Genomic DNA, 196552 nt, shown 5'->3' on the forward strand with positions numbered 1-196552 from the left:
GTCCTCCCCCTGGACACCCTGACCCCCTCAGACCTCCTGGAACGCCCCACCACCGCCACCCAAGAACACCCCGGCACCCCCATCCACCTGACCGGCTCCGAAATCGCCACATACCTGACCGGGCCGGCAACCACCGCCACGGACCAGCCCGAACTCGGGGCTACGACAGAGCACGCTCAGCCCGTCTACAGCCGCTACTGGCTTCACAACAAGGGCCCCGCCCCGCTGGGCTACCTGCCGATCTCCATCGCCGTAACCCCCGGCCTGATCGCCTCCCCACAGGGCCCCTTCGATCTGGAGGTCGTGGTCTCCTCCCACCTCACGGACACCCCTCACGAAGGCGTCGTGGACGTCAAAGTCCCGGAAGGCTGGACGGCCTCCCCTTCCCAACGGGCCTTCCGTGTCCCCCCAGGCGGCCACCTCCGCTTCCCTGTCACCGTGACCCCCGCTCCAGACGCCCCCGGCACCGCCCTCCATTTCGTCGCGGCCCGCACCCACGCCGGGGGCCAGCTCATCGAAGACGTCACCACCGTGGCCCTCGGCGACACCCCCGAACTCCCCATCCCCGGCCCTCCTCCAGAGCTGGGCATCGCCACCCGCGGCACCACATCCCCCGAAGGTCGCCCCACGGGTCTGTCGGTCTCCGCGCTCACCGACACGCTCACCCTCCGCCCCGGCACCAGCACCGCCCTGGTGCTGAGACTCACCAACACCACAGCGGACGAGATCCGCGGCGAAACCCAGCTGGCCTCCCCCTGGGGCACCTGGCACCTCCTCCCGGAGAGCATCCAGGGCTTCACCGTGGCGGCGAACGAATCGGTGGAAGTGTCGTTCCCCGTGGAGGTGCCCGAGGACGCCTCAGACGGCCATTGGTGGGCGCTGGCCAAGGTCATGTGGTTCGGCCGCTGCCAGTACGCCCCGGCCGTCCGCCTGGAGGTGAGCCGATGACTCCCCCGCCCTCAAGCCCGTCCACCGTCATCGGCTGGGTCGACGACCGCCCGATCCCACGCACCCACCTCGACCAGCGCCTTTCCGACCTACGCAACGGCCCCCTCCGCACCACCCTGCCCACCCCGGGCAGCTCGGAGGACCGCCAGCTCGCCCGCTGGCTGACGCAGGTCATCCTCACGGAGGCCGCCTGCGAATCAGCGGCCACCGAACTCGCCCGATCCACACCCTCACCGAGGGAACCAGCGCTGGACCGCATCGCAGCCGTCGAACTGGGCTCCATCAACGCCGCCGCCTACAACAACAGCCCCCATGTCCGGGCCATGTTCCACCACGTCACCACCGACGTGACGATCCCCTCGGAATGGCAACACCCACGCCCATCTCCTCACCCTTCACACCACCTCGTCCACCACCGCCTCTTCACCGACCCCACCCGCGCCCGCAAAGCGACCCCAGCCGACCTCGAACCCCTCGGCCCGATCACACTCGACTCACTGCCTACCGCGATCGCCGAAGCCCTCAGCCAACACCCCCACGGCACCCTCGTCGGCCCAGTGGAGGACACCCTCGGCTGGCACGTCGCCACAGCAGTCCCGGCACCGACCACGAACGGCCGGCAACCACCACCCGAGAAGGCCCCTGATCAGCACCTTCTGGCGGCAGCACGGCGAAGAGCCTTCGCCCGCTGGCTCGACGACCTACGCGCCCAGAAGATAAGACTCGTCCCCGGCCTTGAGCACCCTGGCGATCCCCGCCAGCCCGACAACCACCACAAACACTGATGACCTGCGTACTTGCCATTGACATCGGAGGAACCAAGCTCGCCGCCGCCCTGGTGGACGAGTCCGGTTCCGCCCTGCGCTCCGCCACCCGTCCGACACCGCGCACGGACGTCATGTCCGCCCTGGCGGCTCTCATCGCGGAGGTGACGAACGGCGGCCCGCCCCCCGCGGCCGTCGGCATCGGCTGCGCGGGCCCGCTCGACCTGGCGACCGGCACCGTGAGCCCGGTGAACATGCCAAGCTGGCGCGGCTTCCCCCTGCGCGACGAGGTCCGCGAGCTCACCGGTCTGCCCACCATGCTCGCCGGCGACGCGCAGTGCTTCGCCCTCGGGGAGCATTGGCTGGGAGCGGGCCGGGGCAGCGAGTCGCTGCTCGGGATCGTCGTGTCCACCGGCATCGGCGGCGGCCTGGTGACAAACGGCGCCCCGTTCCTGGGCCTGACCGGCAACGCCGGACACGTGGGGCACATGAGCATCGACCCCAACGGCGAACGTTGCGAATGCGGCGGCCGAGGCTGCGTCGAACGCTACTCCAGCGGCCCGAACCTGGTCCGCTGGGCCCTGGAGAACGGCTGGTCACCCGGATCCGCCCAAGCGGACGCACGGATACTCGCCCAGGACGCCGCAGCAGGAGACCTGATTGCGGTGGCAGCGTTCGAACGCGGCGCCAGAGCCCTGGCCGGCATGATCGCCTCCACCGCGGCCATCGTCGAGCTCACGACGGTGGTCGTCGGAGGCGGCGTGTCAGCCGCCGGCAAGCTCCTCTTCGACCCCTTGGAACACGCCCTCGACGACGTGGCCGGCCTCCCCTTCGTCAGGAGGGTCCAGGTCCGCCAGAGCACCCTCGGCGTCCGAGCCAGCCTCGCGGGCGCAGCCAACCTGGCCTGGCGACAACCCACGCCCACCACCTGACGACACCCGGACGGAGGGACAACGCGGGCACTCCGCCGCGCCCCTCCGGGCCACGCTGACGCGGCTCGAAGTTGGAGCTCCAGAGGGCTTCTAAACTCAGGGGTCACGTCATGTCTCGCCGATCGCGCAGGATTTCGACGCCGTCGCCGTCAAGTTCATCGCAGTACGCCGAGCGCCCGGTCGTTGCCATCACCAGTGCCAGGGTGGCGCCGGACACCAGCGGCCCTGAGCCAGTGGTGAAGGGGCCGTCGTCGGCGACGAGTCGCAGGCCGGCGATCCGTCTCTTGGCGGCGACGACGAGGTCCGACCCCTGGTAGTACTCGGCCACCCGGGTGAGGGTCTCGATCGGGTAGTCGCGGCGAATGCCCAGCGGTCGCCGGATGTCCTCGGCATGCACGATCGTTTCGCCCAGCATCGCCATGACCGGGAGAGGTGGTTTGGTGGTGCTGGTGATGACGCGGCGGAACCTGTCATGAGTCTCGGCTGCCGTCGCGCCCAGTTGTTCGGCCAGCCGCATGGCGACCTGCTTGTCGAAGTCGAACCGGCAGCGGATCACACCCGCCAGCCACCGCACGCCGTTGAGGCTCGCCCCCGAGGTGAGGTGCGCCAGCACCTCGCGCACGGTCAACCCGGTGCACAACGACGGCGTGGCCCACTGCTCGTCGGTCAGATCCGCCAGGTCGGCCGCCAGGGCCGCGCGCTCGGCGTGCACCAGCGGCCAGAGGCCGGCCGAGCGACCGCCCCTCGGTTCCGGATCGGTCATGTCGGACGGCCTTTTGTCGTAAGTCACAGGAGCCCTCGCATCAGATCGTTAAGGATGGTCGAATGTGAAGACTTCCACCACGGGATGAAATCGTCGCTCATGAACAATGTTTCTGGGACAGCGCTGCTCATGTGAAGGCGGTGACGCCCTCGTATGCGCCTTGGCGGGCTTGGCCGGTCACCTCGTACTCCAGGAGCAGCAGGCCGTTCGGCGTGGCCTCGTGGTGGAGCAGGCGGAGGCCGGACGGGGTGCCTGTGCCGGTCAGTAGTCGTCGGCCGGTCCGGATGACGGCGGGGGCGACCACGAGGCGGAGCGTGTCGATCAGGCCCGCCGACAGCAGCGAGTCGCCGAGGCGGGCGCTGCCGTGGATCTGGAGTTCCCGGCCTGGCTGTGCCTTGAGTTCGGTGACCGCGTGGACCGGGTCGCCCTTGAGGACGATCGTGGGGTTCCAGGTTCCTTCGGCGAGGGTGTTCGTCACGACGTACTTCGGCAGGGTGTTCATCCGTTCGGTGAACGGGTCGGCCGGGTCGGTGATCTTCGGCCAATCGCGTGCGAACGCCTCGTAGGTTCGCCGTCCGAGCAGCAGGCCGTCGGCGAGGTCGAGCCAGTCGGAGGCGCGCTGGACGAACGTCCCGTCCATGTAGGGGACGAGCCAGCCGCCACGGGTGAACCCGTCGCTGGTGTCCTCATCCGGCGAGCCCGGTCCCTGGCTGACCCCGTCGAGCGTGAGGAACTCGGTGAGAGTGATCTTCATCGAATGCCCTCGGCGAATGCGGCCAGCTGGGCGACGACCGTCCCCCAGCCCTCGGTGAAACCGAGCTTCTCGTGATGAGCGCGGGCCTCCGGGTCGCCGTGCCGGACGACGATCCGGTAGTCGGTGCCGTCCGGATGATCGTTCAGCGTGATCGTGGCGGTCATAGCGACCGGGGCGGGGCTCGCGGGACGCCACGCGCTGTCGATCGCGTTGGTGAACACGATCCGCTCAAGCTCGTCCACGGCGAGAAAGCACGCGTCCAGGTGCGGGACGAACTCGGCCCCGTCGTCGCTCATCCGCGTCACGAACGCCCCGCCGGGCCGCAAGTCCAGGCTGTCCACCCGGCAGCGGAACGGAGCTGGGATCCACCACTGCTCAAGCCGGGACGGGTCCGTCCAGGCCCTCCACACGGTCGCGCGCGGGGCGCGGATGAGCCGCTCCAGACCAAGGTCGAGATCGGGATTCACTGTCTGTTCTCCTCTGTGCCGGTGACGAACTGTTCGAGGCGGTCGGTGCGTTCCGTCCAGATCTGTCGCTGCTCGGCGAGCCAGTCGTCGACCAAGGCGAGCCGCTCGCGGTTGAGCACGCAGGTGCGCACCCGGCCGGACTTGACCGTGCGGATGAGCCCGTTCGATTCGAGCGTCCGCACATGCTTCATGAACGAGGGGAGGGTCATCGGGAACTCGCGGGCGAGGTCGCCGACGCTCGTGGGCCCATGGCCGAGGCGCCGGACGACGGCGCGCCGGGTCGGGTCGGCGAGGGCGATGAACACCCCGTCGAGCTGCGCCGGATACTGTGCCATGCGGTTAAGTATGGTGGCCTCGCAATAGTTAGCGCAAGGGCTAAGTAACAAGGTCAGGCGGCTGCGCGGATCGGCGACGTTCTCCAGGTGATAGGCGCACATCGATCGGGGATGATGGCCCGCGAACGGGTAGCCGGGACACCGTCCGCCCGCCGAGTTCCGGGGTGGGTGGTCAGACGAGGCCCACGAGTGTGTTGCTCCCGCCGTAGCCGAACACGACTGCCCCGGCCGCAGGCAGCAACAGCATCGGACCGCGCCCCTCGCTCTCTGGGGCGTTCAGGTCGAACGAGATGTTCGTGGCGCTGGTCGTGCCCCAGCGGGCGACGTGTGTCGTCACGGTCACAGCGGTGCGGGTGGTCGCCGACACCTCCGCCGCGACCACACCGTCCTTCAGCACGATGTAACTCGCCGGCGGCGTGTAGTCGTCAAGGCTGCCCGCCGCCATGGAGGCGGCTTTCGGCTCGCTGCCGTCGTACGGCTGCCACTGGTACTCCCCACGCCCCCCGTCGTACGCCGGCCGGTTCAGATAACCCTCGGTGGTGAAGTGCGGCACCAGGAAGCTGCGTCGGCGTTCGTCGGACAGGACCTTCCCCGACCCCTGCTCGAGAATCACGTCTTTCTCCACCGTCTTGCCGGAGAACGCCCCTGACTCGGTGGGGCCGACAAGCAGCTTCATGGCGCTGCGATCGTTCGATGCGGTGGCGTGGATCGAGGACGAACGGTCGGCCATTTTGTACTCATATCTCCACTTCTCGGCGCCGCTCGCGGAGTTCAGGCCGATCACGACGACGACGCCCGAGCAGCGAGCCACGACGGCGATCACGTCGCGCAGCGCCACGGACGATGAGTTGATCAGCTCGAAGGCGGGGCGGCAGCCTTTGGGCATGGTGTACTCCCATGCGGGCTCGCCGGCGCCTGACAGGTCCCAGCTCTTCAGCCTCCCGGCGTCGTCGCTCGTCGCGTAGCCGGACGACGTCAAAACGGTGCGCTCGTCCCTCCAGCGGTTCTCCCCGATGTACCTCCAGCCTCGCTCCCCGGCGTACTCGAAGCGAACCCGGCCGGTATACGCGTCCAGCACCGCCATCCGGCTCGTGCTCTCCTGCGCCCCTTTGCGCACGACCAGCGTCAGAACCACCGTGGCGCGATCAGGAGTGACCTGCAAGTGCGCCTCTGCCCCCGGCCTGCGGTAATGCCAGCGTTCCCGACCCGTCCGGGGGTCCAGCGCCGCGACTCCGTCCCCGATCACCGTGATCACATGTCCGCCCGCGACGGCCGTCCCTCCGGTGGGGGCGCCGTCCGGCCTCTTCCACTGCCAGGCCACCTTGCTCACCGTCGCGGGCACCGCCACCTCGGCGGGCCTGGCGGCGGTGACGGCCTCGACCGGCAGGATCTCGACAGCCAGGGAACCCGCCAGCAGCGGCGCCAGCGCAACGGCCACTCCCGCGCCTATGTCCCTGAACGACGGCCTGGCGAGGTCGTTCTCGATCTTCGCCAGCAGGACGAGCCCGGCCGTCATAAGCGTCATGCCCACGCCGAACAGGACCTCACCGAGCTCGGGCAGCCCTCCGGCAAACGTCCGGAACACGCGCACCAGGCCGTACAAGGCGAACACACCCGTGACCACCGCGCCCATGCCAGCCCACGCGCGAACCGACCCCTGCGGGTGAAACGCCCAGCCCACGCTCCACTCGGAACCGTCCGATTCGCGGGGCAGCTTCACCAGCCTGACCACGAGCAGGACCAGCAGGCCGAGCGTCAGCAGCAGCCCGATGCCCGCGGGTTCCCACGGCTCGTCGAACACCGACCAGCGCAGCGCGTAGCCCAACCCGGCCGCCGACAAACCAGCCAGAAGCAATCCCGAACCGAACCATCCCCAACGCATGATCCCCTCAACGTCGAGCTCCAACAGAGAAGTTCCACCGAAAGACCACGCACCCGTGACGCTCCAACACCGCCCACTGCGCTGACGCCAGATCCCCGTTTCGGCCCGTCAGCCCCAGGGAATTCCGGGAGCGGCCGACCCCTGCCCGGTGCTGACCTGATCGTCGATGAAGGGCAGGAAGAGCCCCAAGATCCTGCCGCGCGGGCACGTCGCGCGCCGATCGCCTTGCCGTAGTACTTGGTGGTTCAGAAACACGCGGAACTCCGAACCTGTTGCTCGTTTCGGACGTCTTTAGTGAAACGGGCTCTCGATATCGGAGTGAAGGGCGGGGCAGACGTGATCGGTCCGGACACGGCGCTGGCGGGCCGCTATCGCCTGCTGTCACGGCTGGGAGCCGGGGGCCACGGCGAGGTCTGGCGCGCCCAGGACACGCTGCTCGACCGCGTCGTCGCGGTGAAGACGGTACGGTCGGCGCTGAGCGGCGACCCTGAGTTCGCGGCCCGGTTCCATGCCGAGGCCCGCTCGATGGCCACCATCGACCACCCCGGTGTGGTGGCCGTGTTCGACTACGGGATCGACGAGATGCCCGGTCGGCGTACGCCATACCTGGTGATGCAGTACCTCGACGGCGAGCCTCTCCACCTGTTGCTGTCCCGCCGGGGACGGGTCCCTGCCGGGGCGACGATGGACCTCGTAGCGCAGGCCGCCGAGGCGCTCCAGGCCGCGCATGAGGCCGCGGTGGTGCACCGGGACGTCAAACCCGGCAACCTCATGATCCGGCCGGACGGAACGGTCGTGCTGACCGATTTCGGCATCGCCAGAACGACCGAGGGGCACCGGCTGACCGCCACGGGCATCGTGCTGGGCACCGCCATCTACTGCGCCCCCGAACAGGCCGAGGGCGCCCCGCCCACCCCGGCGATGGACGTGTACGCGCTGGGGGTGGTCGCGTACGAATGCCTGGCGGGGCGGGCGCCTTTCGACGGCGAGAGCGCGATCGCGATCGCGCTCAAGCACATGCACGAGATGCCGCCGCCGCTGCCCAAGGACGTCCCTGCCGCCGTTGGCGAGCTCGTCATGCGGGCGCTGGCCAAGGACCCGGCGAATCGCTGGCCGAGCGCCGCTGCCCTGGCCTTGGCCGCCCGCGCACTCGTGGACGGACTGGATGCGGGAACTCCTCTGGCAGACTCGCAGGTGGTGTCCCATGATGTCCCGAACGGCTCCTCGGCCGCCGGCACGAGCGCCGAGCTCACCGAAGGAGAGTCCACGGTCGCCGGCGAGGAGACCGCCTCCGCCGGCGGCAGCACTGCACCATCGGACGAGAGCGGCAGAGCTGGTGGCAGGGTGGCCATCGGAGCCGGTGGGAGTTCGGGTACCGCTGCGAGCCGGGATCCCGCGGGAGAACCCATCCGGAGCTCGGGCACCGGGGCGAAGAGTGCGCCTCGGGCCAGGCGCCGGGCGCTGACTGTGGGAGGCGGGCTCGCCGCGGTGGCGGTCGTGGCGACAATGTCCTGGAGCCTGGTGCCGGACGATCCGCCGCGCTCGTCGGCGAGTCAGCCGCAAAACGGCGTAACCGAGCCATCCGCCGTGGCGGAAACGTTGCCGGAGCCCCTGCCGCACAGGAAGGACGGCGACCCCTCCGACACGCCCGCGACCCCCGACACGTCCAAGCGCCCTGAGGCCTCCGAGGGTCCTGAGGCATCCCCGGATCCCGAGACGTCCTCGGATTCCGGCGACCGGGCCTCGGCTGCGGGGCTGCTCGTCGGCGGCATCATCCTGCTCGGCGGCCCCTCTCCTGGGCTGTCGGCCGCGGACGGATACCAGCCCGGCCTGATCGAGGTCTTCACCAGCAAGGACCGGCGGGTGGCCGAACGGCGCTCGGATAAGCGTGGGTTCCGATTCTCGTTGCCCCCGGGTGGTTACCGGCTCCAGGTCCGCTTAGGCGATGGGAAATGCTCGACGACCGCTGTGGTCAAACCGAGCGTGACCACGCGCGCGGACGTGAAGTGTCCCATTCCACAGCCCCCGCCGCAGCCTGCTTTCCAGAGCGCCGCCATCAAGGACCAGGCCGGGGACGCCAAGGGCGGGCCGAACGCGGGCAAGCCGTTGCCGTACGCCGATCTCTTAGGCGTGGCGATGAAGGGCGGCCAGACCGGCGTCACCATCGAGTTCGCCACCGCCGGTGCCATACCGTCGGCCGCACCCTCAGAGGGGAACAGCCGCAGCCGCTGGGCCGTCGCCGTCGAGCAGGGCGGCAAGACGGCGTTCCTGTCGCTCACCGGGCTGAAGGGCGCCTGGACCGTCCAGTGGGCGGCGAAAAGTGTCAAGACCGGCCTGGCGGACGAGACCGACCAGGTGTCGGCGGTGGCCAAGCCCGTGATCTCCGGGGAGCGGATCTCCGTCGCCTTGGGGCAGCACGCGTCGCTGAAAACGGCCCCAATCGACTTCAAGAAGCCGTACAGGATCGTCAGTGCCGAGTTGAACGTGGTCCACGTCTTCCACGGCTGGACGGACTCTGCTCCCTGACCCCGGAAAGAGACTATGAGACGAGCACCAGGGCACGGGCCCCCGAAGAGTGCTCTCACGCGACAGCTGCTACGGGACCACGCTGACCACGACAAATAGCGATCCCGAAATCACGCCATCAAGCGCCCCAGGCGGCAGGCTCACCTGCTCGTCCGTAGCTGGAGTCCTATTCGTGAGGAAGCAGATAACGCCACGAGAGCGCGATGCGGTTCCCGGTTGAGGTGCGATAGACGTGCCGGGATCCGTCTCGTGGTATCAGCCGGGCGATCGCGTGTGCCTTGTTGCCCTTGTAGTCCTTGCTCCCCGAGTGCGATTGTCTCTCGGGTGGCAGGGGAACACCCTCCGGCAAGGGCTTGGCGCTCGTCGCAGGGGCCGTGACCTGCTCTGTGGACAGCCGTACGCGGTCGGTGGAGTAGTTCCAGCCCTGTGCGGCGACTCGGTCGGCCAGGTGGGCGAGGCGGTCGCGGGCGGTGACGAGCGCGGCGTCGTAGCGGGCTGCGCTGTGATCCAGAGACGGCACGTGCACCTCGCGCATCCCGCTGCCGCCGGCGACGCCGAGGACGGTGGTGGGCACGTCATAGATCCTCGGCGACCCCGGCTTGGGCGAGGCGGTGGCGGGTTGCCCGGCCAGATCCTGCTTCAGGGCCTCGACCAGGACCTTGACCTCGGCGGATGGAAGACGCAGCTCGTGCGCGGCATCGGCGATGACCCGGCCATCGGCGTAGACCACCAGCACCGGAGGGCGAACGGCTACCAAGCCGGGGGCCACCAAACCACCCACACGTAGCCATTCAGCGACAGGATGCCGCGCAGGTCCGGCTGAGACCGGCTCAGGGACTGGCCGACCAGTCTGCTCCGGACTCGGCATGCTCTCACCGGCATTGTGAACTCCTGTGCCGCTACACGCCGCGAGCACCAACACCAGAGCGACGACCCAACTCCCTCTCATACCCCTAAGACGATCACCTTCAGCGCACGGTTCACGCATGGTGCCACGACGCCCTGCAGACAAAGCCCTGGACGGCACGATCACTTCCACAGCGGCCATCTTCCAGCTCACGACGATGGTCATCGGGGCGGCGTGTCAGCCGCCGGGGAGCTGCTCTTCGAACGAGTCCTCGACGACGCCCTTCGTCAGAGCAGTCCAGGCCCGCCAGAGCACCCTCGGCGTCCGAGTCGACCTCGCAGAAGCAACCGACCTAACCTGGCGACAAACCACGCCAAACCGCCTGACGACACCCGAATCGATGAACAATGCGAATAGTTCCGCCACGCCCTCCGCAACGTGACGCCCCTCGCCACCGCTCCTATCCGCGAGCCGTCAAACGCTCTCGCAGGAGCAGCTGCCGTGAGCGACGCCCCTCCAACAAAGGCATCCGGCACGCGGGTCCACCGACCGTCACGCTCTTGCCCACACCATCGGCCGCAGCAAAGACCATGATCAATTGCCATCCAAACGGCATTGGCCTCTGCCATTTTCTTGCTGAACGGCGACAGCCAGGTTCTCACGGCCACCCACCTGACTCGCCATCTGAACGCCGGCCTTGGCGGCGCCGGTATTCCGGTTTCGACGATCATCGTGAGTGCATAATCGCCACGCAGCGGCGACAGCTCAAGGAGAACCCGATACTCCTGTGCCCTGTCCAATAGCTGTTCTTAGCGGTCGGCAACGAGTCACGCTCACCATCTGGACGACCGCCGGTGTGAGGTGTATGCCTAAGTAACAGGGCTGGCGGCTCCACCGTCGAGTTGGCGAGTCGATCCGACAGCTTTCTGCAGCCGAGGGCAAGTAAAGGCGTAGCGCACAACCGAGGTGGCCGCTATGTTTACCGAAATTCTTGAAATAGTTAAAAGCATACGGGATTTCCTGGCCCAACTGGCGAAGGGCATCAAGGAGAGCCCTAAATGGGTGAGGACTCTACTTTCCCTCGTTCTCGCGTGCGCTCTCTTCGGGGGCGGAATTTACTGGGGGTTCAAACTTGCCAACAGCCCGAAGCGCATCGGAGGAGTGGATATTTCCGCGTTCTGCAATTTCTACAAGTATGGAACGGTGGAGCAAGAGACCTGCTCTTCCCTGATAGACCTAACAGCGGCCTGCAACTGGCAATACAAGAACAAGAACAGCGATCTTAGCTACAGGTTCAACTCTTCCAACCCTCGCAGCGTAACCTGCTACAACGCCAGCCAAACTCCCGTCGGCGGAATTTTCGACATGAAGGGATATTGCGAGTCACAATATAATTCTCCCTCCGTTATCGCCCTAGCTGAGGGGAATGTCTGGATATGCCGGATAAAGATCGACATGCAGCTCGCATGCAAACTAACGCACCAGCGCTCCGATGTGGAAGCCCGCAAGGAGGGCAGCGAGTGGTCTTGCTATGCCTAACGGCTCGGCACAGAGGAAGCCACCAGATTGTGCTGACCTCAGCTTACGACGACCACCCCAGGCATAACCTCCCCATGAACTCGCTGAAGGTATTCCACAGCGTGTTCCGTGGCCGGGTCGTGGTTCAGCCGTTCCCGATAGAAATGGAGCCGATCCTCACAGTCATCGATGATCTCACTCCACGTCCGGGCCCAGACTCGAACTCCTCCCGCCCATTCCGCGATACAGCCGGGTGGCCGGTTCGGTGCGTTCGCATCACGTCTGACGATTTCCGTCATTTCTGTGGAGACAACCCAGAAGTCCCAGGAAACGCGGGCGTCGAGGAATTGAGGATCGCTGACGATCGCCTCCGCGTAACTCTTGATCTGGGCAACCTCCGCCTGACCGATCTTGACGTTGGGGGCCTTGAGCTCGACCACAAGGTGCTCCCGCCCGGAACTCCCTCGGTGAGCGCGCCCCAGTAGGAGGTCGACGATGCCCGTCCGCCCGTCCTCGCGACGGACGGGATTCAGTTGACCATTCTCAGCTTCTCGGCCCAACTCCTTGAGGTGGCGAATGAGCACGGCGTCCAGGCTCTGGTCGCTGACCATCAGCGCGTAGGCGTCCCCGAAGATCCACGTTTCGCGCTCCAGGATCTTGTGAAGCTCGCTCCGTTCTCTGACGGTCCGGCTGATCTCCGGCTCGAAGACGAGTTTCTTCAATGCGGCCAGGAAGTCGAGTCGGTCGCTGACCTGCCCGGTAGCCTTGATCACGTCGGAGAGGCTGGTGCGCTGGAGGATGCGTTTGAGCTCCTCCTGCTCCGATTGGGGCAGCCGGAACAGCTCGTCGAGCACCGGATAGAGCCCGCTCGGGTCACGAGAAATGACCTCACGGAGGAGCCGCAAGGTGGTCTTCTTGCTCTGCGTAACGCCAGGCAGACGACGGGAGATCCTGGTGGCTACCTCGTCGAACATCTCACGCTCGACGGCCTGCGCAGGCTCGGCAGGCTCTGCAGAGTACGGATAGACCCCCTCGGTCTTCCACTCCTGGATAAGCCTGGCCCGGCGCTCCTGGTCGCGCCTCTTGACGTGCGCGCGGAGTGTCTCCCGCGCGAGCTCGTCAGGGGCCTGCTGCGTTAGGTCGGGAGATCCCATGAAGACCCGTCAGGCTCCCCCAGCCACACCCATTGCCTCTCAGGCATCACCGTTAGCCCGAAATCGGACTTGTGGGGGCTGCCGGCTTCCCGCCATGTCTCGATGGCCCTCTCAACCTCGTCCCACAGATTGACCCGCCCGTGCTGACGCACGCTCCATCCCCCTGCGGGAACTGGTTGGACCTCAGCCCGCGAGCCTGTACCGGCGTCGACCAGGCCACGGTTCCTGTCGCGTCTTCGGCCATGATTCCGTCTACCTGCGTCACCCATGACTCGTTGGTGTAGGCCAAGGCAAGCCATTCGCTCTCGGTGGTGTCGACGCGCCGGACAGGTGTCCACAGGTCGCCGCGCGCCTCGTCGGGCCGGTATACGGCATCTCCCAGGAACCGCTCGCGCGGCACCGTCTCCAGCGCCTTCCTCTAGCCAGGCAGATCCTACTTTGTCCACCAATTCGAGGCGGAGTGTCAGGGCCATGTCGCTCATGATCACCACCCTTTTGCGGTACTAGTCCACCACCTGATGGTATTGGAGTTCATAGTAGTGCCCACCCTTGATAATTGCGGACACTTCGACCGGCCTTTTCTCATGAGAGAGAACTACTCTGAATTGCCTAATGATTGGTACACCTTCAGGCAGGGCCAGGCCCTCAACCTCTTCAGTCGTCGGAGCCCGCGTGGATACGCGATCCGTGAACTCTCGCCCTGGGTAGCCCAAGTCGGCCAGCACGCGGGGAGCACCCCCAGGGATCTTCGCGCGCCCTGCCAGCGGGGTGCCGTCGGCTATGCTCAACGGATAATACGACCACGTGAGCTCGACGGGATCGCCATCGCGTAGCGTCAAGCGGCGGCGAAGGATTGCCCTCTCCTCGCCGAGGATCTCGGCAACCTCCGCAGGAACGTTTACTTCGGCAACTTCCAGCAGACGGTAACTGTAGCCCTGCGGCGAAGGAGCCAAATAGGCGCCCACTTCGACAACAAAGGTCTGCCGGTCACGTACATAGACGCCTTTTCCTGGCCTGCCATAAAGAAAGCCCTCGTCTTTGAGCACGGATAGGGCACGTTGCACCGTAGCATTCGCCGTCGAATATCGCTCAACCAATTGTTGAGTAGACGGAAGCTGTGCCCCAGGCGCAAGAACACCAGCCATGATCTGCGCTCGCAGATCGGCTGCGATCTGCAGATGCCTGGGCCGCGTATCAGCATCCCTATCCAAGGTCACTCCTTCGGTCCTAGATGGAGAGTTCGTAGCGCAAATGACGACCTCGCGCAACCATAGTCATGGTGCTGTATTCGAATGGGGTACCGTCGCGAGACATGGACAGCCGAGCAAGAACGAGCACCCATTCGTGTGGGTCGAGCTGCAGAATTTGGCGCTCCTCTTCGGTCGCCGGTCTCGCGTGGACATCTTCTTGAATGCGATGCGACTCATACCCCATCCCAGAAAGCAGCGTGACAGCGCCGCCTCGAATCTTTCGGGCTTCGGCCAATGGGGTCCCTCGGGCGATGGCGGCCGGATAGTAGGAGTCCGCCAATTCCACAGGGAGCTCATCGAGCAGCACGAGCCTGCGCCGCACGATGACAGTCTCACCAGAGGGGATGCCGAGCGCGTCCGCAACCTCAGCCGCTGGGCGGACTTCTGCTACTTCGCGGAGCTGCTGCGCACCGACATGCCCACGCCGAGCGGCTTCCTCCGCCCATGCGTCTGAGCGGCCAGGGCGGGGCCGAACGTACGGAGCCGAGATGTCGGTCCAGCTGTTCCCATCACTCATGTGACCCGCCTCTTTACTGGAGCGTCGCCGGAGAGGAACTCCATACCACCTTAGCGAGCAGGTGGTATGCCCGTCCGCACCCGTCGCATCATTGCCGCCTTATCGAGAAGGCAGTATAGTTCGGACACGGGAGGTCCGACCATGAGCAGCTCAACCACAGACCTACGATTCACGCCCCTGCTGGCAGCCGAGGTCCAGGCCGTACTGGAGAAGCACGGCTACCGCCTGCCGTCCGATGGCGAACACGTCCGCGCGCTGGTTCTGGCTCGCGTCGACGTCGTACTCAGGAGCCTCGTCGAGATCTTCGAGGGAAGGACCCGATGACCGAGCGCGGCGAGACCCCCGACTTCCACGGCCTGCACCCCCAACCGCTCAAGCCCCAGCCCATCAGGCTCGGCTGGTACGAGCCGGCGCACCGGGTACAGAGCATCCGCGTCATCTTGCACACCTGCGAATGCCGTCACACCGTGTACGAGTTGTGCTCCGCTGCCGGCCAGGGGTTCATCCGCCGTACGGACCGCGAGAACGGGACCGTCCACGAAACCGCGTGGGCGTTGACCTCCGTTGCCAGGGACACCTTCAGCCGGATCCTCCTGGGTGAGGCCTGGTGAAATCGTCGCTCAGGAAGACTCCTGATCCCGCATGGCCGGATCGGGCTTCTGAGACGGTCCTAGTCGCGCTCGGCCAGGCGGGCTTCGCGGCGTTCGATGATGCGGCGGGTGAACGGGATCACCTCGACGACGCGGCTTCCGAGGTAGGCGCCGATGAGGGCGAGCACCAACAGGACGACGGGGTTGGTGGCGAGGCCGTTGAGGGTGATGAAGGCCTGCAGGATCGGTTCGAGCAAGACGTACTCCAAGCGAGCGGGGGAGCCATCAGGGTAACCGCAGAGCGCGGGTGCTCACCGCTAAACGCCCAAAGGGCGACATGATTGGTCATGTCGCCCTTTGGGGAACGATCAGTGGAAGAAGTGGCGGGTGCCGGTGAAGTAGAGGGTGATGCCGGCCTTTTCTGCGGCCTCGATGACGAGTTCGTCCCGGATGGAGCCGCCCGGCTCGACGATGAACCGCACCCCGGCGTCGATCAGTACCTGAGCCCCGTCGGGGAACGGGAAGTACGCGTCCGAGGCCGCGACCGCGCCCGGCGCCCGCTCGCCGGCCCTGGTGACCGCCAGGCGGCACGAGTCGACCCGGTTGACCTGGCCCATGCCCACGCCCACCGTGGCGCCGTCGCTGGCCAGGAGGATGGCGTTCGACTTCACCGAACGGCAGGCGCGCCAGGCGAACTCCAGGTCCGCCAGCTGCTCGGGCGAGGCGGGCTGACCGGTCTTGAGCTCCCACTGCGCGGCCGAGTCGCCGGGCGCGTCCACCCGGTCGACGGTCTGCTTGAGGAGGCCGCCGTCGATCTCCCGCTGCTCCGTCCGACGCGACGGGCCCTCGGGGCAGCGCAGCAGCCGCAGGTTCTTCTTGGCCCGCAGCACCTCAAGCGCCTCCGCCTCGTAGTCGGGGGCGATGACGACCTCGGTGAACACGTCGGCGATCTGCCTGGCCAGCTCCGCCGTGACCGTACGGTTGACGGCGATCACGCCGCCGAACGCCGACACCGGGTCGCACGCGTGCGCCTTGCGGTGCGCCTCGGCCACGTCGGCGCCGATGGCGATGCCGCACGGGTTCTGATGCTTGATGATGGCCACGCAGGGCTCGCTGAAGTCCCAGGCGGCACGCCAGGCGGCGTCGGAGTCGAGGTAGTTGTTGTAGGACATCTCCTTGCCGTGCAACTGCTCGGCGTTGGCCAGCCCGCCGGTGCCGCCGGTGTAGAGGGCGGCGCGCTGGTGCGGGTTCTCGCCGTAGCGCAGCGTCGCCTTGCGCTGGTAGGCGGCCCCCGCGAACTCGGGGAACTCCTCGCCGTTCCCGAACGTCCCCGCGAACCAGTTCGCCACGGCCACGTCGTACGAGGCCGTGTGCGCGTAGGCGATGCCCGCGAGCTCCCTGCGCTCGGTCAGCGTGAACCCGCCCTCGGCCAGCGCGTTGCGCACGTCGCCGTAGAAGCGCGGGTCGACCACGACGGCGCAGGTGTTGTGGTTCTTGGCGGCGCCGCGGATCATGGCGGGCCCGCCGATGTCGATCTGCTCGACGCACTCCTCGTCGGACGCCCCCGAGGCCACCGTCTCCTGGAACGGGTAGAGGTTGACCACGACGAGCTGGAACGGGTCGATCTCCAGCTCGTCGAGCTGGGCCACGTGGTGCGGCTTGGTGACGTCGGCGAGCAGCCCGGCGTGCACGCGCGGGTGCAGCGTCTTGACCCGCCCGTCGAGACACTCGGGGAACCCGGTCAGCTGCTCGACCTTCGTCACCGGGATCCCGAACGACGAGATCGCCGCGGCCGTACCACCGGTCGAGACGATCTCCACCCCCGCGCCGTCAAGAGCCCTGGCCAACTCCTCAAGCCCGGACTTGTCGTAAACAGCGATCAGCGCGCGCCGGATGGCGATGCGAGTCACGTGGATTCCCCTCCTGTTTGGTTGCCGATTCGGACGGTACGTCCGCTGACCGTCCAGCCCTCGCGGACCATCCGGCCGACGATGTCGACGAGCAGGCGGCGCTCCACGGTCTTGATGCGCTCGTGCAGCACCGCCTCGTCGTCTCCTGGAAGTACGGGCACCGCTTCCTGGGCGATGATCGGCCCGCTGTCGACCCCCGCGTCGGCCAGGATCACCGTGCAGCCGGTCACCTTGACCCCGTGGGCCAGCGCGTCGCGAACGCCGTGGGCGCCGGGGAACGACGGCAGCAGGGCCGGGTGGGTGTTCAGCACGGGGAAGGCGTCGAGCGTGGGCGCGCCCAAAATTTTCATGAAGCCGGCCGACACGACCAGGTCGGGCTCGTACGCTGCGATCTTGGCCGCGATGGCGTCATCCCACTCCGCCCGCGTCGCATAATCGCCCAATTTTTCAACAAATGTCGGGATTTGTACCCGCGCAGCCCTGACCAGCCCCTCGATACCATCCCTGTCCGCGCCGACCGCTACCACACGAGCCCCGTATGAAGGGTCGGCAGAAGCGTCCAGCAGGGCCTGTAGGTTGGTTCCAGAGCCGGAGACGAGGACGACAAGCCGCCCAGCCTTAGACACGCGCACTCTCCAAAGAGGAAACAGGGTGGGGGTGACAAGGGTATCCGTTCCTTGCCCGGCGACGCAGAGGAGGTCAGGTGTCGACACCGGTGCAGGCACCGGCAGGCCAGCAACCCGCCGATTCGGCGGGCCGCCGAGCGATCTGGTTGTCGATCGCAGCGCTGGCCATGACGTTCATGTTGCCGCTCGCCGGCCTGGTCATGGCGCTGTTCGCGCTCGTGGCGGGCATCCGGGCGCTGCCACAGCTCAAAAGTGCGAGCAAGCCCACGGGTGTGGCCGTGGGCGGGATCGTCGTCTCCTCGGTCGCGCTGCTGCTGTCCGGGATGGCCACGGCCATGCAGCTTTACCTGATGGACGAGTATTCGGCCTATCAGGAGTGCATGAAGGGGGCCGGTACGGTTTCGTCGCAGGGTGAGTGTTTCACCCAGTTCAGGAACTTGGCGGAACGCAAGCTGCCCGCCGACGTGCTCGAAATGCTCGGAACCATGCAGCCCTAGCCCATTCACCGGCCGCGCCGCACCCCGTCGAGGTCGGTGCCAGGCGCCCTCAGTCCCGATCCCAGGCGTACGGGTCGACGTAGATGACGTGGCCGCCGCGGTCGTCGGATTCGTCCACGATGTCCTTACGCGGCGGTCGCGCCGCCGGCTCCGGCGGACGCGGACGGGCCTGCGCCAGCGTCTCCGCCTCGGCCGAGGCGTGCTCGTCCTGCCAGTCGTCCCTGATGACCGGGATCTCCTGGGTGTCGGCCTCGGTGGCGTCCATCCAGTGGCCGGGCAGCGGGCGCGGGTCGGACTCGGCCAGCCCCACCCTGCTCGCCGCCTTGGCGATCGCCGCGCCCGCCTTGCGTACCGGGGCGGCAGCCTTGTCCAGGGGCACTCGGGCGCGCTTGTTGAGCAGCAGCAGGTTGGTCACGCCCGCGGAGATGCCCGCGGCCACACCGACCTCGAGCGCGACCGACAGCGCCACCTCCCAGGGCGACGGCCCGATCGCGGCCAGCCGCCCGCCGCCGATGGGCCCACCGGACAGCGCCGCCAGCACCCCCGCCACGAGCCCGGTGGACACCCCGGTCAGGAACCCCCACAGCGGCGCCGCCTCATACGACGGCGACGGCGAGATCCTGGCCACCATCACGCCCGCCACGGCCCCCGCCGCGAACGGCAGCGCGATCACCGCCATCATCCACACCGGGACCGGCCCGCTCTCCGGCAGCGCCCCCAGCAGCGGCAGGCTGGGCACCGTGCCGAGTTGCACGCCCGTGGGCGCGACCAGAGTGTCGGCGCCGATCGCGAACCCGGGGCCCGCGATGTAGGAGGAGGCCCAGATGACGACGTTCAGCAGATAGAGCAGTTGCAGTAGCAACAGCAGCACGCCGCCCACGAACCCGGGCGACAGTACGCCGGACAGCTCCCTGACCTGCTCGAAGTTCAGCGCGACGGCTACCAGCACCAGCACCAGCCCGGCCACGAGCAGCACCGCGGTGCCGACGGCCGTGCCGACGGTGAGGGCGCGCACGCGTTCGGGCAGCAGCCGCAGCATCACCCGCCACGGCCCGATCATCCGCGCCGTGGCCAGCGCACCCGCCAGGAACGCCAGCACGAAGTGACTGAGCAGCGCCTCACCGATGAACGGCTGGGTGATCTCGTTGCGCGCGACGAGCGCGATCAGCCCGGCGAGCAGCGCATACGGGGCCGCCAGCGACACCCCGGCCTGCGCCACCAGGACGAGCTGCGCGCGCCGGCGGGCCTGGGCCTTCTCACGCGGACTGTTCTTGGGCAGCCGCTCGGGCAGCCGGAGCCGCAGGTCGGCGTCGCGGGCCATCCACCGCCCGGCCCGATAGAGCAGCATCGCGGGCAGGATCGTGAGACCGAGGGGCAGCAGCCCGACCCGGCCGCCGGGCATCGCGAACCCGGCGTGGTGCGCGGCCAGCCAGAGCTGCGCCGCCGTACGGAACACACCCGGCAACCCGCTTCCCAGCGTGCCGCGCGGCGCGGCGATCCAGCCGACCAGCGTGAGCGTGGTGAGTGCGGCGAGCCCGACGCCGAGCGTGGCGGCGGCGGCCAGCATCCCCGACACGGGCAGCGGCCGCCTGGTCTCGTCGTCGTCGCTCGAAGCCCCGGGGAGCTTGCCGAGCACGGACCTGGGGGCAGTGCGCAACTGGTCGAGGATCGCCGTCACGGTAGCGATTTTCTCAAGCTTTCCCAACCCGCGCTTGGTTGACGCGCCGCGCGGCCCGACTCTTTTCGCGGCGCCGTCTTTCTTTTCATCCTGTACGGCTCCGCCGTAGTTGCCCCAAACGCCGACCTGGGCCGGCCTCTGTCCAGGGAGACGCTTTCTGACCCGGTCAGTGGCGCGCCGCCGTTACGACGTCCTGTTGGCCACGTCCGTGGTCAAAACCGTTGACCCGCCCCAGCCCCATGTGGTCGGAAGGGACCACATGGGGCTTTTCAGGGATGGCTGGTCAGCGGGACTGCATGATCTCGCGCATCAGGCGGGCCGTTTCCGAAGGCGTCTTGCCCACGCGGACCCCCACCTTCTCCAGGGCTTCCTTCTTGGCCTGGGCGGTGCCGGCCGAGCCGGACACGATGGCGCCCGCGTGCCCCATCGTCTTGCCCTCAGGCGCGGTGAACCCGGCCACGTAGGCCACGACCGGCTTGGTGACGTGCTGCTCGATGTAGGCGGCGGCCCGCTCTTCCGCGTCGCCGCCGATCTCGCCGATCATGACGATCGCGTCGGTGCCCGGGTCCTCCTGGAAGGCCTGGAGCGCGTCGATGTGCGTGGTGCCGATGACAGGGTCGCCGCCGATGCCGACCGCGGTCGAGAAGCCGAAGTCGCGCAGCTCATACATGAGCTGGTAGGTGAGCGTGCCCGACTTCGAGACCAGGCCGATGCGGCCGGCGGTGGTGATGTCGGCGGGGATGATGCCCGCGTTGGAGGCGCCGGGGGAGGCGATGCCGGGGCAGTTGGGGCCGATGATGCGGGTCTTGTTGCCCTTGGCCACCGCATACGCCCAGAACTCCGTGGAGTCGTGCACCGGCACGCCCTCGGTGATGACCACGACGAGCGGCATCTCGGCGTCGATGGCCTCCTTGACGGCGTCCTTGGTGAACGCCGGCGGCACGAACACGACCGACACGTCGGCCCCGGTCTGCGCCATGGCCTCCTTGACCGTCCCGAACACGGGCAGGCCCTCGTGCGTCGTGCCGGCCTTGCGGGCGTTGACGCCGCCGACCACGCGGGCGCCGGAGGCGAGCATGCGGCGGGTGTGCTTGGTGCCCTCGCCGCCCGTCATGCCCTGGACGATGATCTTGCTGTTCTCAGTCAACCAGATGGCCATGTCACGCACCTACCGCAGCGAGCTCGGCGGCGCGCTTGGCCGCTTCGTCCATCGTGTCTACCAGCTCGACGCGCGGGAGCGCGGCGTCGGCCAGGATCTGTCGCCCGAGCTGGGCGTTGTTGCCGTCGAGGCGGACCACCAGCGGGTGGGTGACGGCCTCGCCGCGGCTCTCCAGCAGCTTGAACGCCGAGACGATGCCGTTGGCGACGGCGTCGCAGGCGGTGATGCCGCCGAAGACGTTCACGAAGATCGACTTGACGCTGGGGTCGGAGAGGATGATCTCCAGGCCCGCGGCCATGACCTCGGCGGAGGCGCCGCCGCCGATGTCGAGGAAGTTGGCGGGCGACGGCTTGGCGGGGAATGCCTCACCGGCGTAGGCGACCACGTCGAGCGTGGACATGACCAGGCCGGCGCCGTTGCCGATGATGCCGACGTCGCCGTCGAGCTTGACGTAGTTGAGGTCCTTCTCCTTGGCCTTGGCCTCGAGCGGGTCCTCGGCCGCCTTGTCGGCGAGCGCCTCGTGGTCGGCCTGGCGGAAGGCGGCGTTGTCGTCGAGCGTGACCTTGCCGTCGAGGGCCTTCACCTGGCCGTCGGCCGACAGGATCATCGGGTTGACCTCGACGAGCGTGGCGTCCTCGTCGACGAAGCAGCACCAGAGCTTCTCGATGAGCTCGGCGGCGCCGTCGAGCGCCTTCTCGGGCAGACCGCCGGCCAGCGCGATCTCGCGGGCCGTGGCGCGGTCGATGCCGTCCAGTGCCGAGACCGGCACCTTGGCGACCTTCTCGGGAGAGGTGTGGGCGACCTCTTCGATGTCCATGCCGCCCGCGGCGGAGCAGATGGCGAGGAAAGTACGGTTCGCGCGGTCGAGCAGGAAGGAGAAGTAGTACTCCTCCGCGATCGCGCTGGCCTCCTCCACGAGCACCTTGTGGACCGTGTGGCCCTTGATGTCCATGCCCAGGATGGCTTCGGCCTTGGTGACGGCGTCGGCGGCGTCGTCGGCCACCTTCACGCCGCCGGCCTTGCCCCGGCCACCGGTCTTGACCTGGGCCTTGACGACGACGCGGCCGGTCAGCTCATCGGCGGCCGACCGCACCTCCTCCACGGTGTGGGCGACGATGCCGCGTGGCACCGGGATGCCGTAGTCAGCGAAGAGTTCCTTCGCCTGATGTTCGAACAGGTCCACGAGGGTCCGTCCTTGCTTATCCGACTGATGTTCGACGGCCCGGGCAACTGCGCTGACGGTCGCGTCCGCTCACCGCTCGTTGGCATCGTGCCTCGCTCTCTCACGGCGAGCTCCTACGCTCAGGCGTGCGTGCCGGGCGTTTCCGCCAGTGAAGCCTAGCCCCAAGCTTGACCTGCCCAGGTCATCGGGTCATGGTTCTCCCGCTATGTGACGGTCATCTCACTTCTCCACGACTGCCTCTGCACAACAATTGCACGGTTTCGGCGACGTACGTCCGGATCTCCGATATATGGTCGTGATCTTCTATTGGCAGGCTTCTGCTCCCCTCCTTTTGGAATCGAAGGAATCGTATGAAGCGAATTCTCGCGGGACTGGCGTTAACCACGGCGGCTGCGCTCGTGACCGCCGCACCCGCTCAGGCCGCGCCCGCTCAGGCAGCGCCGGTGAATCCGGTGAAGGCGCTGAAGAAGCAGTTCGTCTCGGGGCACGGGGTGAAGATCTCCGAGACGAGCAGCATGTCGTCGAACGGCAAGAGCCTCGGCACCTCCAAGTCGAGCGCGATCATCGAGTTCGGCAAGTCGGGGGTCGTCGCCTCGGACGTCCGCAGCAAGGCGTCCTCCAAGAGCATGGAGTCGCTGCTCTCCCCGCAGCGCGCCATCACGGTCGGCGGCTACAGCTACGTCCAGGGCGGGCTGTACACCGAGGACCTGCCCGAGGGCAAGAAGTGGGTGCGCTACCGCGGAACGGCGAGCGGCGCCACCTACAACCAGGTCATCGACATCACCCGGCCGAAGGTGCTCCAGACGCTGATCTCGCGCGCCAAGGGCGCCAAGGGCGGCGTCTACAAGGGCTCGCTGACCTACAGCGACCTGGCCAAGGCCTACGGCCAGAAGCTCACCGGCACGCTCGGCAAGATCAAGATTGACTACGCCCTCGCCGTGAACTCCAAGGGCCTGGTCACCACCCTCAAGTCCGACTGGGGCCTCGACTTCGGCGTTCTGGGCAAGGCCCAGTCCAGCACGACAACCCGGTTCAGCGGCTGGGGCGCCAAGGTCAAGATCAAGGCTCCGGCGAAGAGCCTCTGGGCCGACGTCGACAGCGTCCCTGAGGACAGCGAAATTCCGCAGGAGCTCCCGAACAGCGCCCTCGACTCGCTCTCATCGGGCAACTAGAACCAGGCACCGCGGTTCGGGCACGGTAGCCGGGCGACGGGGGTCGCACGTGGAAGGCTGACCGCGAGCAGCCGCCCACGAACCGCTTCCACCCGGCTGACCTGCCGACACGAAACGCCCTGCCGGCATCGGAACCTGCCCGGACATCCGCTCGGACGGAAATCCGCGAGCGCGGAGTTCCGGGCAGGGAGACCTGCCGAACCGGGCGACCACCTATTGGCAGCCCTCTCCTCCCTCTTTGGGGAGAGGGCTCTCTCCATGTCTCAAAAGGATGCACATGAAGCGACTTCTGGCAGCCGCAGCAGCGGCCGCGGCTCTCGTCAGCGCCTCGCCCGCGCAGGCGGCGCCCACCCCCACCCCGACGGCGTCGCCCGTTGCGGCCCAGGCCAAGCCGGTGGCCGCTCCCGACCCGGTCAAGGCCCTGAAGAGCCAGTTCGTCGCCGGGCGCGGCGTGAAGGTGTCCGACAACCTGCGGACTGGGATCAAGGGCAAGAAGTTCAGCTCCAGCCAGCTCAACAGCGTCTTCGAGTTCGGCGCGTCGGGGATCGTGGCCGCGGACGTGACCCAGCAGATCCGTACCGGCGAGGGCAAGAAGATGGCCAGCACCCGCGTCATCATCGTCGGTAAGGCTGCCTACATCCAGAGCAACATGCTGACGACGCAGGACCTGCCCGAAGGCAAGAAGTGGGTGCGCCTCGATCAGCCTGGCAAGCTTTACGCGTCCAATCACCCCGTTGACGTCTTCCAGCCCGCCGGGCTGAAGAGCTTGATCACCAAGGCCAAGTCCGTCAAGAACGGCGTCTACCAGGGCACCATCACCCGCAAGCAGTCGAAGAAGACACCCAGTACCTCCGCGTTCGACTACCGGCTGAGCCTCGACTCCGCGGGGCTGCCCAGCGGGTTCCGCACCGATCAGGAGATCAAGCTCGGCAAGCGCGACTTGCTGCAGAGGACTGCTGACAGCCGGTACAGCGCGTGGGGCTTCAAGGTGACGATCAAGGCTCCTGCCGAGGAGCAGGTGATCGACATCAAGGACCTCGGCCCCGCGTTGCAGGAGGAGATCCAGGAACTCCCGAACGAGGCTCTCGCCTCGCTGCGCCACTAGGCGCGCCTTTTGAGATGGCGCTGTCCCTGGACAGCGCCATCTCCCCCAGTCAGGGCCGAGCTCTTTCAGCTTTCGCCGAGCCTGCTCCCTCGCACGTCGGCCCACTCCAGCGAGTGCCTGATGCCTTCCTCGATCGAGTAACGGGCCCGCCAGCCCAGCAGCCGCTCGGCCCGATCGCTGCGCGTGAAGGCGCCGGCCACGTCGCCGGGGCGCGGAGGGGCCTCGACGACCTCGATCGGACGGTCGACGACGCGGTTGAACGCATCTGCCAGTTCCCGAACGGTAGTGCCCGCCCCGGTGCCCAGGTTGATCACGCCGGCGTCCAGGTCGTCGAACCGTCGCAGGGCGGCCACGTGGGCGGTCGCCAGGTCCCAGACGTGCACGTAGTCGCGGATGCCCGTGCCGTCGCGGGTCGGGTAGTGGGTGCCGGTGATGCGGAAGGGGACGCGGTCCTCGTGCGCCTCGATCATCTTGCCCAGGGCGTGGCTGGGACGGCGCAACTGCAGGCCGGTGCGCATCTGAGGGTCGGCGCCGATCGGGTTGAAATAGCGCAGTGAGAGGATCTTGACGGGGCTGCCCGCGGCGATGTCGGCGAACATGGCCTCGCAGACCGCCTTGGTGCGCGCGTACGGGCTCTGGGGGTCGAGCGGAGATTCCTCGTCCACCGTGTGGTCCTCGCCCGCCTGGTAGATCGACGCGGAGGAGCTGAAGATCATCCGGGTGCATCCGTTGCGGATCAGGTGATCGACGAACTCGAGGCTCTTGGCGACGTTCGCACGGTAGTAACCGATGGGGTCGGCGACGGAATCGGGCACGACGATGAGCGCCGCGCAGTGAACGACAGCCTCGATATCCGGATTTTCCGCAAATATCTTGTCTATCAGCGCCCCATCGCTGATATCCCCCTCATAGAAGACCCGCCCCTGGGCGAACTCCCGCCGCCCGGTGACGAGACTGTCGAGAATCACGGGCGAGATCCCCGCATCCAGGCACGCCGAGGCGACCGTGCTCCCGATGTACCCCGCCCCACCAGTGATCAGTACGCGCATCCCAGCAGCCTAACTTCGCGATCTGTGGCTGGGGTTGTGGATGACTGTGGATGTTCCCATCCGGTTAGGAAACCCCCATCCTGTACGGCTCCGCCGTGGCCGGCCGCCACCCGCCGCACGTTGGCTGAGGACCTTCCAGGAACACGCTTGCTGAGCCCTTCAGTGGCTTACCACCGTTACGGCACGCATTGTGAACCCATTCCGTGGTCATCACTACCCACAACGTAACAATTCTTCAATCCCCCTCCTTTCATCCCGTCTCCTCTCTCCCATCCCCAAGCCCCGGCCCTCCCGGAGACCGTGAAACCGCAACCCGCAAAAGCCACCAAGCCGCATACCGGCATCTCCCCCGGGCTGGTGCAAGTCGGGTTGGCGTGCGACATTTCCTGATATGGGCAGGGACGTGCCAGTCGTTGTCTTCAGCCGGGAAGACCGCCGCAAATACCGGGAGAAGGTGCGACGATGCCCCATGAGCCGTCGCATCCTGATTTTCGCGTTGGTCATGTTCGTCAGCGCCTGCGGCCTGACCGGGCCGCGTTCCATGGACAACGAAGGAGCCGACTCGTTCGAGGAGGACGTGCGGACGGCTCGTTCACTGTCGGAGGAGTTCTGGAAGCAGCAGTTCAGCCAGCTCGGCCGCGTCTATCGGCCGATCAACGACTTCATCCCCTACTCGGGCGGCTCCGGCCCCAACTGCGGCGGTGAGCCCGCGGCGCCCAACAACGCCTTCTACTGTTCGGCCGGGCATTTCATCGCCTACGACCGGACCTGGATGGAGTCGTTGTGGAGTGAGATGGGGGACGGATCCGTCTATGTGATCATTCCGCATGAGTTCGGGCACGCCGTGCAGGCCCAGCTCCAGGCCAGTTTCCAGCTCAACGTGCAAGCCGAACTCCAGGCCGACTGCTACGCGGGCGGCACCCTGGCGGCCCTGGTCCGCTCGGGCGCGCTCACCGCAGAACCCGGCGACGAGAACGAGCTCATCACCAGCCTCGAGGCCGCTGGAGACCCCACCGACGACTGGCTGAACCCATCCGCCCACGGCACCGCCGAGCAGCGTCAGCAGTCCTTCCTCCTGGGATACTCCAGAGGCGTGACGGCCTGCTGAGGGCGAGGGGGCCCAGCAGATGTATTCCCATGTCAACCCTGAGGATGATGTGTCTGATCATGACTACGCCCTACCTTGGGTCCATGCCACTGGAGGAGATCGGCTGGCTGCGCCGGGGGGCGTGCAGATCCAGCGACCCTGACCTCTTCTTCCCACTCGCCCCCTCCCCGTTGCAGGAGGCGCGGGCCAAGGCGGTCTGCGCCGGCTGCCAGGTCATCGACGAGTGCCGCGCGTACGCTTTACGAGCGGGCGAGTCGGAGGGCATCTGGGGCGGCCTCACCCCGGAAGAACGCCGCCGCACCCGCTTCCCCCAAGGCTGGCGCCGCCCCGCCGCCTCATAACGCCTCACGCACCCCACCGCCCGGCCCGGCTCGGGCGGCGCGGTGGAGGACGGCGACGTAACCTGCAAGGGTGTTGCTCCGCTCGATCGCCATCCTCGCCGCCGCCAACATCATGAACAACAAGATCGCCCCCCGCCTGGGCCCAGTGACTTCGACCGTTGCGACGGCCGCACTGGTGGCGATGGCGCGGAAGTCGGGACTTTCGTGGAAGGACCTCGGGTTCGAGGACGGCCGCCGGGGCGCGCTGGCGGGTGGCGCATTAGCGGCTGCGGTGGCGGCGGTCTACACGATCGGCGTCGCGACCCCGCGTACCCGCCCGCTCTTCCACGACGAGCGCGCCCTGTCGCTTTCGCGCGCCCGCGTCCTGGAGGAGGCCCTCGTCCAGGTCCCGCTGGGCACGGTGCTGCTGGAGGAGGTGGGTTTCCGTGGTGCCCTGTATGCCATGCTGCGCCGCAGACACGGCACCGTCGCAGCCACGGCGGTCTCCTCGACCCTGTTCGGCCTCTGGCACATCCTGCCCGCCATCGACATGGCCCGCGCCAACCCCGCTCTCGGCGCTCTGACTGCCGGTGAGTCCCCCAACCACCTGGACACGGCGCGGGTGGTGGCGAGCAGCGTGGTGTCCACGACGGCGGCCGGGGTGCTGTTCTGCGAGCTACGCCGCCACAGGGGCCTGCTCACCCCGGTCATGCTGCACCTGGCCACCAACTCCTTCGGCTACCTCTTCGCCCGAATAGCCGCCAACGTCGACAAGATGGGCAAGGTTCCCGAGGTCCCCAAGGTCCCCGGTGGTCGGTAAGTCGCCAACGTTGGCAAGAGAGAGCACATGACCGGTGATCACCCCACTCCCTGCGGCACCCCAACACCTGATCCAACAGCAGTGATCAGCTCACGTAGCAGGGTTCTCATCCTGGCGGATGAGTTTTTTCCCCCGTCCCGGTAACCGTTTCGGGCATCACTAATGTCCATGCCTTACCTTCCTCCCGAACACGTTCTCCAAGGCGCGCAGTCTCGGAGAGCGCGTAGATCAAGATCAGGGTTCGGATATCCGGTGGAGGTACGGAGGTGGTGTTGCATGCGGACGGTAATCGACGTCGACAAGGAACTCATCGAAGCGGCTCAGCTCAAGCTCGGGGCGGCGACGTTGACGGAAACGGTTCACGCCGCTCTGCAGGCGGTCGTCGACAGGGACGCGGAAAGGTTGAGCGCCATCGGAGCGTTCGAGTTCTGGCGCACGGAGGGGAGCCCGGATCTGCTCGACCCGGAGACCATGAAACCTGCGTGGCGACCACAGGACTGATGTATCTCCTGGACAAGAGCGTGCTCGCGCGCATCCGCACCAGCGACGTGGTCGCCAAGGCGCTTTACCCGCTCTATGCGGCGCGGGCGGTGGCGACGTGCAGCGTCATCGACCTCGAAGTGTTCTACAGCGCCCGTGATTTCGCCCATTACGGGAGAATCCTGCGTGCCCAGCGACAGTGCATCCTGTTGCCGGTGGACCAGGAGGTCCAGACCCGGGCCATGGAGGTGCAGCGTCAGCTCATCGAGATCTCGCAACACCGCGGCATCGGCACGAACGACCTGCTCACAGCCGCCTGCGCCGAGGTGAACGGCGCGACGATCCTGCACTACGACCGCGACTTCGACATCATCTCCGAAGTCACCGGGCAGCCGTCCCTCTGGGTGGTGCCGCCCGGTTCGGTCCCATAAAGGCCCCAAGGGTTCCGATAAAGGACTCAGGAGCTCGGTTCCGTCAAGGTCTCAGAGGTTTGGTCCCGTCGGGGGATCAGTCCCGTATGAGGACGTCGGAGTTCCGTCCCGTACAGGCGTCAGTCGGTTGGGACGACCTGGAAGGCCTCCGCGTAGCGGCCCTCGCCGAGTCCGGCTTCCTCCGCCCAGGCGGCGAAGCGGCTCTTGACGAAGTCGGCGAATCCCTCCACATGGGACACCTGGCTCACATGTGACTGCAAGGCCGCGAGCTTGCGGTCCATGGCCTCGGTGACGTCCACCCAGTGGTTGGGGTTCATGCCGCCGTTCAGCCACACCTCACGCACCGTCCACGCCTCCAGCCCCTCCTCCCGCAGCAGTTCGGGGAAGGCGTAGGGGTTGCGGGCGTCGGGGTAGACCGCGTCGAGCGCGGCGCCGCCGACCGCGCGGTGGTCGGGGTGGCTGGGGGCGACGAAACGGTAGTTGCGGTCGGGGTGGTGTGTGATGACCAGATCAGGACGTACCTGACGGATGACTCTGGCGATGGCGCGTCTGAGCTCCAGTGAGGGCACCACCTGTCCGTCGGCGTAGCCGAGGAAGCGCACGTCGGTGACGCCCACCGCCTTGGCGGCGGCCCGCTGCTCGGCTCTGCGGAGGTCGGCCATGCCGGAGTTGTCGAGTGTGCGTTCGTTACCGCCCGCGTCACCGTCCGTGACCAGCAGGTAGGTGACTTCCACACCCTTGTCGACGAAGAGCGCCACGCTCCCGGCCGCGCCGAAATCGGCGTCGTCGGGATGGGCGGTCACGACCAGCACCCTGTTGATCTCGGTTTCCGGCAGCATGACTCCCCTTTCTGGATGTTCCATGGAGGACAACCGGCACCCCGCCGAAGGCATTCCGGGCGCCGAATGTCGGCCGGGAGTCATAACCTAGGGGCGTGCCGACCCAAGTCTCTGTTGACCACCCTTTGCTCGACGGCCTCAACCCGCAGCAGCGCGAGGCGGTGATCCATCATGGCAGTCCGCTGCTCATCGTGGCCGGGGCCGGGTCCGGCAAGACGCGGGTGCTGACCCACCGCATCGCCTATCTGCTGGCCGAACGGAAGGTGCATCCGGGCGAGATCCTGGCCATCACCTTCACCAACAAGGCCGCCCGCGAGATGAAGGAGCGCATCGACAAGCTGGTCGGGGCGCGCTCCAAGGCGATGTGGGTGATGACGTTCCACAGCGCCTGCATGCGCATCCTGCGGCGCGAGGCCAAGCGGCTCGGGTTCCCCTCCAGCTTCTCGATCTACGACCAGGCCGACTCCCAGCGGCTCATGGCCATGGTCTGCAGGGAGATGGAGCTCGATCCGAAGCGCTACCCGCCGCGTTCGTTCTCGGCGCAGGTCAGCAACTTCAAGAACGAGCTGGTCGACTACGAGACGGCGATCGAGCGGGCGGGCTCGCACCTGGAGAAGACGCTCGCGCAGGCATACAAGGCCTATCAGCTCAAGCTGACCGAGGCCGGCGCGATGGACTTCGACGACATCATCATGAACACGGTGACGTTGTTCCAGCTCTTCCCCGAGGTGACCGAGCACTACCGGATGCGGTTCAGGCACGTACTGGTCGACGAGTACCAGGACACCAACCACGCCCAGTACATCCTGATCCGCGAGCTGGTCGGCCATCCCGAGCTGCGCACGACCGACGGCGATCTCGTCCGGTCCGGGGCCGACCAGTCCGAGTTGTGCGTGGTCGGCGACGCCGACCAGTCCATCTACGCCTTCCGCGGCGCGACGATCCGCAACATCCTGGAGTTCGAGCGCGACTATCCCGACGCGCGCACCATCCTGCTGGAGCAGAACTACCGCTCCACCCAGAACATCCTGGCCGCCGCCAACGCGGTCATCTCGCGCAACGAGTCGCGCAAGCCCAAGAACCTCTGGTCCGACCAGGGCGACGGGCCCAAGATCGTCGGGTATGTCGCCGACAACGAGCACGACGAGGCCATGTTCGTGGCCCAGGAGGTCGACCGGCTCAGCGACGAGGAGGACGTCAAGCCGAGCGAGGTCGCCGTCTTCTACCGCACCAACGCCGCCTCCCGCGTGTTCGAGGAGATCTTCATCCGCACCGGGCTGCCCTACAAGGTCGTCGGCGGCGTGCGCTTCTACGAGCGCAAAGAGGTCAAGGACCTGCTGGCCTACCTGCGCGTGCTCGCCAACCCGGCCGATGTGGTGTCGTTGCGGCGCATCCTGAACGTCCCCAAGCGCGGCATCGGCGACCGCGCCGAGGCCATGATCGAGGCGCTGTCGTCACGCGAGCGCATCTCCTTCTGGGACGCGCTGCGCAGGGCCGAGGAGGCCTACGGGATGGCCACGCGCTCGCTCAACGCCGTGCGCGAGTTCGTCGCCCTGGTCGAGGAGCTGATCGCCAAGGCCGAGGGCGTGCCGCCGTCGGCGCTGGCCGAGGAGGTGCTGGTGGCCACCGGCTACCGGGCCGAGCTGGAAGCCTCGGAAGATCCGCAGGACGAGTCCCGCCTGGAGAACCTCAACGAGCTCATCTCCGTGGCCTCCGAGTTCGAGGAGGCCAACCCGGAGGGGACGCTGGTGGAGTTCCTGGAGCAGGTCTCGCTCGTGGCCGACGCCGACCAGATCCCCGACGCCGAGGGCGGGCAGGGGGTGGTCACGCTCATGACCCTGCACACGGCCAAGGGGCTGGAGTTCCCCGTCGTCTTCCTGACGGCCATGGAGGACGGCGTCTTCCCGCACGTCCGGTCACTGGGCGAGCCCAAGGAGCTGGAGGAGGAGCGGCGGCTGGCCTACGTGGGCATCACGCGGGCCCAGAAGCGGCTGTATATCACTCGGGCGGCCGTGCGCAGCTCGTGGGGGGCGCCGTCGTTCAACCCGGCCTCACGGTTCGTGAGCGAGGTGCCGGCGCAGCTCATCGACTGGCGTACCGATCCGGAGAAGTCGGCGTGGAGCGCGGCCACCAAGCCCGCCGCCCGTCCGGCGCCCGCCAAGAGCGGGGGCGGGCGGAAGGTGCCCTCGCTGACGCCTGGTGACCGGGTGTCGCACGACGCGTTCGGGCTCGGGACGGTGGTGTCGGTGGACGGTGTGGCGGAGAAGACCAAGGTCAAGATCGACTTCGGTAGCGGCGGTGAGAAGACGCTCCTGCTGGCCTACGCCCCCCTCGAAAAGCTCTGAGCGCCCCACAGAAGGCCGAGGCCCCGGCCAAGCCCGCCCCAAGGCGTGGCCATGGCCGAGGCCCGCACGCTCCGCTGCCACCGGCTTTGCGACCGTGATCAGGACGCCGCTTCAGCGGACCGTGCCGTCCCAGTCCAGCCCTGCGGCGTGGTGCGACCAGTCGCGCCCGGCTCCCTCGTCAAGGATCTTGGTGGACGCGCCGGCCGCTTCTGTCACGAGGTCGGGCCAGGAGACCTTCATGCCGCGGGTGTTCTGAAGTGCTCGATGATGCGGGCGTAGCTGTCCAGGGCGTGGCCGTTCGCGATCGCCTCGTCGAGCAGCGTCTTGGTGTACTCGTGCATGGTGGCGTCGATGCCCCGGATGCGGCTTTCGTGGAGAAGGTGCAGAAGCGGGGGAAGTTGTGTCTCCAAGGTGGCGTCGGAGGCCGCGTAGTCGCCCGCGTCGATCTGGTTGGCGTAGGTCGTCAGGAACGACGCCACACCGGTGAGCCAGTCTTTGGCGAACGGCAGGAAATCGGTCGCCGCGATCTTCTCGGTGTTCAGCAGCGCCGCGGCGTGCATGAACCCGTTGAACGTCGACCACATGATGCCGAGCAGCGCGACGTCGTACAACGAGGGGATGCCGACGTCGTCGCTCAGCAGGAGCGTCCCGCCGCCCAGCACGGCGAGGATCTTCTCGTGCGTTTCGTACAACTGGGGCGATCCTCCGTAGAGGATGACCGTCTCCGGTGCGCCGATGCCCGGCGGCGTCATCATGATGGCCCCGTCCAGGTAGCCGGCTCCGCGTTCGGCCGCCCACCCGGCCATCGCGCGGGCCTCGTCCGAGGCTCCCGAGGTGAGATTGACCAGGACCTTGCCGGACAGGTGCGCTTCGGCCGGCGCCAGCGACTCGCGGACGGCGTCGTAGTCGCGCACGCAGACGATCACGAGCGGGGCGGCCTCGACGGCGTCGGCGACCGTCGGCGCCTGGCTCGCGCCCATCTCGACCAGTCGCTCGGCCTTCCCCGGCGTGCGGTTCCAGACGGTCGTCGGGTACGCGGCGTTGACGAATGCGGCGGCCAGCGCCTGGCCCATCATTCCCAGACCGATGACCGCGACGGCGGTGTTTGTCATATCGACTTCCCTGCGTGATGGCTGTTCGGAACGACCACGATGGCAGCGGCCGACCGCCCATCAACAGCGGCAGGAATGCCGACATTCACCAAATTGCCGCCATACGATGGGCGGGTGAGTGCCGGATCCGTCGCCCTCGTCGTGATCGATGACGCCATCCCCATGTGGGACCTGTATGAGCTGGGGATCGCCGCGGCGGTCTTCGGCGTGGCCCACACCGATCTCGCCGACCCCTGGTACGACCTGCGCCTGTGCGGTCCGAGCCAGGGTGTCGCCCCGTCGCGGCCGGGGTTCGTGCTGAACGCGCCGTACGGGCTGGACGAGCTGGTGAAAGCCGACACCGTGATCGTCCCCGGCGTGCCGGAGGAGTGCGTTCATGGCGAGCGAGAGATCCCCGTCGAGTTGATCGACGCCCTGCGCCGGGCCGCCGAGGGCGGGACGCGCATGGTCTCCCTGTGCAACGGCGCGTTCGCCCTCGCCGCCGCGGGCCTGCTCGACGGCCGGCCCGCCACCGCCCACTGGGCGCACACCCGCGCGCTGGCCGAGCGGTATCCAAGGGTGCGGGTCGACGCATCCGTGTTGTATGTCGACGACGGCGACGTGCTCACCAGCGCGGGCCTCAGCGGCGGGCTCGACCTGTGCCTGCATCTGGTCCGCCGCGATCTCGGCGCGCATGTGGCCAACCAGCTCGCCCGCCGCCTGGTGGTTCCCGCGCATCGACCGGGCGGCCAGGCCCAGTTCGTGGAGCAGTCCCTGCCCGTGACCGACGACGGGATCGCCCCTGTGCTGCAGTGGGCGGTGGAGAACCTCCACCACCCGCTCACCGTCGACGACCTGGCCGCGCGGGCCGGAATGAGCGCGCGCAGCTTCCATCGGCACCTTCGGGCCGCGACGGGCGCCAGCCCCATGAGATGGCTGCTCCGCCAGCGCCTGGCCCGCGCGCAGGAGCTTCTTGAGCGCACCGACCTGCCCATCGACCAGGTCAGCGAGCGCAGCGGGCTGGGAAGCGCCAACAACCTGCGCCACCACTTCGCCCAGCACGTCGGGGTCTCGCCCACCGAATATCGCCGGACCTTTCCCTCCAATGGAAAGGACCCGGCGTGATCCCCGGCCAGGACGTCATACAGCGACACGACGCCCGCCCAGCAGGGCCTCAGGCCGGACCGGCCGGTCACAAGAGTGACCGGGGGCGGGTTACAGGGCGCTGCCCTTCTTCCACTGGGTCCAGTTGAGCTGCCAGTAGCTCCACCCGTTACGCCAGTCCAGCTTCCGCTTCGTGCCGGTGATCTTCACGACGTCCCCGCGCTGCGCGATCGTGTAGAACCACTTGGCACCGGCCGGGGTGGCCCGGACGCAGCCGTGGCTCTGGTTGGATCGGCCGAGGTACTGGTAGTAGCCGGCGCTCTGGTGGACGTACTCGCCGCTGTCGGAGATGCGGACCGCCCACGGGATCTCCTCCTTGTAGTAGCGAGGGTCCTTCGGGTCCGTCACGCCCAACCAGCCGGACGTCATGGTCTCCACGGCCTTCTTGCCCATGGTGAGGTGCACGCCGCTGGTGGTGAGGTAGACGTCCACGCCGTTCTTCATCAGCCCGCCCTTGCCGGCGCTGATCGGGATCTTCTTGGCGATCTTGCCGTCGCGGTAGACCTTCATCTGGTGCTTGCGGGTGTCGACCACGGAGATGTTCGACGTGCCCACGGCGAAGCGGCGGGAGACGTCCTTGGCGGCGGTGTTGCCGGGGAGTTGTGACAGGCGGGCGGTGAACAGGACCTTCTGGTGCGGCTTCCAGTACGTCTTCGTCCGGTAGATGACCTTGCGCTCCGACACCCAGCGCCAGGCGCCCTCGACCTGCCTTTCGGCCTTGACCTCCAGCAGTGCCTCCACGGCCGCCCGGTCTTTGACGTCGCGGTCGAACGTGACGATGATCGGGAAGCCGACGCCGACCTTCTCGGTCTTCTCCCCCATGGGGGTGATGTCGGCGATGCCGAGCTTGGGCTTCTTCGCCGTCGCCGACGGGGTCTGCGTCGGCTGCGGGGTCTCCGTGGCCGAGATCTTCACGGCGGCCGCTTTGACCACGGGGGCCGCAGCCTGGGGAACGGGGACGCTTTCCGCCGCACATGCCGTCGCGGTGACCAACGCGACGAGGGCAGGCAGCATCCGAGGGACGCGATTCAAGGGGGTTACTCCTGGACTATGTGTTTATCTCCTCTAAGTGAGACAACTGGGACGCCAGATTCGTGGACGAATCTGGATAACTATCATGTAACACTCCAAAACGGAAGTCAGGCCCCTGGCAGTCGGGGCGGACCAGGCCGATGCGGCCGGCCGACAGCGGGTCCTCGTCGTCGCGTCAGCCACGCACGCGTACCGCGACCGCCACCGCCACGGTAGCCGCGGCGGCCACGCCCACCCCCAAGTGGAGATCGCCCAACGCGCTGAGCACGGGGATGCCTACCGTGATGCCGATCTGCTGGGCCATCGCGCTCAGCCCGGTGGCCAATCCCTGCTCGTGGTTGGGCAGGCCGGAGGTCGCGGTCACGGCGGCGGCCACAAGGGCGATCATGTTGCCGAAGTAGCAGACGGCCAGCGCGGCGGTCACGTACCAGGCGTCGCCGGTCACCAGCAGCGCGGCGGTCGACAGGCCCTGCACGGCCAGGCCCAGCGCGAGGACTGCCGGCGCGCCCAGGGAAGCGATGAGCCGCGGCGCGACCGCCCCGCCCGCCATGGCCAGCGCGCCCGGCACCCCGAACGCCAGCCCGGTGACCACCGGCGACAGGTGCAGGGTCTCCTGCAGGTGGACGGTCATGAGGAAGGTGACTCCGGTGGCCATCGCGGCGGTGGTGAGCCCGCCCAGGTTGCCCAGGCCGACGGTGGGCCGTCGCAGCACGTGCAGGGGGGCCAGCGGGTGAGGGCTGCGGAGTTCGGCGTACCAGAAGGCGGCGAGCAGGGTGACGGCGGGCAGCAGCACCCAGCGTGCGGCGCCCGGCGTGGTGATGCCCCAGACCAGGGCGAGCAGGCCGAGGGTCACGGTGATCGCGCCCGGCAGGTCCAGCCGGGTCCGGCGATCGCCGGCGTCGGCCGGGATCAGGCTCGGCGCCAATGCGAGGATGATCACGGCGACGGGGACGTTGACCAGGAAGGCCCAGCGCCAGCCCAGCAGTTCGGTGAGCACCCCGCCGAGCAGCGCGCCGGTGGTGAAGCCGGCCGCGGTGATCGCGCCGTTCAGGCCGAGTGCGCGCTCGCGCAGCGGGCCCTCGCGGAACGTCGTGGTGATCAGCGCCAGGGCGGCCGGCATGCTGATAGCGGTGGCCAGGCCCTGCGCCGCGCGGGCGGCCAGCAGCATGGCGGGGGCGATGGCCAGCCCGCCGAAGAGGGAGGCGGCGGCCAGCAGGACGAGCCCTATGAGGAACATGCGGCGGCGGCCCGCCAGGTCGGCGATCCGGCCGAACAGCAGGGTGAAGCCGGCCGCGGGCAGCGCGTAGGCGGTGGCCACCCACTGGAGGGAGTCCAGTCCGACGCCCTTGCCGATGGCGGGCAGGGCGACGTTGAAGATGGAGAAGTCGACGGTCAGCATGAACTGCGTTCCGAGCAGGAGCGCGAGTACCACTTTGTGATGGGCCGTCATCCTTGTGTCGGTACGCATGGCATCGCAGCCTGGTGGGTGCGGGCTTCCGTACCCAGACACAGGCTTTTCCTACGCCTGGCAGGGTCAGGCTGCGCACCTGCCGAGACGGCATAGTGGGATATATGGATACAAGCGCTGAGCTGGGGAGCTTCCTGCGTACGCGCCGTGACAGGCTCACGCCGGAGGAGGCCGGCCTGGACCAGTACGGCTCGCGGCGCCGCGTACCGGGCCTGCGCCGCGAGGAGCTGGCCCAGCTCGCCGGGGTCAGCGTCGCCTACTACACGCGGCTGGAGCAGGGCCAGAGCCTCAACGCCTCCGACGCCGTGCTCGCCGCGATCGGCCGCGCGCTGCGCCTCGACGAGGACGAGCGGACGCACCTGCGCGGCCTGGCCCGCCCCCCGCGCAAGGGCCGGCGCAGGCCTCGCCAGGAACGCGTGCGCCCGGCCACCATGACGATCCTGAACACGATGGGTTACAACCCGGCCTTGGTGCTCGGCGGGCGCGCGGACGTCCTGGCCTGGAACCGCCCCGCGCACGCCCTGCTGGCCGCCCACCTCGACTACGACGACCGTCCCAACATGGCCCGCTTGGTCTTCCTGGAGCCGCACACCCGCGACCTGTACGCCGACTGGCCCGCCAAGGCCCGCGCCACGGTCGCCTACCTGCGCCAGGCCGCCGGTCGCTGGCCGGACGACCCTGATCTGGCCGCGCTGGTCGGGGAGCTGACGATGAACAGCACCGAGTTCGCCGCGCTGTGGGCCCGGCACCCGGTGCGCCAGTGCCGCTCGGAGACCGTGACGTTCCGGCATCCGCTGGTCGGGGAGCTGACGCTGGCCGAAGAGGTGTTCCAGGTGCAGGAGGACGCGGGGCAGCGGCTGGCGGTGTTCGCGGCCGAGCCGGGCTCACCCGCCGAATCGGCCCTGCGCCTGCTGCGCGTGAGCGCCTGGCCGAAGCCTTGAGCCGCCTGGTTTCACGCCGTTCTCCACTCCCGCCGCACTTCGGCGGAGGTGTCTTGGGGAGGAGAGCGGGTGTGATGCCGGTAGCCGAAGCGGGGGCTGACCTGCTACGGAGCAGCAGGTACGGAATATGGGCCTAGACCAGGCGACGGGCGGTGGCCCAGCGTGACAGTTCGTGGCGGTTGGAGAGCTGGAGCTTGCGCAGCACTGAGGACACGTGCGTCTCGACCGTCTTGACCGAGATGAACAGCTCCTTGGCGATCTCCTTGTAGGCGTACCCGCGCGCGATCAGCCGCAGCACCTCCCGCTCGCGCTGCGTCAGGGAGTCGAGCTCCGGGTCGATCGAGGGCGCCTCTGAGGAGGCGAACGCGTCCAGCACGAACCCCGCCAGCCGAGGCGAGAACACCGCGTCGCCCTCGGACACCCGCCGGATGGCGTCGGTGAGTTCCTTGCCGCTGATGTTCTTGGTGACGTATCCGCGGGCCCCGCCCCTGATCACGCCGATGACGTCCTCGGCGGCGTCGGAGACCGACAGGGCGAGGAAGCGCACCTGCGCGCCGGAGCCGAGGACGCGGCGCAGCACCTCCTGGCCCCCGCCGCCTGGCATGTGCACATCCAGCAGGACCACGTCGGGCTGGTGCTCGGCGATCGCCTGGACGGCCGACTCGACGTCCTCGGCCTCCCCCACCACCTCGATCGAGTCGCCCAGCTCCGCGCGCACGCCGGAGCGGAACAGGCGATGATCATCGACGATCAGTACGCGCGTCATGCCTTCTCCACCTTCATCGTCAACATCACTTCCGTGCCCTCGCCGACCGAGGTCCGAATCCTGGCCGTGCCTCCATGGCGTTCCATTCTGCCGATGATGGACTCCCTGATCCCCATCCGGTCGAGCGGTATCGCCTCAAGGTCGAACCCCTTGCCACGATCCTTCACGAAAATCGTGACCTCTTCACCCTCTACCTCCGCATAGACGGAAATAGAGGCACTCTCAGAGTATTTGGCGGCGTTGACCATCGCCTGCCGGGACGCCTTGAGCATCGCCCCGAGCCGGCCGCCCGAGTCGAGGTCGATGTCCCCCACGCAGACGATCTCGATGGGCACGCCGTGCGAATCCTCCTCCTCGGCCGCGATCCTGCGTACGGCGGCCGCGAGCGTGGCATCGGCGTCCTGGGCCGGCTGGTAGAGCCAGTTGCGCAGCTCGCGCTCCTGGGAGCGGGCCAACCGGGTGACCTCGCGCGGATCGCCCGCGACGCGCTGGATGAGCGTGAGCGTGTGCAGCACCGAATCGTGCACCATGGCCGCCACCTCGGCCCGTTCCTCCTGCCTGATGCGCTCACGCCGTTCGAGCTGCAGTTCCTTCCACAGGCCCGCCAGCCAGGGCGCGGCGATGACGGCCAGCCCGCCGACCACCACGACCGTGAACAGCAGCCCCCGCCGGGCCTGCTCCAGCTCCCCCTCGGCGACCAGGAAGCCGATCGCGCCGACGACGACCAGCACCACGCCGAGCAGCGTGCGCACCCGGTTCTTCCTGATGCTGAGCGTGGCGCCGCTGACCCAGCTCCTGCGGCGTTCCGGGTCGGCCTGCTGCCAGAGGATGAGGCCGCCGATCCCGCCCAGCGCGAACGGCAGCATGGCGATGCCGCCCTTGGAGGCCCCGGTGAGCCAGCCGAACGTGGCCAGCGCCAGCCCGATCGCGCTGAACGCGGCGAGCTGGCTCCAGTCCCGCTGCGGTGGCTGCCCCTGGTACGGTTGCCGCGGCGTGATCATCCACAGCACGCCGTAGACGACGATGCCGACGCCCTCCACGACGCTGAGCAGCACGAACACCAGCCTGACCACCACCGGGTCAAGCGAGAGCTGCCCCGCCAGCCCTTGGGCCACGCCGCCGAGCAGGCGGCCCTCCATGGGTCGCATCATCCGGCGATAGGGGGCATCGCCGCTGGGCTCGGCAAGAGTCTTCTGGTCAGCCATAACATGGCCATATTCACACGTCGGGGGCACGTCAGGCATCAGGGAACAACCCCCGGGTCGGCTCAGGGGTCTCCCGGATGCGGTCACACCGCCCACAGGTCCACCATGGTTGCATGACAGAAGCTCCGCCCAGGGAACCGGCCGCACCGCCCCGCGTGCTGCGACGCAGCGGCGAGGGGCGCATCCTCATGGGTGTGTGCGCCGGGCTCGGGCGGTGCACCGGGATCGATCCGGTGGTGTTCCGCGCGGGGTTCGCGGTGCTTCTGTTCGGCTCCGGCGTCGGCCTGTTCCTCTACCTCGCGGCATTCCTGCTGATGAAGGAGCCGAGCGGCAAGCCGGGGATCATCGAGCAGTGGACCCGGCGCGACTTCGACGCCGAGACCGTGATGGCGCTGCTGACGGCGGTGCTGGGGGCCGGGCTGGCGATCAACCTGGCCACGGTGTGGCTGGGCACGGGCACCCTCGTGGTGGGTCTCCTCCTGGTCGTCTCGCTGCTCGCCGCCCACTCCAACGGGGTGGACCTGCTCGGGCTGGCCCGGTCGATGCCCGAGCGGCTGAGCAAGAGGCGCAGCAGGGAGACCCCCGCGCCTTCCTACACGAGCCACGAGCCCACCCCTCCGGTACGCCCGACACCTCCGGTTCCTCCCACCCCGCCGGTACACCCGGCGTCCGAGCCGAGCCCGGCGGTGTCCGAGCACGAGCCCCAAACGCCCCCGGCGGCGGCTCAAGCGGCCGAAGCGCCCCCAGCCCAAGAGACGCAGGCAGCGCACGCGGCGGAGACGATGGCAGCCGCGGCGGAAGAGGCCCCCACGGCGCCGAAGCAGCCGATCGAGACGGCCCCGCAGGAACGCGAAACCGCTCACCAGCCCGTCGCCGAGGACACCAAGGTGACCGCCGAGCACGCCGTCCCGACGCAGCCGCGTCCCCAGGCGTATCGCCCCCAGCCCAAGACCACCGTCGAACACATCCCGTATGGCGCGCCCTTCGCCCCGAAAGGCCCGTACCAGCCGCTCGACCCGGCCAGGAGGCACGGCGGCTACCCGCCCTACGGCCCCGGCCCGTACGCCGGCCCGATCCCGAGGCCGGAGCGCAGGCGGCGCCCGAGGTCGTTCATCGGGCTGATCACGTTCATGCTCGCACTCTTCATTGGAGGGATCGTCGTGGCGGTCCAAGCCAGATCGGCCGCCGGAGTGAGCCCGACGATCGTCGGCGGCGCCATGCTCATCACGATCGGCGCGGGCCTGCTGGTGGCCACCTGGTGGGGCCGAGGGGCAGGGCTGGTGGCCGCGGGCACCACCGTCGCGGTGATCGTGACCCTGGGCCTGATGCTGGGCGGTGTCCCGAGGAACTTCGGCACCGTCGAATGGACCCCGACCACCGTGACGGAGGCGGCGGGCAGACTGTACGACGCGGGCGTCGGCGAGGGCCGGCTGGACCTGTCGGAGCTGAAGCTGACACCGGGGTCGAGGGTGACCCTCGACGCGGCGGTACAGCTCGGGGAGCTGTCGGTGATCGTGCCGCCCACGGTCAAGGTCGAGGTGCACGCCAGGAACGTCATCGGCGACATCACGCTGGAGCGTTCGCTCAGGGGCGGCGTGGACGTGCGGTGGAACAAGGTGCTGGAGCCCGAACTGCCCCCCAAGGGCGAGGTCTCGACGATCGTGCTCAATCTCAAGGGTGGCCTGAGCGACATGGAGGTGCGGCGTGCCGCGTGAGGTGGACCGGCCGCGGCGCGTGCACAGGACGGACTGGATGGCCCTGCTCAGCGGCGTGCTCTTCGTCGTTCTGGGTATTTTGATCGTGACACGGACGATCCGTGATCCGCTGGTGCTGATCGGGGTCACGGTGTTGGGATTGGCGTTCGCGGGGCTGGTGGCGATCATCGCGAGGGTGGTCCGGGGTAAGTAACCCTTGACCGGAAAAGACACCGGCGTAGGTTGGCGTGTGTCCGCCTTTCCCCTGCTCCTGAGGGAGGACGTATGCCCCGAATCGCTATCACGGTCGACGGGATCAAGTACGAGGAGGACGTCGAGCCGCGGCTCCTGCTCGTCCATCTGCTACGAGAACGGCTGGGCAAGACCGGCACACCGATCGGCTGCGACACCAGCAACTGCGGCGCCTGCACGGTCATGCTCGACGGCAAGAGCGTCAAGAGCTGCTCGGTGCTGGCGGTCCAGGCCGACGGCTGCGACGTCGTCACCATCGAGGGCCTGGGCGTCAACGGGTCGATGCACCCGATGCAGAAGGCCTTTCACGAAGAGCACGCGCTGCAGTGCGGCTACTGCACGCCAGGCATGATCATGGCCTCCATAGACCTGCTCCGGGAGGATCCTGAGCCGTCGGAGGAGACGATCAGGCAGGGCCTGGAGGGCAACCTCTGCCGCTGCACCGGCTACTGCAACATCGTCCGCGCCGTGCGCAGGGGCGCGCAGGAGATGGGTCAGGCGGTGAGCTCCCCGTGACCGTTCAGGAGGTCGGCCGGCCCAGGAAACGGAAAGAGGACGCCAGGCTGCTGACGGGGCGCACCCAGTGGACCGACAACCTCTCGCGTCCGGGGATGCTGCACGTGATGTTCCTGCGCAGCCCGATGGCGCACGCGAGGATCTCCAGGGTCGACGTGTCGGGGGCGCGTGACCTGCCGGGGGTCGTGGCGGCGTTCAGCGGCCAGGATTTCGCCGCCGAGCAGGGCAGTCTGCCGTGCGCGTGGCCGGTGAGCGAGGACATCGTCATCCCCGACCACCCGCCGATGGCGGTGTCGGAGGTGCGTTACGTCGGCGAGGCCGTGGCCTGCGTGATCGCGACCGACCGCTACCGGGCGGCCGACGCGCTGGAGGCCATCGACATCGAGTACGAGCCGCTGCCTGCCGTGCTCGACATGAGGCAGGCCCTCACCGCGGACAGCCCGAAGGTGCACGAGCCGGGCAACCAGGCGTTCAGCGTCAAGACCACCTCCGGTGACATCGAGGCCGCCTTCAGGGACGCCCCGGTCGTCATCGACAGGACCTACGTCCAGCAGCGGCTCATCCCGAGCGCGATGGAGCCGCGGGCGGTTCTGGCCGACACCGACGGCGAGGCGTTCACGCTCTGGTCGGCCACGCAGATCCCGCACGTGCTGCGGGTCATGCTGGCCGTGGTGACCGGCATCCCCGAGCACCGGCTGCGGGTGATCGCCCCCGACGTGGGCGGCGGGTTCGGCTCGAAGCTGCAGGTCACCGCGGAAGAGGTGCTCTGCCTGCTGCTCACCCGCAAGCTCGGCAGGCCGGTCAAGTGGAGCGAGTCACGCTCCGAGGGCAACCTGACGGTGCACCACGGCCGCGACCAGATCCAGCACCTCAGGCTGGCCGCCGACGCCGACGGGCGCATCCGCGGGCTCCAGGTCGATCTGCTGGCCGACATGGGCGCGTACCTGATGCTGGTCACGCCGGGCGTGCCGATGCTGGGCGCGTCCATGTTCAACGCGATCTACAAGATGGACGCCTACGAGTTCGGCTGCAGGGGCGTGTTCACCACCAAGATGCCCACCGACGCCTACCGGGGCGCGGGCCGGCCCGAGGCGACGTTCGGCATCGAGCGCATGATGGACGAACTGGCCGCCGTACTGGGCATGGACCCGGTCGAGGTGCGCAGGCGCAACTGGATCAGGCACGAGGAGTTCCCCTACACGACGATCTCGGGGCTGACCTACGACTCGGGCAACTACGAGGCGGCCACGGATCGGGCGCTGGCCATGTTCGGCTACGACAAGCTGCGGGCCGAGCAGGCCGACCGGCGTGACAGGGGCGATCCCGTGCAGCTCGGGATCGGCGTCAGCACCTACACGGAGATGTGCGGGCTGGCCCCGTCCAGACTGCTCGGCGCGGCCAACTACGGCGCCGGCGGCTGGGAGCACGGCTCGGTGCGCATGCTGCCCACCGGCAAGGTCGAGGTCATCACCGGCACCTCGCCGCACGGGCAGGGCCATGTGACGTCGTGGAGCCAGATCGTGTGCGACGCGCTCGGCGTGCCGTTCGACGACGTCACGGTGCTGCACGGCGACACGGCGATCGCCCACAAGGGCATGGACACCTACGGCTCGCGTTCGCTGGTGGTCGGCGGCATGGCCGTGCTCAAGGCGTGCGACAAGGTCAGGGACAAGGCCCGCAAGCTGGCCTCTCACCTGCTCGAATGCTCGCCCGACGACCTGGAGTTCGAGGCGGGGGCGTTCAGGGTGCGGGGCACCGACTCGCAGAAGACCATCCAGGAGCTGGCCTACGCCGCGTTCACGGCCCACGACCTGCCCGACGGGGTCGAGGCGCGGCTCGACTCCGAGGCCACGTTCGACCCGGAGAACTACTCCTTCCCGCACGGCACCCACCTGTGCGCGGTGGAGGTGGACACCGAGACGGGCATGGTGAAGATCCGCTCGTACGTGGCGGTCGACGACGTCGGCAAGGTGGTGAACCCGCTGATCGTCGAGGGCCAGTTGCACGGCGGCATCGCGCAGGGCATCGCCCAGGCGTTGTTCGAGGAGGCCGTGTACGACGCCGAGGGCAACCTGCTGACCACCACGATGGCCGACTACCTGCTGCCGTCGGCGGCCGACCTGCCGGCGATGACGCTCGATCGGACCGAGTCGCCGGCGACCAGCAACCCCTTGGGCGTCAAGGGCGCCGGCGAGGCGGGCACGATCGCCTCGACCCCGGCCGTCGTGAACGCCGTCGTGGACGCCCTGCGCCCGCGCGGCATCGACGACGTCCAGATGCCGTGCACGCCGGAACGCGTGTGGCGGGCCCTGGAAGGAGGACGGCCATGATCCCCGCACAGTTCGACTACGTGCGCCCCGACTCGCTGAGCGCGGCCTGCCAGGCGCTGGCCTCCGACGAGGACGCCAAGGTGCTGGCGGGCGGGCAGTCGCTGCTGCCGCTGCTGCGGTTGCGGCTGACGTACCCGTCGACGCTGGTCGACGTCGGACGGCTGCCGGAGCTGAAGGGCGCGCACGACCGCGGCGACCATGTCTTCATCGGCGCGATGACCACGCACGACGAGGTCCTGCGCTCCGGTGTGGTCAAGGACGGCTGCCCGCTGGTGGCGATCGCCGCCGCCACGGTGGCCGACCCGGCGATCCGGCACCGGGGCACCTTCGGCGGCTCGCTGGCCCACGCCGACCCGGCGGGCGATCTGCCGGCCGTGGTGCTGGCGCTCGACGGCGTGTTCGTGGCCAGGTCGGAGGAGGGTGAGCGGGAGATCCCCGCCGCCGAGTTCTTCGTCGACTACCTGGAGTCGTCGCTGCGTGCTGGCGAGATCCTGGTCGGGGTGAAGATCCCGAAGCTGGGCGCGGGCTGGGGCTTCCACTACGAGAAGTTCCACAGGACCGCGCAGGCGTGGGCGATCGTGGGCGTGGCGGCGGCCGTCAAGCGCTCCGACGGCTCGATCGCCGAGGCCAGGATCGGGCTGACGAACATGGGCCCGACGCCGCTGCGCGCCCGCGCGAGCGAGGAGGCCCTGCGGGGCGTGGAGCTGGGCGATCAGGTGCGCCAGGCGTGCGAGGCGGCGGCGGCCGATACCGCGCCGGCGGCCGACCTGCACGCGCAACCGGACTACCGCAGGCACCTGGCCAAGGTCCTGACCCACCGCGCGGTACGCACGGCGGCCGGAGCATCATGACGGATCCATCCGGAGGCGCCCGTTTGGGGCGCCCCCGGATGGGCAGGCGAGTCGGGAAGGAGCGGATCGATGGCGATGCGGTTCGAGCACGAGTTCACTGTTCCGGTTCCGATCGAGCAGGCCTGGGCGGTCCTGCTCGATGTCGAGCGGGTGGCGCCGTGCCTGCCCGGCGCGACGCTGGACACCTTCGAGGGCGATGCGTTCACCGGCAGGATGAAGGTCAAGGTCGGCCCGATCATGGTGACCTACAAGGGCACGGCCAGATTCGAGGACGTGGACAAAGACTCCTATGCGCTGGCCATTCAGGCGTCCGGCAAGGAGGCCAGGGGCTCCGGCACGGCCTCGGCGACCGTCAGGGCGCGCATGACGCCGGCCGGCGAGTCCACGAAGGTGTCGGTGGAGACGTCGTTCAACGTCACCGGGCGGCCCGCCCAGTTCGGCCGGGGCGTGATGGCCGAGGTCGGCGGGAAGCTCATCGAGAAGTTCGCCGGCAATCTGGCGGAGCTGCTGTCCGAGCCCACCGTGGAGCCGGTGCGGGAGGAGGAGCCGCGGGTGAGCGCGGCGCCGTCCGAGCAGGACGTCCATCCTGCGGGCACGATGCGTACCTCGCTCACGCCCGACGAGGAGGCGCTCGACCTGCTGGAGGTCGCCGGGCAGCCGCTACTCAAGCGGCTGGCGCCGATCGCGGGCGCGGTCGCGGTGCTGCTGATCATGATTTGGGTGATCCGTCGGCTTAGGCGCTGATTTTCCGGCAAATACTCAATCAAGTCCGGACGCATCCCTTCACCTGCGGGAATCCCATTCCCACGGACTAGTGGGGGATGTGTGGGATGCCGGACTGCACCGTTGTCGTGATCACCTACAACGACGCGGCCCGCCTGCCCAGGGCCGTGCGTTCGGTGCTGCGTCAGTCGCTACGCGACATCGAAGTGATCATCTCCGACGACGCGAGCACCGACGAGACGCCGCAGGTGGCGGCCCGGCTCATGTGGAGCGATCCGCGGGTCCGCTACCTGCGCAGGCGCTCCAACAGCGGCGGCTGCGGGGCCCCGCGCAACGACGGGATCGACGCCGCGACCGCCCCCTACCTCATGTTCCTCGACAGCGACGACGAACTGCCCAGGCACGCCTGCAAGAGCCTGCTCACCGAGATCGAACGCACCGGGGCCGACTTCGTCTCGGGCCAGATCACCCGGGTTTTCGAGTCGAACGGGCGGCTGAACCCGTACTACCCCTCGCTTTTCGCCAGGCGGCGGGTGGTCGAGGACATCCGCGAGGACCCCGACCTGTTCCTCGACTCCTTCAGCACCAACAAGCTCTACGACGTGCGCCTGCTGCGGAACAGGGCGCTGCGCTTCCCCGAGGACATCCACTACGAGGACCACGTGTTCGCGACCGAACTGTACGCGCTCTCGCGCAGGTTCGCGGTCGTGCCCTGGGTGGTCTACCTCTGGCACCGCGCGCCGACCAACGAGTCGATCTCGCTGAGCTTCGACGACCTGGACAACGTGCGGCAGCGCGTCATCGCCGCCCGGCGCAGCGACGACATCCTGCGGGCGTACGGGGCCGAGGACCTGGTGCCGCACCGCCAGCGCCGGTTCCTGCGGCAGGACCTGCGGGTCTACCTCAACCCGCTGCCTGCGCGGGACCTGGTGTGGGTCAAGGAGTTCATCTCGATCGTGCGCCCGTACCTGGCGGAGATCCCCGCCGACGTCCTGGCGGGCATGGAGCCGCTGGACCGGGTCTGCTGCCGGCTCATCCTCGACGACCGGGCCGAGGACCTGCTGGTCGCCGCAGCCTCGCTCACTGGGGCCAAGGCCGCGCCGAGGGCGGCGGTGCAGCTCGGCGGGCGGACGTACTGGGGCACCTCGGCCTCCCCCGACATGGACATCACGAAGTTGCGCCTGGCCGAGCTGCCCTACACGGCCTCGCGGCTGCGGCACGAGGTGTCGGCCCTGTCCTCCGGCGGCAGACGGGTGCGGATGACCGTGCGCACCTACGACCCGTTCGGGGTGCTGCCGCCGGACTGGACGGCGTTCCTGCAGGCCGGGGCGGAGCGCGTCCCCATCGAGCCGAAGCCGTCCGAGGCGGGCGGGTACGTCTGCGAGGTCGTCTTCACCCCCACCGGCAGGTGCGATCCGCACATCGGCTTCACCCGGACCTGCGACGGCCACACCACGACCGACCGGCTCCTCCTCGACCCGCGCACCGAGCCGATCGAGCTGCCCGGGTGCACGGTGCGGGCCGAGGGCTGCGCGGCGTACCTGTGCGTGCGGCCCGACCCGGGGGTGCGGTCGGTGGCGCGCAGGGCCAAGCGGGTGCTGATGAGGCGCTTCAACACGCCGCGGACCAAGCTGCGGGCCTACAAGGTGCTGATCAGGGTGCTGCCCCGGCGGCGGAACCTGGCGCTGTTCGAGTCCGACGTCGGCAAGGGTTACAGCGGCAGCCCTCGGGCGATCTACGAGGAGCTGCGCCGGCGCGCGCTGCCGGTCGAGGCGGTCTGGTCGGTGGCCAGGGGCCGCAGGAACTTCCCCTCCGACGTGCGGCTCGTCCGCCGGGGAAGCTGGCGCTACATCTGGACGATGGCCCGCGCCGGGATCTGGGTGGACAGCCACGGCTTCCCGCTGGACTACCCGAAGCCGCCGGGCACCCGCTACCTGCAGACCTGGCACGGGCAGGGCATCAAGTCGATCGGGTTCGACGCGCCCGACCTGCGGGGCGACTTCGACGGGCCGAGGGCGCGGTGGCGGGCGGCCGTCGCGCGCTGGGACGCGCTGGTGTCGCCGAGCGCGGAGTTCTCGCGGGTGTTCCTGCCGTCGAACGGTTACACGGGCAAGGTCTACCGGTACGGGACGCCTCGGTGCGACGCGCTGGTCAGAGCCGAGACGTCGGGGGACGTCGTGAGTCTGCTGGAAATCCCACCCGGGCGAAAGATCCTCCTTTATGCGCCGACGTACAGAGATCGGGGGAAAGGCAGTGGCCAGTCCGTACGCGTGAACCTGGAGCTCATGGCCGAAGAACTGGCCGGGGACTGGGTGGTGCTCCTGCGGACGCATCCGGTCGAGCGTTACAGCCCGCCCGAGCATCTGCGCCACTTCGTCCGGGCCGCCTGCTCCTACCCCGACGTCAACGATCTGATGCTGGCCTCGGACGCGCTGCTGACCGACTACTCCTCGGTGATGTGCGACTACGCGCTGACCGGCAAGCCGATGGTGTTCTTCATCGACGACTGGGACGACTACCGCCTCACCGAACGCGGCGTGTACCACGACCTGCCCGCCATCGCGCCTGGCCCGTGCCTGACGACGACCGAGGACCTGGTGGGCGCGCTCAGGGACCTGGAGGCCGTGGGCGAGTTCTTCGCCGAGCGCTACGCGGCCTTCCGCGACCTGTGGTGCGCCGACGAACGCGGCGACGCGGCGGCCAGGATCGTGACCGACTTCTTCGAGGGGGCGCGGTGAGCGTGGTCTTCGCCTGCGTGGACGCCGACACGCTCGGCGGCGTCCAGCAGGTGACCCACACCCTGGCCCAGGGCCTGGCCGAGCGCGGGCACGAGGTGCACGTGATCGGGCTGCACCGGGCGGCGGCGCCGTTCCGATACGTGGAGCGCCCGCGCTACCACCACCACGTCGTCAGCCGCCGGACCCTGGCCGAGCCCGGCCACGTCCTGGCGCGCAGGCGGGCCGACCGCCGGCTCAAGGAGCTGCTGCGGCGGATCAGGCCGGGCTACGCGGTGATGACCTCGCCGTCGGTGGTGGCCAGGATGTCGCGGCTGCTGCCCTCGGCGTTCCGGCCGATCGGGCAGTACCACGGCTCCTACGACCATGCCAGCGCCTGCTGGCACCTCGGCTCGATCAAGAAGCACTACCCCGCGCTCGACCAGGCGGTCTTCCTCAGCGAGGACGACGCGTGGCGTTTCGCCGAGCACGCGCTGCTGCCCAACGCCCGCGCGCTGCCGAACCCCCTGCCGGTGTGGCCCGAGGAGGTGTCGGCGCTGCAGGCGCCCCGGGTGCTGGGCGTGGGCCGGCTGGAGGGCGTCAAGCGGTTCGACCGGCTGATCAGCGCGTTCGCCCGCTCGGACGTCCCACGGCCGTGGGAGCTGCACCTGATCGGCGACGGCGCCGAGCGCGAACGGCTGCGCGCGCACGCGGCCGGGGAGGGTGTCGGCGACCGCGTGGTCTTCAGGGGGCTGCTGCCCGCCGCGTGCCTGGCGCGGGAGTACCTCGACGCCTCGATCGTCTGCCTGACCAGCGAGCATGAGGGGCTGCCCATCGTGCTGCTTGAGTCGGCCGCGCACGGGGTGCCGTCGGTGGCGTTCGACGTGTCGGGAGGCGTGCGCCAGGCGGGCTCGGTGCTGGTGCCGCCGGGCGACGTGGACGCGTTCGCGGCCGAACTGGCCCGGCTGGCCGCCTCGGCGGCCGAGCGGCGGCGGCTGGGTGCCGATGCCCGGGCACGGGCCGAGGCCTTCCGCCTCGACCACGTGCTGGACCGGTGGGAGTCGATGTTCGCCCACATCGACCGCTAGACCGACTCGGTGACCTCCAACCGCTGCTGCGGGAGGCCGGCCAGCGCCCGCTGCCTGGAGGTGAGCATCGCGGCTATGGGGCTCGGCTCGCGCAGCCGGTTGAGCCGGTCGCGCATGTGCTTGCGCATGCGGCTGGCCCGCCGTCGCTGCATCGTCTTCTGGCAGGCGATCACGTGCTCCTTGGCCGGCTTCGGAGCGCCCGACAGCTCGTAGCCCATGGACTCCAGGCGGTCGCCGAGCATGTGCTCGCCCAGGGCGATCTCCCACTCGTCCAGCCGGTTGGCCCAGCTTCCCACGCGGGTGCGGATGACCTCGCCGTGCGTGTTGCTGTGCCAGACCTTGTGCTGCGGCACGGCCACGCTGGCGGCCTCGCGCGGCGAGATCATCGACGGCGAGAAGTCCTCGTCCAGGAAGTGGCAGAGCTTCTTCAGCTCGGTCGTCGGGTCGTCGGTCAGGTCCTCGTAGCGCAGTTCGTAGTAGGTGTCCTCGGGCAGCGTGCGCTTGAGCCTGCCGCCCGCGTCGATGGCCTCGGCCCAGGTGGAGATGGCGTGGAAGGAGTCGAGCGTGTACCAGGGCATCTCCTTCAGCGAGGCCACGCAGTCGCGGCCGTCCCTGATGAGGTGGACGAACTGGGCGTCGGGGAAGAGCCTGAGCAGCAGGTCGACCTGCTTGACGTAGCTGGGCCGCTTGTCGCCCCAGCGGGCCTTGTCGAAGCGGTCGGCGTACATGCGGAAGGCGGTGCCGAAGACCGAGCCGAGCGAGCCGGGCCCGTCCATCACCTGCGTGACGAACTCGTCCTTGTCGATCTTGAGCTCGCGGAACTTCGTGCTGCGGTCGGTGGCGATCCACTGCGCCAGGGCGCGGCGGCGCTGGTCGATCCGCAGGTCGCCCCACGTGCGGCGCCGGTAATAAGCGGGAACGAGGAAGCGCGTCTCTGGCGGCACCGCGATGCGCGGGTGCGAGTGCAGCATGAGCTGGAGCATCGTGGTGCCGGACCGTGGGCATCCGATGACGAAGACTGGCCGGTCTGACATTTCGTACTAACCCCCGAAAAATTAGACGAGAATGCGCTCTCGACTCTCCTGAGAGGGAGCCACGCTGTGCCTGCGAGTGAAGAGCCACATTCGGTACACAAGGAAGACCTCGTTGGCGAGAAGGAGCACCCCCGCCCCCGCGGCGAGCGGGATCAGCGCCCACGCCCCCGCGAGGGGCGCGACCACGAACACCGCCGCGTGGAACTCGATGCCGCTGATCAGGTGCGAGCGCACCCGCCGACGGGCCAGGAACCTGTTGAGCCGCTTGGGCAGGCTGCGCCCCCGCGGCAGCCGTCCCTCCTCCGGCTCGGGCAGGCCCCGTGCCTCTCTGACGGTCTCGCGCACCCGCTTCATCTGCGGCGCGTTGACGTACCTGAACAGGTCCAGCACGGCCACCGCCGCGCCGAGGACGACGTAGCGGACATCCCCGGTCAGCGAGTACTGCCCGTATGCCAGCCCCCCGGCACACAGGACCACCCTGATCCGGTCCCCCACGTAGTCCAGCCAGAGCCCGAACGGCGTGCCCGTGCCCTTGAGCCGGGCTATTTTGCCGTCCACGCAGTCGATCATGAAGCTCAGATAGAAGACACAGGCGCCCGCTACGAGCTGGTTCGCCGCGAAAAGAGCGGCCGACACCATGCCGAGGACCAGCGAGAACGTTGTGAGCCCGTTGGGCGTCAGGTGGGTGCGGTTGGCGACGGGAAGGGCGACCCGGCAGGCGACCGGGTCCACGAAATACACGGTCCACCAGGAATCTCTCCGCTTGCGTGTCTCGTAGACGTCATCGAGCGAATAGGTCCTCATGAAGACCAGCATGAACACGCCCCGCGCCCGAGCGATTACTGTCTGGAACTACTGGGGCATGTCCATGCCGCTTCTTGACCAACCCGGCACGGAGAACCGCCACGCCGCGTTGGCCTCGCCGTCCCTGAACCAGCTCTTGAGCACCAGGCCGCGCGTCTCGGTGCGGGCCTGCAGCCGCCAGCTCGGCCCGCCGCCCGCCAGCCGCTCGGGGTCGATGGAGGCGACCACGCCGTAGCGGCCGGAACGCCGCGCCTCCAGGGGGACCTTGCGGCGGCCGTCGCTGAGCACCAGATCGATCTTGCCGATCTTGCGGTCGACCCGGTGGATCGCCACCTGCCCGCGCAGGCGGTACTCCGCGCCGGTCCACTCGCACCGCTCGACCCTGGCGACCAGTTTGAGCTCGTCCCTGGCGTCGAAGACGTCGTCGGGGATGCGCAGCCGCCTGTCGCGGAAGAAGGGGTAGTCGCCGTACCAGTTGGTGACGCGCCAGCCGCGTGGCACGATGCGGGTGCCCTCCTCGCGGGCCCGGCGGAAGTCGCGCACCTGGCACAGCTCCCGCACCAGGCCCCGGCTGAGCAGGTGCAGCTCCAGGCGGCGCAGCGAGGGCGCGGTCGCCAGCACCCTCGGGCTCAGCTCGGACAGCCACGCGTCGGCCAGTTCAAGCAGCGGCCCGCTGTCCTCCTCGCTCTCCAGCGCCTGGAACAGGAAGATGATGTCCTTCTCCAGCACCAGCGAGTCGAAGCCGTCGATCAGCTCGGGCGCCCGCTCGTCGAGGAAGGCGCGTACCGAGCGGATGGCGACCAGGCGCTCGCGCAGGTTGGACAGCTCGGAGCGGTGCTGCGTGATCGACGCCTCGCGCCTGCGCCAGTGGTAGACCACCTCGCCCAGCATGTCCACGCTGGTGGCCAGCACGTGGGCCTGCATGGCGACGGGCACGTCCTCGTAGATGCCCGCGGGGAAGGACAGGCCGGCCCGCTCCCAGAAGTCGCGCCGGTAGACCTTGTTCCACACCGTGCGGTCCCTGACCAGCACCTGCTTGTCGGTGATGTGGGTGCAGAGCTCCGGCCGTCTGAAGACCTTCTCGTGCAGCGTCGACTCCTCCAGCTCGCCGTCCACCAGCCGCCCCACCGCGCCGCACGCGAGGTCGGAGCCGGTCTCGGCCAGCGTGCCGACGAGCCGTTCGTAGGCCTGCGGCGGCACCACGTCGTCGCTGTCGGCGAAGGCCAGATACGTGCCGCGGGCCTGCCGCATTCCCGCGTTGCGCGCGGGCCCCGGCCCCTGGTTCCGCTGCCCGATCAGGACGAAGCGGGGATCTCGGGCGACGAAGTCGTCGGCCGTGCGCCTGCTGCCGTCGGCGGAGCCGTCGTCGACCAGGATGACCTCGATGTCCTCCAGGGTCTGGGCGGCCAGCGAGGTCAGGCACTGGTCGATGTAGGGCTCCACGTCGTGGAACGGGACGATGACACTGAGCAGGGGGATCATGCCGGATTACTCCTTGACTCGCGGGTTCTTGGGTCTCGGGGCAGCATGCCGTGGAGGGCGCATCCGATGTCCGTCCCCTGATGAGCTCTTTACCGGACGCGCGATCCGCTACCTTGTGCAATGGATCGATCACGAATAGTAGGGGGAGCGGTGCTGAGAGGCGTCCGGGACGATGATCTGCCGGTTATGCGCCAGTGGCGCAACCACCCGCGCGTACGCGCCGCCAGCTTCGCCACGCACGAGATCACGAAGGAGGAGCACGCCCGCTGGTGGGCGGCCACCCGCGCCGACGCGAGCAGGCTCGTGCTGATCTACGACCACGACGGCGTCTCCGCGGGCGTGGTGTCCTACACGGGCCTTTCGTCCGAGAGCGCCACCTGGGGGTTCTACCTCGACCTCGACGGGCTTGAGGAGTCGAGAACGCTGCTGCGGGCCTGGATGGGCCTGGAGCGGGCGGCCATCGACCACGCCTTCGGCCCGCTCGGGGTGCGCGTGCTGCGCGGGGAGGTGCTGGCCGACAACGAGCCGGTCAGGCTGCTGCACAAGCGGTTCGGGTTCGCGGAGGTGGGGTCGTACCAGCGGGATGTGGACGGGGTGCCGCGCGACGTCGTGGCCATCCAGCTCAGAAGGGAAAGCGCATGATCTCCATCGCGGGCCGGCCGATCGGGCCCGAGCATCCGCCGTTCGTCGTCGCCGAACTGTCGGGCAACCACAACGGGAGCCTGGAGCGGGCGCTGGCCATCGTGGACGCGGTGGCCGACAGCGGGGCGCACGCGCTGAAGCTGCAGACCTACCGGGCCGACACGCTGACCGTCGACGCCGACGGGCCCGCCTTCCGGCTGGGCGACGACCACGCGCTGTGGGGCGGCGAGCGCCTCTACCAGCTCTACGAGCGCGCCCACACCCCGTGGGAGTGGCACGGGCCGATCTTCGACCGGGCGCGCGAGCGCGGGCTCGTCGCCTTCTCCGCGCCCTTCGACCCCACGGCCGTCGAGCTGCTGGAGAAGCTGGACGTGCCCGCGTACAAGATCGCCTCATCGGAGATCGTGGACCTGCCGCTGATCAGGCTCGTGGCGGCCACGGGCAAGCCGCTGATCATCTCCACCGGCATGGCCTCGGTCGGCGAGATCCACGCCGCGGTGGCCGCCGCCCGCGAGGCCGGGTGCGTCCAGCTGGCCGTCCTGTCGTGCACGGCCTCCTACCCCGCCGAGCCCTCGGAGAGCAACCTGCGGGCGCTGCCGCTGTTGTCGGCGCTGACGGGACACCTCGCCGGGCTGTCCGACCACACGCCGGGGCTGGGGGCCGCGCTGGCCGCCGTCGCGCTGGGGGCCTGCCTGATCGAGAAGCACGTCACCCTGTCGCGGGCCGACGGCGGCGTGGACGCGGCCTTCTCGCTGGAGCCCGCCGAACTGGCGGCGCTGGTGGTGGAGAGCGAGCGCGCCTGGCGCTCGCTGGGCAGCGCCACCATCGGGCCCCGGCCCTCCGAGCGCGAGGGGCTGCGGTTCCGCCGGTCGCTGTACGTGGTGCGCGACGTGCGCGCGGGCGACCCCGTGACCCCCGGCAACGTACGCTCGATCAGGCCGGCGGGCGGCCTGCCCCCCGAGGCGGCCGACGCGGTGATGGGCCGGCGTTTCACCCGCGACACGCCCCTCGGCACCCCGCTGAGCTGGGACCTGATCTAGCGCAGCGCCAGCAGCGCGTCGGCGACGCGTTCCCTGCCCTTGCCGTCGACCAGGCCGCGGCCTCGCCTGCCGAGCGCCTCGCGGGCGGCGGGGTCGGCGAGCAGGCGGGCCAGCACGCCGACGGCCTGCTCGTCGGGCACCGGGCCGAGCGCCGCCGCGACGCCCCGGCCGACCAGCTCACGGTAGCCGATGAGCTGGTTGTCGGCCACCCAGCTCAGCGCCGTCGGCACGCCGAGGTGGAGCAGTTCCCAGATGGCCGAGCCGGCCGCGGTGACCACGAGGTCGGACCCGGCCATGAGCTCGGGCAGCCGGCTGGTGGGCTCAATGATCTTGATGGATCCGAGCGTGGCGAACGGCGTCGGGCTGACGACCGTGCCCTCGAAGGCGACCCCGGTCTCCCGCAGCGCCCGCGTCCAGGCCGGGACGACGCCCGCGCTGTCGGTGCCGCCGAAGAAGCAGAGCACGCGCGGCAGCGGCCACCGCCTCGGCGTCCTGGCCAGCCCCCGCACGCTGTCGCGCAGCAGCACGTAGTCGGCCCCCGCCAGCCAGTCGCCCGGCCTGTCGAGCCTTTCCGCGCCGAGGTTCTGGTCGACGTAGAGGTCGGCCTCCTGCCCCAGCGGGTCGCCGTCGACGATGGCCAGCACCGCCAGGCCCGCCTCCCTCAGCGCCGCGCCGCTCTCCTGCGGCAGGTCGTAGGAGTCGAGCACGACGGCGTCCAGCCGGAGCTCGCCGGCCAGCGCCGCCAGCCGGGCCGGCTCCTCGGGCGGGGTGACCCGTCTGTAGCGGCGCTCCTTGAGCTGGGCCAGCGCGAACGGCGAGTCGCGCACCTCGCCGAGGAAGACCACCTCGACGCCCCTGGCGCACAGTTCCTCGGCCAGCGCCACGCAGCGCACCAGATGGCCGACGCCGCTGGCGGGCGCGGCGTCGCAGCGCAGGCCGACCCGTGTCACCTTGCTCATGCCTCCTGCAGCTCCTTCTGACGGACGTGGGCGTTGAGACCGCACACCTCGGGTCGCAGCCGCAGCCAGCTCACCAGTGTCCTGAACGGCAGGCAGCGGTCTCCGCCGAGTTCGTCCACGACCCGGGAGATGAGCCGCCAGTCGTCCTCGGTGTCGAGCGTGACCCGCAGGTCGCCGGCGACCGGCCGGTAGGCGAGCCCGAGCAGCCGCGTGTCGCCGGGGTGCTCGTAGACGTAGGAGGTCACGTGGGTGCGGTGGAACCCGGTGGCCTCGGCGTCGGCCCGCTCCAGCGCGGCCCTGCCGACGATCTCCACGTCGAGGCCGCGCGGCAGCGTGCGCTCCAGGCCCGTGCTCAGGTAGCCGAGCCAGGGGATCGCGCGGAACACCAGCGCCGCCTCCCTGATCAGGGCGGGGTCGAGCAGCGGGCAGTCGGCCGTGAACCTCATCACGGCCTCCTCATGGCGGCCCCGCATGACCTGCGCGAACCGGGTCAGCACGTCGTCGACCGGTCCTCGGTGCCAGGCCACGCCGAGCCTGCGGCATTCGGCGACGACGGCGTCGTCGGCGCTCTCCGTCGTGGTGGCGACCACGAGATCGTCGAGCGCGCCCGCCTCGCGCGCGGCGCGCACCACCCAGCCCAGCACGGAACGGCCGCCCAGCTCGCGCAGCACCTTCCCGGGCAGTCGGGTCGAGCCCATCCGGGCCTGAACAATTCCGACAATGCGCACAGAAGCCCCCGCTTCACCGTGTGACAATATGTCATCGATCGACCGCGCTATGCTACCGCCCGGAGTGACGACTACAGCGCGTAAGCGCGACTCAGGGGGCCACATGAGCATTCTCAGTGGATCGTCCATTCTGATCACCGGGGGAACGGGGTCCTTCGGCAAGGCGTTCATCCGTCACGCGCTCGACTCCCTCGGGGTCCGGCGCCTGGTGGTCTTCTCCCGCGACGAGCTCAAGCAGTACGAGATCAGGCAGCTCTTCGGCGACGACGAGCGGCTGCGCTGGTTCATCGGCGACGTCAGAGACCGCGACCGCCTGACCAGGGCCATGCACGGCGTCGACCACGTGGTCCACGCCGCCGCGCTCAAGCAGGTCGACACCGCCGAGTACAACCCGTTCGAGTACGTCCGCACCAACGTCGCCGGCTCGCAGAACGTCGTCGAGGCCGCCATCGACTGCGGCGTGCGCAAGGTGGTGGCGCTGTCCACCGACAAGGCGTCCAGCCCGATCAACCTGTACGGCGCCACCAAGCTCGTCGCCGACAAACTCTTCGTCTCGGCCAACCACTACGCCGCCGCCCACGAGACCCGCTTCGCCGTGGTCCGCTACGGCAACGTCGTCGGCAGCCGGGGCTCGGTCGTGCCGCTCTTCCAGCGCCTGGCCGAGCAGGGCGGCAGCCTGCCGATCACGGACAAGCGCATGACCAGGTTCTGGATCACGCTCGACCAGGCGGTCAGGTTCGTCGTCGACTCCTTCGACCAGATGCGCGGCGGCGAGCTGTACGTGCCGCGCATCCCCAGCATGCGCATCACCGACCTGGCCGAGGCGCTGGCGCCGGACAGCCCGATCTACGAGATCGGCATCCGGCCCGGCGAGAAGCTGCACGAGGAGATGATCGGCCCCGACGACGGCCGCAGGACCCTGCGGCTGGCCGACCGCTACGTGGTCCAGCCCACGATCGCGACCTGGGGCTACGCGCCGCCGACCACCGGCGAGCCGCTGCGGGAGGGCTTCGCCTACCGCTCCGACGCCAACGACCAGTGGTTGTCGGTCGACGACCTGCGCGCCATGGTGGCCGGCTGATGCTGCCCTACGGACGGCATTCGATCGCGGATTCCGACGTCGAGGCGGTCGCCGAGGTGCTGCGCGGCGACTGGCTCACCACCGGGCCCGCGGTCGCCCTGTTCGAGGCCGAGCTGGCCCGCTGGACGGGCGGCGTTCCCTGCGTGTCGGTCACCTCCGGCACGGCCGCGCTGCACGTCGCCTACGCGGCGGCCGGGGTGCGGGCGGGCGCGGAGGTGGTCACCTCGCCGCTGACGTTCGTGGCCACGGCCGCCACGGCCGCGCTGCTGGGCGCGCGGGTGCTCTTCGCCGACGTGCAGCCCGACACGGGCAACCTCGACCCCGACGCCGCCGAGGCGCTGGTGACGCCGCGCACGCGGGTCCTCACCGCGGTCGACTACGCCGGTCATCCCGCCGACTACGACGAGCTGCGCGCGGTCGCCGACCGGGCCGGGGCGACGCTGATGGGCGACGCGGCCCACTCGATCGGCTCGGTGTACAAGGACAGGCCGGTCGGAGCGCTGGCCGACCTGACGACGTTCTCGTTCTTCCCGACCAAGACCGTGACCACGGCCGAGGGCGGCGCGGTCGCGGCGGCCGACCCCGGCCAGTACGAGAAGGCCGCCCGCTTCAGGAACCACGGCCTGGTCAGGCAGCCCGCCGAGCAGCGCGACCCCGGCGAGGGCGGCTGGCATCAGGAGGTGCACGCCTTCGGGCTCAACTACCGGCTGCCCGACGTGCTGTGCGCGCTGGGCGTCAGCCAGCTCCGGCGGCTGGAGGGCTTCCGCGAGCGCAGGGCGGAGCTGGTCGCGCGGTACAACACGCTGCTGCGCGACGTGCCGGGGCTGACGCTGCCGGCCCAGCGCGCCTACGTGCGGCCGAGTTGGCACCTCTACCCCGTCAGGGTGCGCGACGGACGCCGGCGCGAGGTCTACGAACGCATGCGGGCCGCCGGCATCGGCGTCCAGGTCAACTACCTGCCCGCCTACCGCCACCCGGTGTTCGAGGATCTCGGTTACCGGCGGGGGCTCTGCCCGCGTGCCGAGGCCTACTACGCCGAGCAGCTCTCGCTGCCGCTGTTCCCCGGCCTGTCCGACGCCCAGCAGGACCGCGTGGTCGAGGCCCTGGCCGGCATTCTGACCTGATCAGCGCTCGGCGAGCAGCAGGCAGCCGTCCTCGCCCCGATCGATCAGGAAGCGCCGGTCGGCGACGGTGGCCACGGGGCGCTCGCGGGTCCGCACGAGCGCTCTGATGGGCCGCCCCTGGTCGATGACGACCTCCCACCACGACTCGCGGCCCACGCTCTCGTCGATGTCGGCCAGCGGCACGCGCGCGTGGAAGTCCGTGCCCGCCAGCGTGATCGGGAAGTACATCTCCTCGCCGTCGCTCCTGCGGCGCAGCCGCAGCACCGGCTCGCCGTCGCCGAGGTCGGACAGCACGCCGGAGAACACCAGGTCGCCGCCGTCCACCCGGCACTCGCCGATGACGGCGGGCGCCAGGCGCAGCCGCAGGCCCCACGCGCCCTTGGCGTTGCGCACCGGCACCAGCCACACGCCCGACCTGCGCCGCGGCGCGGGGATCAGCGGCGGACGCCAGCGCGGCCCCGCCACCCTGCCCTCCAGCTTCAGCCCGTGGCCCCTGAGCTGCACGCGCAGGTCCCAGTAGCCGCGGCGGGCCAGCTGCGCGGGCGACAACACGGCGGGGTCGAAGGCGAAGGCGAAGTCGAAGGCGTGCTCGGGGAGCGCGCCGCCGTCCTCCTGCACGACGTTCTCCCAGGTCGGCGGGTTCACCTGGTCGCACAGCGGCACGGTCTGGCCTGTCTTGCGCTCCTGCATCCAGACCCGCACCCGGGTCCTGCGCAGCTCGCCGAGCTCGAACCTGCCCACGCCCACCCGGCCGACGCCGGTGAGCAGGCCGTCGCGCCAGTCGAGGCTGACGAGCCTGGCCGTCAGCTTCAGCTCGCCGGTGACCCCCGCCAGGTGTCGCGGCATCGACGGATGCCTGCCGTACCATCGCCTGCGCAGCAGCCCGCCGGCGCTCATGCGGGGCTGGAGCAGGCCAGAGCGGTCCTGGCAGAAGACCTGGGCCAGCTCGTCGAGGCGGCGCCGGTGCATCAGGTGCACCTGCAGGCGGTGCGTGAACGGCACGCTGTGCCAGGCCTCGTTGGACACGCCGTCCAGGTAGCGCACGATCAGGTCGAGCAGCTCCTGGTCGGCGGCCGACCCCATGGCCGCCATGGCTTCGACCGCGACGGCCATGTCGATGTCCAGAGTGTCGCTGTCGAAGTCGGGTTTCAGCTTGGGCGCGCCGCGGGCGAGCAGGTCGGCGGTCTGCAGCACCGACAGGAGCCTGTCGCGCAGGTTGCCCGGCTCCAGGCGGCGCTGGGTGATCGAGGTGCCGGGCTCGTCGCGGTGTCGCCAGTGGTAGACGATCCTGGCCAGCACGTCCACCGAACGCGCCCCGACGTGGGCCGCCATGGCGACGGGCTGGTCCTCGTACATGCGCTCGGGGAAGCTCAGGCCGAGCCGCTCCCAGAAGGAGCGGCGGTAGACCTTGTTCCACAACATGCGATCGCGCAGCAGCAGCGGATGGCGGGTGATGTGCGTGCGCTGCATGGGCCTGGCGAAGGCGTCCCGGTGCGCCCACGAGGGGACGAGCAGGTTGTTGTACAGCCGCATGACGTTGCCGCAGGCCAGGTCGGAGCCGGTGGATTCGAGCGAGGAGACCAGGCGGGCGAACGCGTCGGGCGGCACGGTGTCGTCGCCGTCCACGAACGCCAGGTAACGGCCCGTGGCCTGGGCGACGCCGACGTTGCGGGCGCGGCCCACGCCCTGGTTGCGCTGCCTGATGAGGCTGATCCGGGCGTCGGCCGCCTGCCGGTCCTCGACGACAGCAGGACCGTCGTCGCCGCTGCCGTCGTCCACGCAGATCACCTCCATGTCCGCCAGCGTCTGGGCGGCGATGGAGTCGAGGCAGGGTCCGATGTACTTCTCGACGTTGTGGAACGGGACGATCACCGAAAGAACCGGCACACGCACTCCTCTTTCTCAACCGGACAGAAGGCGGATGACCTTGCGGGCGACTTTCCTGGGGCGGGCGAGACGGCGGGAGAGCCGGTAACCGAGGGTTCTGCGGTAGGCGGTGGCCTTGCGCTGGGACCTTCTCAGCTTCGCCTTGGCCCTGACCAGCTCGCGTTCGCGATAGGAGAGCTTGGTCTCCAGGCGCGAGATCCTGGCCAGCGCCAGGGTGAGCTGGTCGGCCAGGCGGTCGCGGGCGCCGAGCAGGTCGCGGTAGGTCGGAGCCTGCTCGGCCAGCTCGGCCGGGTGGCCCAGCTCGGCGTCCAGCTTGCGGGCCAGGTCGAGGTCTCCGGGGTCGCAGGGGCGCCCGGCCATGCCGCACAGGGTCAGCGTGAGCTGGTCGGCCTCCAGCGGCCACGGCCACGGGTGGTGGTGGCCCGCCGCCAGCAGCCGCACCGCGAAGCGCCACAGGATGCGGCAGAGCGCGATGCGCGGGTCGGGAGGCGTGGACGGGCGCGGGCCCGGGCCGAGGGCGGCGAAGCGCTCGCCGTCGTAGACCAGGCCGTCGGTCGCGGCGGACGGCTCGCCGCCCGCCTCCACCCAGGCGGCCAGCCCGGTGAGCAGCTCGCGCACCATGCGGACGTCCTCGCGAGCGCACGCCTCGACCAGGATCTCCTCCACCACCCGGCCGGCCGGGATCGGCCTCTCCTCGCCGTCGGGCAGCCGCCGCAGGCCCGCGTGGGTGAACTCGTGCACCGCCGAGTCGTCCTCGACGAGCCCGAGCGGCAGCTCCACCATCCGGGCCGTCCACGGCGGGCGGGTGGCCACCACCAGCCACTGCGGGGCCAGCTCCTCCCCCAGCCGGTGGCGGAAGACCAGCCGCGTCAGCCGCAGCGGGTCGGCCACCAGCATCCTGTCACCGCCCCTGGCGCTCAGCGTGAACGTCAGCGCGTCCGGCAGGTCGAAGGCCAGCGCCTCGCGGGCGAGCAGCGCCCGCGGCGCCTGCCTGCCCGGATAGGCCGCGTAGCAGCGCTGCACGGTCAGGCCCGCCGCCTCCAGCGCGCTGTCGAGCACTCCTGGGCCGCTGGGGTAGCTGGGGTCGAAGCCGTGCGGCGCCCACTGGTCGTCGCCGCCGTCCCTGTCGGCGGGCCTGGCCTCCATGAAGCGGTCGACGCCCAGGTCGTTGCGGACGCCGAGGACCAGCCGGCCGCCGGGCGCGACCAGGTCGGCCAGCGCGCCGAGCGACTCGTTCCACGCCGCCGCGGGCGCTTCGGCGGAGTGTGTGCGCAGCAGCCCGTCGAGGGCCAGCACCAGCTCGTAGGGCTCCGCGGCGGCGAACGCCTCCAGCCGCCCGCAGAAGACCTCCAGCTCTGGGTGCCGCTCGGCGAGCGCGCAGGCGTCCGGGTAGGAGCGCAGCAGCACGGCCGCGGAAGGGGCCCGCTCCACCACGTCGTCCACGAGGGCCTGCGGATGCGGCCCGACCAGCAGCACCCTGCCACTGTCTGGGCCGCTGTCGGGGACCATGCGCCCGATGAGCTCCGATGCCGTGCCCCGCCAGTCCGTGATGCCGGCCATGTTGGACATGTCAGACCACAGGAGCATTTCTCCGCCGATCAACCGGACGTTCTCCGGTGCCTCGTTCATGACCTCACTCCACGAGACCCGCCCAGCCCGGCCGCCGCCTTCACCGGCCTGCGCGCTCCCCCGCCGGGCGGTGGGGCCCCCTCTCGCAGCCGCTTCCATCCGAACATTCGCCGTAGTTCCTCCGGTGTCGCCTGATAATCGAAGCCCAGCTCGCGCCGCGCCGTCTCCGCCGCCAGTTCGGGGTCGACCCGGGTGCCGTGCAGCTCCGGCCACAGCCGCATGCGGCGCGCCGTGCCGCCGTACTCGGGGCGTTCGTCCTCGAACTGCATCGGATCTCCGTACACGGCCACGTCGCAGCCCACCGAGGCGCCGTAGAACAGCGCGCTGCCGAGCCGGTTGGAGGCCACCCTGCGATGGCGCCGCAACTGGACCAGTTGCCTGCGCAGGAAGTCGCGCCCCTTCACCTCCCAGCGGGAGCCGCGCTCGCCATGACAGATGACCCGGAATCCCCTCGATTCATACGCCCGCCGGATGTCCGGGTTCGCGTATTCCAGCCAATAAAGGCAAACCGTGACTGGATCAGTCTCGACATTTCGGATTTCGTCGGCGAGCCTGGCGTGGTCGCCGATCACGGAATATTTTTCCCATCCATGAAAGGGATACCAGATCGTGCCGTTGCGTTCGGGCACCACGCCCAGCTCAGGCTCCATGTGAAGGAGGTAGATCCAGGGCGCGCCGATCAGGTAGTGACCCCGGCGGCCCATCGACCAGCCACGGCGACGAAGCACGTCAGACCAGATGAAACGCGGATAACCCGGGCTGCACCAGTGGTCGTTGGGCGGAAATCCATGCAGATAGTTCCAGCCATGCTGGAGGAATCCCTGGATACGTTTGGGCGCCTCGTCCGGCAGCCCGCAGTATCTGCCGAGGATGCGGGAGTGCCCGTACCAGTGATTGGATTCGTCCATTATTCCCCCCGTACGGTGGATCGTGTCCCGTCCGACATTCCCAGCACTCAAGGGGCCTCACGCGTCGTTATACAGTTCCATTACCCGGGACGGGGTCTTGGTTTCTCATGACTCGAAATAGTCGCTACACTACGTCTCGGCTCGAAGACAGAGAGTGAGTGATCATGAGTCATCTCGATCGCCTGCGGGCCGTCTTCCGCATGGCGCTCAACCTGCCGCCCGAAGCCGACGTCGACGGTCTCGAATACCGTGCCATCCCGCAGTGGGACTCCCTGGCCCACATGGCGTTGATCGCCGCGATGGAGGACGAGTTCTCCATCATGATCGACACCGACGAGATGATCGACATGAGCTCGTTCGCCAAGGCGCATGAACTGCTGGAGAAGCATGGCGCTGCCGCCGGCTGAGGCCAGGGTCGCCCTGGTCACGGGCTCCACGACGGGCATCGGCAGGTCCGTCGCCGCCACGCTGGCCGCGACGGGCCACACGGTCGTGCTCCACGGCCGCGACGAGGAGCGCGCCGCCAAGGCCGCCGCCGAGGTCGCCGCAGAGACCGGGGGCCCTGCCGACTCGGTCCACGGCGACGTCGCCGACCCCGGGCTCGTCTCGGCCATGATGCGGCAGATCTACCAGCGCCACGGCCGGCTCGACGCCCTCGTGGTCAACGCCGGCATCCACTCCGCCGGGCTGCTCGGCATGGTCGGCCCCGACACGATCGGCCGGCTCTTCGAGGTCAACGCCGTCGGGGCCACCCACACCCTGCAGGCCGCGCTCAGGCTGCTGCGCAGGGGCGCGGGCCCCGCCGTGGTGCTCATCTCCTCGATCATGGGCCGCGCGGGCCACCCCGGCCAGGCCGTCTACTCCGCCACCAAGGCGGCGGTCATCGGGCTCACCCTGGCCGCGGCCAAAGAGCTCGGCCCCTCGGGCATCAGGGTCAACGCCGTGGCCCCCGGCTACATCCGCACGGACATGCTCTCCACGCTCGACGACCGGGCCCGCGCGGCCACGGTCGCGGCGACCCCGCTCGGCCGCCTCGGCGAGCCCGGCGAGGTCGCCCGCGCCGTGGCGTTCCTGCTCTCGTCCGAGGCGTGTTTCATCACCGGCCAGGTCCTTGGTGTGGATGGCGGGCTGGTGCTGTGACGTTCCCACACCCACAAGCCCGGCTCGTCGCCGCGGGAGAGCCAAAGGGGGGACTCTCCGGCGACGAGCTGGTCCATCACATCGCGCGCACCGCCGACGTGCTGGCCAGGCTGCGGCCAGGCCCGCTGCTGTGCGGCATGCGCAACAACCTCGCCTCGGTGCTGCGCTACCTGGCGGCCTGGCGGGCGGGCAGGGCGATCGCGCTGCTCGATCCCGACCTGCCCGCGGGTGCGCTGGCCGACCTGAGCCGGCGGTTCAGGCCGGCGGCGCTGCTCGGGTTCACGCACGCGGTCGACGGCTCGCCACCGGCGCGGCACGAGGCGCCGCCGCCACATCCCGACCTGGCGGTCCTGCTGGCCACCTCGGGCTCGACCGGCAGCCCCAAGCTCGTCCGCCTGTCGCGTCAGGCCGTGCTGGCCAACGCCCACGCCATCGTCGAGGCCCTGTCCATCACGCCGGGCGAGATCGCGCCCACGAGCCTGCCACTCCACTACAGCTACGGCCTGTCGGTGCTCAACAGCCACCTCGCGGCCGGCGCGACCGTGGTGCTGACCGAGGCGGGGCTGCTGGAGCGCTCCTTCTGGGCCCACCTCGACGAGCATCGCTGCACCTCGCTGGCCGCCGTCCCCTACCAGTACGAGATGCTGCGCAGGCTCCGCTTCGACCGCGCCGAGCACCCGTCGCTGACCACGCTCACGCAGGCGGGCGGGCGGCTCAGCCCCGAGCTGGTCACCCGGTTCTCGGCCCAGGCCGACCGGTTCTTCGTCATGTACGGCCAGACGGAGGCCACGGCCCGCATCGCCGTCCTGCCGCCCGACCGGCTGGCCGACAGGCCGGGGTCGGCGGGGCGGGCCGTGCCCGGCGGGCGGCTGAGCGTCGTCGACGACGAGGTCGTCTACCACGGGCCCAACGTCATGATGGGCTACGCCGACGACGCGGCCGACCTGGCGCTCGGCGACCAACTCGGCGGCGTGCTGCGCACCGGCGACCTCGGGCGGCTCGACTCCGACGGGTTCCTTTACCTGACCGGGCGGCTGAAGCGGATCGCCAAGATCTTCGGCATCCGGGTGAACCTCGACGACGTCGAGCGGCTGCTGCGCGACTCGGTCCCGATCGCGGCCACGAGCGGCGACGACCGGGTGACGGTGTGGGCCGAAGGGCTCGACGCGGCCGGGTGCGCCGGGCTGGCGCGGCGGCTGGGGGCCGAGCTCCGGGTCCACTGGAGCGGGTTCGACGTGCGAAGGGTCGAGCGGCTGCCGCTGCTGGCCACCGGCAAGGTCGACTATCGGGCGCTGGAGTCACGCACATGAGCGGGGTCTTCACCCTGGCCTCGGCCGAGCGGGAGCCGGTGCTGGCCGCCGAGCTGGCGGCGCTGACCGAGCGCCACCGCCAGGCGTGCCCGCCCTACCGCCGCATCCTCGACGCCGTCGGCGCGGCGCCGCCCTACGAACGGGTGGCCGACCTGCCGTGGTTGCCCGTGCGGCTGTTCAAGACCCATGAGCTGAGCAGCGTACCCCCGGAGCAGGTGTTCCGGGTGCTGACCTCCAGCGGCACGACCGGGCAGCGGCCGAGCCGCGTCTACCTCGACCGCGAGGCCGCCGCCGCCCAGACCCGCATGCTGGCCGCCACGGTCAAGGAGGTGCTGGGCGAGCGGCGGCTGCCGATGCTGGTCGTCGACAGCAGGTCCGTGGTGCGCGACCCGACGCTGAGCGCGCGCGGCGCGGGTGTGCTCGGGATGATGAACTTCGGCAGAGACCACACCTTCGTCCTCGACGAGCACGGCCGGGTGGACGCCGAGGCGGTCAAGGGCTTCCTGGCGCGTCACGGCGCGCAGCGTTTCCTGATCTTCGGGTTCACCTTCATGGCCTGGCTCTACCTGCGCGATCTGGAAGCTGACCTGTCCCACGGCGTGCTCATCCACTCCGGCGGGTGGAAGCGGCTGGCCGAGCAGGCGATCGGCAACGCCGAGTTCCGCCGGCGGCTGGTCGCCGAGTGCGGGCTGCGCGAGGTGCACAACTTCTACGGGATGGTGGAGCAGATCGGCACGGTCTTTCTGGAAGGGCCGGACGGCGACGGGCTCTACTGCCCCGACTTCGCCGACGTGGTGATCCGTGACCCGGAGACCTGGCAGGAGGCGCCGCCCGGCGTGCCGGGGCTGATCGAGGTGGTCAGCACGCTGCCGACGTCCTACCCGGGCCACGTGCTGCTGACCGAGGACATGGGCGTGGTCCGCGGCGTCGACGACGGATTCTGGCCGGGCAAGCGGTTCGAGGTGCTCGGCAGGCTGCCGAGGGCCGAGGCGCGCGGCTGCAGCGACACCTTTGGGCAGGGCTGATGCTGGACGACCCGGAGCTCGACCGGGAGGCGCTCGACGAGCCCTCGCTGGTTCGGGTGCGGTTTCCCGCAGGGGCGGCCGTGTCCGTGGCGGCGCTGCTGGGGCAGGTGGGCCCGGCGCTGGAGGTGGGCGACGAGCGGGTGCGCACGTTCCTGACGGCCTTCGGCAAACGGCTGCTGCGCCCCGCGCTGGCACGCCGCCATCCCGAACTCGGCTCGCTCGGCTTCTTCCTGCGCCCCAGCGAGCTGGCCCGCACCCTGGAGGGGCTGCCCACCGAGCACGTGCGCGTGCCCCGCGGCCTGGTCTTCCACATCCCGCCCGCGAACGTCGACACCGTCTTCGTCTACTCCTGGGCCCTGTCGGCCCTGATGGGCAACCGCAACGTCGTGCGCCTGTCGCCGCGCTCCGGCGCGGTGGCCGAGGTCGTCCTTGAGACGCTGCACGAGGCGCTGGCCGACGCCGATCCCGTGGTGGCCGCCACCCAGCGGATCGTCTCCTACGAGCGCGACGACGCCGTCACCGCCGCGCTGTCGGCCGCCTGCGACCTGCGGGTGGTGTGGGGCGGCGACCGCAGCGTGCTGGAGCTGCGCCGCCACGCCCTCCCGCCGCACGGCCGCGACCTGGTCTTCCCCGACCGGTCGTCGTTCGCCGTGGTGCGGGCGGCGTCGTGGTTGTGCGCGCCGAGAGCCGCGCGGGTCACGGTCGCCGAGGGGTTCGTCAACGACACCTACTGGTTCGACCAGGCCGCCTGCTCCTCGCCACGCACCGTTTACTGGGTGGGCGCGCAGGGCGACTACGACGCGGCGCGGGCCGACTTCGGCGACCACGTGGCGCGGGTGGTCGCGGTGCGCGGGTGGGGGGTCGACGCGGCGATGGCCGTCGAGAAGCGGGTCTCCACCTACGGGCTGGCCGCCGACGGGGTCGCCGAGAGCGTCGAGTTCCGCGGCAACGCGCTGGCCAACGTGACGCTGGCCGCCTCGGCCGCCGCGCCGCGACACTGGCTCGGCGCCGGCACGTTCGCGCACGCCAGGCTGGAGTCGCTGGCGGAGCTGGCCGCGCTGGTCGAGCGGCGCGACCAGACGATGACGCACTTCGGGTTCGGCCAGGGCGAGCTGGAGGAGCTGGCCAGAGGGCTGGCCGGGCGCGGGGTCGACCGCATGGTGCCCGTGGGCAGCGCGCTGACCTTCCACCGGGTGTGGGACGGCGTCGACCTGCCGGCCGAGTTCACCCGTCTGGTCACCGTGATCAGGTGAGATGACGCTCAGGCCGGCCGGGTGGGCGCCCGCCGTCGTGGTGTGCGCCGGCGCGGTGGCCGCGTTCCTGTGGTGCGGGGTCTCCGCGCGCGACCTGGGTGTCTTCTGCGCCTATCTGGGGCTCGGGGTGGCGCTGCCGGGGACACTGCTGTGGCGGGCGCTGGCCGGGGGCGGCAGGTCGATCGCCGAGGATGTCGCGGCCGGGCTGGCGTTCGGGTACGCGGTCGAGGTGCTGGCCTATCTGCCGGCCAGGGCGGTGGGGGCGCCGCTGCTCGTGCTGGTTCCGTCCGCGGGCGTCGTCTGCGCGTTCGTGTGCGTGCCGCGGCTGCGGCGGCACTGGCGGGGGGCGCCGGTCAAGGAGCGCCTGCCCGCGTGGTGCGCGTGGGCGCTGGCCGGGGTGGTCGCCTACCTGATCGTGTGGAGCACGCTGTTCCTGTATCGCGTGCCGGTCGAGAGCGCCTACGTGGACATGCCGTACCACCTGGCGCTGGTCGGCGAGGTGAAACACCATCTGCCGCCCGCGCTGCCGACCGTGGTGGGCGAGCGGCTGTCCTACCACTGGTTCGTCTACGCCGAGATGGCCGCCACGAGCTGGGTCACCGGCGTCGAGCCGGCCACGCTGGTCTACCGGCTGTCCACGCTGCCGATGACGGCGGCGATGGTCGTGCTGGTCGCGCTGCTCGGGCGGCGGCTGGGCGGGCGTTGGGGGGCGGGGGCGGCGGCGGTCGGGGTGACGTACTTCTTGTTCGGCCCGGCGCTGCAGGAGAACGTGGTCTTCTCGACGCGGTCGATGTTCACCGCGTGGGCGAGCCCCACGCAGACGTTCGGGGCGTTGCTGTTCGCTCCCGTCGTGCTGCTGCTGGCCGAGCGGCGGCGGGCGTGGGCGGCGACGGGGGTGCTGCTGCTGGCGCTCACCGGGGCGAAGGCCACGTTCCTGCCGTTGCTGCTTGCCGGTCTGGCGGTCGTGGCGGCAGTGCGCGGGACGGTGGAGCGGCGGGTGCGGGCCGAGTGGGTCGTGCCCGCCGGGATGGCGCTGGTGTGCTTACTGGTGGCGCAGGTCGTGCTGTTCGGACGGGGCGCGCAGGGAACGGCGGTCGAGCCGCTCGCGCTGCTGCGCAAGCTGCCGGTCGCCGACGACGCGGTGCCGCTGCTCGCCGTCGTGTACCTGTTCTGCCTGGCCTGCGTGTGGGGCGGGGTGGCGGGGCTGGGGCGGCGGGCGCTGGAGCCGCCGATGCTGCTGGTGCTCGGGATCGGGGCGGCGGGGGTCGGCGCGGCGTTCGTGCTCGGGCATCCGGCGGACTCCCAGCTCTACTTCCTGGAGAGCGCGCGGCCCTACCTGTCGATCGCCGCCGTGTGCGGGGTGTCGGCGCTGCCGTGGCCGGTGGTGCTCATGGGCGCGGCGGCGGCTCTGGCGGCCTCCTTCGTCGTGGTGCCCGGGGACGCGCTGGCGGGGCTGGTGCTGCCGTACCTGGTGCTCGGGGTCGGGGCGGCGCTGGTGTGGCGGCGCGGGATCGTGCTCGTGGTCGCGCTGCTGGCGGGGTACGCGGTGCCGACGTCCGTCCGTGAGGTGGCCGGCCACGTCCTGCCCATCGAGGAGGGGCCGGGGCCGCTGATCCCGGCGGGCGCCCTGGAGGCGGGGCGGTGGTTGCGCGACCACTCCGCGCCCGGCGATGTGGTGGCCACCGACCTGCACTGCCGTCCGGTCGCCGGGTACGCGTGCGACAGCAGGCATTTCTGGGTGTCGGCGTTCAGCGAACGGCGGGTGCTGGTCGAGGGCTGGGCGTACGCCGAGAGCACGCTGTCGCGGGCCGTGGGCTCCTACCTGCAGGTGCCGTTCGCGAACCAGGCCCGGCTGAAAGCCAACGACGCGCTGTTCGCCAGGCCCTCCGCAGGAAAGGCCCGCCGCCTGGCCAGGCGGCACGGCGTCAGGTGGCTTTTCACCGGAATCAATCCGGAGCTGGGGAAAGTCGCCAGGTTGCGTTTTCAGAACGCGACCACTTCGGTTTATGAACTCGTCACGGAGTAAAAATTGTGCCCGTCCATGGAATGGCCAGGAAAAAGCGCACGCGCCCCGCTGGACGCCCCTTGCACGATCCCTGTGTACGTAACGCCACAGGGACAGGACCCCATCTATGGACACGCGTGCCGAGCCCCGCACCCTCGACACCGCGACCCGGCTGGCCAGCGTCGACATCGTCATCCCCGTGCTCAACGAGGAGCGTGCCCTGCCGGGCTGTGTGAGCACGCTGGCCGATTTCCTGCGCGCCGGTTTCCCGCTGCCGTGGCGCATCACGATCGTGGACAACGGCAGCACCGACGCCACCTGGCCCGTCGCGAACGCGCTGGCGGCGGAGTTCGAGCGGGTGCACGCCCGCAGGATCGACGTCCGCGGACGGGGCGCGGCGCTGCGCGCGGCCTGGCGGGAGAGCCCGGCCGAGGTGGTGGCGTACATGGACGTCGATCTGTCCACCGACCTCGACGCCCTGTTCCCGCTGGTCGCCTCGGTGGCCAGCGGCCACTCCGAGATCGCCGTCGGCACCCGTCTCGCGCACAGCGCGCGCATCCGCAGGTCGCTGCGGCGCGAGGTGGTCTCGCGCGGCTACAACGCCCTGCTCAGGTACGGGTTCGGCGCCGGGTTCAGCGACGCCCAGTGCGGCTTCAAGGCGGCCAGGACCGACGTGGTCAGGCCGCTCATGGACAAGATCGAGGACGACGGCTGGTTCTTCGACACCGAGCTGCTCCTGCTGGCCGAGCACAACGGGCTGCGCGTGCACGAGGTGCCTGTCGACTGGATCGAGGACGTCGACTCCCGCGTGCGCATCGTCAGGACCGCCGTCGACGACCTGAAGGGGCTGGCCAGGGTCGCCTGGTCGATGTCCTTGGGCCGGGCGGGGGTCGGGGTGCGGCGCTCGGAGCCGACGCCCACGCACCCGGACGCGATGGTGGCGGGGCGGCGGCCGGCCAGGCTCGGCCCGTTCGCCGTCATCGGCCTGTCCACGGTCGTGTACGCGCTGCTGTTCCTGCTGCTGCGCGATCTGTGGCCGCCGGCGGTGACGAACCTGTGCGCGCTCGCGCTGACCGGGTTCGTCACCGGCGAGGCCGGCCGGCGCGCGGCGCCGGCGTTCCTGGCGAACTACGCCCTCACCACCATGGCCGTGCTCGCGGTGCCCCCGGGTCCCCTGCCGGAGGTGTGCGCAGTCACCGCAACATACTGTCTGCTCGGGTTTGCCCGTTTCGTCGCATTGGAAGACATGATCAATGGACCACACTGAGATCAGCCGCCTGATCGCCCTTGAGGACACCCACTGGTGGTACCGCGAACGCCGGGCCATCCTGCGCAGGGAACTGCGCGGGATGGGCCGCCCCGGGCGGGCGCTTGACGTCGGCGCCGCGGGCGGCGGGAACACCAGGGTGCTGGTCGAGGCGGGCTGGGACGCGACGGCGGCCGACCAGAGCGAGACGGCGGTGGAGATGGCCAGGGAGCGCGGGCTCAAGGCCGTCATGGCCGACGCGCGGGCGCTGCCGTTCGAGCCGGGCAGCCTCGACCTGGTGACCGCGTTCGACGTGCTGGAGCACGTCCACGAGGACCACCAGGTCGCCGCGGAGATCGCCAGGGTGCTGGCGCCCGGCGGGCACGCGTTGATCGCGGTGCCGTGCGACATGGCGCTGTGGTCGGCCCACGACGACGCCGTCGGCCACGTGCGGCGCTACGGCCGCGAGTCGCTGACGGTCGTGGTGGAGCGGGCCGGGCTGAAGGTCGACCGGGTCTGGAGCTGGAACGTGCTACTGCGCCCGCTCGTGGCCCGGTACCGGCGCCGCTCGCAGGGCAGCGACCTGCGGCGGATGCCCCTGCTGGTGAACGCCGGCCTGTCGGCGGTCATCCGCGCGGAACGGTACCTGCCGGTCAAGTCACTCAAGGGTGTGACCCTGTTTCTGAAGGCGCGACTCGGGAACTGATCCGCTCGTGTTCGGAACGAGACAAGACAGGTCACACAGGTGAACGGCAATGGCCCTAGGCTGTCCCCTGTGGTGCTTCACGCCTTCCTCGCAGCCTCTCTCGCTCTGACCTCTCTGCCCGCTTCGGCTTCGACGGCGGTCGACTGCGCCCGGGTGAAATGCCTGGCGCTGACGTTCGACGACGGTCCTGGCCCGGGCACGTCCGCGCTGCTCGACACGTTGCGGAAGGAGGGCGCCAAAGCCACCTTCTTCCTGGTGGGCAAGCGGGTCGAAGAGCGGCCCAAGGTGGCCAGGAAGGCGCTGGCGCAGGGGCACGCGATCGGCAACCACACCTACTCCCACGCCTCGCTGCCGTCGCGGCTCGACAACGAGGTCCTCGACGAGCTCAAGGTGACGCAGGAGTTGATCGGCAAGGCCACGGGGCAGCGCCCGCGAATGTTCCGGCCTCCTTACGGGCACACCGACGACCGGATCCTGGGGCTGGCCCACCAGACAGACCTCGCCCAGGTGTTATGGACGGGCACGACGCTCGACTGGAATCTCCGTGACGCCAAGAAGATCGAGGCGGCGGTGTTGCGGCTGGCCAAGCCCAACGGCGTCATCCTCCTGCACGACACGGTCCCGGCGACCGTGAAGGCCATGCCGAAGGTGCTCAAGGAGCTCAAGAAGCGCGGCTACACGCTCGTCACCGTGCCGACGATGCTGCGCGGCAAGGGCCCGGCGTCCGGGGTCAGCTACTTCAAGTAACCGTTGGAATCATGGGGAGCGACACCACCCTCGAAAGACCCAGGCCGTGGATCGCGCTCACCACCTTCCTGATCATCCAGGCGGTGCTCGGATGCTGGTGGGCGGCCTTCTACCCCGGCCTGTTCAGCCGCGACTCGGTCCTGTATCTCAGCCACACCCTGGCCGGGCCATGGGTGAGCGACCATTCGGTGGCCTACGACGCGCTGATGTGGCTGAGCTACACCAAAACCGGTGACCTGGGAGCCGTCTCGTTCGCGCAGACGACCGCCATGGCCGGGGCGCTGACGTTCCTGGCGCAGTCGCTCAAGTCGGCCGGCGCGCCGCGCAAGCTGACCACCGCGGTGGTCGTGCTGATGCCGCTGGCGCCGCCCGTGGGCGCGTTCTCGGTGACGTTGTGGAAGGACGTGCCGTTCACGATCTGCGCGGTCGCGATCGCGGGGGTGTGCGCGCGGATGGCGGCCAGGCGCACGGTCACCGGGCCCGCGCTGGCCGGGCTCGCGCTGCTCGTGGTCGCGCTCGGGCTCTTCCGCGCCAACGGCTTCCTCGTGGTGGGCGTCGCCGTCGTCGCGCTGCTGCTGATCGTCAAGACCAGGCGCGCGTGGCTGCTGCTCATCGGCACGCCGGCCGCGGCGCTGCCGCTCATGCTGACCAACATGGTGTTCCCGACGTTCGGGATCGTGCCCCCGGCCAAGACGTACGTCTACCACACCGCCTTCGCCGACATCGCGGTGGCGTTCAAGGACCGTCCAGAGCGGTTCAGCGAGCAGGACAAGGCGCTGATGGCGTCCGTGGCGCCGCTGGAGCGGTGGTGGTGGGGCGGGGTCTGCTACACCGTCAACCCGCTGATCTGGCGGGAGGACTTCAACTGGCAGCAGGCCGACGCGCACGCCACCGAACTGCTCGACCTGTGGCGGCGGCTGCTGGTGAGCGAGCCGCGCCTGATCATTGAGACGCGGCTGTGCCGGGGGGCGATCGCGTGGCGGCCCACGCAGGACCCCCTCGACGTCGGCGGGATGACGTACCGGTTCTCACGGCGGCCCAACGCCGACACCTACGTGGGGCCCGGCAAGGTGCCGGACTTTCCCGGGCGGTGGGTGTTCTCGCTGCGGCCGCTGTCGTGGGAGCTGAACCGGGTGGCCGACCCGTGGCTCACCTCGGCGCTGGCGCCCGAGTACGACTGGGTGTTGTGGCGGGGAGCCGTGTGGTCGTACGTGTGCTACCTGGCCGCGGCGCTGGCGGCCTGGGCGCTGCGTAACCGGTACGTGCTTGCCGTGGTGGCGGTGGTCGCCGGGCAGCAGCTCACGGTCCTGGCCAACATCTCGGCGCAGGACTTCCGCTACATGGCCACGCCCATTTTCGTGGGCGTGCTGCTGGTGCCGCTGCTTCTGGGGAGCGGGTGGCGGCTGCTGCGCGCGGCGGCGGTCCGGCTCGTCCGCCGTACTCCTAGGAAATCTCCTGAGTCCCGGGAACCCGGACCTGGCCGGGAAGCCTGACCACCGTGACGAAGAACTCGTCGATCTGGCGGATGACGGCCAGAAAACGTTCCAAGTCGACGGGCTTGCTCACGAAGGCGTTGGCGAAGAGCTGGTAGCTGCGCAGGACGTCCTCCTCGGCCGAGGAGGTCGTCAGGACCACGACGGGGATCGCCCGCAGCTCTGGGTCGCCCTTGATCTTCTCCAGCACCTGGCGGCCGTCGTACTTGGGCAGGTTCAGGTCGAGCAGGATGAGGTCGGGGCGGGGCGCGTCGGCGTGCTCGCCGCGCTGGTAGACGAAGTCCAGCGCCTCCAGGCCGTCCCTGACGACGTGCAGGTTGTTGTCGATCTTGTTGTCCTCGAACGCCTCGCGCGTGATGAGCTCATCACCCGGGTCGTCCTCGACGAGAAGCACTTCAATGGGGTGGGGTGTCGTCATGAACCGCTTCCTTCGTCGTGGTGGGCCGGGCCTGGCAGAGTGAAGAGGATACGGGCGCCTCCTGTGAATGTGGTGTCAAGCCAGATCCGGCCGCCGTGGTTCTCGACGATCTTCCTGCACATCGCCAGGCCGATGCCGGTGCCCGTGTAGGTCTCGCGGCTGTGCAGGCGCTGGAAGATGACGAAGATCTTCTCGGCGAAGTCCGCTTCGATGCCGATGCCGTTGTCCGCGACCGCGAACAGCCAGCCGCCCTCGTCGGCGGGCTCGCACGTGATCGTGATCCGGGGCGGGCGCTCGGGGTCGCGGAATTTGACGGCGTTGCCGATGAGGTTCTGCCAGAGCAGGCTCAGCATCGTGGCGTCGCCGACGACGCTCGGCAGCCGCTCCGGCCGCTCGAACGCGGCGCCGGCCTCCTCGACGGCGGTGGACAGGTCGTCGATCGCCTTGTCCAGCGCCTCCTCCAGCTCGACCGGCTTGCGGTCGTCGTACAAACGGCCCACACGCGAGAAACTCAGCAGGTCGTTGATCAGGACCTGCATCCGGGTGGCGCCGTCGACCGCGAAGTGGATGTACTGCGCCCCGCGTTCGTCCAGCACGTGGCCGTAGCGCTTCTCCAGGAGCTGGCAGAACGTGGCGATCTTCCGCAGCGGCTCCTGAAGGTCGTGCGAGGCCACGTACGCGAACTGCTCCAGCTCGCCGTTCGAGCGCCGCAGCTCCATGGCCTGCTCGCGCAGCAGGACCTCCTGCGCGTGCGACTCCTCCAGCGCGCGCACGATCTTGTTGCGCATCTGGTCCACGTCGCGGGAGACCTCGCGGATGTCGGCGGGGCCGCTGGCGGGGATGGGGTGGTCGAAGTCGCCGGAGGCGATGTGGCGGGAGGCGATGCGCAGGTCGTCGAGCGGACGCCCGACCGCGCGGCGCAGCAGGACGGCCATCGCCACCCCGGCCAGCAGGAACGCCCCCAGCATGGCGACGAAAGCCCAGTCGCGCACGCTCTGCACCTGCTCCAGCTCCGTCTGGGTCCGCGACCTGACCTGCTCAAGCCGCTCACCCAGCCGGTCAAGCCGCGCCCTGACCTCGTCGAACGACCGTTTGCCTCCCTCGGTCGCCGAGCCCTGGACGGCGGTGCCCGCCTGCCTGCCGGCCGTGGCGGGCTCGGCGTACTGCCTGCGCCAGCCGTCGGCCGCGGTGCGGATCGCGTTCAGGTCCGTGACGACCTCGGACCGGCCCTCGACCAGGCTCGCGATACGGGCGATGCTGCGCCGCTCGGCGGTCAGGCCGTCGGTGTACGGGCGCAGGAACTCGCGGTTGCCGGTCAGCAGGTAGCCGCGTACGCCGGTTTCCTGGTCGAGCAGGGCGTTGCGCAGTTGGGCCGCCTCGACCCTGGCGGGCGAGAGGCGTTCGGTGAGCTTCTCGGACAGGCTGGCCGTGCGGCCGAGCATGATCGTGGCCACGACGGCGCAGATCACGACGAGGACCGTGATGGCACCGAGCACCACGACGAACCAGCCGTGCACCGTCAGCCGCCGCCACCGGCCACCCTGTTCCTGAGCGGTCACGTTCATGCCTTCCACCGCAGGTGGACGACGGCCAGATCGTCGGCGGCGGTTTCGGGGGCGGCGGCCTCGACGTCGGCGATCAGCGCGTCCAGGAAGCGTTCGCCGTCCAGCCCCGCCCGCCCTCGGGCCAGCTCCAGCAGCCCCTCCTCGCCCAGCCACCGGGGCGTCTCCCCGGGCAGCCGCCGCTCGAACAGGCCGTCGGTGAACAGCGTGAGCCCCGCGCCGGCGGGCAGCTCCATGACGTGCTGGCGCCACTCCGCCTCAAGGGGCAGGCCGAGCGCGGGGCCCTGCTCCGGCTCCAGCAACCTCACGCCGTCCGCCGTGTGCACCAGCATCCCGGGGTGACCGGCCAGCCACACGCGGACCGTGCGCTGGTCAGGCTCCAGCATCAGCGTGGACATCGTCACGAAAACCTCCGCACCGGCCCGTTCGGCCTTCAGGATGTGTTCGAGCCGGCGCAGCAGGGCGGCGCCCGTCACGCCGCTGAGCACCAGCGCCCGCCAGGCGATGCGCAGGCAGACGCCCAGCGCCGCCTCGTCGGGGCCGTGGCCGCACACGTCGCCGATCACCGCGTGCACGACCTTGTCGTCGGACTCGACCACGTCGAAGAAGTCGCCGCCCAGCGTCGCGGAACCCCTGCTGGCCCGGTAGCGGGAGGCGACCTCGATGCGCGAGCTCTGCAGCAGCGGCGAGGGCAGCAGGCCGCGTTCCAGGCGGGCGTTCTCCTTGGCGCGGATGCGTTCGGCCTGCAGCGCCACCGCCGCCCGTTCGCCCTGTTTGCGGTGCATGGCGTAACGCAGGGCCCGGCCCAGCCACTCGCCCTCGACCCGGCCCTTGACCAGGTAGTCCTGGGCGCCCGCCGCGACGGCCGCCAGGCCCGCCTGCTCCTCCGCCAGGCCCGTCAGCACCACGACGGCCGCGTCGCCGGCCTCATCGAGCACCGCCGACAGCGCCGAGAACTCGTAGGCGTCCGGCAGGCCGAGGTCCAGCAGCACGCACTGCGGGCGCAACCGCGGCAACATCCGGCGCGCCTCGTTCACCGACCGCGCCCACTCCAGGCGCACGGCCAGGCCGCTCTCCTCCAATAACTCCTGGACGATCACCGCGTCCTGCGGGTCGTCCTCGACCAACAGCACCAGCGGTGGCCCGCCGGGCTCGTGTGCATGGGCCATGCAGGCACGTCACCCCTCTTGACCGCGCCGAGCCCTTTTGCAGTCGGCACTCCAGATGTCCCATGGCCACCAGTTGACCCGGGGGACCCACTTTTCCCATGGATAACGCGTGTATGCGTACTTTGGCCCTCGATAGTAGCCGAACGAGCTCCCGTGACCCCGTCGATCGCCGCGCTCAGACGTCGGCGGTCTGGCGTCGTAGCGCTCCCCGCTCAGACGTCGGCGGTCTGGCGGGCGTCGTAGCGCTCCCGGGAGGCGGCCACGCACGCGCTGTGCTTACGCGACCAGTTCGTGAGCGTCAGCATGGCCTCGTACAGCTCCAGCGCCATCGGCGTGGCCTGGTACTCGACCTTGGGCGGCACCGTGGGGTGAACCGTGCGCTCAAGCAGGCCGTCGCGCTCCAGGTTGCGCAGGGTGAGGGTGAGCATGCGGCGGCTGATGCCCTCGATGAGCCGCTCCAGCTCCGTGAACCGCATCGGCCCGTGCGCGGTCGAGACGACGATCTGGATCGCCCACTTGCCCGCGATCCTGTCGAGGATCTCGCGCGGAGGGATCGGGCAGAAGCCCTGCTCGATCATCAGTTGGGCATCGTCCAGCGTCTTGAGCTGCGGTGGTACAGCGGTGTTCCTCTGGGACATGAAAGTGCCTTCTTCCGTCTGTCCTCGATGGTCACACATCATGGCCACTGTTACAAAACGTTCCCTTAGGAAGTTCTGGCCATGAAGAACAAATGGGCCGCATTCTCACTGCTGGCCACCACTCAGTTCGTGTTGATCCTCGACTCCACGATCGTGGGCATCGCGATGCCGCCCATGGGTCGCGACCTGAACATGACCGCCCAGGACCTGTCATGGACGACGACGGCGTACGCGCTGGTGTTCGGCGGACTGCTGCTGCTGGGCGGGCGATTGTCCGACTACGTGGGCAAGCGCCGGATGTTCATCGCCGGGATGGCGCTCTTCGGAGCAGTGTCCCTGATCGGCGGGCTGGCCTCGTCGGGCGGGGTGCTGATCGCCGTACGGGCGGCGCAGGGCCTGGCCGGGGCGCTGGTCGCGCCCGCCGGGATGTCGCTGGTGATGACGATCTTCAAGGACGACCCCGCGCTCAACAAGGCGATGGGCCTCTGGGGCGCCGTCGGCGCCATGGGCGCCTCCGCCGGCACGGTGCTGGGCGGGCTGCTCACCGACTGGTTCGGCTGGCGGGCGGTGTTCCTCGTGAACACACCCATCGGCCTGGCCGTCGGCGCGCTCGCCCTCGTCCTGCTGCCCTCCGTGCGCTCCGCCGCGCGCACCAAGGGCTTCGACGTGCTGGGCGCGATCACCTCGACCGCCGGCCTGGCCCTGCTCATCTACGCCCTCGTGGACGCGTCCGAGACGTCCCTCGGCGTCGGCGCCCTGGCCATCGTCCTCATCGTCGCCTTCCTCCTCATCGAACGCCGCTCGGCCAACCCCCTCGTCCCCCTGAACGTCTTCCGCCGCAGGACGCTACGGGCGGGCAACGTCGTGATGTTCCTGACGGTCGCGGCGATGCAGCCGGTGGGCTTCCTGCTCCCCCTCTACACCCAGTTCGTCCTCGGCTACAGCCCCACCCAGTCAGGGCTGTCGATGGTGGCCATCCCCCTGACGATCGCCCTGACCGCCTCGCTCCTGGGGGGCCGGATGCTGACCCGGTACGGGCTGCGCACCACAACCGCAACCGGCATGGCCTCCATCGCCGCCGGTGCCGTCCTCTACCTGCGCATCGACGTCACCAGCGACTACCTGACCCACCTACTCCCCTCCGAACTGCTCAGCGGCTTCGGCTTCGGCCTGCTCATCGGCGCCGTCACCATCGCCGCCACCTCCCAGGCCGCCCCCGAAGAGTCGGGGATGGTGTCCGGCCTGTTCAACGTGACCCAGCAGGTGGGCATCTCCATCGGGATCGCCGCCCTGGTCGCGATCGCCACCACCGTCACGGGCGACTCGACCGCACCCCAAGCACTCGTCTCGGGATACCGGATGGCCTTCCTGGGCTCGACCGTGCTGGCGGCACTCGGACTGGTCGCCGCCCTGGCCCTGCTCCCTCGCCTCAAGACGCCGGCGAAGGACACCGTGACGGTATCCGCATAACCTGGCGGCCTCCTCCCCCAGGTCAGAGCGATATGGTCTTTCCCGGCAATCAGGGCACGTTGACCAGCCCTCAAGGCACGTTGCGGTGAATCAAGTGTCCAGGCGTTTGGATCGGAGCACGACGATCACGTGACTCGGGGTCGGGAAGGAAAGACCTGTGGAGCTGCGTGACATTGAGATCTTTCTGACTCTTGCCGAGGAGCTGCACTTCGGCCGCACGGCAGAGCGGCTGCACGTCTCCGTGGCGGCCGTCAGCAAGGCGATCAAGAAGCAGGAACGGGCCATCGGCGTCGAACTCTTCGCCCGGGACAGCCGCAATGTACAGCTCACGCCGGTGGGCGAGCAGCTCCGCGACGACCTGCGCCAGCTGCATCAGGGGTTGTCGCAGAGCCTGGAGCGGGCCCGGCTGGCGGCCCGGGGCAAGACCGGCACGCTCCGGGTCAGCCTGTTTCCCGCCAATCTCCAGGAGCTGCGCCGGTATTGGGAGACCTTCCGCTCCCGGCACCCGCAGTGGGAGCTGCGCCTGCGGATGTCGGGCTATGCGGATCCGTTCGCCCAGTTACGCAACGGGGAGGCCGACATCCTGGTCACCTGGCTACCCGTGGAGGAGCCTGACCTGACCGTGGGTCCCCTGCTCTTCGCAGAGCCGAGGGTGCTGGCCGTAGCTGCCGGCCACGCCCTCGCCAAGTGGGCCACGATCTCTCTGGAGGCGGTCGGCGACTATCGGCACGTGGGCGTCGAGCAGGTGCCTGGTGAATGGTTCGACCACTACGTTCCGGAGTTCACTCCGAAGGGCCGGTCGATCGACCGCACGGACCTCGTGGACAACATCGAGGACATCTTCATGCACACGGCCTTGGGGGATTCGGTCTCCCTCTTCCCGGTCCACGTGAGCCGCTACTACCCGCGCCCCGACATGGTCTACCTGCCCGTCCCTGACATGGAGGCGTTGCCGTACGGGCTGGTGTGGCGCAGCGATGCGGAGAACGACATGATCCGCGCCCTCGCCCGCGTGGTGCGTGAGCTGGGGCCGCTGCCCGGCTAAGACCGTCAACCGCGGGTTAACGACCGTTGCGATAGTCGCCGTTGATCCGCAGCGTTGCCCGGCGTGATGCTTGATCCATCCAAAAGCACGCCTGTCGGGAGGTAGATCGGGACATGTCATTCTCTGGTGCTGCGGCGTGAACATCGTCTCTTCCTCGGTATCCCTGACCGTCGCCGACCCCGCCGCTTCCAGTCGCTTCTTCACCAGTCATCTCGGCTTCCGCGAAATCCTGGCCGGCGAGGATTTCATCGCACTGGGCCGGGACGACGGAGCCGTCGACCTGGTCCTGGTGGAGCGGGACCTCGCGCGGTGGCAACCGGGTCAGGGACTGGCAGACGTGATCGTGGTGTTCGCGGTCACCGACCTCGCCGCCGAGTACGAGCGGCTGCGCGGTGAAGGCGCCACCATCACCATCCCGCTCCGGCGGGAGCCGTGGGGTGAGCTGCTGATGCAGCTCACCGACCCCAACGGCGTGGCGATCCAGCTCATCGAGTGGATTTCCCCGATCACGGACTGACTCCGGGCCGGCCGACCTGAGCAATCCAGATACCTCGGGTACCAACAGGACCGCATTCCATCATCGGTCCGTTCAAGTGAATTTTCTCATCGGTTTCAAGGAGCATGCAATCATGTCCGTCACTCTTTCGGAGCAGGACAATCTGACCCTGCGGACCGCCGCGTGGGGCGCCGTCTCGTTGATGTCCGCCGCTGGTGCCGCCGGCTCGGCTCACAAGGCCGCCACCGAGGGCTCCATCGCCTTGACGTCTGCGACCGGCCTGGTCGGGCACGTGCTCGCCAAGGCGCCCAAGGGCGTGAAGTACGGCAAGTCGGTAGCCGAACTCGCCGACCAGGTGCTGCCGGCCCTGACGGAAGCCATGAGCCTGCTCCAGCAGCAGGTTCCGGCCGAGGCCGACAACTTCCGCCGCACCGTCCTCGTCGCCATCGAGGCGGCCACGCGTCCCCAGCATGGCGCGCCCAGCCCCACCATGGCGGAGATGGCCCGCAAGATCATCGAAGCCCTCGACGCCGCTTCGACCACGTCCGGGCCGGCCGCCTCGGACAGCGGTGTGGCCGTGCCACCGGGCGCAGCCAGGCAGGATCGTCCGGAGCTGCAGAAGGTCATCCAGGAGATCGTCGATTCCGGTCTCGTCGGGGTGACGCTGCGCGTGCGCGATGAGCTGGGCGAGTGGGTCGGCAGCGCCGGGGTGGGCGAGCTCGGCGGGACCGAGGAGCCGCCGACGGACGGGCACTTCCGTATCGGCAGCAACACCAAGACCTTCACCGCGACCGTGGTGTTGCAACTGGTGGCCGAGGGCAGGATCGGGCTGGACGACGCGGTGGCCGGCTACCTGCCCGAGTTCGGGCTGGACGAGCGGATCACGGTGCGGATGCTGCTGCAGCACACCAGCGGGGTGTTCAACTTCACCGGCGATTTCTACCCCGAGTACGTGCCGGGGGTCGTCTATCAGGGCCGGGAGTGGGTGGAGGGACGGTTCCGCACCTACCGGCCCGAAGAGCTGGTCCGGCTGGCGCTGTCCAAGCCGGCGAGGTTCGAGCCGGGCACCGACTGGAGCTATGCCAACACCAACTACGTGCTGGCCCGGCTGCTGATCGAGAAGGTCACCGGCCGCTCGCTCGGCGAGGAGATGCAGCGGCTGATCCTGAGCCCGCTCAGCCTGACGGGCACCGTGGTGCCGGACACCTCCCCGGACATTCCCGCGCCGCACGCCCACGCCTACTACCGGTATGAGGAGGACGGCCAGGAGAAGGTGGCCGACGTCACCCGCCAGAACCCGTCCTGGATCTCCACCGGCGGTGACATGATCTCCACCACCCGCGACCTGGCCACGTTCATCTCCGCGTTGGTCGGCGGCAGGCTGCTGCCGGCCGAGTTGCTGGCCGAGATGTGCACACCGGAGTCGAAGGTGGGCTATGGCCTGGGAGTGTTCGTGCAGGACGTACCAGGCGGCGGCAAGGTCATCACCCACAACGGCGGCATCGCGGGCCACGCGGGGCTGATGTACAGCACGCCCGACGGCGGCAAGACCCTGACCGCCTCGCTGAACTACGTGGACGACACCGACCTGTCCATGAGCGGGCCGTTCCAGAAGGCGACGCAGCGGCTCGTCCAGGAGGTGTTCGGCGGCGGGCAGACCGGACCGGCCGAGCCGACGCAGTAGACGGCCGAGCACTGCGGACCCACCATGACGGGGCGGTACTCGGACTGGTCGCCGCCCTGACCCTGCTCCCCCGCCTCAAGACGCCGGCGCAGGACGCCGTGACGGTATCCGCGTAACGGATCGCGAATCATCCCTGCGGGACGCGGACAATGCATCAGTCACTGCGCTGCCGGCGCTTTCACAGAACACGTCGGCATCTCAGCCGGCAGTTCGAGGTCGATCAGGTAATCCGCAGCGATCTTGTCGACACACGGGTTCGCCCCGGAGGCGACGATCGTGTGCCCCTCGCCCTTCACGGTCAGCAGGGCGCTGCCCAGGGTGTCGGCGAGGCTGATGGCGCCTTTGTGCGGAGTGGTGGGGTCTCCAGTGATCGAGACGACGAGAGTGTTCGGAAGGCCCTCGACGTCCTGCGCATAGGGGATCCCGAGAGTCGGGTCGGCCGGCCAGAACTCGCACCCGTCGCGCGCTCCCTCGGTGACATCCCCACCGGGATTCATGAACGGCGCTACCTTGTTGGTCATCGTGCGCAGCCGCGCGACGTCCTGCGGCGTGAGGCGTTTCTCGTCCATGCAGTTGATCGCGAACAGGGCCTCGGAGAGATTCCCGTTCACCTGCGCATCGGGGTCACCGCCTTCGAGGTCGTACACGAGCTGCAGGAGTTGGTCGCCGCGACCTTTCTTCTGCACCTCCGCGATGCCACTGATGACGGTCGGCCATGCATCCGGGCTGTACAGGCCTGCCATCACACCGCCGAGCGCCTCGTCGAAGTCGAGTTCCTGATCGAGCGCCGGCACGGGCTGCTCACCAAGCGGCTGGACGATGGACTGGAACGTCGACGTCCACGCCTTCCGGTCCGTCCCCAGCGGACACTCGGCCTTGGCGGCGCACGTGGCCGCCATCGCTTCGAAGGCCGCCTGGAACCCCGCGTACGCCGAGAGCCGACGCTCGATCGTTCCCAGCTGAGGGTCGAACGCGCCGTCGAGGATCATTGCCCTCACCCGCTCCGGGAACTGCTCCGCGTACACCGCTCCCAGCCGGGTGCCGTAGCTCTGGCCCAGCATCGTCAGTTTCTCGTCGCCGAGCGCAGCCCGGAGCACATCCATGTCACGGGCGGTCGTGCGCGTACCCATCTGCGCGAGCGCCGCCTTGCCCCCGGATCCCTTGGCGCAGCGTTCGAGCACTGCGCGCGTGTCCTCCTCTGTCAGAGCGGCGTTCATGGCGAGCAGCGGGAACACGGCGTCGCCGCGGGTCTTGCCGTCCTTGGAGTAGCAGTCTGCCGCGGGGTCGGTGGCTCCGACGCCCCGCGGGTCGAAGCCGACCACGTCGAATCGTTCGGTGATGCGGCTCTTTCCCATCGCCGACGCCGCGGCCACAGCGCCCAAGGTGCCGGAGCCACCAGGACCGCCCGGGTTGAAGACCAGCGAACCCTGCGACTCGCCACGAGCGGCGACACGCAAGACTGCGACAGCAGCGGTGTCGCCCTTGGGATCCTCGTAGTCGAGCGGCACCCTCAGCCACGCGCATTCGGCTGCGGCCTTCCCGAGGATTTCCGCCTCACGCGCGTTTGTGGCGAAGTCGGCGCAATCCTCCCACTTCAGTTCCTGGGCGTAGTACCGCTGCAGTGCGGCATCGGGCGCAGTCTTGCTGGGAGCGGATCTCTCTACCATTCCGGGAGTGCATGCAACGCTCAGAAGAACCGTGGCCATCAAGCCGAGGCTCGCGGCACCGAATCGTCGACGGATTGGGCGACCCGCAAGTCCTCTCCTGCTGGGGAGTGACGCATTGCTCCTGGTTCCGCTCACGTGGCGGCCTCCTTCATGTCGGTGCCGCCAAATCAACATCGTGTTCCCAGCACAGGGTCAACAATCGATGCGTGTTCGTCCCGGGGGACACAGCATGACCAGCGGTGCCAAGGAGTACGATCGTGGGATGGGTGGTTCCCGGAGTACTGTCATGGGCCGGCCCAGGGAATTCGACATCGACGAGGCGCTGGAGCGCGCCATGCGGGTGTTCTGGGAGCGGGGATACGAGGGGGCGACCCTCTCCGATCTGACCGGGGCCATGGGGATCACCAAGACGAGCATGTACGCGGCCTTCGGCAACAAGGAGCAGCTGTTCCGCAGGGCGTTGGAACGCTACACCGAGGGGCCGGCCTCCTACGCGACGCGCGCCCTGGAGGAGCCGACCGCACGAGGGGTGGCCGAGGCGCTCCTCCATGGAGCGGCTCGGACCACGACCCTTCCAGAAGGCCATCCTGGATGCCTGACAGTGCAGGGCGCGCTGGCGGCAAGCGACGCAGGCCGGCCCGCGCACGATCTGCTCGTCGGCTGGCGCAACGATGCGGGCCTGCGCCTTGAGGAACGCTTCCAGCGCGCCGTCGACGAGGGCGACCTCCCGCGCGACGCCGACGCAGGGCGACTCGCCCGATACATCATGACGGTGGCATTCGGCATCGCCGTCCAGGCCGCCGGCGGCCTCGGCCACGACGACCTCCAGGACATCGCCGACATGGCACTGCGCAACCTGGGCTCACGCCCGTAGGGCCACTCGCGAGCACGGGGTCGTGCGCGTTCGGCGTCGGCTTCAGGTATGTACAGGGCGACCCGTAGCACTTCGGTACCGAGCAGCACCGAAGTGCTACGGTCTTTCTTCGCACCTGCGTTGACGAGATCGCGGCGACGTATCTGCTGGACCTGATATCCGGCGGGCGAGATGACAATGCACTCTGTGAGCGCAGGAAGGAGACGACGTGGCCTGGAGCACACGCGAACTCGCGGAACTCGCCGGCACCACGGTGAACACCATTCGGCACTATCACCGGCTCGGCCTGCTCGACGAGCCCGAGCGCAGGTACAACGGATACAAACAGTACGGGGTGCAGGATCTCGTGCGCCTTCTGCGCATCCGACGGCTCGCCGAGCTCGGCGTGCCGCTCTCGCAGATCGGAGAAGTCGGCGCGGGCGGGGACAGCACCCCGGATGCGCTGCGTCAGCTCGACGCCGAACTCGCGGCACGCATCGAGCGTCTGCAGAGAGCCCGGTTCGACATCGCGGCCATCCTGCGCGACAGCGTGCCGGCCGACGCGCCGGCGGGGTTCGAGTCCGTCGCCTCACGCCTGTCCGAGGCCGACAGCTCGATCATCCACATCTACACGCAGCTCTACGACGAGGACGCGATGGCGGACCTGCGGCTCATGGCGGAGGCCGACACCGACTCCATCAGCAGCGAGATCGACGACTTGCCGCCTGACGCCGACGAGGCGACCCGGCAGCGCCTCGCCGAGAAGCTCGCGCCGATCCTCACACAGAACCTCATCGACTACCCCTGGCTGAGCGATCCGGTGACGCATCTGTCGAAGAGTGCGCATGTCACGCAGCAGACGTTCATCGAAGCGGTGAATGAGCTGTACAACGCCGCTCAGATCGATGTCCTTCACCGCGCCAGCATCCTCGCGCACGAGCAACCGCGCATCACGCGCGAGGCGAACGGCGACGGCTGACCGTCGCCTTCCACGGGATTTGACCATGTTCCAAGAACGCGGTCTCTACTGGGGCTGAATCAAACCAGATCGCGACATCCGCGAGACGCAGCCTGAGGAGCTCCCGTGAATCCCATCGAGGCCCTTGTCCGTAACTTCCAAGATCTCGTGGCTCAGGTCCCCGACATCGTCCAGCCCCTCATCGTCATGCTTGCCGGAGCGATCCCGTTCATCGAGGGCGAAGGAGCGTCGCCGATCGGCGTCCTGGGTGGGATCCATCCCGTCGTCGCCGGCATCGCCGCGGCTTCGGGGAACTTCCTCTGCGTTCTCGCGGTCGTGCTGTTCAGCTCGCGGGTCCGCACCACCGCGGTGGCTCGTCGCGCGCGCCGGATCGAGACGCCCGCGGAACCCAAGCCCGAGTCGAAGGGACGTCAGCGCTTCCGGCGATACCTGGTCCGATTCGGCGTGCCCGGCGCGAGCCTCCTCGGGCCCCTGGCAATTCCGACCCAGTTCACCTCCGCCATGCTCGTCGCTTCCGGCACGCCGCGAAGGTGGGTCCTGCTGTGGCAGGCGATAGCGATCGTTGCCTGGACGACCGTGACCACGACCCTGTCCTGGGGCATGCTCACGGCCCTGCTGGCCTGAACGGCTTTCATCGTGGCGTCAGCGCCATCCCGATCGACGACAGAACCGGTCCACGACAGAAAGGAATGACTGATGAATCAGCACCCTGACGAGCCGTTCGTCGGCGGCGAGACCGAGACGCCCGGCGAGGCGCAACGGCCCGGAGCTCCGACCCTGGCGGAGGATCTCCTGCTCCTGCTGTTCCAGCCGGGCGCCGGGACCATCGCAGGAGAGAACACGCTCTTCTACACCCTCGCGGGAGCGGTGCTCGCAGATCTCGCCCTTGGCGATCACGTCCGAACCGACACCGGCTGGGGCGGGACGACACGGGTGGAAGCCATCGAGAACCGCCCGCCGTCGGATGACATCCTCCGCTCCACATGGGACTACGTCTCCCAGAAGCCCCGAGGCGTCCAGACGGTTCTCGCGGCGATCGGGCCGACACTGCGCAGCCCGCTGCTGGACAGGCTCATCAAACGCGGCGACATCCGCCGGGGAACCCGCAAGGCACTCGGCCTGTTCAACACGACCGTCCTTGAGGACGGCGGAAGTGGGCGCCGAGGTCGCCTCCTCGAAGACGTCCGCGACGTGCTCGTCGAGGGCGCGGAACCACAGCCCCGTGTCGCCGCGCTCGCGGCACTGCTCTCGGGAAGCGGGACGCTTCCCCAGTTCCACCACGAGATCCCCTGGACCTCCCCCGTGATCACCCGCGCCAAGGAGCTCGAGCAAGGCAACTGGGGAGCCGGAGCCGCCGCCGAAGCGGTTGCGCGCACCGTCACCGCGACCATCGTCAACAACGTCATCATCGCGGCGACCGTGCTTCCCCGGAACTGAGCCTCGAGGTGGCGTCCATGAGCCGAACCTTCGCCGGCTCGCGGGTCCGATCCCGGCTGGCGATCACCAGTGCGCTGTCGGCCTGCGAAAGCGCCGACTTCCTCTACCTCCAGCGCGTTACCGGCCTGTCCAAAGGCAACCTGTCCAGCCATCTGGCCAAGCTGGAGAAGGGCGGAATCGTCAAAATCGACAAGACCACCGGACGCCGTCCCCGAACCGTCGTCAGCCTCACCGAGCCCGGCCGCACCACCGTTGCCGAACACTGGGACCAGCTGATACGCCTGCACGAGGCCGCCCGCACCTGGGTCCCCTCCGAGACCTGACGGCGTAGCTGGCCGGGTGGGATGCGAGTGCCGCTGCCCGCCTGGCTTGGGGCCTGGCGAGCAGCGGGGAATGTTCGGCGTCGTTGTGGTGGGGCGCGGGTATTGGGTGGTGCGGTCACATGATTCCGATGACGAGGTTCTCGCGGGCGGCTTCGACGACTTCTTTGGTGACGGTGGTCATCTGGTTAATGTCCAGGACGCGTTCGATCTGGTCGACGAGGCGGGTGGTGAGGCGGAAGTTGCCGCTGGTGATGCGGGTGATGGCGGCGATGGCTTCGGTCGTGGCGAAGTCGTCGGTGTTGCCGAGGCCGAGGTGGGGCCAGTGGCGGGCGAGGACGAAGGCCTGTTCGTCGACGGACAGGGGTTTGTAGTGGTGGACGAATCCGACGCGGGAGTAGAGCTGGGGGGTAGCGGGCGAGGCGTTTTTCGATGCCGGGCATGCCGATGAGGATGAGTCCGATGCCGGTGCGGTCGTGGTGGTCGCGGAGCTGTTCCAGCGCTGCGGTCTTCAGCCGGTCCGCTTCGTCCACTATGAGAAGTTCGGCACCGCTGGGGCCCGGGCTGCTCGGGCCGGGTGGGCGGTTGCCCGTGCCGCGGCCGGTCTGGAGCATGAGTTCGACGGTCCAGCCGAGCCTGTCGCACAGGTAGGAGATCTCTTTGTCAAGGTTCTGGGGGGCGCTGTGGACCTTGGGGGTGTACATGACGGCGCGGGCGGCCAGGACCTCCTGGATATCGGTGTCGGTGTCCTGGGAGCCGGTGCCTTGGGTACCGGCCAGGTGCGGGGCGAGCTGGTCCCATCGGGTGTAGCTGCGGGCGGATTCGGTCTTGCCGACGCCGGGGGCGCCGAAGCACAGGCCGACGTAGCGTTTGCGGCGGACGGCGTCGGCGAACTCCAGGAACCGGCGGTGTTCTTTGGTCGCCATGATCGGTGTGGCGGCGGGCGGGCCGCTGTCGGTGGTGTTGGCGGCCGCGGTGTGGTCGGGCGGGGCTGGTCGATCACTGGCGTACGTCAGGCCGCCGGCGGGCGTCGGCTTTCGGGTGGAGTGCGGGTCGGGGAAGTCTGCCGGGTCGGGGGCGCGGTCTGGTTCGGCCTGGTTGCCATCTGGGTCCGAGGGCTGTTCCACGCCTGGGTGTCTATCCGGGCGGAGAACGCCTCACTCATTCCAGTAGCGTTTGAGTCGCGGAGTGTTACCTGGGGTAGGAGTGGTGGCGTCCTGGTCAGGGGCTTGGGGGAAGGACGACTCGGGGCTCAGGCCGGTTGTGCGGCCGGGGTCGGTCGCGGTGGATTCGTCGGTAGTGGTCCAGGAGCGCAGTGTAGGAGCTGGGTAGGCGACGGGCAGGGGTTCGCTGTGGGCAGCCAGGAGGGCATCGACGACCGCGGTCCGGGTGGTGAGCTGGCCACGCAGGTGTTTGCGGCGGGCGTTGCGGGCGGCGGTGATCTCTTTGAGGCTGACCGTCTCTCCGGCCAGGTCGGGGCAGATGGCCCGGCACAGGAACTTCTCCTCGTCCAGGGTGCGCAGGTAGACGCGGATCTCGGTGATGTCGCGGGGGTCGTAGCGGATGGTGACGTCCTCGCGGACGTAGTCGGCCAGGACCGGGTCGATGAACCGCAGCGCCAGGAAATGGATGCCGTCGGTGTGGACCTTGCGGGGTTTGGCGACCGTCGATAGCAGCAGGTCGAGTTGTTCGAGCGAGTCGGGCATGCGCGGGATGAACGCGCCCTCCTCCCAGCGTGTCTGGGGCGGTGTCCTGGTTTCGGAGTGCGGCCGCTGGTTGTACACCTCGCGGATGAACCGGCCGATCGCGGCGTCGAGCTCGGGCAGGGTCAGGGTGGCCTGGCCGGCCCGGTCGGGGGTGCCGATGGGTGCGTAGCCGGGCAGGTGCGCCAGGCACATCTGGTTGAAGGTCTCCAGGACCCGTTCGATCTTGCCGTGGCCGTGCGGCTGTCCCTTCTTGGTGAACACCGGACGGACTTTCAGGTCGGCCATCACCTGCTCCAGGTGTGCGGAGGTGAAGTCCGAGCCGTGGTCGAGATGGAACACCTCGGGGATGCCGCACACGTGCCAGCCGGGTTCGCTCTTGCGCCAGATCGCGTGCCGGAACGCCAGCGCGGTCGTGAGTGCCGAGGGCGCGTCCAGGTTGAGCGCGTATCCGGCGATCGCGCGGGAGTGGTCGTCCTCGATCAACGTCAGCCACGGCCGCGCCGGCTTGGCGGAGGCGTCGATCACCCAGATGTCCAGCTCGGTGTGGTCGGCCTGCCAGATCTGGTTCGGCTTGGACGCTTCACGGCGATGCACCAGGTCATACACCTCCCGGTATCTTTTCGTACCCTCCAGCGCGAGGGTCACCAACGCGGGGTCGACGTTCCTGATGACCTCGTAGACCGTGGTGTATCCCGGGACCGGCCAGCCGCTGGCGGCGGCGACGCTGGCGGCCTGCCGGTGGATCGCCGCCACGCTCGGCTTCGGCGGGCGCAGCGCGAGGCCTTCGATGAAGACGACCAGCTCGTCGGGGATCTTGCGGCGGCCACGGTCGGAACGCCGGGCACGAGCCAGACCGGCCAGGCCGTCGGCCTGGTAAACCGCCCGCCAGCGCCGCAGCGTCCGCTCGGGGACGCCACAGCGAGTCGCGAGCGTTGCCAGCGGCACGCCGTCCTCCACATGCGGGCGGAGAAGCCGCCACCGCTCCATCGCCTGCTGGCGGCGAAGCTCCGTCAGGCCGCTCAGCGGACCCCCACGACCGTCCTGCCCGCCGGGTTCCCCGACCGGGCCGGCTGGACCGCCCGTCTCATCTGCCGCCACGAAACCCAGAATCCCCCCGCCAGCGATCGTCCGCCACCGCTCGCCCCCTATTTCGTGCCTCGGGACGCGCTGGTCGAGAGGCTGTGCGGCACACTCACATCTGGCCAGCGCTTCTCGCAGGCCGTCCTGTTCGGATGATCCTCCCAGGCGACATAGCCGTCAGGGCGCACCTGCTGCCGTTCCAGGTCGGGGACACGGAGATCTTCTACGGTCGTGAGCAGGCCACGGCAGCGCTGGCGAACCGGCTGTGAGCCAGGTCGGGTAATCGACTTGGCCGATTACGTGTCGGAGCGCACGCGCCCGATCGGTGTGTGCGTTCAGCTGATGTTGATCACGACCTTGCCGCGACTATGCCCGCTCCCGACGTCGCGCTGTGCCTCCGCGGCGTGGTCGAGGGTGTATTCCGCTCTGATGTGCACGGAGATTTGGCCCTTCTCGTGGTAGGAGAGCATCTCGGTGAGACCTTCGGCGCTGCGGACACCGGTCCAATCGCGGATGCCGAGGGCGGCGATCTCGTCGGAGAAGACCATGGTCACCACGCGTTCCGGGTCGTGGGCGATTTCGAGTGCCGCGCGGAGTCCGTCGACCTCGAAGCCAAGAGCGGCGTCGACGCCGTTCGGGGCGATGGCGCGAAGCCGTTCCACGAGCCCGGGCCCGTAGGCGACCGGGACCGCCCCAAGGGATCGCAGGTAGTCATGGTTGGCCTCGCTGGCGGTGCCGATCACGGTGCTCGCCCCCATCGCCTTCGCGAGTTGGACCGCCATCGTCCCTAGCCCGCCGGACGCGCCGTTGATCAGGACGACGTCGCCGGTGGCCACGCGCATCTGATTGAGGGCGTTGCGGGCACCCTGGGTGGCTCCAGAGAACCCGCCGGCGATCGTCCACGGCATGTCGGCCGGCTTCGGCGCGACCTGGTCGTACGGTACCGTGACCCATTCCGCGTAGCCGCCGAGCGTGCTGAACCCGAGGACGGCGTCGCCGACCGAGAATCCCGTGACGCCCGCACCGATCTGGTCGATCGTTCCGGCGAACTCGTTTCCCGGCACGATCGGGAAGTCGCCCACGAGCGCGCGGGGGAAGCGTCCCTCGCGGACGCCGCAGTCAAAGGGTTGGACCCCGGCGACCTTGACCTGGACACGCACGTGCCCTGCTTGCGCGTGGGGCTCGTCCAGTTCGACGGTGCGGAGCACCTCTGGGGGTCCGAACGAGGACAAGGCGGCGGCTTTCACTGGTGTCTCCTTCTGTCGAACCTTCACTCGGGGGGCTGGGCGCCGTCTGCTGGAGGCGCCCATCTCATGGCGAACAGCTCGTATCCAGGGGGCTGGCCGGGCACCGGCCCCGCGGGAACGGCTCTGAGGCCGTCGAGCGCGATGGCGATGACGCGTTCTCTCGCGTTCCGGGCGGCGTCCCCCATTTCGGTCCGTCCTTGCCGCTGCAGCTGTTCCTCGAGCGGGGACTTGGAGAGTTGTTCGATGAGTAGCTCGAGATCAACCGGGGTCAGCCCGGCGCGGAGCACCTTGGCCTGGTGTGCGCGCTCGACGAGCCGGGCCACCGCGCGGTCGCCCTGCCCGGCCAGTTCGGTCATCTCGTCGGTGGGCTCGAAGGTGCCGGCTACGGGCGCCAGCGAACCGGGGCCCGACCGGATCGACGCCATCGCGTAGTGCATCAGGCCCTCCCACGGATCGTCCATGGCCAGGCCCTCCGTCGCCGCGTCGAGGTATTCCCGCAGCGCGATCAGGCACAGCCGCTGGAACAGCTCCTGCTTCGTGCGATAGCGCCGATACAGCGACCCGACCCCGACTCCGGCTCGGGCCGCGATCGACGCCACCGACGCGTGCGCGCCGTCCACCGCCAGCACCTCGCGGGCCGCTCGCAGCAACGCCCGGTCGTTTCGGGCGACCTCCTCGCTGCGCCATGAACGCGAACTCGTCATGGCGGCAGTCTACATAGTTGCGGAGCGATCCGCTCCGCAACTATGGTGCGATGCGGAGCGAATCACTCCGCAATGAAGGAGGCGGCATGGCCACCGGCACATCAGACATCGGCGACACCGATCCGGCACCCGGGCGCGCCCGGCTCCCCCGGCCGCTCCGGCCGTTCTGGGCGGGCCAGTACCGGCTGCTGGCGACCGCGCTCGGTTTGAGCCTGGCCGGGAGTGGCATGTGGGCGGTCGCGGTGGTGTGGCAAGTGATCGCGATCGACGCGGGTCCGTCCGAACTCTCCCTGATCGCCACTGCGGGCGGCGTCGGATTGGTCGCGACCGCCCTGCTGGGAGGCGTCGTCGCCGACCGTGCGTCCCGGCGGCGCATCATCGTACTCACCCAGTCCGCCAAGGCGGTGGCCGCCGGCTCGGTGGCGGTCACCGCCGCCATGGACCTGCTCACTCCCGGACAGCTCATCGTGATCGCCGTGGTGCTCGGGATCGCGGATGGGTTCTTCTATCCCGCCTACTCCGCGCTCGTCCCCTCTGTCGTCCCGCAAGACGATCTGCTCGCGGCCAATGGGATCGAAGGCGTGCTGCGGCCGACGCTGATGCAGGCGGCCGGGCCGGGCGCCGCCAGCGCACTGATCAGCGTCTTCGCGCCGAGCATGGCGTTCGCCGGTATCGCCGGCGTGCATCTCCTGGCCGCGACATGCACCGCTATCATGCGCGAGCCCGAGACGCGCGGCCGTACGGCGCGGCCGGGCAGCCCCGTCCGGTCGGCGGTGAGCGACCTGCGGGCCGGGTTCGCCTACCTACTCACGACGCCGTGGCTGATTGGCACGCTGACGTTCGCCGTCACGCTCGTCCTGGTCACCGTCGGGCCGATCCAGGTCTTGCTGCCGTTCGCGATCCGCGACCAGGGGGCGGGCGGGCCGCAGGCGTTCGCGCTGGCCCTCGCCTGCTACGGCCTCGGCGGGGTGAGCGGCTCGCTCACGATGTCCGCGCTGCCCCTTCCCCGGCGCTACCTGTCCGTGATGCTACTGGCCTGGGGTGGAGGCTGTCTTCCGCTCGCCGCCCTTGGGGCGGCCGACCAACTGTGGGGCATGATCGCCGCGCTCTTTCTCTGTGGCGCCCTCACGTCCGGCGCAGGCGTCATCTGGGGAACACTGCTGCAACGTCGCGTCCCGCCCGCCATGCTCGGCCGGGTCTCCAGCCTCGACTTTTTCGTCTCGCTCAGCGCCGCCCCCCTGTCCATGGCGCTGGTCGGGCCGGCGGCGGCCGCCTGGGGAAGCCGGCCGGTCTTCCTCGTGGCAGCCGTCGCCCCGCTGACGGTCGCCGTACTGGCCATCGCGCTTGCCCGCCTCCGGCGTGACGAGATCGACCACCCTCTCACCCGCGCGCGATGAGCAGGTCACGCCGCCGTCAGGCTCAGAGGCGGGGTCATGTGCGGGCATCAAGGCCGGGCGGGCGTGGTGCCGTCGCGCAGCGCCTTCAGCGCACCGCCCCATGCGACGACCTCATCCAGCATGGCGGAGACCGCGCGCTCTTGGTGAGCGGCTGGTTTGAGGGCGCTGAAGTTCTCGAAGTCGGTGGCCAGGGACAGGGCGACCTGGGAGCTCACGCCGGCTACCTTGAGCTCGCCCATGATCAGGCGCAGATGCTCCACCGCCCGAGCGCCGCCCAGACTGCCGTAGCCGACGAACCCGGCCGCCTTGTTGTGCCATTCGGCGTAGAGGAAGTCGATGGCGTTCTTCAACGCGCCGGAGGTCGAGTGGTTGTACTCGGGCGTGACGAACACGTAGGCGTCGAAGGAGGAGATCTTGTCGGCCCATTTCCTGGTGTGGGGAAGATCGTAGCGCCCCATCGCGGGCGGCATCGCCTCATCCAGGTGCGGCAGGCCAAAGTCTTTGAGGTCGACGAGTTCGAACCGGGCATCATCGCGCGTCGCCGCGAGATCGTGAACCCAGCGGGCAACCGCCTCCCCGTTGCGCCCCGGACGTGTGCTCCCGATGATGATCGCGACATTGATCACGGGTCGTTGCCCCTTCGATCGTGATTGTTCGGAAACGGGTGCGCGCCGAGGTCGGCGACTCCACCGCACTCTCAGCTCTCCCGCTCCTCGGTCGAGGCAGCCCTCACCGGTGCGGAGCGAAATGCTCCGCAATTTGGACTCTATAGCGGAGTGACCCGCTCCGCAACTACGCCAGGATCGGCGACGCAACCCACCGCAGGTGTGCTGCAGCCCCTCGGCAAGCCGAGGCCTATCAGGCGTCGGCCACGATCAGGATGTCCCCATCCTCCGAGCGCCACTGGCCGGCCTCCAGCGGCCGCTGAGCCGCCTCGCGCAACCGGGCGGCGGTGACCGCGGTGGCTTCGTCTTCGGGGCCCAGGCGGATCGCATCCAGCATCGCGGTCCAAGAAGTACGACCGCTCTCCAGCGCCGCGACAAACGAGTACGGCCAGGGGATGACCTGCGAGGTGCCCTTGGCGTGTGCGTACACGTGCCAGAACAGCCGCTCGACGCTGGTCTGGGCATCCGGGCACAGCCAGTCCTTCGGTCACGGGGACACGGCGCGCGAGGCCCTGGAGAAGGTTGTCGCCGAAAAGATGCGTGACGGGTACGCCCTGCTTCGCGACGTCGCTGCGACCGAACCGGGCGACGTCGTCGTCCAGTGCGCGACGCGGGCGACAAATGGCGTCGTGGCGATCGCGAATCATTCCCGTGGGATGCGGACAATGCATCAGCCGGTCATTGAAAGCAAACTTTCAAGCTGGTTGGGACGGTCCAGAAGGTCATCGACGATGGCCATCGCCTCGCGAGCATCCCGGGCCACGTGGACATCGGGCTTGCCTGCCGTAACCCGCCCCCACTGAGTACAGTCGACCACCGACTTCATCAAGATCACCGGCCGACCGTGTTCCACGGCCTTACGTGCATGGATACGAGTTCCGCTTCGCTCGCCGGCCTCGACAATGATCGTCGCCAAGCTGTAGCCCGACATCGTGCCGTTGCGCAACGGAAACGTCGTCCTGTCTGGCCCTCTGCCCGGCCAGAACTGAGAGAACACAGCACCTTGCTCGGCAACCTCCCGATGGAGATCACGATTCTCTGGAGGGAAATGCCTGCAGATCCCCGTGCCGATGACGGCCACCGTCCGACCACCGGCTCTCAACGCGGCCCGGTGAGCTGTGGTTTCCACACCAGCGGCCAGTCCCGAGACGACCGAAAGACCGCGCTCCACCAGCCGCGTGGCCAACTCAGCCGCCATAGACCAGCCTTCCGACGAGACTGCCCGCGAACCGACCACCGCGACCCCATCGTCCTCATCGAGGACCGTCCCACGGGCGAACAACAGCGGAGGTCGGTCGAACACGTCTTGCAGCCGCTGCGGGTAGCGATCTTCCCCCAGGGTGATGACTTGGATGCCGTCCTGCTCCCAGGCGGCGATCTCCCCCATAACCTGGGCTATCGCTTCGTCAGCTGGAGCGGAGAACAGATCGACGGGAGCCAGGCGCTGGCTCAAGAGCGCGACTGCCGAAGCTTCTTCGGTGAGTTGTTGAACCAGCTCACGCTCGCTCCTCTCCGTCGTGATACGACGAAGCAGCGCCACCATCGCAGCGCGTTCCCTGTCATCCCACCGGCCCGGAAAGTCGCCCAACCAGTCCTCCGTCACCCTTGACATCGAACGTCATGTCCCAAACGCCATCGCTCAGCACAACGACGGCATCACGGTCCCTGCCGGCATTGTCCTGACCCTGCTCCAGGTTCTGGAAACCAAGAATCCCTGGTTGTTCGTCGCTGTGGCCGTGGCCTGCGTGGGACCCACAGTAGCCCTTCTAAACACACGGCCGCCTGGGTCGCGTCAACCGCTTCACCCTTCGAAATGCACTCACAGGGCGCTCGCCCAGCAGCCAGTGCGTGATCGTCCCGGTCACGTGTAGATCGAGGTGCTGCGATAGCGTCATCGCATCAGTGCCGCCCCCACCTGGGAGATTATGTGGTCCGCAAAGCTGTGATTCCGGTCGCCGGTCTGGGCAGCCGTCTGCTGCCCCTGACTCGGGCGCTCCCCAAGGAGATGCTGCCGATCGGTGACAAACCCGTCATCGAACACACCATCAGGGAGCTCGTGGAATCGGGCATCGAGGAGATCACCATCGTCACCTCGGGCCGCAAACATCTCATTCAGCAGCACTTCGCGCCAGATGCCGATCTTGAGCATCAGCTCCGTGAGGCCGGCAAGCCCGAACTCGCTGACGCGGTTCGAGAGCTGTCGTCGCTGGCCCACATCACCTACCTGTACCAGAGCGGGCCCTATGGCAACGGCACCCCTGTCCTGAACGCGGCCCGGATCATCGGAGACGAACCGTTCATGGTCTTGTGGGCTGATGACGTCTTCGTGGCCGAGGTTCCACGAGCCAAGCAGCTCAAGGCGGCCTACGAAGCCACGCAAGCCCCCGTCTTGGCCCTGATGCCGATGGCGATCGAGGACGCGCCTCGCTACGGCGTCCCCATCGTCAAAGAGGACTTTGGACAAGGGCGCCTGCTGATTTCCGGCCTCGTGGAGAAGCCGGCCCCGGAACGGGCGCCCTCGCGTTACGCCGCGATCGGCGGGTACGTCATCACGCCTGGCGTCATCGACGAACTGGAAGCCCAGACGCGTCGATGGCAGCAAAACCCCGACGGCGAGATCTATCTCACGGACGCGTTGCATGACTACGCGCTCACGCACGAGGTATACGGGCAGGTCATCGACGGCACCTGGTGGGACACCGGGTCGCCACTCAACTATCTCAAGGCCCAGTTCGCCGCAGCCCTCGCACATCCCGCCTTTGGCCCCGAACTGCGCAAACTTGCTCGCGACAGCGAAGGCACCCGCACTGAGCCGTAGGCGTTCTACCGTACGTCGGGGATCTCGATGCGGACGGGATCGGCGATCGTGGGCGGCTTGCCCGGGAAGACGCCGGTGAGCATCGCGGCGACCGTGTACAGGTTCCACGCCAGGGCGGGCTGCTTCACGATGGTTTCGGCGAACATGACACGTAATTCGTCGCCGCGTACCAGGCCGGCGAGCGCGTCGGCGCGTTCGAGCACGAACTCCCCGAGAAGGGCGGACAGGCGAGGCCCCGGGCTCGTCCGCCAGTTCCAGGCACCGCCACGCTTCTGAGCGACCTGAGTGGGGCTCGCGGCGGGCGGTCTCCGCCACCACCGTCCGGGCGGCGGCGCCTCCGCGCGGAAGCGCCAGGGTTTGCCTTCGACCTCGATCTTCTGCAGCCCGGGCGCCAGCCGGCCGATCAGCTCGTACACGACCTCTTCAGAATGGCGCCACCGCTGGTCGAGAGAGAGCGCCTCGACCACCACGCGATTGTCGAGGAAAGGCTGGATCGGATCCCCGCGGCGCAACGAGCCCACTCTTGCCGCGGCGTGCCAGCGGCCCACGCGGTAGGTGACGTACAGGTGGTCGAGCACTTCCCACGGGTTGTCGTCCACGCGCCGCAGCCACGGCTCGGCGAGCCCGCGGGCGTGCTCGTTGGCCTCGTCGGTGAACAACGACGCGTTCTTGAGAAAGAAGTCGCCGACTCTGCGGCGCATCGCCTTGTCGGTGGTCTGCCCCTGACTGTAGAGGAAACCGCCGCGAAGGATCTCGCCGCTCTGCCCGGACATGGTCGGCGTCGTCGAGTACGGCCGGTAGTCCACGATGCTCTCGTATGCCGAGGTCATGCCCTCGCACGCGCGGAGGACCTCGTGCGTGCGCACGATCGGATGCGGGACGAGCACCGCGTCCATCGCCTCGGTACGGGCCGGTGGGATGACCGTGTGCCCGATCCGCAGCCGGGCGGCGACCGCCCTGGCGATGACCACGTCCGGATGGTCGTCGAGCCCGTTGGTCGTCGCGCGGAAGGGAATGCGGCTCGCGTGCAGCAGCGCCGCCATCAGCCGGCTGTCGCGCCCACCCGTCAGTGCGAGGTTCACCGGCTCGGGGAGGGTCCGCAGCGGCTCGACAGCGGCGACCAGGGCGTCGCCCAGCTCTCCGATCGCCTTGCGTTTGGCCCTGCCCGAAGCTGGGGCCGGTCGCGCCACCGGTAACGGGTGGCCGGTGATGCTCCTGCGGCCGTCCCTGATCGTGATCAAGCAGGACGGCCCGAGCGCCGTCACTCCTTGGTACGGGGTCTCGTCGGAGAGGAAGTAGCCCTGCCGAATCATGGTCTGCAGGGCCGGCTCGTCCCAGGCGACCTTTCCGCGGTTGGCGATGAGGTGAACGTGCAGAGCGCGTGTTCCGACCACGTGGAGGTCGTCGTTCTCGGCGTAGAAGACGGAAAGGGCGCGCGTGCTCGCGGTGGCGGCCTGGAGCTCTCCTTCCGCCACGCGGATGGCGGAGAAACAGCCGGAGAGTTCCGCCATGACGTCGATCAGCGCGGACGCCGGCGCCTCGGCGAGGCACCGCACGTCCGAGGACGCCGGCAGGGTGCCGCTCAGGCCCAGGCCGCCGCGCTTTCCCCGCGCGATCAGCGGTGGTCGCGCGGCGGCGCCCCCTTCGTTGGACCAGGCGAGCAGTACGGCGTCCTGACCCGTCCACTCGGCAGCGTCGATCGTCTCCGCCGGTACGGGAAAGACGTCGTCGAGGACGGAGCGGGCCAAGGCGGCGGGCTGATCGAGGTTCGCGCCTGGGCGCTTCGCGACCATGCCGAGGAATACGCGCATGAGCTTCTTCCTGTGAACGGGCAGGACAGGTACGGCACCGTTTCCGCCGCCTGGCGGCGTCTCAGCTACCGGGCGGATACGTCCCGAGGTTCGTTTTCGGGGCGGGCAGTGCTTACCAGGACGGGTCGGCGATCACCTTGCAGGGCTGGACCGGGCCGGTGACAAGGTACCCGGAGAACTGCCACAGCGCCCTGGACTTCTCCGATCCCGAGGTCTGCGAAAGTGTTATGAAGCGCCGACGGCGACGAGTGTCTGAGCGCATCCGTGCCTCGTTGCATCCGGGGGCTGCCTTGGCGCCCGACGCCCGTCCATACCTTGTGGATATGTCGCCCGACTATTTCGGACTTTGCTTGGCGAACCGCCGGAGATCGATCATCGTCAGTGACCGGTGATCGTGTCCGCGCCGGTCGGGGATTCCCGTTTTCGAGGTCCTGATCAGGATCGTGCGGTGCGGGCGAGCCCATACCGGCTCTCAAGGAGACGGTGACTCAGGTCCGGGCATCGCCTTCACCAAGGGGGACAACACATGCGGGTGTGCCGACTCGCCGCCGGCGTCGTCGTGACCTTGCTCACCGCCACGGGTTGTTCGGCCGGTTCGCCGTCCGCGGCTCCCGACGAGCCGGCGAGCTCCCCTACGGCCAGTCCGCCGCCGCCCACCGTGCCGGCGGACAGCTCATCGGCCGACCGGCCGGCCGTCCGGATCGGTGATCTCTGGTTCGACGCCACCGAGGTCACCGTCGGCAAGATGCGGAGGTTCGCCACCGAAACGTCGCTGCGGACCGCGGCCGAGCGGGAGGGTGGCGGTTTCGAGTTCGTGTCTGGCTGGACTCGCCGCCCGGGGTGGACTTATCTGCAACCGCACGGCACACCGGTCGGTGACTCCCAGCCTGCGGTGCACCTGAGCTGGGCGGAGGCACGCGACTACTGTCAGTGGGCCGGTGGCCGGCTGCCCACGGCCGCGGAATGGCGGGCGGCGGCGTATACCGAGAGCCGCGCGACGCCCACGGCGCCGTTCACCTCCGGCGACCGCTACGAATATCCGACCGGAACGGGATCGGCGGGCGCGAACCTTCGTGGAGACACGGACGGGTTCGCCGTCGCCGCGCCGGTCGGAAGCTTCCCTGCCGGCGTCAACGGGCTCTACGACATGAGCGCGAACGTCTGGGAGTGGCTGGCCGACGCCCAGGGCGAAGACCGGCTCACCGCCGGTGGCTCGTGGTGGTACGGGCCGGAGCAGACGACGGCCGAGGCGTTTCAGTACAAGGCTGCGGCGTTCTACGCTCTCTACGTCGGTTTCCGCTGTGTCTACGACTCGGCGCCGCAGACCTGACGCCGCCCATCTTCATCTCCTCGCCTCAGGTGAGGCTCGCAGCGGCGTTCGACGCGCGACTGTCCGGCCCGCGTCTCGGGCCGGGTCCAATCCGCGAATGTGGATTCATCCGCATTCACGCAGGTAGAAAGCCGTCCCGCTACTCTCTGGACGCTGCCAGGTGAACCCTCTCGTACGCTCCCCCGTACCTCTCGAAGATCGGACTTTCCTGAGATCGGAAGGAGTGACCGCATGCGGATTCCATCGGGGGGAAGACGATTCAGGCCATGGCTTGGAGCGGTTTCCCTGGGCGGAAGCGTCGCCCTCGCCCTGTCAGGTTCCCCGCTGTCCGCTCAGGCCGGCACCATCACACTCGACTTCCGCTCGGCAGAGGAACAGACCATCGTCTGTCCCGGCGTCGCGGACCAACTCCCCGAAATCCCCGCCACAGCCCAAGCCGAAGTAGACCGCAACCTCGCCCAACTCGACAAACAACTCCAAGAAGCCAACAACCGACTCACCACCTCCACCGGCCAAGGAGGCCCCAACTTCATCCAAAACGCCATCCTCGGCCCCCTCACCGACAAACGAGAAGCCACCCTCAACCGCATCGCCACCGCCATCGGCCGAACCGCAGAACGCCCCACCGGCCTCAACTCCCTGGCCACCTGCACACTGAGCGACTCGGAGCAACCACCCGTAATCAGCTCACCAGGCCCGGGTAACGGCACCGGTTCCCCCTCGCCGGACGCGAGCAACGGCACCGGTTCGCCCGCCCCCGATCCAAGCAACAGCGCCAATCCCCCACCCACAGCCGGCCCCACCGCCGACGATTTCATCGACATCAAGGAGGTCCCAGCCGTAAAGCAGCCGAGGGCAGATGACGACGCCTCAACCGGCACGTTCATCTCTCAATGCGGCACGACAAACGAGAACCACACCAACACCGACAACACCATCACCGCTCCCGGGGTCCCCGAGGCCGCCCAGGCCCAGTACGACTACGTGGGCAACATGTCCACCGACGCCCTGTCCACCAATGAGAGCCTCGCCGAGGCGACCACCACATGCCGCAACCGAGCCGATCAGTCCACCTACTTCTGGCCAACCCTCCGCGTACGCGACTCCAACACCGACACGCCGAGCACCGCCACGACGAACGGCCCGGCAAAGGCGGACAGCACACCGAAGGCGGACAGCACGGCGGGGGCAGACACCCCAACGCAAACGGGCGGCCCCACAGGGACGAACACCCCGGCGGCAAAGGCGACCAGCACCGCTGACGCGAACAAGGCCGACGACGCCGCCCAGGCCAGCGCGACCCCCACCACCGACAACACGGCCAAGCCAGACAACACAGCCGACGCGTACGGCTCAACCGACGCCTATGGCGCAAACGACACCAACAGCACAACCGGCACGGACAGCACAACCGGCACGCACGGTTCGACCGGAACCGACGGTACGCCCAAGCCTGACGTTTCAAACGGGCCTGACGCTACGACCGGGGCCGATAGTGCGACCGGGGCCGATGGCGCAACCGGCGCGGACGGGGCCAAGGGCTCGGACAACGCAACGGGGTCGAACGGCTCAGCGGCCGAGACGGGCAACAACATCGGCACACCAGTACAACCGTCATCGGTCCGCCTGGAGTACCGAGGCAACCCCGCCTCCCAGATCACCGCGGCCCCGCAGTTCCTGCGGCTCCTGTCCGGCGACGCCAGAGCGGTCACCAACGACGCGGCCGACGCCCGTCCCACATGGACCTGCACCGGCTTCACCGACCGCCTGACCGACAAGTACCCGATCTGCCCTTCCGGCAGCGAGTTGGTCCGCGTCTTCGACATGCCCAGCTGCTGGGACGGCCAGAACCTGGACAGCGCCGACCACCGCACGCACCTCACCTTCCCGGACGAGAGCGGCGCCTGCCCGAGCGGCACGGAGGCAGTGCCACAACTCCGCCTGACCCTGACCTACGACGACGTGCCCAACACCACGCCGCGCGGCACGGATGTCCCCTTCGCGGTGGACAGCTTCGCCAGCCAGCGAAACAGCCCCAACACCGACCACGCGGGCTCCATCATCGTGATGTCGAAACAGCTCATGAACAAGGTCGTCCAATGCCTCAACAACGGCAGGAAGTGCTGACTCCATAACCCCACCCCATGCCCGGCCGGACCGCCTCCGTGGTGTGTCCGGCCGTCATGGTGCGCGAACCTGCCAGAACCATCCCTGCCAGGAGCCGAACATTCCCCATGGCGACCAAAGCCACCGAGGATCGGCCGCACTTCCGTGGACGACGTTTCACCACCCGGACGGTAGAGCATGCGCCGTAACGGTGGCCCGCCCCATGCGGGTCAGCAGGCGTCCCCCTGGAGGCCCTCAACCACGTGCGGTGGTTGGCGTGCCGTTGGCTCCGCCGTACAAGATGGCCCTTTTCCCACGAACGGACCCGCACGCATCATCAAGCCCGGCGGAGAGATTCACTCCCACTCGATCGTGCCCGGGGGCTTGCTGGTGACGTCGACGACCACGCGGTTGATCTCGCGGACCTCGTTGGTGATCCGGGTGGAGATGCGGGACAGCACGTCGTACGGCACCCGCGCCCAATCGGCCGTCATGGCGTCCTCGGACGTCACCGGCCGCAACACCACCGGATGCCCATAGGTGCGCCCGTCTCCCTGCACCCCCACCGACCGCACGTCGGCCAGCAGCACCACCGGGCACTGCCAGATCTGCCGGTCGAGCCCCGCGCGGGAGAGTTCTTCGCGGGCGATCGCGTCGGCCTCGCGCAGGATGGACAGCCGCTCGCGGGTCACCTCGCCGATGATGCGGATGGCCAGGCCGGGGCCGGGGAACGGCTGGCGCCAGACCATGGCGGCGGGCAGGCCGAGTTCTTCGCCCGCGCGGCGCACCTCGTCCTTGAACAGGGATCGGAGCGGCTCGACGAGTGTGAACTGCAGGTCTTCAGGCAGGCCGCCGACGTTGTGGTGGGACTTGATGTTGGCGGTGCCGGTGCCCCCGCCGGACTCGACGACGTCGGGGTAGAGGGTGCCCTGGACCAGGAACTCGACGGGGCCGTCGGCCATGATGGCGCGCTGTTCGTCCTCGAAGACGCGGATGAACTCGCGGCCGATGATCTTGCGCTTCTCCTCCGGGTCGGTGACCCCCTCCAGCGCCTTCAGGAAGCGGTCGGAGGCGTCGACGACGCGGAGCTTGACGCCGGTGGAGGCCACGAAGTCGCGCTCGACCTGTTCGGCCTCGCCCTTGCGCAGCAGGCCGTGGTCGACGAAGACGCAGGTCAGCCGGTCGCCGATGGCGCGCTGGACGATCGCGCCGGCCACCGCGGAGTCGACGCCGCCCGACAGGGCGCAGATGGCCTGGCCGTCGCCGACCTGGCGGCGCACGGTCTCGACGGAGTCTTCGACGATGTTGAGCATGGTCCACGTGGGACGACAGCCGGCCGCGTCGAGGAAGTGCCTGAGCACCGCCTGACCGTGCTCGGAGTGGAGCACCTCGGGGTGGAACTGCACGCCGTACAGGCCGCGTTCGACGTGTTCGAAGGCGGCGACCGGGGTCTCGCGGGTCGAGGCGGTCACGGTGAAGCCCTCGGGGGCGGCCGCGACGCTGTCGCCGTGGGACATCCAGACCGTCTGGGCGGCGGGCAGGCCCGCGAAGATCACACCCTCGTCGAGCACGTCGAGCGCGGTGCCGCCGTACTCGGCGACGCCCGTGCGGGCCACCTCGCCGCCGAGCGCCTGCGCCATGGCCTGGAAGCCGTAGCAGATGCCGAACGTGGGCACGCCCGTGGCGAACAGCCCGCCCGGCACCGGCGGCGCGCCCTCCGCGTAGACCGAGGAGGGGCCGCCGGACAGGATGATCGCCTTGGGGTTCTTGGCCATCATCTCCTCGACGGGCATCGTCGAGGGGACGATCTCGGAGAAGACATGGCACTCGCGTACGCGCCTGGCGATGAGCTGCGCGTACTGTGCGCCGAAGTCGACCACCAGCACTGTGTCGAATTCAGACACCGTGAGAACCCCCCAAAGGCGAAATGCGGTACTCGTAGTCTATCGGGCTTGCGCATTACACCTGGCCTGCCACCGGCACTCGTGCTAACACAGAACAATGGATCTTGTCTGGCCGGCGACGGCGTGGGCCCTGTGGGCCGCCACGCTGCTCTCCGCCTTCAAGGTGTCCAGCCGGGACGACTCGGTGGAGGCGGTCGAAGCGCCCGCGCCCGTGGTGGAGCACTTACGTGGCCTGCGCGCGCAGGACGTCTTCCATACGGCGCTTTTCGAGCTGGGGGCGCACGATTGGGTGACGATCGAGGGCGATCGCGTCACACCGGCGCCGCCCCAGCCGGATCCGCTCCTGCCGTATGAGCGGTGGGTGCTGGAGCGGGTGACCGCCCGCATCGCGGACGCGCCCTCCGCGCCGATGATCGCCCTCATGCCGGACGGCGCCGATCTCGAACGCGAGTTCGTCCCCCTGGTCAGAGAGTGCGCCATAGAGCTCGGCCTGGCCCGCCGGCGCTGGCCGACCATGATCGTGCCGGTGCTCCTGGCCTGCGCCCTGGTCGTCCCCTGGTACATCACCGTGTCCTATGCCGGTCTGTCGTGGCCGGGGATGATCGCGACGATGGTGTCGTTCGTGGCGGGGGTGGGGCTGCTGATGGGCGGGCGGGGGTTCCTGCTGACGTCGGCGGGGCGCGAGGTGGCCGCGCCGGGCATCGCCCCGGCGAACCCGCAGCAGGAGTGGATCTTCACGGGCAGCGGCTGGCAGGGTGTGGAGGTGGAGCCCGCCGGGCCCTCAGCCGAGGGCCCCAGCCGCCGGGAGGTGGCCGGTCACGTCGTCAAGCGCTGGGCGGAGGCGGAATCCGACTCCTGCCACTACTACATCGCCCTGCACGACGGCAGCTCGGAGAAGGCCACCGCGTTCATGGTCGATCAGGGCCTGTATGAGGACGTACTGCCAGGCGACTCCGTACGCCTGCTGGTCAGGCCGCGCAGCGGCACCGTCGTGCGACTGCTGGCCCACGACCGTCACTGGTAGGAGGGCAGATCGCCGGTGAGCAGGGTCTCGGTCTGGCGGCGCAGCCGTTCGGCGTACTTGGGGTCGGTCAGCACCAGGAAGCGCTCCTCGCGGATGGCCGTCACGACCAGGCCGGCGACCTCGGACGGCTCGATGCCGCGCTCCGCGGCCCTGCCGACGGACTCCCGCGCGGCCACCTCGTCCTGTGTGGGCGGGCTGACCAGGCCGGCCGGGCGGACGCGGTCGGAGTCAAGGATGCGGGTCCTGACCGCGCCGGGGCACAGGGCGGTCACGCGGAGCTTGGCCCCCGCGGTCGCCAGGTCCTGAGCAAGCGCTTGGGACGCGGCCAGCGCGGCGTACTTGGTCACCGCGTACGCGCCGGCTCCCGGCGTCGCGAACAGCCCGGCCACCGACACCGTGTTGACGATGTGCCCCTCGGTGTCCTGTTCGATCATCCTGGGCACGAACTCGTGGATGCCGTGCAGCACGCCCCACAGGTTCACGCCGAGTAACCAGGCGAAGTCCTCCTCCTCGCGCGTCCACATGTGGCCGCCCTGGAAGACCCCGGCGTTGTTGCAGAGCACGTGGACGGCGCCGAGCTCGCCGAAGCAGCGGTTGGCCAGGTGACGTACGGCGGTCGCGTCGGAGACGTCGGTGACCTGTGTCAGCACCCTGGCCTTCGCGCCCGGCCCCGCGTCCTGCGCCAGCGCCGCCGTCCGGGCCAGATCGCCCGGATCGACGTCGGCCAGCATCAACGTCATGCCCTCCGCCGCGAACCTGAGGGCCAGCGCCCGCCCGATGCCGCTGGCCGCGCCCGTCACCACGGCGATCTTGCCCGACAGCTCCCGCACCGAACGTCCCTCCCTTAGAGGATCCCGTCCATGAGACCCAGGGGCGGAGCGCCGAGGTCGAGCAGGGCCTTGTGGAAGCGTTGCGGGCTGTAGCCCGCGCCCCACTCCTGACGCGCCCGTTCCCGCAGGTCGAGGATGAGTAGTTTGCCCCAGGTGTAACGCCCGTACGTCGGGTCGAACGACGCCCGCCGAGCCTCGGACAGCGCCGCGGGGCCGACGAGATGGGTGTCGGACTCGAAGCGCCTGGCGCCCTCCTCGACCGTCATCCGCCCGGTGTGCACGCCGATCGCGCAGGCCAGCCGCGTGACCCGGACCAGCGCCTCCACCCAGACCCCGATCTCGAAGCGCGGGTCGCCGGCCTCGAACCCCTCCTCGACGCAGAGCTCCTCGGCGTAGTGGGCCCACCCCTCGATGAACGCCACCGATTGCAACAGCCGCCGCACGTCCGACGGCGCCCGCCGCAGCGCGCGGCTGTGGGAGAAGTGCCCGGGGGCCACCTCGTGGACGTTGATCGCCGGCAGCGTCGTGTGGCTGAAGACCTCCAGCCACTCCTCCCGCTCCCGCTCGGGCCAGGAGGGGTCGGGCGGCGTGATGTGGTACCAGGACGGGCCCTCGGGCTCGCCGGGAGAGTTCCAGGACATCATCGCCATCGCCCAGCTGCGCGACTCGGGGGCGGGCCCGACCAGGCATTCGCCGTCGTGGTAGGGGACGAGGTCCTTCTCGCGGGTGAACGCGATGGCCTTCTCGGTGCCGATCCTGGCCGCCTCGATCACGTCGTCGGCGTCGGGGTGGTCCTTGACCAGTTCGCGTACGACGTCGAGCGGCGCCCGCTCCTTCTCCCCCAGCTTGACGCAGGACTCGGCGAGCAGCGCCATGAGCCGGTCGCGCTCGGCGTCGGCCCGCTCGGCCAGCCGCCCCAGGTCCACCGGCAGGCCCTCGGCGGTGCCCATCAACCCGGCCAGGGCCTGGCCGCCGAGCGCCGCGTCGGGGTCGCCCTCGGCGGCGGCGCGTTCGAGGTGGGCGACGAGCCTGCCGTGCGCCCGCAGCGCAGCCTCGTCCGTGACGCCGGCCGACAGGCCCTTGACCGCGCCGATCAGGGACGTCGCGACGGGCGCGGGAACCTGGTCGAGCGAGTCGATCGCCTGACCGATGGCCTCGGGCCAGAGCGCGAGGTGGGCCGCCTTGGCCGCCGCGCGCTCCTCCTGCGGGGCGTAGTCGCGGTCGTAGCAGGCCAGGTCGAGGTTGGACAGGTGGAACAGCGGGTTCTTGCGGTGCAGCTCCAGCTCGCCGAACTGGTAACGCAGGCTCTCCTCGAACACCCGCAGGTGCTCGGCGTCATGCGGGTCGGCGGGCGCGGGGCCTTCGCCGAGCCGGGCGAGCCCTGTACGGACGCCTTCGGGTGACAGGTCCTGGATCCGGCCGTCGTACTCGTGTCTGCCGCCCGCCTCGCGCGCCTCGGCGACCGTCAGGTCGGTGATGGCTCGCAGCCTGGCGTCAAGGTCCGTCATGCCGCCGACGCTAGCGCACCGCGCGCGGAAAAATAACACGCAGCGACACATACTGAAATGTCAAGATAAATCCCATGCCCCTCAAGATCACGACGCTCGCGGAGCGCCCCGAGTTCGCGCCGGGAATATGGGACATGGACCACACCTGGCACCCGTTCATGCTCGAGGATCCGATCGCCGACCTGTTCTACCCGCTCGCCACCACGACCCTCTCCGAGTACGTCCTGGTCGCCGACGACGAGGCCGAACCCGGGCGGCTGGTGGCGCGGGCGTCCATGACCCCGTTCCGCTCTGACGGCTCCGAACTGCCCGACGACGGATGGGACGGCGTGATCCGGTCAGGATGGCTGGCCCGCGCACGCGGCGAGACCCCCGACGCCATCTCGGCACTGGAGATCACCATCCGCCGCGACCTGCTGGGCACGGGGTTGTCGTCGGTGATGCTGGGGGCGATGCGCGAGCACGCCGCCCGGCTGGGCTACCGCGAACTCGTGGCGCCGGTCAGACCCACCATGAAACACCTCGAACCGCACACCCTGATGAGCGAGTACGCCTTCAGGAACCGCGCCGACGGCCTGCCCCACGACGCGTGGCTGCGGGTGCACGTGCGGGCGGGCGGGAAGATCGTCAAAGTGGCGCCGAGGTCGATGGTGGTGGCCGGCACACCGGCGGAGTGGCGGAAGTGGACCGGACTGCCGTTCGACCGCACGGGGACGGTGGAGGTGCCGGGAGCGCTCAGCCCCGTGCACTGCGACGTGGAGCACGACCACGTCGTCTACGTCGAGCCGAACGTCTGGGTCAGCCACCCGCTCACTTGAGCCCGAACCTGCGCATGGTCTTGAGCGTGGCGGCCAGCGTGTCGGCCCACTTCTCGTACGGCAGCCCGAACGGCGGCTCGAACCCCAGCCAGCCCGCCTGCGAGGCCACGGTCTTGGACTCTGTGTAGCGCAGCAGCCCTTCCGCGCCGTGCCTGCGGCCGAGCCCGGACGCCTTCATGCCGCCCATGGGGGCGTCGTAGGAGGCGTAGGCGGAGGCGTACCCCTCGTTGATGTTGACGGTGCCGGCCCGCACCCTGGCGGCCACGCGCCGGCCACGCCCAAGGTCCGCGGTCCAGACGGAGGCGTTGAGGCCGTAAACGGTGTCGTTGGCCAGTTCGACGGCCTCATCGTCGGAGGAGAACGGGTAGAGCGCCACCACCGGCCCGAACGTCTCCTCGCGGCACAGCGCCATGTCCTCGCCGACGCCCGTCAGCACGGTCGGCTCGTAGAACAGCGGGCCGAGGTCGGGCCTGGCCCGGCCGCCGGTCAGGAGCGTGGCGCCCTTGGCAACCGCGTCGTCGACGTGCGCGCGGACCGCGTCGAGCTGGCGGCGGGAGGTGAGCGAGCCCATCTGCACCGACCAGTCGTGGCCGGCGCCCAGCTTGAGGTTCTGGACCTGCTTGACGAGGCGGGCGGCGAAGTCGTCGAAGACGGACGCGTGCACGTACAGGCGCTCGACCGACAGGCAGAGCTGGCCGGCGTTGGTGAAGCAGGCGCGGATGGCGCCCTGGACTGCCACGTCCAGGTCGGCGTCGTCGAGCACCAGCATCGGGTTCTTGCCGCCGAGCTCCAGCGAGCAGCCGATGAGCCGCTTGGCCGCCTCCTCCGCGATCTTCCTGCCTCCGCGCGTGGACCCCGTGAACCCGACATAGTCGGCGTGGTCGAGCAGCGCGTCGCCGATGTCGGCGGGCTCGCCCAGCACGACCTGCCAGATCTCGCGCGGCATGCCGAGCTCGGCGAGCAGGTCGATGGTCCACAGCGTGGACAGGGCGGTCTGGGTGTCGGGCTTGTGGACGATGGCGTTGCCGGCCAGCAGCGCGGGCACGGCGTCGGTGACACCGAGCGCGAGCGGGTAGTTCCACGGGGAGATCAGCGCGACCACGCCCTTGGGCCGGCGCAGTTCGGTCACGTGGGTGGCCACGGGGAAGATGCCCTTGCGCCTGGCGGGGGCGAGCAGGCCGGGGGCGCGGCGGGCGTAGTAGAGGCTGCAGCCGGCGACGTCGAGGACCTCCTCGAAGGCGTGCTTGCGGGCCTTGCCCGTCTCGTTCTGGACGATGTCGAGGATTTCGGCCCTGCGGTCGAGGATCGCGTCGTGCAGGAGCAGGAAGGGTCTGGCCCGCGCGGCGGCGGGTCTGCCCGCCCACTCGATCTGCGCGGCTCTCGCCTTCTCGTAGGCCCGCCGGACGTCACCGGCGTCCGATATGGGCAGCTCAGTAAGGGTTTCCCCGGTGAAGGGGGCGATGATGGGCCGTGTCCTACCGCTGGACGTCACCTGCATGTCAGCAGGATATTCCGCGTTCCTACCCACGGGTAGTTTTTGCGGATTCGCGGCATAGGGCCAGAATCCCTTCATGGCAACCTTCGCTCCGCTCCGACCCGGAGACCCCCAAAGGCTGGGGGGCCTGGGTCTCATCGGCAGGCTCGGCGAGGGCGGTCAGGGCGTCGTCTACCTCGCCGCGGACAACAACGACAACCGCGTGGCGGTCAAGTGGCTGCGCCCCGACCTGTCGGGCGACCAGGTGAGCGTGGAGCGCTTCCTGCGCGAGGTTCAGGTGGCCCAGCAGGTGGCGCCGTTCTGCACCGCCGCCGTCCTGGGCACCGGGATCGAACAGGACCGGCCGTTCATCGTCAGCGAGTTCATCGAGGGGCCGTCGCTCCAGCGGGTCGTGCAGGAGGAGGGTCCGCGCACGGGGACCGCCCTGCACCGGCTGGCCATCGGCACCGCCACCGCGCTGGCCGCCATCCACCAGGCCGGGATCGTGCACCGCGACTTCAAGCCGGCCAACGTGATCATCGGCGCCGACGGGCCCCGGGTGATCGACTTCGGCATCGCGCGGGCGTTGAACGCCACCTCGACGATCAGCAGCGCGGTCGTGGGGACCCCGTCGTACATGCCGCCCGAGCAGATCATGGGCCACACGGTCGGGCCCGCGGCCGACATGTTCTCGTGGGGCAGCGCCATGGTGTTCGCCGCCTCGGGCAAGGCGCCGTTCGGCAGCGACACGATGCCCGCGGTGATCAACCGGGTGCTCAGCCAGCAGCCCGACCTGAGCGTGCTGGACGGGCCGATGCGCGACATCGTGACCGCCTGCCTGTCCAAGGATCCCGCGCAGCGGCCCACGGCCGAACAGGTGATCATGCGCCTGCTGCAGCACCCTGCGCCCGGCAACTCCGGCATGCTGGCCCAGGGCGCCGCCGAGGCGGCTCATCGACAGCAGCCCTACCCACCGCCACCCGGCCCATCCCAAGGCCCGTACGGCCCTCCCTCAGGCCCTCTCCCGCACCAAGGCCCATACGGCCCTGCCTCGAACCCGGCTCCACATCAAGGCCCATACGGCCCTGCCTCGAACCCGCATCACTCGGGCCCTGCCGGTCATTCGGGGCCCATGGGCCCGCCCTCGCAGGCGCACAGACCGCCCGGCCCCTACGGCCCGCCCACCTACCAAGGGGGCATGACCACCCAGACGCGACAGAAGAGCAGGGTCCCGCTGATCGCCGGCATCGCGGTGACGGTCGCGTTACTGCTGCTCTCGGGCGTCGTCGTGATCATCCAGCTCGACAAGGCGTCGGTGGCCGAGCCGACCGACTCACCGACGCGCCGCACGAGGCCGTCCGCGACCAAGGCCGCCGTACCCCAGACGGGCACCAGGAGGACCCTGCCGGGTGGCGCGATCACGCACTACGAGAACCGGGCGGACGCGATCGTGCTGACCTCGTACGAGGTCTACGACAAGAGCCAGGAGGACTGGGTCGATTATGCCAGAGGATCGCTGCGCGGCACGTTCTCGAAGTACGCCGCCAACTGGGAGACGATCATCTCGCCCGACGGCAACCTCGTGGCGAGCAGGGGCCGCAAGTACAGCTCCGACGACTTCGACTTCATCGTCATCACCGACAGGCGCACCGACGAGCGTTCGACGATCAAGACCGTCAAGGAGCCGCTGATCAGCAGCATCAGGGCCTGGTCGAAGGACGGCTCCAGGATCCTGCTCAACATCGAGAAGAAGAACCGCGGCGACTGGGACTATCTCGGGTTCGTCATCGTCGACGTGGCCAAGAAGACGGCCAAACAGGTCGACGTCTCCGACAGCTCCGTCCGCCAGACGGCCTTCGGCTTCGACGAGGACGAAAGGGGCGTGGTCAACGCCTACGGCGACGAGCGGAACAGGGGCCTGCGCTTCTACGACGACAGGGGCCAGGCCAGGCGTTCGCTGGCCGGCATCGGCACACTGTCGGCCGGCACGCAGGACATCTTCTCTCCCTCGGGCAAGACGTTCGTCACGAACTGCCCCAACGGCGGCGACAACGACCACTGCATCTGGGACGCCGACTCGGGCGACCGGCTGCGCAAGTTCTCCTCCGACTGCGACAAGGTCCTCGGCTTCTACGACGAGAACCATCTGTTCTGCTGGGAACAGGACAACAACACCAAGGACGAGGTCCAGGTCGTCGACTTCGACGGCCGGTTGCTGCGCAAACTGCTTGAGGTGCCCAGGGGCCTGCGCTTCACGCCCACCTTCAGCGTCAACAGGAACCGGGGCTCGTCAGCTTCTCCGTCGTAAACGACCGAGCTTGCAGCTCCTCACCGTCGATGGCTTCGACGGTCCGGTCCGCGTCAGGCAGCGTGACTCACTGCCCAGCCCGCCACACCACGCGCGGCGATGTTGCGGGCTGCGTTGACGTCGGCGTGCTCAGCGAAGCCGCACGACGTACACCGGAAGGTTTCCTGGCCGGGCCGGTTGGCCCGGTCGGTATGCCCGCAAGCCGAGCATTCCTGGCTAGTGTGGGCGGGATCGACGTAGATGACAGCGATCCCGGCCCGCCGGGCCTTGTAGGAGATGAAGCTTCCGAGCTGGTGGAAGCTCCAGGAGTGCAGGGTGACCCGCTGGGGCTTGCGAAGTCGGGTAGCCGGGATGCATTGCTGCGTCCCGGCCCCCTCAGAACCGTGCGTGCGACTTTCACCGCACACGGCTCAAGCAAGCCTCTAGGGCTTCACGAGCTCCTGCTCAGGGTGCCGAGCCCCATCGCTGGCGTGATGCTGCCGATGGCACTCGGCGTGTACGAGTCGGAGGTTCGACTTATGGTCCGGGCCGCCATCGCGTCGGTAGACGAAGTGGTGCTTGTTCAGCGTCCTCTTCGATGCCTCGAACCATTCAATCCACGCTCGTGGGTTGTCTGGTTCGTACTCGGCTCCGCCGATCAGAGCCTGCCTGCAGAGAGGGCAAATCCCCTTCTGAACCCACGCCAGGGACAGACTCGTCTTGTCCATCGGTGGTGGCGTTCTCTTGCCGCGACGTTTTGCCCAGTACTCGATCAGGTCGGGGTCGTCCGGGGATGCCCCTCCTCTGACCTGCACATGTCGAACGATGTTGATCCACCGGAACTTGAGAAGATAGGCGCCGGACTGCTTATTGCCCATCACCCAGTTGTCTCTCTTGGTCCGGTTCAGCCTGCCGTAGTAGCGGGCGTAGATCCATTTCTCCGACTTCAGCGGGTGCATGCGCTTTGCCCACTTGCGGGTGAGCTTCCACATGTAGTCGTCCAGGTCGTAGAACTCCTTGGACGACACCGCTATCCGGTAGTACGCCCCCCAACCGCGAACAATGGGGTTCATCTTTCGGAGAAGGGCCTCGACGTTGGACCCATGAAGGGCTTTTACCTCTTCCCTCATCCGCGCCCGGATCTTCTTGGTGGCCTCCCGACTGGGGGAGATGATGGTCTTGTTCCTTGACCTCCTGATGTTGAACCCCAGGAAGTCGAAGCCCTCGTCCATGTGAACCACCCGGGTTTTCTCCTCATTGAAACGGAGCCCTCGTGGTTCCAACCACACCGCCAGTCGAGCCTTCACCTCTTCCGCTTGCTCCTTCGTGTCGCAGAGCGCCACGAAGTCATCCGCGTATCGGATCAGGATGGGTGTCCCAGCGACGGCCGGGGTGGACTGGTAGTCCTCCTTCTTGTTCCCCCTTTTATACCGGCACCCTGTGGCCTCCTCCATGCCATGGAGAGCGACGTTCAGCAACAGCGGACTGATCACACCTCCCTGTGGAGTTCCCTCCACGGTCGGCGCGAATCGCCCTTTGTCCATGACCCCCGCTTTGAGCCATCCTCGGATCATTTCCCGTGCTGGGAATTCGCCGATCGCACTTATCAGGTGTTCATGACTGATTCGGTCGAACGCTGCTGCCAGGTCAGCGTCCAGCACCCACAGCCGCGATGCTCCCTTGCGGGCGGTCGCACTGAAGATCCCTTCCACCGCGTCATGGCAGCCACGTCCGGGACGGAAGCCATACGACCTTCGTTCGAATCGGGCTTCCCACTCGGGCTCCAGAGCATTCTTGACCCGGGCCTGGTTGGCCCGGTCTCGGATGACCGGGATCCCGAGCGGCCGCTGCTTTCCATCGGCCTTGGGGATGTACACGCGCTTGACGGCTGCGGCTTCCCAGGTTTGGTCGCCGTGTATCTGGCTCGCCAACTCCCACCTCTTGGCCGGGGTGAGCGCTGTCTCGCCATCAATACCTGCCGTCTTGCGACCCTTGCTCTGCTGTGTCACCCGTTTCACGCTCACCAGCGTGTTGCTGTGGCTCCTCAGCATGAGCTTCTGCAGGTTGCGGACCTTCTTCAGGTCGCCTTCTCGTGTCGCCTTGAAGATGCGGCGCCTCAGTCGTCGTACTTCCTCCTCGGCCCTCTCCCATTGGATCGAGTGCCAGCCCGAGGGGTTGTCTTCTGGTCCGTTCGCGTGTTCGCGTCCAACTTGCCCGTCGGTGCCGATTTCCTTGTGCCTCCCTTCAATGGCTCACCAGGCTCACGTCTGCTCCCTTTCGGGCCGGGATCTCACCCGTATCCGGCGGGTTATACCTTGCGGCTTTCCCCTGATCTTTCGATCCGCCGGCCTTTGCTTCTTGAGCCTTCCTGTTCCCGCAGCGGGGTTGGGCCTTCCTTGCGGTTGGCTTACCGGTCTCCCGGACCACTACGGGGTTTCCACGTTCCGCACATCCAAGATTCGACTGGGGTGGGTGTCTCCTTTACCCCGGAGTCGGTGGTGTCCTATTCCCGACTACGGCTTGCCGGGAACCACCTGCTGCCCTTCCGCAGCGGACCCTGTGACCGCGTGTTGCTGCCACCATTTCGCGGTCCGACAGTCACGAGGCATAGCCAGAGATTCACTCGCGTTCACCCGTCCAGTCTTCCCCTCGCCTGTGGCTTTCCAGTGGCCGGTTTACCCTTGGGCTTGACTGTCCAGCTTCACACCCCGCCGTTGCCAGCGACGCATGTGGACATGGGGACGGGTCTGGACACTGACCCGGAGCATCACCTTTCTTTCGTTAATGCTCACTTGCAATGTGCGACTTCGTGTCGCACGCCGTACCCGGTCGCGGATGCCCTGGAGGTCTTCCAGGGCGATCCCTTGGCCGGTGCGTGTCGCCTCGGTCACGATCTGCTTGGCGATGGAGTGATTGGCATCGGCCGCGAACCGCGCCTCCTTGCGGCGGCGTTTCTTCAGCAGCCGTCTGGCGCTCTTGGTCCGTTTGGCCTGCAACCGGCGGCGCAGTTCGCGGTTGCGGTGCCGGACCGCGTTCAGGGCCTTGCCGCTGTACCGGGTACCGCCGCCGCTGCCAGCGTTGCCGGCGGTGGTGGCGATGTTGGCGATGCCCAGATCGACGCCGAGGAACCCGTCCGGTTCGGTCACCGGAACGTCGAGGATCTCGCAGGTCGCATACAGGTACCAGCCGCCGTCGCGGCAGACCAGATCCGACTCGCCCCTGCGATGGGCGGCCAGGGTTGTGAGCTGCTGCGGTGAGCCGGTGAACGCGACGTTCTTCAACCGGCCGCGGGTGGTCCAGATCGACACCGTCCGCTCCTGCATCTGCCAGGACAGGCACCGGTCGTCATACGGCTGGGCCGCGCCGGGCCGGAAGGTAATCGGCTTGCTCTCGGCTCTGGTCCTGCGCTTGGTCCCGGGCGCGCCCAGGTTTCCGGCCTTGAGGTTGGCGTGGAGGGTGTGGTAGGCGTCGGCGACCTTTTTGATCACGTGCTGGGCGGCCTGCGCGGCCAGCACGTTCTCGGTCTTGATCCGATGGTAGGTGTGTTTGCGCAGGTCGTAGGTGCGGAAGCAGCGCTGGTCAAAGGCGACCGCAGAAACCAGGTTGGCGGCCGTGTTGACAGCGTGCAGGGTCGCTTCCAGCGCCGCCGCCTGCTCAGGCGTCGGCAGGAGTTTCAGCTGCACCACCAGTTTCACCGTCGAACATATTATCGTCAGGTCCCTGCCGCCGGGGTGGGAAACCGAAGCCCGATGTCCGAAGAAGCCGAACCGTCGTCTGCAGCCTCCACACAGCCTTCACGCCCATGTGGTTTCATGCCAGGTACCGCTGCGACGTGTTCACCGACGAGATTCCGCGCCGCTGTGAAGACGTCATGCTCGAGGTATGCGACACCTTCGGCGCCATCCTGGTCGACTTCAACGGCGAGCACGACCACGTCCACCCGCTGGTCCGCCACCCGTCCGAAGTCGCCCTGTCGGTGCTGGTCAACTCCCTCAAAGGCGTCTCGTCCCGGCTCCTGCGCAAAGAGTTCGGCCCGCACGTCCGCCGATATCTGCGGGGCGGGCACTTCTGGCCGACCTCTTACCTCGCCGCGTCCTGCGGCGGCGCCCCGCTGTCGATCATCGAGGAGTACATCGAGAACCAGAAACGACCAGGGTGAGCAGCTCACGTGCACCAACCGTCCCGGCACCACCCGGGCCTGGAGCCCCTCCCGGGCTGCCGTTTCCTCCTGGGCATAAACGCCCGGGGCTCCACGCCAGATCACGCTGAACCATCCGGCGCGGGCAGCCGTCAATGAGGTCATGAACACGCTGATCCGTGCGGCGGCGACCGCGGCGGCCCTGGCGACGATGACGGCCGCCTGCACCTCTTCAAGCCGGACCCCGCCCCAGAAGGTGAGCCTCGGGTCCGTCCGCCTGGTCTCCTACAGCAGTTGTGACGACCTGCTGTCGGGTCTGCGCGAGCGGGCCGCCCGCAATGTCACCGCGTACGGCTTCGGCGGGGTCATGCCCTTCGCCGCCATGGAGGACAGCTCCCGCTCCTTCACCCCGAACGCCAAGGCGAACACCCCCGAGCACTCCACGACCAACGTCCACGAGGCCGGCGTGGACGAGCCCGACATGGTCAAGACCGACGGCAACCGGGTGATCACGGTCACCGACGGCACGCTGCGCGTCATCGACGCGGCCACCAGGAAGATCACCGCCTCGGTCAAGCTGACGGACAACGACGGACCGGGCGCCTCCGCCGACCTGCTGGTCTCCGGCGACCGCGCGCTGGTGCTCATGCGTGGCGGGGACATCATGTACAAGACCGCCTTCGCCCCGCCGAGCGACACCAGGTACATCCTGGTCGATCTCGCGGACAAGCCGAAGGTGCTGAGCACGATCCGGCCGCAGGGCTCGTACGTGGACGCCAGGATGGTCGGCTCCACGGTCAGGCTCGTCACCCGCAGCCAGCCTGACCTCACCTTCCCGCAGCCCGAGGAGGGTATGTCGGAGGAGCGGCTGCGCGCGGCCAACGAGGCGGCGGTGCGGCGCGCTCCGGCGGAGACCTGGCTGCCCAAGATCGAGATCACGGACGCGTCGGGGGCCGTCAAGAAGAGCACGGTCCCGTGCGAGCGCGTCAGCCACCCCGCCGACTACACCGGCACCTCGATGCTGACCGTGCACACGCTCGACCTGACGCAGGGCGTCACCTCGGCAGGCACCGACCCGATCAGCCTGGCGGCCGACGGCGACATCGTGTACGGCACGGGCGAGAGCCTCTACGTGGCCAGCAACCCGCGCTGGTGGATGCCGTCGCCCAGGCCCGTGGACGACACCCCCGCGGCGCCGGCGGAAGAGCCCACCCCGGAGGAGCCGGCCGTGACGGAGTCGGCCCAGCCGACGGCGCCGCCGGAGGAGACCGAGATCCACCGGTTCGGCATCGACAAACCGGGCGCGCCCTCCTACATCGCTTCCGGCAAGGTCAAGGGCAGGCTGCTGAACCAGTACTCGCTGTCGGAGTACGAAGGGCACCTGCGCGTGGCCACCACCCTCACCTCCGAGGACGGCCGGTCCAGCTCCAGCACCGTCCACGTGCTCAAGGCCGACACCCTGGCCAAGACGGGCGAGGTGGGCGGTCTGGGCCAGGGCGAGCGCATCTACTCGGTCAGGTTCATCGGCTCGGTCGGCTACTGCGTCACCTTCAAGCAGGTCGACCCGCTCTACACGCTCGACCTGCGCGACCCGGCGGCCCCCAAAGTGACGGGCGAACTCAAGATCACCGGCTACTCGGCCTACCTGCACCCCGGGAGCGAGGGCCGGCTGATCGGCATCGGCCAGGAGGCCAGCGAGAAGGGCAGGACGCTCGGCACGCAGATCTCGCTGTTCGACGTCAGCGACCCGGCGAGTCCGCGGCGGCTGTCGCAGTTCTTCCAGAAGGAGTCGGGCTCGACGGCGGAGTGGGACTCGCACGCATTCCTGTACTGGCCGAAAACCGGCCTTTCCGTCATCCCTCTCTTCCAGAACGAGACGTCGGGCGCGCTCGTCCTGAAGATCGAGGACGCGGGCGTGTCGAAGCTGGGAATGATCAAGCATCCGGCGCCGAAGGGCCAGTACCAGCCGGGAATCCAGCGATCGATGATCATCGGGGACGGCATCTGGACGATCTCGTACGAGGGCGTCCAGGTCAACGACGCCACCTCATTGAGCGAACAGGCCTGGATTCCATTCCGCTAATCACTATGAGTATGGACACAACCCCACAAATATTGAAAAATCCACTGACAAACTAATGTCGGGCCCGGGCGGTGTGTCATGCCTTTCGTCGGACGAGAGCGCGAACTCCGTCATCTGGCCGACGCCCTCGCCCGCCCTCCGATCGTCGTCCTGATCGAGGGCGAGGCAGGCGTCGGCAAGACCCGCCTCCTTCACGAGCTGGCCGGTCAGCCCCTGCTCGTCGGCGGCTGTCACCCGATGCGCTTCCCGTACGGCCCGCTCGTCGAGGCCCTGCGCCAGTCGCACCCGCCGGCAAGGCTCAACCCGGTTACCGGCGCATTACGGCCGCTCCTGCCGGAGTTCGCCCACCGGCTGCCGCCCGCCCCGCCCGCGCTCGGCAACGCCCAGGTCGAACGGCACCGCCTGTTCAGGGCCGTGCTGTCACTCCTCGACGCGCTGAGCCCCGTCACGCTGGTCGTGGAGGACGTGCACTGGATCGACCAGGAGACCAGGGAACTGCTGGCCTTCCTCGTCCGCTGCCTGCCCGGCACCGTCAACCTGGTGCTCACCTACCGCGCCGAGGACCTGCGCCACCCGGCGTCCGAACTGCTCGCCCACCTGCCGCCGCACATCGGCCACACCGAACTGACCCTTTCACCGCTCGACGCGGAGGCGACCGCGCTGCTGGCCAAGCACCTGCTGCCGGGCTCGGCCGACCTCTGGCCGCTCACCGGGGGCGTGCCGCTGGCCGTCGAGGAACTGGCCCGCATGCTGGCCGACGGCAGGGAGCCGAGCACGCCGCCGGCGCTGCGCGACGCCGTCCGGGTCAAACTGGACGCGCTGCGTCCCACGGCGCGCAGGATCGTGCAGGCCGCGGCCATGCTGGAGGAGCCGGCACCCACACTGACGCTGGCCGCCGCCGCGGGCCTGCCGCCCGAGCAGGGCGAGCGCGGGCTGGCCGAGGCGGTGCGGCGCGGCCTGCTGCGCGAATGGACGCCCGGCGCGTACGGCCTGCGCCAGCCGCTGACCAGGCAGGCCGTCCGCGAGTCCATCACCCCGAACCTCAGACGCCGGATCAGCCGCAGGATCGAGGCGCCCGCCGAACCCCAGGGCGCCCTGTCCCCCAGGGAGAAGCAGGTGATCGGCCTGGCCGCGGACGGCATGACGAACAAGGCGATCGCCGAGAGCCTGTTCCTGTCGCCGCGCACGGTCGAAGTGCACGTCGCGAACGGTCTGCGCAAGCTCGGGCTCACCTCGCGCCGACAGCTAAGTAGTCGCAATACGTAGTCACTACGTATGGCCGGGAGCTTGATTCTGGCTGATGTTTTTCAGTGGTTCCCGTCCAACATCCAAGGAAGGGCTCACGCTGCCATGCGACCACGCACCCCCCTGCTCGCATTAATCGTCAGCGCGCTGGCACTCCTGGCCACGCCGCTCGCAGCGCCTGCGACGGCCACCGCCGAACCACAGGAAACCTACATCGTGCAGCTCGACCCGCAGCTGCGCAGCGCCCCGCGCAGCGCCGCCCAGGACCAGGTGGCGAACGTCGGCGGCACGCTCGTCGGCGTCTACGAACACGCCTTCAAGGGCTACACCGCCAAGATGACCGCGACCGCCGCCGACCGGCTCAGGCAGAGCCCGAACGTGCTCACCGTCGAGCGCGACGCCGTCGTCACCGCGTTCCCGCAGACCGTGGGCACCGGCGTGCGGCGGATCTTCGGTCCCTCCAACCCGAACCTCGACATCGACGGCACCGACGACGTCCGCATCGACGTGGACGTGGCCGTCGTCGACACCGGCGTCGACAACACCCACCCCGACCTGAACGTGGTCGCGCGCGCCAACTGCGTGACCGGCGTCTGCGTGAACAACTCGGGCATCGACGACAACGGCCACGGCTCGCACGTGGCGGGCATCGTCGGCGCGCTGGACAACACGGTCGGCGCGGTCGGCGTCGCGCCAGGCGCCCGCATCCACGGCGTGAAGGTGCTCAACTCCGCCGGGTCCGGCACGCTGTCCGCCATCGCCGCCGGACTCAACTGGGTGGTGGCCCGCGCCTCGACCATCGAGGTCATCAACCTGAGCCTGGGCTGCAACGGCTGCACCAGCAGCGCCATCAGCACGGCCATCACGAACGCGGTCAACGCCGGGATCGTGGTCGTCGTGGCGGCCGGCAACAGCAGCGCGAACGCCTCCTCGTTCTTCCCCGCCAACCACCCCGACGTGGTCACCGTCTCGGCCCTGACCGACAACGACGGCCTGCCGGGCGGCTTGGGCGGCAGCACGCTGTCGTGCCGCAGCGAGACCGACGCGGACGACTCCCTGGCCTTCTACTCCAACTTCGGCACCACCATCGAGATCACCGCGCCCGGCACCTGCATCTACTCGACCTACATGAACGGCGGCTACGCCACGCTCAGCGGCACCTCGATGGCCAGCCCGCACGTGGCGGGCGCGGCCGGCATCCTCACCTCGGGTGCCAGAAAGCCGACGAACAGGACGGGCTCCCTGGCCGTGCGCAGCACGCTCATCTCCACGGGCAACTCCAACTGGACCGACAACGCCAGTGACGGCGTCAAGGAGCCGCTGCTCGACGTGCACGACTCCACGCGCTACTGAAACAGCCGACGCCATGTTTGGGACCGGCTCTGCTGGAAAGGCGATCAGTAGACGTCGATGACCATTCTGGAACGGGCGGTCCACGGATCCCGCAGCGCCGTGGGCCGCCCCTCCTTCTTGCGAAGCTATTGAGGATCCGGCATGACGACGGGGACGATTTCCGGCGCGCCGAGCCTGATCGCGTCGGCCCCCTGGTCGGAGTCCTGCTCCTGGGAGCGGCGTTCGGCCTCCACCCGCTTGGTGTAGTACTCCACTTCCCTTTTCACCTGCTCGCCGTCCCAGCCCAGCGGCTCGGCCATCAGCTCCGCCGCCTCCTGCGCCACGGCCAGACCGCGGTGGAAGGTCTCGATGGAGATGCGGGTACGCCGGGTCAGCACGTCGTTCAGGTGCCGGGCGCCCTCGTGGGTGGCGGCGTAGACGATCTCGGCGCGCAGGTAGTCGTCGGCCCCCGACAGTGGCCTGCCCAGCGACGGGTCGCCTTCGATCAGTTCGAGCACCTCGTCGATCAGCGCGCCGTAACGCTGGAGCAGATGCTCGATCCTGGCCACGTGCAACCCCGAGGAGTGGGCGATGCGGTGCCTGGAGTTCCACAGCGCCTGGTAGCCCTCGGCGCCGACGAGCGGGATGCGGTCGGTGCACGAACGCGGCACCCGCTGGTCGAGCCCGTGCGCGACGGCGTCCACGGCGTCCTGGGCCATCACCCGGTACGTCGTGTACTTCCCGCCCGCGATCATCACCAGGCCCGGCACCGGATGGGCCACCACGTGTTCCCTGGACAACTTCGACGTCTCGTCGGACTCGCCCGACAGCAGCGGCCGCAACCCCGCGTAGACGCCTTCGACGTCGTCGCGGGTCAGGGGCACCGACAGGACGGCGTTGACGTGGTCGAGCAGGTAGTCGATGTCCAGCCGGGAGGCGGCGGGGTGGGACTTGTCGAGCGTCCACTCGGTGTCGGTGGTGCCCACGATCCAGTGGCGGCCCCAGGGGATCACGAACAGCACCGACTTCTCGGTACGCAGGATGATCCCGGTCAGCGAGTGGATCCTGTCACGCGGCACGACCAGATGGATGCCCTTGGAGGCCCGGACGTGGATCTGGCCCCGGCCTCCCACCAGCTCCTGGATGTCGTCGGTCCACACGCCGGTGGCGTTGACCACCTGCCGGGCGCGTACCTCCGCCTCCTCGCCGCTCTCCAGATCGCGCACGCGCACGCCGGTGACCCGCTCGCCCTCCCGCAGAAACCCCACGACCTGCGCCCTCGGGGCGATGCGGGCGCCGTAGGTGGCGGCCGTGCGCAGCATGGTCATCACGTAGCGGGCGTCGTCGACCTGCGCGTCCCAGTACTGGATCGCACCCGTGAACGCGCTCTTCTTCAACGCCGGGGCCAGCCGCAACGCCCTTGCCCTCGACAGGTGCCGGTGCCCCGGCACGCCCCTGGTGAGCCCCGACGCGAAGCCGAGCGTGTCGTAGAGCATCACGCCCGCGCCCACGTAGGGACGCTCCCACCCGTAGTGGGTCAGCGGGAACAGGAACGGCACCGGCCTGACCAGGTGCGGGGCGATCCGCTGCAGCAGCAGCGCGCGCTCGCGCAGCGCCTCGCGTACCAGCTCGAAGTTGAGCTGCTCCAGGTAGCGCAGGCCGCCGTGGATGAGCTTGGACGAACGCGAGGACGTACCGGAGGCGAAGTCCCTGGCCTCGACCAACCCGACGTCGAGCCCTCTGGTCGCGGCGTCGAGCGCGATCCCCGCCCCCACGACCCCGCCGCCGACCACGATCACGTCGAGTTCCTGGGCGGTCATGCGCTCCAACGCCTCGGCCCGCTCGGCGGGCCCGAGCCGGGCCGCATTCCTTCCCGACGCCATAACTCCCCCTGCGTACGGCTTTGTCACCTGCGCCCTGTACCTACCCTCCCCGCCCGCGCCCCTCCCTCTCCGAAGGAGAGAAGAGACGACAGAGGGTCAGGCGCGGACGACCTTGACCCCCGCTTCCGTGAGCTCTCCCGCGAGCTCATCCGGCAACTGAGCATCGGTCACCAACGCGTCCACCTGCCCGATCGGGCAGATCCGCGAGAACGCCCGCTTCCCGATCTTCGAGGAGTCGGCCACCACGACCACCTGGGCGGCCCGGCTGATCAGCAGGTTGTTGACGCTGGCCTCCCCCTCGTGGTGCGCGGAGGCCCCCAGCCCGACGTCGAGCGCGTCCACCCCCAGGAAGGCCACGTCCAGCGTCACCTGCTCCAGCACCCCGGTGGCCAGCGGCCCGATGAGCTCGTAGGACTGCTGCCTGGCCACCCCACCCGTCACCACGATCTTGACGTGCTGCCGCACCGTCAGCTCCGAGGCGATGTTGAGGGCGTTCGTGACGATCGTGAACCCGCTCTCCAGCCTCGTCAGCGTGGCGAGCGTGCGCGCCAGCTCGGAGGTCGTGGTGCCGCCGTTGAGCCCGACCACCGCGCCGGGCGTGACAAGCTCGGCCGCCGCGCCCGCGATGCGGTGTTTCTCGTCGGCGTGCCTGGCCGTCTTGTAGCGCAGCGGCAGGTCGTAGCTGACGCTCTGGGCGACCGCTCCGCCCCGGGTGCGCATGAGCATCTGCTGCTGGGCGAGCTGGTCGAAGTCCCGCCGGATCGTCGCGGTGGAGACGTCGAGCGCCTGGGCGGCCTCCTCCACCGAGAGCCTGCCCTCCTGGGCCAGCAGCTCAAGGATGGCGTTCCAGCGGTCGTAGCGGGACACGAAGCCTCCCTAGAGGACGAGGTCAGGAGCAAGCGTGGCACAAGCGGGCAGGCCACAGCCACCAGTGTCCATTACTGCTCTTTCCTGGTATAAAAATGGCAGAAACAATCAATCATCGGGGAGGCAAGTGGTGACCACCCACACCGAGGCCGAGATCGCGTCACAGCCGTCCTGCTGGCGCCGCGCCGTCGCGAGCGTTCCCGCCGACGCGCTGCCGCGCCGGGGCGAGCGGGTCGCCGTCGTCGGCTGCGGCACGTCGTGGTTCATCGCGATGGCCTACGCCACGCTGCGCGAGCAGGCCGGGCACGGCGAGACCGACGCCTTCGCCGCCTCCGAGGCGCCGATCGGCCGCCCGTACGACCGTGTGCTCGCGCTGACGCGTTCCGGCACCACGACCGAGGTGCTCGAACTGCTGTCCAGGACGACCACGAAGACCACGGCCATCACCGCCGACCCCAACACGCCGATCATGACCAGCGCCGACGAGGTCGTCGTGCTCGACTACGCCGACGAGCGTTCGGTGGTGCAGACCAGGTTCGCCACGACGCAACTCGCGCTGCTGCGCGCCAGCCTCGGCGAGGACCTCACGCAGGCCATCGCCGACGCGGAGGAGGCCGTGGCCGCGCCGCTGCCCGATGAGCTGGTCGCCGCCGAGCAGTTCAGCTTCCTGGGCGCCGGCTGGTCGGTGGGCCTGGCGCAGGAGGCCGCGCTGAAGATGCGTGAAGCGTCCCGTTCGTGGACGGAGGCGTACCCGGCGATGGAGTACCGGCACGGCCCGATCAGCATCGCCGCCCCCGGCCGCGTCACCTGGATGCTCGGCACGGCGCCCGACGGCCTGCGCGCGCAGGTCGAGCGGACCGGCGGCACGTTCGTCGAGAGCGCGCTCGACCCGATGGCCGAGCTGATCCGCGCCCAGCGGGTGGCCGTGGCCAGGGCCTTCGCCCGAGGGCTGAACCCCGACGAGCCCATGCACCTCACGCGATCTGTGATCCTTTCTTCATGAGCCTTACTCTTGCCGACGCCAGGATCGTGACCCCAGAGGGAGTTCACGAGGGGTGGCTGACCATCGAAGACGGCCGCATCACGCACGTCGGGCGCGGATCCGCCCCCGGCCAGGGCCTGAGCATGGGCGGGCGGCACGTCGTGCCCGGATTCGTGGACATCCACAACCACGGTGGCGCCGGGGGCTCGTTCCCGACCGGCGAGCCGGACCAAGCCCGTGAGGCCGTGGCCTTTCACCGCCGCCACGGCACCACCACGACGATGGCCAGCCTGGTCACCGACTCGATCGCGGGGTTGACCAGGGCGGCGGCGGCGCTGGCCGAGTTGTGCGACGAAGGATTGCTGGCCGGGATCCACTTCGAGGGCCCCTACATCGCCAAGGCGCGCTGCGGCGCGCACGACCCGACGCTGCTGCGCGAGCCGTCGTCGCAGGAGTTCGCGGGGCTGGTCAAGGCCGGGCGCGGGCACGTACGCATGGTGACCATCGCGGCCGAGCTCCCCGGGGCGCTCGACATGATCCGCCTGGCCGTCGCGGAAGGCGTCATCGCCGCGCTGGGCCACAGCGACGCCGACTACGAGCGGACGATCGAGGGCATCGAGGCCGGCGCGAGCGTGGCCACGCACCTGTACAACGCGATGCCGCCGCTCGGGCACCGCGCCCCCGGGCCTGTGGCCGCGCTGCTCGACGACGAGCGGGTGACGGTCGAGCTGATCAACGACGGGGTGCACGCGCATCCGGCCATGTTGCGGCTGGCCTACGAGGTCGCGGGGCCCGGACGGACGGCGCTGATCACCGACGCGATGTCGGCCACCGGGCTGGGCGACGGCGACTACGTTCTCGGGCCCATGCGAGTACGCGTGCAGGACGGCGTGGCCAGGCTCGTCGAGGGCGGCTCCATCGCGGGCTCCACGCTCACCATGGACGTCGCGTTCCGGCGCGGCGTCCAGGAACTCGGCATGTCGCTGCCCGACGCGGTCCAGGTGGCCTCGCTGACACCCGCGCGGGTACTGGGCCTGGCCGACAGGATCGGCTCGATCGCGGTCGGCAAGGCGGCCGACCTGGTGGTGCTCTCCGACTCACTGAAGGTCGACGGCGTGCTGAAGGACGGCGTCTGGATCACGGAGCCCTGATGATCCTCACGGTGACGCTCAACGCCGCCCTCGACGTGACCTACCAGGCGCCCGGCATCGACTGGAACGGGGTCAACCGGGTCAGCGCGGTGCACCGGCGAGCCGGCGGCAAGGGCGTCAACGTGGCCCGCGTGCTGGCCGCGCTCGGCCAGGAGGTGCTGGTCACCGGGCTGGCCGGCGGGCCGACCGGGCGGGCGATCGAGGCCGACCTGCGGGCCGCGGGCCTGCCCACCGCGCTCTGCCCGATCGCCGCCGACTCCCGCACCACACTGGCGATCTGCGAAACCACCACCCCGGTGACTCCTGACGTCGCCACCCCCGAGGCGACTCCGGGCGTCGCCGGGGGTGGGCGTACGGCGTTGTTCAATGAGCCTGGTCCCGAGGTCACCCCGGACGAGGTCCAAAATTTCCTGACAACGTATGAAACCCTGCTGACGTCGGCGCACGTCGTCGTCATCTCCGGCAGCCACCCCCGCGGCATCCCCGCCGACTTCTACGCCACCCTGGCGGCCGTCGCCGCCGGCAAGGGCGTCCCCGCCATCGTGGACGCCGACGGCGACCCGCTCCGCCACGCGCCCAAGGGCCGCCCCCGCGTGCTCAAGCCCAACGCCGACGAGCTGGCCAGGGCCGTACCGGGCGGCGGCACCCCGGCCGAGGGCGCGCGGGCGCTGCGCGGCCGGGGCGCGCAGGCGGTGGTGGTGTCCATGGGCGCGGAAGGACTGCTCGCGGTCACGGAGGAAGGCACGTTCACGGCGCGCATGCCGTACGCCGTCCAAGGCAATCCGACCGGCGCGGGCGACGCGCTGGTCGCGGGGCTGGCGCTGGGCCTGCTGGAGTCGTCGCCGTGGCCCGACACGCTCAGACGGGCCGCGGCGCTCGGCGCGGCGGCCGTGGCCGCGCCGGTGGCCGGCGACTTCGACCGCGACGTGTACGCCGCCATCCACCCCCACATCGTCATCACGTAAGGAGCCCGCCATGCCCCTCGCCGCCATCGGCGACATCATCAGCCGGTCACCCGCGGGGGTGGGCGCGTTCAACGTGATCCAGCTCGAACACGCCACTGCCATCGTGGCCGGCGCCGAGGCCCTCGGGCTGCCCGTCGTGCTGCAGATCAGCGAGAACTGCGTGCGTTACCACGGCGCCCTGGAGCCGGTCGCGCTGGCCGCGCTGGCGGTCGCCAGGCGGGCGGAGGTGCCGGTCGCGGTCCACCTCGACCACGCCACCGACCGGACGCTCGTCGAGGAGGCGGTGGCGCTGGGGGTCGGTTCGGTGATGTACGACGCCTCGGCCCTGCCCGACGACGCTAACGTGGCCACCACCGCCGAGGTCGCCGCCTGGTGCCACGAACGCGGCGTGTGGGTGGAGGCCGAGCTGGGCGAGGTCGGGGGCAAGGACGGCGTGCACGCCCCCGGCGCCCGCACCAAGCCGCACGAGGCGGCCGAGTACGTCGCCGGCACCGGCGTGGACGCGCTGGCCGTGGCCGTGGGCACCTCGCACGCCATGACCACCAAGGACGCGGTGCTCGACCTGGAGCTCATCGCCGACCTGCGGGCCGCCGTACCGGTGCCGCTGGTGCTGCACGGCTCGTCGGGGGTGCCCGACGACGTGCTGCGCGAGGCCGTACGGCACGGCATGAAGAAGATCAACATCGCGACCCACCTGAACAAGGCGTTCACCGGCGCCGTACGCGACTACCTGGCCCACGACGACCGGGTCGTCGACTCCCGCAAGTACCTCAAGGCCGGTCGCGACGCCGTGGCCAGGGAGGTCACACACCTGCTCGGGGTCCTGGCGGGCTGAGCCTCACGCCCCCAGGATGGCCAGCACGCGCTCGGTCTGCCGCTCGAACGTGCCGGGCGGGTTGCGCGGGCCCTCGTGCGACAGCAGGAAGAACCAGATGAACGCCTGAGCCTTGCGGCACTCGCGCATCCGCCGCTCCTCCTGCGGGCTCAGCTCGAACCGGCCCGCGATCTCGACCTCGCCGTCCACCCACATCGACACGTGCTCGGCCAACTCGGCCAGCTCGTACACCAGGTCGCTGCGCCCGGAGTCCTCGAAGTCGACGATGCGGACGCGTTCGCCGTCCCAAAGGAAGTTGGCCAGGTTGCCGTCACCGGCCCCGAACACCGGCGTGATCCCCGACTCACGCGCCCCGTCGCAATCGAACCCGCCGACCCCATCGCGATCGAACCCGCCAGCCTCATCGCGGCCAAGCCCACCAGCCCCATCGCGGCCAAGCCCACCGACCTCAGCACGGCCGAGCCCGCCGCCGACCCCATCGCGGCCGAATCCGCCGCCTGGTGCCGCCCAACCGTCGAGCCACCTCAGCCCCTCCTCCACGACCCGGTCGGCCGCCGGGTTGCGCGGCTGCCACTGTGCGCAGCGCAGCCGCAGCCAGTCGACCACCGCCTCGCGCTGCCACGGGCGTACCGGGAGGGTGCGCAGGACCTGGTGCGGGACGGCGGTGTGCAACTCGACGAGGGCCTCGGCCATGGCGGCCAGGTGCTCGGCACGCCTCGGGAGCCCGCGCAACGGCACGCCGTCGATCCTGGTCATGGTGATAGCGCCGTCCTCGCGCGAGACCGGCTCGGGCGCCAGCCCCGGGGCGTGCTCGGCCAGCAGGTTGAGCGCCCGCCACTCCCGCTCGCAGGCCCCGGGCCTGTCCGCCACGTAACGCTTGGTGACGAGGTCGCCGTCGTAGACCAGCTCGTGAATGTGCTGAAGATCGGCCATGAGCGGAATGTTACTGATCAGCGGGCAGCAGCCTCTCGACGGCGGTGGTCACGAGCGTGTGGATCTCCTCCTCGCCGAACACTCCGGGTAGCGTGAGCCGTTCGACGATCAGCCAGTTCATCGCCAGGTAGAGCAGCACCACGGTCGTCTCGTCGCCGGGGAGGCCGGAGGCGAGGTGGTGGCCCACGTTCGCGTCGACGTCGGCGCGGATGCGCTCGGTCAGCACGGCCCGCAGGTCGGACCGCCTGGTCGCCTCCAGCCGCAGCTCCAGCAGCGCCAGATAGCCCGACCTGAAGGCCGAGACCCGATCGACGAGCTCGTGCATGAGCTCGCTCACCCGCTCCCTGTCGCGCGGCCCCGACAGGCTGGCGGCGATCGTGGCGGGGTCGGGCCGCAGCCGCTCATAGATCCGCCCGCCCACCTGCGTGAACAGGTCGTCGCGACTGGAGAAGTAGTTGGAGGCCGTGCCCGTGGGCACCTCGGCCTGCGCGTCCACGGCCCTGAACGTCAGCCCCCGGGCCCCCTCCCTGGCCAGCACCTCGATCGCGGCATCGACCAGCGCCGCCCGCCTGGCGACGTTCTGCCTGACCATTTGACACCACTCCATCTGTAGTACTACGGTCAAACCACTTCACTCATAGTACTTCACTTGGAGCAGTTTTGCGGAAGCTCGTCTACTACGTCGGCACCTCGATCGACGGCTACATCGCCGGCCCGAACGGCGAGGTCGACTTCTACCCGCTGGCCGACGACATGGCGGCCGACATCACCTCCCAGGTCCCCGAGACCGTCCCCACCCACATACGGGCGCAGATCGGCCTCGACACGCCCAACCAGCGCTTCGACACCGTGATCATGGGCCGAGGCACCTACGAGCTCGGCCTGGCCGTCGGCGTGACCAGCCCGTACGCGCACATGAGGCAGTACGTCGTCTCCAGCACGATCAAGAGCGTCGACGACCCGGCCGTGGAGCTGATCCCCGGCGACCCCGCCGGGCTCGTCCGCCGGCTGAAGCAGGAGCCGGGCATGGACGTCTGGCTCTGCGGCGGCGGCAACCTCGCCGCCCAGCTCCTGCCGGAGATCGACGAGCTGATCATCAAGTGCTACCCGGTGGTCGCCGGGGCCGGCATCCCGGCCTTCCACGGCGCGTTCGGCCCCCAGGTGTTCACCCTGACCGGCACGCGGACGTTCAGCAACGGGGCGGTGGTGATGACCTACACGCGTGCAAGCTAGGACTCCAGCGCGATCCTGCGCTGCATGGCCTCGACCGTGTTCTTGGCGACGAGCAGGGAGGCTCCCGTCGTCTGCCGGTAGATCTTGATGGCCTGGATCGTTTTGCCCTTCTGAAGGGCCTGGTAGAAGTCCGGTGGCAGGGCGGGACCGCCGGGCACGGCGTCGATCAGCGAGGGATCGACGCCGAGATGCCGCTGGAGGTAAGCGACCTGCCGCTCAAGCCGGGCGATCCTCTCCTCAAGGGATTCCATGGCCAGAACATTACCTACCGCGCGATCGGCGCCACCACGACCTCGACCCGCTGGAACTCCTTGATGTCGGAGTAGCCCGTGGACGCCATGGTGCGCTTCAGCGCGCCCATCAGGTTCATCGAGCCGTCGGCCACGCTCGAGGGCCCGTGCAGGATCTGCTCCAGCGTCCCCACGGTCCCGAACGCGACCCGCCGCCCCCGCGGCAGATCGGGGTGGTGCGCCTCCGAGCCCCAGTGGAACCCGTGCCCGGGGGCCTCGACCGCCCTGGCCAACGGCGAGCCCACCATCACGGCGTCGGCCCCGCACGCGATGGCCTTGGCGATGTCGCCGGAGGTGCCCATGCCGCCGTCGGCGATCACGTGCACGTAGCGCCCGCCCGACTCGTCCATGTAGTCGCGGCGCGCTGCGGCCACGTCGGAGATCGCGGTGGCCATCGGCACGGCCACGCCGAGGACGTTGCGCGTGGTGTGGGAGGCGCCGCCGCCGAACCCGACCAGCACGCCGGCCGCGCCCGTCCGCATCAGGTGGAGCGCGGCGGTGTGGGTGGCGCAGCCGCCCACGATGACCGGGACGTCCAGCTCGTAGATGAACTGCTTGAGGTTGAGCGGCTCGGCCCGGCCCGACACGTGCTCGGCGGAGACGGTGGTGCCGCGGATGACGAAGATGTCGATGCCCGCGTCGATGACCGCCTTGTGGTACTGGACGGTGCGCTGCGGCGACAGCCGCACGGCCGTGGTCACGCCGGAGGCGCGGATCTCCTCGATCCTGCGGCCGATCAGCTCTTCCTTGATCGGCGCGGTGTAGATCTCCTGGAGGCGTTTGGTGGCCGCCGCGGTGTCGAGGGCGGCGGCCTCCTCCAGCAGTGGCAGCGGGTCCTCATAACGCGTCCACAACCCTTCGAGGTCGAGCGGCGCCAGCCCGCCGAGCCGCCCGATCTCGATCGCGGTGGCCGGCGAGACCACGCTGTCCATGGGCGCGACGACCACGGGCAGCTCGAACCGGTAGGCGTCGATCTGCCAGGCGATCGACACCTCCTCGGGATCGCGGGTGCGCCGCGAGGGCACCAGGCCGATCTCGTCCAGCGAGTACGCCCGCCGCCCGGCCTTGCCCCGGCCGATCTCCACCTGCTGTGTCATGGACTTACCTTCTGTGATAGTTCGGAGCTTCCACGGTCATCTGGATGTCGTGGGGGTGGCTCTCCTTGAGGCCCGCGGCCGTGATCGGCATGAGCTCGCAGTCGGTGTGCATCTGCGTGATCGTGCGGCAGCCGGCGTACCACATGCCCTGGCGCAGCCCGCCGATGAGCTGGTGGGCGACGGCCGCCACGGGGCCGCGGTAGGGCACCTGGCCCTCGATGCCCTCGGGGATGTACTTGTCCTCGCCGCCGACGTCGGCCTGGGCGTAGCGGTCCTTGCTGAAGGAGGTGCCGCCGCGCTCGCGGTTGCGTACGGCGCCCAGCGACCCCATGCCCCGGTACGACTTGAACTGCTTGCCGTTGATGAAGATCAGCTCGCCGGGCGACTCTTCGCACCCGGCCAGCAGCGAGCCCAGCATGACCGTGTCGGCGCCGGCGGCGATCGCCTTGACGATGTCGCCGGAGTACTGCAGGCCGCCGTCGCCGATCACCGGCACGCCCGCGGGCGCGCACGCCTTGGATGCCTCGTGGATGGCGGTGACCTGCGGCGCGCCGACCCCGGCCACGACGCGGGTGGTGCAGATCGAGCCGGGCCCCACGCCCACCTTGACCGCGTCGACGCCCGCGTCCACCAGCATCTGGGCACCGGCCCTCGTCGCGATGTTGCCGCCGATGACCTGGACCTTGCTGTTGGCCTTGATCTTGGCGATCATCTCGGCCAGCCCCTTGGAGTGGCCGTGGGCCACGTCCACGACCACCACGTCGACCCCGGCCTCGATCAGCGCCTTGGCCCGCAGCTCCGCGTCGCCGCCGACGCCCACGGCCGCGCCCACGACGAGCCGGCCGTCGGGGTCTTTCGTGGCCAGCGGATATTGCTCGCTCTTGGTGAAGTCTTTGACCGTGATCAGGCCGCGCAGCCTGCCCTCGGAGTCGACCAGGGGCAGCTTCTCGATCTTGTTCTGCCTCAGCAGGGCGAACGCGTCGTCGCGCGACACGCCGACGGGGGCGGTGACGAGGGGCATCTTGCTCATGACCTCGCGGACGGGCCGCGAGTGGTCGGCCTCGAATCGCATGTCGCGATTTGTCACGATCCCGACGAGCGTGCCGGACACGTCCGTCACGGGCACACCCGAGATCCGGTACGTCGCGCACAGCCGCTCGACGTCGGCCAGCGTGTCGTCCGGGCTGCACGTGACCGGGTTGGTGACCATGCCGGCCTCGGACCGCTTGACCAGGTCGACCTGCTGGGCCTGCTCCTCGACCGAGAGGTTGCGGTGCAGGATGCCGATGCCGCCCTGACGGGCCATGGCGACCGCCATGCGAGCCTCGGTGACAGTGTCCATGGCCGCGGAGACCAGCGGGATCGACAGGGTGATGCCCCGGGAGAGCCGCGACGCGGTGTCGGCCTCACCCGGCTGAAGATCCGAATACCCCGGTACCAACAGCACGTCATCGAAGGTCAGACCCACCTCGGTGAACTTGGACATGCTGCGGCCCCCTCCTGCCGTTGCGTTGTTTCGCCAATTCTAGAGGGTGCGGCAAAACGCAAGGATGCCGGGAGCACGATGACCCCCACGGTCCGTCGTACTCCCGGCATCGCAAAGTGCCGGGGGATGGGACGGTCGGTGATCCGTCCCATCCCCCGGCCACCGGCATCCAGGCAGGGTGGTGCTTGGCACCACCGAACCCCCCTCCGCGTCCTGATGGGCGGCCCCACCGCGCCTCTTCAGGATGCCGACGCTAAGTAAATCTTGCGTTACTCACCGGAACAACGCAAGGTGAAAACGTGCAATTGCACGAAGTTGCAGACTGGATCACCCTGTGGACGCACGAGTTCGCGCAATCGGTGAACCCCAGTAGGCACAAGCAGCGGACAGGAGCGCATTGCGGGGTTATCCTCGCGGCACGCCCGTGTCCCCCCGACGGAGCCGCCCAAAATGCGCAACGAGCCCCAAATCATGTCTGATCCCTTTGAGACGCTGGGCCTCGACCCGGCACAGACCGCGCTGTACTCCGCGGTGCTGCGCCTGCACAGAGCGACGCGCACCGATCTCGCCCAGGCCACCGACGGCCAGGTCGACAAGGTCGGCCGGCAACTCGACGACCTCGTCAAGCTGGGCGTGATCGACGAACAATCGGGCCAGTACCTGGCCAGACACCCCGCCGCGGCACTCGGGCGGGTCATCACCCAGCGTCTCGACCGACTGGCCGAGGAGAGCCGGATGATCGACTCGGCGCTCGGCTCGATCCGCGCGCTCATCCGCGACTATGACGCCGGTCGCGCCTATCAAAGCGGGCCGTTCACGGTGGAGATGGTGAGCGGGGCGGATGTGCTGTACGAAAGCGTGGTCGGCATCGCCCTGCAAACGCCGCCAATGGAATTACTAACCGCCGTTCCGGACGAACGCAGCATCACCGACTTTGCGCGGAAATTTGCGGATCCATGGATTGATGCGCAGAAACGAAATCTGCTCACCGTTCATCTGATCGTTCCGGTAAGCACCCTCAACCTGCCCGGCGTCCGCGATCAGCTCACCCGCCTGACCGAGACCGGCGGCAAAGTACGCACGCTGGACCGGGTGCCGAGCTGGTTCATGACCGCGGGGGCGGAGGTCGCGGGGCTGCCCCCGTTCTGGGGCGCCAACCTGCCCGACCACGCCTACAACTTCTACTTCGTCCGCACCTCGACGGTGGTCGGCGTGCTGCGCGCCTTCTTCGGCGAACTCTGGGGCCGCGCCGTGCCACTGCCGTGGGGACGCAGAGGCGACGGGATGGTCCAGGTGCTGCGGCTGGCCGCGCAGGGCATGTGCGACGACTCGATAGCCCGCCACCTGGGGGTCTCCGTCCGCACGGTCCGGGCCAGATTCGCCGAAGCCATCGCCGAACTGGGCGCGCAGTCCCGCTTCCACGCGGGCGTCGAAGCAACCCGCCGCGGCTGGCTGACCTGACCCACCCCACGCCGATCAGGCCACCGGAGCCGGCCCTTTGGCCGCGGGAGGGCACAGACGGCTGAGCCAATACCCACCGCTGAGGCCGCATCGGTCATATGGTGGGAAGGTGCTGGAAGACGTCCCCCGCGACCCGTTCGCGGACGACCCGAACGACCCTTCCTCTGCGATGGGCGCCCTCGACGACGCCGAGCCACTCACCGCAGCCGAGCGCGACGAGGCCATCACCGACCTCGCCGACGTCGAGGTCTTTCGCTCCCTGCTCGAACCGCAGGGCGTGCTGGGCCTCGTGCTCGACTGCCCGGAATGCGGTGAGCAGCACTTCTTCGACTGGGAGCTGCTGCGCGGCAACCTACGACAAATGATCGAGAGAGGCCAGCCACAGGTACACGAGCCGGCCTTTCACCCAGACCCGGCCGACTACGTCAGCTGGGAGTACGCCAGAGGCTATGTCGACGGCGTCATCGACACGGAGGAACGCCGCTGACCGACATCATCGAGCAGCGCGGCCAGCAGCCGCACGGCTGGATCGCCTGAGGCAGGCACCTCTCCACGACCGAGCGCATCGAGCAGCGCGTCGGTCTCTTCCTCTGGCGTCAAGCCGACTCCAGCTCCGCCATCTGCCGCAACCTGGCCAACGCCCGATGTTGAGCGACGCGGACCGCACCTGGTGACATACCGAGTACATTACCGGTCTCCTCGGCAGACAGTCCCGACACCACCCGCAACAGCAGCAACTCCCGCTGGTTGTCCGGCAACCGGGCCAGCAGCCTGCGCGCGTGCTCCACCTCGATGTACCGGACGACCGTTTCCTCGGGCCCCGGCCCGTCGTCAGGTCCATCGGGCAGATTCTGGGTCGGCACGGCCGAGCGCACGGAGCTCCGCAACGCGTCGGCCACCTTGTGCGAGGCGATCCCGAAGACGAAGGACGCGAAAGGCCGCCCCATGTCCCGGTATCGCGGCAGCGCGGACAGGACCGCGATGCACACCTCCTGGGCCACGTCATCGGCAATGTGATATTGCCCTGAAACCCTGCCCAGCCTGGCACGGCAATACCGCACCACCATTGGACGCAACTCACCGAGCAGGGATTCGATCGCACTGCGATCTCCCTGCACGGCAAGGCTCGTCAGTTCCCTAAGGTCGGAGTCATCCGTCCGTGCCGGAAGTCTCGACGCGAGCCTTACCCCAATTTTGGCGTCGGCGACGCTTCCCTCGCTCACGATAGGCACTATGCCCGCACTGATCCGGCCTGTCGTCATGGCGAACGGCTACGGATTGGTCACATTGAAGCGACGATAACCGCCCGTAATCAAATGACCACACTAAGCCTTATCTGCTGACATAATGTTTCATCCCATAACCCAGAATGCGCGACAATTGTCAGACCCCCGACGCTTATCGCCCACCCCTGGTTTACTCCATTAATCCACCTTTTCCCCCACTTCCCCCCGCCGACCCACAAGCTCCCCCGGGCGGCGCCGCATGTTCCTGGCCCGGAAACGCGCATGGCCCGCACCCCCTCCGGGTGCGGGCCATGAACGGCGGGAGAAAAGGTCAGTGGCCGTGCCCGTGCCCGTGACCCTGGCCGGCGGCCGGGGCCTCCTCCTCGGGCTTGTCGACCACGAGGGCCTCGGTGGTGAGCAGCATGCCGGCGATGGAAGCCGCATTCTGCACAGCCGACCGCGTGACCTTGACCGGGTCGATGACGCCCTGGGCGATCAGGTCGCCGTACTCGCCGGTGGCGGCGTTGAGGCCCTGACCGGCGGAGAGCTCGGCGACCTTGTGCGTCACCACGTAGCCCTCCAGACCGGCGTTCTCGGCGATCCAGCGGGCCGGCTCGACCAGCGCGCGGCGCACGACGCCGACACCGGTGGCCTCGTCGCCCGTCAGGCCGAGGTCGTCGATCTCCTTGGAGACGTGGATGAGCGCGGAGCCACCGCCGGAGACGATGCCCTCCTCGATCGCGGCGCGCGTGGCGGAGATCGCGTCCTCGAGGCGGTGCTTCTTCTCCTTCAGCTCCACCTCGGTGGCCGCGCCGACACGCAGCACGCACACACCGCCGGCGAGCTTGGCCAGACGCTCCTGCAGCTTCTCGCGGTCCCAGTCGGAGTCGGACTGCTCGACGGCAATCTTGATCTCCTTGACCCGGTCCTCGATGGCCTGCTGGTCGCCTGCGCCGTCGACGATGGTCGTGTTGTCCTTGGTCACCACGACGCGGCGGGCCTGGCCGAGCACTTCGAGACCGACGTGCTCCAGCTTGAGGCCGACCTCCTCGCTGACGACCTGGCCGCCGGTGAGGATCGCGATGTCCTGCAGCATCGCCTTGCGGCGGTCGCCGAAGCCCGGGGCCTTGACGGCCACGGAGGTGAAGGTGCCGCGGATCTTGTTGGTGACCAGAACGGCCAGGGCCTCGCCCTCGACGTCCTCGGCGATCACCAGGAGCGGCTTCTTCGTCTGGGCGATCTTCTCCAGCAGCGGCAGGAAGTCCGCGATGGAGGCGATCTTGCCCTGGGTGATCAGGATGTAGGCGTCCTCGAGGACCGACTCCATGCGCTCGGGGTCGGTGACCATGTAGGCCGACAGGTAGCCCTTGTCGAACTGCATGCCCTCGGTGAACTCGAGCTCCATGCCCATGGCGTTGGACTCTTCGACGGTGAGGACACCGTCCTTGCCCACCTTGTCGAACGCCTCGGCGATCAGGTCGCCGATCTGCGCGTCCTGAGCGGAGATCGTCGCGACGTTGGCGATCTCCTTCTTGTCCTCGACCGGCCGGGCGCTGGCGAGCAGCTTGTCGCTGATCTCCCTGGCGGCCTTGTCGATGCCGCGCTTGAGCGACAGCGGCGAGGCGCCGGCCGCCACGTTGCGCAGGCCCTCGCGGACCATGGCCTGGGCCAGGACGGTCGCGGTGGTGGTGCCGTCGCCCGCGATGTCGTTGGTCTTGGTGGCCACTTCCTTGGCGAGCTGGGCGCCGAGGTTCTCGTAGCGCTCTTCCAGCTCGATCTCACGAGCGATGGTCACACCGTCGTTCGTGATCGTCGGCGCACCGAACTTCTTGTCGATGACGACGTTGCGGCCACGCGGGCCGAGGGTTACCTTCACGGCGTCCGCGAGGGCGTTCACGCCGCGCTCGAGCGCGCGGCGGGCGTCCTCGTTGAACTCCAGGATCTTCGCCATTGCTGAAAGTCCTCTCCTAGCGTCGAAAGCCCCGGCCGCCCTCAAGAGCGCCCGGGGCTCGACACATCCGGCTTACTTCTCGATGATCGCGAGAACGTCGCGGGCGGAGAGCACGAGGTACTCCTCGCCGCCGTACTTGACCTCGGTGCCGCCGTACTTGCTGTAGAGGACGATGTCGCCCTCGGAGACGTCGAGCGGAATCCGCTTGTCGCCGTCCTCATCCCAGTTGCCGGGGCCCACCGCGAGGACCTTGCCCTCCTGCGGCTTCTCCTTGGCGGTGTCCGGGATGACCAGGCCGGAAGCGGTGGTCTGCTCTGCCTCAAGCGGCTGAACCACAATGCGGTCGCCGAGCGGCTTAACGGGAACCTTGGTGGCGGTCGTCACGATCGGACCTCCCCTTCAGATTTGAATGATCTAGAAGAGGCGACCAGCGGGGCCTGCCGTCGCGGGTGTCAGACCTGCCTCGTCGCACGTTTGGCACTCTCAAGGGGAGAGTGCCAACAGGAAACATATGCAAGAGGGGCTTGACAGTCAACACGAACGCGTCTGCTGAGAGCGATCAGGCCCACCAGCCTATGACGAGGTCGGCCCCGATGCCCCGCCGCGCCGACGTGGACGGCCTACGCGCCCGGCTCTTCAGGCCATGCCGCACAAGGTGACAACGTCAAATATTTCAATGTTAAAGTTTTGCTACGATATCAGGGTGGATGACGCGATCGATGTGATCATCGGGCAATGGGCGCGTACGCGGCCCGACGTCGACGTGTCCCCCATGGGTGTCGCCGGACGGGTGTCGCGCGCCTCGCGGCTGCTGGAGCGTGGGGCCAGGGAGTTCCTGACCGGGCACGGGCTGGAGGCGTGGGAGTTCGACATGCTGGCCACGCTGCTGCGCAACGGCGACGACGCCACGATGTGCATGAAGGACATGTCCACGGCCGGGATGGTCAGTCCCGGCGCCCTCACCAACCGGATGGACCACCTGGTCAAGCGGGGGCTGGTCACCCGCGGGCAGGCGCCGGGCAACCGGCGCAAGACGCTGGTGTCGCTCACGGAGGAGGGGCGCCGGGTGGTCGACGACGTCCTGGAGCGGCACGCGGCCAACGAGGACCGCCTGCTCGCCGGGCTGTCGCCCACCGACCGCGAGGCCCTGTCGGCCCTGCTGCGCAAGCTGCTGGTCTCCCTGGGCGACACCCCGGCGTCGTGCGGGGACGCCCCCGGCCCCCGTGAGAGCCCCACCCTCGCGGCCTCTCGACCCCCGCGGTCGCGCTAACGTCGTTCGACGTGGACCTCGACGCCTTCAACGAGCTGCTCACCCCGCGCGGCCGGCAGGCGCTCGCCGCGGCGGGAGAGCTCGCCGGCGCCGACCCGGTCGCCGCCGCGACGAAGCTGCGCAGGACGTACGACGCGACGCTCACCTCGGCGGCCCTGACCCAGGCGACCCTGCGCGAACGCGCCAGAGCCAAGTTCGGCCAGGACGCAGGCTCGATGTACTTCACGCCCCACGGCCTCGAACAGTCCACCCGCGCCGAGGTCGCCGAGCACCGCGCCCGCCGCCTGACCGAGGGCGCGGGTTCGCCCACGGTCGTGGACGCCTGCTGCGGCATCGGCGGCGACCTCATCGCCCTGGCGCGCGCGGGCTGCACGGTGACGGCCGTGGACGCCGACCCGCTGACCGCGGCCGTGGCCGGGGCCAACGCCGAGGCGCTCGGGCTGGGCGACCGGGTGACGGTGACCGTGGCCGACGCGGCGACGATCAGGCCGGAGGATTACGACGTCCTGTTCGCCGACCCGGCCCGCCGTACGAGCAGGGGCAGGACGTTCGACCCCATGGCCTACTCGCCGCCCTGGCCCGTGGTCCTCGATCTGGTCTCCAGGGCCCGCAGAGCCTGCCTCAAGGTCGCCCCCGGCATCCCGTACGAGTTCATCCCCGAAGGCGCCCAGGCCGAGTGGATCTCCTTCAAGGGCGAGGTCAAGGAGGCCACGATCTGGGCCGGCGAGGGCGGGCCCCGGCAGGCCACCCTGCTGCCCGCCGGGCACACCCTGACCGCCACGGGCGCGCGGGCCCCTGTCGGCCCCGTCGGCCGCTACGTGTACGAGCCGGACGGCGCCGCCATCCGGGCGCACCTCGTGGGCGAGGTGGCCGAGATGGTCGATGGCCGTCTGCTCGACCCGATGATCGCCTACATCGCGGCCGACGACCCGACGAACACCCCATGGGCGACCCGGTATGAAGTGACCGACGTCATCCCGTTCTCACTGAAAAAGCTGCGCGCGATACTCCGAGAGCGAAAAATCGGAAATGTCACCATCAAAAAGCGCGGCTCCGCCGTCGACATCGAACGGCTCCGCACCGATTTGCGGCTCAAAGGGGACAATTCCTCGGTAATCATCCTTACCAGAATTCTCGACAAACCCTCAGTTCTCATCTGCAACCCCCTTCTACCTGCATGAACAGGTGAGTCAGGAGCTAATCCCGATCTTTGGATTCGCCCCCGCCTGACCTTGATCGAAAGGCTAAGGTGGACGGGCGGGAGTTCTCCCTGCTAATGCGGTGCCCCGCGTTCTCGCCCGTTCATTTGCAAACCGGACCTATCCCACCGCTGCGCGGCAGACCGTCGGCGACGAAGGAGCCTTTCGGTGGACCATTCCAACCACACCACCCTTCTCCAGGCAGGCGGCCAGTCCGCGGTCTCCGAGAGGATGCGAGACCTCCTCGCGCGTGCCGCCCAAGATCATGTGTACGAGCAGCGCACCCAGGGCGCGGTGCTCGACGAGATCCGCCAGCGGCTGGAGGGCATGGAGTGGCTGCTGCGCGAGGTGCGAGAGCGCGAGCTGGGCGGGCTCAGCGGCACGCTCGAATCGGTCAGCGGGCGGCTCGACGAGATCACCGCCAAGCCGCCGATGTGGGCCGAGGGGCTGGCCCAGCACGTCGAGGCGGTCCGCGACCACGTCGACGCCGTCGGCGAGCGGGTCAACCACGTGGACGCCAGGGTCACCCCGGTCGCCGAGCTGCCGAGCCTGTGGGCCGACCTCGGCACCGTGGGCGAGAGCGTGGAGGAGGCGCTCAACCGGCTGCAGTCCGTGCTCGACACCACTGATGGCATCACCAAGGGAATGTCCGATTTCGCCGTGACGCTGGCCAACCTGCATTCGAGTATGGAGGCCGCGGCCGGCAGGTTCACCAGGCTCGACAAGTCGATGTCCGAGCTGGCCACCCGTACCGACCGCGTCGAGATCGTGGTCGGCGACCTGTCCGAGAGCGTCAACGAGCGGCTGACGGGCACGGCCGAGCAGATGTCCGCCCAGGCCGAAGCCGCCGAGCAGCGCCTGACCACCCGCCTGGAGGAGACCGACCAGCGGCTCACCGCCAGGCTCGACGAGACCGACCAGCGGCTGACGACCCGTCTGGAGGAGACGGGCGAGCAGCTCACGGCCAGGCTCGACGCGACCGACGAACGTCTCACCGCGCGCCTCGACGTCACCGACGAGCACCTCAGCAGCCGCCTCGACGCCGCCGAGCAGCGGCTGACCGCGCGGCTGGAGGAGACGGGCCAGCGCCTCGGCAGCCGCCTCGACGAGACCGACCAGCGGGTCGCCGCCCAGCTCGCCGAGACCGACGAGCGCGTGGCCCTGCGCCTCAAGGAGGCCGACGAGCAGCTCACCACTCATCTGTCCGACATCGAGCAGCGTCTGACCACCCGGCTCGACGAGGCCGACCAGCACCTCGCCGTCCAGCTCGGCGAGAGCGAGCAGCGGCTGGCCGCCCGGCTCAGCGGCGTCGACTCCAGGCTCGAACGCGCCGAGGGCCGCCTCATGAGCCTCGAAACCAGGCTGACCGGGTTCGACGGCCGCCTGGAGTCCACCGAGGAGTGCCTGTCCGACATCGACGGCAGGCTCGACGGCCTCGACGGCAGGATGGGCGGCCTCGACAAGCGCCTCATGTCCATGGACGGCCAGCTCGGCGGCGTCGACAGGCGGCTGAGCGCGGTAGACGGCCACCTGGGCCGCCACGACGACCGCTTCGACGCGCTCGACGTCCGCATCGACGCCCGTTACGCGGCCCTCGACGACCACATCTCCGCCACCGACCAGCGCCTCAGCGAGGGCGCCACCCGCAACGAGGGCCGCTTCAACAAGCTCGACAACCAGATCGACGCCATCGACGAGCGCCTGGTCGAGGCCGAAGAGAGCCTGAGCGGCCGGCTCGACACGATCGACGGCCACGTCAGCGGCCTCGACACCCGCTTCAACGGCCTCGACACCCACATGAACGGCCTGGCCACCCGCGCCCAGCAGGCCGGCGAGCACCTGGAGTCGGTCGACGACCGCATCGAGGCCGTCCACCAGCGCGTCAGCCAGCTACCCGCCGCCCTGGCCATCCCCGAGCGGGTCGGCGAGCTCGTCAAGGCGCAGACCGGCGAGCAGGCCGAGCGGCTGACCGCCGCCGCGAACACCCTCACCGACCTGGTCAGGACGCGCCCCGACCGCGACGAGCTGGCCGCGACCGTCACCGGCATCGTGGCGCCGGCGACCAACGACCTGACCAGGCGCCTCGGCGCCCTGGAGGAGACCATGCTGGCCCTGGCCGAAGCCCTCCTGCGCCCCATCAGGGCGAAGGACTGACCCGGAGCCGGCAGGGCTCACACGTGAACGGTCGTGATCGGCAGTGAGGAGTCGGCGGGGATCTCCAGCGTCGACGGCGTGACCCCGGCCGCCACCAGGTCGGAGCCCAGGGCCGCGACCATGGCGCCGTTGTCGGTGCACAGGCCGGGCCTGGGCACCCGCAGGCGCACCCCCGCCGCCTCGCACCGCTCCTGAGCCAGCGCCCGCAGCCGGGAGTTGGCCGCCACGCCGCCGCCGACGAGCAGGTCGCGCACCTCGTACTTGCGGCAGGCCTGCAGCGCCTTGCGGGTCAGCACGTCGACCACGGCCTCCTGGAAGGAGGCGGCCACGTCGGGCACGTGGACGGACTCGCCCGACGCCTCGCGGGCCTCGACCCAGCGCGCCACGGCGGTCTTGAGGCCGGAGAAGGAGAAGTCGAGCGTGCCGTCGTCGATCTTGCCGCGGGGGAACACGATCGCGCTGCCCGAGCCGTCGCGGGCGACCCTGTCGATGTGCGGCCCGCCGGGGAACGGCAGCCCCAGCACCCTGGCGACCTTGTCGAACGCCTCGCCGGCCGCGTCGTCGACGGTCGAGCCGAGCGAGATCACGTCTTCGGCCACGTCGGGCACGAGCAGCAGCGAGGAGTGCCCGCCGGAGACCAGCATGGCGATGCACGGCTTGGGCAGCGGCCCGTGTTCGAGCTGGTCGACGGCCACGTGGGCGGCCAGGTGGTTGACGCCGTAGAGGGGCACGCCGAGCCCGAGCGCATATGACTTGGCCGCCGCGACCCCCACCAGCAGGGCCCCGGCCAGCCCTGGACCGGCCGTGACGGCGATGGCGTCGATGTCGGAGAACTTCAGCCCGGCTTCGGCCAGTGCGGCCTCCACGGTGGGCGTCATGGCCTCCAGATGGGCGCGCGAGGCGACCTCGGGCACCACGCCGCCGTACCTGGCGTGCTCGTCCATGCTGGAGGCGATCGTGTTGGCCAGCAGGGTGTGGCCCCTGACGATGCCGATGCCGGTCTCGTCGCAGGAGGTCTCGATGCCCAGGACCAGGGGTGCGTCAGTCACCAAGCTTCCTTCTCATCATGATCGCGTCGGTGCCGTCGTCGTAGTAGCGGCGACGGGTACCGATCTCCTCGAACCCGAAATGCCGGTAGACCGCCTGCGCGCGCGGGTTGTCGGCGCGTACCTCAAGGAAGATCTCCCGCGCTCCCCTGCGGTGCGCCTCGCCGAGCAGCTCGGTCAGCATCGCGCTGCCGATGCCGGTGCCCTGGTGGCGCTCCAGCACCGCGATGGTCTGCACGTCGGCCTGGTCGGCGGCGGCGGCGAGCCCGGCGTAGGCGACGATCTCGTCGCCGACCAGGGCCACCACGTAGTGGCGTGAACGGGGCATCTCATCCAGCTCGCCGCGCATCATGCCCTCGCTCCACGCGTCGAGCGGGAACGTGGCCTGCTCGATCGCCATGACCGCCGGCAGGTCGTCCGTGGTCATCGGCCTGATCTTCACGCCGTCACCCTCTTGGGCGCGCCCGGCACCACCGCGTCGGGCCTGCGCAGGTAGATCGGGCGGGGCGGATCGAGGGGCGTGCCCTCGGCCAGCCGCTCGGCCGCCAGGGCGGCCAGGGCGCCCGCGTAGGGGTAGGGCGGAGCGTCGCTCTTGCCCAGAATGTCGGGGTAGAGGTCGGCGCCCGCGCCCACGACCGGCAGCCCCTCCACCGGGACGTCGGCGGGCCGGTCGACGAAGGGCCCGTCGCGCCGGGTGCGCATGTCGGTGTAACGCGCCCAGAACACCTCTTTGCGCCGCGCGTCGGTGGCCACCAGGAACGGCTCGGCGCGCCCGCTGCCATAGGCGACCGCGTCGAGCGTGCACACGCCGTACGCGGGAACGCCCAGCGTGGTGGCGAGCCCCTGAGCGGTCATCAGCCCCACGCGCAGCCCCGTGTAGGGCCCGGGGCCGCTGCCCGCCACGATGGCGCTCACCTCGCGCAGCGTGGCGCCCGCCTCGCGCAGCACCCGCTCGACCGTGGGCACGAGCAGTTCACCATGACGCCGGGCGTCGATCGTCGTCGACTCGGCGAGCACCCGCTCCCCGTCGTGGAGGGCGGCGGTGACGGCGGGCGTCGCGGTATCAAAGGCCAGGACCAGCACGACTGTTTAGCCTACCCGCAGGACGGCTCACACCCAGCCGGTACGCCGTTTCAGCCAGTCGAGCGCGACCACGCCCTGAGCCCGCTGGAACGCCCTGACCGTGGGGATCCCCGGCGGGTCGGGCAGGCGGGCGTGCTCGGCGAAGAAGCCGGCCAGCGCGGCGACCACCGAGGTGACCGCGGCCGGATCGACATCGGGGAAGATCTCGTGCGGCGGCGGCCCGCCCTGCATGCCGACCGACGGCAGCATGCCCACCAGGTCGAACCAGGGCGCGCCCACGCAGGCCCACGGCCAGTCGACGAAGAAGACGCGGTCGCCGGCGAGCAGGATGTTGTCCGCCCGCAGGTCGGCGTGGACCAGGCTGTCGCCCGCCGCGGCGGCGGCCCAGCCGGACTCCAGCTCGGCCAGCTCGTCGAGGTGGCGCAGCGCCCAAGGGTCGAGGCCGTCGGCGTCCTCGTCGAGCAGCCGCCGCCAGCCGGCGAACGACTCACCGAACACCTCGGCGATCGGCGGCGCGGCGATGGGCGCGGGCGTGAGCGCGGCCGACATCTCTCCGATGGCGGCCAGCACCCGGTCGAGCTGATCGCGCCGCCACGGCACCTCGGGGTGCGCGCCCTCGACGTCCTCGAAGACCAGCGCCACCCAGCCCTCGGCCTCGAACCCGGCCAGCAGCCTGGGCGCGGGCACGGACTCGGGGAGGGCCGCGGCGATCTTGAGCTCGGACCGGAAGAGGCGGGGGGTGTCGGGGTTCGGCCCGGGGCCGACGGCCTTGACGAACGCGCGCCGCCCGCCCTCCGTGACGATCCTGACCGCGGCCGCGGGAGAAAAGCCTCCCGGCTGGGTGTGGGCCGCCACCACGCGCCCGCCGAGAAAGTGCTCCACCCTCTCGCGCACCAGCGGATGGACGTCCTGCCACGGCACACGGGAGCCGGTCGCGGGCGGGTTGGTCTCGACGTTCATGTCGCCATGATCTCCGACCGGCGCAAGCCGTTTTCAGGCCTTGGAGGCGTACACGATGATGTTGTCGAGATATTCACCCTTGGCGGAGTCGAACTTGCCCCCGCAGGTGACGAGCCTGAGCCCGTCCTCCATGTACACGCGCCTGGTCGGGAAGGAGTCCTTGTGCACCTGCTCGATCGAGTCGACCTTGAAGCGCACGACCTTGCCGTCGCTGCGCTCGACCTTGACGGTCTCGCCCTTGCGTAAGTGCCTGAGCTTGTAGAACACGGCCGGGGCCGTCTTGGTGTCGACGTGGCCGATGATCACCGAGGCGCCCTTGTCGCCGGGCACGGCGCTGCCGGAGTACCAGCCGGCCAGCTTCGGCTTCTCGTAGGGCGGCAGCTCGACCTCGCCGTCCTTCTCCAGGCCGAGCTTCATCAGCGGGGCCTCGACCTCGATCGAGGGGATGTCGATGCTCTCGGGCACGACGGCCGCGGCGGGGGTGGTGCCGGTCTGCATGTTCTTGCCAAACGCGACCAGCACCAGACCCGTGATGGCGCCCGCGAGCACCACCCGTCCTGGTCGGGCCATCGGCTACGCCCGGTTGCGCCGCTTGACCGCGATGCCCACGCCCGCGGCCAGTGCCAGCCCGGCGAGCACGCCCGCGGTGCCGAACGGGATGGGGGACCCCTCATCGGCGTCCTGGGCGTACGTGCCGCCGCCGCCCGCCTTGGGCGCCTTGCTGGGCACATTGCTCGGCAGGGCCTCGGCCGCGGCCACCCGCAGCGTGGCCCGGCCCAGGTCGTTGGTGCCGTCGCACTTGACGTCGACCCGGTAGCTGCCGCGCCCGACCGTTCCCGAGATCTGCGCCTCGCCGCGCACCCAGGGCGAGCCTGCGGACGGCTTGGGGCTGGCGGAGGAGGCGGGGACGGGGTTGAGCGTGACGCCGTTGACGAACGCCTTGGACGTCGCGGTGCCGGTATGGGCGGGGCCGCCGGTCGGCACCGGGCAGTTGGCCAGGACCCACACGGTGGACGTCTCGCCCGCGGTGACACGGTCGGGGTTGAGCTCGACGGAGATGGTGCGCCTGGTGGCCGTGGGGGTGGCGGTGGGGTTGGCCGTCTGGGCCGCCGTGCCGCTGGCCGTGGGTGTCGGCGTGGTTGTCGGATCTGACTCCGCCGAAGCCGAGCAGCCGGTCAGCCCGACCATGACGATGGCTCCCGCGCACGCGACTCGCCTGACCCTGAGCACCGGCCGCACCCCACTTTGCCGTCTTGCAACCCAGCATCCATCAAAACTATGGATGTCGCCCCTCCTGATACCCAGAAATTCTGGGCAAATCACCGACCAATGATCATTGGCCTGGTAGGTCAAGGGTGCCACCATTGCCGGGCTTTGGCCGGGGTTTTAGCCTTCTAGCGGATCAGACGGCGTGTCGGCCCATCTGGGGCCCACGCCGCGCACGGTCACGATCCGGGCCTCGTCGCCGGCCTCGCGGTCGATGTGGATCTCCAGCCGGTCGTCGGCCAGGCCCTCGACGAGCCCCTCGCCCCACTCGACGACGGTGATGGACTCGTCGAGGGAGGCGTCGAGGTCGAGGTCGTCCACCTCCAGGTCGCCGCCCAGCCGGTAGGCGTCGGCGTGGACGAGCGGCGGGCCCTGGTGCAGCGACGGGTGCACCCTGGCGATCACGAAGGTGGGCGAGGTGATCGGGCCGCGTACCTTGAGCCCCTCCGCGAGGCCCTGCACGAGCGTGGTCTTTCCCGCGCCGAGCGGGCCCGACAGGACGAGCAGGTCTCCGGGGCGCAGCAGGGCGGCCAGGCGGGCGCCGTACGCGCGCATGTCCTCGGCGGTCGCGAGCCTCACTACGGCTCCACCCTCTTGATCAGGTCGCGCAGCGCGTCGTTGACGACGCCCGGACGTTCGAGCTGGATCAGGTGGGAGGTGTCGGGCACCTCGGTGAGCTGCGCCTTGGGCAGCGCGGCGGCGATGGCCCTGCTGTGGTCGGGCGGGGTCAGCCAGTCGCGGTCGCCGACCAGGATCGCGGTGGGGATCGGGTCGAGCACGTCGAGGGCGGAGAGTTTGTCGTGGTTCATCAGCGCCGGGTAGAAGTCGGCGACGACCTCGGTGGGGGTGGCCCTGATCATCGACTCGGCGAAGTCGACCACGGTCGGACTGATGTTCTTGGAGTCGCCGAAGCCCATGTAGCGGGTCATCAGGAAGGCGATGTCGCTGCCCACGCGCCGGGTCCTGTCGACCAGCGCGCCGCCCTTGCCCAGTATCGAGACCGTGGACGGCGCCACCTTGTGCACGACCTTGGACACCATCGCGGGCAGGCCCAGCGTGAGCTCGGCCAGCTTGCCCGCCGAGGTCGCGATCAGCGCCACGGCGCGGATCTTGTCGCCGAACAGCTCGGGGTGGCGGTCGGCCAGCGCCATGATCGTCATGCCGCCCATGGAGTGGCCGATCAGGACGCACGGCCCCGGCACGAACTGCTCGATCACCTCGGCCAGGTCGTCGCCCAGCCGGTCGATCGTGCTGTCGTCGGCGCTGCCGCGCTGCGAACGCCCGTGGGAGCGCTGGTCCCACAGCACGAGGCGATAGTTTTCTCGCAGGTCCTTGCGCTGGTAGTGCCAGGACTCCAGGCTGAGGCAGTAGCCGTGGCAGAGCACAACGGTCACTTCAGCATTTTCCGGCCCGTCGATCTCGACGTGCAGGGCCTTGCCGTCGGAGGTGATGAGCGTGCGATCCCGGCCGCGCAGCTCGCCGAACGGCTCGCTGGCCTCGGCGTCGGGGCGCAGCCTGATCCGGCCGACCGCGTACCGCTTGGCCAGCGCCGCCGCCGCGACCCCGGCCGAGGCCGCACCGACGAGCGCGCCGGCGATCCCTACCCTGCGCCGTGTTGTCGTCGTCATCTCCCCGATCCTTCTCCGCTCATGGCCGGCGCGAAGTGCGCTGCGTCACTTCGAGCTCCTGTGCTCGTAGACCCGTGGAACTCGCGCGCCGATCCTCGTCACGATCTCATGGGTGATCGTGCCGAGATTATCCGCCCATTCCTGAGCGGTCGGCTCGCCCCCGTCGCCCGGCCCGAACAGCACGACCTCCTCACCCGCCGACAGCGGGTCGTCGCCCATGTCGATCATGAACTGGTCCATGCACACCCGGCCGGCGATCAACCGGCGGCGCCCGCCCGCCAGCACCTCCGCGCGACCCGTCGCGTGCCGGAGTATCCCGTCGGCGTATCCGAGCGGGACCAGCCCGAGCGTCGTCTCGCGCTCGGTGACGAAGAGGTGGGCGTAGGAGACCCCCGAGCCCTCGGGCACCCGCTTGACCAGCCCGGCCTGGGCCACGAGGGTCATCGCCTGCCTGAGCCCGAAGTCGCCCAGCTCGGGGATAGGGCTCAGGCCGTACATGGCGATGCCCGGCCTGACCAGGTCGTAGTGGGCGGCGGGCAGAGTCACGATGGCGGCGGAGTTGGCGATGTGCCTGATCACCTGCGATCCGGCCGCGCCGGCCTGCTCGGCCGTCTTCAACGCCGTCTCGAACGCCTCCAGCTGCTGGGCGATCGACGGATGCCCGGGGATGTCGGCGCAGGCGAAGTGGGACCAGAGCCCGACGATCTCGACGGCCTCCTCGGCACGCAGCTCCAGCGCCCTGGCCACCAGTTCGGGCCAGGCGGCCGGCGGCGCGCCGCCCCTGCTCATCCCGGTGTCGGCCTCCAGGTGCACCTTGGCGGTGCGGCCCGTGCGCCGCGCGGCCTCGGCGATGCCGTCGAGCAGTCGCACCTCGGAGGCGGACACCTCGATGTCGTGCCGCAGGGCCTCGTCGAGCGGCTCGCCCGGGGTGATCAGCCAGGCCAGGATCGGCGCGGTCACGCCGCCCTCGCGCAGCGCCAGCGCCTCGCTGACGAACGCCGTGCCCAGTCGGCTCGCGCCGCCCTCCAGCACCGCCTCCGCCGAGGGCACCAGGCCGTGTCCGTAGGCGTCGGCCTTGACTGCGCCCATCAGCTCGGCGCCGGAGGCACGCTCTTTGAGCAGCGCCACGTTGTGCCGGATGGCCGCCAGATCGACCCTGGCCTGCGCGGGGGTATGCATCCTCCTAGTGTGGCAGCTCACAGGGCGTGGTCGAGCGCGATTTCCGCCTCGCCGGAGGCTACGCGATCTCTCCTGAAACGGCCCTGATCGCCCTGGGGACGGCCGAGGCCACCCCCGCGGCCGTCAAAGGCGCCCCCGACGCGGCGAACCGGCCCGCCAGCCCGTGCAGGAAGGCCCCGCACGCCGCGGCGTCGTAGCAGCTCAGACCCTGGGCCAGCAGAGCGCCCGCCACCCCCGACAGCACGTCCCCCGTGCCGCCGGTGGCCAGCCAGGGCGTGCCCGTGACGTTCACGCGGGCCGGTCTCGACTCCTCGGCCACCACGGTGGTGGAGCCCTTGAGCAACACGGTCACGCCCAGCTCCGCCGCCGCCCGCCGCGCGTGCTCCAGCCGCGCCGCCTCGATCTGCTCCCGGTCGGCCTTGATCAGCCGGGCCAGCTCGCCGGCGTGCGGCGTGATCAGCACCGGCGCCGTACGCCGCAGCAGCCCCCGGTCCCCTGCCACCAGCGTCAGCGCGTCGGCGTCGATCAGCACGGGGACGCCGGATTCGAGCACCCTGGCCACCAGCTCGTGGGCCCAGTCGCCGGTGCCGAGCCCCGGCCCGAGCACCCAGGCCTGCACCCGTCCGACGTTCTCGATCGAGGGCCTGTCGAGCTCGGTGACGACGGCCTCCGGCCAGTGCGAGCGCACCTGCGCGACGGGCGCGCCCGTGCCCGCGTAGCGGACCATGCCCACCCCGGCGCGCAGCGCGCCGCCCACGGCCAGCACGGCGGCCCCGGTGAACCGGTCGCTTCCCGCCGCCACCCCCAGCACGCCCCTGCGGTATTTGTCCGATTCCTTGTCGGGTCTGGGCAGCAGGACGTCCACGTCGCCGCCGGTCAGCGCGGCCACGTCGGGGTCGGGCAGGTAGGCGCCGAGCCCGATGTCGATCAGCTCGACGGCACCCGCGTGGACGGCCCCCGGGTCGATGAGCAGCCCGGTCTTGTAGGCGCCCATGGTCACGGTCACCTTCGCGCGGACCGCCGCGCCCTGCACGCGGCCGCTGCTCGCGTCCACGCCGCTGGGCACGTCGACGGCGACGATCGGGGCGCGGGCGGCGTTGGCGGCCTCGACCAGCCCCGCGTACGGCTCCCGCAGCGCCCCCGCCGCCCCGATGCCCACGAGCCCGTCGACGATCAGGTCGGCCTCCTCGACGGCCGCCGCGTCCACGACCCGCCCGCCGGCCTCCGTGAACGCCCGCAGCCCCGCCTCGTGCGTCCTGGACCCGGCCAGAACGGCTCCCACCCAGGCCCCGCGCCTGGCCAGCCGCTCGCCCGCGTAAAGCGCGTCGCCGCCGTTGTCGCCGCTGCCCACAACAAGCACGACACGTTTGCCGTAGACGCGGCCGAGCAGATCGGCGCAGACGGAGGCGAGCCCGGAGGCGGCTCGCTGCATGAGCGTCCCCTCGGGCAGCGGCGCCATCAGGACGTGCTCGGCGGCCCGGATCTGGTCGGCGGTGTAGGCAGTGCGCATGATCCGAAGCTATCCCTCAGCGATCACGTAGGCCACGGCGACGCCCGCGTCGTGGCTGAGCGAGATGTGCCAGCGTTTGACGCCCAGCCCGTAGGCGACCTCCGCGGCCTTGCCCGTGATCCGCAGCTCCGGCTTGCCGAGCTCGTCGCGGCGCACCTCGGCCTCCAGGTGGCCGAGCCCCCTGGGGGCGCCCAGCGCCTTGGCCACGGCCTCCTTGGCGGCGAACCTGGCGGCCAGCGACCGCACCGGCAGCGGCTTCTCGATCTCGGTGAACAGCCGGTCTTTGAGCTCCGGGGTGCGCTCCAGCGCGGCCTCGAAGCGGGCGATGTCCACGATGTCGACGCCGATGCCCAGGATCATCGTCCAACCATAGTCAAAACCGGCCCCGCTCCCACGGACCCCAGATGGCGATCGACCGGCCCTGTTTGGCCTGGACGTTGACGTACAGCGTGTGGCCGCCGGGGCCGAAGGTGGACCCGGCGAACTCCGCGCCCTCGTCGCCGGGGATGGGCTCCAGGCGGCAGAAGTCGAAGATCTCCCCCGCCCTGGTGAGCCCGCGCAGGTAGTTGTCGCCGTCGCCGTCCTCGCACAACACCAGCGTCCCGCGCCTGCTCACCGTGACGTTGTCGGGCAGATCCAGCACGGACGAGCGCGGCGACTCGTAGACGAGCTTGAGCCGCTCGCTCCACGTCTCGTAGGCCCACACCTGCCCCCGCCCCTTGCCGAACCCGGAAGGTGGCCGTTCGCCCTGCGCGGTGGCCCCGCCCTGGGTGGAGACGAAGTAGACCGTCCCCTGGTGGTAGACGGCGCCCTCCAGCCTGGAGAAGATCGCCGCGCCCGCCTCCCTGCCCTGCTTGCCCACGGCCTGGACGGCCTCGTCGTTGGCCGGCCGTCCCTTGAAGTCGGGGTCGGGGTCGTCGATGTCCACCCAGACGGCGGCGTACGTGGCGCCGGCCGGCTGCCCTGCGGACAGGTCCTTGCGCTTGGCTCCCTTGACGGCGAGCATCTGCAACCGGCCGCCGTCGAGCAGTCGCCCGGCCTGGACGGGATGTTTCGGCGGCAGGTAGCGGTAGAAGCCCGATGGGAAGGCGAAGTTGTCCTCGGTGAGGTAGAGCGCGCCCGTGGAGGGGTCGAACGCGGCCGATTCGTGCGGGAAGCGCCCCGCCGACCTGATCGGCCTGGCGCGGGCGGTGCCGTGGACGGGCACCTCGAAGAGGTAGCCGTGCTTCTCGGTGAGCTTGGAGTTGTCACCGCCGGAGAAGTCGTCGGCCACGTCGGGCCCGTTGACCGTCTCCTCGCAGCTCACCCAGGCGCGCCAGAGCATGGGGCCGCCCGAGCAGTTGTGCAGGGTGCCGTTCAGCGAGGGAGCGCTCTTGAGCACCTCTCCGTAGCGGGTGACCCGCAGCGTCGAGGTGCCGCCCCCGGCCATCGGGTCGTAGGCCCTGGCCTTGTCGCCGAACGCGCCGACGGGCCCGGTGACCTCGTGGTTGCGGATCAGGATGGCGCTGCCGCCCGGCCCCGAGAAGGCCGCCATACCGTCGTGCCGCCCCGGGACGGTCGATCCGTCGCTGAACTTCTCCCCTGCGGCGCTGAAAGAGCGGTATTTGAAGCCGTCGGGCAGGTGCAGGCGCACCTTTCCATCACGCAGGTCGCGTACGGGACGCAGCGGCCCGTACGCGGGTACCGGCTCGGCGCCCCCTCGCGCACCCGCGCACGCGACCCCGGCGAAGGGCCCGGCGATGCCCGCGACGACGTTGGTGATGAAGCGACGACGGTCCACGGCGACCTCCCGTTGCGAACAGTAGCCGCCGGCGGATTTCTTCGGAGGAAGACTGATGTTCTTTCCCCGAACTGAATCTTGGTAATCCCATGTCTTTATCCACAGGCTGTGGACACGCCCCGCCCAGATCCGGATTTTCCGGCATCGCTACGCTGCCTAGGTGAACAACGGCTACGTGGAACTGAGCAGGGAGCAGTGGAGTGAGCTCCGCAAGAACACGCCCTTGACTCTCACCGCAGACGAGCTGGAAGAGCTGCGGGGCGTCGACGACCCCATCGACCTCACAGAAGTCACCGACATCTATCTTCCCCTGACCCGGCTGCTGAATCTGCACTTCACCGGGTCCAAACAACGCAGCAGCGTGCTGAGCGCGTTCCTCGGCCATCACGAGCACCGCATCCCGTACATCCTGGGCATCGCAGGCAGCGTCGCGGTCGGCAAGTCGACCACGGCCCGGCTGCTGCACACGCTGCTGGCCCGCTGGCCCGAGCACCCGCGCGTGGAGCTGATCACCACCGACAGCTTCCTCTACCCGAACACGGTGCTGGAGTCCAAGGGGATCATGCATCGCAAGGGGTTCCCGGAGAGCTATGACCGGCGGGCGCTGGTCAGGTTCGTGGCGGAGGTGAAGGCGGGCATGGCGGAGGCGCACGCTCCGGTCTACAGCCACCTCGAATACGACGTCGTGCCCGGCGCAACCCAAACCGTGAAAAATCCAGATATCTTGATCATCGAGGGCCTCAACGTCCTCCAACCGGCCCCGCCCACGTCCCTCGCCGTCAACGACTACTTCGACTTCTCCATCTACGTGGACGCCAAGGTCGAGGACATCCGCACCTGGTACGTCGACCGCTTCCACAAGCTCCGCCGCACCGCCTTCGAGGACCCGAAGTCGTACTTCCGTCACATAGCGGAGCTGTCCTACGAGGAGGCCACGACCTTCGCGGTGAACGTCTGGCGCGACATCAACGAACGCAACCTGGTCGAGAACATCGCCCCCACCAGGGGTCGCGCCGACCTCGTCCTGCAGAAGGGCCCCGATCACTCGGTACGGCGGGTGCGGCTGCGCCAGACATGAACGCCTCCTCGAACAGGTAACGGGCGAACCTGCCCCCACACTCCTGGTCGTCGAGGTCGGCAAACCAGCACTCTTCGCCATTGTCGTGACATCTGTAGCGAATCATGCGAGGAAGCTTCACGTAACCGCGTCAAAGCAGGCTCAACATCCGATAGACAACAATGGCACCGTGTTACATCTGCGACTGATCAGCCCGACCGCGCGCACAGACGAGGCGACGGCGGTGTTGGAGGAATGCCCGGGCGTCACCAACATCGTCGTCCTGCCGGGCGCGGCCCGCGAGCCCAAGGGCGACCTCATCCTCTGCGACGCGGCTCGCGAGTCGGCCAACGAGGTGCTCGGCAAGCTCACCTGGTTGGAGGAGGAGGGCTCCATCGCCGTCGAGCGGGTCGACCTGTCGCTGTCCAGGGCCGCGGACGACGCGATCGAGGAGGCGCCGGGCGAGCCCGACGACGCGGTCGTCTGGGAGGAGCTGGAGCAGCGGGTGCGCGCCGAATCCCGCATCAGCTGGGCCTACCTCGTCTTCCTTGCCATAGCCACCCAGCTCGCCGGCATCGGCGTGCTGCTGAACTCCCCCATCCTGATCGTCGGCGCGATGGTGCTCGGGCCGGAGTTCGGCGCGATCGCGGCCATCTGCTTCGGGCTGCTGCACCGCAGGTGGCATCTGATCATCACCTCGTTCAAGACGCTGGTCATCGGGTTCGCGGTGGCCATCGCCGTCACGTTCGCGTGCGCGCTGGTCTCGCGCTGGCTCGGCTGGATCGACCTCGGCAACCTCACCAGGAACGCCGAGGTCCAGTTCATCGTCAAGCCCGACCGGTGGTCGTTCATCGTGGCGCTGCTGGCCGGGGCGGCCGGGGTGCTGTCGATCACGGCGGGCAAGTCGTCGGCCCTGGTCGGCGTCTTCATCTCGGTCACCACCGTGCCCGCGGCCGGCTACGTGGCCGTCGCGCTGGCATTGTCGGACTGGCCCGAGGTCGCGGGCTCGGTCTCGCAGCTCGCGGTGAACGTCGTCGGGATGATCATCGCGGGCACCGTGACACTGTTGGTCCAGCGAAAATTCTGGCCTCAAGTAGGACGTCGTTCATCCGTGTGAACGAGGCGACGGCCCATAAGCGGCGGGTAATGTCCCGCACATGCACATCCTCGCCACCGAGGGGCTGACCAAACGCTTCCCCACTGTCACCGCGGTCGACCAGCTCACGGTCACCGTGGGCCCAGGGGTGACCGGCCTGGTGGGGGCGAACGGCGCGGGCAAGTCGACGCTGATCAAGATCCTGCTCGGCCTGCTGCCGCCCAGCGGCGGCGCGGCCCGGGTGCTCGATCTCGACGTCACGTCGCAGGGAGCCGAGATCCGCAGGCTCGTCGGCTACATGCCCGAGCACGAATGCCTCCCGCCCGACGTCTCCGCCACCGAGTTAGTCGTCCACCTCGCACAGATGTCCGGACTGCCGCGCACCGCCGCACGCGAGCGCGCCGCCGACGTGCTGCGTCACGTGGGCCTGGCCGAAGAGCGCTACCGCGCCGTCGGCGGCTACTCCACCGGTATGAAGCAGCGGGTCAAACTGGCTCAGGCCCTCGTCCACGACCCGAAACTGATCTTCCTCGACGAACCGACCAACGGGCTCGACCCACGCGGCCGCGACGAGATGCTGACGCTGATCAGGCGCATCGGCACCGAGTTCGGCATCAGCATTCTCGTCACCTCACACCTGCTCGGCGAGCTCGAACGCATCTGCGACCACGTGATCGTCATCGACGCGGGGCGGCTGCTGCGCTCGTCGGCGATCGGCGAGTTCACCCAGGCGACCGAGACCGTCACGGTCGAGGTCGAAGAGGGCCTCGACCCGCTGGCCGCCCGGCTGACCGAGGTCGGCCAGACCGTCTCGCAGCAGGGCCGCCTGCTCGTGGTCAAGGTGGCCGGGCCCGAGACGTTCGACGCGATCCGCGACGCCGCCGTCGACCTGGACCTCTGCCTGATCCGCCTCGAACAGGGACGTCACCGTATCGAGGACGTCTTCAGGGAGGAGACGGCGAATGTCTGAGATCTACGACATCGGCTATCGCCACTACGAGGGCGCCAGGCTCGGCCGCGCCTACTCCACCAGGGCGCTGGCCGTCCACAGCCTGCGCGGCATCTTCGGCCTCGGGCGCACCGCGCGCAGCAAGATCATGCCGTTCTCCCTGGCCACCATCATGGTCCTGCCTGCCATCGTGAACATCGCGATGATGGCCCTGGCCAAAGAGCGCGGCATCCCCTACAGCGGCTTCGCGGTCGTCATGCAGGCCGTGGTGGCGATCTTCCTTGCCTCGCAGTCGCCCACCGTCGTGGCGCCCGACCTGCGCCATCGCGTGCTGCCGCTCTACCTGTCCCGTCCGGTCTCGATCGCCGAGTACGTCAGCGCCAAGGTCGCGGCGATGACCATCGCGGTGTTCCTGCTGGTCGCGGTGCCGCTCACGCTGATCTACATCGGCGAGCTGGTGGTCGACATGCCCGGCCCGCCGGCCACAGGCGAGTACGCGGGCGCGATGGCCATGGCTCTGGTGCTGGCGCTGCTGCTGTCGGCGTTCGGGCTGGCGCTGGCCTCGTTCACGCCGCGGCGCGGGCTGGGCGTGGCCTCGGTGATGGTGGTCTACCTGCTGTCGTCGGCGTCGGTCCCGCTGATCTACGCCTCGCTGACCACGTCGAACGACGAATCGGGAGCCGCCTGGGCCTGGTTGATCAACCCGTTCTGGCTGGTCGACTCCGTGCAGTCGTGGCTGTTCGGCACCCCGCCGCACGCCTTCGACAGCGGCGACTACCCCAACGGCCCGGCCTCGGCCCTGATCCTGGTCGTGCTGATCGGCGTGGGTCTGGTCGCTCTCGCGCTGCGCTACAGGAAGGCGGCCTCGCGGTGAAGATCGAGCTTTCCCAGGTCTCTCGCTGGTACGGCAACGTGGTGGCCGTCAACGACGTGACGATGACGATCGGCCCGGGGGTCACGGGCCTGCTCGGGCCCAACGGGGCGGGCAAGTCGACGCTCCTGCACATGATGGCCGGGTTCCTGGCGCCGTCGGGCGGTTCTGTCACGCTGGACGGGGATCAGGTGTGGAAGAACCACCACATTTACCGAAATATCGGTCTTGTCCCGGAACGTGAGGGTGTCTATGGCTTCCTCACCGGCTGGCAGTTCGTCCTGTCCGCCGCCCGCCTGCACGGCCTGTCCAATCCCGAGGAGGCCGCCCGCAAGGCGCTGGCCACAGTGGAGATGGAAGAGCCGAAAGACCGCCGCGTCGAGACGTACTCCAAGGGCATGCGCCAGCGCGTCAAGGTGGCCGCGGCGCTCGTCCACAACCCGCCGGTGCTGCTGCTCGACGAGCCGTTCAACGGCATGGACCCGCGCCAGCGCCTCCACCTGATGGACCTGATCCGCTCCATGGGCACCGCGGGCAAGACGATCCTGTTCAGCTCCCACATCCTGGAGGAGGTCGAACGGGTCGCCCAGCACATCGAGGTGCTGGTCGCGGGCCGGCACGCGGCGTCGGGCAACTTCCGCGAGATCAGGCGCCTGATGACCGACCGGCCCCACCTGTTCAAGATCCGCTCCTCGGACGACAGGAAGCTGGCCGCCGCCCTCGTCCGCGACGACTCGACCGGCGGCATCTCACTCCGTCCCGACGGGCTGGAGGTCCAGGCCACCGAGTTCCTCCGCTTCGCCAAGCTCCTGCCCAAGGTCGCCCAGGCCGAGGGCGTCCACCTGCACCAGGTCTCCCCGGCGGACGAGGACCTGGAGAGCGTCTTCTCCTACCTGATCAACAGGAGCTCCTGATGAACCCGCGACCCATCCCCTCGCCGAACGGAGGCAGGCCATGAACACCGTGGTGGCGGGGATCACCTACCGCGCTCTGCTCGGCCGGCGCCGGATCATCCTGCTGATTCTGCTGCCCGCGGCCCTGATCGGCCTGGCCGTGCTCCTCCTCCTGGTGGGCAGCGCCGACCAGCGCTCGGCCGTGATGCTGATGCAGAACTTCGCGATCAGCACGATGCTCCCCCTGCTCGGCCTGATCGCGGGAACGGGCGTCATCGCCCCCGAGATCGACGACGGCACCATCATCCACCTGATGTCCAAGCCGATCTCCCGCCCGCTCATCGCCCAGACGAAGTTCCTCGTGGCGGCCTCGCTGCTGGCGGTGTTCGCGGCCGTCCCGACGTACCTGGCGGCCTGGCTGCTGATCGGCAACGAGGACGGCATCGCCCTGGGCTTCGCCGTGGGCGTGCTGGTGGCCGGCATCGCCTACGCCGCCGTCTTCCTCCTGCTCGGCGTCGTCACCCGGCACGCGGTCACGATCGGCGTCATCTACGCGCTGGTCTGGGAGAGCCTCGTGGGCAACTTCATCCCCGGGGCCCGCAAGTTCTCGATCCAGCACTGGGGCCAGGCCGTCGCCGACCAGATCTCCGGCTCGGCGTTCTTCCAGTCGGACGTCACGCTGAGCTTCGCCATACCCGCCCTGATCGTGGTCACGGTCGGCGGTGTCTTCTGGGCCGGCCTGCGGCTGCGCGCCTTCTCCCTCACGGGCGACGAATAAATTCAACGCAGCGGGCACGGCACACGAATGGTGCCGTGCCCGCTGTCGTGATTCAGGCGGCGCAGGCCGTACGGACGACGTCGGCCAGGCGCCCCGCCACCTGAGTGGCGTGCTCCTCCGACGCGGCCTCGACCATCACCCGGATCATCGGCTCGGTCCCGCTCGGCCTGATCAGGACCCGCCCCGTCTCGCCCAGCTCCGCCTCGGCCTCGGCCACGGCGGCGGCCAGCTCGGGCACGGAAGCCTTGGCCTTGTCGACACCCTTGACGTTGATCAGGATCTGCGGCAGCGGCGTCATCACCGAGGCCAGCTCCTTCAGCGGCACGCCCGCCTTGGCCACCACGCCCAGCAGATGGAGCGAGGTGAGCAGGCCGTCGCCGGTGGTGGCGTGGTCGAGCATGATGACGTGGCCCGACTGCTCGCCGCCCAGGTTGTAGCCGTCGGACTTCATGCGTTCGAGCACGTAACGGTCGCCCACCGCGGTCTCCACCACGGTGATGCCCTCATCGCGCATCGCCAGCTTGAAGCCCAGGTTGGACATCACGGTCGCGACCACGGTGTCCTTGGACAGCAGGCCCTCTCGGCGCATCGCGGCGGCCAGGATGGCCATGATGTGGTCGCCGTCGACGACCGCGCCGGTGTGGTCGATCGCCAGGCAGCGGTCGGCGTCACCGTCGTAGGCCACACCCAGGTCGGCCCCCCGCGACACGACCACCTGCTGGAGCTTGTCCAGGTGGGTGGAGCCGTAGCCGGCGTTGATGTTCAGGCCGTCGGGCCTGGCGCCGATGGCCTCGACCCTGGCGCCCGCGCGCACCAGCGCCTCGGGGGCGACCGTGTGGGCGGCCCCATGAGCGCAGTCGACCACGATCGACAGGCCGTCAAGCGCGGCCGTCATCGTGGTCAGCACGTGGGAGATGTAGCGGTCGGCCTCACCGTACGCCTCACGCACCCGGCCCACGGCCGAGCCGACGGGAAAGCTCCACTGCTCGCCCAGCCGCCGCTCGATCTCGTCCTCGACCGCGTCGGACAGCTTGAAGCCGCCACGGGCCAGGAACTTGATGCCGTTGTCAGGAGCCGCGTTGTGCGAGGCCGACAACATGACGCCGAGGTCGGCGCCGAGCGCCGCGGTGAGGTGGGCGACGGCCGGGGTGGGCAGCACGCCGAGGCGCAACACGTCCACTCCAGACGCCGCAAGGCCGGCAACCACGGCGGCCTCGAGAAACTCTCCCGAGGCTCGCGGGTCCCGGCCCACGACCGCCACCGGACGGCGTCCGGTGGCGGTGAACGCGCCCGCATCGCCGAGGACGTGAGCGGCCGCGACCGAAAGGTCCATGGCCAGCTCGGCGGTGAGGTCGCGACCGGCGACCCCACGTACCCCGTCGGTGCCGAAGAGGCGCGCCAACTTAGCGCTTGCTGTACTGCGGAGCCTTGCGGGCCTTCTTGAGGCCGTACTTCTTCCGCTCCGTGGCGCGGGCGTCACGGGTGAGGAAGCCGGCCTTCTTCAGCGGCGGGCGGTTGACCTCGACGTCCAGGATCGCCAGGGCGCGGGACAGGCCCATGCGCAGCGCACCGGCCTGGCCGGTCACGCCGCCGCCGTCGATGCGCGCGATGACGTCGAACGCCTCCTCGGCGCCGAGCACCACGAAGGGCTCGTTGACGATCTGCTGGTGGACCTTGTTCGGGAAGTAGACGTCCAGCGAACGGCCGTTGATCGTCCACTTGCCGGTGCCGGGGACGATGCGCACGCGGGCGATCGCCTCCTTGCGGCGGCCGGTACCGTACGAGTTGCCCGTGGTGACGGGCTTGCGGACGGGCGCGTCGGCGCCGGCGGCGGACTCAGTGGTGTACTCGGACGGGAAGTCCTCGCCGGAGATTTCCTCCAGCTCGGGCTCGACGGCCGTCTCGACACCGGTGGGCTCAGCCACGGTTCTCCTCTAACTCTTTCGAACTACTACTGGGCGATCTGGGTGATCTGGAACGGCACCGGCTGCTGGGCCTGGTGCGGGTGCTCGGAACCCGCGTAGACCTTCAGCTTCTTGGCCATCTTCCGGCCGAGGGAGTTCTTCGGCAGCATGCCCTTGACTGCCTTCTCGACGGCCTTCTCCGGCCGCTTCTCCATGAGCTCGCCATAAGTGACGGAACGCAGACCGCCCGGGTAGCCCGAGTGGCGGTAGGCCTTCTTCTGCTCAAGCTTGTTGCCAGTGAGCGCGACCTTGTCAGCGTTGATGACGATGACGAAGTCACCGGTGTCAACGTGGTTGGCGAAGATCGGCTTGTGCTTGCCGCGGAGCAGGATCGCGACGTGGCTGGCCAGCCGGCCCAGCACGACATCGGTCGCGTCGATGACGTACCACTGACGCTGGACGTCGGCGGGCTTCGGTGAGTACGTGCGCACGGTCGTAGCCTTCTTTATGCTCGCGTCTTCGGCGCTGTCGGAAATGACAGCTACATTGGTCGGTCGGTGCGGGCACACGACGGCCCGGACCTTCCGTCTCCGCAAAATGGGAGATGACGCCGGACGCGCCGCGCATTGGTCTCGCTGGACCTGTGCACACAACAGACGACTACGTTACCCGCCGAAGGCGTGCAGGTCAAAAGACCGGTAACCCGCAGTGAGTCTACCCGACCGCAGAACGGTTCGGTTTCGTTTCCCTGGGACCTCTTCTTCCCCAGGACCAGACATCAATATCGTTGGCGGCGGTATGTGGCAGAACTCTCTCACCCGGCTCACCCAGCAGGGCGCTCGGCGCCGGAATCATCTGGGTTTGGTGGGCTGCCTCCTGGCGGTGCTCTTCACCGGCGTGCTGATCGGCCGGCTGACCAACGACACCCCTCCGACCCCCCGCGTCTTCCTCAGCGAGACCGGCCCGCCCACCACCGCCACCGCCACCGCCACCGCCAACCCCACGCCGACCCTCGACAAGAAGGCGGCGCCGCAGGCCGAGCGGATCCCCAGGGAGATCACCACCAGGACCACGCCGCGCCACCGCGCCACTCCCCGGCCCACCAGGACGTCCAAGGAGCTGATCCCCGGGTTCAACTCCCAGGACGACCCGATGATGCTCGCCGAACAGGAAGGCGTACGGGTGATCGCCGGCATGGCGTCCGAGGTCGTCACTCTCACCAACTCGGCCAGGTCCAGGCGGGGCTGCGGGCCGCTCCGGGTGGACGGCCGGCTCTCCAGCTCCGCGCGAACGCACTCGCTGGAGATGGCCCGCGCCGGGCAGCTCATGCACAACTCCCCCGACGGCACGTCCCCGTGGAAGCGGATGGAGCGGGCCGGATACCGCTTCGGCGCCGCCGAGAACATCGGCGCCGGCTACAGCACGCCGGAGGAGGCCGTACGCGGCTGGCTGGACCGTCCCAACCACCGCAAGAACATCCTGAACTGCCAACTGAAGGCCATCGGCGTCGGCGTCGCCGACGGACCCGGCGGACCATGGTGGACTCAGGACTTCGGAACCCAATGACGCTCATCACGGTAATGTCGCCGCATGGTTTCCAACGGCCATGAGGAACGTGAAGACGGCGCGGGCGGCGCGCCATACGGCATGGGAAGGGCGCCCCAAGGGCCCGGCTTCGGGATGGGGAACGCTCAGCAAGGGCCGGGCAACGCCCCCTACGGCATGGGCAATTTCGGACCCCCCAACAACCCGCCCCAGGGGCCTGGCGGCCCTCAAGGGCCCGACCTGTTCACCCCTCAGGGGCCGCAGGGCGGCGGCGGCCCCGGAGGATTCGGCCCCCCAGGACCAGGCCCCGGGCCAGGCCCATTCGGCCCCCCAGGACCGGGCGGTCCCGGACCGGGCGGCGGTCCTGGGCCAGGCGGTGGTCCAGGACCAGGCGGTCCTGGACCAGGCGGTGGCCCCGGGCCAGGTGGTCCCGGACCAGGCGGTGGCCCCGGGCCAGGTGGTCCCGGGCCAGGTGGTCCCGGACCGGGTGGTCCCGGACCGGGTGGTCCCGGACCGGGTCGTGGTCCCGGACCGGGTCGTGGTCCCGGACCGTTCGGTCCTCCGGGGCCGGGCGAGGGGCCGCCGGAAGGCGCTCCCGACGGCGGCCAGCAGCCGTCGAAGAGGGGCAAAACGTCCCGCCGCGGACGAAAGGGCCGCGCCGCCGAGCCCGCGAACACCGTCGAGACCTCCGGCAAGGACGACAAGCCCGGCAAGCCCGACGATGCGCAACGCAACCCGCAGAGCCGGGTCGGATGGAGCCCCTACGACGACGAGGGCCGCTCACGCACCCCGCTGTGGGTCGCGCTCGGCGGAGTCGCCGCGCTCGGCCTGCTCGGCACCGGCCTGGCGTTGATGTGGAACACCGAGAACCCCAGCATCACCGCGGCCGAGGCCTCCCGCAGAACCTCGGCACCGCTGCCGTCCGCCCCACCCGGCAAGTACGGCTTCGCCGCCGAACGCTCCACCGACCCCGACCCGATCACGGTCAAGGAGATCTTCGGCGCGAAGAAGAAGTTCAAGATCTCGGGTCGCGACTACGAGATGACGATCACCAGCAAGGACAAGAAGTGCAACGACGGCGCGCTGGGCGACTCGCTCCAGAAGGCGCTGAAGTCCGCCAAGTGCAACCAGTTCATCCGCGCCAGCTTCCGCGACAAGGCCGGCAAGGTGATCGGCACCGTCGGTGTGGCTAACCTCACGAGCAGCAAGAGCGCGAGCAAGGTCGCGAAGATCGGCAACGCGAAGAACTACGTGAAGCCGCTGGCAGGTAAGGACAGTGTCACCAAGCAGCTCGGCTCGGGCAGCGGCGGCACCAAGATCTGGACCCACGGCCACTACGCGATCATGGTCTGGTTCCAGAACAAGGACGGCGCCAAGCCCGACAAGAAGGGCTCTAAGCGCATCTACCAGGCCATTGACGACATCACCAAGGCCACGGTGTTCAAGGCCCTCGACAACCGCACACTGACCGGCACTCCCGGATAGCGAACCCGGTTTTCCCCGACCATAAGCCTCCAAACGGGATGCCGGATCCTTCTGGGAACGCCCATACCGACATAACGATCTCGCCGCTCTCGCTAGGCTCCCCCTATGCGTGGCCAGGAACCCGGGTCTGAGCACGATCGCGGGGAAGCCGAAGGCTCGTCGACCGCACCAGCGACGCCACCGCCGAGCTTCGGCCGGACCAAAGGGCGAGACGTCCCGTCGGCATTCCCTCCTTCCGAGGAGGTCGCCGACGCCGAGTCGCGACCCGTCGCCCCCGCATTCCCCGGATCGCCCGGGGCCGCGGGCGAGGCGACGCCGTGGGAGGTGTCGGACGACGACGCCGCCTACGACTGGTTCGCCGACCCAGATCAGGCGGGCGCGGCGAACACCGCCCCCGGAGGCATCACTCCCCCCGTCCTGACACACCCCCCAGGCCCCACCCTGGGACGAACCACCCCGCCCACCTTGGGACGAACCACCCCGACCTCCCCGGAAGGGACCATTCCCCCCTCCCTTGGCGGAACCACTCCACCCGCCCCAGGACACACCACTCCACCTTCTCCGGGACGGACCACTCCGTCCTCCCTGGGACGAACCGCTCCACCGAACGCCGACCCGCCACAGAACCTTCCGGCCGGCCCGCCCCAAGGCTTTTCACCGGACGCCACCCAGGCACGGACCGCCTTTCCAGAGGCCGGAACTGCTTCGCCGGGTACCGCCCCCGCATGGGCCGGCGGCCAGGACGACAACAGCACCCACCCAAGCAACCTCCGGATCAGCCAGAACCCCACCGATCCAGACGGCAGTGATCGGGCGGCAGGGGGCACGTCTGAGACCGGCCCGGTGTCCCACCAGAGCCCGCCCAAGAGCCACCAGCCCGGCCAGGACCCGTCCCAGGGCAGCCGCGGCGGCGCTCAAGTCAAACACCCCTGGGACACCCAGAAGGACCAGTTCGCCCCATGGCCGACGAACCCGGTGGTCCCCGGCGCGCCGCCGTGGGAGCCGCCACCGGCGTTCACTGCCGCCGCAGCGGGCATGCAGGTGTGGCCGGGATCCACCGACTCACCCGCCCTTCCGCCATGGCCGGCCGCCACGGGCGAGTTGGTGGCCGAACCCGACGAGCCTGACGCGACCACGTTCTTCGACGCGAACGCCACCAAGCCGGAGGGCCTCCCAAGCCCGGCTCACTACTTCGACCCTGAAGCCGCCAAACAGGACGCCGCCCGCCAAGCGGACGCCCTGCGCCAGAACTCCCCCGAGCCGAACGCCACCAACCCCAGCCTCCCCCGCCCAGGCACCCCCCACCCGGGCACCCCCACGCCGGACGCCACCCACCCGGGCGCTCCTCCCCACGACGCACCCCATCCGGCTGGCCTCCACCCCGGCGCCCCTCAACAACCCGATGCCGCTCACCCCGGCGGCCTCCACCCGGGCGACTCTCAGACGGACGCGCCCCGCCCCGGCGACCTCCACCCAGGGGCCCCTCACCCCGACGCCACCCACCCAGGCGACATTCACCCCGGCCTAGGGCACCCCGGTAACCCCCAGTCCGGCACAGCACACCCGAGCGCCCCTCACCCCGACGCCACCCACCCAGGCGACATTCGCCCCGGCATCGGACACCCCGGCAACTCCGGGTCCGGCACGGCGCACTCCGGCGGCACGGGCACCGCGCACCCGACCGGGCCCCAGCCCGACGCGACTCACCCAGGCGCCCCTCAAGCAGCCACGAATCAGCCAGGCGCGTCCCAGCCAGGCGGCAAGCGTCCAGGCGGAGGGCCGAACAGCGGCCCGCAACCCCTTGCGGCGCCCGTCCCACCACCCCAAACCGCAGAAGAGGGCCCCCACTACTTCGACCCCCACCCCTCCAACCCGTCCTCCCATCCAGCGGAGCCAGGCGACATCGCCGTCTGGCCCCCCATCCCACCCACAGGTGACAAGCTGCCCGACCTCCCGTTCTCCAGGGAAACCTGGGGCCACAAGCCGACAACCTCCCTGGAACTCCCCCAGGGCCCCGGCTCGGCCTTCCCCCCTGGAGCGTTCAAACAGCCCCCGTTCCAGACCCCGCCGCCACCCCCGGCCCCGCCGGGCAAGAGCAAGCGGGCGCTACTGGTGACGCTGGGCGCGCTGGCCCTCGCAGGCGTGGCCACCGGCGGTTTCTTCGCGTTCCAGGCCGTGAGCAACCCCGCCCCCACCACGGCCGCCGCCCGCGCCACCACGTCGGCGAAACCCACCACGAACCCGCCCGACACCCCGCCCCCCGACGTCAGCGGCTCGTCCATGCTCAACTCGGAGCAGACCGACCCGCAGAAGTTGTCGCTGTCAGAGGCGTTCCCGAAGAAGAAGGTGAGCGTGGCGGGCACGACGTTCACCCGGGTCAAGGCCGACATGGAGACAAGCTGCGACAAGGCCGCCATGGGGGCGTTCGCGGACGCGCTGAAAGCGCAGAAGTGCACGCGGGTGCTCAGAGCCACCTACGTCGACAGCAAGCGCCGCTACGCCGTCACCACCGGCATCGCCGTCCTGCCGACCAAGGACGCCGCGACCACCGCCGACCAGGCCAAGAGCCTCTCGCGCAATGTCTGGTTCCGCGGCCTTCCCAGCGCGGCGGGCTCGGGCGGCGAGCGCGTGGACATCGCGGGCGGCTACGCGGCCGGCCTGGTCTGGGGCCGCTACATCGTCTTCAGCTACGCCACCCACTCCGACGGTCACACGCCTGACTCAGAGGAGAAGGCGTTGCCCAAGGTCAGCGGCGCGTTCCGAGACCAGACCGCACTCGTACTCGAACGCCGCATCACCAAGGACTGAGGCCCCACGCCCATCACAGCGTCCGCGCCCTTCGGCCGCTGTGATGGACCCCACAAGCGCACGCCGGACGAACGACGAGCCCACTTGCGGCTACCCTTCGAGCCCGCTCGTCGTGCGTACTCTCCGGGTGGACTCGGCCCGGGCGGCGAGTTCGGCGTCCGGCGGGTAGCCGACCTCCTCCAGGCAGAGCCCGTGCGCGGGCGCCACGTGCACCCCCGAGTCGCGTACGCCTCCCACCAGCACCTCCCCCGGCCATTCCACGGCCCGCCGCCCGTCGCCGGCGGCCAGCAGTGAGCCGACCAGGGCCCGCACCATGGAGTGGCAGAACGCGTCCGCCACCACGGTGGCCACCAGAACCCCATCGGCCTCGCGCGCCCACTCCAGCCGCTGCAGTTCCCTGATCGTGGTCGCCCCTTCGCGTTTCTTGCAGAACGCCGCGAAGTCGTGCTCCCCGAGCATCCGGACGGCCGCCGCGTTGAGAGCCCCGAGGTCGAGCGGCCGGTTGTGCCAGACGATCTCCCGCCGCCGCAGCGGGTCGACACCGCCCTCGGTGTCGCTCACCCGGTAGGCGTACCGCCGGAACATCGCCGAGAACCGGGCGTCAAAGCCCTCAGGAGCCCCTGTAACCCGAAAAATTCGTACGTCTGGCGGCAGGACCCCGCCAAGCCGCCTGACAAGCGCAGAAAGCCGCTCATCGCCGCTCAAGGGCCCCCGGTTCCCGTCGAGCTCGCCCAGCGAATCGTCCAGCACGTCCACATGGGCGACCTGTCCGCGTGCGTGCACCCCTGCGTCGGTACGTCCGGCCACGGTCAGCATGGCGGGCTCGCCGAGGCGCAGGATCCTGGCGAGCGCCTGCTCGATCTCCCCCTGAACCGTGCGCCGCCCCGGCTGCCTGGCCCATCCGGAGAAGTCGGTCCCGTCATAGGCGAGGTCGAGGCGGAGCCGTACCACGATGATCCTCCTTGAAAAGGGAACGGGCCCGAACCCCACCATGGGGGTCCGGGCCCGTTCGTCCAGCCTGAGGGATCAGGCTTCGTCCTTCTTCGCCTCGGCCGCGGGAGCCTCGTCCTTCTTCGCCTCAGCCTCAGGAGCCTCAGCCTCGGCGGCGGGAGTCTCCTCGGCGGCGGCCGCGGGAGCCTCCTCGGCGGCGGGCGGGGCAGCGGCGGCCGGAGCCGCGGCGCCGCGGGTCGTGACGGCGTTCAGCGGCTCGGTCACCAGCTCGATGACCGCCATCGGGGCGTTGTCGCCCTTGCGCGCACCGATCTTGGTGATGCGGGTGTAGCCACCGGGACGCTCGGCGAACGTCGTCGCGATCTCGGTGAAGAGGTGGTGAACGACGCCCTTGTCCCTGACGACGGTCAGAACCTGGCGACGGTTGTGGATGTCGCCCTTCTTCGCCTTGGTGATCAGGCGCTCCGCCACCGGACGCAGGCGCTTGGCCTTCGTGACCGTCGTACGGATCTTGCCGTGGCGGAACAGGTCCGTGGCGAGGTTCGCCAGGATCAGCCGCTCGTGCGCCGGGCTGCCGCCAAGACGTGCACCCTTGGTGGGCTTGGGCATGGTCTTTCTCCTCCTGGATTAACCCGCCCCGGCCGTACCAGGTACCGGAGTCGGGCCGGATCGCTGTCGTTCGATGTGCGATCCGTTACTGTGGCCCCGCGCCGCGACGCGGGGCCTCGAAAGCGGGATCAGTACTGCTCGGTCTCGACGTAGGCGCTGTCGTCGTCGTCGTAGCCACCGCCGGCCACCGCGCTCGGGTCGAACCCGGGCGGGGAGTCCTTGAGCGCCAGCGACATCTCGTGCAGCTTCTGCTTGACCTCTTCGATCGACTTGGCGCCGAAGTTCCTTATGTCGAGCAGGTCCTGCTCACTGCGGGCGACGAGCTCACCCACGGTGTGGATGCCCTCGCGCTTGAGGCAGTTGTAGGAGCGAACGGTCAGGTTCAGCTCCTCGATCGGCAGCGCCAGGTCGGCGGCCAGGGCGGCGTCGGTCGGCGACGGGCCGATGTCGATGCCCTCGGCCTCGACGTTGAGCTCGCGGGCCAGGCCGAAGAGCTCGACGAGGGTCTTGCCGGCGGAGGCCACCGCGTCGCGGGGCTTCATCGCGGGCTTGGTCTCGACGTCGAGGATGAGGCGGTCGAAGTCGGTACGCTGCTCGACTCGGGTCGCCTCGACCTTGTAGGTGACCTTGAGCACCGGGGAGTAGATCGAGTCGATCGGAATGCGACCGATCTCCTGGCCCGGCTGCTTGTTCTGGGCGGCGGAGACGTAGCCGCGACCGCGCTCGACGGTCAGCTCCATCTCCAGCTTCGCCTTGCCGTTGAGCGTGGCGATGCGAAGCTCGGGGTTGTGCACCTCGACACCGGCCGGAGGCGCGATGTCGGCGGCGGTGACCTCACCCGGGCCCTGCTTGCGCAGGTACATCACGACCGGCTCGTCGTGCTCGGAGGAGACGACCAGTTCCTTGAGGTTGAGGATGATGTCGGTGACGTCTTCCTTGACCCCGGGAACGGTCGAGAACTCGTGCAGCACGCCCTCGATGCGGATGCTCGTCACGGCCGCGCCCGGAATGGACGACAGCAGCGTGCGGCGCAGAGAGTTGCCGATGGTGTAGCCGAAGCCCGGCTCCAGCGGCTCGATGACGAATCGGGACCGGGTGTCGTCGATCGACTCTTCGAGAAGAGTCGGACGCTGAGCGATCAGCATGTTCGGGATCTCCCCTTTTTCGTGTGGCGCCCGCTATATGACGCCACTCCGATGAAAAGCGTAGCCGAGGTGCGGAAATCCGCACCTCGGCCGAGGCTCACTTCGAGTAGTACTCGACGATGAGCTGCTCCTGGACCTGCGTGTCGATCTGCTGACGGACCGGCAGCTGGTGGACCAGGACGCGGAGCTTCTCGGGCACGACGCCGAGCCACGCGGGAACGGTGCGCTCGCCCGCGGTCGCACGAGCGACCTCGTAGGGCAGCATGTTGCGCTTGTTCTCGCGGACCTCGATGATGTCGTGCTCGCGAACGCGGTACGACGGGATGTCGACCTTCTTGCCGTTCACCAGAATGTGGCCGTGGCGCACCTGCTGGCGGGCCGCGTCACGCGACTGGGCGAAGCCGGCGCGGTAGACGACGTTGTCGAGACGGCTCTCCAGGATCTGGAGCAGCGCCTCACCCGTCTTGCCGCTCTTGCGGGTGGCTTCCTCGTAGTAGTTGTGGAACTGCCGCTCGAGGACGCCGTAGATGCGGCGGGTCTTCTGCTTCTCACGAAGCTGAAGCTGGTACTCGGACTCCTTGGGACGTCCGCGGCCGTGCTCACCCGGCGGGTAAGGACGGATCTCGATGGGGCACTTGGCGGACTCGCACTTGCTGCCCTTGAGGAAGAGCTTGGTCTTCTCGCGACGGCAGAGCTTGCAGTCCGCGCCCGTGTAACGAGCCATTTCTCAGTATCTCCTGGGCTAAGTCAGACGCGACGGCGCTTCGGCGGCCGGCAACCGTTGTGCGGAACCGGGGTGACGTCCTGGATCGAACCCACCTCGAGGCCGGTGGCCTGGAGGGAGCGGATCGCGGTCTCGCGGCCGGAACCCGGCCCCTTGACGAAGACGTCGACCTTGCGCATGCCGTGCTCCATGGCCCGGCGGGCGGCGTTCTCTGCGGCCATCTGCGCGGCGAACGGGGTGGACTTACGGGAGCCCTTGAAACCCACGTGGCCGGCGCTGGCCCAGGAGATCACGTTCCCGTTCGGGTCGGTGATCGAAACGATCGTGTTGTTGAACGTGCTCTTGATGTGGGCGTGCCCGTGAGCGACGTTCTTCTTCTCCTTGCGGCGCACCTTCTTCGGTGCGCCCTGACGGCTCTTAGGAGGCATTGCTTGCCATTACTCCTGAGGTCTTCGGTCCTGCGGCTGCTTGGAACGGCCGTGCCCACGCTCGAACGCGCACCGTTCCTGTCCGGATCGGCCGTGCTCGCTCGCCCCTGGCTGGTAGGCCAGCACACGGGCCCGAGCGTCGGCCGCCCTGGAGCGGGACTACTTCTTGCCGGGCTTCTTCTTGCCGGCGACGGTCTTCTTCTTGCCCTTGCGGGTACGCGCGTTGGTCTGCGTGCGCTGACCGTGGACCGGCAGGCCCTTGCGGTGCCGGATGCCCTGGTAACAACCGATCTCGATCTTGCGACGGATGTCGGCCTGGACCTCGCGGCGCAGGTCACCCTCGATCTTGAAGTTCGCCTCGATGTAGTCACGCATCGGGACGAGCTCGGTGTCGCTGAGCTGGTGCACGCGGAGGTCGCCGCTGACACCGGTGGCCTGGAGGATCTCCTGGGCACGGGTGCGGCCGATTCCGTAGATGTAGGTAAGAGCGATCTCCAGCCGCTTTTCGCGGGGGAGATCGACGCCAACCAGGCGAGCCATGGTCGGGCATTCTCCTTCTTTGTGGCGGAGGTCTGGCGCCGCACTTCCCCTCCCCAATGCCCGGGGTGAGGGCCCCGGCCTCCGACCGGGGGTCTCCTGGCTGGTTCGGGCCCTTGAAACGGCCCGCCTGTCCAGGTGTGAGACGCGATTACTTGCTCAGGCTTCTCATGCGTCGAGCCCGCTCCCTGGCGGGGCGGACTCGGAGAAGCCTTGCGGCGACTAACCCTGGCGCTGCTTGTGGCGCAGGTTGTCGCAGATCACCATGACGCGACCGTGCCGGCGGATCACCTTGCACTTGTCGCAGATCTTCTTGACGCTCGGCTTTACCTTCATTGTCCTTCGTGATTCCTCAGACGTCTTACTTGTATCGGTAGACGATCCGCCCACGACTCAGGTCGTAGGGGCTCAGTTCAACGACTACCCGGTCGTCAGGAAGGATCCGGATGTAGTGCATCCGCATCCGACCGCTGATGTGGGCCAGGACCTTATGGCCGTTGTCGAGCTGCACCCGGAACATGGCGTTCGGGAGCGACTCGACCACAGTGCCCTCGATCTCGATGGCGCCGTCTTTTTTGGCCAAAATTCCTCGCGTTTCACTGATCGATCGTCTGAGGCTCCGGTTCACTAAGCAGCCGCGACCTCACGCATTCGAAGAGAGCGGCGATCAGTCAAGATCGCCGACGCGTGATAGTCATAGTGAGCCGACTAAGGAGTGTACGACACCTGAGCCCAAAACGCGAAGCGCGTGCCAGGTGTCCTGACACAACCATGTAGGGAGTCTACCCTACGTTCACCCCCGCCCGACCCCCGCGGACGCAGGGCCATCGGGCCGCACAGACGCGGTGAACCGGACCGCTCCAGTTGCCGGTGGCGCCGTCCTCGGCCGTCTGCGTACGGACCGCCGCGCTACCTGCGCCTGGGCCGGTGACCGCCGACGATGGTGCTCACCAGCAGGATCACGCCCCACGGGCCCATGACCCAAAGCGGCCATGGGTAGGCCAGGTCGCCGGACGTGACGCTCACGATCAGCCAGATCACCCAGTTGACGCCGCTGGCCACGGCCCAGGCGCCCCAGGCCGCCTGCATGGCGGCGCCCTGCGCGCTGTGCTGGGGAGCGGAGTCGGGCTTCTTGGCGGGGAGGTTACGCAGGTCCACATCAGGCAGGTCGGCCGTTAACCTGGCCAGTTCGCCATAGGTCTTGCTCTTGTAGAGCTGTTCGAGCCGCTCGTTGAACTCGTCCATCGTGATGCGGCCCTGCGCGGTGTGCTCGCGGAGGACGGCCGCCACCCGGTCACGATCGGAGTCGGAAGCACGCATCTCGGGGCTGTTGGCCATCCCACCCACTCCCGCCTAGTTCTTCGGCTGCGCCAGGCGCTCCTCGCCGCCGTCCAGGGCGGTCAGCACCCAAGGACCATTATGTGTCACGGCGACGCTGTGTTCGAAGTGCGCCGACTGTTTGCCGTCGACCGTCACGACGGTCCACTCGTCGGTCAGGACGCGCGTACGCTCCGTGCCCAGGTTCACCATGGGCTCGATGGCCAGGCACATGCCCTCTTCCAGCACCGGCCCCCTGCCGGGCCGGCCGTGGTTGGCGATCCACGGGTCCATGTGCATCTCGGTGCCGATGCCGTGGCCGCCGTACTCGGGTGGGATGCCGAAACGGCCCTGGGACTTGACGTAGCGCTCCACCTCGTAGCCGATGTCGGAAAGGTGGCGGCCGGGCGTCAGGGCGGTGATGCCGCGCCACATGGCCTCCTCCGTGACCCGCATCAGCTCCGCCAGTTTGGGGTCCACCTCGCCGACCGGCACCGTGACGGCCGAGTCGCCGTGCCAGCCCTCCAGGATCGCGCCGCAGTCGATCGAGATGACGTCGCCTTCGCGCAGTTTGCGGGCGCTGGTGGGGATGCCGTGCACGACTTCGTCGTTGACCGACGCGCAGATCGTGGCAGGAAAGCCCTGGTAGCCCTTGAAGGACGGGATCGCGCCCTCGTCCCTGATCGCCTTCTCGGCGATGACGTCGAGGTCGAGCGGCGTCATGCCGGGCTCTACCGAGCGCTTGAGCAGGTCGAGCGTGCGCCCGACCACCAGACCGGCCGCCCGCATCTTTTCGAGCTGCTCCGGTGACTTGATCTGAATGCCGTGTCTGTTCCGTTTGAACATCTTCTGCCCCCCTCGGTCTCAACGGGCCGCGCTGGGGGCCCAATTCCCCCACAATAGCCGCGAGGTGGCACGGAAACCCGTGCCACCTCCGCAATCGGTACTGCCGCGGCTACCCCATGAACGGGCGGATCTCCTCCATGGCCCGCTGGGTGACCTCTTCGACCGGGCCCGTGGCGTCCACGCCGACGAGGACACCCTCGTCGGCGTAGTAGGAGACCAGCGGCGCGGTCTGCTCCTGGTAGACCTCCAGGCGGTGCCTGACGGTCTCCTCCTTGTCGTCGTCACGCTGGAAGAGCGCGCCCCCGCACGCGTCGCACTTGTCATCCTTCTTGTCGTCGAACTCGACGTGCCAGATGCGGCCGCACTGGCTACAGGTGCGCCGGCCGGCCAGCCGCCTGACCACCTCGTCGTCGTCCACCACGAGCTCAAGGACCAGGTCAAGAGCCTGGCCCCAGTCCTTGAGCATGTCGCGCAGGATCTCGGCCTGCGCGACGTTACGGGGGAAGCCGTCGAGCAGGAAGCCGTCCTGCGCGTCGTCCTCGGACAGGCGGTCACGGACCATGGCGATGGTGACCTCGTCGGGCACCAGGTCGCCACGGTCCATGTACTGCTTGGCCAGCTTGCCGAGGTCCGTGCCGCCGGAGACGTTGGCACGGAATATGTCACCTGTCGAGATCTTCGGGATCGACAGGTTCGATGCGATGTACTGGGCCTGTGTCCCCTTACCCGCTCCGGGGGGCCCGACCAGAACGAGACGCACTACCGCAGGAAACCTTCGTAGTTACGCTGCTGGAGCTGGCTCTCGATCTGCTTCACCGTGTCCAGGCCGACGCCTACCATGATCAGAATACTCGTCCCTCCGAACGGGAAGTTCTGGCTCGCACCGGACACCGCCAGCGCGACGATCGGGACCATGGAGATCAGACCCAGATAGAGCGACCCCGGCGCGGTCAGACGGGTGAGCACGAAGTTCAGGTATTCAGCCGTCGGCCGGCCGGGACGGATGCCCGGAATGAAACCACCGTACTTCTTCATGTTGTCGGCGACTTCAGTGGGGTTGAAGGTGATCGACACGTAGAAGTACGTGAAGAAGATGATCAGGAGGAAGAACGTGGCCATGTAGATCGGCGTGTCGCCCGTGGCCAGGTTCTGCGAGATCCACCGGATCACCACGTTGTCGGTGGTCTGGAAGAGCGAGGTGATCAACTGCGGCAGGTAGAGCAGCGAGGACGCGAAGATCACCGGGATGATGCCGGCCTGGTTGACCTTCAGCGGGATGTAGGTGGAGGTGCCGCCGTACATCCTGCGCCCGACCATCCGCTTGGCGTACTGGACCGGGATGCGTCGCTGCGCCTGCTCCACGAAGACCACTGCGGCGATCATGAAGATGCCGACCACCATGACCACCGAGAAGGTGAACTTGTTGGCCTGGAAGATGTTGGCCAGCTCGGACGGGAAGACCGCGACGACCTGGGTGAAGATCAGGATGGACATGCCGTTGCCGACGCCGCGGTCGGTGATGAGCTCGCCCAGCCACATGATCACCGACGTACCGGCGGTCATGATGATCACCATGGTGACGATCTGGAAGATGTTGTCGGGGTCGAGCAGAACGTCCTGCTGGCAGTTCGGGAAGAGCTGGCCGGTGCGGGCCAGCGCGATGAAGGCGGTGGACTGCAGAACGGCGAGCCCGATGGTCAGGTAACGCGTATACTGCGTGATCTTGGCCTGGCCGGACTGGCCTTCCTTCTTCAGCGCCTCAAGCCGCGGGATGACCACGACGAGTAGCTGGAGAATGATGCTCGCGGTGATGTACGGCATAATGCCCAGCGCGAACACCGACAGCTTCAGGAGCGCACCACCGCTGAATAGCTGCACCATCCCGTAGATGTTGCCGGCGGCTCCGTTACGGGCCTGGTCGAAGCAGGCAGCGAGGTTCTGGACGTGAACTCCCGGAGTCGGAAGAACCGAGCCGAGACGGAAAAGCGCGATGATGCCCAGGGTGAAGAGCAACTTGTTGCGCAGGTCCGGTGTCCGGAACGCCCGGGTAAACGCGGTCAGCACGGTCCCTCCTGCGCGCCTTTACGGCGGTGTGAGTATGCGATGGTGCGGGGTTCTGCCATCTGAAGTCTTAGGTCTGACGAGCCGGGCAGAAGCCTGCCGTCTCGCGAACTCTAACGCACTACGGGCGTGGGGGCATTTGTCAAAGCCCCCACGCCGCGTAATACCTCTTACAGCTCGGTAACGGAGCCACCGGCTGCGGCGATCTTCTCCTTCGCCGAGGACGAGAAGGCGTGCGCCTGAACGTCCACCGCGACCGAGATCTCGCCGGTGCCGAGCACCTTCACGAGCTGGTTCTTGCGAACAGCACCCTTGGCGACCAGCGCCTCGACGGTGACCTGGCCACCCTCGGGGAACAACTCGCCGATCTTGTCCAGGTTGACGACCTGGTAGGTCGTCTTGAACAGGGCGTTGGAGAAGCCCTTGAGCTTCGGCAGACGCCTCTGCAGCGGCACCTGGCCACCCTCGAAGCCGAGGGGAACCGTCGTACGGGCGCGGCTGCCCTTGGTGCCGCGACCGGCCGTCTTGCCCTTGGACGCCTCGCCGCGGCCCTTGCGGGTCTTGGCCTTGTTGGCGCCAGGGGCGGGACGCAGGTCGTGAATCTTGAGCGGAGCCTTGTCAGTCATGACTAGTCGACCTCTTCCACCTCGACGAGGTGCGTCACCACGGAGACCATGCCGCGAATCTCGGGCCGGTCCTCCTTGACGACGACGTCGCCGATTCGCTTCAGGCCAAGCGAACGCAGCGAGTCGCGCTGGTTCTGCTTGCCACCGATCTTCGAGCGAACCTGAGTGATCTTCAGGCGTGCCATGACTAGCTCACCGCCTTCGCGGCCGCCGCCTCCGCCAGACCCTCACGCTGAGCCTTCAGCATGCGCGGCGGGGCCACGTCCTCGATCGGCAGGCCACGGCGGGCGGCGATCTCCTCGGGCCGCGAAAGGCCCTTCAGAGCCGCCACGGTGGCGTGCACGATGTTGATCGGGTTGTCCGAGCCGAGCGACTTGGACAGCACGTCATGGATGCCGGCGCACTCCAGCACCGCGCGCACCGGGCCACCGGCGATGACGCCGGTACCGGCCGAGGCCGGACGCAGGAAGACGACACCGGCCGCCTCCTCACCCTGCACGGTGTGCGGGATGGTGCCCTGGATGCGAGGCACCTTGAAGAAGTGCTTCTTCGCCTCTTCGACGCCCTTGGCGATGGCCGCGGGCACTTCCTTGGCCTTGCCGTAGCCGACGCCGACCAGGCCGTTGCCGTCACCGACGATGACGAGGGCGGTGAAGCTGAAGCGACGACCACCCTTCACGACCTTGGCCACTCGGTTGATCTTCACTACGCGCTCGATGTACGAGACGCCCTTGTCGGCGGCGCCACCGCGGCGATCGTCACGACGGTCCCGCCGCTCGCCACCGGTGCCGCCACCGCGACGCGGAGCTGCAGCCATCAGTGGTTCCTCTTCTCAGTTGCCATCATTTGCGATCCTCGGGCCCTCATCAGAATTCGAGCCCGCCCTCGCGAGCGCTGTCGGCCAGCGCCGCGATCCGGCCCGCATACCGGTTGCCACCGCGGTCGAAGACGACCTTGGTGATCCCGGCTTCCTTGGCCCGCTGAGCGAGGAGCTCGCCGACCTTCTTGGCCTTCTCCGTCTTGTCGGCCGTCATCGCGCGCAGCGAGGCGTCCATGGTGGAGGCGCTCACCAGCGTGTGACCGACGGTGTCGTCCACGATCTGGACGAACATGTGACGGGTCGAACGGTTGACGACCAGGCGCGGACGCTCGGCCGAACCGACGATGTGCTTGCGGACGCGGCGGTGACGGCGGGCCCGCGAGACGGTGCGGGCAGCCGTGTGCTTGCCGAACGCAGTCTTCGGAGCCATGCCTACTTACCAGCCTTTCCGACCTTGCGGCGGATCTGTTCGCCCTGGTAGCGCACGCCCTTGCCCTTGTACGGGTCAGGCTTGCGCAACTTGCGGATGTTGGCCGCGACCTCGCCGACCTTCTGCTTGTCGATGCCGTCCACGTGGAACAGGGTCGGCTTCTCGACGCGGAAGGTCACGCCCTCGGGGGCGTTGACGATGACCGGGTGGCTGAAGCCCAAAGAGAACTCCAGTTGCGTCGGGCCCTTGGCCTGGACGCGGTAACCGACGCCGACGATCTCCAGGCTCTTGGTGTAGCCCTGGGTGACGCCCTGCACCATGTTGGCGATCAGCGTCCTGGACAGGCCGTGCAGCGCACGGACCTTGTTCTCGTCGTTGGGCCGGGTGACGGCGATGGCGCCGTCGTCGTCGCGCGCGACCGCGATGGGGTCGGCGACCGTGTGAGTGAGCGTGCCCTTCGGGCCCTTGACCTGGACATCCTGGCCGGTGATGGCGATGTCTACGCCAGTGGGCACAGGGATGGGCAGCCGTCCGATTCGCGACATGCTGTGTTCCTCCCCTCTACCAGACGTAGGCGAGGACTTCCCCGCCCACGCCACGCTTGCCGGCCTGCTTGTCGGTCATGAGGCCGTGGGACGTCGAGATGATCGCGACGCCCAGTCCGCCCAGGACTCGAGGCAGGTTGTCCTTCTTCGCATAAACCCGCAGACCGGGCTTGGAAACCCGGCGCAGGCCCGCGAGCGACCGCTCACGGGTAGGCCCGAACTTGAGCTCCACCACGAGGTTCTTTCCAACCTTGGCGTCCTCGACGGTCCAAGCCTGGATGTAGCCCTCCTGCTGGAGGATCTCGGCGATGTGCGCCTTGATCTTCGAGTACGGCATCGACACGCTGTCGTGGTACGCCGAGTTCGCGTTTCGCAGACGTGTGAGCATGTCTGCGATCGGGTCGGTCATCGTCATGGCCAGTGGCCTTCCTCGCCGCGGTTTCCAGTCGGTGAAGCAGCTTGTGGTCGAGTCCGCCTCGGCTCGGAGCCCGGGAATGCGCGCATCCCCCGACGTCCGCTTCGGCTACCTCTCCGTGCTCTACCGGTGGACCTTCGGCGTGGTCATGGACGCTCGTCAGAGCGCCCGGTCTCTACTGAAAATGGTCGCCCAGGGGCGACGCGAGGTCGCCCCTTAGGCTATCTGAAGGGAAAACCCGCTCGGCCCTGCGACGGGCCGGTGCGGCCGGTCGCAGGAAGCTGCGCGGATCTTCCCGTTCTACCAGCTCGACTTGGTGATGCCGGGCAGCTCGCCCCGGTGCGCCATCTCGCGGAAGCACACGCGGCAGAGCCCGAACTTGCGGTAGACGGCGCGCGGCCGGCCGCAGCGCGAGCACCGCGTGTAGGCCCGGACCTCGAACTTCTGCTTGCGCCCCGCCTTGGCGATCAGCGACTTCTTCGCCATGTTGGATCAGGCCTCCTTGAACGGGAAGCCGAGGAGCTTCAGCAGCGCCCGGCCCTGGTCGTCGTTCTTCGCGGTGGTCACGATCGTGATGTCCATGCCCCGCGGCCGGTCGACCTTGTCCTGGTCGACCTCGTGGAACATGACCTGCTCGGTCAGACCGAAGGTGTAGTTGCCGTTGCCGTCGAACTGCTTGGGCGACAGGCCGCGGAAGTCCCTGATGCGGGGCAGCGCCAGCGCCAGCAGCCGGTCGAGGAACTCCCACATGCGGTCGCCGCGCAGCGTGACGTGCGCGCCGATCGGCATGCCCTCGCGCAGCTTGAACTGGGCGATGGACTTGCGCGCCCGGACGACGGCCGGCTTCTGGCCGGTGATCGCGGTGAGGTCGCGGACGGCGCCCTCGATGAGCTTGGAGTCGCGAGCCGCCTCGCCGACACCCATGTTGACCTTGATCTTGGTCAGGGCCGGGATCTGCATGACGTTCTCGATGCCGAACTGCTCGCGAAGCTGGGCCGCGATCTCCTCGCGGTACTTCGTCTTGAGTCGCGGCGTCGGGCGCTCGGTCTCAGTGGTCGTGGCAGTCATCAGCTGTCCTCACCCGTCTCCTCGGCCTTGTCGGCCTTCTTGTCGGCGGGCTTGTCTGCAGGCTTGTCGTCCTTGAGCTTCTTCACGTTCGAGACGTGGATGGGGGCCTCCATGGACTGCACGCCGCCGGTCTTGGCGCCGCGCGGGCCCTGGTGGGTCTCCTTCGAGTGCTTCTTGATCATGTTGACGCCCTCGACCACCACGCGGTCCTCACGCGGCAGAGCGGCGATCACACGACCCTTGGCACCCTTGTCCTTGCCCGCGATGACCTGGACCAGGTCACCCTTCTTCACATGCAACGACTTCGGCATTACAGCACCTCCGGGGCGAGCGAGATGATGCGCATGAACTTCTTGTCGCGCAGCTCGCGGCCGACCGGGCCGAAGATACGAGTGCCACGAGGGTCGCCGCTGTCCTTGATGATGACGGCGGCGTTCTCGTCGAAGCGGATGTAGGAGCCGTCGGGCCGGCGGCGCTCCTTGACCGTGCGGACGACGACGGCCTTGACCACGTCGCCCTTCTTGACGCCCGTGCTGCCGGGCAGCGCGTCCTTGACAGTGGCGACGATGACGTCGCCGATACCGGCGTAGCGTCGGCCCGAGCCACCGAGAACACGGATGCAAAGGATCTCCTTCGCGCCCGTGTTGTCGGCGACCTTGAGCCGCGACTCCTGCTGGATCACGTTCACTCCTGTTAGTCGCGCCGGTTCTCATTCCTGAGCCTGGCGGAACCCGTCATTGTCTTGTTCCCACGGCCACAACCCCCTCAGAGGGCCGCACCGCAGGCGACGCGAGACCCGTGGGCCCCGCGTCCTTGGACGCCGTCATGGGGGCTCTGAGAGCCCCCACGAGGCGCGGTATATCCGAGAAGGGTTACTTGGCCTTCTCGAGGATCTCCACGACCCTCCACCGCTTGGTGGCGGAGAGGGGGCGGGTCTCCATGAGCAGCACGCGGTCGCCCACGCCACAGGCGTTGGCCTCGTCGTGCGCCTTGTACTTGGTCGTACGGCGGATGACCTTGCCGTACAGACGGTGCTTGACGCGGTCCTCGACGGCGACGACGACGGTCTTGTCCATCTTGTCGCTGACGACGAGGCCCTCGCGGACCTTGCGGAAGTTCCGCCCGGTCGTCTCGTTCGCCTCAGTGGTGGTCTCGGTCTCAGCCATCGCTCGTCTCCTTCTCGACCGTGACGATGCCCAGCTCGCGCTCGCGCATCACGGTGTAGATACGGGCGATCTCGCGGCGGACGGCGCGCAGCCGCCCGTGGCTCTCCAACTGACCGGTAGCCGACTGGAAGCGGAGGTTGAACAGCTCCTCCTTCGCCTCCTTCAGCTTCTGGACGAGAGTGTCCTCGTCCTCGAGCCGCAGCTCGCCGGCGGTCAGGCCCTTAGCCATCACGCCTCACCCACTTCACGCTTAACGATCTTGCACTTCATCGGCAGCTTGTGGATCGCGCGCTGAAGCGCCTCGCGCGCGATCGGCTCCGCCACGCCGGACAGCTCGAACATCACGCGTCCGGGCTTGACGTTGGCGATCCACCACTCCGGCGAGCCCTTACCGGAACCCATGCGGGTCTCGGCGGGCTTCTTGGTGAGCGGACGGTCCGGGTAGATGTTGATCCACACCTTGCCGCCACGGCGGATGTGCCGGGTCATCGCGATACGAGCGGACTCGATCTGGCGGTTGGTCACGTAAGAGTGCTCAATCGCCTGAATGCCGAACTCGCCGAACACGACCCTGGTGCCGCCCTTGGCGGCTCCGCTGCGGTCAGGCCGGTGCTGCTTGCGGTGCTTGACCCTGCGCGGGATCAGCATGGTCAGCTCCCTTCAGCACCCGGCTGCGCAGCCGGGCCGGTCTCGGGGGCGGCCTGTGCGGCCGACTCGGTACGGGGGGCGCGGTCACCACGGTCGCCGCGGCCACCGCCACCGCGACGCGGACGGTCACCGCCGCCACGACGCGGACGGTCGCCGCCGCCGCCACCGCGACGGTCGTCACGGTCACGACGCTGGCCGGCACGGGCGCCGGCGTCACGCGCCTCGCGCTCGGCGCGGCTGGTCGGGGCCTCGCCCTTGTAGATCCAGACCTTCACGCCGATGCGGCCGAAGGTCGTGCGGGCCTCGTAGAAGCCGTAGTCGATGTCCGCGCGCAGCGTGTGCAGCGGCACCCGGCCCTCGCGGTAGAACTCCGACCTCGACATCTCGGCGCCGCCCAGACGACCCGCGCACTGGACACGGATGCCCTTGGCGCCGGACTTCATGGCCGACTGCATCGCCTTGCGCATGGCGCGGCGGAAGGAGACACGGCTGGACAGCTGCTCGGCCACGCCCTGCGCGACGAGCTGCGCGTCGATCTCCGGGTTCTTGACCTCGAGGATGTTGAGCTGAACCTGCTTCTTGGTCAGCTTCTCCAGGTCGCCGCGGATACGGTCGGCCTCGGCGCCACGGCGGCCGATCACGATGCCGGGACGCGCGGTGTGGATGTCCACCTGCACGCGGTCCGTGGTGCGCTCGATCTCGACCTTGGAGATGCCGGCCCGCTCCATGCCCTTCTGCAGCATGCGGCGGATCGCCACGTCCTCGGCGACATAGGCCTTGTACAGCTTGTCGGCGTACCACCGGCTCTTGAAGTCGGTCGTGATGCCGAGGCGGAACCCGTGCGGGTTAACCTTCTGGCCCACTATCGGGTCCTTCCCTTCGGCTCGCGGGACTCCACGATCACGGTGATGTGGCTCGTCCGCTTGTTGATCCGATAGGCGCGACCCTGTGCACGCGGACGGAACCGCTTCAGCGTCGGGCCCTCGTCGACCCACGCACGGCTCACGACGAGCGAGCTGGGGTCGAGATCGAAGTTGTGCTCGGCATTCGCCATGGCGCTGCTGAGCACCTTGTAGATCGGCTCGCTCGCCGACTGGGGAGCGAACTGCAGCACGGCCTGCGCCTCCGAAGCGGGCAGCCCGCGAATAAGGTCCACCACGCGGCGGGCCTTCATGGGCGTGACGCGGACAAACCGCGCCTGGGCCCTGGCTTCCATCGCTTTCTCCTACTTTCGGGACGCTTACCGCCGGCTGCGGCGGTCTTCCTTGACGTGGCTGCGGAACGTGCGCGTCGGGGCGAACTCTCCGAGCTTGTGGCCGATCATCGACTCGGTGATGAACACCGGGACGTGCTTGCGGCCGTCGTGGACGGCGATCGTGTGCCCGAGCATGTCGGGAACGATCATGGAGCGCCGCGACCACGTCTTGATGACGTTCTTGGTGCCCTTGTCGTTCTGGACGTCGACCTTCTTCTGAAGGTGGTCGTCCACGAAGGGACCCTTCTTAAGGCTACGTGGCATTTCGGCTGCTCCTACCGCTTCTTCCTCTTGCTCCGACGCCGGATGATCAGCCGGTCGCTGGCCTTGTTGGCCTGACGGGTGCGGCCCTCGGGCTTGCCCTTCGGGTTCACCGGGTGGCGACCACCGGAGGTCTTGCCCTCACCACCACCGTGCGGGTGGTCAACGGGGTTCATCGCGACACCGCGGACGGTCGGGCGCTTGCCCTTCCACCGCATACGGCCGGCCTTGCCCCAGTTGATGTTGGCCTGCTCGGCGTTGCCGACCTGGCCGACCGTCGCCCGGCAGCGCACGTCGACCATGCGCATTTCCCCGGACGGCATACGCAGGGTGGCGTACTGGCCTTCCTTGGCGAGCAGCTGAATCTGGGCGCCCGCGGAACGGCCGAGCTTGGCGCCGCCGCCCGGACGGAGCTCCACCGCGTGGATGAAGGTACCGGTCGGGATGTTGCGCAGCGGCAGGCAGTTGCCCGGCTTGATGTCGGCAGCGGGGCCGTTCTCGATACGGTCGCCCTGCTTGAGGCCCGTCGGCGCGATGATGTAGCGCTTCTCGCCGTCGGCGTAGTGGAGCAGAGCGATGTTGGCGGTGCGGTTGGGGTCGTACTCGATGTGAGCGACCTTGGCCGGGATGCCGTCCTTGTCATGCCTACGGAAGTCGATGATCCGGTAGGCGCGCTTGTGACCGCCGCCCTGGTGGCGCGCGGTGACTCGGCCGTGTACGTTGCGGCCGCCCTTGCTGTGAAGGGGTGCAAGCAGCGACTTCTCGGGCGTGCTGCGGGTGATCTCGGAGAAGTCCGAGACACTCGAGCCGCGGCGACCCGGGGTCGTCGGCTTGTACTTACGGATGCCCATCTTTTTCGTTCATCCTTCGTCGGTTACATGGGTGAGCCCGCCGCGCGCAAGCACGGCGGTCTCATCCCGCGAGCCTGTAGTGGCACGCTTGTTTTGCTGAGCTAGCCGATCTGACCGAAGATGTCGATCCGATCGCCCTCGACCAGGCTCACGATCGCGCGCTTGGTGTCGGGACGCTTGCCGTAACCGGTGCGGGTGCGCTTGCGCTTGCCCTGCCGGTTGATGGTGTTCACGCTGGTGACCTTGACCCCGAAGATCTGCTCGACGGCGATCTTGACCTGGGTCTTGTTCGCGGTCGTCTTCACCAGGAACGTGTACTTGTTGTTCTCATCGATCAGGCCGTAGCTCTTCTCAGAGACGACCGGCTTGATGATGATGTCACGCGGGTCGGTGACTCGCTCCAGTCGGCCCTTGGGCTTGGCGGCCTCGACCTCGGGAGTGACGTCCTGCTCAGCCATCAGGCCTCATCCTTCCCGCTGTTGCTCAAGCGAGCGACGGTCTGGTCGTACGCCTCCTGGGTGAAGACCACATCGTCGTGCACGAGCACGTCGTAGGTGTTGAGCTGCCCGGCGTCCAGCAGGTGGATCTCCGGGGCGTTGCGCAGGCTCAGCCACGTCAGCTCGTCGGCCTCGTCGACCACGACGAGCACGCGCGGAGCCTGGGTGATCTTGCGCAGGGACTCCAGCGCGGCCTTGGTCTTGGGGGTCTCCCCCGTGACCAGCTTGCTGACCACGTGGACGCGACCGCCGGAAGCCCTGTCGGACAGGGCGCCACGCAGGGCGGCGGCCTTCATCTTCTTGGGCGTGCGCTGCGAGTAGTCGCGCGGCACGGGACCGTGGACGACGCCACCGCCGGTGAACTGGGGCGCGCGGGTCGAACCCTGACGGGCGCGGCCGGTGCCCTTCTGGCGGTACGGCTTCTTGCCTCCGCCGGAGACCTCACCACGGGTCTTGGCCTTGTGGGTGCCCTGCCGGCGAGCGGCGAGCTGGGCCACGACCACCTGGTGGATCAGCGGAACGTTGACCTTGGTGCCGAAGATGTCCTCGGGCAGGTCAACGGTGCCGGTCTTGGCACCGCCGGCGTCGAGGACGTCGATAGTGGTGCTCACTTGGATGCCCCCTTCTTGGCAGCGGTGCGGACGAGGACCAGGCTTCCGTTGGCGCCGGGGATCGCACCCTTGATCAGGATGAGACCGTTCTCGACGTCCACGGAGTGAACTTTGAGGCTCTGCACGGTGGTGCGGACGTTACCCATCCGGCCAGCCATGCGCAGACCCTTGAAAACGCGGCCCGGGGTGGCGCAGCCACCGATGGAACCCGGCGAACGGTGCTTGCGCTGCGTACCGTGCGACGCGCCCAGACCACCGAAGCCGTGCCGCTTCATGACACCGGCGAAGCCCTTGCCCTTGCTCTTGCCCGTCACGTCGACGAACTGGCCGGCTTCGAAGGTGTCGGCCAGCAGCTCCTGGCCCAGGGTGTAGTCGCTCGCGTCGTCGGTGCGGATCTCCGCGAAGTAACGGCGCGGGGTGATGTCGTGCTTACGCAGGTAGTCGCCGAGCGGCTTGTTGACCTTCCTGGGGTCGACCTGTCCGAAGCCGAGCTGGATGGCGGAGTAGCCGTCCTTGTCGGCGGTGCGGACCCGGGTCACCACGCACGGACCGGCCTCGACCACGGTCACCGGAACCATCCGGTTGTCCGCGTCGAAGACCTGGGTCATGCCGAGCTTCTTGCCCAGGACGCCCTTGATCGTCTTAGCCATGTCAGTGCGTTCCCTCAGAGCTTGATCGAAATGTCGACACCCGCGGGAAGGTCGAGCCGCATGAGCGAGTCAACCGTCTTGGGGGTCGGGTCGATGATGTCAATCAGCCGCTTGTGCGTGCGCATCTCGAAGTGCTCGCGGCTGTCCTTGTACTTGTGCGGCGAGCGGATGACGCAGTACACGTTCTTCTCGGTCGGCAGCGGCACCGGGCCCGCGACCTTCGCGCCAGTCCGCGTCACCGTCTCGACGATCTTCTTGGCCGAGCTATCGATGACCTCGTGGTCATAGGCCTTAAGCCGGATGCGGATCTTCTGTCCCGCCATAGTGGCCTCGGTGTCCTTCGCTGTCGTCTGAAAAAGTATCGTGCGGCCTGTTGCCGCTGTGTGCTCATGCAGGTCGAGCCCGCATTGACCCCACGAGGCAGACGCGGTGGATCTGCCTTTTCTTCCGTGATCCGGCAGTGACTTCGGTCACGCGGGCCGAAGCTACTGCAGGATCACGGCGCCTGTGCGCGGGGCCCCACTCAATGAGCGCGGCGGTCGGTCCCGAAGTCCGGGGCCGACCGCCGCCCCGACGGTCTTGCTACTTGATGATCTTCACGACCCGGCCGGCGCCGACGGTGCGGCCACCCTCACGGATCGCGAACTTGAGGCCTTCCTCCATGGCGATGGGCTGGATCAGCTCAACGCGCATCTCGGTGTTGTCGCCCGGCATGACCATCTCCGTGCCCTCGGGGAGGTTCACGACACCGGTCACGTCAGTCGTACGGAAGTAGAACTGCGGGCGGTAGTTGTTGAAGAACGGCGTGTGGCGGCCACCCTCGTCCTTGGACAGGATGTAGACCTGGCCGGTGAACTCGGTGTGCGGGGTGGTCGTGCCCGGCTTGATGATGCACTGGCCGCGCTCGACGTCGTCGCGCTTGATGCCGCGCAGCAGCAGGGCGGCGTTGTCGCCCGCGTGACCCTCGTCGAGCATCTTGTTGAACATCTCGATGCTGGTGACGGTGGTCGTCGTCTTCTCCGGCCGGATGCCGATGATGTCGACCTGCTCGTTGATCTTGACGATGCCGCGCTCGATACGACCGGTGACGACGGTGCCGCGACCGGTGATCGAGAAGACGTCCTCGACCGGCATGAGGAACGGCTTCTCCGTCTCACGCGGGGGCTCGGGGACGTTCTCGTCGACGGCGTTCATCAGCTCGATGATGCTGTCGACCCACTTCTCGTCGCCCTCAAGAGCCTTGAGCGCGGAGACGCGGACGACCGGCAGGTCGTCGCCGGGGAACTCCTGAGCGGACAGGAGCTCACGGACCTCGAGCTCGACGAGCTCCAGGATCTCCTCGTCGTCCACCATGTCGGACTTGTTGAGGGCCACGACGATGTAGGGGACGCCGACCTGGCGGGCCAGGAGGACGTGCTCCTTCGTCTGCGGCATCGGGCCGTCGGTGGCGGCGACCACGAGGATGGCGCCGTCCATCTGAGCGGCACCGGTGATCATGTTCTTCACGTAGTCGGCGTGACCGGGGCAGTCAACGTGCGCGTAGTGACGCTTCTCGGTCTGGTACTCGACGTGCGCGATGGAGATCGTGATGCCGCGAGCCTTCTCCTCGGGCGCCTTGTCGATCTTGTCGAACGGCGTCGCCTTGTTGAGCTCCGGGAAACGGTCGTGAAGCACCTTGGTGATCGCCGCGGTCAGCGTGGTCTTGCCGTGGTCGATGTGCCCAATGGTGCCGATGTTCATGTGCGGCTTGGTCCGCTCGAACTTGGCCTTACCCACTAGTTCTCTCCTTGAGAATCTGACTGACTTTCGTCTACACACTCGGGCCCGGGATAATCCGAACCCCTTGGCGGCGGGGTGGCTCGCACCTCCCCGCCAGGGACCAGGACATAAGTCCCGGTTGAGCTTTCGTCGGCGAAAGCGCCGACGAAAGCTCGGACCGGAAACTATTCGCCCCGGGCCTTCGCGACGATCTCCTTGGCGATGCCCGGAGGCACCTCCGCGTAGGAGTCGAACTGCATGCTGTAGCTCGCGCGCCCCTGCGTCTTGCTACGCAGGTCACCCACGTAGCCGAACATCTCAGACAGCGGCACGAGCGCTTCGACGACACGGGCGCCGGCCCGCTCGTCCATGGACTGGATCTGCCCACGGCGACTATTGAGGTCACCGACGACTTCGCCCATGTAGTCCTCGGGCGTGGTCACCTCGACGGCCATCATCGGCTCGAGGAGCACGGCGTCCGCCTTGCGCGCGGCCTCCTTGAAGGCCATCGAGCCGGCGATCTTGAAGGCCATTTCCGAGGAGTCCACGTCGTGCGCGGCACCGTCGGTCAGCGTCACCTTCACGCCGACCATCGGGTAACCGGCCAGGACGCCGAACTCGGCGGCCTCCTGGGCGCCGGCGTCGACCGACGGGATGTACTCCCTCGGGACGCGGCCACCCGTGACCTTGTTCTGGAACTCGTAGCCGTCGTTGCCCTCGCCCAGCGGCTCGAGGTTGATGATCACCCGCGCGAACTGACCGGAACCACCGGTCTGCTTCTTGTGGGTGTAGTCGACCTTCTCCACCTTACGACGGATGGTCTCGCGGTAGGCCACCTGCGGGCGGCCGACGTTGGCCTCGACCCTGAACTCGCGACGCATACGGTCGACGAGGATCTCCAGGTGAAGCTCGCCCATGCCCCAGATGACCGTCTGACCGGTCTCCTCGTCACGACGGACCTGGAAGGACGGGTCCTCCTCGGCCAGCCGCTGGATGGCGGTCGAGAGCTTCTCCTGGTCGCCCTTGGTCTTGGGCTCGATGGCGACGTTGATGACCGGAGCCGGGAACGTCATCGACTCGAGCACGACCTGGTGCGTCGGGTCGGAGAGGGTGTCACCGGTCGTGGTGTCCTTCAGACCCATGACGGCCACGATCTGACCGGCGATCGCCGTCGGGCGCTCCTCGCGCTTGTTGGCGTGCATCTGGTAGATCTTGCCGATCCGCTCCTTCTTGCCCTTCACAGAGTTGATGACCTGTGAACCGGCCTCGAGCGTGCCCGAGTAGATGCGGATGTAGGTGATCTTACCGAGGTGCGGGTCGCTGGCGATCTTGAACGCCAGCGCGGAGAACGGCTCGGTCGGGTCGGCGTGCCGCTCGATGACCTTGTCCTCGTCGCCGACCGCGTGGCCCTTGAAGGCCGGGATGTCGGTCGGGGCGGGCAGGTAGGCGACGATCGCGTCGAGCAGGGGCTGCACGCCCTTGTTCTTGAACGCGGTACCGCACAACACCGGGTTGATGGCGCTGGCCAGCGTGGCGCGGCGGATGGCCGCGACCAACTGCTCCTCGGTGGGCTCGGTGCCCTCGAGGAAGAGCTCCATCAGCTCGTCGTCGTTCTCGGCGACCGTCTCGATGAGGCGGTCGCGCCACTCACGGGCGGCGTCGGCGTGGTCGGCCGGGATGTCGACGGTGTCGTACATCTCGCCCTTGGCGGCCTCGGCGCTCCAGATGAGACCCTTCATCGTGATGAGGTCGATGACGCCCTTGAAGTCGGCCTCAACGCCCCAGGGAAGCTGGATGACAGCCGGGGTCGCGCCCAGGCGGCTGATCATCATGTCGACGCAGCGGTGGAACTCCGCGCCGACACGGTCCATCTTGTTCACGAAGCAGATCCGGGGGACGACGTAGCGGTCAGCCTGGCGCCACACCGTCTCCGACTGCGGCTCGACACCCGCGACGCCGTCGAACACGGCGACCGCGCCGTCGAGGACGCGGAGCGAACGCTCCACCTCGATGGTGAAGTCGACGTGCCCCGGGGTGTCGATGATGTTGATGGTGTGACCGACCCACTCACAGGTGGTCGCGGCAGACGTGATCGTGATGCCGCGCTCCTGCTCCTGCTCCATCCAGTCCATCGTGGCAGCGCCCTCGTGGACTTCACCGATCTTGTAGTTGATGCCGGTGTAGAACAGGATGCGCTCGGTCGTGGTGGTCTTGCCCGCGTCGATGTGGGCCATGATCCCGATGTTGCGGACCTTGGCCAGGTCAAGAGCGGTCGTGGTGGCCACTTCTCTCGCGTCCTCGTCGTCTCGTCGAACCCGCCGGGGTTACCAGCGGTAGTGGGCGAAGGCCTTGTTGGACTCGGCCATCTTGTGGGTGTCCTCGCGCTTCTTCACGCTCGCCCCGAGGCCGTTGCTGGCGTCGAGGAGCTCGTTCATGAGGCGCTCGGTCATGGTCTTCTCGCGGCGGGCGCGGGAGTACTGCACCAGCCAGCGCAGGGCCAGGGTGGTGCTGCGCGCGGCGCGCACCTCGACCGGCACCTGGTAGGTCGCGCCACCGACGCGACGGCTGCGGACCTCGAGGGTGGGCTTGACGTTGTCAAGCGCGCGCTTCAGGGTGACGACCGGGTCGTTGCCCGTCTTGTCCCTGCAGCCCTCGAGAGCGCCGTAGACGATCGACTGCGCGATGGACCGCTTGCCGTCAAGGAGCACCTTGTTGATCAGAGCGGTGACCAGCGGCGAGCTGTAAACCGGGTCAGACATGAGCTGACGGCGGCCAGGAGAACCCTTACGAGGCATGGTTAGCTCTTCTCCTTCTTCGCGCCGTAGCGGCTGCGGGCCTGCTTGCGGTTGCGGACACCCTGGGTGTCGAGCGAACCGCGGATGATCTTGTAGCGAACACCGGGCAGGTCCTTCACACGACCGCCACGCACGAGCACGATGGAGTGCTCCTGCAGGTTGTGGCCCACACCAGGGATGTAGGCCGTGACCTCGATGCCGTTCGTGAGTCGAACGCGGGCCACCTTGCGCAGTGCCGAGTTGGGCTTCTTCGGAGTCGTGGTGTACACGCGCTGGCACGTGCCGCGCCGCTGCGGACTCCCCTTGAGGGCAGGAGTCTTGGTCTTTGAAACCTTGTCCTGCCGGCCCTTGCGGACCAACTGCTGAATAGTGGGCACTGCCACTCCGTTTCGTGCCTTGGCCGGTGTTACGTCATTGGGTCTTGCGTTTCGCAGGTTCTGCCGGTGTCATGACCTGCTGGTTTATCTGGCCCCGGTGCCCCCGCGCTCGGGCGTGTCGCGCTCGTGCACAGACACATCCGCGAGGATCGAGAGCCTGAGAGGCCGGCCGACACTCTCCAATATGGTTATGAGCGCACAGCCGAGAGCCCGCTAGAGACGGGCACGATGCTCAAGACTACCCAGGCCCGCCCGACACGTCAAAACGGCGCGGCAGCACCCGACAGGCTTTGCCACTCCGCGTCGCCGGGGCCTGTTTCATCCAGCCCATCCGTAGCGCCACGGCAATGATATCGGTCCGCGGGGGTGCCGTGTGCGCGCTTCGCCGAAGCTCTGGCGTCGGGAAGGTGAAGTCCGCGTGCCCACCCCTAGGGTAATCCCTAGGTCACTCCCCGAAGCGACGCGGCCTCCCCGCGGCTAGCCTCATTTCCCGCACACCACCGCAACATTCTCCACCCCACCGCACTTCGGCGGGGGTGTCTTCGGGGCGGCCGACCCGCAACGGACCAGCAGGTGCGGAATATGGGGCCGGCCTCACCGGCGAACCGTCGAGAGGGAGACTCGAATGTCGCTGCTCCCCAAGCTGTTGCAGCGGGGCGGAGGCCGGATTGTCTGAAGCGGCCGGCCGGAACTTCCCCACCTCCCCCTTCGAACTGGTGATCGTTCAGCCGCCCGAGCTGCGGGGACGGAGCTTCCCCGTCACGGAGGCCCCCGCCGACATCGGCCGCTCCGCGGAACTGCGCATCGACTCCGAGGAGCTCAGCCGCAGGCACGCCAGGATCTGGCTCGCCGACGGCTCGACGTGGATCACCGACTGCGGCTCCACCAACGGCACCTGGGTGAACGGCACCCGGATCCGGCAGCCGGTACGCCTGGCCGTGGGCGAGCGGGTCCGCATGGGAGACGTCGAGGCCGTGCTGCAGATCCAGGGCGGCGCGGTGCCGGAGGAGCACCACACGACCTCCGCCCCGATCCAGCGGCCCACCAACACCACCCGCTACCTGTGCGCCGCCGGCTACATCGACGCCTCCTTCGGCCACGCCGTCGTCGAGGAGACGCTGGGACAGCCCTATCGCGCCTGCGCGCCCTCGTACGGGGTGGACCTGCCAGCGGTCGTCAAACACGCGCTGGCCGCCGAGCGCCACCGCGCCACCCGCGACGTCCTCCTGCTGCTCATAGGCGCGGCCAGCCTGGCCGTCGTGGCCCTCAGACTGACCGGCACCCCACCCCTGCACGACTTACCCGGCCTGGACGGCGCCGACGTGCCCCGCCTGGTCTTCCTGGCCCTGATCCCGCTGCTCCTGGCGTGGCTGGTGGTCGCCGCACACATCTTCCACACGAGGGTCGTCGTGCTCGGCAGGCGGCTGTCCAGCCGCCGTTTCACCCCATCACGGGCGCCGACGCCCCTTGCCCCGAAGGCCAGGCGGCAGATCGACCGCCTCGTCCAGGCCCAGCGCGGCAACGTCGTCGTGTTCGCCGACTACCGCCCGTTCGTCGGCAGCGGCGCCGACTACCACAGCTGGTCGTTCGCGATCGACACCACCAAGGCCGCGCACCGCGACCGCCCGCCCAGGCGCTTCCACGCCGACGACGTGCACGACTACCTGGCCCAGGAGGTCGCGGCCACAGGGCTGCCCAACCTGCGGCTGGCCGAACAGTTGTTCATCAACGGCGTCGACATCAACCACGCCCCCGACCTGCTGCCCGACCCGCTCGCCCCGCCGGCGGTCGCCGCGGACGCCGACCTGCTGCGCGCGGTCGCGCGCTCGCCGGAGTCGTCGGCGCGCGTCTACCTGAGCGTCGAGGTGCTCGGCTGGGGCGGCCAGCTCATCGTGACGATCTTCGTCAGGGCAGTACGGCTGCGCGGCTCCCTCTTCCTGGAGGGCGCCACATTCCTGCTGCCCCCGCTGGCCCCCGAGTACGCCCTGGTGGACAGGGTGTCCTCCGACGTGCTCACGGGCCTGTTCGTCGCCGCCACCCACGGCGCGGCAAAGACGCTCCCGCTGCTGCTCACGGCCCCCTACCGGATGTCCGGACGCTGGTGGCGCGGCGCCGTCAGACGCCGCCAGGAGCGCGACGACCGCGCCGTCATCCAGAGCCGCGGCCTGTACGACTACGGCGCGCGCACGAGCGTCAGGGAACTGGCCGCGGGCGACGACCTGCGACGCTTCTTCATCGCCCGCGACGTCGAGATGTTCGACAAGGTCATCCACGAGGCCGTCTTCAAGGGCATCGGCCGCTTCCTCACCGACCACGGCATCGACACGGGCGAGGCAGCAGCACGCATAACCCAGATCACCAACAACAAAATCGACATCAGCGGCAGCCAAGGCATCAATTTGGGAACGGTTTCGGGCCATGGAGCCAACTTCGGCGGCACAGTAAACCAGAAAGCGGGCGAAAAATGACCGACCCACCCAACATCAACATCACCGGCAGCCAGGGCATCAACTTCGGCACGGTCTCCGGCCAAGGCGCCAACTTCGGCGGCACAGTCAACTATTACACCAACAACCAACTACAAACCCTGATAAATGACCTGAAATCCGCAATATCCAACCACCGTGCAGAACTGCCAAACCCCGAAGAGACGGCAACAGCAGTAGAACTCCTGGAGGAAGAGGCGGCAGCCGACACCCCTCGCCCCAACCGCCTGACCACCTTCCTCAACACCCTGACAGCCTCGGCAGGCGGCATAACGGCCATCACAGAAGCAGCCACCAAAATCAAGGACTTACTTTCCTCAACGGGATGAACCACGAACCGGGGCCAGCAAGACGTCGTAACGGCGCCCGGCCACTGAAGGGCTCAGAAACCGTCTCCCTGGAGGGCCGTCAACCCCGTACGGCGCTTGGGGCAACCACGGCAGCGCGTACAGAAAAAGAAAAGCAAAACGCCCGAGCCTCCAAAAACAGAGACCCGGGCGAATCGCCTAGATGCAACTAAGAAATCACCTATTGTACTGGCCGAAGTCGTATTCCTCGAGAGGAACGGCCTCGCCACTACCCGTGCCGAAGGTGTAGTCGGCGGCCGTGCCGTCGTAGCCACCGACGGTGTACATGGCGGCCTTGGCCTCTTCGGTGGGCTCGACGCGGATGTTCCGGTACTGGGGCATGCCCGTGCCGGCCGGGATGAGCTTACCGATGATCACGTTCTCCTTCAGGCCCAGCAGCGAGTCGGACTTGGCGTGGATCGCCGCGTCCGTCAACACCCTGGTCGTCTCCTGGAAGGAGGCCGCCGACAGCCACGACTCGGTGGCCAGCGACGCCTTGGTGATGCCCATGAGCACCGGACGACCGGCGGCCGGCGTGCCGCTCTCGGCCACCGTCTCGCGGTTCATCTGCTCGAAGCGCGGCCGCTCCACGAGCTCGCCGGGCAGCAGGTCGGTGTCACCGGACTCCAGCACGTTCACGCGCTTGAGCATCTGCCGCACGATGATCTCGATGTGCTTGTCGTGGATCGACACACCCTGCGACCGGTAGACCTGCTGGACCTCCGCCACCAGGTGGAGCTGCACGGCACGCGGGCCGAGGATGCGCAGCACCTCGTTGGGGTTGACCGCACCGGCCACGAGCTGCGTGCCGACCTGCACCCGCGCGCCGTCCTGCACGAGCAGGCGCGAGCGCATCGACACCGGGTAGGCGATCTCCTCCGACCCGTCGTCGGGGGTGATGACGATCTTCCTGGTCTTGTCGGTCTCGTCGATGCGGGCCCGGCCCTCGGCCTCGGAGATCGGGGCGACACCCTTGGGGATGCGCGCCTCGAACAGCTCCGTGACACGGGGCAGACCGTGGGTGATGTCGGCGCCCGCCACACCACCGGTGTGGAAGGTCCGCATGGTCAGCTGCGTGCCGGGCTCACCGATCGACTGGGCGGCGATGATGCCGACCGCCTCGCCGACGTCCACGAGCTTGCCGGTGGCCAGCGAGCGGCCGTAGCAGGTCGCGCAGACACCGATCTTGGCCTCGCAGACGAGCGCGCTGCGGGTGCGGACGGTCTCGACGCCGACCTGGACCAGCGCGGTGACGTGGTTGTCGTTGATGTCGACACCCGCCGCCGCGATGACCTTGCCGTCGACCTCGACGTCCTCGGCCAGGATGCGGCCGTGCACGTTGGACTCGGCGTTCTCCGCCTTGACCAGGTTGCCCGAGGCGTCGCGCTCGCCGACGTGCAGCGGGACCGCGCGGTCGGTGCCGCAGTCGATCTCGCGCACGATGACGTCCTGCGCCACGTCCACCAGACGACGGGTCAGGTAACCCGAGTCGGCGGTACGCAGAGCGGTGTCGGCCAGACCCTTCCGCTGACCGTGGGTGGAGATGAAGTACTCCAGCACCGACAGGCCCTCGCGGAACGAGGCCTTGATCGGCCGCGGGATCGTCTCACCCTTGGTGTTGGACACCAGGCCGCGGATGCCGGCGATCTGCCGGACCTGCATCTTGTTACCACGGGCGCCGGAGTTGACCATCATCCAGACCGGGTTGGTCGCCGGGAAGGCGTTGACCATGTCGGTCTCGACGTCGGCCGTGGCGTGCGTCCAGATCTCGATGAGCTCCTGGCGGCGCTCCTCGTCGGTGATCAGACCGCGCTCGTACTCGCGCTGGACCTTGTCGGCCCGGCGCTCGTAGTTCTCCATGATGTCGGTCTTGTTCGGCGGCGCGACGACGTCCTCGATCGAGATCGTGACGCCGGAGCGCGTCGCCCAGCGGAAGCCCGCGTCCTTGAGCGCGTCGAGCGAAGCGGCGACCTCGATCTTGGGGTAGGTCTCCGCCAGCTCGTTCACGATGATGGACAGCTGCTTCTTGCCGACCTGGAAGTCGACGAACGGGTAGCTCTCGGGCAGCGTCTGGTTGAACAGGCACCGCCCGAACGTCGTCTCCAGCCTGATCGAGTCGCCCTGCTCCCAGCCCTCCGGGGCCACCCACTCACGCGGCGGCAGGACGTCCTTGAGCCGGATCTGGATCTTCGCCTGGATGTCCAGCTCGCGGCGGTCGAAGGCCATCTGCGCCTCGGCGATCGAGCCGAACACGCGGCCCTCGCCCTGCGCGCCGTCCTTCTGGGTGGTCAGCCAGTAGAGGCCGATGACCATGTCCTGGGTGGGCATCGTCACGGGCTTGCCGTCGGCCGGCTTGAGGATGTTGTTGGTCGAGAGCATCAGGATGCGTGCCTCGGCCTGGGCCTCAGCCGACAGCGGCAGGTGCACGGCCATCTGGTCGCCGTCGAAGTCCGCGTTGAAGGCGGTGCAGACGAGCGGGTGGATCTGGATGGCCTTGCCCTCGACCAGCTGCGGCTCGAACGCCTGAATGCCCAGGCGGTGGAGCGTCGGAGCGCGGTTGAGCAGCACCGGGTGCTCGGTGATGACCTCTTCGAGCACGTCCCACACCACGGGGCGGGCGCGCTCGACCATCCGCTTGGCCGACTTGATGTTCTGGGCGTGGTTGAGGTCGACCAGCCGCTTCATCACGAACGGCTTGAACAGCTCCAGCGCCATCTGCTTGGGCAGACCGCACTGGTGCAGCTTGAGCTGCGGGCCGACGACGATGACCGAACGGCCGGAGTAGTCGACTCGCTTGCCCAGCAGGTTCTGGCGGAAGCGGCCCTGCTTACCCTTCAGCATGTCGCTGAGGGACTTCAGCGGCCGGTTGCCGGGGCCGGTGACCGGGCGACCGCGACGGCCGTTGTCGAACAGCGCGTCGACGGCCTCCTGGAGCATCCGCTTCTCGTTGTTCACGATGATCTCGGGCGCGCCGAGGTCGAGCAGACGCTTGAGGCGGTTGTTGCGGTTGATGACCCGGCGGTACAGGTCGTTGAGGTCGGAGGTGGCGAAGCGGCCACCGTCGAGCTGCACCATCGGGCGCAGGTCCGGCGGGATGACCGGGATGCAGTCGAGCACCATGCCGCGCGGCGAGTTGGTCGTGTTCAGGAACGCCGAGACGACCTTGAGCCGCTTGAGGGCGCGGGCCTTCTTCTGGCCCTTGCCGCTGCGGATGGTCTCGCGCAGGTTCTCCGACTCGACGTCGAGGTCGAAGCTGATCAGGCGGTCCTGGATCGCCTGCGCGCCCATGCCGCCCTTGAAGTAGCGGCCGAAGCGGTCGCGCATCTCGCGGTAGAGCAGCTCGTCGCCCTCAAGGTCTTGCACCTTGAGGTTCTTGAAGCGGCTCCAGACCTCCTCGAGCCGGTCCAGCTCGCGCTGGGCCCGGTCGCGGAGCTGGCGCATCTCGCGCTCGGCGCCCTCGCGGACCTTGCGGCGCTGGTCGCCCTTGGCGCCGGCGGCCTCAAGCTCGGCCAGGTCGGCCTCGAGCTTCTTCTGCCTGGTCTCGACGTCGGCGTCACGGCGCTGCTCGATGTGCTGCCGCTCGACGGAGATCTTCGCCTCCAGCGAGGGCAGGTCACGCTCACGCATCTCGGTGTCGACATGCGTGATCATGTACGCCGCGAAGTAGATGACCTTCTCCAGGTCCTTCGGGGCCAGGTCGAGCAGGTAGCCAAGACGCGAGGGAACGCCCTTGAAGTACCAGATGTGCGTGACCGGCGCGGCCAGCTCGATGTGGCCCATCCGCTCACGACGCACCTTGGCGCGGGTCACCTCGACGCCACAGCGCTCACAGATGATGCCCTTGAACCGGACGCGCTTGTACTTACCGCAGTAGCACTCCCAGTCGCGGGTCGGACCGAAGATCTTCTCGCAGAAGAGTCCGTCCTTTTCCGGCTTGAGGGTCCGGTAGTTGATGGTCTCGGGCTTCTTGACCTCGCCGTGGGACCACTGACGGATGTCGTCGGCGGTCGCGAGGCCGATCCTGAGCTCGTCGAAGAAGTTGACGTCCAGCATTTGTGCGATCTCCCCCTCAGACTTCTTCCACGCTGCTCGGCTCACGCCGGGACAGGTCGATGCCAAGCTCTTCCGCGGCGCGGAAGACGTCCTCGTCGGTGTCGCGCATCTCGATCGACATGCCGTCGCTGGACAGCACCTCGACGTTGAGACACAGCGACT

196 protein-coding genes and 2 pseudogenes (1 of these 198 only partly in view) are annotated in these 196552 nt (G+C 68.9%); 84 read left to right on the top strand and 114 right to left on the bottom strand.

From position 1 onward, the window contains the following. The 3 genes in view from ACFOY2_RS25565 to ACFOY2_RS25575 are tightly spaced (each overlapping or abutting the next) and all read left to right on the top strand, a layout consistent with a single transcriptional unit that may run on beyond the window. Positions 1-948, top strand: the final stretch of a protein-coding gene (locus ACFOY2_RS25565) for a glycoside hydrolase family 38 N-terminal domain-containing protein (protein WP_379530621.1). It extends 3234 nt beyond the left edge of the window; the window shows 948 of its 4182 coding nt (coding positions 3235-4182); its start codon lies off the left edge, out of view; it ends in the stop codon at positions 946-948. After that, the gene (locus ACFOY2_RS25570; RefSeq protein WP_379530622.1) at positions 945-1733 is read left to right on the top strand and encodes a DUF7158 domain-containing protein; all 789 of its coding nucleotides are present in this window, start codon (positions 945-947) and stop codon (positions 1731-1733) included. The genes ACFOY2_RS25565 and ACFOY2_RS25570 overlap by 4 nt, the downstream gene beginning before the upstream one ends. Next, entirely contained in the window at positions 1733-2644 is a 912-nt protein-coding gene (locus tag ACFOY2_RS25575) for an ROK family protein (RefSeq protein WP_379530623.1), read from the top strand. The genes ACFOY2_RS25570 and ACFOY2_RS25575 overlap by 1 nt, the downstream gene beginning before the upstream one ends. Positions 2645-2747: 103 nt before the next feature. Here the strand turns inward: ACFOY2_RS25575 and ACFOY2_RS25580 are convergent, their stop codons facing one another. The 5 genes from ACFOY2_RS25580 to ACFOY2_RS25600 form a co-directional block, all read right to left on the bottom strand. Beyond that, complete coding sequence (locus ACFOY2_RS25580) at positions 2748-3407, bottom strand: maleylpyruvate isomerase family mycothiol-dependent enzyme (RefSeq protein ID WP_379530624.1); 660 nt, start codon at positions 3405-3407, stop codon at positions 2748-2750. 127 nt (positions 3408-3534) lie between these two features. After that, positions 3535-4161, bottom strand: coding sequence for a dihydrofolate reductase family protein (locus tag ACFOY2_RS25585; RefSeq protein WP_379530625.1), 627 nt, complete (start codon positions 4159-4161; stop codon positions 3535-3537). Further along, positions 4158-4628, bottom strand: a complete 471-nt coding sequence (locus ACFOY2_RS25590) for an SRPBCC family protein (RefSeq protein ID WP_379530626.1) — start codon at positions 4626-4628, stop codon at positions 4158-4160. Before ACFOY2_RS25590 ends, ACFOY2_RS25585 begins: the two co-directional genes overlap by 4 nt. Further along, complete coding sequence (locus tag ACFOY2_RS25595; protein ID WP_379530627.1) at positions 4625-4963, bottom strand: ArsR/SmtB family transcription factor; 339 nt, start codon at positions 4961-4963, stop codon at positions 4625-4627. The genes ACFOY2_RS25590 and ACFOY2_RS25595 overlap by 4 nt, the downstream gene beginning before the upstream one ends. Before the next feature lie 172 nt (positions 4964-5135). Beyond that, positions 5136-6818, bottom strand: a complete 1683-nt coding sequence (locus ACFOY2_RS25600) for an outer membrane protein assembly factor BamB family protein (protein ID WP_379530628.1) — start codon at positions 6816-6818, stop codon at positions 5136-5138. Positions 6819-7181: 363 nt separating this feature from the next. Between ACFOY2_RS25600 and ACFOY2_RS25605 the strand changes: the two genes are divergently transcribed. After that, the gene (locus tag ACFOY2_RS25605) at positions 7182-9371 is read left to right on the top strand and encodes a serine/threonine protein kinase (protein WP_379530629.1); all 2190 of its coding nucleotides are present in this window, start codon (positions 7182-7184) and stop codon (positions 9369-9371) included. A gap of 166 nt (positions 9372-9537) precedes the next feature. Here ACFOY2_RS25605 and ACFOY2_RS25610 read toward each other — a convergent pair whose 3' ends face one another. Next, positions 9538-10128, bottom strand: coding sequence for a hypothetical protein (locus ACFOY2_RS25610; protein ID WP_379530630.1), 591 nt, complete (start codon positions 10126-10128; stop codon positions 9538-9540). A 1065-nt stretch (positions 10129-11193) separates the two neighbouring features. Between ACFOY2_RS25610 and ACFOY2_RS25615 the strand changes: the two genes are divergently transcribed. After that, positions 11194-11757: a hypothetical protein gene (locus tag ACFOY2_RS25615; RefSeq protein WP_379530631.1), complete on the top strand. Its 564-nt coding sequence runs from the start codon at positions 11194-11196 to the stop codon at positions 11755-11757. Between the two features lie 38 nt (positions 11758-11795). Here the strand turns inward: ACFOY2_RS25615 and ACFOY2_RS25620 are convergent, their stop codons facing one another. The 3 genes from ACFOY2_RS25620 to ACFOY2_RS25630 all read right to left on the bottom strand — a co-directional run bounded on the left by ACFOY2_RS25620 (position 11796) and on the right by ACFOY2_RS25630 (position 14657). Beyond that, positions 11796-12890, bottom strand: coding sequence for a hypothetical protein (locus ACFOY2_RS25620; RefSeq protein ID WP_379530632.1), 1095 nt, complete (start codon positions 12888-12890; stop codon positions 11796-11798). Positions 12891-13393: 503 nt separating this feature from the next. Continuing rightward, a complete protein-coding gene (locus ACFOY2_RS25625; RefSeq protein WP_379530633.1) occupies positions 13394-14101 on the bottom strand; it encodes a GntR family transcriptional regulator in 708 nt (235 codons plus the stop codon). A gap of 16 nt (positions 14102-14117) precedes the next feature. Then, on the bottom strand, positions 14118-14657 hold the full coding sequence (locus ACFOY2_RS25630; protein WP_379530634.1) for a GntR family transcriptional regulator: 540 nt from the start codon (positions 14655-14657) through the stop codon (positions 14118-14120). A gap of 141 nt (positions 14658-14798) precedes the next feature. Here ACFOY2_RS25630 and ACFOY2_RS25635 point away from each other — a divergent pair, with 141 nt between their 5' ends. After that, entirely contained in the window at positions 14799-14981 is a 183-nt protein-coding gene (locus tag ACFOY2_RS25635) for a hypothetical protein (protein ID WP_379530635.1), read from the top strand. Then, positions 14978-15268 (top strand): hypothetical protein, encoded by a 291-nt coding sequence (locus ACFOY2_RS25640; RefSeq protein ID WP_379530636.1) that lies wholly within the window; start codon positions 14978-14980, stop codon positions 15266-15268. The genes ACFOY2_RS25635 and ACFOY2_RS25640 overlap by 4 nt, the downstream gene beginning before the upstream one ends. Positions 15269-15327: 59 nt before the next feature. Here ACFOY2_RS25640 and ACFOY2_RS25645 read toward each other — a convergent pair whose 3' ends face one another. From ACFOY2_RS25645 to purN, 3 genes are all read right to left on the bottom strand, one after another. Beyond that, positions 15328-15504 carry a hypothetical protein gene (locus ACFOY2_RS25645; RefSeq protein ID WP_379530637.1) on the bottom strand — a complete coding sequence of 59 codons (177 nt, stop codon included), beginning with the start codon at positions 15502-15504 and terminating at the stop codon, positions 15328-15330. 111 nt (positions 15505-15615) lie between these two features. Continuing rightward, positions 15616-17157, bottom strand: coding sequence for a bifunctional phosphoribosylaminoimidazolecarboxamide formyltransferase/IMP cyclohydrolase (gene purH / locus ACFOY2_RS25650; RefSeq protein ID WP_379530638.1), 1542 nt, complete (start codon positions 17155-17157; stop codon positions 15616-15618). Next, positions 17154-17783: a phosphoribosylglycinamide formyltransferase gene (gene purN, locus ACFOY2_RS25655; RefSeq protein WP_379530639.1), complete on the bottom strand. Its 630-nt coding sequence runs from the start codon at positions 17781-17783 to the stop codon at positions 17154-17156. Before purN ends, purH begins: the two co-directional genes overlap by 4 nt. Positions 17784-17860: 77 nt before the next feature. Between purN and ACFOY2_RS25660 the strand changes: the two genes are divergently transcribed. Continuing rightward, positions 17861-18280: a hypothetical protein gene (locus ACFOY2_RS25660; RefSeq protein WP_379530640.1), complete on the top strand. Its 420-nt coding sequence runs from the start codon at positions 17861-17863 to the stop codon at positions 18278-18280. A 49-nt stretch (positions 18281-18329) separates the two neighbouring features. Here the strand turns inward: ACFOY2_RS25660 and ACFOY2_RS25665 are convergent, their stop codons facing one another. From ACFOY2_RS25665 to sucC, 3 genes are all read right to left on the bottom strand, one after another. Continuing rightward, the gene (locus ACFOY2_RS25665; protein WP_379530641.1) at positions 18330-19958 is read right to left on the bottom strand and encodes a cell division protein PerM; all 1629 of its coding nucleotides are present in this window, start codon (positions 19956-19958) and stop codon (positions 18330-18332) included. A gap of 283 nt (positions 19959-20241) precedes the next feature. Next, positions 20242-21117 carry a succinate--CoA ligase subunit alpha gene (gene sucD / locus ACFOY2_RS25670; protein WP_357819538.1) on the bottom strand — a complete coding sequence of 292 codons (876 nt, stop codon included), beginning with the start codon at positions 21115-21117 and terminating at the stop codon, positions 20242-20244. Between the two features lies 1 nt (position 21118). Then, on the bottom strand, positions 21119-22300 hold the full coding sequence (gene sucC / locus ACFOY2_RS25675) for an ADP-forming succinate--CoA ligase subunit beta (RefSeq protein ID WP_379530642.1): 1182 nt from the start codon (positions 22298-22300) through the stop codon (positions 21119-21121). A gap of 350 nt (positions 22301-22650) precedes the next feature. Between sucC and ACFOY2_RS25680 the strand changes: the two genes are divergently transcribed. Together ACFOY2_RS25680 and ACFOY2_RS25685 are read left to right on the top strand one after the other, a co-directional pair. Next, positions 22651-23472 (top strand): hypothetical protein, encoded by an 822-nt coding sequence (locus tag ACFOY2_RS25680; RefSeq protein ID WP_379530643.1) that lies wholly within the window; start codon positions 22651-22653, stop codon positions 23470-23472. Positions 23473-23749: 277 nt separating this feature from the next. Beyond that, the gene (locus tag ACFOY2_RS25685; protein ID WP_379530644.1) at positions 23750-24577 is read left to right on the top strand and encodes a hypothetical protein; all 828 of its coding nucleotides are present in this window, start codon (positions 23750-23752) and stop codon (positions 24575-24577) included. Between the two features lie 65 nt (positions 24578-24642). Here the strand turns inward: ACFOY2_RS25685 and galE are convergent, their stop codons facing one another. Then, positions 24643-25626 (bottom strand): UDP-glucose 4-epimerase GalE, encoded by a 984-nt coding sequence (galE, locus tag ACFOY2_RS25690; RefSeq protein WP_379530645.1) that lies wholly within the window; start codon positions 25624-25626, stop codon positions 24643-24645. 469 nt (positions 25627-26095) lie between these two features. On the opposite strand from galE, the gene ACFOY2_RS25695 reads away from it, so the two are divergent. The 5 genes from ACFOY2_RS25695 to ACFOY2_RS25715 all read left to right on the top strand — a co-directional run bounded on the left by ACFOY2_RS25695 (position 26096) and on the right by ACFOY2_RS25715 (position 28785). After that, complete coding sequence (locus tag ACFOY2_RS25695; RefSeq protein WP_379530646.1) at positions 26096-26734, top strand: neutral zinc metallopeptidase; 639 nt, start codon at positions 26096-26098, stop codon at positions 26732-26734. 83 nt (positions 26735-26817) lie between these two features. Continuing rightward, the gene (locus ACFOY2_RS25700) at positions 26818-27075 is read left to right on the top strand and encodes a WhiB family transcriptional regulator (protein ID WP_357819547.1); all 258 of its coding nucleotides are present in this window, start codon (positions 26818-26820) and stop codon (positions 27073-27075) included. Positions 27076-27145: 70 nt separating this feature from the next. Next, positions 27146-27874: a CPBP family intramembrane glutamic endopeptidase gene (locus ACFOY2_RS25705; RefSeq protein WP_379530647.1), complete on the top strand. Its 729-nt coding sequence runs from the start codon at positions 27146-27148 to the stop codon at positions 27872-27874. 276 nt (positions 27875-28150) lie between these two features. Beyond that, positions 28151-28375 (top strand): type II toxin-antitoxin system VapB family antitoxin, encoded by a 225-nt coding sequence (locus ACFOY2_RS25710; RefSeq protein WP_379530648.1) that lies wholly within the window; start codon positions 28151-28153, stop codon positions 28373-28375. Beyond that, entirely contained in the window at positions 28357-28785 is a 429-nt protein-coding gene (locus ACFOY2_RS25715) for a PIN domain-containing protein (RefSeq protein WP_379530649.1), read from the top strand. Before ACFOY2_RS25710 ends, ACFOY2_RS25715 begins: the two co-directional genes overlap by 19 nt. A gap of 119 nt (positions 28786-28904) precedes the next feature. Here the strand turns inward: ACFOY2_RS25715 and ACFOY2_RS25720 are convergent, their stop codons facing one another. Beyond that, positions 28905-29624 carry a PIG-L deacetylase family protein gene (locus ACFOY2_RS25720; RefSeq protein WP_379530650.1) on the bottom strand — a complete coding sequence of 240 codons (720 nt, stop codon included), beginning with the start codon at positions 29622-29624 and terminating at the stop codon, positions 28905-28907. A 125-nt stretch (positions 29625-29749) separates the two neighbouring features. On the opposite strand from ACFOY2_RS25720, the gene pcrA reads away from it, so the two are divergent. After that, entirely contained in the window at positions 29750-31969 is a 2220-nt protein-coding gene (gene pcrA / locus ACFOY2_RS25725) for a DNA helicase PcrA (protein ID WP_379530784.1), read from the top strand. Positions 31970-32080: 111 nt separating this feature from the next. Here pcrA and ACFOY2_RS25730 read toward each other — a convergent pair whose 3' ends face one another. Together ACFOY2_RS25730 and ACFOY2_RS25735 are read right to left on the bottom strand one after the other, a co-directional pair. Beyond that, positions 32081-32209: a hypothetical protein gene (locus ACFOY2_RS25730; RefSeq protein WP_379530651.1), complete on the bottom strand. Its 129-nt coding sequence runs from the start codon at positions 32207-32209 to the stop codon at positions 32081-32083. Then, on the bottom strand, positions 32206-33081 hold the full coding sequence (locus ACFOY2_RS25735) for an NAD(P)-dependent oxidoreductase (RefSeq protein ID WP_379530652.1): 876 nt from the start codon (positions 33079-33081) through the stop codon (positions 32206-32208). The genes ACFOY2_RS25730 and ACFOY2_RS25735 overlap by 4 nt, the downstream gene beginning before the upstream one ends. 162 nt (positions 33082-33243) lie before the next feature. On the opposite strand from ACFOY2_RS25735, the gene ACFOY2_RS25740 reads away from it, so the two are divergent. Beyond that, a complete protein-coding gene (locus ACFOY2_RS25740) occupies positions 33244-34185 on the top strand; it encodes a GlxA family transcriptional regulator (protein WP_449290142.1) in 942 nt (313 codons plus the stop codon). Between the two features lie 90 nt (positions 34186-34275). Here ACFOY2_RS25740 and ACFOY2_RS25745 read toward each other — a convergent pair whose 3' ends face one another. Together ACFOY2_RS25745 and ACFOY2_RS25750 are read right to left on the bottom strand one after the other, a co-directional pair. Beyond that, positions 34276-35256, bottom strand: coding sequence for a L,D-transpeptidase (locus tag ACFOY2_RS25745; RefSeq protein WP_379530654.1), 981 nt, complete (start codon positions 35254-35256; stop codon positions 34276-34278). Positions 35257-35431: 175 nt separating this feature from the next. Continuing rightward, the gene (locus tag ACFOY2_RS25750; RefSeq protein ID WP_379530655.1) at positions 35432-36724 is read right to left on the bottom strand and encodes an MFS transporter; all 1293 of its coding nucleotides are present in this window, start codon (positions 36722-36724) and stop codon (positions 35432-35434) included. Between the two features lie 104 nt (positions 36725-36828). Between ACFOY2_RS25750 and ACFOY2_RS25755 the strand changes: the two genes are divergently transcribed. Then, positions 36829-37665, top strand: a complete 837-nt coding sequence (locus tag ACFOY2_RS25755) for a helix-turn-helix domain-containing protein (protein WP_379530656.1) — start codon at positions 36829-36831, stop codon at positions 37663-37665. Between the two features lie 133 nt (positions 37666-37798). Here ACFOY2_RS25755 and ACFOY2_RS25760 read toward each other — a convergent pair whose 3' ends face one another. Beyond that, positions 37799-38431, bottom strand: a complete 633-nt coding sequence (locus tag ACFOY2_RS25760; protein ID WP_357819564.1) for a response regulator transcription factor — start codon at positions 38429-38431, stop codon at positions 37799-37801. After that, a complete protein-coding gene (locus ACFOY2_RS25765) occupies positions 38428-39636 on the bottom strand; it encodes an ATP-binding protein (protein ID WP_379530657.1) in 1209 nt (402 codons plus the stop codon). Before ACFOY2_RS25765 ends, ACFOY2_RS25760 begins: the two co-directional genes overlap by 4 nt. A gap of 113 nt (positions 39637-39749) precedes the next feature. On the opposite strand from ACFOY2_RS25765, the gene ACFOY2_RS25770 reads away from it, so the two are divergent. From ACFOY2_RS25770 to ACFOY2_RS25805, 8 genes are all read left to right on the top strand, one after another. Further along, entirely contained in the window at positions 39750-41351 is a 1602-nt protein-coding gene (locus tag ACFOY2_RS25770) for a PspC domain-containing protein (RefSeq protein ID WP_379530658.1), read from the top strand. Then, positions 41341-41544, top strand: a complete 204-nt coding sequence (locus ACFOY2_RS25775) for a hypothetical protein (protein WP_379530659.1) — start codon at positions 41341-41343, stop codon at positions 41542-41544. The genes ACFOY2_RS25770 and ACFOY2_RS25775 overlap by 11 nt, the downstream gene beginning before the upstream one ends. A gap of 71 nt (positions 41545-41615) precedes the next feature. Continuing rightward, the gene (locus tag ACFOY2_RS25780) at positions 41616-42098 is read left to right on the top strand and encodes a (2Fe-2S)-binding protein (protein ID WP_379530660.1); all 483 of its coding nucleotides are present in this window, start codon (positions 41616-41618) and stop codon (positions 42096-42098) included. Further along, complete coding sequence (locus ACFOY2_RS25785) at positions 42095-44428, top strand: xanthine dehydrogenase family protein molybdopterin-binding subunit (RefSeq protein WP_379530661.1); 2334 nt, start codon at positions 42095-42097, stop codon at positions 44426-44428. Before ACFOY2_RS25780 ends, ACFOY2_RS25785 begins: the two co-directional genes overlap by 4 nt. After that, complete coding sequence (locus tag ACFOY2_RS25790; protein WP_379530662.1) at positions 44425-45279, top strand: FAD binding domain-containing protein; 855 nt, start codon at positions 44425-44427, stop codon at positions 45277-45279. The genes ACFOY2_RS25785 and ACFOY2_RS25790 overlap by 4 nt, the downstream gene beginning before the upstream one ends. Positions 45280-45348: 69 nt before the next feature. Continuing rightward, the gene (locus ACFOY2_RS25795) at positions 45349-46023 is read left to right on the top strand and encodes an SRPBCC family protein (protein ID WP_379530663.1); all 675 of its coding nucleotides are present in this window, start codon (positions 45349-45351) and stop codon (positions 46021-46023) included. Between the two features lie 86 nt (positions 46024-46109). Beyond that, a complete protein-coding gene (locus tag ACFOY2_RS25800) occupies positions 46110-48740 on the top strand; it encodes a CDP-glycerol:glycerophosphate glycerophosphotransferase (protein WP_379530664.1) in 2631 nt (876 codons plus the stop codon). After that, positions 48737-49804, top strand: coding sequence for a glycosyltransferase (locus ACFOY2_RS25805; RefSeq protein WP_379530665.1), 1068 nt, complete (start codon positions 48737-48739; stop codon positions 49802-49804). Before ACFOY2_RS25800 ends, ACFOY2_RS25805 begins: the two co-directional genes overlap by 4 nt. Here ACFOY2_RS25805 and ACFOY2_RS25810 read toward each other — a convergent pair. The 3 genes from ACFOY2_RS25810 to ACFOY2_RS25820 are packed head-to-tail and all read right to left on the bottom strand — an operon-like array spanning position 49801 to position 53124. Continuing rightward, a complete protein-coding gene (locus ACFOY2_RS25810; RefSeq protein ID WP_379530666.1) occupies positions 49801-50838 on the bottom strand; it encodes a sulfotransferase family protein in 1038 nt (345 codons plus the stop codon). The genes ACFOY2_RS25805 and ACFOY2_RS25810 overlap by 4 nt on opposite strands. Before the next feature lie 21 nt (positions 50839-50859). After that, on the bottom strand, positions 50860-51642 hold the full coding sequence (locus ACFOY2_RS25815; RefSeq protein ID WP_379530667.1) for a CDP-alcohol phosphatidyltransferase family protein: 783 nt from the start codon (positions 51640-51642) through the stop codon (positions 50860-50862). A 48-nt stretch (positions 51643-51690) separates the two neighbouring features. After that, complete coding sequence (locus tag ACFOY2_RS25820) at positions 51691-53124, bottom strand: glycosyltransferase family 2 protein (RefSeq protein WP_379530668.1); 1434 nt, start codon at positions 53122-53124, stop codon at positions 51691-51693. A 150-nt stretch (positions 53125-53274) separates the two neighbouring features. On the opposite strand from ACFOY2_RS25820, the gene ACFOY2_RS25825 reads away from it, so the two are divergent. Continuing rightward, positions 53275-53766 carry a GNAT family N-acetyltransferase gene (locus ACFOY2_RS25825; protein WP_379530669.1) on the top strand — a complete coding sequence of 164 codons (492 nt, stop codon included), beginning with the start codon at positions 53275-53277 and terminating at the stop codon, positions 53764-53766. After that, positions 53763-54806 (top strand): pseudaminic acid synthase, encoded by a 1044-nt coding sequence (pseI, locus tag ACFOY2_RS25830; protein ID WP_379530670.1) that lies wholly within the window; start codon positions 53763-53765, stop codon positions 54804-54806. The genes ACFOY2_RS25825 and pseI overlap by 4 nt, the downstream gene beginning before the upstream one ends. Here pseI and ACFOY2_RS25835 read toward each other — a convergent pair. Continuing rightward, a complete protein-coding gene (locus tag ACFOY2_RS25835) occupies positions 54803-55765 on the bottom strand; it encodes a PseG/SpsG family protein (RefSeq protein WP_379530671.1) in 963 nt (320 codons plus the stop codon). The two genes, pseI and ACFOY2_RS25835, sit on opposite strands and share 4 nt — an antisense overlap. Next, the gene (locus tag ACFOY2_RS25840; RefSeq protein WP_379530672.1) at positions 55762-56493 is read right to left on the bottom strand and encodes a cytidylyltransferase domain-containing protein; all 732 of its coding nucleotides are present in this window, start codon (positions 56491-56493) and stop codon (positions 55762-55764) included. Before ACFOY2_RS25840 ends, ACFOY2_RS25835 begins: the two co-directional genes overlap by 4 nt. Positions 56494-56596: 103 nt before the next feature. Here ACFOY2_RS25840 and pseB point away from each other — a divergent pair, with 103 nt between their 5' ends. Together pseB and ACFOY2_RS25850 are read left to right on the top strand one after the other, a co-directional pair. Next, positions 56597-57574 carry a UDP-N-acetylglucosamine 4,6-dehydratase (inverting) gene (gene pseB / locus ACFOY2_RS25845; RefSeq protein WP_379530673.1) on the top strand — a complete coding sequence of 326 codons (978 nt, stop codon included), beginning with the start codon at positions 56597-56599 and terminating at the stop codon, positions 57572-57574. Continuing rightward, entirely contained in the window at positions 57574-58698 is a 1125-nt protein-coding gene (locus ACFOY2_RS25850; RefSeq protein ID WP_379530674.1) for a DegT/DnrJ/EryC1/StrS family aminotransferase, read from the top strand. Before pseB ends, ACFOY2_RS25850 begins: the two co-directional genes overlap by 1 nt. Here ACFOY2_RS25850 and ACFOY2_RS25855 read toward each other — a convergent pair whose 3' ends face one another. From ACFOY2_RS25855 to ACFOY2_RS25865, 3 genes are read right to left on the bottom strand one after another with little or no spacing between them, the layout of a single operon-like run. Further along, positions 58699-60585 (bottom strand): glycosyltransferase family 2 protein, encoded by a 1887-nt coding sequence (locus ACFOY2_RS25855; protein ID WP_379530675.1) that lies wholly within the window; start codon positions 60583-60585, stop codon positions 58699-58701. It abuts the gene before it with no gap. Positions 60586-60600: 15 nt separating this feature from the next. Further along, positions 60601-62214, bottom strand: coding sequence for a hypothetical protein (locus tag ACFOY2_RS25860; protein WP_379530676.1), 1614 nt, complete (start codon positions 62212-62214; stop codon positions 60601-60603). Continuing rightward, positions 62211-63122: a hypothetical protein gene (locus tag ACFOY2_RS25865; RefSeq protein ID WP_379530677.1), complete on the bottom strand. Its 912-nt coding sequence runs from the start codon at positions 63120-63122 to the stop codon at positions 62211-62213. Before ACFOY2_RS25865 ends, ACFOY2_RS25860 begins: the two co-directional genes overlap by 4 nt. A 164-nt stretch (positions 63123-63286) precedes the next feature. Here ACFOY2_RS25865 and ACFOY2_RS25870 point away from each other — a divergent pair, with 164 nt between their 5' ends. The 10 genes from ACFOY2_RS25870 (at position 63287) to ACFOY2_RS25915 (ending at position 74047) form a co-directional block, all read left to right on the top strand. Then, the gene (locus ACFOY2_RS25870) at positions 63287-63529 is read left to right on the top strand and encodes an acyl carrier protein (protein ID WP_379530678.1); all 243 of its coding nucleotides are present in this window, start codon (positions 63287-63289) and stop codon (positions 63527-63529) included. Further along, positions 63510-64262 (top strand): SDR family NAD(P)-dependent oxidoreductase, encoded by a 753-nt coding sequence (locus tag ACFOY2_RS25875; RefSeq protein WP_379530679.1) that lies wholly within the window; start codon positions 63510-63512, stop codon positions 64260-64262. The genes ACFOY2_RS25870 and ACFOY2_RS25875 overlap by 20 nt, the downstream gene beginning before the upstream one ends. Further along, entirely contained in the window at positions 64259-65572 is a 1314-nt protein-coding gene (locus tag ACFOY2_RS25880) for an AMP-binding protein (RefSeq protein WP_379530680.1), read from the top strand. The genes ACFOY2_RS25875 and ACFOY2_RS25880 overlap by 4 nt, the downstream gene beginning before the upstream one ends. After that, on the top strand, positions 65569-66597 hold the full coding sequence (locus ACFOY2_RS25885; RefSeq protein WP_379530681.1) for a LuxE/PaaK family acyltransferase: 1029 nt from the start codon (positions 65569-65571) through the stop codon (positions 66595-66597). Before ACFOY2_RS25880 ends, ACFOY2_RS25885 begins: the two co-directional genes overlap by 4 nt. Continuing rightward, positions 66597-67850 (top strand): acyl-CoA reductase, encoded by a 1254-nt coding sequence (locus ACFOY2_RS25890; protein WP_379530682.1) that lies wholly within the window; start codon positions 66597-66599, stop codon positions 67848-67850. Before ACFOY2_RS25885 ends, ACFOY2_RS25890 begins: the two co-directional genes overlap by 1 nt. A 1-nt stretch (position 67851) precedes the next feature. After that, positions 67852-69876, top strand: coding sequence for a hypothetical protein (locus ACFOY2_RS25895; protein WP_379530683.1), 2025 nt, complete (start codon positions 67852-67854; stop codon positions 69874-69876). Positions 69877-69982: 106 nt separating this feature from the next. After that, complete coding sequence (locus ACFOY2_RS25900; RefSeq protein ID WP_379530684.1) at positions 69983-71122, top strand: glycosyltransferase; 1140 nt, start codon at positions 69983-69985, stop codon at positions 71120-71122. Continuing rightward, on the top strand, positions 71109-71807 hold the full coding sequence (locus ACFOY2_RS25905) for a class I SAM-dependent methyltransferase (protein WP_379530685.1): 699 nt from the start codon (positions 71109-71111) through the stop codon (positions 71805-71807). Before ACFOY2_RS25900 ends, ACFOY2_RS25905 begins: the two co-directional genes overlap by 14 nt. A gap of 69 nt (positions 71808-71876) precedes the next feature. Beyond that, positions 71877-72554, top strand: coding sequence for a polysaccharide deacetylase family protein (locus tag ACFOY2_RS25910; RefSeq protein WP_379530686.1), 678 nt, complete (start codon positions 71877-71879; stop codon positions 72552-72554). Positions 72555-72565: 11 nt separating this feature from the next. Continuing rightward, on the top strand, positions 72566-74047 hold the full coding sequence (locus ACFOY2_RS25915) for a hypothetical protein (protein ID WP_379530687.1): 1482 nt from the start codon (positions 72566-72568) through the stop codon (positions 74045-74047). Here ACFOY2_RS25915 and ACFOY2_RS25920 read toward each other — a convergent pair. The 4 genes from ACFOY2_RS25920 to ACFOY2_RS25935 all read right to left on the bottom strand — a co-directional run bounded on the left by ACFOY2_RS25920 (position 73998) and on the right by ACFOY2_RS25935 (position 77834). Then, positions 73998-74465, bottom strand: coding sequence for a response regulator (locus ACFOY2_RS25920; RefSeq protein ID WP_379530688.1), 468 nt, complete (start codon positions 74463-74465; stop codon positions 73998-74000). The two genes, ACFOY2_RS25915 and ACFOY2_RS25920, sit on opposite strands and share 50 nt — an antisense overlap. Next, positions 74462-76030, bottom strand: coding sequence for a sensor histidine kinase (locus ACFOY2_RS25925; protein WP_379530689.1), 1569 nt, complete (start codon positions 76028-76030; stop codon positions 74462-74464). The genes ACFOY2_RS25920 and ACFOY2_RS25925 overlap by 4 nt, the downstream gene beginning before the upstream one ends. After that, positions 76027-77196: a PP2C family protein-serine/threonine phosphatase gene (locus ACFOY2_RS25930; protein WP_379530690.1), complete on the bottom strand. Its 1170-nt coding sequence runs from the start codon at positions 77194-77196 to the stop codon at positions 76027-76029. The genes ACFOY2_RS25925 and ACFOY2_RS25930 overlap by 4 nt, the downstream gene beginning before the upstream one ends. A gap of 212 nt (positions 77197-77408) precedes the next feature. After that, entirely contained in the window at positions 77409-77834 is a 426-nt protein-coding gene (locus ACFOY2_RS25935; RefSeq protein WP_379530691.1) for a winged helix-turn-helix transcriptional regulator, read from the bottom strand. Between the two features lie 81 nt (positions 77835-77915). Here ACFOY2_RS25935 and ACFOY2_RS25940 point away from each other — a divergent pair, with 81 nt between their 5' ends. The 4 genes from ACFOY2_RS25940 (at position 77916) to ACFOY2_RS25955 (ending at position 82529) form a co-directional block, all read left to right on the top strand. Then, the gene (locus tag ACFOY2_RS25940) at positions 77916-79304 is read left to right on the top strand and encodes an MFS transporter (RefSeq protein WP_379530692.1); all 1389 of its coding nucleotides are present in this window, start codon (positions 77916-77918) and stop codon (positions 79302-79304) included. Positions 79305-79461: 157 nt separating this feature from the next. After that, entirely contained in the window at positions 79462-80349 is an 888-nt protein-coding gene (locus tag ACFOY2_RS25945; protein ID WP_379530693.1) for a LysR family transcriptional regulator, read from the top strand. 136 nt (positions 80350-80485) lie between these two features. Beyond that, positions 80486-80866 carry a VOC family protein gene (locus ACFOY2_RS25950; RefSeq protein ID WP_379530694.1) on the top strand — a complete coding sequence of 127 codons (381 nt, stop codon included), beginning with the start codon at positions 80486-80488 and terminating at the stop codon, positions 80864-80866. A 112-nt stretch (positions 80867-80978) separates the two neighbouring features. Then, positions 80979-82529 (top strand): serine hydrolase domain-containing protein, encoded by a 1551-nt coding sequence (locus tag ACFOY2_RS25955; protein WP_379530695.1) that lies wholly within the window; start codon positions 80979-80981, stop codon positions 82527-82529. Positions 82530-82687: 158 nt separating this feature from the next. Here the strand turns inward: ACFOY2_RS25955 and ACFOY2_RS25960 are convergent, their stop codons facing one another. Beyond that, the gene (locus ACFOY2_RS25960) at positions 82688-84196 is read right to left on the bottom strand and encodes an alpha/beta hydrolase (protein ID WP_379530696.1); all 1509 of its coding nucleotides are present in this window, start codon (positions 84194-84196) and stop codon (positions 82688-82690) included. 286 nt (positions 84197-84482) lie between these two features. Between ACFOY2_RS25960 and ACFOY2_RS25965 the strand changes: the two genes are divergently transcribed. From ACFOY2_RS25965 to ACFOY2_RS25990, 6 genes are all read left to right on the top strand, one after another. Beyond that, positions 84483-85070, top strand: coding sequence for a TetR/AcrR family transcriptional regulator (locus ACFOY2_RS25965; RefSeq protein WP_379530697.1), 588 nt, complete (start codon positions 84483-84485; stop codon positions 85068-85070). A 208-nt stretch (positions 85071-85278) separates the two neighbouring features. Then, positions 85279-86028 carry a MerR family transcriptional regulator gene (locus tag ACFOY2_RS25970; protein ID WP_379530698.1) on the top strand — a complete coding sequence of 250 codons (750 nt, stop codon included), beginning with the start codon at positions 85279-85281 and terminating at the stop codon, positions 86026-86028. 105 nt (positions 86029-86133) lie between these two features. Then, a complete protein-coding gene (locus ACFOY2_RS25975) occupies positions 86134-86652 on the top strand; it encodes a hypothetical protein (protein WP_379530699.1) in 519 nt (172 codons plus the stop codon). 72 nt (positions 86653-86724) lie between these two features. Further along, positions 86725-87465 (top strand): GOLPH3/VPS74 family protein, encoded by a 741-nt coding sequence (locus ACFOY2_RS25980; RefSeq protein ID WP_379530700.1) that lies wholly within the window; start codon positions 86725-86727, stop codon positions 87463-87465. Positions 87466-87482: 17 nt separating this feature from the next. Further along, positions 87483-87788 (top strand): transcriptional regulator, encoded by a 306-nt coding sequence (locus ACFOY2_RS25985; RefSeq protein WP_379530701.1) that lies wholly within the window; start codon positions 87483-87485, stop codon positions 87786-87788. A gap of 70 nt (positions 87789-87858) precedes the next feature. Continuing rightward, positions 87859-88236: a hypothetical protein gene (locus tag ACFOY2_RS25990; RefSeq protein WP_379530794.1), complete on the top strand. Its 378-nt coding sequence runs from the start codon at positions 87859-87861 to the stop codon at positions 88234-88236. Between the two features lie 28 nt (positions 88237-88264). On the opposite strand, the pseudogene ACFOY2_RS25995 reads toward ACFOY2_RS25990, so the two are convergent. Beyond that, a pseudogene (locus ACFOY2_RS25995) lies at positions 88265-88711 on the bottom strand (AAA family ATPase); the annotation flags it as partial. A 231-nt stretch (positions 88712-88942) separates the two neighbouring features. Next, on the bottom strand, positions 88943-90436 hold the full coding sequence (locus tag ACFOY2_RS26000; protein ID WP_379530702.1) for a Mu transposase C-terminal domain-containing protein: 1494 nt from the start codon (positions 90434-90436) through the stop codon (positions 88943-88945). A 12-nt stretch (positions 90437-90448) separates the two neighbouring features. Here ACFOY2_RS26000 and ACFOY2_RS26005 point away from each other — a divergent pair, with 12 nt between their 5' ends. Next, a complete protein-coding gene (locus tag ACFOY2_RS26005; RefSeq protein ID WP_379530703.1) occupies positions 90449-90727 on the top strand; it encodes a hypothetical protein in 279 nt (92 codons plus the stop codon). 179 nt (positions 90728-90906) lie between these two features. On the opposite strand, the gene ACFOY2_RS26010 is transcribed toward ACFOY2_RS26005, so the two are convergent. Continuing rightward, positions 90907-91818: an NADP-dependent oxidoreductase gene (locus ACFOY2_RS26010; protein ID WP_379530704.1), complete on the bottom strand. Its 912-nt coding sequence runs from the start codon at positions 91816-91818 to the stop codon at positions 90907-90909. A 23-nt stretch (positions 91819-91841) separates the two neighbouring features. Then, on the bottom strand, positions 91842-92522 hold the full coding sequence (locus ACFOY2_RS26015; RefSeq protein ID WP_379530705.1) for a TetR/AcrR family transcriptional regulator: 681 nt from the start codon (positions 92520-92522) through the stop codon (positions 91842-91844). A gap of 86 nt (positions 92523-92608) precedes the next feature. On the opposite strand from ACFOY2_RS26015, the gene ACFOY2_RS26020 reads away from it, so the two are divergent. Then, positions 92609-93919 carry an MFS transporter gene (locus ACFOY2_RS26020; RefSeq protein ID WP_379530706.1) on the top strand — a complete coding sequence of 437 codons (1311 nt, stop codon included), beginning with the start codon at positions 92609-92611 and terminating at the stop codon, positions 93917-93919. A 47-nt stretch (positions 93920-93966) separates the two neighbouring features. Here the strand turns inward: ACFOY2_RS26020 and ACFOY2_RS26025 are convergent, their stop codons facing one another. From ACFOY2_RS26025 to ACFOY2_RS26035, 3 genes are all read right to left on the bottom strand, one after another. Next, positions 93967-94545: an NADPH-dependent FMN reductase gene (locus tag ACFOY2_RS26025; protein ID WP_379530707.1), complete on the bottom strand. Its 579-nt coding sequence runs from the start codon at positions 94543-94545 to the stop codon at positions 93967-93969. A 232-nt stretch (positions 94546-94777) separates the two neighbouring features. Continuing rightward, positions 94778-95014: a transposase gene (locus ACFOY2_RS26030; protein WP_379530708.1), complete on the bottom strand. Its 237-nt coding sequence runs from the start codon at positions 95012-95014 to the stop codon at positions 94778-94780. A gap of 240 nt (positions 95015-95254) precedes the next feature. Next, entirely contained in the window at positions 95255-96187 is a 933-nt protein-coding gene (locus ACFOY2_RS26035) for a DNA-processing protein DprA (RefSeq protein ID WP_379530709.1), read from the bottom strand. Positions 96188-96511: 324 nt separating this feature from the next. Here ACFOY2_RS26035 and ACFOY2_RS26040 point away from each other — a divergent pair, with 324 nt between their 5' ends. Further along, positions 96512-97402, top strand: coding sequence for a UTP--glucose-1-phosphate uridylyltransferase (locus ACFOY2_RS26040; RefSeq protein WP_379530710.1), 891 nt, complete (start codon positions 96512-96514; stop codon positions 97400-97402). A 5-nt stretch (positions 97403-97407) separates the two neighbouring features. On the opposite strand, the gene ACFOY2_RS26045 is transcribed toward ACFOY2_RS26040, so the two are convergent. Beyond that, the gene (locus tag ACFOY2_RS26045) at positions 97408-99213 is read right to left on the bottom strand and encodes an asparagine synthase-related protein (RefSeq protein WP_379530711.1); all 1806 of its coding nucleotides are present in this window, start codon (positions 99211-99213) and stop codon (positions 97408-97410) included. Positions 99214-99739: 526 nt separating this feature from the next. Between ACFOY2_RS26045 and ACFOY2_RS26050 the strand changes: the two genes are divergently transcribed. After that, entirely contained in the window at positions 99740-100543 is an 804-nt protein-coding gene (locus ACFOY2_RS26050) for a formylglycine-generating enzyme family protein (RefSeq protein WP_379530712.1), read from the top strand. A 231-nt stretch (positions 100544-100774) separates the two neighbouring features. Beyond that, positions 100775-102670 carry a DUF1996 domain-containing protein gene (locus ACFOY2_RS26055; protein WP_379530713.1) on the top strand — a complete coding sequence of 632 codons (1896 nt, stop codon included), beginning with the start codon at positions 100775-100777 and terminating at the stop codon, positions 102668-102670. A 335-nt stretch (positions 102671-103005) separates the two neighbouring features. Here the strand turns inward: ACFOY2_RS26055 and guaA are convergent, their stop codons facing one another. Then, entirely contained in the window at positions 103006-104553 is a 1548-nt protein-coding gene (gene guaA, locus ACFOY2_RS26060) for a glutamine-hydrolyzing GMP synthase (RefSeq protein ID WP_379530714.1), read from the bottom strand. A gap of 97 nt (positions 104554-104650) precedes the next feature. Here guaA and ACFOY2_RS26065 point away from each other — a divergent pair, with 97 nt between their 5' ends. Then, positions 104651-105577 (top strand): hypothetical protein, encoded by a 927-nt coding sequence (locus ACFOY2_RS26065; protein ID WP_379530715.1) that lies wholly within the window; start codon positions 104651-104653, stop codon positions 105575-105577. On the opposite strand, the gene ACFOY2_RS26070 is transcribed toward ACFOY2_RS26065, so the two are convergent. Further along, positions 105568-106407, bottom strand: a complete 840-nt coding sequence (locus ACFOY2_RS26070) for an SDR family NAD(P)-dependent oxidoreductase (protein WP_379530716.1) — start codon at positions 106405-106407, stop codon at positions 105568-105570. The two genes, ACFOY2_RS26065 and ACFOY2_RS26070, sit on opposite strands and share 10 nt — an antisense overlap. 14 nt (positions 106408-106421) lie before the next feature. Next, positions 106422-107915 carry a DUF885 family protein gene (locus tag ACFOY2_RS26075; RefSeq protein WP_379530717.1) on the bottom strand — a complete coding sequence of 498 codons (1494 nt, stop codon included), beginning with the start codon at positions 107913-107915 and terminating at the stop codon, positions 106422-106424. Between the two features lie 74 nt (positions 107916-107989). Between ACFOY2_RS26075 and ACFOY2_RS26080 the strand changes: the two genes are divergently transcribed. Beyond that, positions 107990-108733 (top strand): N-acetyltransferase, encoded by a 744-nt coding sequence (locus ACFOY2_RS26080; RefSeq protein WP_379530718.1) that lies wholly within the window; start codon positions 107990-107992, stop codon positions 108731-108733. Here ACFOY2_RS26080 and ACFOY2_RS26085 read toward each other — a convergent pair. Continuing rightward, positions 108726-110231 (bottom strand): succinic semialdehyde dehydrogenase, encoded by a 1506-nt coding sequence (locus ACFOY2_RS26085; protein ID WP_379530719.1) that lies wholly within the window; start codon positions 110229-110231, stop codon positions 108726-108728. The genes ACFOY2_RS26080 and ACFOY2_RS26085 overlap by 8 nt on opposite strands. A gap of 73 nt (positions 110232-110304) precedes the next feature. Between ACFOY2_RS26085 and ACFOY2_RS26090 the strand changes: the two genes are divergently transcribed. Then, a complete protein-coding gene (locus ACFOY2_RS26090) occupies positions 110305-112515 on the top strand; it encodes a protein kinase domain-containing protein (RefSeq protein WP_379530720.1) in 2211 nt (736 codons plus the stop codon). Positions 112516-112568: 53 nt separating this feature from the next. Here ACFOY2_RS26090 and ACFOY2_RS26095 read toward each other — a convergent pair. From ACFOY2_RS26095 to ACFOY2_RS26105, 3 genes and pseudogenes are all read right to left on the bottom strand, one after another. Next, positions 112569-112856, bottom strand: a pseudogene (locus ACFOY2_RS26095) (RNA-guided endonuclease InsQ/TnpB family protein); the annotation flags it as partial. A gap of 81 nt (positions 112857-112937) precedes the next feature. Then, the gene (gene ltrA / locus ACFOY2_RS26100; RefSeq protein WP_379530785.1) at positions 112938-114743 is read right to left on the bottom strand and encodes a group II intron reverse transcriptase/maturase; all 1806 of its coding nucleotides are present in this window, start codon (positions 114741-114743) and stop codon (positions 112938-112940) included. Positions 114744-115169: 426 nt separating this feature from the next. Then, entirely contained in the window at positions 115170-116189 is a 1020-nt protein-coding gene (locus ACFOY2_RS26105; RefSeq protein WP_379530721.1) for an RNA-guided endonuclease TnpB family protein, read from the bottom strand. A gap of 8 nt (positions 116190-116197) precedes the next feature. Between ACFOY2_RS26105 and tnpA the strand changes: the two genes are divergently transcribed. The 4 genes from tnpA to ACFOY2_RS26125 all read left to right on the top strand — a co-directional run bounded on the left by tnpA (position 116198) and on the right by ACFOY2_RS26125 (position 121313). Next, a complete protein-coding gene (tnpA, locus tag ACFOY2_RS26110; protein ID WP_379530786.1) occupies positions 116198-116653 on the top strand; it encodes an IS200/IS605 family transposase in 456 nt (151 codons plus the stop codon). A 142-nt stretch (positions 116654-116795) separates the two neighbouring features. Next, entirely contained in the window at positions 116796-118715 is a 1920-nt protein-coding gene (locus ACFOY2_RS26115) for a beta-propeller domain-containing protein (RefSeq protein WP_379530722.1), read from the top strand. A gap of 78 nt (positions 118716-118793) precedes the next feature. Beyond that, complete coding sequence (locus ACFOY2_RS26120; protein WP_379530723.1) at positions 118794-119981, top strand: helix-turn-helix transcriptional regulator; 1188 nt, start codon at positions 118794-118796, stop codon at positions 119979-119981. Positions 119982-120065: 84 nt separating this feature from the next. After that, positions 120066-121313: a S8 family peptidase gene (locus ACFOY2_RS26125; protein ID WP_379530724.1), complete on the top strand. Its 1248-nt coding sequence runs from the start codon at positions 120066-120068 to the stop codon at positions 121311-121313. A gap of 125 nt (positions 121314-121438) precedes the next feature. Here the strand turns inward: ACFOY2_RS26125 and ACFOY2_RS26130 are convergent, their stop codons facing one another. Together ACFOY2_RS26130 and ACFOY2_RS26135 are read right to left on the bottom strand one after the other, a co-directional pair. After that, on the bottom strand, positions 121439-123175 hold the full coding sequence (locus ACFOY2_RS26130) for a glycerol-3-phosphate dehydrogenase/oxidase (RefSeq protein ID WP_379530725.1): 1737 nt from the start codon (positions 123173-123175) through the stop codon (positions 121439-121441). A 96-nt stretch (positions 123176-123271) separates the two neighbouring features. Next, on the bottom strand, positions 123272-124042 hold the full coding sequence (locus ACFOY2_RS26135) for a DeoR/GlpR family DNA-binding transcription regulator (RefSeq protein WP_379530726.1): 771 nt from the start codon (positions 124040-124042) through the stop codon (positions 123272-123274). Between the two features lie 130 nt (positions 124043-124172). On the opposite strand from ACFOY2_RS26135, the gene ACFOY2_RS26140 reads away from it, so the two are divergent. The 4 genes from ACFOY2_RS26140 to ACFOY2_RS26155 are packed head-to-tail and all read left to right on the top strand — an operon-like array spanning position 124173 to position 127975. After that, positions 124173-125045 carry an SIS domain-containing protein gene (locus tag ACFOY2_RS26140; protein ID WP_379530727.1) on the top strand — a complete coding sequence of 291 codons (873 nt, stop codon included), beginning with the start codon at positions 124173-124175 and terminating at the stop codon, positions 125043-125045. After that, positions 125042-126175 carry an N-acetylglucosamine-6-phosphate deacetylase gene (gene nagA, locus ACFOY2_RS26145; protein ID WP_379530728.1) on the top strand — a complete coding sequence of 378 codons (1134 nt, stop codon included), beginning with the start codon at positions 125042-125044 and terminating at the stop codon, positions 126173-126175. The genes ACFOY2_RS26140 and nagA overlap by 4 nt, the downstream gene beginning before the upstream one ends. Further along, on the top strand, positions 126175-127140 hold the full coding sequence (locus ACFOY2_RS26150; RefSeq protein ID WP_379530729.1) for a 1-phosphofructokinase family hexose kinase: 966 nt from the start codon (positions 126175-126177) through the stop codon (positions 127138-127140). Before nagA ends, ACFOY2_RS26150 begins: the two co-directional genes overlap by 1 nt. A gap of 10 nt (positions 127141-127150) precedes the next feature. Then, complete coding sequence (locus tag ACFOY2_RS26155; RefSeq protein ID WP_379530730.1) at positions 127151-127975, top strand: class II fructose-bisphosphate aldolase; 825 nt, start codon at positions 127151-127153, stop codon at positions 127973-127975. A 3-nt stretch (positions 127976-127978) separates the two neighbouring features. On the opposite strand, the gene ACFOY2_RS26160 is transcribed toward ACFOY2_RS26155, so the two are convergent. Both ACFOY2_RS26160 and ACFOY2_RS26165 read right to left on the bottom strand, forming a co-directional pair. After that, positions 127979-128908 carry a phosphotransferase gene (locus tag ACFOY2_RS26160; protein ID WP_379530731.1) on the bottom strand — a complete coding sequence of 310 codons (930 nt, stop codon included), beginning with the start codon at positions 128906-128908 and terminating at the stop codon, positions 127979-127981. Positions 128909-128918: 10 nt separating this feature from the next. Beyond that, positions 128919-129500: a TetR/AcrR family transcriptional regulator gene (locus tag ACFOY2_RS26165; RefSeq protein WP_379530732.1), complete on the bottom strand. Its 582-nt coding sequence runs from the start codon at positions 129498-129500 to the stop codon at positions 128919-128921. Positions 129501-129568: 68 nt separating this feature from the next. Between ACFOY2_RS26165 and ACFOY2_RS26170 the strand changes: the two genes are divergently transcribed. Next, on the top strand, positions 129569-130141 hold the full coding sequence (locus tag ACFOY2_RS26170) for a dihydrofolate reductase family protein (RefSeq protein ID WP_379530733.1): 573 nt from the start codon (positions 129569-129571) through the stop codon (positions 130139-130141). Here ACFOY2_RS26170 and ACFOY2_RS26175 read toward each other — a convergent pair. Genes ACFOY2_RS26175 through guaB form a run of 3 tightly spaced genes read right to left on the bottom strand, consistent with a single transcriptional unit; the run spans position 130138 to position 133014 of the window. Further along, positions 130138-130392, bottom strand: coding sequence for a hypothetical protein (locus ACFOY2_RS26175; protein ID WP_379530734.1), 255 nt, complete (start codon positions 130390-130392; stop codon positions 130138-130140). The genes ACFOY2_RS26170 and ACFOY2_RS26175 overlap by 4 nt on opposite strands. Positions 130393-130406: 14 nt before the next feature. Further along, the gene (locus ACFOY2_RS26180) at positions 130407-131528 is read right to left on the bottom strand and encodes a GuaB3 family IMP dehydrogenase-related protein (RefSeq protein ID WP_379530735.1); all 1122 of its coding nucleotides are present in this window, start codon (positions 131526-131528) and stop codon (positions 130407-130409) included. Positions 131529-131532: 4 nt separating this feature from the next. Then, positions 131533-133014, bottom strand: a complete 1482-nt coding sequence (gene guaB / locus ACFOY2_RS26185; protein ID WP_379530736.1) for an IMP dehydrogenase — start codon at positions 133012-133014, stop codon at positions 131533-131535. Between the two features lie 471 nt (positions 133015-133485). Between guaB and ACFOY2_RS26190 the strand changes: the two genes are divergently transcribed. Next, positions 133486-134475: a helix-turn-helix transcriptional regulator gene (locus ACFOY2_RS26190; RefSeq protein ID WP_379530737.1), complete on the top strand. Its 990-nt coding sequence runs from the start codon at positions 133486-133488 to the stop codon at positions 134473-134475. 109 nt (positions 134476-134584) lie between these two features. Continuing rightward, positions 134585-134962, top strand: a complete 378-nt coding sequence (locus ACFOY2_RS26195) for a DUF5319 domain-containing protein (RefSeq protein WP_379530738.1) — start codon at positions 134585-134587, stop codon at positions 134960-134962. Positions 134963-135071: 109 nt separating this feature from the next. Here ACFOY2_RS26195 and ACFOY2_RS26200 read toward each other — a convergent pair whose 3' ends face one another. The 3 genes from ACFOY2_RS26200 to groES form a co-directional block, all read right to left on the bottom strand. Further along, positions 135072-135707 (bottom strand): sigma-70 family RNA polymerase sigma factor, encoded by a 636-nt coding sequence (locus ACFOY2_RS26200; RefSeq protein ID WP_379530787.1) that lies wholly within the window; start codon positions 135705-135707, stop codon positions 135072-135074. A 325-nt stretch (positions 135708-136032) separates the two neighbouring features. Continuing rightward, positions 136033-137652 (bottom strand): chaperonin GroEL, encoded by a 1620-nt coding sequence (groL, locus tag ACFOY2_RS26205; protein WP_379530739.1) that lies wholly within the window; start codon positions 137650-137652, stop codon positions 136033-136035. Between the two features lie 72 nt (positions 137653-137724). Continuing rightward, complete coding sequence (groES, locus tag ACFOY2_RS26210) at positions 137725-138036, bottom strand: co-chaperone GroES (protein WP_043623565.1); 312 nt, start codon at positions 138034-138036, stop codon at positions 137725-137727. 319 nt (positions 138037-138355) lie between these two features. Here groES and ACFOY2_RS26215 point away from each other — a divergent pair, with 319 nt between their 5' ends. The 3 genes from ACFOY2_RS26215 to ACFOY2_RS26225 all read left to right on the top strand — a co-directional run bounded on the left by ACFOY2_RS26215 (position 138356) and on the right by ACFOY2_RS26225 (position 142275). Next, positions 138356-138922, top strand: coding sequence for a MarR family winged helix-turn-helix transcriptional regulator (locus ACFOY2_RS26215; protein ID WP_379530740.1), 567 nt, complete (start codon positions 138356-138358; stop codon positions 138920-138922). 11 nt (positions 138923-138933) lie between these two features. Next, positions 138934-140103 carry a class I SAM-dependent methyltransferase gene (locus ACFOY2_RS26220; protein ID WP_379530741.1) on the top strand — a complete coding sequence of 390 codons (1170 nt, stop codon included), beginning with the start codon at positions 138934-138936 and terminating at the stop codon, positions 140101-140103. Positions 140104-140289: 186 nt separating this feature from the next. Continuing rightward, positions 140290-142275, top strand: a complete 1986-nt coding sequence (locus ACFOY2_RS26225; protein WP_379530742.1) for a hypothetical protein — start codon at positions 140290-140292, stop codon at positions 142273-142275. A gap of 17 nt (positions 142276-142292) precedes the next feature. Here the strand turns inward: ACFOY2_RS26225 and tsaD are convergent, their stop codons facing one another. From tsaD to ACFOY2_RS26285, 12 genes are all read right to left on the bottom strand, one after another. Further along, a complete protein-coding gene (gene tsaD / locus ACFOY2_RS26230; protein ID WP_379530743.1) occupies positions 142293-143324 on the bottom strand; it encodes a tRNA (adenosine(37)-N6)-threonylcarbamoyltransferase complex transferase subunit TsaD in 1032 nt (343 codons plus the stop codon). Continuing rightward, positions 143317-143748: a ribosomal protein S18-alanine N-acetyltransferase gene (rimI, locus tag ACFOY2_RS26235; RefSeq protein ID WP_379530788.1), complete on the bottom strand. Its 432-nt coding sequence runs from the start codon at positions 143746-143748 to the stop codon at positions 143317-143319. The genes tsaD and rimI overlap by 8 nt, the downstream gene beginning before the upstream one ends. 11 nt (positions 143749-143759) lie before the next feature. Then, positions 143760-144404 (bottom strand): tRNA (adenosine(37)-N6)-threonylcarbamoyltransferase complex dimerization subunit type 1 TsaB, encoded by a 645-nt coding sequence (gene tsaB, locus ACFOY2_RS26240; protein ID WP_357830164.1) that lies wholly within the window; start codon positions 144402-144404, stop codon positions 143760-143762. Between the two features lie 27 nt (positions 144405-144431). After that, on the bottom strand, positions 144432-145364 hold the full coding sequence (locus tag ACFOY2_RS26245; RefSeq protein WP_379530744.1) for an aminoglycoside phosphotransferase family protein: 933 nt from the start codon (positions 145362-145364) through the stop codon (positions 144432-144434). 33 nt (positions 145365-145397) lie between these two features. Continuing rightward, positions 145398-145934, bottom strand: a complete 537-nt coding sequence (locus tag ACFOY2_RS26250) for a class F sortase (RefSeq protein WP_379530745.1) — start codon at positions 145932-145934, stop codon at positions 145398-145400. 3 nt (positions 145935-145937) lie between these two features. Then, positions 145938-146594 carry a hypothetical protein gene (locus ACFOY2_RS26255; protein ID WP_379530746.1) on the bottom strand — a complete coding sequence of 219 codons (657 nt, stop codon included), beginning with the start codon at positions 146592-146594 and terminating at the stop codon, positions 145938-145940. 156 nt (positions 146595-146750) lie between these two features. Then, positions 146751-147209, bottom strand: a complete 459-nt coding sequence (gene tsaE, locus ACFOY2_RS26260; RefSeq protein WP_379530747.1) for a tRNA (adenosine(37)-N6)-threonylcarbamoyltransferase complex ATPase subunit type 1 TsaE — start codon at positions 147207-147209, stop codon at positions 146751-146753. After that, a complete protein-coding gene (locus ACFOY2_RS26265) occupies positions 147209-148258 on the bottom strand; it encodes an alpha/beta fold hydrolase (RefSeq protein ID WP_379530748.1) in 1050 nt (349 codons plus the stop codon). The genes tsaE and ACFOY2_RS26265 overlap by 1 nt, the downstream gene beginning before the upstream one ends. Before the next feature lie 45 nt (positions 148259-148303). After that, positions 148304-149437: an alanine racemase gene (gene alr, locus ACFOY2_RS26270; RefSeq protein ID WP_379530749.1), complete on the bottom strand. Its 1134-nt coding sequence runs from the start codon at positions 149435-149437 to the stop codon at positions 148304-148306. Positions 149438-149495: 58 nt separating this feature from the next. Next, complete coding sequence (locus ACFOY2_RS26275) at positions 149496-150947, bottom strand: NAD(P)H-hydrate dehydratase (protein WP_379530750.1); 1452 nt, start codon at positions 150945-150947, stop codon at positions 149496-149498. Between the two features lie 9 nt (positions 150948-150956). Beyond that, positions 150957-151307, bottom strand: a complete 351-nt coding sequence (locus tag ACFOY2_RS26280) for a holo-ACP synthase (protein WP_357830187.1) — start codon at positions 151305-151307, stop codon at positions 150957-150959. Between the two features lie 13 nt (positions 151308-151320). Continuing rightward, complete coding sequence (locus ACFOY2_RS26285) at positions 151321-152727, bottom strand: alkaline phosphatase PhoX (protein ID WP_379530751.1); 1407 nt, start codon at positions 152725-152727, stop codon at positions 151321-151323. A 175-nt stretch (positions 152728-152902) separates the two neighbouring features. Between ACFOY2_RS26285 and coaA the strand changes: the two genes are divergently transcribed. The 6 genes from coaA to ACFOY2_RS26315 all read left to right on the top strand — a co-directional run bounded on the left by coaA (position 152903) and on the right by ACFOY2_RS26315 (position 158371). Beyond that, entirely contained in the window at positions 152903-153805 is a 903-nt protein-coding gene (gene coaA, locus ACFOY2_RS26290) for a type I pantothenate kinase (RefSeq protein WP_379530789.1), read from the top strand. A gap of 169 nt (positions 153806-153974) precedes the next feature. Beyond that, positions 153975-154901, top strand: a complete 927-nt coding sequence (locus ACFOY2_RS26295) for a DUF389 domain-containing protein (RefSeq protein ID WP_379530752.1) — start codon at positions 153975-153977, stop codon at positions 154899-154901. A 40-nt stretch (positions 154902-154941) separates the two neighbouring features. After that, entirely contained in the window at positions 154942-155850 is a 909-nt protein-coding gene (locus ACFOY2_RS26300; RefSeq protein ID WP_379530753.1) for an ABC transporter ATP-binding protein, read from the top strand. After that, positions 155843-156703: an ABC transporter permease gene (locus ACFOY2_RS26305; protein WP_379530754.1), complete on the top strand. Its 861-nt coding sequence runs from the start codon at positions 155843-155845 to the stop codon at positions 156701-156703. Before ACFOY2_RS26300 ends, ACFOY2_RS26305 begins: the two co-directional genes overlap by 8 nt. Then, positions 156700-157614 (top strand): ABC transporter ATP-binding protein, encoded by a 915-nt coding sequence (locus ACFOY2_RS26310; protein ID WP_379530755.1) that lies wholly within the window; start codon positions 156700-156702, stop codon positions 157612-157614. The genes ACFOY2_RS26305 and ACFOY2_RS26310 overlap by 4 nt, the downstream gene beginning before the upstream one ends. A gap of 40 nt (positions 157615-157654) precedes the next feature. Beyond that, a complete protein-coding gene (locus tag ACFOY2_RS26315) occupies positions 157655-158371 on the top strand; it encodes an ABC transporter permease subunit (protein ID WP_357830202.1) in 717 nt (238 codons plus the stop codon). Positions 158372-158423: 52 nt separating this feature from the next. On the opposite strand, the gene glmM is transcribed toward ACFOY2_RS26315, so the two are convergent. From glmM to rplM, 3 genes are read right to left on the bottom strand one after another with little or no spacing between them, the layout of a single operon-like run. Then, entirely contained in the window at positions 158424-159773 is a 1350-nt protein-coding gene (gene glmM, locus ACFOY2_RS26320) for a phosphoglucosamine mutase (RefSeq protein ID WP_379530756.1), read from the bottom strand. Between the two features lies 1 nt (position 159774). Continuing rightward, entirely contained in the window at positions 159775-160296 is a 522-nt protein-coding gene (gene rpsI / locus ACFOY2_RS26325) for a 30S ribosomal protein S9 (protein ID WP_379530757.1), read from the bottom strand. Positions 160297-160322: 26 nt separating this feature from the next. Further along, positions 160323-160766 carry a 50S ribosomal protein L13 gene (rplM, locus tag ACFOY2_RS26330; protein ID WP_379530758.1) on the bottom strand — a complete coding sequence of 148 codons (444 nt, stop codon included), beginning with the start codon at positions 160764-160766 and terminating at the stop codon, positions 160323-160325. Between the two features lie 373 nt (positions 160767-161139). Between rplM and ACFOY2_RS26335 the strand changes: the two genes are divergently transcribed. The 3 genes from ACFOY2_RS26335 to ACFOY2_RS26345 all read left to right on the top strand — a co-directional run bounded on the left by ACFOY2_RS26335 (position 161140) and on the right by ACFOY2_RS26345 (position 166113). Beyond that, positions 161140-161841: a CAP domain-containing protein gene (locus ACFOY2_RS26335; RefSeq protein ID WP_379530790.1), complete on the top strand. Its 702-nt coding sequence runs from the start codon at positions 161140-161142 to the stop codon at positions 161839-161841. Positions 161842-162672: 831 nt separating this feature from the next. Then, positions 162673-163305 carry a hypothetical protein gene (locus ACFOY2_RS26340; RefSeq protein WP_379530759.1) on the top strand — a complete coding sequence of 211 codons (633 nt, stop codon included), beginning with the start codon at positions 162673-162675 and terminating at the stop codon, positions 163303-163305. An 843-nt stretch (positions 163306-164148) separates the two neighbouring features. Continuing rightward, entirely contained in the window at positions 164149-166113 is a 1965-nt protein-coding gene (locus ACFOY2_RS26345; RefSeq protein ID WP_379530760.1) for a hypothetical protein, read from the top strand. Between the two features lie 90 nt (positions 166114-166203). On the opposite strand, the gene truA is transcribed toward ACFOY2_RS26345, so the two are convergent. The 18 genes from truA to rpsH all read right to left on the bottom strand — a co-directional run bounded on the left by truA (position 166204) and on the right by rpsH (position 177567). Then, entirely contained in the window at positions 166204-167064 is an 861-nt protein-coding gene (gene truA, locus ACFOY2_RS26350; protein WP_379530761.1) for a tRNA pseudouridine(38-40) synthase TruA, read from the bottom strand. A gap of 75 nt (positions 167065-167139) precedes the next feature. Next, the gene (gene rplQ / locus ACFOY2_RS26355) at positions 167140-167673 is read right to left on the bottom strand and encodes a 50S ribosomal protein L17 (protein WP_379530762.1); all 534 of its coding nucleotides are present in this window, start codon (positions 167671-167673) and stop codon (positions 167140-167142) included. Between the two features lie 128 nt (positions 167674-167801). Next, positions 167802-168818 (bottom strand): DNA-directed RNA polymerase subunit alpha, encoded by a 1017-nt coding sequence (locus ACFOY2_RS26360; RefSeq protein WP_103960866.1) that lies wholly within the window; start codon positions 168816-168818, stop codon positions 167802-167804. A gap of 97 nt (positions 168819-168915) precedes the next feature. Beyond that, a complete protein-coding gene (gene rpsD / locus ACFOY2_RS26365) occupies positions 168916-169542 on the bottom strand; it encodes a 30S ribosomal protein S4 (protein ID WP_357830232.1) in 627 nt (208 codons plus the stop codon). A gap of 23 nt (positions 169543-169565) precedes the next feature. After that, complete coding sequence (gene rpsK / locus ACFOY2_RS26370; protein WP_020542285.1) at positions 169566-169970, bottom strand: 30S ribosomal protein S11; 405 nt, start codon at positions 169968-169970, stop codon at positions 169566-169568. A gap of 159 nt (positions 169971-170129) precedes the next feature. Beyond that, entirely contained in the window at positions 170130-170510 is a 381-nt protein-coding gene (gene rpsM, locus ACFOY2_RS26375) for a 30S ribosomal protein S13 (RefSeq protein ID WP_125644650.1), read from the bottom strand. Between the two features lie 219 nt (positions 170511-170729). After that, positions 170730-170843: a 50S ribosomal protein L36 gene (rpmJ, locus tag ACFOY2_RS26380; protein ID WP_003956441.1), complete on the bottom strand. Its 114-nt coding sequence runs from the start codon at positions 170841-170843 to the stop codon at positions 170730-170732. Positions 170844-170868: 25 nt separating this feature from the next. Further along, the gene (infA, locus tag ACFOY2_RS26385) at positions 170869-171090 is read right to left on the bottom strand and encodes a translation initiation factor IF-1 (RefSeq protein ID WP_012887858.1); all 222 of its coding nucleotides are present in this window, start codon (positions 171088-171090) and stop codon (positions 170869-170871) included. A 326-nt stretch (positions 171091-171416) separates the two neighbouring features. Further along, positions 171417-171845: a DUF1707 SHOCT-like domain-containing protein gene (locus tag ACFOY2_RS26390; RefSeq protein WP_379530763.1), complete on the bottom strand. Its 429-nt coding sequence runs from the start codon at positions 171843-171845 to the stop codon at positions 171417-171419. Positions 171846-171860: 15 nt separating this feature from the next. Then, positions 171861-172670 carry a type I methionyl aminopeptidase gene (map, locus tag ACFOY2_RS26395; RefSeq protein WP_379530764.1) on the bottom strand — a complete coding sequence of 270 codons (810 nt, stop codon included), beginning with the start codon at positions 172668-172670 and terminating at the stop codon, positions 171861-171863. 109 nt (positions 172671-172779) lie between these two features. Then, on the bottom strand, positions 172780-173430 hold the full coding sequence (locus ACFOY2_RS26400) for an adenylate kinase (protein ID WP_379530765.1): 651 nt from the start codon (positions 173428-173430) through the stop codon (positions 172780-172782). Then, positions 173430-174734, bottom strand: a complete 1305-nt coding sequence (gene secY / locus ACFOY2_RS26405; RefSeq protein WP_379530766.1) for a preprotein translocase subunit SecY — start codon at positions 174732-174734, stop codon at positions 173430-173432. Before secY ends, ACFOY2_RS26400 begins: the two co-directional genes overlap by 1 nt. Positions 174735-174901: 167 nt before the next feature. Beyond that, entirely contained in the window at positions 174902-175357 is a 456-nt protein-coding gene (rplO, locus tag ACFOY2_RS26410) for a 50S ribosomal protein L15 (RefSeq protein WP_357830250.1), read from the bottom strand. Positions 175358-175359: 2 nt separating this feature from the next. After that, positions 175360-175542 (bottom strand): 50S ribosomal protein L30, encoded by a 183-nt coding sequence (rpmD, locus tag ACFOY2_RS26415; protein WP_080043226.1) that lies wholly within the window; start codon positions 175540-175542, stop codon positions 175360-175362. 2 nt (positions 175543-175544) lie between these two features. Beyond that, complete coding sequence (rpsE, locus tag ACFOY2_RS26420; RefSeq protein WP_357830253.1) at positions 175545-176174, bottom strand: 30S ribosomal protein S5; 630 nt, start codon at positions 176172-176174, stop codon at positions 175545-175547. Between the two features lie 49 nt (positions 176175-176223). Beyond that, positions 176224-176607 carry a 50S ribosomal protein L18 gene (rplR, locus tag ACFOY2_RS26425; protein WP_379530767.1) on the bottom strand — a complete coding sequence of 128 codons (384 nt, stop codon included), beginning with the start codon at positions 176605-176607 and terminating at the stop codon, positions 176224-176226. A gap of 2 nt (positions 176608-176609) precedes the next feature. Beyond that, positions 176610-177152, bottom strand: coding sequence for a 50S ribosomal protein L6 (rplF, locus tag ACFOY2_RS26430; protein ID WP_379530768.1), 543 nt, complete (start codon positions 177150-177152; stop codon positions 176610-176612). 16 nt (positions 177153-177168) lie between these two features. Continuing rightward, a complete protein-coding gene (rpsH, locus tag ACFOY2_RS26435; RefSeq protein WP_020542297.1) occupies positions 177169-177567 on the bottom strand; it encodes a 30S ribosomal protein S8 in 399 nt (132 codons plus the stop codon). 79 nt (positions 177568-177646) lie between these two features. On the opposite strand from rpsH, the gene ACFOY2_RS26440 reads away from it, so the two are divergent. After that, positions 177647-177787 carry a hypothetical protein gene (locus ACFOY2_RS26440; protein WP_379530769.1) on the top strand — a complete coding sequence of 47 codons (141 nt, stop codon included), beginning with the start codon at positions 177647-177649 and terminating at the stop codon, positions 177785-177787. Positions 177788-177867: 80 nt separating this feature from the next. Here the strand turns inward: ACFOY2_RS26440 and ACFOY2_RS26445 are convergent, their stop codons facing one another. From ACFOY2_RS26445 to rpsL, 19 genes are all read right to left on the bottom strand, one after another. Continuing rightward, entirely contained in the window at positions 177868-178053 is a 186-nt protein-coding gene (locus ACFOY2_RS26445) for a type Z 30S ribosomal protein S14 (protein WP_020542298.1), read from the bottom strand. A gap of 6 nt (positions 178054-178059) precedes the next feature. After that, complete coding sequence (rplE, locus tag ACFOY2_RS26450) at positions 178060-178635, bottom strand: 50S ribosomal protein L5 (protein ID WP_043623458.1); 576 nt, start codon at positions 178633-178635, stop codon at positions 178060-178062. Further along, positions 178635-178934: a 50S ribosomal protein L24 gene (gene rplX, locus ACFOY2_RS26455; RefSeq protein ID WP_379530791.1), complete on the bottom strand. Its 300-nt coding sequence runs from the start codon at positions 178932-178934 to the stop codon at positions 178635-178637. Before rplX ends, rplE begins: the two co-directional genes overlap by 1 nt. Before the next feature lie 11 nt (positions 178935-178945). Then, entirely contained in the window at positions 178946-179317 is a 372-nt protein-coding gene (gene rplN / locus ACFOY2_RS26460) for a 50S ribosomal protein L14 (protein WP_043623452.1), read from the bottom strand. A 190-nt stretch (positions 179318-179507) separates the two neighbouring features. Next, positions 179508-179801, bottom strand: coding sequence for a 30S ribosomal protein S17 (gene rpsQ / locus ACFOY2_RS26465; RefSeq protein ID WP_379530770.1), 294 nt, complete (start codon positions 179799-179801; stop codon positions 179508-179510). Beyond that, on the bottom strand, positions 179794-180030 hold the full coding sequence (gene rpmC / locus ACFOY2_RS26470; RefSeq protein WP_132617250.1) for a 50S ribosomal protein L29: 237 nt from the start codon (positions 180028-180030) through the stop codon (positions 179794-179796). The genes rpsQ and rpmC overlap by 8 nt, the downstream gene beginning before the upstream one ends. Then, the gene (gene rplP / locus ACFOY2_RS26475) at positions 180030-180449 is read right to left on the bottom strand and encodes a 50S ribosomal protein L16 (protein WP_055506387.1); all 420 of its coding nucleotides are present in this window, start codon (positions 180447-180449) and stop codon (positions 180030-180032) included. The genes rpmC and rplP overlap by 1 nt, the downstream gene beginning before the upstream one ends. A gap of 2 nt (positions 180450-180451) precedes the next feature. Further along, positions 180452-181312, bottom strand: a complete 861-nt coding sequence (rpsC, locus tag ACFOY2_RS26480) for a 30S ribosomal protein S3 (protein WP_357830269.1) — start codon at positions 181310-181312, stop codon at positions 180452-180454. After that, positions 181312-181665 carry a 50S ribosomal protein L22 gene (gene rplV, locus ACFOY2_RS26485; protein ID WP_357830272.1) on the bottom strand — a complete coding sequence of 118 codons (354 nt, stop codon included), beginning with the start codon at positions 181663-181665 and terminating at the stop codon, positions 181312-181314. Before rplV ends, rpsC begins: the two co-directional genes overlap by 1 nt. A 24-nt stretch (positions 181666-181689) precedes the next feature. After that, entirely contained in the window at positions 181690-181968 is a 279-nt protein-coding gene (gene rpsS, locus ACFOY2_RS26490) for a 30S ribosomal protein S19 (RefSeq protein WP_357830275.1), read from the bottom strand. A gap of 11 nt (positions 181969-181979) precedes the next feature. Further along, positions 181980-182816, bottom strand: coding sequence for a 50S ribosomal protein L2 (rplB, locus tag ACFOY2_RS26495; protein ID WP_080043237.1), 837 nt, complete (start codon positions 182814-182816; stop codon positions 181980-181982). A gap of 101 nt (positions 182817-182917) precedes the next feature. Continuing rightward, entirely contained in the window at positions 182918-183274 is a 357-nt protein-coding gene (gene rplW, locus ACFOY2_RS26500; RefSeq protein ID WP_379530771.1) for a 50S ribosomal protein L23, read from the bottom strand. Further along, positions 183274-183924, bottom strand: coding sequence for a 50S ribosomal protein L4 (gene rplD / locus ACFOY2_RS26505; protein ID WP_379530772.1), 651 nt, complete (start codon positions 183922-183924; stop codon positions 183274-183276). Before rplD ends, rplW begins: the two co-directional genes overlap by 1 nt. Next, entirely contained in the window at positions 183921-184574 is a 654-nt protein-coding gene (rplC, locus tag ACFOY2_RS26510) for a 50S ribosomal protein L3 (protein ID WP_344896267.1), read from the bottom strand. Before rplC ends, rplD begins: the two co-directional genes overlap by 4 nt. Positions 184575-184588: 14 nt before the next feature. Further along, a complete protein-coding gene (gene rpsJ, locus ACFOY2_RS26515) occupies positions 184589-184897 on the bottom strand; it encodes a 30S ribosomal protein S10 (protein ID WP_012887830.1) in 309 nt (102 codons plus the stop codon). Between the two features lie 259 nt (positions 184898-185156). Beyond that, positions 185157-186350, bottom strand: a complete 1194-nt coding sequence (gene tuf / locus ACFOY2_RS26520; protein WP_379530773.1) for an elongation factor Tu — start codon at positions 186348-186350, stop codon at positions 185157-185159. Positions 186351-186517: 167 nt separating this feature from the next. Further along, positions 186518-188566: an elongation factor G gene (gene fusA, locus ACFOY2_RS26525; RefSeq protein WP_379530792.1), complete on the bottom strand. Its 2049-nt coding sequence runs from the start codon at positions 188564-188566 to the stop codon at positions 186518-186520. 90 nt (positions 188567-188656) lie between these two features. Then, positions 188657-189127: a 30S ribosomal protein S7 gene (gene rpsG / locus ACFOY2_RS26530; RefSeq protein ID WP_138670613.1), complete on the bottom strand. Its 471-nt coding sequence runs from the start codon at positions 189125-189127 to the stop codon at positions 188657-188659. 2 nt (positions 189128-189129) lie between these two features. Beyond that, complete coding sequence (gene rpsL, locus ACFOY2_RS26535) at positions 189130-189504, bottom strand: 30S ribosomal protein S12 (protein WP_357830290.1); 375 nt, start codon at positions 189502-189504, stop codon at positions 189130-189132. Positions 189505-190172: 668 nt separating this feature from the next. Here rpsL and ACFOY2_RS26540 point away from each other — a divergent pair. Beyond that, positions 190173-191972, top strand: coding sequence for an FHA domain-containing protein (locus ACFOY2_RS26540; RefSeq protein WP_379530774.1), 1800 nt, complete (start codon positions 190173-190175; stop codon positions 191970-191972). Further along, positions 191969-192319, top strand: a complete 351-nt coding sequence (locus ACFOY2_RS26545) for a DUF5955 family protein (RefSeq protein ID WP_379530775.1) — start codon at positions 191969-191971, stop codon at positions 192317-192319. Before ACFOY2_RS26540 ends, ACFOY2_RS26545 begins: the two co-directional genes overlap by 4 nt. Positions 192320-192514: 195 nt before the next feature. On the opposite strand, the gene ACFOY2_RS26550 is transcribed toward ACFOY2_RS26545, so the two are convergent. After that, positions 192515-196390 carry a DNA-directed RNA polymerase subunit beta' gene (locus ACFOY2_RS26550; RefSeq protein ID WP_379530776.1) on the bottom strand — a complete coding sequence of 1292 codons (3876 nt, stop codon included), beginning with the start codon at positions 196388-196390 and terminating at the stop codon, positions 192515-192517. Positions 196391-196552: the final 162 nt, after the last annotated feature.

It is taken from the genome of Nonomuraea purpurea (assembly GCF_042650645.1).
GTDB classification, from domain to species: domain Bacteria; phylum Actinomycetota; class Actinomycetes; order Streptosporangiales; family Streptosporangiaceae; genus Nonomuraea; species Nonomuraea purpurea.

What these genes read in the sequence shown, in the direction of transcription:
- ACFOY2_RS25570 (WP_379530622.1), top strand. Translation starts at nt 945, where the DNA reads ATGACTCCCCCGCCCTCAAGCCCGTCCACCGTCATCGGCTGGGTCGAC.
- ACFOY2_RS25575 (WP_379530623.1), top strand. Translation starts at nt 1,733, where the DNA reads ATGACCTGCGTACTTGCCATTGACATCGGAGGAACCAAGCTCGCCGCC.
- ACFOY2_RS25580 (WP_379530624.1), bottom strand. Translation starts at nt 3,407, where the DNA reads ATGACCGATCCGGAACCGAGGGGCGGTCGCTCGGCCGGCCTCTGGCCG.
- ACFOY2_RS25585 (WP_379530625.1), bottom strand. Translation starts at nt 4,161, where the DNA reads ATGAAGATCACTCTCACCGAGTTCCTCACGCTCGACGGGGTCAGCCAG.
- ACFOY2_RS25595 (WP_379530627.1), bottom strand. Translation starts at nt 4,963, where the DNA reads ATGGCACAGTATCCGGCGCAGCTCGACGGGGTGTTCATCGCCCTCGCC.
- ACFOY2_RS25615 (WP_379530631.1), top strand. Translation starts at nt 11,194, where the DNA reads ATGTTTACCGAAATTCTTGAAATAGTTAAAAGCATACGGGATTTCCTG.
- ACFOY2_RS25620 (WP_379530632.1), bottom strand. Translation starts at nt 12,890, where the DNA reads ATGGGATCTCCCGACCTAACGCAGCAGGCCCCTGACGAGCTCGCGCGG.
- ACFOY2_RS25630 (WP_379530634.1), bottom strand. Translation starts at nt 14,657, where the DNA reads ATGAGTGATGGGAACAGCTGGACCGACATCTCGGCTCCGTACGTTCGG.
- ACFOY2_RS25635 (WP_379530635.1), top strand. Translation starts at nt 14,799, where the DNA reads ATGAGCAGCTCAACCACAGACCTACGATTCACGCCCCTGCTGGCAGCC.
- ACFOY2_RS25640 (WP_379530636.1), top strand. Translation starts at nt 14,978, where the DNA reads ATGACCGAGCGCGGCGAGACCCCCGACTTCCACGGCCTGCACCCCCAA.
- sucD (WP_357819538.1), bottom strand. Translation starts at nt 21,117, where the DNA reads ATGGCCATCTGGTTGACTGAGAACAGCAAGATCATCGTCCAGGGCATG.
- ACFOY2_RS25680 (WP_379530643.1), top strand. Translation starts at nt 22,651, where the DNA reads ATGAAGCGAATTCTCGCGGGACTGGCGTTAACCACGGCGGCTGCGCTC.
- ACFOY2_RS25685 (WP_379530644.1), top strand. Translation starts at nt 23,750, where the DNA reads ATGAAGCGACTTCTGGCAGCCGCAGCAGCGGCCGCGGCTCTCGTCAGC.
- galE (WP_379530645.1), bottom strand. Translation starts at nt 25,626, where the DNA reads ATGCGCGTACTGATCACTGGTGGGGCGGGGTACATCGGGAGCACGGTC.
- ACFOY2_RS25695 (WP_379530646.1), top strand. Translation starts at nt 26,096, where the DNA reads ATGAGCCGTCGCATCCTGATTTTCGCGTTGGTCATGTTCGTCAGCGCC.
- ACFOY2_RS25700 (WP_357819547.1), top strand. Translation starts at nt 26,818, where the DNA reads ATGCCACTGGAGGAGATCGGCTGGCTGCGCCGGGGGGCGTGCAGATCC.
- ACFOY2_RS25710 (WP_379530648.1), top strand. Translation starts at nt 28,151, where the DNA reads ATGCGGACGGTAATCGACGTCGACAAGGAACTCATCGAAGCGGCTCAG.
- ACFOY2_RS25720 (WP_379530650.1), bottom strand. Translation starts at nt 29,624, where the DNA reads ATGCTGCCGGAAACCGAGATCAACAGGGTGCTGGTCGTGACCGCCCAT.
- ACFOY2_RS25730 (WP_379530651.1), bottom strand. Translation starts at nt 32,209, where the DNA reads ATGAAGGTCTCCTGGCCCGACCTCGTGACAGAAGCGGCCGGCGCGTCC.
- ACFOY2_RS25735 (WP_379530652.1), bottom strand. Translation starts at nt 33,081, where the DNA reads ATGACAAACACCGCCGTCGCGGTCATCGGTCTGGGAATGATGGGCCAG.
- ACFOY2_RS25740 (WP_449290142.1), top strand. Translation starts at nt 33,244, where the DNA reads ATGTGGGACCTGTATGAGCTGGGGATCGCCGCGGCGGTCTTCGGCGTG.
- ACFOY2_RS25750 (WP_379530655.1), bottom strand. Translation starts at nt 36,724, where the DNA reads ATGCGTACCGACACAAGGATGACGGCCCATCACAAAGTGGTACTCGCG.
- ACFOY2_RS25755 (WP_379530656.1), top strand. Translation starts at nt 36,829, where the DNA reads ATGGATACAAGCGCTGAGCTGGGGAGCTTCCTGCGTACGCGCCGTGAC.
- ACFOY2_RS25760 (WP_357819564.1), bottom strand. Translation starts at nt 38,431, where the DNA reads ATGACGCGCGTACTGATCGTCGATGATCATCGCCTGTTCCGCTCCGGC.
- ACFOY2_RS25765 (WP_379530657.1), bottom strand. Translation starts at nt 39,636, where the DNA reads ATGGCTGACCAGAAGACTCTTGCCGAGCCCAGCGGCGATGCCCCCTAT.
- ACFOY2_RS25770 (WP_379530658.1), top strand. Translation starts at nt 39,750, where the DNA reads ATGACAGAAGCTCCGCCCAGGGAACCGGCCGCACCGCCCCGCGTGCTG.
- ACFOY2_RS25780 (WP_379530660.1), top strand. Translation starts at nt 41,616, where the DNA reads ATGCCCCGAATCGCTATCACGGTCGACGGGATCAAGTACGAGGAGGAC.
- ACFOY2_RS25790 (WP_379530662.1), top strand. Translation starts at nt 44,425, where the DNA reads ATGATCCCCGCACAGTTCGACTACGTGCGCCCCGACTCGCTGAGCGCG.
- ACFOY2_RS25795 (WP_379530663.1), top strand. Translation starts at nt 45,349, where the DNA reads ATGGCGATGCGGTTCGAGCACGAGTTCACTGTTCCGGTTCCGATCGAG.
- ACFOY2_RS25800 (WP_379530664.1), top strand. Translation starts at nt 46,110, where the DNA reads ATGCCGGACTGCACCGTTGTCGTGATCACCTACAACGACGCGGCCCGC.
- ACFOY2_RS25810 (WP_379530666.1), bottom strand. Translation starts at nt 50,838, where the DNA reads ATGTCAGACCGGCCAGTCTTCGTCATCGGATGCCCACGGTCCGGCACC.
- ACFOY2_RS25815 (WP_379530667.1), bottom strand. Translation starts at nt 51,642, where the DNA reads ATGAGGACCTATTCGCTCGATGACGTCTACGAGACACGCAAGCGGAGA.
- ACFOY2_RS25820 (WP_379530668.1), bottom strand. Translation starts at nt 53,124, where the DNA reads ATGATCCCCCTGCTCAGTGTCATCGTCCCGTTCCACGACGTGGAGCCC.
- pseI (WP_379530670.1), top strand. Translation starts at nt 53,763, where the DNA reads ATGATCTCCATCGCGGGCCGGCCGATCGGGCCCGAGCATCCGCCGTTC.
- ACFOY2_RS25835 (WP_379530671.1), bottom strand. Translation starts at nt 55,765, where the DNA reads ATGAGCAAGGTGACACGGGTCGGCCTGCGCTGCGACGCCGCGCCCGCC.
- pseB (WP_379530673.1), top strand. Translation starts at nt 56,597, where the DNA reads ATGAGCATTCTCAGTGGATCGTCCATTCTGATCACCGGGGGAACGGGG.
- ACFOY2_RS25850 (WP_379530674.1), top strand. Translation starts at nt 57,574, where the DNA reads ATGCTGCCCTACGGACGGCATTCGATCGCGGATTCCGACGTCGAGGCG.
- ACFOY2_RS25860 (WP_379530676.1), bottom strand. Translation starts at nt 62,214, where the DNA reads ATGAACGAGGCACCGGAGAACGTCCGGTTGATCGGCGGAGAAATGCTC.
- ACFOY2_RS25865 (WP_379530677.1), bottom strand. Translation starts at nt 63,122, where the DNA reads ATGGACGAATCCAATCACTGGTACGGGCACTCCCGCATCCTCGGCAGA.
- ACFOY2_RS25870 (WP_379530678.1), top strand. Translation starts at nt 63,287, where the DNA reads ATGAGTCATCTCGATCGCCTGCGGGCCGTCTTCCGCATGGCGCTCAAC.
- ACFOY2_RS25875 (WP_379530679.1), top strand. Translation starts at nt 63,510, where the DNA reads ATGGCGCTGCCGCCGGCTGAGGCCAGGGTCGCCCTGGTCACGGGCTCC.
- ACFOY2_RS25885 (WP_379530681.1), top strand. Translation starts at nt 65,569, where the DNA reads ATGAGCGGGGTCTTCACCCTGGCCTCGGCCGAGCGGGAGCCGGTGCTG.
- ACFOY2_RS25890 (WP_379530682.1), top strand. Translation starts at nt 66,597, where the DNA reads ATGCTGGACGACCCGGAGCTCGACCGGGAGGCGCTCGACGAGCCCTCG.
- ACFOY2_RS25895 (WP_379530683.1), top strand. Translation starts at nt 67,852, where the DNA reads ATGACGCTCAGGCCGGCCGGGTGGGCGCCCGCCGTCGTGGTGTGCGCC.
- ACFOY2_RS25900 (WP_379530684.1), top strand. Translation starts at nt 69,983, where the DNA reads ATGGACACGCGTGCCGAGCCCCGCACCCTCGACACCGCGACCCGGCTG.
- ACFOY2_RS25905 (WP_379530685.1), top strand. Translation starts at nt 71,109, where the DNA reads ATGGACCACACTGAGATCAGCCGCCTGATCGCCCTTGAGGACACCCAC.
- ACFOY2_RS25915 (WP_379530687.1), top strand. Translation starts at nt 72,566, where the DNA reads ATGGGGAGCGACACCACCCTCGAAAGACCCAGGCCGTGGATCGCGCTC.
- ACFOY2_RS25920 (WP_379530688.1), bottom strand. Translation starts at nt 74,465, where the DNA reads ATGACGACACCCCACCCCATTGAAGTGCTTCTCGTCGAGGACGACCCG.
- ACFOY2_RS25925 (WP_379530689.1), bottom strand. Translation starts at nt 76,030, where the DNA reads ATGAACGTGACCGCTCAGGAACAGGGTGGCCGGTGGCGGCGGCTGACG.
- ACFOY2_RS25930 (WP_379530690.1), bottom strand. Translation starts at nt 77,196, where the DNA reads ATGGCCCATGCACACGAGCCCGGCGGGCCACCGCTGGTGCTGTTGGTC.
- ACFOY2_RS25935 (WP_379530691.1), bottom strand. Translation starts at nt 77,834, where the DNA reads ATGTCCCAGAGGAACACCGCTGTACCACCGCAGCTCAAGACGCTGGAC.
- ACFOY2_RS25940 (WP_379530692.1), top strand. Translation starts at nt 77,916, where the DNA reads ATGAAGAACAAATGGGCCGCATTCTCACTGCTGGCCACCACTCAGTTC.
- ACFOY2_RS25955 (WP_379530695.1), top strand. Translation starts at nt 80,979, where the DNA reads ATGTCCGTCACTCTTTCGGAGCAGGACAATCTGACCCTGCGGACCGCC.
- ACFOY2_RS25960 (WP_379530696.1), bottom strand. Translation starts at nt 84,196, where the DNA reads ATGGTAGAGAGATCCGCTCCCAGCAAGACTGCGCCCGATGCCGCACTG.
- ACFOY2_RS25965 (WP_379530697.1), top strand. Translation starts at nt 84,483, where the DNA reads ATGGGCCGGCCCAGGGAATTCGACATCGACGAGGCGCTGGAGCGCGCC.
- ACFOY2_RS25980 (WP_379530700.1), top strand. Translation starts at nt 86,725, where the DNA reads ATGAATCAGCACCCTGACGAGCCGTTCGTCGGCGGCGAGACCGAGACG.
- ACFOY2_RS25985 (WP_379530701.1), top strand. Translation starts at nt 87,483, where the DNA reads ATGAGCCGAACCTTCGCCGGCTCGCGGGTCCGATCCCGGCTGGCGATC.
- ACFOY2_RS25990 (WP_379530794.1), top strand. Translation starts at nt 87,859, where the DNA reads ATGTTCGGCGTCGTTGTGGTGGGGCGCGGGTATTGGGTGGTGCGGTCA.
- ACFOY2_RS26005 (WP_379530703.1), top strand. Translation starts at nt 90,449, where the DNA reads ATGCGGGCGGAGAAGCCGCCACCGCTCCATCGCCTGCTGGCGGCGAAG.
- ACFOY2_RS26015 (WP_379530705.1), bottom strand. Translation starts at nt 92,522, where the DNA reads ATGACGAGTTCGCGTTCATGGCGCAGCGAGGAGGTCGCCCGAAACGAC.
- ACFOY2_RS26020 (WP_379530706.1), top strand. Translation starts at nt 92,609, where the DNA reads ATGGCCACCGGCACATCAGACATCGGCGACACCGATCCGGCACCCGGG.
- ACFOY2_RS26045 (WP_379530711.1), bottom strand. Translation starts at nt 99,213, where the DNA reads ATGCGCGTATTCCTCGGCATGGTCGCGAAGCGCCCAGGCGCGAACCTC.
- ACFOY2_RS26050 (WP_379530712.1), top strand. Translation starts at nt 99,740, where the DNA reads ATGCGGGTGTGCCGACTCGCCGCCGGCGTCGTCGTGACCTTGCTCACC.
- ACFOY2_RS26055 (WP_379530713.1), top strand. Translation starts at nt 100,775, where the DNA reads ATGCGGATTCCATCGGGGGGAAGACGATTCAGGCCATGGCTTGGAGCG.
- ACFOY2_RS26065 (WP_379530715.1), top strand. Translation starts at nt 104,651, where the DNA reads ATGGATCTTGTCTGGCCGGCGACGGCGTGGGCCCTGTGGGCCGCCACG.
- ACFOY2_RS26075 (WP_379530717.1), bottom strand. Translation starts at nt 107,915, where the DNA reads ATGACGGACCTTGACGCCAGGCTGCGAGCCATCACCGACCTGACGGTC.
- ACFOY2_RS26080 (WP_379530718.1), top strand. Translation starts at nt 107,990, where the DNA reads ATGCCCCTCAAGATCACGACGCTCGCGGAGCGCCCCGAGTTCGCGCCG.
- ACFOY2_RS26085 (WP_379530719.1), bottom strand. Translation starts at nt 110,231, where the DNA reads ATGCAGGTGACGTCCAGCGGTAGGACACGGCCCATCATCGCCCCCTTC.
- ACFOY2_RS26090 (WP_379530720.1), top strand. Translation starts at nt 110,305, where the DNA reads ATGGCAACCTTCGCTCCGCTCCGACCCGGAGACCCCCAAAGGCTGGGG.
- ACFOY2_RS26115 (WP_379530722.1), top strand. Translation starts at nt 116,796, where the DNA reads ATGAACACGCTGATCCGTGCGGCGGCGACCGCGGCGGCCCTGGCGACG.
- ACFOY2_RS26120 (WP_379530723.1), top strand. Translation starts at nt 118,794, where the DNA reads ATGCCTTTCGTCGGACGAGAGCGCGAACTCCGTCATCTGGCCGACGCC.
- ACFOY2_RS26125 (WP_379530724.1), top strand. Translation starts at nt 120,066, where the DNA reads ATGCGACCACGCACCCCCCTGCTCGCATTAATCGTCAGCGCGCTGGCA.
- ACFOY2_RS26130 (WP_379530725.1), bottom strand. Translation starts at nt 123,175, where the DNA reads ATGGCGTCGGGAAGGAATGCGGCCCGGCTCGGGCCCGCCGAGCGGGCC.
- nagA (WP_379530728.1), top strand. Translation starts at nt 125,042, where the DNA reads ATGAGCCTTACTCTTGCCGACGCCAGGATCGTGACCCCAGAGGGAGTT.
- ACFOY2_RS26150 (WP_379530729.1), top strand. Translation starts at nt 126,175, where the DNA reads ATGATCCTCACGGTGACGCTCAACGCCGCCCTCGACGTGACCTACCAG.
- ACFOY2_RS26155 (WP_379530730.1), top strand. Translation starts at nt 127,151, where the DNA reads ATGCCCCTCGCCGCCATCGGCGACATCATCAGCCGGTCACCCGCGGGG.
- ACFOY2_RS26160 (WP_379530731.1), bottom strand. Translation starts at nt 128,908, where the DNA reads ATGGCCGATCTTCAGCACATTCACGAGCTGGTCTACGACGGCGACCTC.
- ACFOY2_RS26165 (WP_379530732.1), bottom strand. Translation starts at nt 129,500, where the DNA reads ATGGTCAGGCAGAACGTCGCCAGGCGGGCGGCGCTGGTCGATGCCGCG.
- ACFOY2_RS26175 (WP_379530734.1), bottom strand. Translation starts at nt 130,392, where the DNA reads ATGGAATCCCTTGAGGAGAGGATCGCCCGGCTTGAGCGGCAGGTCGCT.
- ACFOY2_RS26180 (WP_379530735.1), bottom strand. Translation starts at nt 131,528, where the DNA reads ATGACACAGCAGGTGGAGATCGGCCGGGGCAAGGCCGGGCGGCGGGCG.
- guaB (WP_379530736.1), bottom strand. Translation starts at nt 133,014, where the DNA reads ATGTCCAAGTTCACCGAGGTGGGTCTGACCTTCGATGACGTGCTGTTG.
- ACFOY2_RS26190 (WP_379530737.1), top strand. Translation starts at nt 133,486, where the DNA reads ATGTCTGATCCCTTTGAGACGCTGGGCCTCGACCCGGCACAGACCGCG.
- groL (WP_379530739.1), bottom strand. Translation starts at nt 137,652, where the DNA reads ATGGCGAAGATCCTGGAGTTCAACGAGGACGCCCGCCGCGCGCTCGAG.
- rimI (WP_379530788.1), bottom strand. Translation starts at nt 143,748, where the DNA reads ATGACCACGGACGACCTGCCGGCGGTCATGGCGATCGAGCAGGCCACG.
- ACFOY2_RS26245 (WP_379530744.1), bottom strand. Translation starts at nt 145,364, where the DNA reads ATGAACGTCGAGACCAACCCGCCCGCGACCGGCTCCCGTGTGCCGTGG.
- ACFOY2_RS26250 (WP_379530745.1), bottom strand. Translation starts at nt 145,934, where the DNA reads ATGGCCCGACCAGGACGGGTGGTGCTCGCGGGCGCCATCACGGGTCTG.
- ACFOY2_RS26265 (WP_379530748.1), bottom strand. Translation starts at nt 148,258, where the DNA reads ATGACGACGACAACACGGCGCAGGGTAGGGATCGCCGGCGCGCTCGTC.
- alr (WP_379530749.1), bottom strand. Translation starts at nt 149,437, where the DNA reads ATGCATACCCCCGCGCAGGCCAGGGTCGATCTGGCGGCCATCCGGCAC.
- ACFOY2_RS26275 (WP_379530750.1), bottom strand. Translation starts at nt 150,947, where the DNA reads ATGCGCACTGCCTACACCGCCGACCAGATCCGGGCCGCCGAGCACGTC.
- ACFOY2_RS26280 (WP_357830187.1), bottom strand. Translation starts at nt 151,307, where the DNA reads ATGATCCTGGGCATCGGCGTCGACATCGTGGACATCGCCCGCTTCGAG.
- ACFOY2_RS26300 (WP_379530753.1), top strand. Translation starts at nt 154,942, where the DNA reads ATGCACATCCTCGCCACCGAGGGGCTGACCAAACGCTTCCCCACTGTC.
- ACFOY2_RS26305 (WP_379530754.1), top strand. Translation starts at nt 155,843, where the DNA reads ATGTCTGAGATCTACGACATCGGCTATCGCCACTACGAGGGCGCCAGG.
- ACFOY2_RS26315 (WP_357830202.1), top strand. Translation starts at nt 157,655, where the DNA reads ATGAACACCGTGGTGGCGGGGATCACCTACCGCGCTCTGCTCGGCCGG.
- ACFOY2_RS26340 (WP_379530759.1), top strand. Translation starts at nt 162,673, where the DNA reads ATGTGGAACACCGAGAACCCCAGCATCACCGCGGCCGAGGCCTCCCGC.
- rplQ (WP_379530762.1), bottom strand. Translation starts at nt 167,673, where the DNA reads ATGCCCAAGCCCACCAAGGGTGCACGTCTTGGCGGCAGCCCGGCGCAC.
- ACFOY2_RS26360 (WP_103960866.1), bottom strand. Translation starts at nt 168,818, where the DNA reads ATGCTGATCGCTCAGCGTCCGACTCTTCTCGAAGAGTCGATCGACGAC.
- rpsD (WP_357830232.1), bottom strand. Translation starts at nt 169,542, where the DNA reads ATGGCTCGTTACACGGGCGCGGACTGCAAGCTCTGCCGTCGCGAGAAG.
- rpsK (WP_020542285.1), bottom strand. Translation starts at nt 169,970, where the DNA reads ATGCCTCCTAAGAGCCGTCAGGGCGCACCGAAGAAGGTGCGCCGCAAG.
- rpsM (WP_125644650.1), bottom strand. Translation starts at nt 170,510, where the DNA reads ATGGCTCGCCTGGTTGGCGTCGATCTCCCCCGCGAAAAGCGGCTGGAG.
- rpmJ (WP_003956441.1), bottom strand. Translation starts at nt 170,843, where the DNA reads ATGAAGGTAAAGCCGAGCGTCAAGAAGATCTGCGACAAGTGCAAGGTG.
- ACFOY2_RS26390 (WP_379530763.1), bottom strand. Translation starts at nt 171,845, where the DNA reads ATGGCCAACAGCCCCGAGATGCGTGCTTCCGACTCCGATCGTGACCGG.
- map (WP_379530764.1), bottom strand. Translation starts at nt 172,670, where the DNA reads ATGTTCAAACGGAACAGACACGGCATTCAGATCAAGTCACCGGAGCAG.
- rplO (WP_357830250.1), bottom strand. Translation starts at nt 175,357, where the DNA reads ATGACTGACAAGGCTCCGCTCAAGATTCACGACCTGCGTCCCGCCCCT.
- rpmD (WP_080043226.1), bottom strand. Translation starts at nt 175,542, where the DNA reads ATGGCACGCCTGAAGATCACTCAGGTTCGCTCGAAGATCGGTGGCAAG.
- rpsE (WP_357830253.1), bottom strand. Translation starts at nt 176,174, where the DNA reads ATGGCTGCAGCTCCGCGTCGCGGTGGCGGCACCGGTGGCGAGCGGCGG.
- rplR (WP_379530767.1), bottom strand. Translation starts at nt 176,607, where the DNA reads ATGGCTCCGAAGACTGCGTTCGGCAAGCACACGGCTGCCCGCACCGTC.
- rplF (WP_379530768.1), bottom strand. Translation starts at nt 177,152, where the DNA reads ATGTCGCGAATCGGACGGCTGCCCATCCCTGTGCCCACTGGCGTAGAC.
- rpsH (WP_020542297.1), bottom strand. Translation starts at nt 177,567, where the DNA reads ATGACGATGACCGACCCGATCGCAGACATGCTCACACGTCTGCGAAAC.
- ACFOY2_RS26440 (WP_379530769.1), top strand. Translation starts at nt 177,647, where the DNA reads ATGCGCGCATCCCCCGACGTCCGCTTCGGCTACCTCTCCGTGCTCTAC.
- ACFOY2_RS26445 (WP_020542298.1), bottom strand. Translation starts at nt 178,053, where the DNA reads ATGGCGAAGAAGTCGCTGATCGCCAAGGCGGGGCGCAAGCAGAAGTTC.
- rplE (WP_043623458.1), bottom strand. Translation starts at nt 178,635, where the DNA reads ATGACTGCCACGACCACTGAGACCGAGCGCCCGACGCCGCGACTCAAG.
- rpsQ (WP_379530770.1), bottom strand. Translation starts at nt 179,801, where the DNA reads ATGGCTGAGACCGAGACCACCACTGAGGCGAACGAGACGACCGGGCGG.
- rpmC (WP_132617250.1), bottom strand. Translation starts at nt 180,030, where the DNA reads ATGGCTAAGGGCCTGACCGCCGGCGAGCTGCGGCTCGAGGACGAGGAC.
- rplP (WP_055506387.1), bottom strand. Translation starts at nt 180,449, where the DNA reads ATGCTGATCCCGCGCAGGGTCAAGCACCGCAAGCAGCACCGGCCTGAC.
- rplV (WP_357830272.1), bottom strand. Translation starts at nt 181,665, where the DNA reads ATGGAAGCCAGGGCCCAGGCGCGGTTTGTCCGCGTCACGCCCATGAAG.
- rpsS (WP_357830275.1), bottom strand. Translation starts at nt 181,968, where the DNA reads ATGCCACGTAGCCTTAAGAAGGGTCCCTTCGTGGACGACCACCTTCAG.
- rplB (WP_080043237.1), bottom strand. Translation starts at nt 182,816, where the DNA reads ATGGGCATCCGTAAGTACAAGCCGACGACCCCGGGTCGCCGCGGCTCG.
- rplW (WP_379530771.1), bottom strand. Translation starts at nt 183,274, where the DNA reads ATGGCTGAGCAGGACGTCACTCCCGAGGTCGAGGCCGCCAAGCCCAAG.
- rplC (WP_344896267.1), bottom strand. Translation starts at nt 184,574, where the DNA reads ATGGCTAAGACGATCAAGGGCGTCCTGGGCAAGAAGCTCGGCATGACC.
- rpsJ (WP_012887830.1), bottom strand. Translation starts at nt 184,897, where the DNA reads ATGGCGGGACAGAAGATCCGCATCCGGCTTAAGGCCTATGACCACGAG.
- fusA (WP_379530792.1), bottom strand. Translation starts at nt 188,566, where the DNA reads ATGGCCCACATCGACGCGGGCAAGACCACCACGACCGAGCGCATCCTG.
- rpsG (WP_138670613.1), bottom strand. Translation starts at nt 189,127, where the DNA reads ATGCCTCGTAAGGGTTCTCCTGGCCGCCGTCAGCTCATGTCTGACCCG.
- ACFOY2_RS26545 (WP_379530775.1), top strand. Translation starts at nt 191,969, where the DNA reads ATGACCGACCCACCCAACATCAACATCACCGGCAGCCAGGGCATCAAC.
- ACFOY2_RS26550 (WP_379530776.1), bottom strand. Translation starts at nt 196,390, where the DNA reads ATGCTGGACGTCAACTTCTTCGACGAGCTCAGGATCGGCCTCGCGACC.